The organism is Arcobacter rhizosphaerae (assembly GCF_049472155.1).
Classification (GTDB): Bacteria; Campylobacterota; Campylobacteria; order Campylobacterales; family Arcobacteraceae; genus Arcobacter_B.
Window position 1 is genome coordinate 403,701 of sequence record NZ_JBMOVW010000001.1, and the last position, 230,686, is coordinate 634,386.

The 230,686-nt window shown below is 26.9% G+C and carries 206 protein-coding genes and 8 tRNA genes (2 of these 214 only partly in view); 109 read left to right on the top strand and 105 right to left on the bottom strand.

Translation table 11 applies throughout. From position 1 onward, the window contains the following. The 4 genes in view from ACH5BH_RS01985 to ACH5BH_RS02000 are tightly spaced (at most 16 nt apart) and all read left to right on the top strand, a layout consistent with a single transcriptional unit that may run on beyond the window. On the top strand, positions 1-581 hold the 3' end of the coding sequence (locus ACH5BH_RS01985; protein ID WP_423297279.1) for a chemotaxis protein CheA. 1,543 nt of this gene lie to the left of the window's left edge; only the last 581 of its 2,124 coding nucleotides appear in the window; its start codon lies off the left edge, out of view; its stop codon occupies positions 579-581. A gap of 11 nt (positions 582-592) precedes the next feature. After that, complete coding sequence (locus ACH5BH_RS01990) at positions 593-1,441, top strand: CheR family methyltransferase (RefSeq protein ID WP_423297280.1); 849 nt, start codon at positions 593-595, stop codon at positions 1,439-1,441. Then, entirely contained in the window at positions 1,438-2,115 is a 678-nt protein-coding gene (locus ACH5BH_RS01995) for a chemotaxis protein CheD (protein WP_404304118.1), read from the top strand. Before ACH5BH_RS01990 ends, ACH5BH_RS01995 begins: the two co-directional genes overlap by 4 nt. Positions 2,116-2,131: 16 nt before the next feature. After that, positions 2,132-3,205 carry a protein-glutamate methylesterase/protein-glutamine glutaminase gene (locus ACH5BH_RS02000; RefSeq protein WP_423297281.1) on the top strand — a complete coding sequence of 358 codons (1,074 nt, stop codon included), beginning with the start codon at positions 2,132-2,134 and terminating at the stop codon, positions 3,203-3,205. Positions 3,206-3,215: 10 nt separating this feature from the next. Here the strand turns inward: ACH5BH_RS02000 and ACH5BH_RS02005 are convergent, their stop codons facing one another. From ACH5BH_RS02005 to hemW, 6 genes are all read right to left on the bottom strand, one after another. After that, complete coding sequence (locus ACH5BH_RS02005; RefSeq protein ID WP_423297282.1) at positions 3,216-4,268, bottom strand: tyrosine-type recombinase/integrase; 1,053 nt, start codon at positions 4,266-4,268, stop codon at positions 3,216-3,218. 92 nt (positions 4,269-4,360) lie between these two features. Next, entirely contained in the window at positions 4,361-4,639 is a 279-nt protein-coding gene (locus tag ACH5BH_RS02010) for a hypothetical protein (RefSeq protein ID WP_404304115.1), read from the bottom strand. Positions 4,640-4,653: 14 nt separating this feature from the next. After that, positions 4,654-5,202, bottom strand: coding sequence for a hypothetical protein (locus ACH5BH_RS02015; protein WP_423297283.1), 549 nt, complete (start codon positions 5,200-5,202; stop codon positions 4,654-4,656). A 51-nt stretch (positions 5,203-5,253) separates the two neighbouring features. After that, the gene (locus ACH5BH_RS02020; protein WP_423297284.1) at positions 5,254-7,227 is read right to left on the bottom strand and encodes a M3 family metallopeptidase; all 1,974 of its coding nucleotides are present in this window, start codon (positions 7,225-7,227) and stop codon (positions 5,254-5,256) included. 11 nt (positions 7,228-7,238) lie between these two features. Continuing rightward, entirely contained in the window at positions 7,239-8,063 is an 825-nt protein-coding gene (gene prmC / locus ACH5BH_RS02025; protein WP_404304112.1) for a peptide chain release factor N(5)-glutamine methyltransferase, read from the bottom strand. Between the two features lie 47 nt (positions 8,064-8,110). Beyond that, the gene (hemW, locus tag ACH5BH_RS02030; protein WP_423297285.1) at positions 8,111-9,178 is read right to left on the bottom strand and encodes a radical SAM family heme chaperone HemW; all 1,068 of its coding nucleotides are present in this window, start codon (positions 9,176-9,178) and stop codon (positions 8,111-8,113) included. Positions 9,179-9,233: 55 nt separating this feature from the next. On the opposite strand from hemW, the gene ACH5BH_RS02035 reads away from it, so the two are divergent. The 5 genes from ACH5BH_RS02035 to folP are packed head-to-tail and all read left to right on the top strand — an operon-like array spanning position 9,234 to position 13,298. Next, positions 9,234-9,728, top strand: coding sequence for an RNA pyrophosphohydrolase (locus tag ACH5BH_RS02035; protein WP_404304110.1), 495 nt, complete (start codon positions 9,234-9,236; stop codon positions 9,726-9,728). Between the two features lie 17 nt (positions 9,729-9,745). Continuing rightward, the gene (locus ACH5BH_RS02040) at positions 9,746-10,957 is read left to right on the top strand and encodes an aspartate kinase (protein WP_404304109.1); all 1,212 of its coding nucleotides are present in this window, start codon (positions 9,746-9,748) and stop codon (positions 10,955-10,957) included. Between the two features lie 2 nt (positions 10,958-10,959). Beyond that, positions 10,960-11,511 (top strand): HobA family DNA replication regulator, encoded by a 552-nt coding sequence (locus ACH5BH_RS02045; RefSeq protein ID WP_404304108.1) that lies wholly within the window; start codon positions 10,960-10,962, stop codon positions 11,509-11,511. A gap of 5 nt (positions 11,512-11,516) precedes the next feature. Beyond that, a complete protein-coding gene (locus ACH5BH_RS02050; protein WP_404304107.1) occupies positions 11,517-12,149 on the top strand; it encodes a DNA polymerase III subunit delta' in 633 nt (210 codons plus the stop codon). A gap of 9 nt (positions 12,150-12,158) precedes the next feature. Then, positions 12,159-13,298 (top strand): dihydropteroate synthase, encoded by a 1,140-nt coding sequence (gene folP / locus ACH5BH_RS02055; protein WP_423297286.1) that lies wholly within the window; start codon positions 12,159-12,161, stop codon positions 13,296-13,298. Between the two features lie 27 nt (positions 13,299-13,325). Here the strand turns inward: folP and ACH5BH_RS02060 are convergent, their stop codons facing one another. After that, complete coding sequence (locus ACH5BH_RS02060) at positions 13,326-14,156, bottom strand: prephenate dehydrogenase (RefSeq protein ID WP_423297287.1); 831 nt, start codon at positions 14,154-14,156, stop codon at positions 13,326-13,328. A 99-nt stretch (positions 14,157-14,255) separates the two neighbouring features. On the opposite strand from ACH5BH_RS02060, the gene bamA reads away from it, so the two are divergent. The 6 genes from bamA to ACH5BH_RS02090 are packed head-to-tail and all read left to right on the top strand — an operon-like array spanning position 14,256 to position 22,089. Then, complete coding sequence (bamA, locus tag ACH5BH_RS02065) at positions 14,256-16,505, top strand: outer membrane protein assembly factor BamA (RefSeq protein ID WP_423297288.1); 2,250 nt, start codon at positions 14,256-14,258, stop codon at positions 16,503-16,505. Then, positions 16,505-17,593, top strand: coding sequence for a dehypoxanthine futalosine cyclase (locus ACH5BH_RS02070; protein ID WP_404304103.1), 1,089 nt, complete (start codon positions 16,505-16,507; stop codon positions 17,591-17,593). The genes bamA and ACH5BH_RS02070 overlap by 1 nt, the downstream gene beginning before the upstream one ends. 5 nt (positions 17,594-17,598) lie before the next feature. Next, positions 17,599-18,888: a M16 family metallopeptidase gene (locus ACH5BH_RS02075; protein WP_423297289.1), complete on the top strand. Its 1,290-nt coding sequence runs from the start codon at positions 17,599-17,601 to the stop codon at positions 18,886-18,888. Between the two features lie 2 nt (positions 18,889-18,890). Beyond that, positions 18,891-20,159 carry a glutamate--tRNA ligase gene (gltX, locus tag ACH5BH_RS02080; protein WP_423297290.1) on the top strand — a complete coding sequence of 423 codons (1,269 nt, stop codon included), beginning with the start codon at positions 18,891-18,893 and terminating at the stop codon, positions 20,157-20,159. Then, positions 20,156-20,428, top strand: coding sequence for a YggT family protein (locus tag ACH5BH_RS02085; RefSeq protein ID WP_404304100.1), 273 nt, complete (start codon positions 20,156-20,158; stop codon positions 20,426-20,428). The genes gltX and ACH5BH_RS02085 overlap by 4 nt, the downstream gene beginning before the upstream one ends. Positions 20,429-20,430: 2 nt before the next feature. Further along, on the top strand, positions 20,431-22,089 hold the full coding sequence (locus tag ACH5BH_RS02090) for a lytic transglycosylase domain-containing protein (protein ID WP_423297291.1): 1,659 nt from the start codon (positions 20,431-20,433) through the stop codon (positions 22,087-22,089). Here ACH5BH_RS02090 and ACH5BH_RS02095 read toward each other — a convergent pair. Beyond that, entirely contained in the window at positions 22,061-22,525 is a 465-nt protein-coding gene (locus ACH5BH_RS02095) for a hypothetical protein (protein WP_423297292.1), read from the bottom strand. The two genes, ACH5BH_RS02090 and ACH5BH_RS02095, sit on opposite strands and share 29 nt — an antisense overlap. A gap of 118 nt (positions 22,526-22,643) precedes the next feature. On the opposite strand from ACH5BH_RS02095, the gene ACH5BH_RS02100 reads away from it, so the two are divergent. From ACH5BH_RS02100 to ACH5BH_RS02125, 6 genes are read left to right on the top strand one after another with little or no spacing between them, the layout of a single operon-like run. Further along, positions 22,644-23,015, top strand: a complete 372-nt coding sequence (locus ACH5BH_RS02100; RefSeq protein ID WP_404304097.1) for a sirohydrochlorin chelatase — start codon at positions 22,644-22,646, stop codon at positions 23,013-23,015. A 46-nt stretch (positions 23,016-23,061) separates the two neighbouring features. Beyond that, positions 23,062-23,559 carry a molybdopterin-guanine dinucleotide biosynthesis protein B gene (mobB, locus tag ACH5BH_RS02105; RefSeq protein WP_404304096.1) on the top strand — a complete coding sequence of 166 codons (498 nt, stop codon included), beginning with the start codon at positions 23,062-23,064 and terminating at the stop codon, positions 23,557-23,559. A gap of 2 nt (positions 23,560-23,561) precedes the next feature. Next, entirely contained in the window at positions 23,562-24,404 is an 843-nt protein-coding gene (locus tag ACH5BH_RS02110) for a class 1 fructose-bisphosphatase (RefSeq protein ID WP_404304095.1), read from the top strand. Further along, a complete protein-coding gene (locus tag ACH5BH_RS02115) occupies positions 24,397-24,603 on the top strand; it encodes a hypothetical protein (RefSeq protein WP_404304094.1) in 207 nt (68 codons plus the stop codon). Before ACH5BH_RS02110 ends, ACH5BH_RS02115 begins: the two co-directional genes overlap by 8 nt. A 31-nt stretch (positions 24,604-24,634) precedes the next feature. Further along, positions 24,635-26,590 carry a methionine--tRNA ligase gene (metG, locus tag ACH5BH_RS02120; protein WP_404304093.1) on the top strand — a complete coding sequence of 652 codons (1,956 nt, stop codon included), beginning with the start codon at positions 24,635-24,637 and terminating at the stop codon, positions 26,588-26,590. Then, the gene (locus tag ACH5BH_RS02125) at positions 26,590-27,576 is read left to right on the top strand and encodes a peptidoglycan synthetase (protein ID WP_423297293.1); all 987 of its coding nucleotides are present in this window, start codon (positions 26,590-26,592) and stop codon (positions 27,574-27,576) included. Before metG ends, ACH5BH_RS02125 begins: the two co-directional genes overlap by 1 nt. A gap of 7 nt (positions 27,577-27,583) precedes the next feature. Here the strand turns inward: ACH5BH_RS02125 and ACH5BH_RS02130 are convergent, their stop codons facing one another. Further along, entirely contained in the window at positions 27,584-28,240 is a 657-nt protein-coding gene (locus ACH5BH_RS02130) for a S24 family peptidase (protein ID WP_423297294.1), read from the bottom strand. A 321-nt stretch (positions 28,241-28,561) separates the two neighbouring features. Here ACH5BH_RS02130 and ACH5BH_RS02135 point away from each other — a divergent pair, with 321 nt between their 5' ends. The 5 genes from ACH5BH_RS02135 (at position 28,562) to ACH5BH_RS02155 (ending at position 34,136) form a co-directional block, all read left to right on the top strand. After that, entirely contained in the window at positions 28,562-28,807 is a 246-nt protein-coding gene (locus tag ACH5BH_RS02135; protein WP_404304090.1) for an OadG family protein, read from the top strand. Between the two features lie 6 nt (positions 28,808-28,813). Beyond that, positions 28,814-30,601 carry a biotin/lipoyl-containing protein gene (locus ACH5BH_RS02140; protein WP_423297295.1) on the top strand — a complete coding sequence of 596 codons (1,788 nt, stop codon included), beginning with the start codon at positions 28,814-28,816 and terminating at the stop codon, positions 30,599-30,601. A gap of 19 nt (positions 30,602-30,620) precedes the next feature. Beyond that, positions 30,621-31,943: a sodium ion-translocating decarboxylase subunit beta gene (locus ACH5BH_RS02145; RefSeq protein ID WP_404304088.1), complete on the top strand. Its 1,323-nt coding sequence runs from the start codon at positions 30,621-30,623 to the stop codon at positions 31,941-31,943. Positions 31,944-31,975: 32 nt separating this feature from the next. Next, entirely contained in the window at positions 31,976-33,556 is a 1,581-nt protein-coding gene (gene pckA, locus ACH5BH_RS02150; RefSeq protein ID WP_404304087.1) for a phosphoenolpyruvate carboxykinase (ATP), read from the top strand. 85 nt (positions 33,557-33,641) lie between these two features. Beyond that, on the top strand, positions 33,642-34,136 hold the full coding sequence (locus tag ACH5BH_RS02155; protein WP_423297296.1) for a hypothetical protein: 495 nt from the start codon (positions 33,642-33,644) through the stop codon (positions 34,134-34,136). A gap of 15 nt (positions 34,137-34,151) precedes the next feature. Here ACH5BH_RS02155 and ACH5BH_RS02160 read toward each other — a convergent pair whose 3' ends face one another. Further along, positions 34,152-35,180, bottom strand: coding sequence for a bifunctional 3,4-dihydroxy-2-butanone 4-phosphate synthase/GTP cyclohydrolase II (locus ACH5BH_RS02160; RefSeq protein ID WP_404304085.1), 1,029 nt, complete (start codon positions 35,178-35,180; stop codon positions 34,152-34,154). Between the two features lie 119 nt (positions 35,181-35,299). Between ACH5BH_RS02160 and ACH5BH_RS02165 the strand changes: the two genes are divergently transcribed. The 7 genes from ACH5BH_RS02165 to ACH5BH_RS02195 all read left to right on the top strand — a co-directional run bounded on the left by ACH5BH_RS02165 (position 35,300) and on the right by ACH5BH_RS02195 (position 36,001). Continuing rightward, a tRNA-Gln gene (locus ACH5BH_RS02165) sits at positions 35,300-35,374 on the top strand. A gap of 16 nt (positions 35,375-35,390) precedes the next feature. After that, a tRNA-Met gene (locus ACH5BH_RS02170) sits at positions 35,391-35,467 on the top strand. 12 nt (positions 35,468-35,479) lie between these two features. Beyond that, positions 35,480-35,556: transfer RNA gene (locus ACH5BH_RS02175), tRNA-Met, on the top strand. A 37-nt stretch (positions 35,557-35,593) separates the two neighbouring features. Continuing rightward, positions 35,594-35,670: transfer RNA gene (locus ACH5BH_RS02180), tRNA-Thr, on the top strand. A gap of 68 nt (positions 35,671-35,738) precedes the next feature. Continuing rightward, positions 35,739-35,823, top strand: a tRNA-Tyr gene (locus ACH5BH_RS02185). Positions 35,824-35,833: 10 nt separating this feature from the next. Further along, a tRNA-Phe gene (locus ACH5BH_RS02190) sits at positions 35,834-35,909 on the top strand. A gap of 15 nt (positions 35,910-35,924) precedes the next feature. Further along, positions 35,925-36,001 (top strand) — tRNA-Thr (locus ACH5BH_RS02195). Positions 36,002-36,039: 38 nt separating this feature from the next. Here ACH5BH_RS02195 and ACH5BH_RS02200 read toward each other — a convergent pair. From ACH5BH_RS02200 to ribA, 8 genes are all read right to left on the bottom strand, one after another. Next, positions 36,040-36,207 carry an entericidin EcnAB gene (locus ACH5BH_RS02200; protein WP_404304084.1) on the bottom strand — a complete coding sequence of 56 codons (168 nt, stop codon included), beginning with the start codon at positions 36,205-36,207 and terminating at the stop codon, positions 36,040-36,042. Positions 36,208-36,219: 12 nt separating this feature from the next. Next, on the bottom strand, positions 36,220-36,564 hold the full coding sequence (locus ACH5BH_RS02205; RefSeq protein ID WP_404304083.1) for a hypothetical protein: 345 nt from the start codon (positions 36,562-36,564) through the stop codon (positions 36,220-36,222). 149 nt (positions 36,565-36,713) lie between these two features. Continuing rightward, entirely contained in the window at positions 36,714-38,729 is a 2,016-nt protein-coding gene (gene glyS, locus ACH5BH_RS02210) for a glycine--tRNA ligase subunit beta (protein ID WP_423297297.1), read from the bottom strand. Then, the gene (locus ACH5BH_RS02215; protein ID WP_423297298.1) at positions 38,722-38,877 is read right to left on the bottom strand and encodes a hypothetical protein; all 156 of its coding nucleotides are present in this window, start codon (positions 38,875-38,877) and stop codon (positions 38,722-38,724) included. The genes glyS and ACH5BH_RS02215 overlap by 8 nt, the downstream gene beginning before the upstream one ends. 71 nt (positions 38,878-38,948) lie before the next feature. Next, a complete protein-coding gene (locus ACH5BH_RS02220; RefSeq protein WP_404304080.1) occupies positions 38,949-39,320 on the bottom strand; it encodes a hypothetical protein in 372 nt (123 codons plus the stop codon). Positions 39,321-39,328: 8 nt separating this feature from the next. Beyond that, on the bottom strand, positions 39,329-39,550 hold the full coding sequence (locus ACH5BH_RS02225; protein ID WP_404304079.1) for a PP0621 family protein: 222 nt from the start codon (positions 39,548-39,550) through the stop codon (positions 39,329-39,331). Then, positions 39,550-40,134 carry a 16S rRNA (guanine(527)-N(7))-methyltransferase RsmG gene (gene rsmG, locus ACH5BH_RS02230; RefSeq protein WP_404304078.1) on the bottom strand — a complete coding sequence of 195 codons (585 nt, stop codon included), beginning with the start codon at positions 40,132-40,134 and terminating at the stop codon, positions 39,550-39,552. The genes ACH5BH_RS02225 and rsmG overlap by 1 nt, the downstream gene beginning before the upstream one ends. Next, positions 40,134-40,709 (bottom strand): GTP cyclohydrolase II, encoded by a 576-nt coding sequence (gene ribA, locus ACH5BH_RS02235; protein WP_423297299.1) that lies wholly within the window; start codon positions 40,707-40,709, stop codon positions 40,134-40,136. Before ribA ends, rsmG begins: the two co-directional genes overlap by 1 nt. 58 nt (positions 40,710-40,767) lie before the next feature. Here ribA and hemB point away from each other — a divergent pair, with 58 nt between their 5' ends. From hemB to ACH5BH_RS02250, 3 genes are read left to right on the top strand one after another with little or no spacing between them, the layout of a single operon-like run. After that, entirely contained in the window at positions 40,768-41,742 is a 975-nt protein-coding gene (gene hemB, locus ACH5BH_RS02240; RefSeq protein ID WP_423297300.1) for a porphobilinogen synthase, read from the top strand. Position 41,743: 1 nt separating this feature from the next. Continuing rightward, positions 41,744-42,958, top strand: coding sequence for a PAS domain-containing sensor histidine kinase (locus tag ACH5BH_RS02245; RefSeq protein WP_423297301.1), 1,215 nt, complete (start codon positions 41,744-41,746; stop codon positions 42,956-42,958). A gap of 4 nt (positions 42,959-42,962) precedes the next feature. Next, a complete protein-coding gene (locus ACH5BH_RS02250) occupies positions 42,963-43,643 on the top strand; it encodes a response regulator transcription factor (RefSeq protein WP_404304074.1) in 681 nt (226 codons plus the stop codon). Here ACH5BH_RS02250 and ACH5BH_RS02255 read toward each other — a convergent pair. From ACH5BH_RS02255 to ACH5BH_RS02265, 3 genes are read right to left on the bottom strand one after another with little or no spacing between them, the layout of a single operon-like run. Beyond that, a complete protein-coding gene (locus tag ACH5BH_RS02255; RefSeq protein ID WP_404304073.1) occupies positions 43,620-44,318 on the bottom strand; it encodes an anaerobic ribonucleoside-triphosphate reductase activating protein in 699 nt (232 codons plus the stop codon). The genes ACH5BH_RS02250 and ACH5BH_RS02255 overlap by 24 nt on opposite strands. Next, on the bottom strand, positions 44,275-44,439 hold the full coding sequence (gene nrdD, locus ACH5BH_RS02260; protein ID WP_404304072.1) for an anaerobic ribonucleoside-triphosphate reductase: 165 nt from the start codon (positions 44,437-44,439) through the stop codon (positions 44,275-44,277). Before nrdD ends, ACH5BH_RS02255 begins: the two co-directional genes overlap by 44 nt. Then, entirely contained in the window at positions 44,417-46,534 is a 2,118-nt protein-coding gene (locus ACH5BH_RS02265; RefSeq protein ID WP_423297302.1) for a ribonucleoside triphosphate reductase, read from the bottom strand. The genes nrdD and ACH5BH_RS02265 overlap by 23 nt, the downstream gene beginning before the upstream one ends. 200 nt (positions 46,535-46,734) lie before the next feature. Here ACH5BH_RS02265 and argF point away from each other — a divergent pair, with 200 nt between their 5' ends. Together argF and hemN are read left to right on the top strand one after the other, a co-directional pair. Then, entirely contained in the window at positions 46,735-47,661 is a 927-nt protein-coding gene (gene argF / locus ACH5BH_RS02270) for an ornithine carbamoyltransferase (protein ID WP_423297303.1), read from the top strand. Next, positions 47,661-49,028: an oxygen-independent coproporphyrinogen III oxidase gene (gene hemN / locus ACH5BH_RS02275; protein ID WP_404304069.1), complete on the top strand. Its 1,368-nt coding sequence runs from the start codon at positions 47,661-47,663 to the stop codon at positions 49,026-49,028. Before argF ends, hemN begins: the two co-directional genes overlap by 1 nt. Here the strand turns inward: hemN and ACH5BH_RS02280 are convergent. Then, positions 49,025-49,777, bottom strand: coding sequence for a glycerophosphodiester phosphodiesterase (locus ACH5BH_RS02280; RefSeq protein ID WP_423297304.1), 753 nt, complete (start codon positions 49,775-49,777; stop codon positions 49,025-49,027). The genes hemN and ACH5BH_RS02280 overlap by 4 nt on opposite strands. Next, positions 49,761-51,332 carry a glycerol-3-phosphate dehydrogenase/oxidase gene (locus ACH5BH_RS02285; RefSeq protein ID WP_423297305.1) on the bottom strand — a complete coding sequence of 524 codons (1,572 nt, stop codon included), beginning with the start codon at positions 51,330-51,332 and terminating at the stop codon, positions 49,761-49,763. Before ACH5BH_RS02285 ends, ACH5BH_RS02280 begins: the two co-directional genes overlap by 17 nt. A gap of 212 nt (positions 51,333-51,544) precedes the next feature. Here ACH5BH_RS02285 and ACH5BH_RS02290 point away from each other — a divergent pair, with 212 nt between their 5' ends. Together ACH5BH_RS02290 and lgt are read left to right on the top strand one after the other, a co-directional pair. Then, a complete protein-coding gene (locus ACH5BH_RS02290) occupies positions 51,545-52,846 on the top strand; it encodes a (Fe-S)-binding protein (RefSeq protein WP_423297306.1) in 1,302 nt (433 codons plus the stop codon). 2 nt (positions 52,847-52,848) lie between these two features. Further along, a complete protein-coding gene (gene lgt, locus ACH5BH_RS02295) occupies positions 52,849-53,673 on the top strand; it encodes a prolipoprotein diacylglyceryl transferase (protein ID WP_404304065.1) in 825 nt (274 codons plus the stop codon). A gap of 12 nt (positions 53,674-53,685) precedes the next feature. On the opposite strand, the gene ACH5BH_RS02300 is transcribed toward lgt, so the two are convergent. From ACH5BH_RS02300 to polA, 4 genes are all read right to left on the bottom strand, one after another. Then, positions 53,686-53,949, bottom strand: coding sequence for a hypothetical protein (locus ACH5BH_RS02300; protein ID WP_423297307.1), 264 nt, complete (start codon positions 53,947-53,949; stop codon positions 53,686-53,688). Next, the gene (locus ACH5BH_RS02305) at positions 53,949-54,146 is read right to left on the bottom strand and encodes a hypothetical protein (protein WP_404304063.1); all 198 of its coding nucleotides are present in this window, start codon (positions 54,144-54,146) and stop codon (positions 53,949-53,951) included. The genes ACH5BH_RS02300 and ACH5BH_RS02305 overlap by 1 nt, the downstream gene beginning before the upstream one ends. Before the next feature lie 38 nt (positions 54,147-54,184). Then, positions 54,185-54,886, bottom strand: coding sequence for a response regulator transcription factor (locus ACH5BH_RS02310; protein ID WP_404304062.1), 702 nt, complete (start codon positions 54,884-54,886; stop codon positions 54,185-54,187). A 104-nt stretch (positions 54,887-54,990) separates the two neighbouring features. Continuing rightward, a complete protein-coding gene (gene polA, locus ACH5BH_RS02315) occupies positions 54,991-57,672 on the bottom strand; it encodes a DNA polymerase I (protein WP_423297308.1) in 2,682 nt (893 codons plus the stop codon). Positions 57,673-57,758: 86 nt separating this feature from the next. Here polA and kdsB point away from each other — a divergent pair, with 86 nt between their 5' ends. The 3 genes from kdsB (at position 57,759) to ACH5BH_RS02330 (ending at position 61,855) form a co-directional block, all read left to right on the top strand. Further along, positions 57,759-58,484 (top strand): 3-deoxy-manno-octulosonate cytidylyltransferase, encoded by a 726-nt coding sequence (kdsB, locus tag ACH5BH_RS02320; RefSeq protein ID WP_404304060.1) that lies wholly within the window; start codon positions 57,759-57,761, stop codon positions 58,482-58,484. A gap of 97 nt (positions 58,485-58,581) precedes the next feature. Continuing rightward, a complete protein-coding gene (locus ACH5BH_RS02325) occupies positions 58,582-60,543 on the top strand; it encodes an EAL domain-containing protein (RefSeq protein ID WP_423297309.1) in 1,962 nt (653 codons plus the stop codon). Next, positions 60,536-61,855: a GGDEF domain-containing response regulator gene (locus ACH5BH_RS02330; protein ID WP_423297310.1), complete on the top strand. Its 1,320-nt coding sequence runs from the start codon at positions 60,536-60,538 to the stop codon at positions 61,853-61,855. Before ACH5BH_RS02325 ends, ACH5BH_RS02330 begins: the two co-directional genes overlap by 8 nt. 18 nt (positions 61,856-61,873) lie before the next feature. Here ACH5BH_RS02330 and lptB read toward each other — a convergent pair whose 3' ends face one another. From lptB to ACH5BH_RS02350, 4 genes are read right to left on the bottom strand one after another with little or no spacing between them, the layout of a single operon-like run. Next, on the bottom strand, positions 61,874-62,599 hold the full coding sequence (gene lptB, locus ACH5BH_RS02335) for an LPS export ABC transporter ATP-binding protein (protein ID WP_404304057.1): 726 nt from the start codon (positions 62,597-62,599) through the stop codon (positions 61,874-61,876). After that, entirely contained in the window at positions 62,589-63,005 is a 417-nt protein-coding gene (tsaE, locus tag ACH5BH_RS02340; protein ID WP_404304056.1) for a tRNA (adenosine(37)-N6)-threonylcarbamoyltransferase complex ATPase subunit type 1 TsaE, read from the bottom strand. Before tsaE ends, lptB begins: the two co-directional genes overlap by 11 nt. An 11-nt stretch (positions 63,006-63,016) precedes the next feature. Beyond that, a complete protein-coding gene (trpD, locus tag ACH5BH_RS02345; RefSeq protein ID WP_423297311.1) occupies positions 63,017-64,000 on the bottom strand; it encodes an anthranilate phosphoribosyltransferase in 984 nt (327 codons plus the stop codon). 2 nt (positions 64,001-64,002) lie between these two features. After that, positions 64,003-64,254, bottom strand: a complete 252-nt coding sequence (locus ACH5BH_RS02350; protein ID WP_423297312.1) for a S4 domain-containing protein — start codon at positions 64,252-64,254, stop codon at positions 64,003-64,005. 146 nt (positions 64,255-64,400) lie between these two features. Between ACH5BH_RS02350 and ACH5BH_RS02355 the strand changes: the two genes are divergently transcribed. The 6 genes from ACH5BH_RS02355 (at position 64,401) to ACH5BH_RS02380 (ending at position 72,499) form a co-directional block, all read left to right on the top strand. Then, positions 64,401-65,648, top strand: coding sequence for an argininosuccinate synthase (locus tag ACH5BH_RS02355; protein WP_404304053.1), 1,248 nt, complete (start codon positions 64,401-64,403; stop codon positions 65,646-65,648). Positions 65,649-65,818: 170 nt separating this feature from the next. Next, a complete protein-coding gene (locus tag ACH5BH_RS02360; RefSeq protein WP_404304052.1) occupies positions 65,819-66,913 on the top strand; it encodes a M20 family metallopeptidase in 1,095 nt (364 codons plus the stop codon). 22 nt (positions 66,914-66,935) lie between these two features. Continuing rightward, entirely contained in the window at positions 66,936-67,838 is a 903-nt protein-coding gene (locus ACH5BH_RS02365) for an ATP-grasp domain-containing protein (RefSeq protein WP_404304051.1), read from the top strand. Positions 67,839-67,848: 10 nt separating this feature from the next. Beyond that, the gene (locus ACH5BH_RS02370) at positions 67,849-69,351 is read left to right on the top strand and encodes a helix-hairpin-helix domain-containing protein (RefSeq protein ID WP_423297313.1); all 1,503 of its coding nucleotides are present in this window, start codon (positions 67,849-67,851) and stop codon (positions 69,349-69,351) included. A gap of 1 nt (position 69,352) precedes the next feature. Beyond that, positions 69,353-71,938 (top strand): M14 family metallopeptidase, encoded by a 2,586-nt coding sequence (locus ACH5BH_RS02375; protein WP_423297314.1) that lies wholly within the window; start codon positions 69,353-69,355, stop codon positions 71,936-71,938. Positions 71,939-71,998: 60 nt separating this feature from the next. After that, entirely contained in the window at positions 71,999-72,499 is a 501-nt protein-coding gene (locus ACH5BH_RS02380) for a gamma carbonic anhydrase family protein (RefSeq protein WP_404304048.1), read from the top strand. 23 nt (positions 72,500-72,522) lie between these two features. On the opposite strand, the gene ACH5BH_RS02385 is transcribed toward ACH5BH_RS02380, so the two are convergent. Together ACH5BH_RS02385 and ACH5BH_RS02390 are read right to left on the bottom strand one after the other, a co-directional pair. Next, positions 72,523-73,446 (bottom strand): dUTP diphosphatase, encoded by a 924-nt coding sequence (locus ACH5BH_RS02385; protein ID WP_423297315.1) that lies wholly within the window; start codon positions 73,444-73,446, stop codon positions 72,523-72,525. Between the two features lie 109 nt (positions 73,447-73,555). Continuing rightward, on the bottom strand, positions 73,556-73,726 hold the full coding sequence (locus ACH5BH_RS02390; RefSeq protein WP_404304046.1) for a uracil-DNA glycosylase: 171 nt from the start codon (positions 73,724-73,726) through the stop codon (positions 73,556-73,558). A 76-nt stretch (positions 73,727-73,802) separates the two neighbouring features. Between ACH5BH_RS02390 and ACH5BH_RS02395 the strand changes: the two genes are divergently transcribed. Both ACH5BH_RS02395 and ACH5BH_RS02400 read left to right on the top strand, forming a co-directional pair. Then, positions 73,803-75,200 (top strand): methyl-accepting chemotaxis protein, encoded by a 1,398-nt coding sequence (locus ACH5BH_RS02395; RefSeq protein WP_423297316.1) that lies wholly within the window; start codon positions 73,803-73,805, stop codon positions 75,198-75,200. A gap of 41 nt (positions 75,201-75,241) precedes the next feature. After that, positions 75,242-75,649, top strand: coding sequence for a PAS domain-containing protein (locus tag ACH5BH_RS02400; RefSeq protein WP_423297317.1), 408 nt, complete (start codon positions 75,242-75,244; stop codon positions 75,647-75,649). Here ACH5BH_RS02400 and recR read toward each other — a convergent pair. Continuing rightward, positions 75,646-76,218, bottom strand: coding sequence for a recombination mediator RecR (gene recR, locus ACH5BH_RS02405; RefSeq protein WP_404304043.1), 573 nt, complete (start codon positions 76,216-76,218; stop codon positions 75,646-75,648). The two genes, ACH5BH_RS02400 and recR, sit on opposite strands and share 4 nt — an antisense overlap. A gap of 85 nt (positions 76,219-76,303) precedes the next feature. Between recR and dnaJ the strand changes: the two genes are divergently transcribed. From dnaJ to ACH5BH_RS02425, 4 genes are all read left to right on the top strand, one after another. Further along, positions 76,304-77,422 carry a molecular chaperone DnaJ gene (gene dnaJ, locus ACH5BH_RS02410; protein ID WP_423297318.1) on the top strand — a complete coding sequence of 373 codons (1,119 nt, stop codon included), beginning with the start codon at positions 76,304-76,306 and terminating at the stop codon, positions 77,420-77,422. Positions 77,423-77,472: 50 nt separating this feature from the next. Continuing rightward, positions 77,473-80,898 (top strand): transporter substrate-binding domain-containing protein, encoded by a 3,426-nt coding sequence (locus tag ACH5BH_RS02415; protein WP_423297319.1) that lies wholly within the window; start codon positions 77,473-77,475, stop codon positions 80,896-80,898. A 69-nt stretch (positions 80,899-80,967) separates the two neighbouring features. Beyond that, entirely contained in the window at positions 80,968-82,185 is a 1,218-nt protein-coding gene (gene trpB, locus ACH5BH_RS02420; RefSeq protein WP_423297320.1) for a tryptophan synthase subunit beta, read from the top strand. 172 nt (positions 82,186-82,357) lie between these two features. Beyond that, complete coding sequence (locus ACH5BH_RS02425) at positions 82,358-83,245, top strand: formate dehydrogenase subunit gamma (protein WP_404304039.1); 888 nt, start codon at positions 82,358-82,360, stop codon at positions 83,243-83,245. 25 nt (positions 83,246-83,270) lie between these two features. Here ACH5BH_RS02425 and ACH5BH_RS02430 read toward each other — a convergent pair whose 3' ends face one another. After that, positions 83,271-84,173, bottom strand: a complete 903-nt coding sequence (locus tag ACH5BH_RS02430) for a DMT family transporter (RefSeq protein ID WP_423297321.1) — start codon at positions 84,171-84,173, stop codon at positions 83,271-83,273. A gap of 76 nt (positions 84,174-84,249) precedes the next feature. On the opposite strand from ACH5BH_RS02430, the gene ACH5BH_RS02435 reads away from it, so the two are divergent. The 12 genes from ACH5BH_RS02435 to ACH5BH_RS02490 all read left to right on the top strand — a co-directional run bounded on the left by ACH5BH_RS02435 (position 84,250) and on the right by ACH5BH_RS02490 (position 95,646). Further along, positions 84,250-84,855 carry a hypothetical protein gene (locus tag ACH5BH_RS02435; protein WP_423297322.1) on the top strand — a complete coding sequence of 202 codons (606 nt, stop codon included), beginning with the start codon at positions 84,250-84,252 and terminating at the stop codon, positions 84,853-84,855. A gap of 98 nt (positions 84,856-84,953) precedes the next feature. Next, the gene (thiD, locus tag ACH5BH_RS02440) at positions 84,954-85,724 is read left to right on the top strand and encodes a bifunctional hydroxymethylpyrimidine kinase/phosphomethylpyrimidine kinase (protein ID WP_404304036.1); all 771 of its coding nucleotides are present in this window, start codon (positions 84,954-84,956) and stop codon (positions 85,722-85,724) included. 13 nt (positions 85,725-85,737) lie between these two features. After that, positions 85,738-86,496, top strand: coding sequence for an SDR family NAD(P)-dependent oxidoreductase (locus tag ACH5BH_RS02445; RefSeq protein ID WP_404304035.1), 759 nt, complete (start codon positions 85,738-85,740; stop codon positions 86,494-86,496). Further along, entirely contained in the window at positions 86,493-86,924 is a 432-nt protein-coding gene (locus ACH5BH_RS02450; protein ID WP_404304034.1) for a nuclear transport factor 2 family protein, read from the top strand. The genes ACH5BH_RS02445 and ACH5BH_RS02450 overlap by 4 nt, the downstream gene beginning before the upstream one ends. A 346-nt stretch (positions 86,925-87,270) precedes the next feature. Continuing rightward, positions 87,271-88,509, top strand: a complete 1,239-nt coding sequence (locus tag ACH5BH_RS02455) for an NAD(P)/FAD-dependent oxidoreductase (RefSeq protein WP_423297323.1) — start codon at positions 87,271-87,273, stop codon at positions 88,507-88,509. Then, a complete protein-coding gene (locus ACH5BH_RS02460; RefSeq protein ID WP_404304032.1) occupies positions 88,506-89,252 on the top strand; it encodes a DUF1365 domain-containing protein in 747 nt (248 codons plus the stop codon). Before ACH5BH_RS02455 ends, ACH5BH_RS02460 begins: the two co-directional genes overlap by 4 nt. Position 89,253: 1 nt before the next feature. Further along, the gene (locus ACH5BH_RS02465; protein ID WP_423297324.1) at positions 89,254-90,480 is read left to right on the top strand and encodes a class I SAM-dependent methyltransferase; all 1,227 of its coding nucleotides are present in this window, start codon (positions 89,254-89,256) and stop codon (positions 90,478-90,480) included. Positions 90,481-90,532: 52 nt separating this feature from the next. Further along, the gene (gene pdxH, locus ACH5BH_RS02470) at positions 90,533-91,174 is read left to right on the top strand and encodes a pyridoxamine 5'-phosphate oxidase (protein ID WP_404304030.1); all 642 of its coding nucleotides are present in this window, start codon (positions 90,533-90,535) and stop codon (positions 91,172-91,174) included. Positions 91,175-91,183: 9 nt separating this feature from the next. Beyond that, positions 91,184-92,239 carry an EAL domain-containing protein gene (locus tag ACH5BH_RS02475; RefSeq protein ID WP_423297325.1) on the top strand — a complete coding sequence of 352 codons (1,056 nt, stop codon included), beginning with the start codon at positions 91,184-91,186 and terminating at the stop codon, positions 92,237-92,239. Then, complete coding sequence (locus tag ACH5BH_RS02480; RefSeq protein WP_423297326.1) at positions 92,239-93,633, top strand: cryptochrome/photolyase family protein; 1,395 nt, start codon at positions 92,239-92,241, stop codon at positions 93,631-93,633. The genes ACH5BH_RS02475 and ACH5BH_RS02480 overlap by 1 nt, the downstream gene beginning before the upstream one ends. Before the next feature lie 41 nt (positions 93,634-93,674). Beyond that, complete coding sequence (locus ACH5BH_RS02485) at positions 93,675-94,916, top strand: putative DNA modification/repair radical SAM protein (protein ID WP_423297327.1); 1,242 nt, start codon at positions 93,675-93,677, stop codon at positions 94,914-94,916. Position 94,917: 1 nt separating this feature from the next. Beyond that, positions 94,918-95,646 carry a TIGR03915 family putative DNA repair protein gene (locus ACH5BH_RS02490; RefSeq protein ID WP_423297328.1) on the top strand — a complete coding sequence of 243 codons (729 nt, stop codon included), beginning with the start codon at positions 94,918-94,920 and terminating at the stop codon, positions 95,644-95,646. A gap of 15 nt (positions 95,647-95,661) precedes the next feature. Here ACH5BH_RS02490 and ACH5BH_RS02495 read toward each other — a convergent pair whose 3' ends face one another. Further along, the gene (locus ACH5BH_RS02495; RefSeq protein ID WP_423297329.1) at positions 95,662-96,330 is read right to left on the bottom strand and encodes a hypothetical protein; all 669 of its coding nucleotides are present in this window, start codon (positions 96,328-96,330) and stop codon (positions 95,662-95,664) included. Positions 96,331-96,544: 214 nt separating this feature from the next. Between ACH5BH_RS02495 and ACH5BH_RS02500 the strand changes: the two genes are divergently transcribed. The 7 genes from ACH5BH_RS02500 (at position 96,545) to ACH5BH_RS02530 (ending at position 105,514) form a co-directional block, all read left to right on the top strand. Continuing rightward, the gene (locus ACH5BH_RS02500) at positions 96,545-97,057 is read left to right on the top strand and encodes a lipocalin family protein (protein ID WP_423297330.1); all 513 of its coding nucleotides are present in this window, start codon (positions 96,545-96,547) and stop codon (positions 97,055-97,057) included. A gap of 4 nt (positions 97,058-97,061) precedes the next feature. After that, positions 97,062-97,346: a TIGR03643 family protein gene (locus ACH5BH_RS02505; protein ID WP_423297331.1), complete on the top strand. Its 285-nt coding sequence runs from the start codon at positions 97,062-97,064 to the stop codon at positions 97,344-97,346. Between the two features lie 141 nt (positions 97,347-97,487). Further along, positions 97,488-100,661, top strand: coding sequence for a hypothetical protein (locus ACH5BH_RS02510; RefSeq protein WP_423297332.1), 3,174 nt, complete (start codon positions 97,488-97,490; stop codon positions 100,659-100,661). Beyond that, positions 100,658-102,673: an SEL1-like repeat protein gene (locus tag ACH5BH_RS02515; RefSeq protein ID WP_423297333.1), complete on the top strand. Its 2,016-nt coding sequence runs from the start codon at positions 100,658-100,660 to the stop codon at positions 102,671-102,673. The genes ACH5BH_RS02510 and ACH5BH_RS02515 overlap by 4 nt, the downstream gene beginning before the upstream one ends. Positions 102,674-102,776: 103 nt before the next feature. Next, positions 102,777-103,040: a hypothetical protein gene (locus ACH5BH_RS02520; protein ID WP_404304015.1), complete on the top strand. Its 264-nt coding sequence runs from the start codon at positions 102,777-102,779 to the stop codon at positions 103,038-103,040. A gap of 65 nt (positions 103,041-103,105) precedes the next feature. Continuing rightward, entirely contained in the window at positions 103,106-104,593 is a 1,488-nt protein-coding gene (locus ACH5BH_RS02525) for an ABC1 kinase family protein (protein ID WP_423297334.1), read from the top strand. 9 nt (positions 104,594-104,602) lie between these two features. Continuing rightward, the gene (locus tag ACH5BH_RS02530) at positions 104,603-105,514 is read left to right on the top strand and encodes an NAD(P)-binding protein (RefSeq protein WP_423297335.1); all 912 of its coding nucleotides are present in this window, start codon (positions 104,603-104,605) and stop codon (positions 105,512-105,514) included. 102 nt (positions 105,515-105,616) lie between these two features. On the opposite strand, the gene ACH5BH_RS02535 is transcribed toward ACH5BH_RS02530, so the two are convergent. The 17 genes from ACH5BH_RS02535 to ACH5BH_RS02615 all read right to left on the bottom strand — a co-directional run bounded on the left by ACH5BH_RS02535 (position 105,617) and on the right by ACH5BH_RS02615 (position 118,692). After that, the gene (locus tag ACH5BH_RS02535) at positions 105,617-105,961 is read right to left on the bottom strand and encodes a hypothetical protein (protein ID WP_423297336.1); all 345 of its coding nucleotides are present in this window, start codon (positions 105,959-105,961) and stop codon (positions 105,617-105,619) included. An 82-nt stretch (positions 105,962-106,043) separates the two neighbouring features. After that, on the bottom strand, positions 106,044-106,784 hold the full coding sequence (locus ACH5BH_RS02540; protein WP_423297337.1) for an MBL fold metallo-hydrolase: 741 nt from the start codon (positions 106,782-106,784) through the stop codon (positions 106,044-106,046). Positions 106,785-106,817: 33 nt separating this feature from the next. Continuing rightward, positions 106,818-107,507, bottom strand: a complete 690-nt coding sequence (locus ACH5BH_RS02545; protein ID WP_423297338.1) for an endonuclease/exonuclease/phosphatase family protein — start codon at positions 107,505-107,507, stop codon at positions 106,818-106,820. Beyond that, on the bottom strand, positions 107,500-108,030 hold the full coding sequence (locus ACH5BH_RS02550) for a hypothetical protein (RefSeq protein WP_404304009.1): 531 nt from the start codon (positions 108,028-108,030) through the stop codon (positions 107,500-107,502). Before ACH5BH_RS02550 ends, ACH5BH_RS02545 begins: the two co-directional genes overlap by 8 nt. 9 nt (positions 108,031-108,039) lie before the next feature. Continuing rightward, a complete protein-coding gene (locus tag ACH5BH_RS02555) occupies positions 108,040-108,678 on the bottom strand; it encodes an LbetaH domain-containing protein (RefSeq protein ID WP_423297339.1) in 639 nt (212 codons plus the stop codon). 55 nt (positions 108,679-108,733) lie between these two features. Then, positions 108,734-109,873 (bottom strand): alpha-D-ribose 1-methylphosphonate 5-triphosphate diphosphatase, encoded by a 1,140-nt coding sequence (locus tag ACH5BH_RS02560; RefSeq protein ID WP_423297340.1) that lies wholly within the window; start codon positions 109,871-109,873, stop codon positions 108,734-108,736. Positions 109,874-109,919: 46 nt separating this feature from the next. Beyond that, positions 109,920-110,609, bottom strand: a complete 690-nt coding sequence (phnL, locus tag ACH5BH_RS02565; RefSeq protein ID WP_423297341.1) for a phosphonate C-P lyase system protein PhnL — start codon at positions 110,607-110,609, stop codon at positions 109,920-109,922. Between the two features lie 121 nt (positions 110,610-110,730). Further along, positions 110,731-111,567 (bottom strand): ATP-binding cassette domain-containing protein, encoded by an 837-nt coding sequence (locus ACH5BH_RS02570; RefSeq protein ID WP_129088956.1) that lies wholly within the window; start codon positions 111,565-111,567, stop codon positions 110,731-110,733. Next, positions 111,567-112,397 (bottom strand): alpha-D-ribose 1-methylphosphonate 5-phosphate C-P-lyase PhnJ, encoded by an 831-nt coding sequence (locus tag ACH5BH_RS02575; protein ID WP_404304003.1) that lies wholly within the window; start codon positions 112,395-112,397, stop codon positions 111,567-111,569. The genes ACH5BH_RS02570 and ACH5BH_RS02575 overlap by 1 nt, the downstream gene beginning before the upstream one ends. Further along, positions 112,394-113,470 (bottom strand): carbon-phosphorus lyase complex subunit PhnI, encoded by a 1,077-nt coding sequence (locus ACH5BH_RS02580; protein ID WP_423297342.1) that lies wholly within the window; start codon positions 113,468-113,470, stop codon positions 112,394-112,396. The genes ACH5BH_RS02575 and ACH5BH_RS02580 overlap by 4 nt, the downstream gene beginning before the upstream one ends. Before the next feature lies 1 nt (position 113,471). Beyond that, positions 113,472-114,008 carry a phosphonate C-P lyase system protein PhnH gene (gene phnH / locus ACH5BH_RS02585; RefSeq protein ID WP_423297343.1) on the bottom strand — a complete coding sequence of 179 codons (537 nt, stop codon included), beginning with the start codon at positions 114,006-114,008 and terminating at the stop codon, positions 113,472-113,474. A gap of 9 nt (positions 114,009-114,017) precedes the next feature. Continuing rightward, positions 114,018-114,431, bottom strand: a complete 414-nt coding sequence (locus ACH5BH_RS02590) for a phosphonate C-P lyase system protein PhnG (protein WP_404304000.1) — start codon at positions 114,429-114,431, stop codon at positions 114,018-114,020. Then, positions 114,431-115,288 carry a phosphonate ABC transporter, permease protein PhnE gene (gene phnE / locus ACH5BH_RS02595; protein ID WP_404303998.1) on the bottom strand — a complete coding sequence of 286 codons (858 nt, stop codon included), beginning with the start codon at positions 115,286-115,288 and terminating at the stop codon, positions 114,431-114,433. The genes ACH5BH_RS02590 and phnE overlap by 1 nt, the downstream gene beginning before the upstream one ends. A 49-nt stretch (positions 115,289-115,337) precedes the next feature. Continuing rightward, the gene (gene phnD / locus ACH5BH_RS02600) at positions 115,338-116,201 is read right to left on the bottom strand and encodes a phosphonate ABC transporter substrate-binding protein (protein WP_404303997.1); all 864 of its coding nucleotides are present in this window, start codon (positions 116,199-116,201) and stop codon (positions 115,338-115,340) included. A 31-nt stretch (positions 116,202-116,232) separates the two neighbouring features. Beyond that, on the bottom strand, positions 116,233-116,958 hold the full coding sequence (gene phnC, locus ACH5BH_RS02605) for a phosphonate ABC transporter ATP-binding protein (protein WP_404304646.1): 726 nt from the start codon (positions 116,956-116,958) through the stop codon (positions 116,233-116,235). A 21-nt stretch (positions 116,959-116,979) separates the two neighbouring features. Then, the gene (locus ACH5BH_RS02610) at positions 116,980-117,702 is read right to left on the bottom strand and encodes a GntR family transcriptional regulator (protein WP_423297344.1); all 723 of its coding nucleotides are present in this window, start codon (positions 117,700-117,702) and stop codon (positions 116,980-116,982) included. A gap of 171 nt (positions 117,703-117,873) precedes the next feature. Further along, positions 117,874-118,692 carry a ferritin-like domain-containing protein gene (locus ACH5BH_RS02615; protein ID WP_423297345.1) on the bottom strand — a complete coding sequence of 273 codons (819 nt, stop codon included), beginning with the start codon at positions 118,690-118,692 and terminating at the stop codon, positions 117,874-117,876. Positions 118,693-118,744: 52 nt separating this feature from the next. Here ACH5BH_RS02615 and ACH5BH_RS02620 point away from each other — a divergent pair, with 52 nt between their 5' ends. Genes ACH5BH_RS02620 through ACH5BH_RS02630 form a run of 3 tightly spaced genes read left to right on the top strand, consistent with a single transcriptional unit; the run spans position 118,745 to position 121,246 of the window. After that, positions 118,745-119,347 carry an MBL fold metallo-hydrolase gene (locus ACH5BH_RS02620; RefSeq protein WP_423297346.1) on the top strand — a complete coding sequence of 201 codons (603 nt, stop codon included), beginning with the start codon at positions 118,745-118,747 and terminating at the stop codon, positions 119,345-119,347. Between the two features lie 9 nt (positions 119,348-119,356). Next, on the top strand, positions 119,357-120,262 hold the full coding sequence (locus ACH5BH_RS02625) for a GGDEF domain-containing protein (RefSeq protein ID WP_404303991.1): 906 nt from the start codon (positions 119,357-119,359) through the stop codon (positions 120,260-120,262). A gap of 9 nt (positions 120,263-120,271) precedes the next feature. Then, the gene (locus tag ACH5BH_RS02630) at positions 120,272-121,246 is read left to right on the top strand and encodes a GGDEF domain-containing protein (protein ID WP_404303990.1); all 975 of its coding nucleotides are present in this window, start codon (positions 120,272-120,274) and stop codon (positions 121,244-121,246) included. Positions 121,247-121,248: 2 nt separating this feature from the next. On the opposite strand, the gene cmoB is transcribed toward ACH5BH_RS02630, so the two are convergent. Next, entirely contained in the window at positions 121,249-122,163 is a 915-nt protein-coding gene (cmoB, locus tag ACH5BH_RS02635) for a tRNA 5-methoxyuridine(34)/uridine 5-oxyacetic acid(34) synthase CmoB (protein WP_404303989.1), read from the bottom strand. Positions 122,164-122,336: 173 nt separating this feature from the next. Between cmoB and ccsA the strand changes: the two genes are divergently transcribed. Then, a complete protein-coding gene (ccsA, locus tag ACH5BH_RS02640; RefSeq protein ID WP_423297347.1) occupies positions 122,337-125,096 on the top strand; it encodes a cytochrome c biogenesis protein CcsA in 2,760 nt (919 codons plus the stop codon). Positions 125,097-125,118: 22 nt separating this feature from the next. Here the strand turns inward: ccsA and ACH5BH_RS02645 are convergent, their stop codons facing one another. From ACH5BH_RS02645 to ACH5BH_RS02655, 3 genes are read right to left on the bottom strand one after another with little or no spacing between them, the layout of a single operon-like run. After that, positions 125,119-125,706: a hypothetical protein gene (locus ACH5BH_RS02645; RefSeq protein WP_423297348.1), complete on the bottom strand. Its 588-nt coding sequence runs from the start codon at positions 125,704-125,706 to the stop codon at positions 125,119-125,121. 8 nt (positions 125,707-125,714) lie between these two features. After that, positions 125,715-127,502, bottom strand: coding sequence for a sensor histidine kinase (locus ACH5BH_RS02650; protein WP_423297349.1), 1,788 nt, complete (start codon positions 127,500-127,502; stop codon positions 125,715-125,717). After that, the gene (locus ACH5BH_RS02655; protein WP_423297350.1) at positions 127,495-128,151 is read right to left on the bottom strand and encodes a response regulator transcription factor; all 657 of its coding nucleotides are present in this window, start codon (positions 128,149-128,151) and stop codon (positions 127,495-127,497) included. The genes ACH5BH_RS02650 and ACH5BH_RS02655 overlap by 8 nt, the downstream gene beginning before the upstream one ends. 150 nt (positions 128,152-128,301) lie before the next feature. On the opposite strand from ACH5BH_RS02655, the gene ACH5BH_RS02660 reads away from it, so the two are divergent. The 5 genes from ACH5BH_RS02660 (at position 128,302) to ACH5BH_RS02680 (ending at position 133,609) form a co-directional block, all read left to right on the top strand. Further along, positions 128,302-130,677, top strand: a complete 2,376-nt coding sequence (locus tag ACH5BH_RS02660; RefSeq protein WP_423297351.1) for a cytochrome C — start codon at positions 128,302-128,304, stop codon at positions 130,675-130,677. 112 nt (positions 130,678-130,789) lie between these two features. Beyond that, a complete protein-coding gene (locus ACH5BH_RS02665; RefSeq protein ID WP_404303977.1) occupies positions 130,790-131,440 on the top strand; it encodes a thioredoxin family protein in 651 nt (216 codons plus the stop codon). A gap of 1 nt (position 131,441) precedes the next feature. Continuing rightward, on the top strand, positions 131,442-131,918 hold the full coding sequence (locus ACH5BH_RS02670; protein ID WP_404303975.1) for a thioredoxin family protein: 477 nt from the start codon (positions 131,442-131,444) through the stop codon (positions 131,916-131,918). Positions 131,919-131,931: 13 nt separating this feature from the next. Next, positions 131,932-132,273, top strand: a complete 342-nt coding sequence (locus tag ACH5BH_RS02675; protein ID WP_423297352.1) for a DUF8780 domain-containing protein — start codon at positions 131,932-131,934, stop codon at positions 132,271-132,273. Positions 132,274-132,316: 43 nt separating this feature from the next. Further along, entirely contained in the window at positions 132,317-133,609 is a 1,293-nt protein-coding gene (locus ACH5BH_RS02680; RefSeq protein ID WP_404303973.1) for a zinc-binding metallopeptidase family protein, read from the top strand. A 2-nt stretch (positions 133,610-133,611) separates the two neighbouring features. On the opposite strand, the gene ACH5BH_RS02685 is transcribed toward ACH5BH_RS02680, so the two are convergent. From ACH5BH_RS02685 to ACH5BH_RS02695, 3 genes are read right to left on the bottom strand one after another with little or no spacing between them, the layout of a single operon-like run. Next, positions 133,612-134,421, bottom strand: a complete 810-nt coding sequence (locus tag ACH5BH_RS02685; RefSeq protein ID WP_423297353.1) for a DUF1853 family protein — start codon at positions 134,419-134,421, stop codon at positions 133,612-133,614. A 3-nt stretch (positions 134,422-134,424) separates the two neighbouring features. Then, the gene (locus ACH5BH_RS02690) at positions 134,425-134,769 is read right to left on the bottom strand and encodes a hypothetical protein (protein WP_404303970.1); all 345 of its coding nucleotides are present in this window, start codon (positions 134,767-134,769) and stop codon (positions 134,425-134,427) included. A 28-nt stretch (positions 134,770-134,797) separates the two neighbouring features. Beyond that, positions 134,798-136,288 carry a sensor histidine kinase gene (locus ACH5BH_RS02695; RefSeq protein ID WP_404303969.1) on the bottom strand — a complete coding sequence of 497 codons (1,491 nt, stop codon included), beginning with the start codon at positions 136,286-136,288 and terminating at the stop codon, positions 134,798-134,800. 152 nt (positions 136,289-136,440) lie between these two features. Between ACH5BH_RS02695 and ligA the strand changes: the two genes are divergently transcribed. Together ligA and ACH5BH_RS02705 are read left to right on the top strand one after the other, a co-directional pair. Continuing rightward, positions 136,441-138,387: an NAD-dependent DNA ligase LigA gene (gene ligA / locus ACH5BH_RS02700; protein ID WP_423297354.1), complete on the top strand. Its 1,947-nt coding sequence runs from the start codon at positions 136,441-136,443 to the stop codon at positions 138,385-138,387. Between the two features lie 218 nt (positions 138,388-138,605). Further along, a complete protein-coding gene (locus ACH5BH_RS02705) occupies positions 138,606-139,079 on the top strand; it encodes an acyl-CoA thioesterase (RefSeq protein WP_404303965.1) in 474 nt (157 codons plus the stop codon). Between the two features lie 90 nt (positions 139,080-139,169). Here the strand turns inward: ACH5BH_RS02705 and ACH5BH_RS02710 are convergent, their stop codons facing one another. Continuing rightward, on the bottom strand, positions 139,170-140,768 hold the full coding sequence (locus ACH5BH_RS02710; protein ID WP_423297355.1) for an ABC-F family ATP-binding cassette domain-containing protein: 1,599 nt from the start codon (positions 140,766-140,768) through the stop codon (positions 139,170-139,172). Positions 140,769-140,942: 174 nt separating this feature from the next. On the opposite strand from ACH5BH_RS02710, the gene ACH5BH_RS02715 reads away from it, so the two are divergent. From ACH5BH_RS02715 to ACH5BH_RS02730, 4 genes are all read left to right on the top strand, one after another. Further along, positions 140,943-144,923 carry a response regulator gene (locus ACH5BH_RS02715; protein ID WP_423297356.1) on the top strand — a complete coding sequence of 1,327 codons (3,981 nt, stop codon included), beginning with the start codon at positions 140,943-140,945 and terminating at the stop codon, positions 144,921-144,923. Continuing rightward, positions 144,920-146,572 (top strand): CheR family methyltransferase, encoded by a 1,653-nt coding sequence (locus ACH5BH_RS02720; RefSeq protein WP_423297357.1) that lies wholly within the window; start codon positions 144,920-144,922, stop codon positions 146,570-146,572. The genes ACH5BH_RS02715 and ACH5BH_RS02720 overlap by 4 nt, the downstream gene beginning before the upstream one ends. After that, positions 146,569-147,768, top strand: coding sequence for a response regulator (locus ACH5BH_RS02725; protein ID WP_423297358.1), 1,200 nt, complete (start codon positions 146,569-146,571; stop codon positions 147,766-147,768). Before ACH5BH_RS02720 ends, ACH5BH_RS02725 begins: the two co-directional genes overlap by 4 nt. Before the next feature lie 65 nt (positions 147,769-147,833). Beyond that, positions 147,834-150,098, top strand: a complete 2,265-nt coding sequence (locus ACH5BH_RS02730) for an EAL domain-containing protein (protein ID WP_423297359.1) — start codon at positions 147,834-147,836, stop codon at positions 150,096-150,098. Positions 150,099-150,101: 3 nt separating this feature from the next. Here ACH5BH_RS02730 and ACH5BH_RS02735 read toward each other — a convergent pair whose 3' ends face one another. The 3 genes from ACH5BH_RS02735 to ACH5BH_RS02745 form a co-directional block, all read right to left on the bottom strand. Then, the gene (locus tag ACH5BH_RS02735; RefSeq protein ID WP_404303955.1) at positions 150,102-151,595 is read right to left on the bottom strand and encodes a hypothetical protein; all 1,494 of its coding nucleotides are present in this window, start codon (positions 151,593-151,595) and stop codon (positions 150,102-150,104) included. A gap of 127 nt (positions 151,596-151,722) precedes the next feature. Beyond that, positions 151,723-153,195 carry a tRNA uracil 4-sulfurtransferase ThiI gene (gene thiI / locus ACH5BH_RS02740; RefSeq protein ID WP_404303954.1) on the bottom strand — a complete coding sequence of 491 codons (1,473 nt, stop codon included), beginning with the start codon at positions 153,193-153,195 and terminating at the stop codon, positions 151,723-151,725. 130 nt (positions 153,196-153,325) lie between these two features. Further along, positions 153,326-153,745: an FKBP-type peptidyl-prolyl cis-trans isomerase gene (locus ACH5BH_RS02745; protein WP_423297360.1), complete on the bottom strand. Its 420-nt coding sequence runs from the start codon at positions 153,743-153,745 to the stop codon at positions 153,326-153,328. Between the two features lie 377 nt (positions 153,746-154,122). On the opposite strand from ACH5BH_RS02745, the gene ACH5BH_RS02750 reads away from it, so the two are divergent. The 7 genes from ACH5BH_RS02750 (at position 154,123) to ACH5BH_RS02780 (ending at position 160,389) form a co-directional block, all read left to right on the top strand. After that, entirely contained in the window at positions 154,123-154,905 is a 783-nt protein-coding gene (locus ACH5BH_RS02750) for a TOBE domain-containing protein (RefSeq protein WP_423297361.1), read from the top strand. Between the two features lies 1 nt (position 154,906). After that, positions 154,907-155,653 carry a molybdate ABC transporter substrate-binding protein gene (modA, locus tag ACH5BH_RS02755; protein WP_423297362.1) on the top strand — a complete coding sequence of 249 codons (747 nt, stop codon included), beginning with the start codon at positions 154,907-154,909 and terminating at the stop codon, positions 155,651-155,653. A gap of 10 nt (positions 155,654-155,663) precedes the next feature. Next, entirely contained in the window at positions 155,664-156,059 is a 396-nt protein-coding gene (locus ACH5BH_RS02760) for a TOBE domain-containing protein (protein WP_423297363.1), read from the top strand. Further along, on the top strand, positions 156,052-156,741 hold the full coding sequence (gene modB / locus ACH5BH_RS02765; RefSeq protein WP_423297364.1) for a molybdate ABC transporter permease subunit: 690 nt from the start codon (positions 156,052-156,054) through the stop codon (positions 156,739-156,741). The genes ACH5BH_RS02760 and modB overlap by 8 nt, the downstream gene beginning before the upstream one ends. A gap of 150 nt (positions 156,742-156,891) precedes the next feature. Then, entirely contained in the window at positions 156,892-158,679 is a 1,788-nt protein-coding gene (locus tag ACH5BH_RS02770; RefSeq protein WP_423297365.1) for an AAA family ATPase, read from the top strand. Continuing rightward, the gene (locus tag ACH5BH_RS02775; protein ID WP_423297366.1) at positions 158,666-159,544 is read left to right on the top strand and encodes a hypothetical protein; all 879 of its coding nucleotides are present in this window, start codon (positions 158,666-158,668) and stop codon (positions 159,542-159,544) included. Before ACH5BH_RS02770 ends, ACH5BH_RS02775 begins: the two co-directional genes overlap by 14 nt. Then, complete coding sequence (locus ACH5BH_RS02780; RefSeq protein ID WP_423297367.1) at positions 159,541-160,389, top strand: ABC transporter ATP-binding protein; 849 nt, start codon at positions 159,541-159,543, stop codon at positions 160,387-160,389. The genes ACH5BH_RS02775 and ACH5BH_RS02780 overlap by 4 nt, the downstream gene beginning before the upstream one ends. 7 nt (positions 160,390-160,396) lie before the next feature. Here ACH5BH_RS02780 and ACH5BH_RS02785 read toward each other — a convergent pair whose 3' ends face one another. Next, entirely contained in the window at positions 160,397-161,155 is a 759-nt protein-coding gene (locus ACH5BH_RS02785) for a response regulator transcription factor (RefSeq protein ID WP_423297368.1), read from the bottom strand. A gap of 68 nt (positions 161,156-161,223) precedes the next feature. On the opposite strand from ACH5BH_RS02785, the gene ACH5BH_RS02790 reads away from it, so the two are divergent. Beyond that, positions 161,224-162,273, top strand: coding sequence for a PAS domain-containing sensor histidine kinase (locus ACH5BH_RS02790; protein ID WP_423297369.1), 1,050 nt, complete (start codon positions 161,224-161,226; stop codon positions 162,271-162,273). 10 nt (positions 162,274-162,283) lie between these two features. Here the strand turns inward: ACH5BH_RS02790 and ACH5BH_RS02795 are convergent, their stop codons facing one another. The 4 genes from ACH5BH_RS02795 to ACH5BH_RS02810 all read right to left on the bottom strand — a co-directional run bounded on the left by ACH5BH_RS02795 (position 162,284) and on the right by ACH5BH_RS02810 (position 164,605). Beyond that, entirely contained in the window at positions 162,284-162,979 is a 696-nt protein-coding gene (locus ACH5BH_RS02795) for a winged helix-turn-helix domain-containing protein (RefSeq protein WP_423297370.1), read from the bottom strand. Between the two features lie 105 nt (positions 162,980-163,084). Further along, positions 163,085-163,714, bottom strand: coding sequence for an NAD(P)H-dependent oxidoreductase (locus ACH5BH_RS02800; RefSeq protein ID WP_423297371.1), 630 nt, complete (start codon positions 163,712-163,714; stop codon positions 163,085-163,087). A 2-nt stretch (positions 163,715-163,716) separates the two neighbouring features. Next, complete coding sequence (locus ACH5BH_RS02805; protein WP_423297372.1) at positions 163,717-164,019, bottom strand: putative quinol monooxygenase; 303 nt, start codon at positions 164,017-164,019, stop codon at positions 163,717-163,719. A 4-nt stretch (positions 164,020-164,023) separates the two neighbouring features. Beyond that, positions 164,024-164,605, bottom strand: coding sequence for an NAD(P)H-dependent oxidoreductase (locus tag ACH5BH_RS02810; protein WP_404303940.1), 582 nt, complete (start codon positions 164,603-164,605; stop codon positions 164,024-164,026). 127 nt (positions 164,606-164,732) lie between these two features. Between ACH5BH_RS02810 and ACH5BH_RS02815 the strand changes: the two genes are divergently transcribed. The 3 genes from ACH5BH_RS02815 to ACH5BH_RS02825 all read left to right on the top strand — a co-directional run bounded on the left by ACH5BH_RS02815 (position 164,733) and on the right by ACH5BH_RS02825 (position 166,865). Continuing rightward, on the top strand, positions 164,733-165,125 hold the full coding sequence (locus tag ACH5BH_RS02815) for a winged helix-turn-helix transcriptional regulator (RefSeq protein WP_404303938.1): 393 nt from the start codon (positions 164,733-164,735) through the stop codon (positions 165,123-165,125). Further along, positions 165,125-166,021 carry an AEC family transporter gene (locus ACH5BH_RS02820; RefSeq protein ID WP_423297373.1) on the top strand — a complete coding sequence of 299 codons (897 nt, stop codon included), beginning with the start codon at positions 165,125-165,127 and terminating at the stop codon, positions 166,019-166,021. The genes ACH5BH_RS02815 and ACH5BH_RS02820 overlap by 1 nt, the downstream gene beginning before the upstream one ends. A 115-nt stretch (positions 166,022-166,136) precedes the next feature. Beyond that, positions 166,137-166,865 (top strand): DsbC family protein, encoded by a 729-nt coding sequence (locus ACH5BH_RS02825; protein WP_423297374.1) that lies wholly within the window; start codon positions 166,137-166,139, stop codon positions 166,863-166,865. Positions 166,866-166,906: 41 nt separating this feature from the next. On the opposite strand, the gene ACH5BH_RS02830 is transcribed toward ACH5BH_RS02825, so the two are convergent. Both ACH5BH_RS02830 and ACH5BH_RS02835 read right to left on the bottom strand, forming a co-directional pair. Continuing rightward, on the bottom strand, positions 166,907-167,416 hold the full coding sequence (locus ACH5BH_RS02830) for an HPP family protein (protein ID WP_423297375.1): 510 nt from the start codon (positions 167,414-167,416) through the stop codon (positions 166,907-166,909). A gap of 53 nt (positions 167,417-167,469) precedes the next feature. Next, the gene (locus ACH5BH_RS02835) at positions 167,470-168,024 is read right to left on the bottom strand and encodes a TetR/AcrR family transcriptional regulator (RefSeq protein WP_423297376.1); all 555 of its coding nucleotides are present in this window, start codon (positions 168,022-168,024) and stop codon (positions 167,470-167,472) included. A 141-nt stretch (positions 168,025-168,165) separates the two neighbouring features. On the opposite strand from ACH5BH_RS02835, the gene ACH5BH_RS02840 reads away from it, so the two are divergent. Then, positions 168,166-168,729, top strand: a complete 564-nt coding sequence (locus ACH5BH_RS02840; RefSeq protein ID WP_423297377.1) for an LOG family protein — start codon at positions 168,166-168,168, stop codon at positions 168,727-168,729. 33 nt (positions 168,730-168,762) lie between these two features. Here the strand turns inward: ACH5BH_RS02840 and ACH5BH_RS02845 are convergent, their stop codons facing one another. Then, positions 168,763-169,557 carry an aldo/keto reductase family protein gene (locus tag ACH5BH_RS02845; RefSeq protein WP_423297378.1) on the bottom strand — a complete coding sequence of 265 codons (795 nt, stop codon included), beginning with the start codon at positions 169,555-169,557 and terminating at the stop codon, positions 168,763-168,765. A gap of 12 nt (positions 169,558-169,569) precedes the next feature. Further along, positions 169,570-170,463: a DMT family transporter gene (locus ACH5BH_RS02850; RefSeq protein ID WP_423297379.1), complete on the bottom strand. Its 894-nt coding sequence runs from the start codon at positions 170,461-170,463 to the stop codon at positions 169,570-169,572. An 83-nt stretch (positions 170,464-170,546) separates the two neighbouring features. Here ACH5BH_RS02850 and ACH5BH_RS02855 point away from each other — a divergent pair, with 83 nt between their 5' ends. The 4 genes from ACH5BH_RS02855 (at position 170,547) to ACH5BH_RS02870 (ending at position 174,194) form a co-directional block, all read left to right on the top strand. Further along, a complete protein-coding gene (locus ACH5BH_RS02855) occupies positions 170,547-171,140 on the top strand; it encodes a Crp/Fnr family transcriptional regulator (protein ID WP_404303926.1) in 594 nt (197 codons plus the stop codon). 16 nt (positions 171,141-171,156) lie between these two features. Continuing rightward, positions 171,157-171,963, top strand: coding sequence for an AraC family transcriptional regulator (locus ACH5BH_RS02860; RefSeq protein ID WP_423297380.1), 807 nt, complete (start codon positions 171,157-171,159; stop codon positions 171,961-171,963). Positions 171,964-172,034: 71 nt separating this feature from the next. Next, positions 172,035-173,381, top strand: a complete 1,347-nt coding sequence (locus ACH5BH_RS02865; protein ID WP_423297381.1) for an SLC13 family permease — start codon at positions 172,035-172,037, stop codon at positions 173,379-173,381. 24 nt (positions 173,382-173,405) lie between these two features. Further along, positions 173,406-174,194, top strand: a complete 789-nt coding sequence (locus ACH5BH_RS02870) for an ABC transporter ATP-binding protein (RefSeq protein WP_423297382.1) — start codon at positions 173,406-173,408, stop codon at positions 174,192-174,194. On the opposite strand, the gene ACH5BH_RS02875 is transcribed toward ACH5BH_RS02870, so the two are convergent. From ACH5BH_RS02875 to dapE, 11 genes are all read right to left on the bottom strand, one after another. Continuing rightward, complete coding sequence (locus ACH5BH_RS02875) at positions 174,191-174,529, bottom strand: zinc ribbon domain-containing protein YjdM (RefSeq protein WP_404303921.1); 339 nt, start codon at positions 174,527-174,529, stop codon at positions 174,191-174,193. The genes ACH5BH_RS02870 and ACH5BH_RS02875 overlap by 4 nt on opposite strands. Before the next feature lie 10 nt (positions 174,530-174,539). Next, a complete protein-coding gene (locus ACH5BH_RS02880) occupies positions 174,540-175,172 on the bottom strand; it encodes a hypothetical protein (protein WP_404303919.1) in 633 nt (210 codons plus the stop codon). Between the two features lie 22 nt (positions 175,173-175,194). After that, positions 175,195-175,644, bottom strand: coding sequence for a GyrI-like domain-containing protein (locus ACH5BH_RS02885; RefSeq protein WP_423297383.1), 450 nt, complete (start codon positions 175,642-175,644; stop codon positions 175,195-175,197). 102 nt (positions 175,645-175,746) lie between these two features. Continuing rightward, entirely contained in the window at positions 175,747-176,271 is a 525-nt protein-coding gene (locus ACH5BH_RS02890; protein WP_423297384.1) for a YbhB/YbcL family Raf kinase inhibitor-like protein, read from the bottom strand. A gap of 66 nt (positions 176,272-176,337) precedes the next feature. After that, positions 176,338-177,153, bottom strand: coding sequence for a helix-turn-helix domain-containing protein (locus tag ACH5BH_RS02895; protein ID WP_423297385.1), 816 nt, complete (start codon positions 177,151-177,153; stop codon positions 176,338-176,340). A gap of 11 nt (positions 177,154-177,164) precedes the next feature. After that, the gene (locus ACH5BH_RS02900) at positions 177,165-177,656 is read right to left on the bottom strand and encodes a GNAT family N-acetyltransferase (RefSeq protein WP_423297386.1); all 492 of its coding nucleotides are present in this window, start codon (positions 177,654-177,656) and stop codon (positions 177,165-177,167) included. A gap of 5 nt (positions 177,657-177,661) precedes the next feature. Next, positions 177,662-178,072: a VOC family protein gene (locus ACH5BH_RS02905; RefSeq protein ID WP_423297387.1), complete on the bottom strand. Its 411-nt coding sequence runs from the start codon at positions 178,070-178,072 to the stop codon at positions 177,662-177,664. Then, positions 178,069-179,064, bottom strand: a complete 996-nt coding sequence (locus ACH5BH_RS02910) for an alpha/beta hydrolase (protein ID WP_423297388.1) — start codon at positions 179,062-179,064, stop codon at positions 178,069-178,071. Before ACH5BH_RS02910 ends, ACH5BH_RS02905 begins: the two co-directional genes overlap by 4 nt. Before the next feature lie 37 nt (positions 179,065-179,101). After that, positions 179,102-181,030 (bottom strand): NACHT domain-containing protein, encoded by a 1,929-nt coding sequence (locus ACH5BH_RS02915; protein WP_423297389.1) that lies wholly within the window; start codon positions 181,028-181,030, stop codon positions 179,102-179,104. After that, a complete protein-coding gene (locus tag ACH5BH_RS02920; protein WP_423297390.1) occupies positions 181,017-182,183 on the bottom strand; it encodes an AAA family ATPase in 1,167 nt (388 codons plus the stop codon). The genes ACH5BH_RS02915 and ACH5BH_RS02920 overlap by 14 nt, the downstream gene beginning before the upstream one ends. 153 nt (positions 182,184-182,336) lie before the next feature. Next, positions 182,337-183,437, bottom strand: coding sequence for a succinyl-diaminopimelate desuccinylase (dapE, locus tag ACH5BH_RS02925; RefSeq protein ID WP_423297391.1), 1,101 nt, complete (start codon positions 183,435-183,437; stop codon positions 182,337-182,339). 102 nt (positions 183,438-183,539) lie between these two features. Here dapE and ACH5BH_RS02930 point away from each other — a divergent pair, with 102 nt between their 5' ends. The 3 genes from ACH5BH_RS02930 to ACH5BH_RS02940 all read left to right on the top strand — a co-directional run bounded on the left by ACH5BH_RS02930 (position 183,540) and on the right by ACH5BH_RS02940 (position 187,689). Beyond that, positions 183,540-186,650, top strand: coding sequence for a DUF748 domain-containing protein (locus ACH5BH_RS02930; RefSeq protein ID WP_423297392.1), 3,111 nt, complete (start codon positions 183,540-183,542; stop codon positions 186,648-186,650). A gap of 94 nt (positions 186,651-186,744) precedes the next feature. Continuing rightward, positions 186,745-187,290 (top strand): hypothetical protein, encoded by a 546-nt coding sequence (locus ACH5BH_RS02935; protein WP_423297393.1) that lies wholly within the window; start codon positions 186,745-186,747, stop codon positions 187,288-187,290. Between the two features lie 9 nt (positions 187,291-187,299). Further along, the gene (locus ACH5BH_RS02940; RefSeq protein WP_423297394.1) at positions 187,300-187,689 is read left to right on the top strand and encodes a DUF6858 family protein; all 390 of its coding nucleotides are present in this window, start codon (positions 187,300-187,302) and stop codon (positions 187,687-187,689) included. A gap of 11 nt (positions 187,690-187,700) precedes the next feature. Here the strand turns inward: ACH5BH_RS02940 and ACH5BH_RS02945 are convergent, their stop codons facing one another. The 9 genes from ACH5BH_RS02945 to aroB form a co-directional block, all read right to left on the bottom strand. Continuing rightward, positions 187,701-187,823, bottom strand: coding sequence for a hypothetical protein (locus ACH5BH_RS02945; RefSeq protein ID WP_404303896.1), 123 nt, complete (start codon positions 187,821-187,823; stop codon positions 187,701-187,703). Positions 187,824-187,888: 65 nt separating this feature from the next. Next, complete coding sequence (locus ACH5BH_RS02950; protein ID WP_423297395.1) at positions 187,889-190,093, bottom strand: endonuclease MutS2; 2,205 nt, start codon at positions 190,091-190,093, stop codon at positions 187,889-187,891. A gap of 35 nt (positions 190,094-190,128) precedes the next feature. Then, complete coding sequence (locus tag ACH5BH_RS02955) at positions 190,129-191,463, bottom strand: SLC13 family permease (protein WP_404303893.1); 1,335 nt, start codon at positions 191,461-191,463, stop codon at positions 190,129-190,131. 177 nt (positions 191,464-191,640) lie between these two features. Further along, entirely contained in the window at positions 191,641-192,183 is a 543-nt protein-coding gene (gene mog, locus ACH5BH_RS02960; protein ID WP_404303891.1) for a molybdopterin adenylyltransferase, read from the bottom strand. Then, the gene (gene bioV / locus ACH5BH_RS02965; protein WP_423297396.1) at positions 192,180-192,698 is read right to left on the bottom strand and encodes a pimelyl-ACP methyl ester esterase BioV; all 519 of its coding nucleotides are present in this window, start codon (positions 192,696-192,698) and stop codon (positions 192,180-192,182) included. Before bioV ends, mog begins: the two co-directional genes overlap by 4 nt. Further along, on the bottom strand, positions 192,685-194,172 hold the full coding sequence (locus ACH5BH_RS02970) for an AAA family ATPase (protein WP_404303887.1): 1,488 nt from the start codon (positions 194,170-194,172) through the stop codon (positions 192,685-192,687). Before ACH5BH_RS02970 ends, bioV begins: the two co-directional genes overlap by 14 nt. Then, positions 194,153-195,421 carry a tRNA (N(6)-L-threonylcarbamoyladenosine(37)-C(2))-methylthiotransferase MtaB gene (mtaB, locus tag ACH5BH_RS02975; protein WP_404303886.1) on the bottom strand — a complete coding sequence of 423 codons (1,269 nt, stop codon included), beginning with the start codon at positions 195,419-195,421 and terminating at the stop codon, positions 194,153-194,155. The genes ACH5BH_RS02970 and mtaB overlap by 20 nt, the downstream gene beginning before the upstream one ends. A gap of 18 nt (positions 195,422-195,439) precedes the next feature. Beyond that, positions 195,440-197,194: a mechanosensitive ion channel domain-containing protein gene (locus ACH5BH_RS02980; RefSeq protein WP_423297397.1), complete on the bottom strand. Its 1,755-nt coding sequence runs from the start codon at positions 197,192-197,194 to the stop codon at positions 195,440-195,442. Between the two features lies 1 nt (position 197,195). Then, positions 197,196-198,230: a 3-dehydroquinate synthase gene (aroB, locus tag ACH5BH_RS02985; protein WP_423297398.1), complete on the bottom strand. Its 1,035-nt coding sequence runs from the start codon at positions 198,228-198,230 to the stop codon at positions 197,196-197,198. A 151-nt stretch (positions 198,231-198,381) separates the two neighbouring features. On the opposite strand from aroB, the gene ACH5BH_RS02990 reads away from it, so the two are divergent. Further along, on the top strand, positions 198,382-200,028 hold the full coding sequence (locus ACH5BH_RS02990) for a BCCT family transporter (RefSeq protein ID WP_423297399.1): 1,647 nt from the start codon (positions 198,382-198,384) through the stop codon (positions 200,026-200,028). 21 nt (positions 200,029-200,049) lie between these two features. Here ACH5BH_RS02990 and ACH5BH_RS02995 read toward each other — a convergent pair. From ACH5BH_RS02995 to ACH5BH_RS03050, 12 genes are all read right to left on the bottom strand, one after another. Further along, positions 200,050-200,125: transfer RNA gene (locus ACH5BH_RS02995), tRNA-Glu, on the bottom strand. A gap of 59 nt (positions 200,126-200,184) precedes the next feature. Continuing rightward, positions 200,185-201,120 carry an SEL1-like repeat protein gene (locus tag ACH5BH_RS03000; protein WP_423297400.1) on the bottom strand — a complete coding sequence of 312 codons (936 nt, stop codon included), beginning with the start codon at positions 201,118-201,120 and terminating at the stop codon, positions 200,185-200,187. Positions 201,121-201,140: 20 nt separating this feature from the next. After that, positions 201,141-201,959, bottom strand: coding sequence for a hypothetical protein (locus ACH5BH_RS03005; RefSeq protein WP_423297401.1), 819 nt, complete (start codon positions 201,957-201,959; stop codon positions 201,141-201,143). Beyond that, the gene (locus tag ACH5BH_RS03010; RefSeq protein ID WP_404303868.1) at positions 201,943-204,129 is read right to left on the bottom strand and encodes an EAL domain-containing protein; all 2,187 of its coding nucleotides are present in this window, start codon (positions 204,127-204,129) and stop codon (positions 201,943-201,945) included. The genes ACH5BH_RS03005 and ACH5BH_RS03010 overlap by 17 nt, the downstream gene beginning before the upstream one ends. Positions 204,130-204,133: 4 nt before the next feature. Next, the gene (locus ACH5BH_RS03015; protein WP_423297402.1) at positions 204,134-207,571 is read right to left on the bottom strand and encodes a TolC family protein; all 3,438 of its coding nucleotides are present in this window, start codon (positions 207,569-207,571) and stop codon (positions 204,134-204,136) included. Beyond that, on the bottom strand, positions 207,571-208,317 hold the full coding sequence (locus ACH5BH_RS03020; RefSeq protein ID WP_404303866.1) for a hypothetical protein: 747 nt from the start codon (positions 208,315-208,317) through the stop codon (positions 207,571-207,573). Before ACH5BH_RS03020 ends, ACH5BH_RS03015 begins: the two co-directional genes overlap by 1 nt. 10 nt (positions 208,318-208,327) lie before the next feature. Continuing rightward, on the bottom strand, positions 208,328-209,470 hold the full coding sequence (locus ACH5BH_RS03025) for a hypothetical protein (RefSeq protein ID WP_404303865.1): 1,143 nt from the start codon (positions 209,468-209,470) through the stop codon (positions 208,328-208,330). A gap of 11 nt (positions 209,471-209,481) precedes the next feature. Beyond that, positions 209,482-210,435 (bottom strand): hypothetical protein, encoded by a 954-nt coding sequence (locus ACH5BH_RS03030; RefSeq protein WP_404303863.1) that lies wholly within the window; start codon positions 210,433-210,435, stop codon positions 209,482-209,484. 93 nt (positions 210,436-210,528) lie between these two features. Next, on the bottom strand, positions 210,529-211,803 hold the full coding sequence (locus ACH5BH_RS03035; protein ID WP_404303862.1) for an HlyD family type I secretion periplasmic adaptor subunit: 1,275 nt from the start codon (positions 211,801-211,803) through the stop codon (positions 210,529-210,531). A 6-nt stretch (positions 211,804-211,809) separates the two neighbouring features. Then, entirely contained in the window at positions 211,810-213,936 is a 2,127-nt protein-coding gene (locus ACH5BH_RS03040; protein WP_423297403.1) for a type I secretion system permease/ATPase, read from the bottom strand. A 14-nt stretch (positions 213,937-213,950) separates the two neighbouring features. Further along, the gene (locus ACH5BH_RS03045; protein ID WP_423297404.1) at positions 213,951-216,395 is read right to left on the bottom strand and encodes a tetratricopeptide repeat protein; all 2,445 of its coding nucleotides are present in this window, start codon (positions 216,393-216,395) and stop codon (positions 213,951-213,953) included. An 11-nt stretch (positions 216,396-216,406) separates the two neighbouring features. Further along, positions 216,407-230,686, bottom strand: partial view of a beta strand repeat-containing protein gene (locus ACH5BH_RS03050; RefSeq protein WP_423297405.1) — the 3' portion only. 11,025 nt of this gene lie beyond the right edge of the window; the window shows 14,280 of its 25,305 coding nt (coding positions 11,026-25,305); its start codon lies off the right edge, out of view — the gene reads right to left on this strand; its stop codon occupies positions 216,407-216,409.

Consider the following 230,686-nt stretch of genomic DNA (forward strand, 5'->3'; position numbering starts at 1 on the left):
ATATCTCTGGAAGAGGTGTAGGAATGGATGTTGTAAGAACTAATATCCATAAATTAGGTGGAGCCATTGAATTAGATACAAATGTTGGAGTAGGTACTACGATTACAATCATGTTACCTCTTACACTTGCTATTCTTGATGGATTAGATATTGCAGTTGGAGATAAAAAATATATTTTACCTTTAAGTTCAATTGTTGAATCATTACAACCAAGTTCAGAAATGATTAAAAAAATTGGTGATGGTACACAAGATTTATTAATGTTAAGAGAAGAATTTATTCCTGTAGTAAGACTTCATGATCTATTTGGTATAGAGAAAAGCTTTGACAAACTTGAAGATGGAATGTTAATTGTTGTTAAATCAAGTAATACAAAAGTTGCATTATCAATTGATGAGTTCTTAAATCAACATCAAGTAGTTGTTAAGCCATTAGATAAAAACTTTAGAAGTGTACAAGGTATTGGTGCTGCTACAGTTAGAGGAGATGGAAGTATAGGTCTTATTTTAGATGTTGTTGGTATTATTAATGCTCAGATAAAAAGAGAAAAAGATATGAGCTTTGCTAAAAGAGCTTCATAGAAAGTAATTTTATGAAAAAATATACTACTCAAGATGCTCATAATAGAATTAAAAAGCTTCTTTATTCTTTAACTGGAATTACATTAGCTGACAATAAAGATATTATGATATCTAATCGAATTGATAAATTAAAAAGAGATTCAAAATATCAAGGTGATATTATGGATCTTTTAGATTTAGTTGAAAATGGTAGTTATGTTACAGAATTTATAAATTCTTTTACAACTAATAAAACACATTTTTTTAGAGAAGATTTTCATTTTTTAGATTTAAAAGATAGAGTTCTTCCTGAAATTGTAAAAAATGCTGGTAAGATAAAAATGTATTGTTCTGCTTCTTCTACAGGAGAAGAACCATACTCTATGGCAATGACAATTTTAGAAGCAAAAGAAGAATTAGGTAAATATATAGATGCTTCAATTGTAGCAACAGATATTGATACAAATGTATTGCAGTATGCAGCCAATGGAATTTATAGGTTTTCAAAATCTTCAAAAGAATTCCCAACTTGGATTAAACCACAGAAATATTTTAAACGAAGAGTTCAAAAAAATCTTGCAGGTGAAGAAATTTTAATTAAAGTAAAAGATGAATTGAAAAAAATGATTACTTTTAAGGTTATGAATCTAAATGATGACTCTTATCCTTATCAAAATAATCAATTTGATGTGATATTTTGTAGAAATGTTTTGATTTATTTTTCAGCAGAAGATCAAAATAAGATTTTGAAAAAACTTTTTAAGCATCTTAAAATAGGTGGAACTTTATATTTAGGACATTCAGAAAATCCTCAAGATTTAATAAATTATGTAAGTAGAGTTGGACAAAATATTTTTGTAAAGCAGAAGGAAATAAATTGATTGTTATAGGTCATAAAGATGGTAGTATTGAAAAAGCTTCTGCAGTAAGATTTACACAAAAAACAAAAGGTTTATTGACTCATACAGTAATTGGTGGTGAATTTGCCGTAGGAAGTGATATAGAACAAATTGCATTTAAAACACTTTTAGGTTCTTGTGTAGCAATTATGTTTTATGATAAAGTTAAAAAAATAAAAGCAATGAATCATTTTTTGTTACCAACTACAAACAATACAAATGATGATATGAAATATGGACTATATTCTGTTGAAGCAATGTTAAATGAAATGTATAAACTAGGATGTTCAAAAAACAACATGGTAGCAAAAATCTCAGGTGGTGCAGACATAATGCAACTTAATATGTCTTCTCTATCAATAGGACATAGAAATGTTGAGTTTGCAAAAGATTTTTGTAAATCAGAAGGTTTTAAACTTATAAGTGAACATACAAGAGGTGAGCATGGTAGATTAATTTTACTTGCTAATGAGTTTGAGACATTTATTAAAGTTACTCAAAAATCAGAAACTGATAGTAAAATTGCTAATGAGGAAAAATCTTTACAAACAGAAATTACAAAAGCACCAGTTATCAAAGAATATGTTGGTGGTGTGGACTTATTTGGTTCTGATAATGAGGAAGCAGAGCCTCAAATGGAAATAGATCTTTTCTAAAATAGGGTAGGTGAAAGTGTATACAGTTTTAATTATAGACGATTCTTCTTCAATGAGAAGAATTATTAGAGATATGATAAATTCAATTGATGAGTTTGAAGTAGTGGGAACAGCTGTTGACGCTTATGATGCAAGAGAAAAAATCAAACAATATGAGCCTGATTTGGTTACTATTGATATTAATATGCCAAAGATGGATGGAGTAACATTTCTTAGAAATTTAATGAGACTGCATCCTATGCCTGCTGTTGTTGTATCAGGTGAGAGTGTAAGAGGAAATGATATTTTTGATGATGGTGCAGTTGGTTTTGTACCAAAGCCTGAAGCAGGAGAGTCAATGAGTTCTTTTCATGCAAAAATAAAAGATACTCTTTTAAATTTAACTTTTTTATTAAAAAGATATACTTTAAAAAAACCAAAACCCCTAAAACAAATAAAAAGTACAAAAGTTGAAGTACATCATAAAGTTCATCCTGATGAAGTTATCCCTTCAAGACCAGCTTTAATGCCAGGAAGTAAAGTAATAGCAATTGGTTCATCTACAGGTGGAGTTGAATCTTTATTAAAAGTATTTAGAAATTTACCAAGTGGTTTACCCCCTATTGTAATTACTCAGCATATTCCTTATGGTTTTTCAAACTCTTTTGCTCATAGATTAAATGACAATTCAGAAGTAAATGTACATGAAGCAAAAGATGGTGAAATTTTAGAGAGAGGTTATGCTTATCTTGCCCCTGGTAATATGCATTTAACAATAGAAAAAGTTGGTTCAAATTATAAAACTAAACTTCTTGATACAGTAAAAGTTAGTCAACATAAACCAAGTGTTGATGTACTTTTTAGATCTGTAAATAATAATGTTGGATCTTCTGCAATGGCTGTTATGATGACAGGTATGGGAGATGATGGTTCTATTGCTATGAAGAATATGTTTGATAATGGTGCATATACAGTAGCCCAAAATAAAGAATCATGCGTTGTTTTTGGAATGCCAATGAAAGCTATTCAAGCAGGTGCAGTAAAAGATATCATTCATTTAGATGAAATTGCACAATATATTGTAGAATACTCAAAAGGCAAAAGAAGATAAAATTTTTTGCCTAAAATATATCTGTAGTCTTTTCTAATTTATCTTTATCAAAATGAGTATAAATTCGGGAAGTATTAATATCAGCATGACCTAATGACTCTTGAACTAATATTAAATCTTTATTTTTTTGATAAAGTAGGGTAGCAAAAGTATGTCTTAACATGTGTGCCCCATTTTTTTCTTTTCTAATACCAACACTTAATAAAATTTTTTCTACAATACTACTTATATATGCTTGACTTAAAGCTTTGCCTTTTTGATTACAAAATAAAAGATTGTTTTCACAACACTTAATACTAAACCATTCCTCCAGATCTTTTTTTATAATATTTTCTTTTATCATAACAACTCTTGGTTTATTACCTTTTCCTCTAACTTGAATAATATATGCGTCACCATCTTTATTAAAATCTTTTAAGTCTATATTTATAGCTTCGCTAACTCTTATTCCTGTATAAAGAATAGTCTTTATAACAAGTCTATTTCTTGCCGCAATTTTTGAACTAAATGGATATTTATCAATACCTTGTATAAATTTTTGTACTTCATCTTTTTGCATAAAAGAGGGCAGTTTTGTACCACTTTTACCAGCTAAACCTCCCCAGTTCTTAAGTTCGATGCCATATCTATATACGTAATTATTGTTTTCTTCATTTTGTTTATCCAGATAAGTAAAAAAAGTAACTAAAGCTATTCTATAGTTTTTCTTTGTCGCATCTGATAAAGTACTAGTTTCTGTAGCTAAAAAGTCACTTAGTAGTTCTTCGTCAATTTCTTTCATAGAACTAGCACCAAAATTTATCATAAATCTATATAGTTTTTCTAATGGAATGTAATATACGTGAATACTATTAATTCCAATATTTCTTACTTCTTTTATCGTTATCTTTAAATCTTCAATAGATGTAAAGCCTTTAATTAATTCTTGTAGAATTTGTGCTAATCTTTCTTTATCTTTAACTTGTCGATTAGAAAGACTTGTAATTTTACTTCTTATAAATCTTGATAGCCAAAACAAATAAGTATCACTAAAGTTGGATTCACAATCTAATGGATATTTCACTATGTACCTTTAAATATTTAATTTACTTTTGGAAACTATAATTTCCAAACTATTATATTTAGACTTAAATCAAACTATTCTTTGATTCAATTCTACCAGAAACTTTCTGTTTCGTATGGATTTGTTTTTTGATTGTCTAACTCTAAATATACATTATCACTATAATCTATGTATAAACTATAATCACCTATGTAGACAGAGTTTTCTATTTGAGATTTATTTAAATAAGCATCTTCACTATATTGGCTTAAGTCCGATAAATAGTACTCTACCATAGAAGGTGCCATTTTGTTGACAGCATCTTCTAGGCAGTTGAAGTCATTAACTCCAAAAGTATTATACAAAGAATTTTTATTTAATAGTATTGTCATTTTGTTTTTTCAATTTAATTATTAAATCCATTTAACAATGAAGCCATTCTATTTAAGTCAATCTTATTATCATTGGATTCGTTTTCTTTACGTTCTTCAACTTTTAATCCAAGATTATCAAAAGAGTTTAAAGCTGTATTTTCACCCTCTTCTTTTCTATCATTCGTGGTATTGTTGAGATTGTCTTTATTATGCTCATTTTTCTTTTCAAAATTATTATGATTATTATTTGAGTTTACATTTTTATCATCATTTTTTTTGTTTTCTTCATCATCATTTTTAGAATTACTATCTGAATTTAATAAAGATTCAATTTTTCCAAGCATTGATGAAATATTTGAATTGTCTTTTTCTTTATTTTCATTAAACTCTTCTAAATTACTTTCTAGTTCCATTTTTTGTAGTTCTAAATCTTCTTTAGCAGACTCTAATTCTAAAACTTCATCTTCTAATTCATTTATTCTATTTTTTAAATCATCATTATCATTTTGAAGTTCTTCATACGCTTTTATTAAAGTATTTAAAGCATTATTTAATTTTGAAATTGTTTCTGCATTTGTCATTGTTATAAAATCCTTGTTTGTATTATAATTTAAAGTGTATTATGGCAAATTTTAGCTAATAATTCCATCAATTTTTAATAAAGAATCAACACTTGCTTGTCTTTGCGCAAAATCAAAGAATAATTCATCCATATTTTTTGAACCACCCTTGCTTAATATTGTATCTTTATATTTAATTGCTAAATCTTTGTTAAATACATTTCCTGAATCTATAAACATATAAAATGCATCAGCACTTAAAACTTCAGCCCACTTATAAGAATAGTACCCCGCAGCATATCCTCCTGCAAAAATATGAGAAAATCCATTTTGGAACTTATTATACTTAGGTGGTGTAATCGCAGCAAACTCTTTTCTTACTTCATCTAATACATTTTGAACTTCTTCTTCACTTTTGTATAGCTTTTGATGTACTTTAAAGTCAAACAGTGCGAATTCAACTTGTCTTACTAGTGCTAGTGATGATTGGAAGTTTTTAGCTTTGATTATTCTTTCTATAGCTGTATCATCTAAAACTTCTTTTGTTTCATAATGCTTTGCAAACAGTTTTAAAATATCTTTATCATAAGAAAAATACTCTAAAAATTGTGATGGAAATTCAACCGTATCCCAAGCAACACCTGAAATTCCACTTACATAAGCTTCTGTAACTTCACTTAATAAATGATGTAAGGCATGTCCCATCTCATGAAATAGTGTAACAACATCAGAATGTCTAAGAAGTGAAGGAGTAGTTTCAGTTGATTGTGGGAAATTACATACAATATAAGCCGTAGGAAGATGAGTTATACCTTTTGAGTCAGTATAATGTGAGTGCCAATTATTCATCCAAGCACCACCTCTTTTATCTTTTCTTGCTTCTAAATCTAAATAGATTCTAGAACTTAACTTTCCATTTGAACTGATATTGTAAACTCTAACTTTTTCATCCCAAGTAGGGGCATCAACTTTTTCAAATTTAATATCAAATATTTTATTTAAGAAATCAAAGAAACCATTTAAAACTGATTCTTGCTCAAAATATGGTCTATAATACTCTTCATCTAAATCATATTTAGCTTTCTTTAGTTTTTCTGAGTAATAAGCCATATCCGATGATCTAAATTCATCATTAGAAATCCCATCTTCTAAAGCTATTTGTTTTATCTCTTCTAACTCTTCTTTTGCTTTAGCTTTTCCTTTATGACCTAACTCTTCTAAGAAAGATACAACTTCATCTTCTGTTTTAGCCATTTTTGTTGATAGAGAGTACTGTGCATAACAATCAAAACCTAAGATTTTTACTTTTTCATTTTTTAATTTTAATATCTCTTCAATAATTTTTCCATTTTGTGGAGCTCTTGTACAATAGGCTTTATAAATCTCTTCTCTTTTGTCTCTATTTGTACCATAAGTAATGTAAGCTAAGTAAGATGGAATTTGTAAAGTGAATTTATATTTAGTTTTTCCATCTTCTTCAAATTTTGCTAATTCTAAATCTGATTTTGGAATCTCTTTAATATCTTCAAAATTTTCAATTATCATTTCCCATGAATTTGTAGCATCTAAAAGATTATGAGAGAATTTTTGTGATAGTTCACCTAATTTTAAATTAAGCTCTTCAAGTCTTTTCTTTTTGTTATTATCTAAATGGCATCCTGACAATTTGAAGTCTCTAATCTCATTTTCTAAAACTTTGTTCTGTATAATACTTAAAGTACTTTTTTCTTTAGACTGTATATCTATTAAAGCATTATATATATTTTCATTTTGCCCTATTTCAGTTTCATACTTTGAGATGATCGGAAGACATTCTTCGTATACTTTTCTCGTTATTTCTGAGTTCTTAACTGAATCAATATGAAAAATAGGAGTTAAAAAATCATTAATACTCTCCCCTATTTCTTGATATGGTGTAACAAAATTTTTATATGTTTTTTCTTCTATGTTTAATAAGTCATTTATTTTTGTTCTACTTTCATTAAGTAGTTTTTCTAATATATTTTTTGAATCTTCTAAATTTTCTAAATTAAAATCTTTAAACATTTATTCTCCTTTTATTTTTTAAATTGTATTGTGAAACCTCTATCAAATTTTTCATAGTCTTGATAAAAGCTATACTCTTTTATATTAAACTTTTTGAAATACTCTTCTAAAGGTTTCTTTTGATCATATCCCATTTCACATAATAAATACTCAATATCTCTTTTATTTGTTTCATCTATTATATTTTTTAATAGTTCATCACCAACTTTTCCTCCAAATAAAGCATTTGATGGTTCAAACTTTACATTTTCAGGAAGTTTATAATCATCTGCAATATATGGAGGATTTGATATTGTCATATCTATAGATTCATCTACTTTTTCATATAGGTTACTTAGTCTAAACTCTATTTTATGCTCAACATTATGCTTTTTAGCATTTTGTTTTGCCAATTCAATTGCTTTTTCATTTATATCCACAGCAATTATTGAAATATCTTTTATTAATAAAGCTAGCATTACAGAAATAATTCCTGAACCTGTTCCTATTTCAAGCACTTTAAATGCTCTATTTTCTTTTTTTATAATCTCAACGGCATTCTCTACAAGTATTTCAGTTTCAGGTCTTGGTATTAAAACACCCTCTTTTACTATAAAGTTCTCACCATAAAAAGTAGCTTTATTTATAAGATACTCTATTGGATAGTTTGTTTCTCTTTTTTTTATTAGTTTTTCTAACTCTTTTTCTTTATTAAATTCTTTATTATAATTTAAATGAAGCCAAATAGTATTTTTATCTAATAAATACATCATTAAAATTTCTACTTCTTTAGCTGGAATATGTGTTACATATTTCAATCTTGAGGAGTATTTTTTAATCGTTTCTTTTATTGTCATGATTTTTAATCCTTTAAAACGTATTATTATAGTAAAAAGAGTTTTTATTAGCCTAAAATATATAAGGCTAACTCATCAGATAGTAAAAACTCTTTATTATAAACTCTATTATCTTTTTTCTCTAATTTTTGGTATTCTATTAAATCTTCTATCTTTTCAAGCTCTTTCTCATTAAAAATAGATAAATCAACGCCATTTGAACATCTAAACCCTAAAAGAGTCTTTTCTGTTTTTATATCTTCTAAACTTAACTCTTCAAGTTCAATATTTAAGGGGTTTTGTATATATTCTTCTATATTTTTTGTTGGGTATCTTCTATTATTTTCATAGTAGCCAACTGCTCCTGCGCCAATTCCTAAATACTCTTTATGTTCCCAATATCCATAATTATGTTTTGATTCAAACTCTTTTGTTCTAGCAAAGTTAGAAATTTCATATTGAGTAAAACCTTTTGAATGAATATAATCAAAAATCTCTTTTGATAACTCTTCATCATCTATTTTTACACTACTTCTATCAAAGAATTTTGTTCCTTCTTCTATAGTTAAAGAGTATGCACTTAAATGAGTTATAGGTAGTGAAAAAGCAGTATCAAAATCCTCTTTCATTGAAGATAGTGTATCTCCTTGTACTCCGTAAATAATATCGCAATTAATACCATTAAAGCCTATACAGTTAGCATTTTGTATAGCTTTTATAGCACTTTTATTATTATGCGAACGGCCTAAGAATTTTAATTTATCTTGATGAAAACTTTGTACTCCAAAACTTATTCTATTTACTCCTAATTCAAACATACCTTTTTGCCAATCAAAAGAAGCTGAGTTTGGGTTTGCTTCAGTTGTAATTTCTGCATCTTCTTTTAAGTAAGGTTTTATTAATTCAAAGACCTCTTCATATTCATAGAATTTTATTGTTGATGGAGTTCCTCCTCCAATAAACACTGTTTCTATTTTTTTATTATTTTTTTCTACATAATTTTGTAATTCATATTTTAATTGTGCTTTTAAAGCTTTCATATACTCTTTTTTTAGATGAAATTTATCTGTATAAGAGTTGAAAGCGCAATAAAAGCACTTACTATCACAAAACGGTATATGTATGTATAAAAGCAATTTTTAATCCTAGTAGTTATATAATATCGGGCTAATTATAAGGGAAAATATATTTATGACTGATAAAAATGAAAAAAAAACAAATAATGAGAAGAATTTTAGACCTAATGTAGCAGCAATTGTACTATCAGCAAAATACCCTCAAACATGTGAAATTTTTATAGCTTCACGAACTGACGTAGATAATGCTTGGCAATTTCCTCAAGGCGGTATTGATGATGGAGAAAGTGCTAAAGAAGCTTTATTTAGAGAACTTGAAGAAGAGATTGGCACAAGAGATGTAGAGATTATTGCAGAGTATCCAAAATGGGTTTCTTATGAATTTCCTCCTGCAATTGCAAAAAAAATGCAACCTTATGATGGTCAAATACAAAAATATTTTTTAGTAAAACTAAAAAAAGGTGCAAAGATTGACATTAATACAGAAATACCTGAATTTAGTGAATATAAATTTGTACCAACAAAAAATATATATGATTATATAACATTCTTTAAAAGAACTGTTTACAAACAAGTATTGAAATATTTTAGAAATGAAGGTTATATTTAAGAAGGATAGAGAATTAGATGTTAAAAGTACTTAAATTTGGTGGAACAAGTGTAGGAACACTTGAAAGAATTCAAAACGTTGCGAATATTATAAAAAGTATAAAAGATGAAGGACATGATGTAATTGCTGTAGTTTCAGCTATGAGTGGTGAAACTAATAAACTAATTGAGTATGCAAATACATTTTCAAATGATCCAAAATCGGATGAAATGGATATGCTTTTAAGTTCAGGTGAAAGAGTTACTTCGGCTCTTTTATCAATAGCTTTAAATGAACAAGGTTATAAAGCTTGTTCTATGAGTGGTAGACAAGCTGGAATTGTAACTGATAATGCACATACAAAAGCTAGAATTGAATCTATTAATACAAAAGGTATGAAAGATGCAATTAATGATGGTAATGTAATTATTGTTGCAGGTTTCCAAGGTGTAACACAAGATACGAATAGAGTTTCTACTTTAGGTAGAGGTGGAAGTGATTTAACAGCAGTTGCAATTGCAGGAGCAATTGAAGCAGATGTATGTGAGATTTATACTGATGTTGATGGTATTTATACTACAGATCCAAGAATAGAGCCAAAGGCTAAAAAACTTGATAAGATTTCTTATGATGAAATGTTAGAATTGGCGTCTTTAGGTGCAAAAGTTTTACAGAATAGATCAGTTGAGATGGCAAAAAAATTAAATGTAAATTTAGTATCAAGAAGTAGCTTCACTCCTGAAGTTGAAGGTACATTAATAACAAAGGAAGAAAATATTATGGAAAAACCAGTTGTAAGTGGTATTGCTTTAGATAAAAACCAAATAAGAGTAGGAATGTATGGTGTAACAGATAAACCAGGAATTGCAGCATCTATTTTTACTTCACTTGCAGATAATAATATTAATGTTGATATGATAGTTCAAACAGTTGGTGTTGATGGTTCAACAGATTTAGATTTTACTATTCCAACTACAGATTTTGAAGCTTGTAAAAAAGTTATGGAAACATTTAAAACAGATGCAAAAAATATTGATTACAATGATGCAATTTGTAAGGTTTCAATTGTTGGTGTGGGAATGAAATCTCATACAGGTGTGGCTTCTAAAGCATTTTCTACATTAGCAAAGGAAAATATTAATATCAGAATCATTTCAACTTCTGAAATTAAAATCTCAATGATTATTGAAGAAAAATATGCAGAGTTAGCGGTTAGATCTTTACACGAAGCTTATGAACTGGATAAATAAAAGTGCAAGAGTTTTTAAACTGGACAGTTGATTCAATCAGGGAAGATAGACTTATATCTCCTTGGTTAGAAGAAAAAAAGTATGAATGGACACCTTTAGTATCTAAAAATATTGTAAATCTTTTAGAAAAAGGTTGTTCAGTTATTGTTTTAACTGATAAAGAAAGAGAATGGTTTTTAGAGTATGTTTTAACACATATTAATTCTCCAAAATTAAATAGGCCTTTTTTGCCTTTTTATGATTTTAAATCATTTTATAAATATATAGATAATATAAAATCAGATGATGATATTGCTTATATAAAGGATATGTTAAATATTTCTTTTCCAAATGGTTATGTGTTTTGGTATATTGGGAAAAGTCAAGAAGCAAGAGCATTAATTCCAAAGGTTTCTAAAAACTCTTTTTTATGGCTTTTTGATGAAGAAAAACAAGATGCTTTTAATCTAAGAAGTAGTGATGAAGCTTTAGATATGAAGTTATTACAAATGTTTAGACTTTATAATAAAACAGTTAGTGCAGCATTATTTGCGCAAATAAATGTGGAAAATTAAGATTTATGATTACACAAATAATTGAAAACTCAACAATACTTGTAGTAAATAATTTAGAAACAACTTTAAATGAGTTAATTCCTTTTTATCCTAGACATCTAGTAAGGATAATAAAAAATGAAGAAAAAGATGAGTTTTTAATTGCCCAAGCAAATCTTGCTATAAAAGAAGCCTATATAGCTTCAAATGAAAAAAAATATATATTTTTATGCGGTTCAATTTTTAGAAATGAAGCTCAAAATTCATTATTAAAAGTTTTAGAAGAACCTCCTAAAAATGTAGTGTTTATTTTGATTACAACTTCAAAGTCTTCAATTTTACCAACAATTTATTCTAGAATACCATATAAATATTTAAAAGAGTCTACTTTAAAAGAAGTATCACCGTTAAATATTGCAAAGCTAGATTTAAAAGATATTTATAATTTTATAAAACAAAATCAAAAAATTTCTAAAAATGATGCTAAAGATCTAATTGAATCAGTTTTATTAAAAGTTAAAGAACAAAATCTTTTATTAGATGAATCTCAATTAAATATTTTTTCAAAATCAATAAAATTAATAGAGTTAAATGCAAGACCAATAAATGTTTTAACTACCCTACTTTTATCTTTATCAAAACAAAAAAAATCTTTTTAAAGGATTTGTATGCAAACATACAAAATATCAATAAATGATGCTAAAAAACTATTTACTCAAATGAATTGTGATAAAGGTGGTATAAGTATACTTTCTAAAAAAACTAAACTTCATAGTTTATATATAAAACAAATGCATGTTGGGGCTGCAAATATTTTGAAACAAGATGCTTTATCAATTGGAGCTGATTTAGCAGTTCCTACAGGAGTGATAACTGCTAAAGAAAAATATGTGGATGCTATATTATTAGGAACAACAAAACATTTTGAAGTTTTAGCAAGAAAAGAATTAGCCCAACCCTTTGGTTTGAAAGAACTAGCAAAAAGTTTAAAAGAATATTTAAAAGAAAATAAATATACAACAAAGATTATGGGTGTATTGAATGCAAATGAGGACTCTTTTTTTAAAGATAGCAGGTTTAATTCAAAACAAGCAAGTCAAAAAATAGAGTCAATGATTGAAGATGGAGCTAATATTATTGATATAGGAGCTGTATCTTCAAGACCTGGAAGTAATCCTGTTGAACCAAAGATAGAACTAGAAAGACTAAAAGATATAGTTGATACAATTTATAAAAATAAATATTATGATAAGATTGATTTTTCAATTGATTCTTATGAGCCTTTAGTTATTGATTATGTATTAAATAAAGGCTTTAAAATAGTAAATGATATTACAGGTTTAGCAAATGATGAGGTATGTAAAATAAGTGCTTCATATAATGCTCAAGTTGTAATTATGCACATGCAAAATGATCCTAAAACAATGCAAAATAATCCTGAATATAAAGACATAATGATAGATTTAGATGAGTACTTTACAAAACAAATACAAAAAGCTAATTCTTTTGGTATAAAAGATATTGTTTTAGATGTTGGTATTGGTTTTGGTAAAAATTTAGAACATAACTTAACTTTATTGAATAATTTAGAGCATTTTAAACATTTTGGATATGAACTTTTAATAGGTGCAAGTAGAAAATCTATGATTGATAAAATAACACCTTCTTTAATTGAGCAAAGACTTCCTGGAACATTAGCTATTCATTTAGAGTCTATTAAAAATGGAGCTTCTATTATTAGATGTCATGATGTAAAAGAACATCATCAAGCAATAAAAGTTCAAGAAGCTATACATAGCATAAATTAAATAACTTTAAATACATGAGATACTTTTTTAAAGTATCTCATGTAAGCTATTTGCTTTTTTCATCCACTCTTTTAATTCATCATAATCTTGGTTTTCAACCATGTCTCTTACTTTTTTCATGTGATCTTCAAATAAATCAATAGATTTTAATAGGTTTTCTCTATTTTGTTTAAAAATATCAGTCCACATATCAGGACTTGACTTAGCAATTCTACTCATATCTTTAAATCCACCAGCAGCTAGTGCTATAATTGACTTTGGATCTTCATGTCCCATAACTGTATTTGCTAGGGAATATGAAATTGCATGTGGTAAATGAGACATATAACAAGCATGAATATCATGCTCATCCGAATCCATTACAACAATTCTCATACCAATTGCTTGAAAAACTTTAAATGCTCTATTTACATGAATATTTTCATTGTCTTCAAGATTACATAAAACAACAGTCTTTCCTTCATATAAATCATCTATGGCAGCTTTAGGTCCAGATTTTTCTGTACCTGTCATAGGATGTGCTGCAATAAAATTTTGTCTGATAGATTCTGGAATATTTCTAACAATAAAATCTTTAGTTGAACCTAAATCCATAATAGTTGTTTTATCTTTAATATCAAGAAATTCTGGAAGTATTGAGATAATATTATCAACTGGGATTGCTAAAACAATTAAGTCACACTTCTCTTTTAATTTTTTTATATCAACTAGTTCGTCTACAAGATTTAATTCTGATATTTCTTTTTTAGATTTTTCACTTCTTGCATACCCGTATACTTTTGTGGCTATTGCATATCTTTTAACAGCTTTTGCAAAAGAACCACCCATTAGTCCTAAACCAACAATTCCTATATTCAAATTCGTACCTTTTTTATAATAATTTCGAGATTATATCTTAATATTTATATAATCTATATTTAGCTATATTATTGCCTTATTAAGAAATTAAGGAAAGTCGTGAAAAATAAAGCAGTACTATTTTCTTTAGCGTGTGCAACAGCACTTTGTGCAAACACGATAAAATCTATTGAATATAAAAATTTGAATAAAATATCGCCTAAAATCGTAAATGAAACTTTAGGTTTTAAAACTGGTGACAAACTTGATAATGAAAAGTTAAATAATGCAATTAAAAAGTTTTATGACTTTGGCTATTTCGATGATATCATTGTTTTAAACAATAATGGTAATATTGAATTAGTTTTCAAAGAAAAGCCTTCCATTGCGAAAGTTGAAATTAAAGGTTATAAAACTAGAGAAGAAGAAATCGAAACAATGAAAGATTTCATGAAGGTTAAAAAAGGTGTTATGTATACACCTCAAAGAGTTGAAGATGGGAAAAAAGTTATTCTTGATCTTTTAGAGAGTGAAGGGTATATTAACTCTGTAGTAGAAATAGAAACAGAAAAACTAAATGAAAATTCACTAAAGGTTACATATAATGTAAACAAAGGTGATGAAATTATTATCAAAAAAGCAAATTATTATGGTGCTGATAAACTTGATGGTGATGATTTTGAAGAAGTAACTGCCAATAATGAGAAAGAGTTTGCTTCTTGGTGGTTTGGTCAAAATAGTGGTGAGGTAAAAGTAGATGAATTAAAATATGATTCAAGAAGAATAAATGAATTATATTTTGAAAATGGATATTTAGATGCACAAGTTAAAAAACCTTATTTAAATATTGATTTTGCTTCAAATCAAGCAAATTTAGATTTTTTTATTAGCGAAGGTCAAAAATATACAACAAATGATATAAAAATTTATGTAGATTCTACAATTGTAGATCCAAAATATCTTTTAGAAAATTTAGATTTGATTATTGGTAATACATTTAATATTAAAAGATTAAGAGCTGACCAAGAATATATACGGACTCAAGTAGCAAATCAAGGTTATGGCTTTGCCCAAGTAAAATTTGATATTAAGAAAAATACAGATGATTCAACAGTTGATGTTGTATTTAATGTAATTCCAGGAGAAAAAGTTTATATTAATGATGTTAAAATTTCTGGTAATACAAGAACACTTGATAGAGTTATTAGAAGAAATGTATATTTAGCTCCTGGAGATTTATATAGTGCTACTGATTTAAAAGACTCAATTTCTAAACTTAGAAGAACAAGAAGTTTCGATGATGTTAAAATTGAAGAAAAGCGAGTTTCTGAAAATAAGATTGATTTACTTGTAAAAGTAGTTGAAACTTCTACTGGTTCATTAATTCTTGGTGGAGGATATGGTTCTTATGATAAACTAATGATTAATGCATCTGTTAGTGATTCAAGTATTTTTGGTTCAGGTATTGGTGTAGGTGTTAATGCTGATTTATCTGCTAAAAAAAGTAAATTTTCATTTAATATAAAAAATCCAGCTATTAATGATAGTGAATATAATGGTGAATTTGAAATTCATAATAGTGAAGATGAAATTACAAGAGATACTTATGATTTAGATAAAAACTCATTAGGATTCTCTGTTTCTGTTGGTAAAGAAGTAATAAGAGATATGTATGTAGGATTAAGATATAGACTTGACTCAATTGAAGAAGATTATCAATATAAAGATTCTTCTAAAAACAATAATCCTACATACTATCAAGATGATGAATATATTACAAGTTCAATTACTCCATATTTAAATTTTGATAACACAGATGATTTTTATGTACCAAGAGAAGGTTATAAAATGTCTTCATCTTTAGAATTTGCAGGGGTTGGTGGAGATTCACAATATTTAAAATCAACAACTTCTTTTAAATATTTTCAATCAATTGAAGATTTAACTGAACTTGATTGGATTTTTAGATTTAGAACACAAATGAAAGTTTTAGGAGATTTAGGACAGTTAAATCCAGGAGACTCTTTATATATGGGAGGACCTAGATCACTTAGAGGATATAAGTCTTATGCATTTGGGCCAAGTAATGAAGAAGGTATAAAAGAACCTCCATATAAAAGATTATGGACAAACTCTTTAGAATTAAATTTCCCTCTATCAAAAAGTGCTAAAATGAGATGGGGAGTATTCTATGATTATGGTATGACAGGTGTTGATGACTTTTCTGATGTTAAAAGATCAAGTACAGGTGCCTTACTTGAGTGGATTTCACCAGTTGGTCCTTTACAGTTAATTTTCGCACAACCTTTAGATGATGAAGCTGGTGATGAAACTTCATCATTTGAATTCTCTCTAGGAGCGAGTTTCTAATGGTAAAAAAATTTGAAAATAAAATTGATACAGATATTATAAATAGAAGAATATCAAATGAAGAAGCTTTGGATTTAATCCAAAATGCTTCTTTATTAGAATTAGGAGAATTGGCTTCTTTAAAGAAAGCTCAATTACATCCAAATAAAGTAACAACTTTTATAGTTGATAGAAATATCAATTATACAAATGTTTGTTGGGTTGATTGTAAATTCTGTGCATTTTATAGGCATGGAAGAGATGAAGATTCTTATGTTTTAAAGTTTGATGAGATTGATAAAAAGATTGATGAATTACTTGAAATTGGGGGAACACAAATTCTTTTCCAAGGTGGTGTTCATCCAAAATTAAAAATTGATTATTATGAAGAGTTAGTTGAGCATATTCATACAAAATATCCTCAAATTACTATTCATGGTTTTTCAGCTATTGAAATTCATTTTATAGCAAGAGTTTCAAAAATCTCTAAACTTGAAGTTTTAAAAAGATTACAAGCTAAGGGATTAAGCTCTATTCCAGGAGCTGGAGCTGAAATTTTATCTGATAGAGTAAGAGATATAATAGCACCAAATAAAATGGATTCAGAAGAATGGTTAGAAATCCATAGACTTGCTCACTCTATTGGTATGAAAACAACTGCTACTATGATGTTTGGAACAGTTGAAACTGATGAAGAAATTATTGAACATTGGGAAATGTTAAGAAAACTACAAGATGAAACAGGTGGTTTTAGAGCTTTTATTATGTGGTCTTTCCAAGGTCAAAATACAAAATTAGCAAAAGAACAACCAAATATAAAACCTCAATCATCAAATAGATATTTAAGACTACTTGCTGTTTCAAGATTATATTTAGATAATTTTAAAAATATGCAAAGTTCTTGGGTAACTCAAGGTTCATATATTGGTCAAATGGCTTTAAAATTTGGAGCTAATGATTTAGGTAGTACAATGATGGAAGAAAATGTAGTAAAAGCAGCAGGTGCAGCAAATAGAATGAATCAAGATGAAATGATTAGATTAATTAGAGATGTTGAAGAAAAACCTGCAAAAAGAAATACTGCTTATGAGATACTTGAAAGGTATTAAGTCTAATGAGATTTTCAAAACTTTTATTAGCAACAATGATTATACAAGGAAGTTTAATGAGTGCTGTAATAAAGCATATAAAAATAGATGATATTAAAGTGCCTGTAATTTTTGAAGAACAAAAAAGTTTGCCAACACTAAACTTACAACTTGTTTTTCAGGACTCAGGATATATTCAAGATAAAGAAAAAAGTGGATTAGTAAGTCTTTCTTCTAAACTTTTAAATGAAGGAACTAAAGAATTAGGTTCTACAAAATTTGCACAGAAATTAGAAGAAAATGCTATTTCATTATCAACTTCAAATGGATTTGAAACATTTGTAGTGGAACTATCTAATATAAAAGATGTAAGTAATAAAGCAATTAATTTATTAACTCAGCTTTTAAGTTCTCCAAACTATAGTGATAATGTTTTAGATAAGTTAAAGACTATACAAATTGGAGCACTAAAAAGAAAAGAAAATGATTTTGATTATACAGCTAGAAATCTTTTAAAAGCTACTTTATTTGAAAATACACCTTTACAAAACCCAAGTTCTGGGACTATTGAGTCTATTTCTAAAATAAAGCTAAATGATATAAAAGAGTTTTTAGATGAAACATTAGTTTTAAACAAATTGATTGTTGTTGCTGGTGGGGATTTAGATTATGAAGAGCTTAAAAAATTAATTAAGCCACTTTTAAAAACTCTTAAAAAAGGTGATAAACCATCACTTGAAAAAATTGAATTTAAATCAAAACAAAAAGAAGAAGTTATATTAAAAGATACTCAACAAGCTTATATTTATTTTGGTAGTTCTTGTAATGTAGAAACAAAAGATAAAGACTCTTATATGGCAAAAGTTGCTTCATTTATTTTAGGTGGTTCAGGTTTTGGTTCAAGATTAATGGAAGAAATAAGAGTTAAAAGAGGTTTAGCTTATAGTGCTTATGGATATATTTCAGTTAATAAATCCCATTCTTATTTTACAGGTTATTTACAAACTAAAAATGAAAGTGCCAATGAAGCAAAAGAGTTAGTATCTTCAATAGTAAAAGATTTTGTAAAAAAAGGTGTTACAGCTGAAGAATTAGAAGCAGCTAAAAACTTTTTAACAGGAAGTGAACCTTTAAGAAGTGAAACCTTAGCACAAAGATTAAATAGAGCATTTACTCTTTATTATAGAGGTTTACCTCAAGATTATTCTAAAAAAGAGTTAGAAAAAATTCAAAATTTAAAACTTGAAGATTTAAATAAATATATTGCATCTCATGATGAAATAAATAAATTAACATTTGCAATAGTAAGGAAATAGATTTGTTAAGATTTGCACCAAGTCCAAATGGAAGTATAAATATTGCTAGTTTAAGAGTAGCAATTTTTAACCATATTGTCTCAAAGCAAAAGAATGAAGATTTAATTATAAGAATTGAAGATATTGAAAAAGACAAAATCGTTGAAGGTAAAGATAAAGAAATTTTAGAAATATTAAGTCTTTTTTCTATTGATTATTCAAGAGCAGCACATCAAAGTGATTCTTTAAAATATCATCAAAAAATGGCAATGCAACTTATGGCACAAAAGAAAGCTTTTGCTTGTTTTTGTGGAGATGTAAAACTTAATGAGTTAAAAGAAGAAGCTAAAAAAGCTGGAAAAAATTTTAAATATGATGGTTTTTGTGAAACTTTATCAGATGAAACAGTTTTAAATACAAATGCTCCTTTTACTGTAAGAATTAAAGAGTCAGATTCAAGTATAAGATTTACTGATTTACTGCAAGGGGATTTTAAATATAAACCAAGTGATATGAATTCCTTTATTATTTTAAATCATGATAAAACACCAACTTATGATTATGCTTGTGCAGTTGATGATATGATTATGGATATTTCAATAGTAATTAGAGAAGAAAAGTATTTAGAGTCTACACCTAATCAAATCTATGTGAGAAAGTCTTTAGGTTATGATAAAAAAATTGATTATGTTCATTTACCTTTAGTAAATGAAGGTAATATATCTGTAAAGTTTTTAATTGAAGAAGGTTTCTTGCCAAGTGCTATTGCTAATTATTTAGTTCTTTTAGGAAATAAAACACCTAAAGAAATATTTACTTTAGAAGAAGCAGTAGATTGGTTTGATATTACAAAAATATCAAAAGAAAAAGTTACTTTTGATATTGATATTTTAAAACAGATTAATAAAAAACATTTAGAGACTTTAGATGATATGAGGCTATCTAAGATTTTAGGTTATGCAGATATTGATTTAGGTAAATTGGGAAAGATTTTTTTAGAAGATTCATTTACAATTAAAGAGATAAAAGAAAAGATAGATTTTATTTTTACTCAAAAGTCAACTTGTGAAGGATATGAAAAACAGTTTGTAGAAATTAAACTTTGTATTCAAGATGCTCCTTTCTTTGAAGAGTATGAAGACTTAGTTACTTATATTTCTGAAAAAACAGGTTTTAATGGTGACTTTTTACAAAAGCCATTAAGTTATATCTTTGTTGGTAAAAAGGATTATGATAAACTTTCTTTAGTATATCCTTTAATTAAAAATTATTTAGGAGAAATTGCAAAATGATAGATGCACTTTTAGCTTCAATATTTACAGTTGTTTTAGGCATAATTTTCTTATACAAATGGGTGATTATTATTTCAGCTATTTTATCATGGGTAAAACCAGATCCTTACAATCCTATAGTTCAAATGTTATATAGACTTACAGAACCTGCTTATGCTTTTGTAAGAAGATATATCCCTACAGTTTTTGGAGGAATGGATTTAGCTCCAATTATTTTAATTTTTGCTCTAATATTTTTAGAGACATTTCTAAAAAGTCTAGCCTTTTAATTATGAAAAGGCTAGCAACTTCACTTATTTGTTTTATTACTTTTACAACTTCAGCTTTATCTGCTAATGAAACATCTTTTTTAAAAAAAGATTTTGAACCTACTCTTTCTTGGTTAGAAGAAAAACCTAAATCTTATGCAAGAGATTTTTTTATTATTCAGTATCTGAAACAAAATGATATTACAAAAGAACAAGCGAAAAAAGCTTATGATTTAGCAAAAAGAAAATCTAATAGAGTAAATAAAGCATATAAAAAATATAATGATGAAATACCTATAGAAGATTTAAAATGTTATAGAGCCACAAGTAAAGAACTTTTTTTAGAAGATGATAGATGTTTAGCTTTAGGACTTACATTAAAAGAAGCTACTAAACTACCTATATCCTATGTAAAAGAAGCAGTAAAACGAGTTTCTAAGTACCCTACTTTGATGAATGACTTAGAGATTATTGCAGCTAATCAACCTTTTTTAAAAATAATTAAAACTTATCCTCATAGATTTTATAGAATCTTTTTTGATGTTGGAGAAGAATATAGAGTTAAAGAGTTAAATCATCCAATGCCAAAAGATTTTATTGCTAAACTTTCTTTAGAGAAAGATTTTAATAAATTTATTAGATATGTTGTTCCAAATCCTAAATATAATTTTATTCAAAGGTCTTTATTTGATGTCCTAGATAATCAGAATTTAACACATCAAACAGTTTTTTTTCTTTCTATGAATGCAATTAGACATAAAAAGGAAGAAATAGCTTTAAAATATTTAGAGTATGCTTCTAAAAAAGCATATTTCAAAATGGATAAAGATAAAGTACTTTTTTGGCAATATTTAATTACAAAAAAAGAAAGTTTGTTAGAAGAATTAAGTAATAGTTGGGATATAAATATATACTCTTTATATGCAAAAGAGATTTTAAACAAAAAGATTGATAATATATTTTATGAGTTAAAAACAAAAGAAAAAGAAACATCTTTTGATATATATAATCAGTTTGAATGGATAAAAGTACTTGATGATATTAAAGAAGGTTTAGATGAAGAAAAACTTTTAAAATATCAAAATGAAATTTTTACAACAAAACAAACACAGGCACACTTAGCTTATTTACTTGAAAAATATAATAAATATAAAATTCAATATTTTATAACTCCTTATGAAGAAGAAGTTAAAAAATATAGTTTAGAAAATCAAGTACTTATATATGCTATTGGTAGACAAGAAAGTAGATTTATTCCCTCTTCTATATCTTTTGCTACAGCTCAAGGAATAATGCAAATAATGCCTTTTTTATCAAAAGCTTTAGCTAAACAATTAAATGTTTCATATAATATATATGAACAATTTATTCCTTCTGTAAATATAAAGTTTGCCAATAAACATTTAAATACTCTAAAAAAACAATTTAATTATAATCCACTTTTCATAGCTTATGCTTATAATGGTGGACCTGGTTATACAAGGGGACAATTTAAAAGAGGTTTATTTAAAAATTTAAATAAAAAGTTTGAACCATTTTTAAGTATGGAATTGATTTCTTATAATGAAACTAGAAAGTATGGTAAAAAAGTTCTTGCAAACTATTATATATATAATAATTATTTAAATAAGAAAAATAAGAAGAGTTTATCTTCTATTTTTCAAACTTTAACTGCACCTTAGAATTCTTGTCTTTTAATTCTAAAGTTAAATTTGTTTCTTTTTTTAAAGTTTCAAATTTAACTAAATAATGTTTTCCCCATGCTCTATTTTTTAAAATTGAACTGTACTTTCCATCTTCTTTTACTTCTTTAATACTTAGAGGTTTATTTTTCTCATTTAAACTTATTTTATAGTCATAATCATTTAAGTTTTGATTTTTTTTATTAATAAAATATGTACTAATTAAAAAAGTTTCTTTGTCTAACTCTTTTATATTATTTAAATATGTTGCCCAAAATAAAACTTTTTGTTCATTATTTTCTAATATATCTGCTTTTTTTGTGTGTTGAATTGCTCTTGCTTTTTGTTCATTTGCTTTAAAATATTTTAAAGCATTTGTAGATGAACATCCTACAAAAATTGTAGAAAGCAGGCTTAATAGTATAGTTTTATACATAATTACTCCAAATTTATATGAAGCTAATTTTACTTTAAATATCTAAAATAGAAATTAACTTACATTTTATATATATAAAACTTTATGAAAATATTGTATTATTCCAAAAAGGAAATATATGAATACACTATTAATAATAGCTCATGGTAGTAGATTAAAAGAATCAAATGATGAAATAATTGATTTTGCTAATAGTATCAAAGATTTAAGTAATAGAGATTTTGAAGTAAGATATGCTTATTTAGAACTTGCACAACCTAATATTTTTGATTCTTTAGAAGAGTGTTTAACGAAAAAACCTAATGGAAAAATAAAAATATTACCTTATTTTTTAGCAAAAGGAAAACATGTAAAAGTTGATATTCCTAATGAAATAGAAAAAATAAAAAGTATTTATAAAAATGCTGAAATTGAAGTTTTACCCCACTTAGGAAAAATTAATGGTTTAGCTCAGCTTATTGTTAATAATTATGCCTTAAATGAAAAATGATTTAATCTAAATATACTTTAACTACAATTTGGATAAAATCCACACTATGAATAATAAAAGATTAGTAGTGGCTTTATCTGGCCCATCAAATAGTGGAAAAACAACAGTTATTGTTAAATTATCAGAAGCTTTACAAAATAAAGGTTTTAAAGTTTGTATTATAAAGCATGATCCTAAGGATAAAGCTACATTTGATACAGTTGGAAAAGACTCATATAAGTTTAGTCAAACAGGTGCAAATGTAGCAGTTGTAAGCCCTAATAAAACAACACTTTTTAAAAAAGAAACATCAACAATTGATGAAATGATTACTTTGTTTGATGATTTTGATTATTTACTTGTTGAGGGTTTAAAAACTTTAGAATTACCAAGAATTTCTATTTTTAGAAATAATCTTGATGAAACTTATTATCCTTATACAGATGCAATAGCTTGTGATGAAACTATCGATAAAGATAAAATTCCTACTAATATTTTTACATTAGATTTAAATAATCCAGAAGAGATAATCTCTTGGATAGACAAAAACGCAAAAAGAGTATAATAATGCAAGATATAATAAAAGCAATTGAAGAAGCTAGTATAAAAATTAAAGATCTTATTGAAACAGGTGATACAGGGAAAAGTGAACAAGAAAACTCAACAGGTGATACTCAATTAAAATTGGATATAGCTAGTGATGAAATTATTGAAGATATTTTTAAAAAAGTTTCATCAATCAAAGCTATTGTTTCAGAAGAACAAGAAGAGATTGTTAATTTAAATGAAAATGGTGAATATCTTATTGCCTATGATCCTTTAGATGGGTCTTCATTAGTTGATGTTAATTTATCAGTTGGTTCTATATATGGGATTTATAAAAATGAATTTAATGCAAAAAGTATAATTGCTTCTGTTTATGTTGTATTTGGTCCAAGAGTTGAAATGGTTGTAGCAACTGATGATGTTAAAATGTATAGATTACTAAAAGGTAAATTTGAATTTATTCAAAATATTGTTTTAAATGAAAAAGGAAAATTAAATGCACCTGGTTCAACTCAAAACTGTTGGGCACCTTATCATAAACAAATGATTGATGATATTTTTCAAGATGGATATAGGTTAAGATATTCAGGTGGTATGGTTCCTGATTTACATCAAATCTTATTAAAAGGTGGAGGTTTATTCTCTTATCCTGGAACTACAGATAGACCAAAAGGTAAACTTAGACAATTATTTGAAGTATTTCCATTTGCTTATGTTTATGAAAAAGCTAATGGTGGTGCTGTTGATGGATTTAAAAGAGCTTTAGAAGTTGAAACAACTCATATTCATGATACAACTCCTTGTTTTTTTGGTTCTAAAAATGAAATTAATAGAGTATTAGAAGTATATAAAAATAATGGATGAAAAACAAGAAATTGTTATTGATGAATGGCAAATAAAGTTAGATAAAAAAATATCTGAACTTAAAACTTGTCAAGAATCAAAAAGTTTAAAATCATGTACTCCTTGTGAGCAGTTTTTTGAATGTGAACTTAGAAAAAAATATGTAATTGCTGTTTATGAGTCAATGAATAAAGGCTCTGGCGGTGGATTTGAATTTTAAAAAATATTATAAATTATAAAAGAGGTAAAGAATGGAAGAATCTTGTAAAAATGTATATATAACAACACCAATTTATTATGTAAATGATGTGGCTCATATAGGTCATGCGTACACTACTATTATTGCGGATATGCTAGCTAGATATTCAAGATTAACAGGTGCAAATACTTATTTTTTAACAGGAACAGATGAGCATGGTCAAAAAATTGCTCAAAGTGCAGAACAAAGAGGTAAAACGCCAAAAGAGTATGCTGATGAAGTTTCTGGTAAATTCAAAGCTTTATGGGATGACTTTGATATTACTTATGATAAGTTCATTAGAACAACGGATGAACAACATAAAAAAGGTGTTCAAAAAGCTTTTGAAACAATGTATAACAAAGGTGACATTTATAAAGGTGAATATGAAGGTTTTTATTGTGTGTCATGTGAGACATTCTTTACTGAAAAGCAACTAATTGATGAACAGTTCTGTCCTGATTGTGGTAAACCAACTAATATTGTAAAAGAAGAGAGTTTCTTTTTTAAATTATCTGCTTATGAAGATAAACTTATTAAATGGTATGAAGAAAATGAAGACTGCATTTTACCAAGATCAAAGAAAAATGAAATTGTTAATTTTGTAAAAGGTGGTTTAAGAGATTTATCTATTTCAAGAACATCATTTGATTGGGGTGTTAAACTTCCAGATTCTCTTGATGAACCTTTACACGTTATGTATGTGTGGCTAGATGCCTTAATGAACTATATTACTGCGCTAGGTTATGGGACTGATGAAAAAGATATGAACCATTGGCCTGCTTCAACTCATTTAGTAGGAAAAGATATTTTAAGATTCCATGCTATTTATTGGCCTGCATTTTTAATGTCTTTAGACTTACCTCTTCCAAAACACATAGCTGCTCATGGTTGGTGGACTAGAGATGGTGAAAAAATGTCAAAATCAAAAGGAAATGTTGTAAATCCTAAAGAAGTTGCAGACGCTTATGGTTTAGATGCATTTAGATATTTTATGCTAAGAGAAGTTCCTTTTGGTCAAGATGGCGACTTTTCTCAAAAAGCTTTAATGGATAGAATTAATTCAGACTTAGGAAATGACTTAGGAAACTTATTAAATAGAATTTCTGGTATGTCTGGAAAATATTTTGATTTTAAAGTTACTTCAAAAGATGTAGAAAAATTCCATAAAAAAGAACTTGAAGAAGTAGAAACAATCTTAAATAATATTGAAGAATATCTTTATAATATGCAAATTAATAGATATTTAGAAGATATTTGGAAGGTATTAACAGTTGCTAATAAAGCAATTGGAGATTATGAACCTTGGGCTAAAATGAAAGAAGGCAAAGAAGATGAAGCAATGGCACTAGTAGCTTTAATTACTAATATTATGGCTAGAGTTGCTATTCTTTTAGATTCAGTAATGCCAGAAAAAATATCAAAAATAGCTGAGTCTTTAGGTCTTGAAATTACAACTGAAAACTATATTAAGTTAATTAAAAATAAAGAACTATTAGAAGATACTACTATTACTAAAGTTTCTCAACTTTTCCCAAGAATTGAAGAGATTTTATTAGAACAAGCTAAAACTTCTGAAGTATCAAAAAATGAAGCAGAAAAAAAGTCTGAGTCTAAAAAAGAAGTAATTGAAGAAGATGATAATTTAATTACAATTGATAAGTTTTTTGAAACAACTTTAAAAATTGGAACAATTGTAGAAGCTGAAGAAGTGCCTAAATCAAAAAAATTATTAAAGTTACAAGTTGATTTAGGAGAGGGGAAAAATAGACAAATTCTAGCTGGTATAAAAGAATTTTATAATGCAAGTGATTTAGTTGGAACACAAGCTTGTGTTGTAGCAAACTTAAAACCTGCAAAATTAATGGGAATGCTTTCTGAGGGTATGTTAATGGCAGCTAAAGATGAAAATGGTTTATCTTTAATCAGACCAGAAACTGCAAAAAAATCAGGAACAAAAATAAGCTAGTGCAAATTTCATCTTTAATAGATATCATTGATGGGAGACTTTTAAACTCTCCCTCAATTTCATTTATTTATTCTTTTAAAACAGATCCTTCAAAAGTAAAAGAAGGAGATTTATTTATAGCTAGAACTATTAATGATATCCCACTTGCTGTACAAAATGGAGCATTTGCAATTGTTTCACAAGATATTCATCCAATTATTGATAAAGAGATTGCATGGATAAAAGTTTTAGATGTTGATTTATCAATAATTCAGTTAATTAGATTTAAATTAGCAAATTATAACATTAAAGCATATCATTGTAATAATGCTTCATACGATTTAATGAAAATTTATTCTCAAACGACAAGTAAAAATATTAAGTTCATTTCTAATAATTTAGATAGTTTTATTAAAAACATTGATGATATACAAGATAATGATGTAATTTTTTCAAGAAATAAAGAGCTTTTAGAAAAAATCTATCCAAATATAGAAGCATTTGATTATAAAATAAAATATGCTAATTTAATAGAACACTCTTTATTTGAAGTATCATTTACGTATAAAGATATATATTTTTCTAAATTAAAGTTATCTAAAATATATATAGAAGATTTTTTAAGAGTTTATGATTTCTTTAATAAAGATATTGATTTATTAAAATTAAAATCTTTTAATTATTTTAAACCACTTTTTTTAGATAAGTCTTTAGAAATTATAGAATTTGGAAAAAGTGATAAATTTATAATTACTCAAAATAATTTAGAATTAGTAGCAAGTGAAATTAGTTATTTAAAAAATAAGTTCAAATATGCAAAAACATTATTTATAACTTCTAAATATAGTCAACATTTAGAAAAAAATCAAATTATAGTGAAAACTACAGATGAGTTGAAAAAAATATTAAAGAAAAATAGTTTTAATGCTGTTTACGTTATAGGTTTTACTTATGATGAAATTGCTCAAGCTTTACAAAAGTTAGAAAAGCAAGCTTCTCTTTTCTAACTTTATTTTAATAAACCATTCCAAATGAGCTTATTACCTTTCCTATAACTTGAATATCTTCAGTACTAAGTATTTGAGCAGGATAATCTTTATTATCTGAGATAATATCAAAATTTCCATCTACTCTTTTTTGTATTCTTTTTACAAAAAGTCCATGATTTGTAGTAAAGGCAAAAATTCCATCTCTTGAGGGATCATTTTTGGTTTTGTCAACAAATATGATATTTTCATCATTGAGTGTTGGTTCCATTGAATCCCCTACTACATTAATAGCATCAATATTTTTTAGATTATCTTCTCCTCCTAACATTTCTATAAAATATGGAGGAACCTCTAATGATTCATAATTATCTTGTGCATCATAAGCTCCTCCTCCAGCACTTACATTAACAGAAGGATAGTATTTAATCCAGTATTTATCTGTAGAATCTACTAATGAGTCAGGATTTTGATTATAAAGCAACCAATTAATAGATATTTTTTTTAAAGCACAAAAATTTAAGATATTTTGATAAGGAATTTTGCCTCTATTTTTCATAGTTGCAAAATTTGCTTGACTTAGTTCTAATGAGTTTGCAACATCTTTATCAAAAACTTTTCCATTTTTACCATCTGCACTAATAATATCTTTAAGTTTGTCAATAATTTCACTAACATCTAACATTTTTACTCCTAATACATACTAATTACATAATTATATTACAAAATGAAATATTTTTCAAGGTTTTTTAAAAAATATCATAGAATTTGAAATATTTATTGAAAAAGGATATTAAATGGAAAGAAAAATAACTATAAGTATAGATAATCTTCTTGAATTTTTTCAAAAACTTGACATATTGATTTATAAATTTGGTGAAAAAGTACTTTAAATTACTAAAATTTATAAATTTAATACAAATAAAAGATAAGTATAAATGTTAATAAAGGTACTTTTATATATTATTACAGTGATAATTACATGGTGGTAACCACGGAGAGTATTATGGAAGTAAACTTAATCACAGAAGCACTGAAGTTCATGTTATTGGGAATGGGAGTAGTATTTTCATTTTTAATAATTATGATATTTGTTTTAAAAGCACAAGCTGCTTTAATCACAAAGTATTTTCCTCAAAAGGAAAAGAAGCCTACTGCAAATAAACCTGTTGGTTCATCTGCATCTAACAATTCTGCAAAGACAGCTGCTATCATAGCAGCAGTTCAACATCACAAAAATCTAAAAGGTTAAAATAAAATGGCTAAAAAGTATATTGATGTTATGGATACTACTTTTAGGGATGGATTTCAATCTGTCTTTGGAGGTAGAGTTTTAATGGAAGATTTCTTTCCAGCTGTAGAAGCTGCGAAAGATGCTGGTATAACTCATTTTGAGTTTGGTGGAGGAGCGAGATTCCAATCTTTATTCTTTTACTTACAAGAAAATGCATTTGAAATGATGGACAAATTCAGAGAAATTGTTGGTCCAGATGCAAATCTACAAACTCTTGCAAGAGGTATCAATACAGTAATGTTAGATACTGGTTCAAGAGAACTAATTGACTTACATGCAAAAATGTTTGCAAAACACGGTACAACTACTATTAGAAACTTTGATGCTTTAAATGATGTACAAAATTTAGAGTACTCTGCAGAATGTATTAAAAAATATGGTTTAAATCATGAAGTTGTTGTTACACTAATGGATTTACCTCCAGGATGTGAAGGTGCTCATGATGTTCCTTTTTATGAAAAAACATTAAGACAAATTTTAGATAGTGGTATTCCACATGACTCAATTTGTTTTAAAGATGCTTCAGGGACATCATCTCCTCAAAAAGTGTATGAAACTATCCAAATGGCTAGAAAGTTAGTTGGTGAAGATACTCATATTAGATTGCATACACATGAAACAGCAGGTGTTTCTGTTGCTTGTTATTTAGCAGCATTAGAAGCTGGTGCTGATGGAATTGATTTAGCAGCATCTCCTGTTTCAGGTGGTACATCTCAACCTGATATTTTAACAATGTTACATGCTGTTAAAGGTAAAAACTATGATTTAGGTGGTTTAGATATTGAGAAAATCTTAAAATATCAAGAAACTTTAAATGATTGTTTAGGTGAATATTTTATGCCACCTGAAGCAACTCAAGTTTCACCTTTAATTCCTTTCTCACCTATGCCAGGGGGAGCATTAACTGCTAATACTCAAATGATGAGAGATAATGGTACTTTAGATAAGTTCCCAGAAGTTATAAAAGCAATGAGAGAAGTTGTTGAAAAAGGTGGATATGGTACATCTGTAACTCCTGTTTCTCAATTTTATTGGCAACAAGCTTACGCAAATGTAATGTTTGGACCATGGAAACAAATTGCACCTGGATATGGGAAAATGGTTCTTGGATACTTTGGTAAAACACCTGTTGAACCTGATGCTGAAGTTGTTGCATTAGCAGCAGAAAAATTAAAAATGGAACCTACAACTGAAAATCCACTTGATATTGCAGATAGAGATGAAAAGAAAAAAATCTCTGTATGGAAACAAAGATTAGAAATGGAAGGTTTAGAAACTTCAGAAGAAAACATTTTCATTGCTGCTGCATGTGATGAAAAAGGAATTGCTTTCTTAAAAGGTGATTCACCATTAAATGTAAGAAAAAATGATACAACACAAGGGGAAAATACAATGGCAAATGCAACTGGAAACTATACTGTAGTAGTAGATGGACAAAAATTTAATGTAAGTATTGCTGAAGGAGATGCTGATATTCAAGTAACTCCAGCAACAAATAATACTTCTGCTTCATCAGCAACACCTATTGTAAATGGTGAAGCTACTGAAGTTCCTGCAACTGTTAATGGTAATGTATGGAAAATTTTAGTAAATGAAGGTGAAAAAGTAGAAAAAGATCAAAAAATAATGATTTTAGAAGCGATGAAAATGGAAATTGATATTAATGCCCCAGTTGCAGGTACTATAAGTAAAATTACAGTGGGTGCTAATGAATCAGTAGATGAAGGACAAACATTAGCTATTATTGGCTAATTGTATATTTGGAGTTAATATGAAAAAAAACCTATTTATCTTACTGTTTACAATATTAAGTGTTTTTTCAATAAATTCACTAGCTGCATCAGCACCTGTTGAAGGTGCTGGTGAGCAAAAAGAGTATCATTCTAAAACAATGACAGAACTTGTTGAATCATTTTATGATACAACAGGTTTAAAAGCAATTATTTCTCCTGTTGAAGGTTTAAAAGGACCTCATGGAGAAGAATTAACTAAATTTGCGCAAAGCTTTGGTAGAATCATTATGATTCTTATTTGTTTTGTATTATTTTATTTAGCTATTAAAAAAGGTTTTGAACCTTTACTATTAATACCTATTGGATTTGGTGGACTTTTAGCAAATATTCCAATTGCTGAAATTGCTGGTGAAGATGGTATGTTAGGTATTATTTACAATATGGGTATTGCTAATGAATTCTTTCCCCTATTAATTTTTATGGGTGTTGGAGCAATGACTGACTTTGGTCCTTTATTAGCAAATCCTAAAACTGCATTACTTGGTGGTGCAGCACAATTTGGTATTTTTGGTTCATTAGTTGGTGCTGTTGTACTATCTCAATATCTTCCAGGAATTGACTTTACACTACAACAATCAGCAGCTATTTCTATTATTGGTGGAGCTGATGGGCCAACATCAATTTTTATTGCTTCTGCTTTAGCACCTGAGTTACTTGGAGCAATTGCAGTTGCTGCTTATTCTTATATGGCATTAGTACCTGTAATTCAACCTCCAATTATGAGAGCATTGACATCAATGGAAGAAAGAAAAATTAAAATGGGTTCTACTAGAAAAGTTTCTAAATTAGAAAAAATAGTATTCCCTCTTATTGTTTTAGTTTTAACATTATTAATTTTACCTGATGCATCGCCATTAATTGGTGCTTTATGTTTTGGTAATTTTGCTAAAGAATCAGGAGTTGTTGATAGATTATCTGATACAATGCAAAATGCATTAATCAATATTGTTACAATCTTCTTAGGTCTTGGTGTTGGTTCTAAACTTGCTGCTGAACAATTCTTAGTCGCAGAAACTATGGGTATTATGGCTATTGGATTAGTTGCATTTGCTTCTGGTACTGCAATGGGAGTTATCATGGCAAAAGTTATGAATATGTTAAGTTCAAAAGAGAATCAAGTAAATCCACTTATTGGTGCAGCTGGAGTATCTGCTGTTCCTATGGCAGCGAGAGTTGTTAGTAAAGAGGGTCAACAGTACGATCCATCAAATGTATTATTAATGCATGCAATGGGCCCAAATGTTGCGGGAGTAATCGGATCAGCAGTTGCAGCTGGTGTTCTGTTATCAATTTTTAAATAAAACAAATTTTATATAGTAGGGAAAGTTAAATTATGTCTGAGATTAAAGACGCTTTAGGTCTAGAAAATGTAGGTGAAGTAAAAAGGAATCTTGATATAGATTCTTTAATTAAAGATGCAGTAGCAAATGAAGGAGCAAGAGTTTCTTCAACTGGTGCTTTAATGGTAGATACTGGTATTTTCACAGGAAGAAGTCCAAAAGACAAATTCTTTGTTAACCAAGATCCTTCGAATAAATATATTGCATGGGGTGATATAAATCAAAAAGTTTCAAGTGAAGTTTATGAAGATTTATTAAAAAACTCTAAAAAGCAATTAAGTAATAAAGATTTATATGTTACTGATGTTTATTGTGGAGCTTCATTAGATTCTAGAAAATCTGTAAGATTTATTACAGAAGTGGCATGGCAAGCACATTTTATTCAAAATATGTTTATTGTTCCTCAAACACAAGAAGAATTAGATAATTTTGAGCCAGAGTTTACTGTTTATAACTCTTGTAAAACGTGTGATATGTCTTATGCGAGTCATGGTTTACATTCAGAAGTTTATGTGGTATTTAATGTAGAAGAAAACACAGCTATTATTGGTGGTACATGGTATGCTGGTGAAATGAAAAAAGGTGTTTTCTCTATGATGAATTATTGGCTTCCTTTAGAAGGTAAGCTTCCAATGCATTGTTCAGCAAACATTGGAAAAGATGGTGATACTGCATTATTCTTTGGATTATCAGGGACTGGAAAAACTACATTATCTACAGATCCTAATAGAGCTTTAATTGGTGATGATGAACATGGTTGGGATGACAATGGTATTTTCAATTTTGAAGGTGGTTGTTATGCTAAAGTAATTAACTTAGACGAAAGTTCTGAACCTGAAATTTTTGGTGCTATTAAAAAAGGTGCTATTTTAGAAAATGTTGTTGCTGATGAAAATGGTGTTGTTGATTATTCAGATGGTTCAAAGACAGAGAATACGAGAGTATCTTATCCATTAGATCATATTGAAAATCATACTCCTGATATGAGGGGTGGACATCCAACAAATATTATTTTCTTGTGTGCAGATGCTTTTGGTGTTTTACCTCCAGTGGCAAAGCTTGATAAACAGCAAGCAATGTATTATTTCTTAAGTGGATATACAGCTAAAGTTGCTGGAACTGAAAGAGGAATTACTGAACCCGTTGCTACATTCTCATCTTGTTTTGGTGAAGCATTTTTACCTCTTAATCCTACAAAATATGCTGAATTATTAGGACAAAAAATTGATAAGCATGGAGTTAATGTTTATTTAGTTAACACTGGATGGACGGGTGGTCCTTATGGTGTTGGTTCAAGAATGAGTATTAAAAATACTAGAGCTTGTATAAATGGAATTTTAGATGGTTCTATTGAAAAATCAGAATTTGAAACGTTACCAGTATTTAATTTATCAATTCCTAAAACATTAAATGGTGTTGATACTGAGGTTTTAAATCCTAGAAATACATGGGAAGATAAAGCTGCTTACGATGAAACTAAGAAGAAGTTAGCAGGTATGTATATTGAAAACTTTAAAAAATACTTAACTTTAGAAAGTGAATATGATTTCACAGCTGCAGGACCAATATTATAAGGTATAATTCTACTATAAAAAGTTTACTGTTAAAAGGAGTGAAGTTTTCACTCCTTTTTTTCATTAAATAAAATAGGAGAAATATATGAAATTATCAGATTTTTTAGCTGACATTAAAAATACAGAAGACGAAGTAGTATACTATTGTTGTAAACACTTATTATCAAAAAAGTATAATGTTGAAGAAGATTCTTTAGATGAAGAAACTTTAAAATCATTACTTGTAGATTATGATAATTTTACTAGAGCACTAAATGATAGTGCAGGTACAATTTATAGAAAGTATGAAGCTGAGTTAAATGATGTATATAAAAGCATTTGTAATAAGTTTAATGAAGATTATGATAATAAATCTCTTTTTGAATATAGATTAGCTAGAGTTTCAAATCAAGAACCTAGACAATTTTTAGATATTGAGGATAGAGATACACAAGAAACTGTTATTCAAAAATATGAAGATAAAATCAATGCTATACTTGAATCAAAATATTATAAAGAGAATAAAGAAGAGTTATCTAATAATTTAGTGATTCCTCAAAAAACATTAGATCTAATTAAATCAGCAGCTGGTTTAATTTGATTTTTCAAATAGAGTTTAACACTCTATTTGAATTTCTTCAATTATTTCTAATCCAAAACCTTGTAATCCTACAAATGAATGTTTTCCCCCACTTGTCATAAGTTTAATTTGTTTTATATTTAAAGAATTAAGGATTTGTGCCCCTATTCCATAATCTTTTTGAGTTTCTCTTTTTTTCTCATCAGATAAGAAAATTAATACTCCCCCTTTTGCTTGTAAAAAGTTAATTGTTTTTAACATAGAATTTAATTTTTCATCTTTTAAAAATAGTTCTATATCAGGTAAAATTGTATGGAATTTTACATGACTTATTTCATTTTGATCTCCAAGAAGTATTGCAGTATGTATATTCCCTAAATGATCTTTAAATTCTTTTTTCTTTGCGTTACTTCCTAAAAATACTGTTTCTTCATTACTGATTTCTTCAACAAGTTTTTCATGTGATAATCTATACTCAACTAAATCTGAAATATAAATTTGTTTCATATTGTGTTTTTGGGCAAAAATATCTAAATCATCTCTTCTTGCCATTGTTCCATCTTCTTTCATTATTTCACAAATAACAGCTTCGCCATTTAATCCTGCAAGTTTACATAAATCTACACTACCTTCTGTGTGACCTGTTCTTACTAAAACACCACCATCTTTTGCTATAAGTGGGAATATATGCCCTGGTCTTACAAGTTCAGATGCTTTTGAAACAGGATTAGCTAAAATTTTAATTGTATCATCTCTTTCCCCTGCACTAATTCCTGTTGCTGCATCTGCTGCATCAACTGAAACTGTAAATGCAGTCTCATAAGATGAAGTGTTAGAATTAACCATAGGATTTAATTCTAATTTATTTGCAGTTTCTTTTGTAACTGATACACAAATTAAACCTTTTGCATGAGTAGCCATAAAGTTAACTTTCTCTGGTGTACTTAATGCTGCTGAATAAACTAAATCTCCTTCATTCTCTCTATCTTCATCATCTAACATGATGACCATATTTCCTTTTTGTATTTCTTCAATTGCTTCTTTTACTCTTTGTATTGCGTTCATATCTCATCTTTTTAATAGTTTTTTTAATATATGATATATTATATCAGAAATTTTAAAATTCTTTATAAAAGCACTTGACAAATATCATGATTTCTACTATAATTTCGGCACTTAAAAAATGGGGTATCGCCAAGTGGTAAGGCAACGGTTTTTGGTATCGTCATTCGTAGGTTCGAGTCCTACTACCCCATCCATTTTAGGTACTTTTAACGCGGAATAGAGCAGCTAGGTAGCTCGTCGGGCTCATAACCCGAAGGTCATAGGTTCAAATCCTATTTCCGCAACCAAATAGCCATAGTGTCAAGGTAGCTCAGCTGGCTAGAGCGCTGGTCTCATAAGCCGGAGGTCGAGAGTTCAAGTCTCTCTCTTGACACCATTATTCACAAAGTGAATAATACTTAATATTTTTGGAAGCTGGTGTAGCTCAGTTGGCTAGAGCAGCTGATTTGTAATCAGCAGGTCGGGGGTTCAAGTCCCTTCACCAGCTCCATTTTTAATAATTGTCGTGCGTAAGTCAAAAGACCAGCGCTTGACCAGAACAATAATAATTTTAACATCGGTGAGGTTGGAGAGTGGTCAAATCCTGCGGATTGTAAATCCGCCGCCTACGGCTTCGAAGGTTCAAATCCTTCCCTCACCACCACTTAAGTATTGGTTCGATAGCTCAGTCGGTAGAGCAAAGGATTGAAAATCCTTGTGTCGGCAGTTCGATTCTGCCTCGAACCACCATTCAAATTTTTTGGCGCTGGTGTAGCTCAGTTGGCTAGAGCAGCTGATTTGTAATCAGCAGGTCGGGGGTTCAAGTCCCTTCACCAGCTCCATTAAACTTTACTAAATACAAATAATCATTAAAATATATTTATTCAGTAGCTTTATGTATTGCTTCTTTTGTTCCTTCATACACTTTTTTAGTACCTTTTTTTGTTGCTTGCCAAGCATCAGAACTATCCTCTTTTACACCTTCCCATGTAGCACAAGCATTAAATAAAAATGCCGATATTATAAGTAGTAAGATATTTGTTTTCATGAGTCTTTTCCTTTATGGGTGTGGATTCTCAAAGAATATATAGTTTGTAGAATAATCTGAAAACTCAAAATAAACTTTACTTTCATTATTATCTTTTTTAAAGTTTAAATTTTCATCAAGAATTCCATAACCAAACCTATATGGTCTATTATTTTTGCCTTCAGTTGCTACAGCAGTTGAAAGTTTATCAATTTTTATAAATCTTTTTACTAATTTTTCTCCTGCATAAACTTCAAGTACACCATTTACACCTGTCCAATTTTGAATATATCTATTTATTTTATTTTGTTTTTCTTCACAGCCATTAAAAAAAAGTGCTGTTGCAATTATTGACGTACTTATTAGTATTTTTTTCATTAAATCTCCTTAATAAAATATAATTTAAAATAAAAGTGTACAACAACTGCACTAAAATGAAAATAATTAGTTATATATTAAACAATAGAATGTGAAAATTTAAATTTGTGAGTCTATTATAAATAGGGTTTTACCCTATTTATATTTATTTAGATAGTAATTTCTTTAATATCAGCGATTTTTCTAAAAGCTTGGTAAACTTTACCAATTGTATTTTTTCTATTTCTTTTAATAGCTTCATTTTCATGATTTACGAAAACGTTATCAAAGAAATTATCAAGTTGTGGTTTTAAACTAAATAAAGCTTCTAATTCTTCATCATAAGTTATATAGTTTTTTGATGTAATTTTATTAAAAGTTTCAACTAATTGTTTTTCTGCTTCATCTTCAAGAAGTTCTTCTTTTATTGTTAGTTCTGAATTAACATCTAAATCTTTTATAATATTTGCAACTCTTTTAAATGTTGCTGTATATTCTTTAAAATTATCACTTTGAACAATTGGATTTAAAGCGCAAAGTTTTTTAGAAATTTTAAATATATCAGTCTCTTGTGAACCAAGAACTGCTTTTAATACTGATGGATTTACATCAAAAATTTTAAATAATCTTTCATTGAAAAATTCAATTAATTGTGATTTATCTAAGCCTGGATAATTTGAAGATAAAGTATCTATGATTTTATCTAAATCAACTGATAACTCATGTTCCATAGCAATTTTAACAATACCTGCTGCTGCTCTTCTTAATCCAAATGGATCTTTTGAACCAGTTGGGATTTTACCTATAGAGAATAGTCCCATTAGATTATCAAGTTTGTATGATAATGCAACAATTGAAGAGAATTTATTTGATGGTAAATCTGAATCTTCACCATCTGGTAAGTACTGCTCTTTAAGAGCTGTATATACTAGCTCATCTTCTCCTGCAAGTTTTGCATAGTAGTATCCCATAAGACCTTGAAGTTCTGTAAATTCAAATACCATCTCAGACATAAGATCAGCTTTTGATAACATAACAGCTTTGTTTACAAGTTCTTTTTCTTCTACGTTAAATGTATCTGCTAAGAAATCAGCTATTTTTGCTTCTCTTTCACATTTTTCATACATAGAACCTAAACCTTCTACAAATGTAAGCTTTTTAAGCCCTTCATTTGAAAGTCCTGCTTTAATATCGTTTTTCCAGAAGAACATACCATCTGCAAGTCTTGGTCTTAGAACCTTTTCGTTACCTTCAATAATGTATCCAAAGTCATTTGTTTTAGAGTTTGATACAACGATAAAGTTATTTGTTAATTTGTCATCTTTATAAACAGCAAAATATCTTTGATGTTCTTTCATAGAAGTTACAATAACTTCTTCAGGAAGTTCTAAAAACTCTTCATCAAATTTACCAATTAATGCTGTTGGATACTCTGTAATTGCTACTACTTCTTCTAGTAATTCTTTATCAATTTCAATTTTTACACCATCTCTTTGCTCAATTTCTTTCATTTGATCTAAAATGATTTTTCTTCTTTCATCTGGGTATAAAATAACACCATTTTTATCAAGTTTACAAAAATAATCACCTGCAAAATCAAATGTAAAAGGTTCATAAGAAACCATTCTATGGGCAAATGAGAAGTTAGAAGATTTTACACCAAATAATTCCCCTTGAACAATTTCTTCTCCTAACATAATACTTAAACTTCTAATAGGTCTAATAAAGCTATCTGTTCTTGAAGCCCATCTCATAGATTTTCCAAAGTTTAATGAAGAAATAAATTCATTTACCATAGTATTTAATAATTCAGTACTATTTGTTCCTATTACTTCTTTTTTGTAGTATAAAACTTCCCCTCTTCCTTGATCAATTTTTTCTAATTCATCTACATTTACACCACATTTTTTAGCAAAACCAAGTGCAGCTCCTGTTGGTTCACCATCTTTAAAAGCAATTTTTACAGGTGCTCCAAACATTTCTTGTATTGAGTTTTCTTGTTTTACTTGAAATTCTCTATGCCATAATACTAATCTTCTTGGTGTATAGAAAAATTCAAAATCTGTTAATAATCTATTTTTTTCTAAAATGTCACTCCATTTTTTTTCAATATTTGGTAACTCTTTTAAAAATGGAATTGCTGGTAATTCTTCAACACCAATCTCTATTAATAATGGTTTATTCATCTACTGTTTCCTTATTAGAAGTCTTGTCATCTTTATTTTCTATTTTATCTTTGTATTTCTGTATTTGTTGTTTATTAAAGTTGATAATGAATAATGCAACCATAATAACAAACATAATAAGAATTACTATATCTAATATTTCTTTCATATTTTTGCCTATATATTTATATAAAAGGTAATTATATTATCTAATGTTTGCTTATTTTTTGGTTAGTTATTTTAATCAAGAATTGACTTATAAATAACTCCATCTATTTCAAATGAAGCTATTTCTTCTAATTCATTATTAGATGTTATTATAGCTAACACTTTTGAGTCAAACATATAGTTTTCTGCAACCTTTTGAATTTGTTTTGCTAAGTTTTTAGATGCAATAATATATTTTGCATTTAAAGCATTTGCATAAATTGCTTCTTTTATTGATGCTACTACAATAGCACTATTTAAATTATTTTTAAATGTATATTTTAATATTTCTTCGTTATAACCAAATGAAATAAGACTATTTGCTTTAGTTTTATATATTTCATCAATTGAAGAGATATTAAAAACTTCTTCAAAAGGTACAAGTTTATCACCAATTAGAATCATTCTTAGTCCTACTTATTATTTAAGCACTCTTTAGAACAGTAGAATTTCCCATTACTTAATATTGCTTCTTTTTGAGAAACATAAGTTTTACAAGTTGGACATTCAACCATTTCATCAGAAATACTTTCATCTTTTTTTGTTTGTACAATATCTTTTTCTCTGCCTTTTTTAAAGAAAATTAAATAAACAAAGAATAATACAACTAGTACCGCTAAAATTTTTAATATCATTATTTACCTTTTATATATAGATAGTTTCTATCTTTTCTATTTACTATTGTATAGTTATTTACTTTAGCATTTTCTATTTCTTCATTTACAAGTGAACCTTTATAGAAAAGATAAGAACTTGTTTCTTGTTTAATGTTTTTAGTTATGTCTAAAAGTAAATTTGTATTAGTAACAGCTCTTGAAGTTATTAAATCTACATTTAAATCTTCTACTTTTTCTACCCTATTACAAATAACAGTTAAGTTTTCAAGTTTTAAACTTGCTTTTACAAAGTTTAAAAAAGAGACTCTTTTAACTCTTGGTTCAATAAGATACGCTTTTACATCTCTTAGTGCTATAGCAAGAATAAGTCCAGGATACCCAGCCCCTGTTCCAATATCAGCAAAACTTTTATGTTTATCTATAAATTTAAGCGGATATACTGAATCTAGTATATTTTCATTTATGTCATTTATTTGAAGGCTTCCTGTTAAATTATGAACTTGGCCCCATTGTCTAAGTAGTTTTGTGAAAACTTCACAATCTTCATAAAATTTATCATCAAATTTTAAATCATTTGATTCTATTAATTCTTTTAAACTCATTATAACATGTGTCCCATTTGATCTTTTTTTGTTTTTAAATAGTGTTCATTGTGTTTGTTTGTAACTGTAATTGCTGGAACTCTTTTTACTATATCAATTCCAATACCTTCAACATATTCAATTTTTTTAGGATTATTAGTAATTAGTTTTATTTGATTAACTTTTAAATCTTTAAAAATATATTCAACTACTCTATAGTCCCTATCATCTTCTCCAAAGCCTAATTCAAGATTAGCTTCAATAGTATTTCTACCTTGATCTTGAAGAGCATAAGCATTTACTTTATTAAATAAACCTATATTTCTTCCTTCTTGTCTATGGTAGATTATAAGACCACCCTCTTTTGCTATAAAATCTAATGCTAAATTTAATTGATTTTGACAATCACACTTTAAACTTCCTAATGTATCGCCTGTTAGGCATTCTGAGTGAATTCGTACAAAGGGTGCTTTTATATTTTTAAAGTTTTCACTCATAATTGCTAAATGTTCTTGATTTCCATCTTTATATGCTTTTATTCTAAACTTTCCATGTTTTGTAGGTAGGTTAGCAATATTTGATTGTATTATATTCATTGTTCTTTAAACCTTATATTGTTAGAATTCGTGATTATAACCAAAAGAGGTAAATAGAATGTTTAAACGATTTAGAAGACTAAGAATAAATGAAACACTTAGAAATTTGGTACAAGAAACACATCTTTCTTGTGATGATTTTATCTATCCATTATTTGTAAGAGAAGGAGAAGGTATCAAAACTGAGGTTTCTTCAATGCCTGGTGTATTCCAAATGAGTATTGATGAAATTTTAAAAGAGTGTGAATATTTAATAAGTATTAATCTTAAGTCTATTATATTATTTGCTATTCCTGATGTAAAAGATTCAGTAGGTAGTGAGTGTTTATGTGATGAAAGTATTATATCAAGAACTATTAAAGCTATTAAAGCTAAATACCCAGAAATGTTTATTGTTACAGATTTATGTTTTTGTGAATATACAGATCATGGACATTGTGGAATTTTAGACCCAAAAACACAAACTGTTGATAATGATAAAACATTAGAAATTTCTGCACAACAAGCGATTGTTCATGCAAAAGCTGGGGCTGATATGATAGCACCTTCTGGAATGATGGATGGAATTATTACAACACTTAGAACAGCATTAGATGAAAATGGGTATGAAAATTTACCAATTATGGCATATTCAACTAAATTTGCAAGTGCCTATTACGGACCATTTAGAGATGTTGCTGAATCAACACCATCTTTTGGAGATAGAAGAACATACCAAATGAATCCTGCAAATAGACTTGAAGCTATTGAAGAGTCATTAGCAGATGAAGCAGAAGGTGCAGATATTCTTATGGTAAAACCAGCACTTGCATTCTTAGACATAATTAGAGATATTAGAAATGAAACAAAACTACCTTTATGTGTATATAATGTAAGTGGAGAGTATGCTATGCTTAAAAATGCAGGAGCTGCTGGTCTTATTGATTATGAAAGAGTTATGATGGAAACTTTAATAGGTTTTAAAAGAGCTGGAGCTAATATGATTATTACTTACCATGCTAAAGAAGCTTGTGAATTATTAAGAAATAAATAATATGGGTAATACTTATCAAGATGCAATAGAGAATTCTAATATAGTATCAAAAACTGATACTAATGGAATAATTACATTTGTAAATGATGAGTTTTGTAAAATTTCAGGGTATTCTTATGATGAGTTGGTAGGACAAAACCATAATATCGTAAGACATCCTGATGTCCCCTCTTCTAATTTTGTAAGTCTTTGGGAAACTATTCTTTCGAAAAAACCTTATAAGGCTACAGTTAAGAATTTAACAAAAGATGGTAGAACTGTTTATCTTAATACTACTATTACCCCTATTTTAAATGAAAAAAAAGAAATAAAAGAGTTTATAGCTATAAGATATGATGTTACAGCAGAAGTTGAACTAAAAAAAAGATTAGAGTTAAAAGAGAAAGAGTTAGAAGCTTTAAATACAACACTTGAATTAAGAGTTGAGCAACAAACAAAAGAATTAAAAGATTTAAATGCAAATTTAGAAAATAAAGTTAAAAAAGAAGTAGCAAAAAATAAAGAGAAACAAAAAATTTTATTTTGGCAATCAAGAATGGCAAGTCTTGGTCAAATGTTAGGGAATATTGCACATCAGTGGAGACAGCCTTTAACTGAATTGTCTTTAGTGATATTTAATATGAAAAAAGCCTCACTTCAAAATGATGAGAAAAAAGTAAAAGAATTATATATAAATAGTAAAGACTTAATACAAAATATGTCTAACACTATAGAAGATTTTACAAACTTTTTTAATCCCCAAAAAGAAAAAAAAGCATTTAATATTAAACAAGCAATTGAAGAATCTATAAATATTTTAAATAAAACAATACAAAAAGAGAATATAAATATAAAAGTTTCTATAAAAAATGAGTGCGAAGTTATAGGGGTTTTAAATGAATTATCTCAAGTAATAATAAATTTGATACAAAATGCAAAAGATGCTTTTTTAAATCAAAATATTATAAAAAGAGATATTTGTATAAAACTTGAAAAGAGAATACTCTTTGATAAAAGTTATGCAGTTTTAGAAATATATGACAATGCTTTGGGTATTTCAAAACAAAACATTGATAAAATATTTGAACCATATTTTACAACAAAACATAAAAGTCAAGGAACAGGTCTTGGACTTTTTATGTCAAAAATGATTATAGAAAAAAGTTTAAATGGTACAATTGAGCATAAAAACTATAAAAATGGCTCTAAATTTACAATCAAAATACCTATGGAATAATACAATGGATTATAATTTATTAAAAACACTTAAAATTTTAATAGTTGAAGATGAAGATAATTTATCTAAACTTTTAAAAGATGCAATAGCAGACTTTTTCTTTTCAGTTATTGTAGCAAAAGATGGGGAAGAAGGTTTTATGAAATTTAAAGCTACTAAACCGGATATTATAATTACTGATATCATGATGCCAAATTGTGATGGTTTAGAAATGACAAAAAAAATTAAAGAAGTAGATGAGTTAATACCTATTATTGTATTAAGTGCTTATTCTGATAAAGAAAAACTTTTAAAAGCTATTGATATTGGAATTAATAAATATTTTATTAAACCCTTTGACCCAGATGAAGTAATAGAGCATATAAATAAAATAGCTCCAAGTTTAAATAAGAGAAGAAAAGTAAAATTAAAAGATTCATATACTTTTGATAATAACTCTAGGTCTTTGTATAAGGATAATAAATTAATAAATCTTACTAAAAGGGAAAAAGAGTTTTTTTATATTTTATTAAAGCATAGTAATGAAGTTGTAGATTCACAAAAAATAAAAGATAGTTTATGGGATGAACCTGTAAGTGATGAAAGACTTAGAACTTTTATAAAAAGACTTAGAATTAAAACATCAAAAGATATTATAGAAAATGCTTCAGGACAAGGTTATTTAATTTCTCCATTGTATATCTAAATTTTTTGCTTTAATTAAATCTTTGTTTATCCCTAAACCCTCTTTTATATTTCCAATATTTGATGAGGTAAGTAAAAAATTTTGTAGATAATAGGTATTTTTATATCCTAATTCTATTAGAATATTTATCATTTTATTTATATCTTCTTCTTGTAAAAGATTCGAATTTATAGTAGTTCTTAATTCAAAAGGGAAATTTACTTTTAATAAATATTTAATAGTTTCAATAAAAGTATCATATAGATTTGTTTTGGTAATTTCATAAAATTTATCTTTGTGTGATTTGAAGTCTATAGCCATATAATCAATGAGACTTAATTCCACAAGTTTTTTTAATTGTTTTAGATTTGTAGCATTTGTATCTAGTTTGATTTTAAAGCCTAAAGCTTTTACTTCTTTACAAAAGTCAATTAAATTATGTTGTGTAGCCTCTCCTCCTGAAATTACTATGGCATCAAGTAATCCCACTCTTTTTTTCAAAAAGACTAAAACTTCATTCAAAGTATAATTGGCTGTTTTATTAAATACTAAATCATCATTGTAGCAATATAAACATCTAAAATTACATTTATTTAACCAAACTACACAAGATAAATATCCTATGTAGTCAGTTGTTGTAAATTTTGTAAGACTATAAACATTTTTTAGATTCAATGAATTTAACTCTTTGTTCATGTTCACCTTTTTTACCAATATTAAAACTTTCAATAGGTCTATGGTAACCCATAACTCTAGTATATACTATACATTTAGTTCTTTTATGTGAATTTTTTTCAAGCACTTCTTGTTTTTGCATTTTCTTTTAACTCCTTTTCTAAAATTTCTTCATCACATTTTGGACAATATTCATGTTCTCCATTTATATATCCATGCTTATCACAAACAGAGAATACAGGTGTAACTGTAATATAAGGTAATCTAAAATTAGTAATTACATTTTTGATAAATTTTCTACAAGCTTCAACAGAAGAAATTCTTTCTCTCATGTATAAGTGCATTACTGTACCACCTGTATATTTGCATTGAAGCTCATCTTGTAACTCTAAAGCTTCGTAAGGGTCTTCTGTGAAATCAACAGGTAATTGAGATGAATTTGTGTAATAGATATTTTCTCCACTACCAGCTTGAATAATATTTTTGTATCTTTTTTTATCTTCTTTAGCAAATCTGTATGTAGTTCCCTCAGCTGGTGTTGCTTCAAGATTATATAAATTTCCTGTTTCTTCTTGATATGTTACAATTTTTTTTCTCATAAAATCTAATATCTCTATACAAAAAGCATTTCCAAGTTCAGATGATAAGTCTGTATTATCATCAAAATAGTTTTTAACCATTTCATTCATACCATTTATTCCAATAGTTGAAAAGTGGTTATTAAATCCTTTTAAATATCTTTGTGTATAAGGGAATAAGCCTCTTTCATATAAGTCTTGGATAAAAACTCTTTTTTTCTCAAGAGTTGCTTTTGATAAATCCATTAATTCTTCTAATCTTTTAATTAAACCATTAATATCACTTTTATACAAATATCCTAATCTAGCCATATTGATAGTTACTACACCTATACTTCCTGTCATTTCGGCACTTCCAAATAATCCTCCACCACGTTTAAGAAGTTCTCTTAAGTCAAGTTGTAATCTACAACACATAGATCTTACATGACCTGGTTTATAAGCATTTTCATTTTCAACTAGATTACCATTTTCATCTCTTATATATTGGCTACCTATAAAGTTTTGAAAATATGATGAACCAATCTTTGCACTATTTTCAAAAAGTAAATCTGTATTTTCTCCATACCAGTCAAAATCTTCTGTAATATTTACTGTAGGGATTGGGAATGTAAAGGGTTGACCTGTTTTATCACCTTCTGTCATTACCTCATAATAAGCTTTATTAATCATATTCATTTCTTTTTGAAAAGCTTTATATGTTAATTCTTCAAATGAGTTATAACCTTTGTCCTGAATTATTTTTAATAGCTGACTATCTTTTAGGTTTTTAAATAAATGATTTTGGTTTCTTGTTGGAATTTGATCTTTTAAATCATCTGGAACTACCCAATCAATTGTTATATTAGTAAATGGGCTTTGTCCCCATCTTGCTGGTACATTTAAATTATAAATAAAACTTCTAATATGTTTTTTTACTTCATTAAATTCTAATTTATCTTTGAATACATAAGGAGCTAAATAAGTATCAAATGAAGAAAAAGCTTGTGCACCAGCCCATTCACTTTGTAAAATTCCTAAAAAGTTTGCCATTTGTCCTAAAGCTTCTCTAAAATGATTAGGAGCAGTACTTTCAACTCTACCTCTTACTCCATTAAAGCCTTCATCAAGTAAGGCTCTTAAACTCCACCCTGCACAATATCCACTAAGACAATCTAAGTCATGAATATGATAATCTGCATTTCTATGAGCATATCCCTCTTCTTTTGAGTAAATTTTATCTAACCAATAGTTTGCTATTACTTTTCCTGCACTATTATTAATAAGTCCTGCATGAGAATAGCCAGTATTTGAGTTGGCATTAATTCTCCAGTCTGTACCATCTATATATTCTTGAATAGTTTGTGTTGAGTTTATATATGTTGTATCTTTGTCAAGTTGAAGAACCTGCTCTCTTTGTATTTTATGTAAATGTCTATATAACATAAAAGATTTCATAACTTCAAAATATCTAGCTTTATATAGCTCTTTTTCTATAATATCTTGAACATCTTCTACTGTTATTACTCTTTTTTCATTTATTAAATCTAATATATTAAAAAAAATAGTTTGGTCATACTTTGTATTTACACTTTTAAATGCTTTTTTTATAACATCTTCTATTTTAAATGACTCAAATTTTTCTTTTTTACCATCTCTTTTTAAAATCTCTTCTATCATGTATTATTCCTTAAAAATATTTGTTATTTTAAGGAATAATCTCTTAACTTAATATTATCAAAAAAGTCACTAAAGTGTCATTTGTAGGTGCTTTGAGCTTTTGTCTATAGATATAAATTAATATCCACATTAAATTTAAGTTAATAATAATCCATAATTAAATAAAATGTTCCTTTTTATTAATTTACAGAGGAATTATTATGAGACATTTCTTAACATTAGCAGACTACACTAAGGATGAAATTCTAGAAATTCTTGATTTAGCTAAGCAAATCAAAGATGAGACAAAAAGAAAAGAGTTTAAAGAATATATGCCAAAACAAACTTTAGGTATGATTTTTGAAAAAAGCTCTACAAGAACTAGAGTCTCTTTTGAAACAGGTATTTATCAATTAGGTGGTGTAGGATTATTTCTTTCATCAAATGATATTCAACTTGGACGTGGGGAACCTATGAGTGATACTTCAAGGGTAATATCAAGAATGGTTGATATGGTAATGATTAGAACTTTTGAACAAAGTAAACTTGAAGAGTTCGCTAAATATTCAAAGGTTCCTGTAATTAATGGGCTTACAAATGAATACCATCCAGTACAACTTATGGCAGATTATCTTACAATTCAAGAAGCAGGTCTTGAAGAAAATCTAGTTGTTGCTTATATAGGAGATGGAAACAATATGACACACTCATGGCTAAATATGGCTGCAAAATTAGGTTTTGAACTTAGAATATCAACACCAAAAGGTTATGAAGTTGATGTTGACATCTTATTGAATGCACAAGAAATGGCTAAAAAATCAGGTGCTAAAATAATCATTGGAAATGATCCTTTAGAAGCTGTAAAAGGTTCTACTGTAGTAACAACTGATACTTGGGTTTCTATGGGACAAGAAGAAGAGAAAGAAAGAAGAGTAAAAGACTTTGATGGTTATATTGTTGATGAAGAAATGATGAGTCAAGCTGATGAAAAGGCTATTTTCTTACACTGTTTACCTGCTTATAGGGGTTATGAAGTAAGTGAAGAAGTAATTGAATCAGAAAAAAGTTTAGTATTCCAAGAAGCTGAAAATAGATTACATGCCCAAAAAGGTGTAATGGTTTGGCTAGATAGACAAAGAAACGCATAATGATTGATTTTTCTAAATTTAAAAAGTATTCAAGACCAGGACCTAGATATACTTCATACCCTACAGCTCCTGAGTTTAGTGAAGAGTTTACACAAGATGATTTAAAAGAGTATTATAAAAAACAAAGTGATGATAGAGCCTTATCTTTATATATTCACATGCCATTTTGTAGAAGTGCTTGTTATTTCTGTGGTTGTAATACGATTTTTACATCAAAAGAAGATAAAAAAGTTAGATATATTGAGTATTTAAAAAAAGAGCTTAATATTTTAAAAAATCATCTTAATACAAAAAGAGTTGTGACTCAAATGCACTTTGGAGGGGGAACACCTACATTCTTCTCCCCTTCTCAACTTGAAGAGGTAATTAATGCTGTAAAAGAAGTTTTTCCTAATTTTTCAAATGATGCTGAGGTTTCATGTGAAGTAGATCCAAGGTTTTTTACAAAAGAACACATGGATGTATTAAAAGCTGGAGGTTGTAATAGATTAAGCTTTGGAGTACAAGACTTAGATGAGAGCGTTCAAAAAACTATTCATAGAATTCAGCCATTTGAATTAACACAAAATGTTATTAAAATAGCTAGGGAAGCAGGAATTCATTCTGTAAATACAGATTTAATTTATGGACTTCCTCATCAAACAAGAGAAAGCTTCAAAAGAACATTAGAAAAAATGATTACATTAGATACTGATAGATTTGCAGTATTTAATTATGCTCATGTTCCTTGGCTTATGAAAACAATGAGAAAGTTTGATGAAACTACATTCCCTCAACCAGAAGAAAAATTAGAGATGCTAAAAGATACAATTGATTTCTTTACTTCTAATGGTTATAAAATGGTTGGAATGGATCACTTTGCTAAGCCAGAAGATGAACTATTTAAAGCTATTGAAAAAGGTGAATTACATAGAAATTTCCAAGGTTATACAACTAAAGGTGGAGCTGATTTAATTGGAATTGGTCTAACATCTATTGGAAATGGAGTTGATTATTACTCTCAAAACTTTAAAGATATTCCTGCTTATGAGGAAGCTTTAGATAAAGGTGATTTACCTGTATTTAAAGGTTATAGATTATCTGATGATGATCAATTAAGACAGTTTGTAATAATGGAACTTATGTCTAATTTCTCTTTAAATATAAAAAGGGTTGAAGAAGAGTTTAATGTAAACTTTAATGATTATTTTTCAGATGCAATTGAAGCACTTCAAGAATTTATAGAAGCGCAACTTGTTGAAATAACAGAGGATAAAATTCAAGTATCGCAAACAGGAACAATGTTAATTAGAAATATATGTATGCCTTTTGACGCTTACTTAAATAAAATACCAGAAAATAAAAGAAGATTCTCAAAAACTATTTAATCTTTGAATAATTTATAAGGGTAGTCTGTAAAGACACCCTTAACTCCTTTTTTAAGAACTTTATCTATGCTTTTTTTATTATTTATTGTATAAACAAAAGTTTCAATTTTTTCTTTTTTAAGTTTTTTTATTTGTTTTTCATTTATTAGTTCTTTGTTTATATTATAAGTTTGTGCATTTAACTTTTTAAGATATCCAACAAGATTTTCTCTTTTTGTATTTTCATCAAGAACTCCTATTGCATAGTCTTTTTTGTAGTTATTAATTATTTCTAAATATTCATGTTTAAAAGAAGAAAATAGTACAAGTTTTGAACAATTGTAATACTCTATTTTTTGGATAATAATATCTATTGCTTTTATTTTATTTATGTTTTTAGGTAGTTTTTTTATTTCTAAATTAAAGAAAATATTTTTTTCTCTAGCAATATTTAAAAACTCACTTAAAGTAGATAGTTTTGTTCCTTTAATATTTAAATCTTGTATTTCACTAAAATTAAAATCTTTTATAAACCATGGCTTATAAGCTTTGAATTTTTTAATATCTTGAATATTTGACATTCTTTTGAGTGTCTCATCATGGTGTATAATAGGAATATAGTCTTTTGTAAATTGAATATCAAATTCTATAAAATCACTGTCTAAAGAAGATTTTATCAAAGCTTCTAAGGAGTTTTCTACATAAAAACTTTTAAATCCTCTATGAGCAATAATTAGTTTATCTTTTTTAAAATTATCCAAAAATCTCATCTAACTCAACCCTTGCATTTTTTATTAATTTATCTTTTGTATTTTTATCATAATTATTATAATCACATATTACATTTGTCACATATTCTATACTATTAAAACACTCTTTTTTATTTAAAAAAGCTAATCTAATTCGTCTTGCTAGAAAATCTAAAGGCATTTTTACATATTCATATTTAATTGCATATATGATTTGTGCTTTTATATAAAGATAATTTTTATTGATTTTTTCATAGGCATTAAATTCTTCAGCTATTTGTATTACTTTATAAATATTACCTCCATACAAATTTTTTAACATTAATATTTGATTCTCAGATAGTTTTTTATTTTCTATAATTATTTTACTTTTGTATGAGCCATGAAGTTTTATTGAATTTGTAATACACTCTTTTAAAGGTTTTACTAAGCCTTTATCAATTGCTAAAGCCATACAATCCTCAGCTATCTTTCTTGCTGTTGTCCATTTTCCACCAGCAATGCTAATCAAATTTGTAGGAGAGGTTTCTATTATGTGTTCTCTAATAATATCTTTTGAGTTTAGTTCTTGTTTTAGTAAAGTTCTAATTCCAGACCATGAAGATAAAATATCTTCTTTTTTGATTTTCTCATTAAAATATTTATTTATATGATTTAGTAAATAATCTTTTTCTTCTTCTGATATTTTAAGGTTTTTAGAAAATTCACATTTTATATCTGTTGTACCTATTAAAATATGATTTTCCCATGGAAGTATAAAAAGTACTCTTTTGTCACTTGTTTTAGGAATTAAAATAGCTTCTTTAATCTTTAATTTCTCATTTGAAATTATAATATGAGAGCCTCTACTATACTCAACTAAGTCTTTTATATTTTTGTTATCTAATTTTCTAATTATATCAATATAGTGTCCTGTAGCATTTATAATACAATTACTTTTAAATAAGTATTCTTTTTTATTTAACCTATCATAAACTTGAATACCTTTTATTTTTGAATCTTTATAAATAAAAGCTTGAAGTTGAGTATAGTTTTTTAATATAGCCTCATATTTTTGAGCTGTTTGTAATATTGATATATTAAGTTTACTATCATTAAAACTACCATCATAATATTTAACAGTAAAGGGAAAATTTTTAATATTTAAAATACTTTCTTGAAGTTGTTTTTTTGTTAATATTGAAGTTTTACCTAAACTTTTATTATTACTTATTAAATCGTAAATTTTTAAACCTAAATAATAGTAAGGAAGTTCATACCATTTTTTTATAGGAGTTAAAATGCCAATTTTCTTTGATAAAAAACTAGCATTATCTAGAAAATGTTTTCTTTCTTTTAGAGCTTCAAAAACTAAGTTTAGTTGTTTTTTTTCAAGTTTTATAATAGCTTGTTCTAAATATCTTACTCCTCCATGGAGAAGTTTTGTACTTTTTGAACTAGAACCACTTGAAAAGTCATTTTGTTCAATTAATAAAGTTTTCAAACCTCTTGAGGCAGAATCTAAAGCAATACTACTTCCAATTGCTCCTCCTCCAATTATGATAATGTCATATTTATCATGGAAATCAATTTGCATTTTAATTCCTTTTGTCTGTAGTAAGATTATCAAATATATTGTTAAATTATAATGATACGATTTAGAAAAATTGAAAGATATTTGTATTTAATAAAAGAACCAAGAATGCGACGCTGACGCTACTATTTATGTACTCTTAACACTATTTATTGTATATTGCAAAGCTTATTATATTAAATATTATAAATTTTAAATCAAATAAGGTAATAAAAGTGTCAAAAATTAATAAATTTAATTATAATGCAATCGCTGATGATTGTGTTAAATGTGGTAAATGTAAACCTGTTTGTACCATTTTTAATATAAACCAAGATGAAGCAACTAGTCCTAGAGGATTTATTGATTTATTGGGGGCTTATGAAAATGACCAATTAGAACTTGATGAAAATGCAAAAAATATTTTTGAATCATGTTTTTTATGTACTAACTGTGTTGAGGCCTGTCCAAATGACTTACCTACAGATATGGTAATTGAACAAGTAAGAAGTGATATTGCTAAAAAATACGGAATTGCTTGGTATAAAAGGTTTTTCTTCTACTTATTAAGACATAGAAAAACTATGGATTTACTATCTTCTTTAGGTTGGATGTTTCAAACTTGTGCTTTAAAAATTGATAAGACAAAACAATCTGCTCTTCCAAGATTTTCACTACCAATAGTAAAAAAAGATAGAGCTTTACCTTTTGCTGATATGAGAAGTTTTTTAAAGAAATATCCAGAAAATATTTTTGCAAAACATAAGAAACAAGAAGAAAACAAAAAAGGTAGAGTAGCTGTTTTTATTGGATGTATGAGTAATTATACATATACAAATACAGGAGATTCATTAGTTAAGATTTTAAAAAAATTAGAACTTGATATTTTTATTCCTAAAAAACAAAAATGTTGTGGAGCTCCTGCTTACTTTACAGGTGCTTTTGATACTGTAGATTATTTAACTAAATATAATATTGAATACTTTGAATCATGGATTGATGAAGTAGATGCAATTATTATTCCAGAAGCAACTTGTTCAGCAATGATTAATCAAGACTGGGAACATTATTTACATGATCAACCTCAATGGAAAGAAAGAGCTCAAAAAATTTCTAAAAAGGTATTTTTAGCTACTAAATGGTTAGAAAACAACACTCAATTAAAAGAGATTTTAGCAAACTCAAATAAAAAAATGGAAGATGTAGTAACTTATCATGATCCATGTCATGCAAAAAAAATGCAAGGTGTTTGGGAAGAACCAAGAAATTTATTAAAACAAAATTATGTATTAACAGAAATGAGTGACTCTAATAGATGTTGTGGTTTTGGTGGAATTACTATGCAAACAGAAAAATATGATTTTGCAAAAGCAGCAGGTACTCCAAAGGCTGCAATGATTAAAGATACAAAAGCACAAGTTGTTAGTGCTGAATGTAGTGCATGTAGAATGCAAATCACTAACTCTTTACATCAATCAAATGTTGAAGAAGTTGTATTTAAGAATCCTATAGAATTAATTGCAGAGGCTTTAGATTAATAATGCAAGAATGGCAAAATATTTACTCACATTTTGACCCTGTAGCTTTTAATGTTGCAGGGGTTTCTGTACATTGGTATGGGATTATGTATGCTCTAGCCTTACTCTCAGCAATTTTTATAGCAAAATGGTTTATAAAAAAAGATAAATTAGCAATTTCAGAAGATACTTTTGATTCTTATATTTGGTGGGCAGAAATAGGTGTAATTTTAGGTGCTAGACTTGGATATATACTTTTTTATGATCCAAATACTATTTATTATCTTACTCACCCATGGCAAATATTTAATCCTTTTGGAAATAGTGGAGAATTTGTTGGTATTTCAGGAATGTCTTATCATGGAGCATTTATTGGATTTATATTAGCTTCATATCTATTTTGTAGAAAAAATAAAATTTCATTTTGGTTTGTAACTGATATTGCTGTACTTGGTATTTCAGCTGCTTATGTATTTGGAAGAATAGGTAATTTTTTCAATCAAGAGTTAATAGGTAGAACAACTGATGTTCCATGGGGAATTTATGTAGATGGAGTTTTAAGACATCCTTCTCAAATATATGAAGCTATATTAGAAGGTTTAGTAGTATTTTTAATATTAGTTTATTATAGAAATCGAAAAACTTTTGATGGTCAATTAGCTTTAATGTACGGTATTTTATATTCTCTTATGAGAATTACAGCAGAGTTTTTTAGGCAGCCAGATGTACAGTTAGGTTTCTTATATAGTGACTGGCTAACAATGGGTATATTACAGTCTGCGGGTGTATTATTTGTATGTATAGGAGTGTTTTTTTACGCTAGTAAAAGAAATAAAAAAAATAGTTAACAAATCTAATTGTTAACTATTATCTTCAATATAGCCAGAATCAATAGCTAATTCGTCTATTTTCTTCTTTAATAAATCTAATCTCCATCCATGTCTATTCGCAAAATTCTCTATCTCAGCTTCTCTTTGTTCTGGAGTACAAAATACAAAGATTCTTTTTAGGAATGGTTTTGGAATTTGTATAGCTATTAATTGAAAATAATTTTCTTTACAGCTTCTTGAACAAAAAGCTTTGCTCATAGCAATTTTCTTTTTGCAGTATGGACAATGCGACATTATTTATTACCTTTTTGAATTAATTTGTAGAACTTTGCTTTGGTGACATCTTGTAGAAATTTAGGGTCAATATCATGTAAAGCTATAATATCCACTTCCTTATCTTCCATAAGCCAACCTTTTCCTGTATCTTTTATGGTTTCTTCCTCAAAAAGTTTAATTAACTCTTCTTTTGATACTATTAGTTCTTCTTGCATATTATAACTTTTTTATTAACATTTGTAAATAGATAATCTTATTTTTTAAAATTATCTATTGTATATCCCTTATTAGAATGATTTTTTACTATCTCATAATAAGTTTTTTGTCTTACTTTATTTACAATATTTCTCATAGTGTAAATTGACATATCTTTGCCTTTCCAAACGACTTCTTTGATTAAATCATAATCAACAATTTCATTTCTTTTTGAAATTAATAGTTTTAAGAATGATTTTTCAAGTCTAGTGAATTCTATTAATACTCCACCAGCTTTAAAGAATTGATCTCTATATTCATCAAAATAAATACCATTATCAAATTCTATTTTATCACCTCTTTTTGTTTGATTTAGACACATAATAACTGCTAATTTAATATCTTTTGCTCTTAAAGGTTTAGATAAAAAAGTATAAGCACCATTGTTAATAGCTGTAACAATATTTTCATTTTCATCAGAATCAGAAATAACAATTTTTGGTAAAGTAGGAGCTACTTCTGTTAATTCACTGCAAAGCTCAGAAAAAGAAACACCTTCAACATTTGTGTCAATTACTGCCATGTCATAAGTAGTTGAAGTAGCTAATTTTATTGCACTATCTAAATTCTTTGCAATTTTTAATTCTTTAAAATATTCGTCAAATTCATTTTCTATAGTTTGATGAACTGTTTCATCAGCACTAATAAAAAGTAACTTAGCGTTGTATAACTTTCTTGTATTTTTTACTGTTTTTAACATGTTATTACTCTTTATATATTAATTTTATACATAATAATAACAAATATTTCTTTACTTGTCAAAATAAAAGTTATATATTTGATATTATTAAGTAAGAATTAAGATTATTTCAAATCTTGCCAAGAGTCTCCTACACATACAGACACTTCTAGTGGTATTTTTAATTTATAAATATTTTCCATTATTTTAGATAAATCAGAAGTTATATTTTCAACTTCACTCTCTTTTATTTCAAAAATAAGTTCATCATGTATTTGAAGTAACATTTTTACATTCTCATTATTTTCATATTTTTTATGAATCTCTAACATAGATAATTTTATTAAATCTGCAGCACTACCTTGAAAAAGTGTATTTACTGACTCTCTTAAATAAGCTGCTTTTTGCATACCATTTGCAGAATTAAAATCAAATAGTCTTTTTCTTTTTATTAATGTTTTTACATAACCATTTTCATAAGCAAAATCTTCAATTGATTTTAAATAATCTTTCACATTTTTAAAAGCTTCAAAATAAGATTCTATGTAAACTTTTGCTTCTTTTGATGGAATTCCTAAAGTATCACCTAATTTTTTACTTCCCATACCATAGAGTAATCCAAAGTTAATTGATTTTGCAATTGATCTTTTTTCATCTGCGTGTTCTTCCCCAAAGATTTTAACCGCAGTTTGTCTATGAATATCTAAATTATTTTGAAAAGCCTCTACTAAAGCTTCATCTTCACTAAAGTGCGCAAGTAATCTAAGTTCAATTTGCGAATAATCAATTCCTACTAATTTATATCCATCTTGTGGAATAAAAGCCTTTCTTATTCTTTTACCTACTTCACTTCTTACAGGGATATTTTGTAAATTAGGGTTTTTAGAACTTAATCTTCCTGTTGCTGTACCTGTTTGTAAAAATGATGTATGTATTTTACTATTTTCATTTTCTAAAGCAAGTTTTAAAAGTGGTTCTAAATATGTTGATTGAAGTTTATATGCTTCTCTATATTCTAGTAATAATGGAATAATTTCATGTTGGTTTTCTAATTTATGAAGTACCACTTCATTTGTACTATAACCAGATTTAGTTTTTTTAACTACTGGTAATTCTAGTGTTTCAAATAATATTACACCTAATTGTTTTGGAGAATTTATATTAAACTCTCCTCCTGCTAATTCATATATTTTTTTTGTTAATTCTTGAATATGAATATTATTAGAAATTTTTAATTCTTCTAAAACTTTTGTATCAATTTTAATTCCATTGTTTTCCATATTGCTAAGAACTTTTATAAAATCAAATTCATAATTAAATGCAATATCTAAAAGTTCACTATTTTCATCTTCTTTAAATAGCTCTAATTGTTTATTAAATAATTTTAAAGTCATAAGTGCATCTTCTGCTGCATAGTTACAAGCTTCATTTATATTTACATTTGAGAAGTTTTCACCTTTTTTAACAACATCTTTATAAGCTATCATTGTATGATCAAAGTACTTATCAACTTGATAATCTAGTCCTATTTTTTCAGCGGTATTTAAAAGCCATGATAAAATCATAGTATCTGCATAAAGATTTAGTTCTATATTTAGATTTTCTTTTACAATTACGTAATCATATTTGAAATTTTGAAGTACTAGTTTAAATTCATTTAATTTATTAATAGCTTTTTTTGAAGCTTCTAAACTTATTTGTTCCCCTACTCCTAAGTAAAAATGAGAAATAGGTACATAATAAGCTTTATTAGTTTCATAAGCAAAAGAAAAACCAACAATTTTTGCATTTTTAGCATCTATATCTGTTGTTTCTGTGTCAAAGGCAACAATTGAGTCTTTTGGAATAGAATTAATTACTTCAAAAAGTCTATTTTCATTATCTAATAATATATATTCATAATTTTCTTTTACTTTTGGTTCTGGTATTTTAGTTTTATAATTTAAACCGTTTTTATTTACCCTGTCAATAATTCTATTCATATCATATTCATTTAAAGTATCAGCTATTTTTAAAATAGGATTCTCTTCTGGTAGTGTAAACTCTTCAATATTATCTATACAATGACAATCATGGCTTAGTGTAACTAATTGTTTAGATATAAATGCCATTTCTTTACCATCTGTAAGAAGAGTTTTCCATCTTTTTTTCTCGATATTTTCTAAATTAGCATAGATATTATCTAGTGTTCCATACTCTTTTATTAATGCTTCTGCTGTTTTAGCACCTACACCTTTTACCCCTGGTACATTATCCGCACTATCGCCTAATAATGATTGGTAATCTGTAAATTGATTGGGTTTTACTCCGTATTTTGAGTAACAATTCTCTTCATTTATAACTACTTTTTTAATAGGATCAAAAAGATAAATAGAATCATCTTCTATAAGTTGGTATAAATCTTTATCATGTGAAACAATTCTAACTTCTAAATCTTTTTGCTTAGCATCATGGGCAATAGAAGCAATAATATCATCTGCTTCAAATCCTGTTCTAATTGCTGTTTTAAAGCCCATTTTTTCTATCCAATCAATGGCAACTGGAAGTTGAGTTAATAAGTCTTGAGGTACATCAGGTCTATGGGATTTATACTCTGGGTATATATCATTTCTAAAAGTATTTCCTTTAGCATCAAGAGCGAAAACTAAGTAGTCTGTTTGAAAGTCTTTACCTATATTTGATATAAAATTCATAAAGCCAGTTAATAGTCCTGTTGGAAAACCAGTCTTTGATTTTAAAGGGGGTAAAGCATAATAGGATCTAAATAAAAATCCAAATGTATCAATAACAGTAATAGTTTTTTTCATTAATTTCTTCTTTCATAGTCGTATTTAAAGATAAAATATTATAATATATACACTAAAAATAAGGTTTTATAAGATAAGGAATTAAAATGATTATTATACCTGCAAGATTAAATTCTAGTAGATTTGAGAATAAAATATTAGTTGATATTATGGGGTTACCTATGGTTATAAAAACTGCAAAGCAAGTAAGTTCACTTGATAAAGTTGTTATAGCTACGGACTCACAAGAAGTAATTGACCTTGCGAAAGAGCATGGTTTTGATGCTGTTTTAACTTCAAGTGAGCATCAAAGTGGTACAGATAGAATTAATGAAGCAGTGAATAAATTAAATTTATCAGAAGATGAAATAATTGTAAATGTTCAAGCAGATGAACCATTTATTGAAACACAAGTTGTTGAAGCCGTTATAAATAGAGTAAAAAAAGTAATAGAAGAAAAAGAAGATGTAATGATTACTTCTTGTTATAAAAAAATTAGTTCAGAATTAGCAGATGATCCAAATCATGTTAAGGTAGTTTTAGATGAGTTAGGTAATGCTATTTATTTTTCAAGAGCAAAAGTTCCTTATCATAGAGACCATTATGAAAACTCAAGTTATTATGGGCATTTAGGTATTTATGGTTTTACAAAAAAGTCTTTAAATGCATTTTGTAAGTTAAACCCTTCAAAGCTAGAATCAGTAGAAAAATTAGAACAGTTAAGAGCCATTGATAATGGTAATACTATTGCGATGGTTAAAGTTGAATCTAAATCTTTTGGAATTGATACTCAAGAAGATTTAGATAATGCTTTAAGAATATTTAAAAAATAATTATAATTTTATAGTTTACATAACAAAGTGCTAATATAAAGTAAGTATAAAGCATTTTTATGTAAAACTATGAAAATAAATAACTTTAAGGTAAAGAATGCATTTTAGTGTCTTAATAGCTGATGAAAATCTAGAAGAATACACAGGTTTTAGTCAACACATTAAAAAATATACTAATAATATTACTATAAATTATTCTACAAATAATAAAGAAGTTTTTTTTAATTTAGAAAATACTAATTTGTTAGTACTTAATACAAGAATTCAAAGCTATGAAGAATTAATAATTAAATGTAAAGAATTAAATATAAATATTATACTTATTTGTAATGAAGAAGTATCAAAAAAAGAGTTTGATTATTTAAGTTCTCCTATTGATTTTGAAGAGCTATATTTTAAAATTGAAAATTATAGAAGTTTATATACAAAAGATGTTCAAATTAAAAAAGAGCAAGAATTATCAAGTTCTATAATTAATAATATAAATAATCCTCTTTTTTTAACAGATGGGAAGACTGTAATATTTTCTAATCAATATTTTAATCAATTGACTTCATGTAAAAATGAAGAGGAAATTAATAAGAAATATAAAAAAATTTCTAATTTATTTGAAAATGAAGTTCAATGTATAAAAAAAGGTGATGATAACTGGTTAGAAAAAACTGAAAAAGATGATAATAAAGTTTGTATTTTTGATAAAGATGAAAAAAAGTATTTTACTATACAAAAAATCTTTTTGGCTCACAATCATACAAATATTATTTTACTAAATGATATATCCCATGAAATAAAATACAAAAATGATTTATATAACCTTTTATATACAGATAATTTAACATCTTTACCTAATCGTGCAAAGCTAATTGATAGTTTACAACAAAATAAGTTGAATTTAGACGGAATTTCAATTTTTGATATAAATTCATTTAAAGAAATTAATGATTTTTTTGGACATAGAATTGGTGATGATATTTTAAAAGGTGTTGGAGAATTAATACATAATTGTATTAAAGATTATAAACAATTAAGTTTATATAAGTTCCCTGCTGATACTTATTGTATTACAAATACTAATTTAGAACAAGATAAATTTTTGGAAATTGTACAGAATATTTCAGAAGAAGTTTATAAAAAAGTTTTTTATTATGAACAATATGAAATTGATGTGAGAATTACGGCAGGAATTTCTTTTTCTCATAAAAATAATAAATTAATTACAGCAGATATTGCTTTACAAAGTGCAAAAAAAGATCATAAAGATTATCTTGTATTTTATGATGAATTAGATAAATTACAAGAGTATGAAAATAATATGCTATGGTCAAAAAAGTTAAAAACAGCATTTCAAAATGATAAAATTGTAGTATTTTATCAACCTCTGATAAATAATAAAACATTGAAAGTTGATAAGTATGAGTGTCTTGTAAGACTTATTGATGAAGATAATAAAGTAATATCTCCATTTTTCTTTTTAGATATTTCAAAAAAATCAAATCAGTATTCAAAACTTACAAAAATAGTAATAGAAAAGTCTTTTAAAAAATTCAGTGAATTACCATTTGAATTTTCTGTAAATATTTCTTATGAAGATATTGAAGATCCGCAATTTTTGGATTTTATAAAAGAAATGCTTAATAAATATAAAGTGGCAAATAAAGTTGTTTTTGAAATTTTAGAAGATGAAAATATTAAAAACTATCAACACTTAATAAATTTTGTAGATGAAATTAAAGAATTAGGTTGTAAAGTTGCAATTGACGATTTTGGAAGTGGTTATTCAAATTTCGAACATTTATTAAAAATGAATGTTGATTACTTAAAAATTGACGCTTCCTTAATAAAAAATATTGCTACAGATGAAAACTCATTAAAAATCACTAAAACGATTGTAGAGTTTGCGAAGAATTTAAATTTAAAAACAATTGCTGAATTTGTTGAAAATGAAGAGATATTCAATATAATTAAAGATTTAGGTGCAGATTTTTCTCAAGGTTATTATTTTTCAGCACCAATTCCAGAACCTAATTTGTATGAATTTGTAGGAGTAATTAATGAATAAAGAAATTTTAGAGAATATCTCTGTATTATATGTAGAAGATGAAAATGATGTAAGAGAATTTACTGCTAAACTTTTGGGTTCTTTAGTTGAAAATGTATATTCTGCACAAAATGGATTAGAAGGTTTAGAACTATTTAAAGAAAACTCATCATCTATTGATCTAATTGTTTCAGATATTAATATGCCTAAAATGGATGGTCTTGAAATGTGTACTTTAATAAAAAAAATAAATAAAGATATTCCTATTGTAATTACAAGTGCACATAATGATCCGAATTTTTTAAAAAAAGCAATTGATGTTGGAGTAAACACTTATGCTATGAAACCTATTGATTTGTATCAATTAGTTGAAAGTATGATAAAAGCAATTGAACCAATTATTTTAAAGAAAGAACTAGAGCAATTAAATGTTTCTTTAGAATCAAGAGTTGAACAAGAAGTTCAAAAATTGAAATCAATATTAGATGCACAAGATAACATAGTATTAGTTACAAATAATGATACTTTAACAAATGTGAATAAAAAATTTTTAGAGTTTTTTAAAGTTAAAGATATTGAAGAGTTTACTTCAAAAACTCCAAAAGTATATGAACTTTTTCAAGAAGAGTATGGTTTTATTACAAAAGATTTATTACAAAAACAAAAGTGTTGGATTACTTATATAAAGTCTTTACCAGAAATTGATAGAGTTGTAAAAATAAAAAATGAAGATAATGAACAAAGAATTTTTACTATAAATATTGATAATTATGATGAGAAGGATAATTATTTTGTAATTTCTCTTACTGATATTACAGAATTAAAAGAAAAATCTAATTTACTTGAATATCAAGCTAGTCATGATCCTTTAACTGGATTAAATAATAGAAATAAATTTAAAGAAATTTTTGGAAAAGAAATAAGAAGAGGACATAGATATAAGAATGATTTATCTTTAATAATTTTTGATTTAGACTTCTTTAAAAAAATAAATGATAATTATGGTCATCAAATTGGAGATGAAGTATTAAAAGATATTGCTCAAGTAGTCTTAACAAATGTTAGAGAACATGATATTGTTGTTAGATGGGGTGGTGAAGAGTTTTTAATACTTTTACCTGAAACAGGAAATGATGGGGCTATTAATGTTGCCGAAAAAATCAGACTTGCTATTGAAGAAAAAAGTTTTAGTTCAAAGAACTTGAGTTTAACTGCTAGTTTTGGAGTAGGAACTTTACTTGAAAATGATGAAGAAAGTTCTTTTTTAAATAGAACAGATGAAGCATTATATAAAGCAAAAAATACAGGAAGAAATAAAATTATATCATGTTGATAAAAAAAGATTTTAACTTTAAAAGTTAAAATCTTCTCCTAAGTAATGTTCTCTTACTTTGTTATCGTTTTTAATTTCTTCACTAGTTCCACTAGCAAGTAAAGCCCCTGCTTTCATTACATAAGCTCTATCACAAATCTCTAAAGTTTCTCTTACATTATGATCAGTAATTAAAACTCCAATATTAATTTTTGTTAATTGTGAAATAATTTCTTGGATATCTTTTACTGCAATAGGATCAACTCCTGCAAAGGGTTCATCAAGTAATAAAAATTTAGGATGGGAAACTAAAGCTCTAGCAATTTCAGTTCTTCGTCTCTCTCCTCCTGATAAAGATACTCCTTTTCTTTGTCTGATGGGTTCAATATTAAATATTTCAAGTAGTTCTTCAACTCTTTTGTGCTGTTCTTCTTTATCATCAGTTACTATTTGTGCTGCTAGCATAAGGTTATCTTCTACTGATAAATCTTTAAAAATTGAAGACTCTTGTGGTAAATAACCTATACCTTTTAAAGCTCTTTTATGTAAAGGTAAATGAGTTATTTCCTTGTCATCAAAATAAACATCACCAGAACTTGGTTTTACTAAACCACATACTGTATAAAAAGTTGTTGTTTTTCCTGCACCATTTGGTCCTAATAATCCTATAATTTCTCCAGAATTTACTTCTAAAGAAATACCATGTAAAATTTCTGTTTTTTTAATTGATTTTGTTATATCTTTTATTTGTAGTTTATGATTCAATTGTATATAACCTTTTATTCTCTTTTTTATCTATATTTATCACTAAAACTTCATATCCATATTCTGTAAGTATTTCTTGAAGTTTTTTATCTCCCCACTCTACAAAGTGAATACCTTCTTTTTCAAACTCTTCTAACATTCCAAGAGAGATAAATTCCTCTAAAGTTTTGTTATAAACATCATAATGATATATTTCATCACTATAGATTGATTGTAATGAAAAAGTTGGAGATGTAACTAAGTCATTTAATCCTTGAGCTTTTACGTAGTTTTTTACAAGAGTTGTTTTACCACTTGCTAAATCACCCCTTAGTATTACAATATAATCTTTATTTTTTACAATCGAATCTAAATATGAAATTAATTGCGTTAATTCATTTTCTTCAAGTTCAAATTTTTTTTTCAAGTTATTACCATCTACTTTAATTGATTTGATACTTTAATAAGTTCTTCTAATTTTTCTTTTGTTTTTCCACTTTGAATGGCATCTCTTGCTATTTCTATACCTTCTTTGATATCTCTTGCTTTTTCATCAACTATTAGTGCTAAGGCAGCATTTATTAAAACAATATCAAGCTTTGGACCAATTAGTTCATTTGATAGAATAGCTTTTGTTGTATAAGCATTTTCAATAGCATCTCCCCCGACAATAAACTCTTTTGGAGCAAGTTTTAATCCAAACTCTTCTGGGTCAATCTCAAAATCTTCTATTTTCCCATTTATTAGTGAAGTTGCATAGGAAATATCAGAAATTGATACTTCATCCATTCCATCTTTTGAAGATACAATGATTGATCTTTTTGTATCAAGCATATCTAAAGCATAAGCAATTTTATTTATATAAGTTTTATCAAAAACACCTATCAACTGCTTTGAAACAGTAGCGGGATTTGATAAAGGACCTAATATATTAAATATTGTTCTATGTGGGATACTTTTTCTAATAGGCATTATATATTTCATGGCAGGATGATGTTTTTGTGCAAACATAAAACAAAAGTTTGATTCTTCAAGCATTTTTGCTGAATTTTCAAGTGACATTTCAAGATTAAGTCCTAAAGCTTCAAGCATATCAGCACTTCCACTTTTACTTGTAATACTTCTGTTTCCATGCTTTGCTACATAACAATCACAAGCAGCTAAAATAATAGATACAGTAGTTGATATATTAAATGAATTAGATTTATCTCCTCCTGTACCACAATTATCAATTAGTTTTTCTTTAATACTATAATTTACTGGTAAAGGAATCAAATGATCTCTCATTGCACTAGCAGCTCCTGCTATTTCAGCAGCTGTTTCTCCTCTTTCAAATAACTCAATTAAATAATCTCTAACTTCTTCTTGAGGCAGCCTATTTTCAAATATATCATCAAATTTTAATTTTGCCGTATTAAACATATTTATCCTTCTATTTTCTTAACATACTCAGACATTTTAGATTTTGGAGTAGACTTTGAAGTTGGTATTTGTAATACTTCAAATTTATCAATTTTTTCAAGATATTTAATTTCTATTAAATCCCCTACTTTAACCTCTTTTGCTTTTTTTACCGCTTGGTTATTTATAAAAACTACTTTGTGTTCAAGCATATCTTCAGCAACTGCTCTTCTTTTTGTTATATTTACTGCGTTTAAAAATTTATCTATTCTCATAAGAGAGATTATATCTAATTATTATTAAAAGTGCTTTTTATACAATGGAAATTAAGTAAAGGTTAATAATATGTTTAAATTATTTTATAGATATATTTAGATATAATATTTGCTTAAAATTTATATGAAATCATAGGATAAATTAAATGAGTAAAAAAGATGTTAAAAAAGTTGTATTAGCTTATAGTGGTGGGCTTGATACTTCAACTATATTAAAATGGCTTCAAGATGAGTATAAAGCTGAAGTTATTACTTTTACTGCTGACTTGGGACAAGGTGAAGAAGTTGAACCTGCAAGAGAAAAAGCTTTAGCTTGTGGAATTAAACCTGAAAATATTTTTATTTTAGATATCAAAGAAGAGTTTGTAAAAGATTATGTATTCCCAATGTTTAGAGCAAATGCAATTTATGAAGGTGAATATTTATTAGGTACATCTATTGCTAGACCTTTAATCGCAAAAAAACAAATTGAAATTGCTAATAAAATGGGTGCAGATGCTGTATCACATGGAGCTACAGGAAAAGGAAATGATCAAGTAAGATTTGAACTTGGATACTTAGGATTAAACCCAGATATTACTGTTATTGCTCCTTGGAGAGAATGGGATTTAAATTCAAGAGAAAAACTATTAGCTTATGCAAGAAAACATGGAATAGAAATTGATAAAAAACATTTAGATGAAAATGGAAATCCAGCAATTTCTCCTTACTCTATGGATGCAAATTTACTTCATATCTCTTATGAAGGTTTATCATTAGAAGATCCAAATGCAGAACCAGAAGAATCAATGTGGTTATGGACTAATTCTCCTGAAGAAGCACCAAATGAAGCTGAATATATTACTATTTCATATAAAAATGGTGATCCTATTGCTATTAATGGTGAAGAAATGTCACCTGCAACTATCTTAGAGACTTTAAATAAATATGGTAATAAACATGGAATTGGAAGAATCGATATTGTTGAAAATAGATATGTTGGGATGAAAGCTAGAGGTTGTTATGAAACTCCAGGTGGAACTATCATGTTAAAAGCACATAGAGCAATTGAATCAATTACATTAGATAGAGAAGCTGCTCACTTAAAAGATGAATTAATGCCTAAATATGCTAAGTTAATTTACCAAGGATATTGGTTCTCTCCTGAAAGAGAAATGATGCAAGCAGCTATTGATAAAACACAAGAAAATGTAGAAGGTACAGTAAGATTAAAACTTTATAAAGGTAATGTTATTGTAGTTGGTAGAGAATCAGAAAAATCTTTATTCTCAGAAGCACACTCTACATTTGAAGAAGATGAAGTATATAACCAAAAAGATGCAGAAGGATTTATCAGACTTAATGCTCTAAGATTTATAATTTCTGGTGAAAATAAAAAATACTATCATTTATAAAAATATAAATAAATAATATTTATATTACTTGCAAAAAGGGCATTTTTTACAAATGCCCTTTTTTTATTATTAATTAAAACTATACCCAAACTTTTTATAGTAGCTAAAATGTAACTTTTTTAAGATATAATATTATGTGTATTTATATAATTTAAAAAAAGTGAAAATAAATGAACTATTTAGAAGATCTTAAAAAAATAGTAAAAATCAATTCATATACTGCAAATAAAGATGGTGTGGATGAAGTTGGCTTACAAATGACACAATGGCTTGAAAATATAGGCTACTCTACAACTAAATATAAAAGAGAACTTATTGGAGATCATCTTTTATTTAAATCAAACAAAAAAAATGGAAAGAAAATATTATTATTAGGTCATAATGATACTGTATTTCCAAAAAATTATTTTGAAGATTATACAGAAGATGAAAAATGGATTTATGGTCCTGGTGTTTGCGATATGAAGGGTGGGAATATTGTAGCACTAGAAGCTCTTAGAAATCTTTATAAAAAATATGGTCAAATTAATAATATTGATTTTTTACTAGTAAGTGATGAAGAAACTGGAAGTGATGATTCTAAAGATGTTACTTCTAGTTTAGCAAAAAATTATGATTATTGTTTTGTTTTTGAAGCTGCAGGTAAAAATTTAGAAGTAGTAACTTCACGAAAAGGTGTTGGAAGATATATTGTTAAAATAGAAGGAAAAGCAGCTCATGCAGGTACTTCTTATGAAAAAGGAATAAATGCAAACCTTGAAGGAGCAATTAAACTACAAAAATATAGTCAATTACTTGATTTAGATGAAGGTACTATTGTAAATGTAGGAAAATGTGAAGGTGGAATAGGAATAAATACAGTATCTCCTTTTTTTGAAATGATGTTTGAATTTAGATTTGATAAAAAAAGTGAAAAACAAAGAGTGATGAGTTGCGTTGAGGAAATATCTAATACTAGTTTTGTTGAAGGTTCAATTTGTCATCTTGATGGAATAATTCAAAGAGATGTTATGGAAGAGAATCAAAAACAATTAGAGTATCTTAATTTTTTAGAAAAACTTACAAATCAAAAAATTCCTAAAGAACATAGAGGTGGAGTTAGTGATGCTAATATTGTTTCAAATTGTGGAACAATTACTATTGATGGTTTCGGTCCTTATGGGGATGGGGATCATACTTTAAAAGAAAGAGCACTTAAGAGTTCTTTTGAACAACGAATACAAATGATGACAAAAATTTTAGATTATTATCAAAATAGCAATTAAAAATATTTATAGAAGGGATAGTATGGGCAATAGACAAATTGGTATGTGGTTATATCAAAATGGTGGTGGAGATAAAATCCAAGAAAAATTAATTAAACAATTAAAACAAAGAGATATTGATGTACTTGCTAATATAAATTTAAGAGATGCAATTGCAAAAAATGGGCATATCTTATACAAGGATATTAAACTTGATAAATTAGATTTGTTCTTTTCTTATAATGCAGGAGAGCAAACACAATATCAAATGTATTTGTATAAAGCATTAAATCATGTAATACCAATGATTAATTCTTATGATGCTTTTGAATTAACAGAAGATAAATTTCAAACATCTTTTCTTTTAAGGCACAACAAAATACAAACAGCCGATTATAAACTTTGTCATAGGGATGATACTCATCATCTTCAAGAAATAATGGAGAAGTGGACTAAGATGGTTTATAAACCAACTGATGGTTGGGGTGGAGTTGGTCTTACAAAAATAGAAAACCAAGAGACATTAGATATGTTAATTCCTTTTTTAAATCAGATGGATTTGAGATATTTTTATGTAGAAAAATTTATAGATTATGATAATACTGATTACAGAATTGATATTGTTGATGGACAGTTTGTTGGTTGTTATGGAAGAAAGGCAAGAGAAGGAAGCTGGAAAACAAATGTTACTAGTGGAGGAAGTGTTTTTCCTAGAGAGGTAAATGATGATGTAATCAATTTGGCACTAAAAGCTGTTAAAGTTACAGGACTTGATATTGCAGGAGTTGATATTATTTATGATAGAAAAAAAGAAGAGTATATAGTTTTAGAAGTAAATGGAATTCCTGCTTTTGCAACACCAGAGCAAGAAAAACTTGGACTGGACTTTAATGATAAAAAAATAGAACTAATAGCAAATTTAATTGATAAAAAAACAAAAAAATAAGGGAGAGAAAATGGATAAATTACCAAAATTGGGATTTTTATATCTTGATTATGTTTTAAGATTCTTTGATCATTCAAATTTCAAAGGTTGGCCAGATAAAATTGAAGAAGTTGTATATCATTGGAAAAATGATAAAGATAGATTTATTAAGGAAGTTAAAAGAAAAAAGATTGATATCTTAATTGGTAATATTCCAGCTACTGCTTATGATACTTTTGTAGAGATATCAAAAGAGTTACCTCATGTTAGGTTTGTTCCTTCACTACAAACACAATTTTCAAATAAATCAAAAGAGAATGTAACTTTATTTTGTGAAAAAAATAATCTTAGTATCCCTAAAACAAAGATTTTTTATGATAAGAAAAAAGGTTTTGAATATTTAAAAAATAAAGCCTCTTATCCTCAAATTATAAAAAGGTCTTATGGACCATCTAATTATGGTGGATACTATGTACACAAAGCTGATAATTATAATGAAGCAAAGAAATTATTAGAAGATAAGAAATATAATCCTATTTATACACAAAATGCAATTGATTTAAAATATTCAGGGGATTTAAGAGTTATGTTAATTGGACATAAACCAATTTGTGCATTCTGGAGATTTTCAGGAGCTGGTGAATGGATTACTAATACATCTCAAGGTGGTTCAATGTCTTATGATAATGTTCCTATGAATGCTTTAGAATTAGCAGTTGATGCAAGTAAAGCTGCAAAAGCTGAGTATTGGGCTTGTGATATAGCAATAGATGCCAAAACTAATAAAGCATATATATTAGAGTGCGCGACTGCATTTGCAGCCTTTCCTTATATTAGAGATTGGATTGGACAATATTTAATGTGGGACTTTTCAAATGGAAGATTTGGAATGCCTCATGTTCCTTTATATTCGTGGGAAGAATTAGGAAAAATTGATTCATCTTTACTTAGAACTATGAGACATATTGGGTTTAGTAAATATAAACCTTCTTGTGATGGTACATGGTATATAAATGATCCTAAAGATAAATTTGATATGTCTTTAACAGAAAAATCAATTGATTCAGATTTCCCTGCTTCTGTTAATCCTAAAGATTTACCAATTAAAAAAGAGTTAAATAATCAAGCCTTAAAAGATGAATTTGTTTTAGAAAGAATAAACTTCAATTGTGCTTCTCTAACTGATATTATGACTCTTCATGGTATGGAAGAGGAGTTAGCATTAGAAATTCAAGAATATTTAAAAGATAACATTGTGACAGATGCAAGTGATTTATTAGAACTTGAATCAATAGATGAACAACTTTTAAAAACATGGGATGAAAATCTTGATGATATGAGAATTGATATAAATACTGCAAATGAAGAAACTCTTAAGAAAATTAAAGGGATTGGATCTAAATTAGCAAAAGTTATATTAGATTTTAGAAATACTTTTAATGATTTTAGTTCAATTGATGAGTTAAAACAAATTGATGGTATAGGAAAAAATAAACTAACTCAATTAAAGTCTAGATTAAAAATAGGAGAATAAGTTGAAACAACTTTATAGATCATACGCCCAATCAACAGAAATTTTTAAAGATTTAGAAAAGAAGTATCCAAAGTACATTAAGCTTGAATCAATTGGACAAACTTGGGAAAAAAGAGATATAAATTTAATTACAATATCAAAAGATATACAAACAGCTTCAACTAGACCTGCCTTATTTTACACAGGAACTATTCATGCTAGAGAATGGATTGGACATGAATTAGCAATTGAATTTGTAACTTATATTTTAGAAAATTATGATAATGACCCTATTCTTAAGTTCTATTTAGAACACGCAACAATTTATATGGTTCCTTGTGTTAATCCTGATGGTTATGAATATTCAAGAAACCATTTTTCTTTTTGGAGAAAAAACAGGCGTGTAAATGCTGATGGAACTTATGGAGTAGATTTAAATAGAAACTTTCCAATAGGTTTTGTAAAATCAACATTAACTACTTCAAATGTATATGGAGGCCCAGAGCCATTTAGTGAACCTGAAACTCAAGCTTTAAAAAAATTTGTTGAAAGTCATGGGAATATAACAATAGCTTTAGATTATCATTCTCAAGGAAATGTCTTTTTCCCTGCCCATGATTTTAGACATGAGGATACTTTTGATACAACAGATATGAATACTTTATGTGCAAATATGGCAGAAAAAATTAGAAAAATTTCAGGTCGAGAATATGGGATACATCAAGGAAAACCACCAGCTAAACTTATTTCAGGAAGTGGTAGAGAATTTTATTATTCTAAAGGAATAATCTCTACTGTTGTTGAAGTTGGAACTAGAAATATAAGTGATTATTTAGATGATATGAGTGAACATATTAGAGAACATATTCCTGCACTCTTAGCTGCTGTAGCAGAAGTACCAAACTATAGTGGAAATGGCCCTAAAAGAGTTGAATCTTTTGAAGTAACTGATATAGGTTCTTCCCATGTAGAACTAAAATGGAATTATGAAGATAAAGAAAATATATACTTTGAGATTTATAGAAGTTTAAAAAATAAGTCTTTTTGTAATGATAGTAATTTAATAGTAAGAACTCAAAAATTAGAATTTAGTGATATTAATCTTTTTTCAAATAAAGATTATTATTATAATATTAGAGCTGTAAATAGTAAAACAGGTTTAAGATCACCTTTTTGCCCACAAATTAAAATTAGAACAAATCTTGAATATGATGAATTTAGTAGAACTTATTATGCTAGTAAAAATGAAACAGGATATGTATCTGAAAATATTAATGATAATGCAAAACATTTTGGTGTTAACTCTTTGTTTGTTGGTGTTGATGAACATAAAGGTGTTTCTTATGCAGTTATTACTATTGATATAAAGTCTTTACCTTCAAATGCATTAATAAAACATGCAGAGTTTAATTTATACCCTATTAATAGAGTATCAACAACAATTGAAAAATATGGTGAATGGAATGTTGCTATAGTTGATCAAACCCAAATGGGAGATATTACTGATTTTGATGATGTTGATAATATGAAAATTATTAAATATATAGGAAGACCAACTCAATCTCATCAATTAACACAAGGTATATGGAGAACTTGGGAATTCTCGGCTATGGAGTGTGAATTTCTAAAAAAGTATGTTCATAATAATAAAATAGTATTAAGAGTTGAAGGTCCAAAAGAACTTAGAATTGGAAGAACTAGACAAATGATGCAATGGGACATAGGTTATGGTAAATTTGGTTTTGGTCTTACATATAGACCAAGGTTAGAATTAACATATACATTAAAACCTGAAATAACTGCTTTATACCCTACTTCTGTTAATACAATAAGCAAAAATGAGATAAAAGATGATGAGATAACAGCTGGTTTTGATGAAAATGGATTAAAAATATATTCAACTTTTGAATTTAATTTATCATCATTACCTCCTTATGATAAGAGCATGATTACAAAAGCATATTTTGAGTTAAATTCAACAAAAATATATATTAAAGATGATATTAGATTTCATATTGAATTTGTCGATGATAATATTGAAAAAAATTATGAAAGTATCACAAATAGAGAAGTTATACAAAATATTGGTTATGATGTTAGTGCAGCAGAGCTTAAGAATAATCAAACACAGTATTTTATGTTTGACACTTTTGCTGAAAAGACTTTAAATGAAAAGGTAAAAGATAAAGAAAGTATTTCTTTTGTCTTAAAACCTACTTCTTCAAAAAAATCAATCAAAAATAAAAAAGTATCTTGGGAAATTAAAAATATATCTTTATCACCAAAATTAATTATTGAACATATACCAAAAAGAAGAGATAGTTTAGCTCAAGTAAAAAATGCAAAGCTAATTGAAGAAAATGGAAAAGTAAAGTTAACTTGGGAAAACCCTATTGATATTGACTTTGTAGGTGTAAAAGTTATAAAAAATCCATTTAGAGAGCCTTATTCTTCTCAGGATGGTCAAAAACTTTATGCAGGTAAAGATGATTATACTTATGATGATTTCGGAGCAATGGATATTGATAAGTATTATGCTATATTTACTTATGATGATGTTCCAAATTATAGTAAGCCTATAATATTAAAATATAATGCAAATAAGTAATACTTATTTGCATTTTTAAAAATCACAAGTTATAATAAACCTAAAAAATTAGGAAATAATATGATTTTGAAGTTTAAAGAATTTTATCCAAAAATAGATTCAACTGCGTGGGTAGCACCTAGTGCTGATATTATAGGTGATGTTATTATTGGCGAAAACTCTTCTGTTTGGTTTCAATGTGTAATTAGATCAGATGTAAATAAAGTTAGAATAGGCAAAAATACTAATATTCAAGATTTATCTATGATACATACAGATACTCACACATCAACTATAATTGGAGATAATGTAACTATAGGACATAAAGTTATGCTTCATGGTTGTAAAATTGAAAATAATTGTCTTATTGGAATGAGTGCTACTATTCTTGATGATGCAATAATTGGTGAAGGTTCTATTGTTGGAGCTAACTCTTTAGTAACATCAGGGAAAAAGTTTCCACCTAAGAGTTTGATTATGGGAAGTCCTGCTAAAGTAGTAAAACAGCTAACTGATGAAGATGTAGAAGGCTTAATTAAACATGCAGGTCATTATGTAGATTATAAAAATGATTATAGCTAAAAGAGTTTTCTTTTAGCTATAAATTACTTACATTGTTTATAAGACTCTTCAAGTTTAGTGTATAAAATTTCAAAGCTTACATCTTCCATATTTTCAAGATGTGAAACCATAACTACATTATCTTCTTTTCCATTCCATTCTTTGATATATGTACCTTCTTTGTATCCATTGTCTTGTCTAAATTTATTTAAACAGTTTTTTCCAATATAAAGTTTTTGTAGCCAAGTAAATGATAAACCTGATACTTTACAACATCTAAAAAACTGATCAATAAATCTTTCAACACCACTAAATGATGGCATATTATTAGTTTCAATTGCTAAAGCTATATAAGATAGTTTTTCTGCTTCTTTTACCATAAGTTTTACATCAACTTCTGCTACAGCTTCATATATACAATGTGTATTTACTAAAGATACAGCTTTTGGTACATTTGTTTCTTGTAATATATAAGACATTAAAAAGTGCCAAATATCAACTAATTCTACATGAATATTTTGCATATCTGGTTTTGCATTAATATTTTTCCAGTGTTTCCAAGGAGTAGAATCAATTAATTCAGCAACTTCCATGTGGATACATCTAAGCCAGTTGATTTCTTTTCCAAATTTATTTCTTCCTAATTCCCAGTTTTTACCATTTGTTGAATCATTTAATTGTTTTTGTAGTAAAAACATCTCTTCTAGTTTATGAGGGAAAGATGAAGCTTCTTCTAATAGTTCAGCTAAAGGTAGACACTCTTCTACTAAATTATCTAATGTAGTGTTGTTTGGTAATTCTTTTTCACCTTTCAATAAATGAATAATTAAAGATACAGTATAAGGTACTTCATCTTTTTCTTCCCAAACTAAAACATCTGATGATGTAACACCAATATATTGTACAAAATCTTCGATTGATAAAAATCCTAAAGTTTTTATACTATCTTTTAAGTCTTTATATAACAAACTTGTCTCCTAATAATAAATAATTGTTTCATTTTTGTAATAATAGCTAATTTTGCATGAAGAGTAGATTTTGTAAAAAATAAATATTTAAAAAGTTATAAATAACTAATTATAACTTTTTCTGTTGATAAAAACTACATATACTTCCACTAGAGTTTTTTACAATAATTGAAGGAATAATTTTTGATTTAAATCCATAAGCTTTACAACCATGGGGGCTGTTTTGCTCCCATGTTACATAATAATAAATACACTTTTGACAAATAATTCTTTTTTCCATAGCTACATTTTAACAAAAATTAACTATAATAAAATTAAATTAAAAAAATAACTAAAATAACGTTAAAGGTTAGAGAATGTTTACAAACATGAGTACAGACAAAAAACTTTGGGTAAATATGATACTTACTCAAATAGGTTTTGCTTGCATTAGTATTATAGCCATTATTTCTGCATCTGATATGGTTGCTATTATTACTATAAATATAGTTTTTGCTATTTTAATTGCATTTACTACTTATGCTGCAAAAAAAAGAATCGTTGGGGGTATTTTTAGATTCAAGAAATATCTTGAAGAGATGATAAACTTTACATTTATGAGAAGTAATAGTGTTCAAAGAGCTGAATATATCAAAAAAGATGAGATAGGTCTAATTCTTCATGAAATGAATGATTATTATGATACGTTTGATGCTATGAGAAAAGCTGATATGAAAGTATTAGGTGAAATTATTTTAACTTTAAACAAGGTTGAACAAGGTATTTATAAATGTAGAGTAAAATCTGACTCTGATAACTTTATGATTAGTACTTTAAGAAAAGCATTAAATCAAATGTTAGATGTTTTAGAAGAAAATATGAATAGTTTAAAAGAAGTTTCTACATCTTATGCAAAAGATGATTTTACAAAAAAAATTGATATACCTTCATATCTAAAAGAAAATATGCTTGAAGTTATGACTAGTGTAAATATATTAGGTGATGCCTTATCAAAATCAGCAAAAACAAGTTTTGAAAATGGTGAAAAATTAAAAAATAACTCAACTTTAATGAAAACATCAATGGATAACCTTTCTTCTAAAGCAAATGAACAAGCAGCTTCTTTAGAACAAACATCAGCTTCATTAGAAGAAATCACTTCAATTACTAGAAACAATGCAAATAATGCAGCAAAAATGGCTGAACTTGGAAGTACTGTAAATAATGCAGTTTCAAACGGAAGAACTTTAGCTTCTCAAACAGCTTTATCTATGGAAGAAATTAATACAAAAGTATCATCAATTAATGAAGCAATTAGTATTATTGATCAAATAGCATTCCAAACAAATATTTTATCACTTAATGCAGCAGTTGAAGCAGCAACAGCTGGAGAAGCTGGAAAAGGTTTTGCAGTTGTTGCTCAAGAAGTAAGAAATCTTGCTTCAAGAAGTGCAGAAGCAGCAAAAGATATTAAAAGTTTAGTTGAAGATGCCAATGAAAAAGCTAATGAAGGTAAAAATATTTCTGATGAAATGATTAAAGGTTATGAAACTTTAGATAATCATATTAAAGAAACAATCTCAATTATTGAAGATGTAAGTACTTCATCAAAAGAGCAAATGAGTGGAATTGAGCAAATTAATGATGCTGTTACAATGCTTGATAGAGTTACACAAGAAAATGCTAATGAAGCAAATCAGACTACTAATATATCAAATGAAGTATCGTATATGGCAGATTTATTAGTTGAAGATGCAAAAAGCAAAAAATTTTAAACTGAATAATTAAAAGAAAAAGAAATAATTGGAGATATATTATGGCAGCAGGACAAGAAACAGTATTAGATGATTATGCTTTTTTAGTTAGTGAAACTGATGAGAAAGGTATAATAAGATTTGCAAATAACGACTTTTGTAGTATTGCAGAGTATACAATTGAAGAATTATTAGGTCAACCACATAGTATGGTAAGACATCCAGATATGCCAAGCAAAGCATTTAAATCACTTTGGGAGACAGTACAAAAAGGTGAGATTTGGACAGGTTATGTAAAAAATGCTACAAAAACTGGTGGTTACTATTGGGTTTATGCGACTGTATATCCATTTGAATCGTGCGATGGATCAAAAGGTTATATGTCTTGTAGAAGAAAAGCTAGTAGTAGTGAAATTGCAGAAGCACAAAAACTTTATGCCCAATGGAACAAAGAAGAAGGTAGAAATTAAACTTCTACCCTACTTTGTATAGCTTTAGATAAAGATAAAATATCAACATTTTCTAAACTAACACCTGTTGGAACTCCTTGGGCTATTTTAGAAAATTTGATATCTTTATTTTTTAATTTATCTTCTATAAATAAAATAAAAGCATCATTAGCAATTGATGGAGTTATAGCAAATAAAACCATCTCAACATCATTTTCATTTACAAATCTAATTAAAGCATCAATAGCTTCTTGATCTAATTCTTCTATAACAAAATATTTTCCATCAAATTGTTTTGAATCTTCGATAATAAATATATCTTTTGCACTTTGTACAATACATAACTTTGTATTATCTCTTGAATCATCTAAGCAAAATTCACATATTTCATGTTCACTCATTGAACCACATTTAACACATTTAGTTATATTTTTTAACGCATTTTCAATACTATGTGCAATTTTAATACCACAATAGTTATCATTCATTACTACATGATAAGCAAGTCTTAAAGCTGATTTTTTACCAATTGTTGGTAAAGATTCGAAAGCTTCAACTAATTCATAAAATTTTTCTAATCCTTTTTTCATAGGCGGATTATATCTTATTTTTATAATATTTTAGATAAAATCGCGAATATTAACAAATATAAAAAATTATTTAGGAGATATTTAATTGACTGAATTAGATTATTATGAAGTATTAGAAGTAAGTAGAGATGCACAAAAAAGTGAAATAAAAAAAGCTTACAGAAAAATGGCGATGAAGTATCACCCAGATAAAAATCCTGATGATGCTGAAGCTGAAGAAAAATTTAAAGCTGTAAATGAAGCATATCAGGTATTAAGTGATCAAGAAAAAAGATCAATTTATGATAGATATGGAAAACAAGGTTTAGAAGGACATGGTCAAGGTGGAGGTTTCTCAGGAGGCTTTGATGACTTAAGTTCTGTATTTGAAGAAATGTTTGGTTCTGCTTTTGGTGGAGGTTCTTCAAGAAGGCAAAGAAAATCTTATAATTATAATTTAGATATTGCAGTTGAAGTAAAACTAGAGTTTAATGAAGCAGTTTTTGGATGTAATAAAGAAGTAGATTATAAATATAAAACAGCTTGTAAACCATGTAAGGGTACAGGAGCAAAAGATGGAAAGCTTTCAACTTGTCCAACGTGTCAAGGTGCAGGTCAAGTACATACAAGACAAGGCTTTATGACATTTGCACAAACTTGTCCAACGTGTCAAGGTTCAGGTCAAGCTGTAAGTGCTTCTTGTAAATCTTGTGGTGGAAATGGATATGATGAAGTAAAAGATTCATTTAAAGTTGATATTCCAGAAGGTGTTAATGATGGAATGAGAATAAGAGTATCAAATAAAGGTAATATAGCACCAGATGGTACAAGAGGAGATTTATATTTACAAGTAAATGTAAAAGAAGATTCTCATTTTGTTAGACATGATGATGATATTTATCTTGAAGCTCCAATTTTCTTCACTCAAGTTGCACTTGGTGATAAGATTAAAATACCTGGTCTTAGAGGTGAACTTGAGCTTGAAATACCAGCAGGAGCTAAAGATAAACAACAGTTTAAATTTAGAGGAGAAGGTGTTAAATCTGTACAAGGTTACGGTAAAGGTGATTTAGTAGTACAAATTAAAATTGAATACCCTAAATCTTTAACTGATGAACAAAAAGAATTATTAGAAAAACTTCAAGAGAGTTTTGGAGTTGAAAGTAAACCTCACGAATCAAGCTTTGAAAATATGTTTGATAAAGTAAAGAAGTGGTTCTCTTAATTTAATAAGATTAATCCTTATTTAAGTATAATGCTTGAATAAGGATTAATATGAAAAATATACACTTCATAATACTTTTTCTAAATTTTATTTTAGTTAGCTGTCTTGCATCTGATGAAGTCAATTTAACAAAAGAAGAAAAACAATTTATAAAAGATAACCCTATAATTAATGTTGGGGTAGAAAAAAAGATTGCTCCATTTTATTTTAAATATGCCAATGAATATACAGGTCTTAGTAAAAAATATTTAAATATAATATCAAAAAAAACAGGTCTTGAATTTAAAGAAATAGAAGATAACTGGCAAAATATTTTAGAAAAAACTAAAAATAAAAAAATTGATCTTATACCATTAATAGTTAAAAATAAATATAGAGAATCAAATTTCATATTTTCAGATCCTTACTTAACTGCAAGAGACTATGCCTTTATCAATACTAATGATTCTACTGAATATAAATCTTTGAATGATTTAAAAGGTAAACGATTTGCTGTTGTAAAAGGATATCCTGAGATTAAATTTATGCAAGAAAATTATCCAAGTATTGAAATTGTTTATACAAATAACTTATTGGAGACAATCGATGCAGTAGTTACTCAAAAAGCAGATTTTTTTCTTTCTAATATTGCAATAGCAAATTATATGATTACTGCAAATTCAATCAATAATATAAAACCTGAATTTTATACAAATGAAATGGGAAATGTTTTACATATTGCAATTAGAAAAGACTATATTATTTTAAGAAATATTATAAATAAAGTTTTATCAAGTATTCCAATTGAAGAAAAAATTAGATTATCAAACATTTGGATGAATGAAAAATTAGATATTGTAAAATCAAAAATTAATTTTACTAAAGAAGAACAAAGTTTTTTAAAAAATAAAAGTAAACTTATAATTGCTAATGAATATGATTGGATACCTTTTGACTTTTATGAAAATGATAGACCTAAGGGATATATTGTTGATTATATTAAACTTATAAGTAGTAAACTTGGATTGGAACCAGTTTTTATAACAGATAATTGGACTCAGTTATTAAAAAAATTTAAAGAAAATAAAATTGATGTTTTGCCAGTTATTGCTTACAGTGAAAATAGAGAAAAATACTTAGAATATACCTATCCAGTATTTGAACAAGTTTTATCAATAGTTACAAAAAAATCTACAACTAATATTATTAATATTGATGACTTAAAAAATAAAAAATTAGGAATGGTTAAAGATTGGCAGCTTACAAAGGTTATAAAAAAAGAATATCCTCAAATTGAAATAGTTGAATATAAGACTTTAAAAGAAATTTTTGATGCAATTAAAAATAATTATATAGATGGGAGTATTCAAAATAATTTATTAGCAAGATATTATATTAACAAGTATTATTCAAGGGATTTAAAAATCACTTCATCTGTAATTATACCTAATTTTAAAAATGAGTTATATATAGGAGTTAGAAAAGATTTGATTATGCTAAAAAAGCTTATCAATAAGGCTATTAACTCTTTAAATCAAAAAGAGTTAGAACTATTAAATCAAAAATGGCTTAATTATGCAGAAGAAATTAACTTTACTAAAGAAGAACAAGAGTTTATAGAAAATACAACTATAAATGTTGCCTATGGTGTTGATTGGGCACCTATAAGTTTTGTAGAAAATGATAAAGCTTATGGTTTAGGTTTTGATTTTTGGCAATATATTACTAATAAAGCAAATTTAAAAGTAAACTTTGACTTTAAAAGCAATTTTACTAATGCTTTAGAGGATATAAAATATAAAAGGAATGATATTATCATTAGTACATCTAAAACTAATGATAGAAAAAAATATGCAATATTTTCAGATATTTATTACAAAGCTCCTTTAGGAATAGCAACTTTAAACAATAAAAATTATATTCCTGATGCTTCATATTTATTAAATAAAAAAGTTGGTGTAGGTAAAGACTTCACGGCATATATATTATTAAAAGAAGCATATCCTAAAATGAAATTTATTTTTTATAATGATATTAAGCAAGGGTTAGAGTATCTTTCTAATAATAAAGTAGATGTAATAGTTGATTCTATGCCTATTTTAGTTCATAATATTAAAAAATATGCATACAGTAATATAAAAATATCTGGAAGTACAGGTATTAGTTTTGATTTACAAGTGATGATTAGAGATGATTATAAAGTGTTACAATCTATAATTAATAAAGTTTTAAAAACAATGACTTCTGAGGAAAAACGAGCTATATATGATAAATGGTCAAAACTTGAATACACACAAGTCTTTGATTATTCAATTCTTTGGAAATACTTTTTGCCTTTACTTATTATAATATTTGTTATTCTTTATAAAAATAGACAGTTACTTAAATATCAAAATAGTTTAAAACAAACAAAAAGTGAATTGGAGAATACTGTAGAAAACTTTCGGGCTTTAATAAATCTTACAATTGAAGGAATATTTATTGTAAAGGGGAATAGGATTCTTTTTACAAATATAGAAGCTATAAAAATGTTTAATTTAAGTAAAAAAAAGTTAAAAGATTTAGAATTTGATTCTTTATTTAAATATGAAAATAAACAAAAATTAGATTTTATAATTAAAGAGTCTAAAACAAAAACTTATGAATTAACAGCAATTAAGAAAAATGCGAAGGTATTCCCTGTTCTTTTAAAGTCTAAAACAATTTTCTTTGAGAATAAATATTGTGATATAGTATCAGTTATAGATATGAGCGAAATAAAAAATAAAGAACAATTAATAATACATCAATCAAAAATGGCAAGTTTAGGTGAGATGATAGGTAATATAGCTCATCAATGGAGACAACCTTTAAGCTTTATATCCACTGCTGCAACAGGAATGAAACTACAAAAACAGTTTAATCAATTAGATGATAAAACTTTTAATACTACTATTGATAATATAGCACAAACTACTATGTTTTTATCACAAACAATAGATGATTTTCAAAACTATCTTAAAACTGATAAAACGAAAATAAAATTTAATCTTAGTAAAAGTATAGAAAAACTTTTAAATATTGTAAAAAGTTCTTTTTCAAATAATTTTATTGAAATGGAATTAAATTTAGATAAAGAGATTTTTATAACTTCTTATGAGAATGAATTAACTCAAGCATTGTTAAACATAATTAACAATGCAAAAGACGCTTTAAAAGATAAAGAATATAATACTAGATATATAACAATTAATTGTTTTAAAAATAAAAATAATGTATTTATAGAAGTAATTGATAATGCAGGAGGAGTAAAACCAGAATTCATAGATAGAGTTTTTGAACCATACTTTACAACAAAACATAAAAGCCAAGGAACTGGACTTGGTTTATATATGACTCATAAAATTGTAAATGAAAGTTTAAATGGAGAAATTAAAATAGAAAATATTTCTTATATATTTCAAGAAAAATCATTTGATAAATGTGCAAAAGTGACTATTAAACTTCCACTTTCATAAGAGATTAAAAACATATAGAATATAATATTCGCCATTTATTACGCTTAGAAAAGACAAAAGGAAGCACTTATGGCTAAATCTTATTTAGAATCAAATCCAGATGAAAATGGTTATTTTGGAAGATTTGGGGGTTCTTTTATTCCTCCAATGTTAGAAAAACCATTTGCAGATATTACAAAAGCTTATGCAGAGATTAAAAATTCTCCTGAATTTATTGAAGAGTTAAAATATGTAAGAAAGCATTTTCAAGGAAGACCAACTCCAATTACTTATGCAAAAAATTTAACAGCTCATTGTGGTGGAGCTAAAATATATTTAAAAAGAGAAGATTTAAATCATTCAGGTGCACATAAATTAAATCACTGTATGGCAGAGGTAATTTTAGCTAAACAGATGGGGTTTAAAAAAGTTATTGCTGAAACAGGTGCAGGACAACATGGAGTTGCCTTAGCAACAGCTGCTGCATACTTTGGTTTAGAGTGTGAGATACACATGGGGGAAGTTGATATTGCTAAAGAGCATCCAAATGTTGTAAGAATGAAAATATTAGGAGCAAAAGTAATTCCTGCTACGCATGGTCTTAAAACTTTAAAAGAAGCTGTAGATTCAGCTTTTGAATCTTATGTAGCACAAGCTAATAATGCTATTTATTGTATTGGATCAGTTGTTGGGCCTCATCCTTTCCCTATGATGGTAAGAGATTTTCAAAGTATTATAGGAATTGAATCAAAAGAGCAATTTTTTGAGCATGAAGAAAATTTACCTGACAATGTAATAGCTTGTGTTGGTGGAGGATCAAATGCAATGGGAATCTTTGCAGGTTTTATTGATGATAAAGAAGTAGAACTTTATGGTGTTGAACCTATGGGTAAAGGAGAAAAACTAGGAGAACATTCAGCTTCATTAACTTATGGAGAAGAAGGAATTATGCATGGATTTAATTCAGTAATGCTTAAAGATGAAAAAGGTGAACCAGCTCCTGTTTATTCAATTGCATCTGGTATTGATTACCCATCAGTTGGGCCTGAACAAGCACACTTAAATGATATTGGAAGAACAAAAGTAGGACTTTGTAATGATACACAAGCTATAGATGCTTTCTATAAATTATCTCAACTTGAAGGAATCATTCCTGCATTAGAGTCTGCCCATGCAGTTGGTTTTGCTATGCAATTAGCAAAACAACTTCCAAAAGATAAAACAATTTTAGTTAATTTATCAGGTAGAGGTGATAAAGATATTGATTTTGTTGTAGAAAACCACCCTATTCCTAATGCTAAATTCTAATAAAAACTAAAAAAGAAATTTATTTCTTTTTTAGTCAAAAATAGTTTACCTAACATAATATATCCCTAAAAAATCTAATAATACTAGTAAAAATATATTTACTAAAATCAAAAAGTCATATTAAAGTCATTTTAGGAAGAGATAATTTTGGATATTTATTTAGGAGAACATTATGAAAAAATGTCTTTTTTTAATCTTAGGCTTATGCACGGCTTTATTTTCTTACACTACAGTTAGTGAGTCCAATCAAGAAATTATTACCAATATGTTGTCGCAACAACAAAATGGGAATAGTCATTTTGGTGACTTATTTGTTTTTTTACAAACAAAACTTTTTGAAAATGCTTACTTGTCAATTATTATAATTGTACCTTTAGTGTTTTTAATCCACTATTTAATTATTGGGCCAAAAAAGTTTAAACATGATGGTAAAAAATATTATGTATTTACTCTTTTTAATAGAATAGTTCATGGTATTGCTGCTATTTCTTTTATTATAATTATACCTACAGGTCTTATTATGATGTTTGGATCTACTTTTGGTGGAGGAGAGTTTGTAAAAGCTTGTAAAGAGCTTCATGCTGTTTCTACAGTATTATTTATGATTAGTGTTGTACCAATGTTTTTAATGTGGCTTAAAAATATGCTATTTACTGCTGAGGATGTAAAATGGTTTATGATTTTAGGGGGATATTTATCAAAAGAGAAAAAACCAGTTCCTGCAGGTAAGTTTAATGCAGGGCAAAAAATGTGGTTTTGGGTATGTACTTTAGGTGGAGTTGTTATGATTTTTACAGGTGCAACTTTATATGTACAAGATTTAAATTTAGCAGTTTTAACAATGTTTGGATTAACAAAAATTGAGATGTTAAGATTATGTATAATTGCTCATAATATTGTAGGACTTGCTATGACAGCTTTATTTTTTACTCATATTTATATGTCAATTTTTGCTATTAAAGGTGCTATTGCTAGTATAATTAATGGCTATAAAGAAGAAGAGGAAATGGCTATTTTACATAGTTCATACTATAAAGAAATTCAAAAAGATAAGAAATAAATAAAGTTTCCACTTTTGTGGAACTTTATTTTTTTATACTCCTTCTTTCATGTCTAATCAAATATAAACCTGAAAAAATCACAATCCCTGCTCCTGTTATTGTCAATGAATCTGGAAGATGGTTAAATATTAACCAACCTAGTATTGAAGCACTTATTATTTCAAGATATTGAAAAGATGCTAAACTTGAAGCTTTAGAATAAAAGAAAGCTTTTGATACAAGAAGTTGAACAATTGTAGTTATTATTCCTAATAATAGAATCAACCACCAATCGTTAAGTTTGATTTGGTTAAAACCAAATGAATCTATATCTAAGAATTCACAAATGATGATAATAATAGATAAAATCGATGTAGATAATATTCCAATAAAAAACTGTAAACTTTTATTATTTGATTTGGTTGATACTTGTCTTAAACTTATTAAATATAAGGCATAAAATATTGCTGATACAATAGGAAAAAAAGATGCCATTCCATAAGCTGACCAGTTGGGTCTAATTATGATTAAAGTTCCAATTAAACCTATTATTACAGCTACTATGTGGTTTTTTTGAAGTTTTTCTTTTAAAATGATTACACTAAGAAGTGTTAAAACTAAAGGTTCAATAAAAAATAGTGCTATATTATTTGCTAAGGGTAGATATTTTAATCCCCAAAATAAAAATACAATTGAAGCACTAATAAAAAAACTTACGAAAATATACTTTTTTTTAAATGCAGATATTTTGTATTTTAAGATAAAAGATAATATTAATAATATTATAGCTTGAATAAAAAACCTAAGCCATGCTATTTGAATAATAGTATAAGATGATGATAACCATTTTGCTATGGCATCACTAAAAGGTAGAATTAATACAGCTAATACCATAAAAAATATACCTTTTAGATTTTCTTGATTTTGATTATTGATAGTATTTTGCATAAGAAATTATAACAAAATATAATTTTATAAAGCTTTTATTTTTCTTTGATAAAATATTAAAATACAAGGAAGGAATATGAAACTAGAATATGCAGGATTAAAACCAATTATTAGTGAACATGGTATCTCTTTTAAAGATGGAAAAGAAGATAAATTTAAATACTTAAAATATGCAGCAGAACTTTTAGAAGCATTTGATCATGAATATAAAAGAAAAACTAACTATAGTCATGAATTAAAAGAGCAAAGGCTAAATTCTGATGAGATATTAAATATAATATTAAAATTTCATCCAAATATTGAAAACACAATGAATAAAGAGATTGATTCATATTTAGAACATTTAGATGAAGAAGAAAAAAGTGTGCAAAATAGAGCTTCTCTTTCAGAATTAGAAAAACAAGCTTATATAAATAATCTTAAAATAATGCGAAACTATAAAATACAAAGAGCAAAAAATAAAATATTTTATTTTCATTGTATTGAAACAATTGTTGAGTTAATTATGCAGCATGGTATAAAAAATATAGAAGTTCCTTTTAATGAAAGGTTTTGGCATATTTTACAAACTATTGAAGGTAATTTATCATTACATAAAATATCAAGTGATATAAAAACAATAAAAAAAGATGAAACTCTAAAAGCAATTTTAAATATAGATATCTATATTGCTAATAAGTAAGCTTCATTGAGCTTACTTTTTATAAACTTACAAAATACAAATACAAAAAATTAAATTATAAAGTTAAACTAACAATATAAAATTAAAAGGATTCAATAATGAATACAATTTTATCTATAGCAGGAAGTGATAGTGGTGGTGGAGCTGGTATACAAGCAGATATTAAAAGTTCTTTATATCACAATGGATTTATGACTACTGCAATTACAGCTATTACAGCACAAAATACTCAAGGTGTTCAAGGTGTTGTGGCTTTAGAACCAAGTTTTGTTGAAAAACAAATACAATCAGTAGCAAATGATTTTGATATCAAAGCAGTTAAAATTGGTATGTTAGGTTCTCCTGAATTAATAGAGGTCGTAAAAAATTATATTTGTAAACTAGATATTCCAATAGTTTTAGATCCTGTTGCTATTTCAAGAGCCAATGCTAAACTTTTAGATGATTCTTGTATTCAAAACCTTAAAGGTCTTTTTCCTTATGCAACATTAATTACTCCCAATAAATATGAAGCAAAGGAGTTTTTTGGGGTTGAACAAATAGAAGATATTTTATCATGCGAAAATTATGGAACAAATATTTTATTTAAAGATATTGAAGATAATACTGATTTTGCAGTAGATGTTCTAAAAACAAGTGATGGAAAACTAGAGTATTTCCAAACTAAAAGAGCAAGTGATTTAAATACACATGGAACAGGTTGTTCTTATAGTGCCAGTATTGCTACATTATTATCTCAAAATAACAATCTTAAAGAAGTAATAAAAATTTCAAAAGAGTATATATATCAAGCTATCAAAAATGCTCCCAATTTAGGTAAAGGAAATGGTCCTATAAAGCATAATTTAGAAGGCTTTACTGAAATATAATAAAGGATTTATTATGTCTAAAAATATATGGATAATTGGTGCTAGTAGTGGAATTGGCTATGAGCTTACAAAACTTTTTTTACAAAATGGCTATACAGTAATAGCTAGTTCAAGAGCTGCTAAAGAGTGCCATGAATTAAAAGGATTAAAGTCTTCTTTTAAACAAACTTTATACTTAAAAAATATTGATGTAGAAGATAACTCTTCTATAAAAGAAGCTACAGCTTATGTTTGGCAAAAATTAAAATATTTAGATATTTGTATTTTTAATGCAGGAGTTTATGAGTTAACATCAGTGGAAAAGTTAAATATTCAAGATTTTGAAGAAATGACTAATATAAACTATTTAGGTGCTGTTAGACTTACAAATATAGTAAGTAAATATTTCCTTTCTCAAGGCTTTGGTAGGTTTGTTTTTAATGGAAGTTTATCAAGTTATTTTGGTCTACCAAATGCGGCAGCTTATGGTGCTAGTAAAGCTGCACTTGTAAATTTTGCTCAAGCAATACAACCTGAACTTATAAAGAAAAATATTGAAGTTCAAATAATAAATCATGGTTTTGTAAAAACAAAGTTAACTAATAAAAATAATTTTGAAATGCCTGAACTTATGAATAGTAATGAAGCTGCTTTAAAAATTTTTCATGAATTAAGTAAATCTTCTTATAAATTTGAAATTAAATTTCCATATAAATTGTCATTTTTTCTTACATTATTAAGGCTATTGCCATATAAAATATCTTTAGCAATAACGAAAGGATTAATAAAATGAATTACTCAAAACAAATACAAAACTATGCGTTATTTTTTGAAAATTTAAATAAAGATATTTCTTTTTTTGAATATAAAAATATTTTTAGTGATGATGTTTATTTTGAAGATCCTTTTCAAAAAACTAAAGGTATTCAAGCTATATATAATATTTTTAATGAGATGTATAAAACTATCGATGAACCAAGATTTCTTGTAAAAGAGATAATTCAAAATGATGATATTGCTTATTTACAATGGAACTTTATGTTTAAATATAAAAATAGCAAGAATATGGAAAGCTTTACAGGAGTTAGTAGAGTACAATTAGATAGTCAAGGTAAAGTTATTTCACATATTGATTATTGGGATGCTGCTTCAAATATATATGAAAAAATTCCTGTATTAAAATCTATCTTACGATTTATAAAAAATAAAATAAAAGCATAAATAGAATAGTTTTCTATAAAATGACAAAATACAGCTATTAAAAGTAATTAATAGTTGTTATTATTACTTCAACTAAAATATTTAAGTGTCCTTGTGAGTGTAAAATTATTTATTATTTTGCTATGTTCTCATTATTACATTCAAAGCCTTTAAAGTCAGTCCAAATTGTTAAGCTTAAATATTTTAGTAATCTTGTACGAAGTAGCTCGTACTTGTAACAGTTTCCAGCAAAACTGTGTAGCCTCAACTGTTGAATACTATTTTAAAAATACTAACATATATAAAGTATTCAACAGATGTTTAAAATTAAATTAATAAATCTAATTTTTTATAAAAGGAAGATAATATGAGAATAGCAGTTCTAGGAGCAGGTATTAGCGGTTTAGGAAGTGCATATCTTCTAAGTAAAAAACATCATGTTGATTTATATGAAAAAGAAAATCGGCTTGGTGGTCATGCAAGAACTACACAAGTTGAAGAAGATGGTAAAAGATTTGGTGTTGATACAGGTTTTTTAGTTTTTAATTATGAAACATATCCTTTACTTACAAAACTTTTTGATATGCTTGATGTTAAAATAGAAAATAGTGAAATGAGCTTTGGTTTTTGGGACAAAGATAAAAACATAGCTTACAATGGAAACTCTCTTTCAGGATTATTTTTTCAGAAAAAAAATATTTTTAATTTTTCACATTATTTTATGATAAATGATATAATAAAATTTAATAAAAAAGCTAATAAAGACTTAGAAACAAATAGTTATGATTTAGATAAAACTTTAGGGGATTATCTAAAACCTTATGGTAAAGCTTTTAAACAAAGATATATTATTCCTATGGGAGCTTCTATTTGGTCTACTCCAAGTAATAGTATGAATGACTTCCCTGCAAGAACTTTTTTACAATTTTTTAAAAATCATGGTTTATTAGGTGTTACTACTCATCATCAATGGCTTACTGTATCAAATGGAAGTATAAATTATGTAAATAAAATTAAAGAAAATATTTCAGGCCAAATATTTTTAAATGCAAATATAAAAAAGGTTGAAAGAAAAAAAGATGGTGTCTTTATAACTTTTGAAAATAATGAAATTAAAGTTTATGATAAAGTTGTTTTTGCTATGCATGCTCCTGATGTTTTAGAGCTTTTAGCTGATGCAAGTTTAAATGAAAAAGAGATATTAGAAGCTTTTAAATATAAACAAAATGATGCCCTACTTCATAATGATAAAAAAGTTTTATATCCAGATAAAAATATCTATGCTGCATGGAATTATAAAACATCTACAAAAAATAATAACGCAGTGACTTTATCATATTGGATTAATACATTACAAAATTTAAAAACGAAAAAAGATTATTTTGTATCTTTAAATGAGTTAAGTAATGTTGATGAAGTAATAGAGAAAATCTCTTATTCTCATCCTCAATTTAATACAAAAGCAATTGAAGCACAAGATAGAAGAGCTGAAATAAATGGAGTAAATAATACATATTTTGCAGGTGCTTATTGGAGATATGGATTTCATGAAGATGGTCTTTGGAGTGCAAATACTATAGCTTCAAAGTTTGGATGTGAGCTATGAGTTCAAATTTTTTTTATGATGGAGTAATATACCATAAAAGATTTCTCCCAAAACAACATGATTTTAAATATAAATTTTTTATGTTAGATATTGATATAAATAATTTAAATAAAGAAAAAAGTAAACTTTTCTCATATAATAAATTCAATCTTTTTTCTTTTAAAAGTAAAGATCACTTTGGAGGGAAAAAAGATTTTTTAGAAAACATAGATGAACTTTTAAAAAAATTTGATATCAAAAAACCTACTAAAACTAGATTTATAACACTTCCTAGAATTATGAATTTTGTATTTAATCCTATTAGTTTACTTTTAATAATTAATAAAGATGAAAAGCTTGACTTTATTTTAGCAGAAGTTCACAACTATAATGGAGGAAGAGTTATATATCCTATAAAACTAAGTCATAGAGGACATAATTTATATAGAGGTGAAATACCAAAAGATATGTATGTTTCGCCCTTTTTTAAAAGAGATGGTTCTTATAGTTTTTTATTTAGATACGACAAGTCAAATGTGGCTTTAAAAATAGATTTATTTGAAGAGAATAAAAAAATGCTAACAGCATCTTTTAGTGGAACTCCGCTTCAGTTCTCAGACAAAAATATTATAAAACTATTTTTAAAGCACACTTTTTTAACTTTTTTTGTAGTTACAAGAACTTTATGGCAGTCTTTAAAACTTTATAAAAAAGGTTTGAAATTTAATAGTGTAGAAGATATAGATACAAAAAGGAGATATTAAAATGAAAAAGCTATGGCATAAGTTTGGTGATTCTTTTTTCTCAAAATTAGAACAAGGAAACTTGAAAGTACAGTTCCCAAATAATGAAATAAAATATTATGGTTCAAAACAAGAAAAAGAAGTATTTTTGAAATTAAATAGTTATAACTTCTTTTTAAAAATAGCTTTATACGGAGATATAGGTTTTGCTGAGAGTTATATGGATGAAGAGTTTGAAACAAATGATTTAACAAAGTTAATTCAAATAGCTTTAATAAACTCCGATAACTTAGGGGTAAAAAGTGAAGATAATAAAAACAATTTTTTTATAAATATTTTACCTCATTTTAATAAAGTAAAACATTTTTTAAGAAAAAACTCTAAGAAAAACTCAAGAAAAAATATTTCTAAACATTATGATTTATCAAATAGTTTTTATAAATTATTTTTAGATGAAACGATGATGTATTCAGCTGCTATATTTGAAAATCCTGATGAATCACTTTATGAAGCACAAAAAAGAAAAATCACTCATTTAGCAAATAAATTAAATATAAAAGAAGGTGATAATGTACTTGAAATAGGTTCAGGTTGGGGATCAATGGCAATACATTTAGCAAAAGAAAAAAAGTGTAAAGTAACGACAGTTACTTTAAGTACTGAGCAAAAAAAACTATGTGAACAAAGATTTAAAGAAAATAAAATTGAAGAAAGTATTGATATCTTTTTAAAAGATTATAGGGACTTAAAAGGGAAATATGATGCAATAATTGCAGTTGAAATGTTTGAAGCAGTAGGACGTGAGTATTTTGATATTTTTTTCAAAAAATGTGAGAAGCTTTTAAAACCAAATGGCGTATTAGCTTTACAGATTATCACTATGCCTGATAATAGATATGAAACTTATTCTAAGGGTACAGATTTTATACAAAAGTATATTTTTCCAGGAGGACATTTACCTAGTGTTTCAAGAGTCCTTAAAAGTACAAGTAAACACACAAGATTGAATCTTTTGAATTTAGAAGAGTTTACAGAAGATTATGCCAAAACTTTAAATCTTTGGTATGAAAATTTTAATAAAAAAATTAAAGAAATCAAAGCCTTAGGTTTTGATGATTATTTTATTAGAATGTGGAAAATGTATCTAAATTATTGTGAAGCAGCATTTTTAACAAGAAATGTAAATTTGGTACAAGTAGTATTTACAAGAGATCAAAACATTTATTTAAATAAAGGCTTAATTGCTTAGTAGTTGTAAAAGCTATAAGTGGTAAAATAACAAATCAGTAAAAGGAATTTAAATGTTTGATTTATCAACAATGAGACAAGAATATATGACAAAAGGCTTAGATATAAATGATTTGGATTCATGTCCTTTCAAGCAATTTGAATTGTGGTTTAATCAAGCTTTAGAAGCTAAATTAATAGAACCAAATGCTATGAGTGTAAGCACAGTTGGTCTTGATATGAAACCATCAATTAGAACAGTTTTATTAAAAACTTTTGATACAGATGGTTTTGTTTTTTTCTCAAATTATAAAAGTAAAAAAGCTAAACAAATTGATGAGAATCCTTATGGAGCTGCACATTTTGCATGGTTGGGATTAGAAAGACAAGTTAAAATTGAAGGGAAAATAGAAAAAATCAGTAAAACTGCTTCTATGAAATATTTTTTATCAAGACCCAAAGGAAGTCAATTGGGTGCTTGGGTATCTCATCAAAGTGAGGTTATCAGCTCAAGAAGTTTACTTGAAGCAAAATTTGATGAAATAAAAAATAAATTTTCTAAAGGAGAAATTCCTTTCCCTTCTTTTTGGGGTGGATATATTTTAAAACCTGAAATAATTGAGTTTTGGCAAGGTGGGAAAGATAGGCTTCATGATAGATTTGAATATAGATTAAATGAAGATAATAGTTGGGAAATAAATAGACTAGCACCATAGGAGTTTAAAATGAGTTGTGTTTGTAATAAAAATTTTTGTATTGAAAACAGTGAAGGAAAAGTTCATTTTATCACAATAGTTCCAGAACTACTTTTTAAATGTAGAGATCTTTTAAAAGATATGAATAACTTTACTCAAGAAGAGAATATTTGTAGTTTTGATATTAAAAATGTAAGAAGTTTTTTTGAAAATAAAGTTGATTTTTTTGATGAACATTTTACTTTATTTGAACAAAAAGAGATAAAAGTATTTATAGAAACGAAAAATGAACTTTTAAGTATATCTTCTGTATTAAAAGCAAAATCTTTAAATATTTATTTAAACTTTATAAAAGACAATAGTTTTTTTGAAATTTTAGAAAGTGAAACCTTAACTACACATTTTCAACCAATTGTTGATTTAAGAAGAAATAAAATATTTGCTTATGAGTGTTTGACAAGGGGTGTTTTACCAAATGGAAAACTAATGTACCCTAATGAACTTTTTGAAAAATCAAATAGAAATGATACAAATTTTAGACTTGATAAATTATGTAGAGAATCAGCTTTAAAAACAGCAGCTGTAAAAAAAATAAATGCAAAAGTATTTATAAACTTTATTCCAACTGCAATTTATGATCCAAAATTTTGTTTACAAAGTACAGTAAAATGGGCAAAACAACTTGAACTAGATCCTAAGAATATAGTTTTTGAAGTAGTTGAAACTGAAAATGTAGAAGATAAAGTACATTTAAAACAGATATTAAACTACTATAGACAACAAGGATTTAAGATAGCTTTAGATGATGTGGGAGAGGGATATTCTTCTTTGAATATGATTATTGATATAAAACCAGATATTATAAAAGTTGATAGAAATATTATAGATGGTATAGATAAAGATGAATTAAAACAATCTGTATACAAAGCTTTACAGTCTCTTTGTATTGATAATGATATTGAAATTTTAGCTGAAGGAATTGAAACCCAAGAAGAACTGGATACAGTAAAAAAACTTGGGGTTGATTATGCACAAGGTTATTTTTTCGCAAGGCCTAGTTCAGAACCTGTAAGAAGAATTTTCTAATGCAATATTTTTTGATATATCCTCATCAGTTATTTAAAAAAACTGATGAGTTAAAAGATAAAAAAGTCTTACTTATTGAAGAGCCATTATTTTTTACTCAATATAAATTTCATATACAAAAACTTGTATTACATAGAGCTTCTATGAAATTTTATGAAAATTATTTAAAGCAAAAAGGTTTTGATGTAGAGTATTTTGAAGATGAAAAGTATCTACAAAAATATATAAATGAAGAGATTTTTATGTATGAACTTTTTGATGACTATTTAGAAAAAAAAGTTTACAAAAACTTTAAAAATATTACTACAGTTAAAAACCAAAACTTTTTACATCCAAATGATAAATCAAAATTTTTACATCACTTTTATATGAATAGAAGAAAAGAGCTTAATATTTTTATGGAAAATGGCAAACCTTTATATGGTAAATATAGCTTTGATAGTGAAAATAGAAAGAAATTACCTAAAGATATTTTTGTACCAGCCACATTAGCTTACGAGAATAAGTATATTCTTGAAGCAAAAGAGTATTGTAAAAAGTTTAAAACAATAGGAACTTGTGAAACTTTTAATTACCCTACTTCTTTTTCTGAGGCTTCTTTACAATTGGACTATTTTATAAAAGAAAAATTTGAAAACTTTGGGGATTACCAAGATGCAATAACAAAAGATGAAAACCTAATATATTTATTTCACTCAAATATTTCTAGTAGTTTAAATATAGGACTTTTAAGTTTAGAAGATGTAATAAATAAAATCAAACAAGCAAATGCTCCTTATAATGCCAAAGAAGGTTTTATTAGACAGATTATTGGATGGAGAGAGTTTATGCTTAAAATCTACGAAGATGATGGAGTAAAACTTAGAAATTCAAACTTTTTTAATTTTAAAAACAATATGCCAAAAGCAGTTCTTGAAGCAAAAAGTGGTATTTCTATACTAGATGATGTAATAAAAAAAGTTAATAAAACTGCTTATGCTCATCATATAGAACGACTTATGATTTTAGGTAATATATTTTTACTTTTAGAAATAAAGCCAAATGATATTTATGAATATTTTATGCAAAATTATATTGACGCTTATGATTGGGTAATGGTTGGAAATGTATATGGAATGAGTGGCTTTAGTGATGGAGGAAGTATAACAACTAAACCTTATATAGCTAGTTCTAATTACCTTATAAAGATGAGTGATTATTCTAAAAAAGAGCCTTGGTGTAAAATAGTAGATGGTTTATATTGGAGGTTTTTACATAAATACTCACATCTTTTTAAAGATAATCCTAGAATGAAAATGCAAATTGCACTACTAAATAAAATGTCAAAAGAAAAACTAGACTTACATCTAAAAACAGCAAATGAATTCTTAGATACATTATATTACAAAATGTAATATTTTTACTTTAGATGGTATTTTTTTAATAAAATATAAGTATGAAAAATAGTATATATAAAAAGATGGAAGTCTTAGCAGACTCGGCAAAATATGATGTTTCATGCAGTTCAAGTGGAAGTGATAGCAACTATAAAACAGGTGAACTAGGAGCTACTCATAAAAGTGGAATTTGTCATACATATACAGCTGATGGAAGGTGTGTATCTCTTTTAAAGGTTTTGTTTACAAATCATTGTATTTATGACTGTTCATACTGTATAAATAGAAAGTCAAATGACATAAGAAGAGAAGCTTTTACACCTAGACAATTAGCTGATATAACAATAAATTTTTATAAAAGAAACTATATAGAAGGTCTTTTTTTAAGTTCTGGAATTGTAAAAGATGAAGATCATACTATGAATTTAATACTAAGAGCTTTGAAAATATTAAGACATGAATATAAATTTAATGGTTATATCCATGTGAAACTAATTCCTGGTTCATCAGATGAATTAATACGTGAAGTAGTAGCATTAGCAAATAGAGTAAGTTCAAATATAGAACTACCAAGTAACAAATCTTTAAAACTTTTAGCTCCAAATAAAACAAAAGAAAAAGTACTACAACCACTAAAATATGCAAGAGATATAAGTCTAGAAAAAGAGACAAAACCAATAGGAATGAGTACCCAACTAATAGTAGGAGCTACCCCTGAAAGTGATAAAGATATACTAAAACTAAGTTCTGTTTTATATGATAAAGCCCTATTAAAAAGAGTATATTATAGTGCTTATATTCCTGTAAATGATGATAAAAATCTACCAGCAATTATTACTAAACCACCTTTACTTAGGGAACACAGACTTTATCAAGCTGATTGGCTTTTGAGATTTTATGATTTTACTTGGGATGAAATAGTAGATGAAGAAAATCCAAATTTAGATGAAGATGTTGACCCAAAAACTTTTTGGGCACTACAAAATCTACAATATTTTCCTATGGAAATAAATGCTGCAAGTAAAGATGAGCTTTTGAGAATCCCTGGTATTGGTGTAAGAGGTGTGTTTAAAATACTAAAGGCTAGAAGATTTAAAAGCTTAGATTTTGAGGATTTAAAAAAGTTGAAAATATCTCTAAAAAGAGCAAGATACTTTATAACTTGCAAGGGAAAATATCAAAAAGATGTAGCTTTTTATAAAGAGGATATAAAGCAAGCCATTGTAAAACCACCTCAAAAAAAGATAATTCAACCTAGTTTATTTGATATGGATTATAGTGCTATAACAGGTGAGATATAAGATGATTTTACAGTATGATGGAAGTTTTGAAGGTTTTCTAAGTCTTGTATATGAGGTGTTTTATAAAAAATACAAACCTAGTAAAATACTAAGAAGTGAACCTAAAACCTTGATTTTAGATGAGATAAAATATATAAAAACAGATGAACAAAATGCTCTAAAAGTAGTAAGGGCAATAGAAGAAAAGTTTGATAAAAAATCTTATGAAAAAATTATTAATACCTTTATGTGTGATACAAAAGAGTTTGAGTTAGAGCTTTTAGCATTTGTTATTTATGGCTTTAAAAACAAAGACGAGCTTTTTAATATAAACAATTCATCTGTTTTTTATATAGACAATTTACAAAAAGAACTTTTTAGACATGTACATAAAATGACTGGTTTTACAAGGTTTGAAGAGCTTGAAGATGGAACTTTATATGCAAAGATTGAAACAAAGTTTAATGTAGTTTATTTTTTAGGTAAGCATTTCTTTAAAAGATTAAATAATCAAAAATACATAATCCATGATATTAATAGAAAAGTCGCATTTATAAAAAATGATTATTTTCTTGGCGTTAAAGAGGTTTTAGATTTTGAAGAACCAAAGGTTTCAGATGATGAACAGATGTTTCAAAATCTATGGAATACTTTTTTTAAAGCTGTTAGTATTGATGAGCGAAAAAATGAAAAATGTCAAAAAAACTATGTTCCCCTACTTTATAGAAAATATATGACCGAGTTTGTTTAAAACTATTTAAAACTTTTAGAACTGTTTTATGAAATTTGTATTTTGATTTTGAGCATTTTTATACTCTTGTTTTAACTGTTCATATTGTAAATAGTAGTCATTATATAAAAATGAATAATCACTATTTTTATCTTTGTATGTGTCATACTGATTTTTGTATGAACTACTTAACGTATCTAAAAAAGAAAAAGAGTTAATCTCAAGTAAAATCTCATCAAGTTGTTCTTGGGGTATTTGGTCAGTTGTTTTAAGATTTTCATTATTTATTTTGTAACTTGCACTTTTATGTAATAAGTCATTTAAACTATTATTTGTATTAAGTGATGAAAAATAATTGTGTTTATCTTCATATTTTGTTGATAAAAAAGTAAAGCCCATATTGAAAGGTTTTCCCAATACTGTGTTAAACATAGCTTTAGATAAATTTTCATCATTTGAAAAAAGTGTAGCAAGTCTTAAGTTTTTTGCCATTTGTTTATTTTCTTCATCTTTGAAAAGATACTCTATTTCTTCAAGTGAAATATTTTTTATATTTTCAAAACTAAGACTAGTTGTTTTATCTGTTTTAAAATCTTTATCTAAAGAATTTTTAACTTCTTTTAAAAACTCTTGGTTTTTAGTGCTGATATTCTCTTTTTTAATATTTGCTAGAAAATTTAGCTCATTTATATTTGATGTAAACAAAACACAACCTTTTTATAGTTAAAAATACTATTAAAACATAGTTAATACTCATATTTGGCCTACAAAGACTTTTTGTGATTTTAATCGTGCTATTGCACTACTAAAACAAACCTCGTCCAAATATATGATTAAGAATATTTTAAGATATAAACTTACATTTTAAGCCTATTAACATTTATTCTTATTATATATAATAAAACAAAAAAGGACAAGTATGAAAAACTTTTTTCTTCTTTTATTAACTGCATTTTTATTTTTGGGGTGTAGTTCTAAAAATCTTCCCTTAGAAACAGTAAACAAAGTTGACATTCAAAAATATCTAGGAACTTGGTATGAAATAGCAAGGTTTGAACACAGATTTGAAGAAGGTTGTAAAAATGTAACTGCAAATTATTCTTTAAAACAAAATGGTGATATAAAAGTAGTAAATTCATGTACTCAAATTAAAACAGGAGAAAAAACCCAAGTAACAGGAGTTGCTTATGCAACTGATGAAACAAATAGTAAATTAAAAGTTAGTTTTTTCAGACCATTTTATGGGGATTATTGGGTTTTGATGTTAGATGAAGATTACAAATATGCTTTAGTTGGTTCACCAAATAGAGAGTATTTATGGATTTTATCTCGAACAAAAACAATAAGTGAAAAAACAAAAAATAAGATTTTAGCAAAACTTCCAGCTTTAAAGTTTGATGCTTCAAAATTTATTTGGACTATTCAGGACTAAAAATATGTATTATAAAAAACTTCATAAACCAAAAAAAACTAAAGAGTTAGAAAATGATATGCAAGAGTTTGATGATAACAGACTTATTGAAATGGCTTGGCAAGATAGAACTACTTTTGATGCTATATACCTTCAATACGGACTTACAGAAAATCAAGTAAAAAAAAGAATGAAAAAATTACTAAGTAAAGATGGTTTTAAAAGATGGAGAAAAAGAGTTCATGGAAGAGATACTAAACATAAAAATAAAATCTATCATAAACCAGATAGATTTCAAGGGCCATGGTAAAAGAGAAATTACTTATTTATTTCTCGTTTTTTACAATAAAATTTCATTTAATAACGAATATTAATCTCACTTTTATTTACTTATAATAGAATCTTTTCTTTATTATAAAATAAACAAATAATTTGTTTTAGAGGAAATTTTATGCAAGAACTTGAAATAGAAGTTAATTTTAATGATAAAGAATCTTTAAAAGCTTCTTTAAAAACATTAAATAAAAAGATGTTAAAAATCTTTAATTATACTGAAAACAATAGTTATTTTATGTGTGAAAACTATCTACCTATCATTACTAATGAAGGTAAAAGTATAACAAAAGAAGAGATGTTTGACAATGAGATTTTAGATAAGGTTATTGGTTTAGCAGCTGATTTATCAAAAAATAATCTATTTAAAATTGATGAGACTTATGTAGATAATTCATTAAATGTATTTACTCAGTGTTACTTAGTTCATAAAGCTTTAGAAAATGGTTTAGAAAATGAAGTTTTAGATTTTGTAGAAAATATTGTAGCTTTTAGTATAAAGATAAATGATTCTAGTTACTTTTGGTACGATGAGTGTAATGTTTATGGAATTGACATCATAACAACACTAGCTTTACATAACCCTAAGTATATACATTTGATATCTGAATATATTATTCCTTATTGGGATGATGAACACGCTCCTTATATCTTTGAGTATCTACCATATTTTATGAAAAAACATGGATTTTCAAAAGATATATTAAAAGCTCTTGCTTATACACATAGTATTCAAAGCTTTTTTGCTTGTTTTATGCAGTATGATGAGCAGTATGGAGAAGTTAGTAATGGTAAACTTTTTGAGCATTTTAAAGATAATTATGATGATTATATTTATTTTAAAGAAGAGTTTTTTAACTATCTTAGAAAATACCCAAGATCAAATGAAGATGAAGATTTTGTACATTTAAGTACTAAAATATTTAAAGTAATTATTGGTGAAAATTTAGAAGAAAGATTTGAAGAAGAGTTTACAAGTAATACAATAGAAGAAGAACTTGTAATATTTTCAGATGAAATTGATGAAGTTTTAGAAGATTTCTCTTTAGATGAATATCCTTTTATAAGGGATGAAGATGGGGAAACAGAAGAGTTAGAAGATTATGAAGAAGATATCCTTGATACTATTAGAATAAATGAAGAATTTTTTATGAAAGGTTTTGATAATGGTGAAAAGATATATGATTATGTCCTTTATGGTAAAAATAAAGAGCTTTTAAAAGACATAAAAAAAGTAAAAGATTTTAAATATTTTGCTGCAAAAAAAGAGTTAAAAATATTAAAAAGATTTAACTATTATGGTGTAGATTTCTTATCAGATATAGCAGAACCATTTATTACTCAACAATTAGAATGTGAAGTTAGACAATCTTTTATTGGAAAATTTTTGAATAAACAAAGGGACATAAGTCCTAAACAAAGAGCTTTAAGAGCTTTTGATGTTTTATTTAGAGCTTATGGTCAAGATTTAGATGAGTTTAGTATAAGACAATTAACTCAAGAGTATGAACTTTGTAGTTTAGATGAAGTATTTAAAAGATATTCATTATATACAAGTAAAGAAGATTTAATAAAACAAATACAAGGTTTGATGAATAAATTTTATGGCAATGAAACTTCAAGAGAAGATTTAGAACAGTTAAATGCTTTATTTTTAAAAGATAAAACACTTTGGGATGATATCTTGTCTTCTGTTATGCACAATAAGACTGTGGGTGTAGATGAAGATATAATTCAAATAATGCCAAAATTAAGTAGATCTGATATAAAAGGTTCTTATTTAGTTAGTGTTGCATTTATTATTCATAAAAACTTTAATGAAAATGATGAAAATATACAAAAACTAATTAATTTCTTTAAAAATAATGTATTTATAGTATTTGCTACAATTCTTAAAGAGTATGGAAAAACAAGTTATTATGTTGAAAATGATACTGTAGATCAGTCATATTTAGTTGATGAAGTACTTAAGTATTGTATTGATTCTTCTTATGATTATGAGAAAATCAAAGAAAATATGAGAGAACTTTCTTATATTAATGAAGCAGAAAATGATACAAAATATGTAGGTCATGAGATGGGTATTCCAATGCTTGGTTTATTTAGTAGTGACGAAATGCAAGGCTTATTAGCTTCTATAGTATATATTTATAAGTATGTATCAAAAGATATGCAAGAACAAATTTTAAGAATATATACATTGATTCTTGATCTAGCACCTGTAAAAACAATCAATGGAACTTCTAAATCTTTTTTTAATCAATATTCAAAAGAAGAATTAGAAAAAAATCCATTAGTTTATTATGACTTTATAGAGCTTTTAGAAAATATGGGTCTAAAAAGTGAGTATATTTTAGCTTGGGAAATAAACAGAGCTAATAGAAATAAATATAGAGACTTTTTTGCCAATAGACTGGAAAGTCTAAGTGAAGACTATATATCAGACTCCCAACAAAGTGGTTCTATGATTGATGCCTATAGAAACAAAAATGTAGTAGCAATAAAAGACAGCATACAATATTTAGACTTCATAACAAAAAGAGAATTTCTAAAACTCATAAATGATATAGAACCTAGTGATGAGTATTTTATATGTTGTAAAAAGCAGTTTGACAAAATGAATTTTGATTTTGCTAGAAGATTAACTCCTTGGGATAATCCAGAATGGAATATGGATGAAGATGAAAAGTTAAAATATAAAGAAACGATAGAAGCCAATGCTAAACTAATTGAAGATTTTTTATTTAATAATAGCTCTTTTGATGAAATTCAAGAAAAAATTGTTAACCAAAAAGACCATTATACTCCTGATGATTTATCTGAAATCATTCCTCATTTTGATACAAAAATACAAGATAAATATTTTTATTTAATATGTAAAATTGGATATATAAATAGAGTTTACGATCATGTAAGAGTGGCTTATGAAGATGAGTTTGAAACTTATGGCTTAACACATAAACTTTTTTATAAAATAACTAGTTTAGGGATAGATGAAAGTTTTGCTTTAATGTTTATTTTATCACAAGCTACAAGAGAAGCCCAATATGCCGAAGATGATGAAGATAAAAACTTTCTAAAAGCATTGATGGATATTTACCCTCAAATAGACCTTTATGAAATATCAAAAGATTATAAAGAGAATAAAATCATATTTATTTTAAGAGAAGTAGCAAATGATGAAAGAGAACAAACACAAGAAATAAAAAAACAAATACTAGAAAAATTCACTAATCATAATAAGCTAAAAGTACAAAAAGTTGCTAAAAGCTTTTTAGAAGGCATGAAATGAAAAATATAATATTTTTATGTTTAACTGCTTTATTTTTTGTATCTTGTAGCTCACTAGAACCTCAAAAAATTGAGTCAAAAGACTTGCTTATAAAAAAAGCAAATCAAGGTGATATAAAAGCTATGGTTAGCTTGGAGAAAAATTACAACTTTGTAAATAGCAAAGAAGGTTTATTTTATTATGAAAAATGGTATAAACTTATAGATAATAAAAGTGATAAAAATGATGTTTATAGTTTATATAAAATTTTTGAAGAGTATAAATACAATATTGCTAATGGAAAAATAAAAAGTAAAAAACTTTTAGAACTATCTAAAAATTCAAAGAACTTTGAAGGAGTTTATAATCAAATAGAACAATTAACTTTACAAAGAAAAAGAAAAGAACTTCAAAAGTTTTTTGAAGATAATTATAAGAGTTTTACTAATGAACAGTTAAATAAAGTACTTCTATTTCTTGAAAAGAAAAGATATTTTCCTAGAAATTTAGACATAGTTACTTATATGAAAAGTAAAAATTTTGTTTTACCTTATGATTACTATTTTAAGAAGATGAAAAGTGATAGAAAAAATGAGCAAAAAAGATTAGAATCTATCAATAAACAATATAGTTTTAATGATAAAGAAAAATTAAAAAAAAGTATTGATTATTTTATTTATAGAAAAGATTTTGTAAATGCAAAAAGATTTATAGATAAACTTAAAACATTAAATGAAGAAGATGTAGTTATAAATACACTTTACGCAAAGTTAGAAGATAAAAAGAAATATGAGTCAAAAGAGGCAATAAAATATCATAAAAAAGCAGCGATTTTAGGTAATTATGAAAGTTCATTAAAATTAATAAGATTTTATATGAAAAACAAAGATTATAAAAGTTATATGGATTTTAAAGAAAAAAATAAAAATACAATTTCATTTAAAAAAGCAATGGGATTTTTTTATTCAAAAAAAGGTGAATACACTAAAGCAGTAGAATATTTTGATAAAGTGGCACAAAGTGGAGATACTGATACTATAATAGCACTTGCTACTTACACAAATGATAGATATAGATTTTCTCCTGAAATCCAAAAAGTTAGAAATAAATATCAAACTTATATATTAAAAAGTGATGATTGGAAACTTATAGAAAAAATTTTAGATAAAACTACACGTTATGGTAATAAAAAATATTTTAAACAATTCAATAAAAAACTTTTAGATAAATTTGTAGAAAAAGGTAAATATATACAGATAAATAAGTTTTATAGAAGAGTACCCAATGAAAAAGATTCTTTAAATTATCTAATAGAAGCCTCTAAAACAGGGGATATTGTTTCAAATATAACTTTAGCAAAATACTATTCAAGTAATAAAAAATATTTTAATCTTTTAAAAACTATTGAAATCTTAGAAAAATTAGTACATAGAGGAGAGATTTTTGCTGTTAAAATTTTATTAAGATTTTATCATAAACCAAGTTATAAATTTAAAAAGTACGAAGATATAAATAAAGCTGTCAAATACTTTGATATACTTGCTAAAAATGATGATTTAAATGCAATAAGAAGTTTAGTTAGAATTTATATGCAAAATGAAAAAATAAAAGATTATAAAAAAGCTTTATATTACCAAAAAATGCTTGCATACAAAACTAATTATAGAGAAGACTTTAGGGAGCTTGGAGCCTTATATACTCTAAAAGAGACACAAGATTTTAAAGAAGCGAGAAAATATCTTAATAAAGCTATAAAACTAGGTAGCAAAAAAGCTTATTTACATTTAGGAATGCTTCACTTTAAAGATAAAAACTATCAAAATAATGTGGAAGAAATTAATCATAAAAAAGCTTTTGAGTATTTCAAAAAAGCAGAAGATTATTCATCTACATCATGGTATTTTTTAGGTATTTTTTATAAATATGGTTATGCTGTACCAAAAGACTTAAAAAAAGCAAAATTCTACTTAGGAAAAGCCTCTGCTTGGGCTGTACAACACGCAAAAAAAGAATCAAGAGAAATAGAAGAATAATCTTCTATTTCAACACTTTTAAACAATTTATATAATCAAATGACAAAAACTACATACTAAAAGCTCTTCTTTTCTTATAAAATAAATAAAAAAAGGACATAAGATGTTAAAAGAATTAATTTTTACAGGTTTAGGGGCAACTGCTGTTATCAAAGAAAAAGTTGAAGATGAACTAAAAAAACTTGAAGAAAAAGGAAAAATTGATTCATCTGATGTTAAAGGCTTTATAGAATCTTTGGAGAAAAAAGGACAAGACGAAGAAGAGAAGTTCAAAAAGCAAATCAAAGATAGTTTAAAAGAAGCTATTGATGAGCTAGGTCTTGTAACTAAAAAAGATTTAGAGAAGTTAAAAAAGGATTTAAAATAGAAACTTTTTTCTCTAAACTGAAACTCTACTCACCTAAAAGAGTCTATAAAGTCTTTAGGTTTTTAATGACTGTTTATTTAGTTATTAAGAAGAAAGAGAGTTTTATGTGGATCAAACCTCTTGACCCTAAAGGCTTAAAAAACACTACTATACATTTGGGTGCAAGTTTCATAAAGCTTGCACAAGTTCTAGCAACTAGAGCTGATTTTTTTAGTGAAGATTATTTGAGTGAATTAAGAGAACTTCACGATCAACTTCCTACAATGTCAGATGACAGTTTCCAAAGAGTATTTGAAAGAGCATTTTCAAATACTCCTTTTAAGAAGTTTGATAAAAAAGCTATTGCTTCTGCATCTATAGGTCAAGTCCATATAGCTAAACTAAAAGATGGAAGTAAAGTAGCTGTAAAACTTAGACGTGAGGGAATAAAACAAAGAGTTATTGCTGACATAAATATAATCTCTTTTTTTAATAAAATATTTAAACCCCTATTTTCACACTATACAAAAAACTCAATAGAAGCTGTGATAGTTGAGTTTTCATCTATGATTAGACAAGAAGTTAGTTTAACTACTGAGCTTCAAAACTTAAAAAAGTTTTCAAATACTTATAAAGATGAAAATATAGGTTTTCCAAAACCTTATGAGCAATACTGTAGTGATGATGCTCTTGTTATGAGCTATGAAGAAGGCTTTAGGTTTGATGATAAAAAATCAATACTTAAATACAATATAGATTTTAACAAGATCATCGCAAATCTAGTAAGCTTTTATACAACACAGATGTTGATAAAAGGATATTTTCATGCTGACCCTCACCCTGGAAATATTTTAATAACAAAAGAAGGAAACATCACTATGCTTGATTTTGGTATGGTAAAAACCGTGCCAAATGATAAAAGAGTAGCAATAATTGAGCTTATAAAAGCTGCAAATGAGCAGGATTATGAACTATATATTAGTGCTAGTAAAAGACTTGGAACTATTGCTTATGAAGCACCTACAAGTGAACTTGCTGAGTTTACAAGCAAGATGTTTGATATATTCTCAAATGATAACCTTGATAGCGAATCTATGCAAAAACTAGCTTTTGAAGTTTTGGAAAGCACTAGAAATATGCCTTTTAAACTTCCAAGCGATGCTATATATATCTTAAGAGTTAGTGCTATTATTGAGGGTCTTGGAACTACATATATTGAAAACTTCAATGGTGTAAAAGATATTTTGCCAATACTAAAAGATAATCTTCCAAAAGCTCTTGGAGCAAAAGACTCAATAGTTGAAACAATAATTGATGAGATAAAAGATATACCTTTTACTATCAAAGATTTAAAATCTACTTTAAAACAAGCAAGTGAAGGTGATCTTGAAGTTCAGATTTCGCAAAATCAATTGGAGTACTTAACTAAAGAAGTTAAAGAGTATTTAAAACCTAAGTTTGTATCTTTGTCTTTGATGATAAGTTCGATTTTTATTTTACTTTTAGATAAAGAATATAAAGAAATAGCAATAGGACTTTTTGTTTTCGCTCTTGCTAGAATAATATATAAATAAGGAAATATTATGAACATAGCTATAATTGGTGCAGGTTTTAGTGGATGCTACTTATACAATAGATTTAAAAATGAAAATCATGATATTAAAATCTTTGAAAAATCAAGAGGATGTGGAGGAAGACTAAGTACAAAATATATAGATGATAAATTTGTAGATCATGGTACACCCTACTTTGAGACAAATGAGCCTGACTTTATATATTTTTCAAATAGGCTTGAAAGAAAAGGTATTTTAAGAAAAGAAAAAAATAAATACTTCCCAACAAATGGCATAAATAAATTTTGCTCTTCTTTGATAAATAAACAAGATTTGATAAAACAAACAAAAATAGTTTCTTGTATAAAAAACAAAGATAAATGGAGTTTATATGATGAAAATGATAATTGTTTTAAAGACTTTGACTTAGTAATATTTACAATACCTGCACCACAAGTTTTAGAATTAGGCTTAGAACTTGAAAGTAATATAAAAGATAAACTTAAAACTGTAAAATATAACTCTATAGCTAGCTTGATTCTATATGACAATAAACCCTTTAGTATAAATAAAGAACTATACAATTCACAGTTTTTTAAAAAAGTAATAAACAATAGTGAAAAATACAACTATACAGATTTTTCAAGTTATGTGTTCCACGCAAATGAAAGTTTTTCTACAAATAACAATAACAAAAATAAAGAAGATTTAGGAATTCAAATATATAACTATATAGACTATTTTCAAAAAACAAAACTACCTAAATCTATATACCACATCGCTCATCTTTGGAAATACGCAACTGTTAAACAAGGTTTAGAATATAGTTATTATTTAAATAAAACAAGAGATTTAGCACTATGTGGGGATTATTTCAAAAAAGCAAACTTAGAGGGAAGTTTTCTAAGTGCTAAGGCTTTGACTGATGTGTTGATTAAATAGTTCTGTTTAGATTTTGAATTATTTTTAAAATTGCTAAAAGTTACTTTTCTTCTGCAATATATTCATTAAAACTTTTGAGAAATAATTTTTTTATTTACCTAGTTATGATTTAGTGTTATCCCATTTATATTTTCTTGTCATTTCTTCTTTTTTCGTATCAAAATATCTTTGATCATTTTTAATAACTTTTTTTAATAACCAACCCATATCTTTTCCAGTTAGGGAAATAGCATTATCTTTATCTTCATTTTTTTTATATATATTAAATAAAGGTGTTCCTCTCCAATCAAAGTTTTCTCCACCCATTAAATCTCTTAATGCAAACCATTTATCTTTATTATTTTTACACCAACAATAAACAGCACCTTGAAGAAAATCTTCAATTCTTTGTTTATCTAAATTTGTAATATTTTTTACTTCTCTTACTTCAAAATCATTTTTTAACATATTAGCTCTTTCTTTTAAATAATTATGACATTATATAAAAATGATATAGAAAATAACCTGATAAAAATGTACGTACATAATTTCAATCCAATAAAAACTCATCCCCAGCTTTCACATACTTATACTTCAATTCTATCTTATTTTTTAGAATATACTCCAAAGTAGTATGCGAGATGTGCATCAAATAGCCCTCTTTTACTTTTAACTCATCAAGTATATCACTTGCTTGTTTGTAGTTTAGGTGGTTTCCTGCTTCTTTTCTTTCATCATAACAGGCATCTATAAAAGCTAAGTCTATTTTATGTGATTTTAAAAACTCTAAACTTTTTTTAGGTATTCCTGCACAATCTGTTAGGTATGCTATGGTTTTGTTTTTTGTTTTTATTAGATAACCAAAAGTGTTTTTAGAGTGTTTTAAAGGAATTGTTGTAAAGCTTATATTTTCGATAGCTTGGGTGCTAAACTCTTCTATTTCGTTATAACAAACTGAGTGTTTATGTTTAAACAAATCAGAAAAACCATCTTTGTCTTTTGGATGAAAACAGTTGATTTTCTCAGCTGAGTGTCTAAGTCTTAAAAGCCCTAAACAATGATCAGCATGAAAGTGCGTAAGAAATACAGCTTTTATGTCATTTCCATCAAAGATATTTGATATATCTTCTATTCCTGCATCTAAAAGTATGACACTATTTTCTATTTTTATATAGGCACTTGTTGATAGATTTTTTAGTCCTTTTTCTCTGTGGTATGTACATACCATACATTGGCAGTTATGAACTGGAAAGCCTGCACTATCAGCAGTTCCTAAAAATTTAAGTTTCAATCCTATTCCTTATATACTTTTTTATTATTATAATTACTTAAAATTAAATGTACTAACTAAACAATAGTGATCACTATAATCTTTTAATACAATTTTACTATGTACTTTTATTTTTTCATCACTTTTATAAAAAATATAATCTATTGTTACTCCATCTTTATGGCTAAACTGAATATTCTCATCCCTAAAAGCATTTTCTTTTATTAGTGCAATCTCTTTTGAGTTAGGTAAGGCATTTAAGTCTCCACAAAACATAGTGATGTTATAAAGCTTATTATATTTTTTTAAATATTGTAAGATTTTTTTTATTTGAGATATTCTTTCTTGTTCACTTATATGTGATAGATGAGTATTAACCAAAAGTATTTTTTTATCTTTTATATTAACTTCAATTATTTGACAAGCTCGTTCTTCTTTTTCATTTTTGTTAAAAAAAATCTCATCTATTAATTTTATTTCATATTTAGAAAGTATAGTAAGATTTGAACTACTTAACTGATTATTGCGAACTTTTCTTCTAGTTTTAGTACTAATGTAGTTAAATTCTAAACTTTTATTTAGATATTTGCTACTTGAAAACTCTTCTGATTCATAGTCTTCTTGTAGACAAATAATATCGAAATTATTACTTTTAAGTTCATTATTTAGTTTGAAAATACGATTTGGAAACTCTCCATCGTTCTTCCATATATTAAAAGTAGCAATTTTTATTTTGTTATTCACTAGCAATCTTCTTTATAAGCTCTACAAAATCTTTTATACTAACTTCTATATTTTTACTATTGTCAAACTCAATTAAATTTTCAGCCTCTATTTTTGGATAACTTCTATTTAATCTTTTCTCAATCTGCTCTAAAGACTCTCTCTTTCTTAGTAAAAGTCTGTTTCTTAGCTCTTCTTTTGGTACAGTAATATTTATGGTATAGACTTTGTCATATTGTTTTTCAAAATCTGAAATCTTAGCTCTTGATACTGATATGATATTAACTTTATTTTTTATAGAGTTTTTTGCTATTGCATAGTAGTTCCCATGGGCATTCCAACTAGAAGCAAAAAAACTGTTATGTTTTAAAATCTCAAAAGCAAACTCATCTAAAAAGTAGTTTTTTTCATTTTTATCAGGTTTTCTTGTGATATACCTTCTTACAAAATTTATTTCATTTTTCAAAATTTTTCTTGCACCTTTTAATAAAGTGTCTTTTCCAACTCCACTTGGGCCTACTATCAAAACTATTTTAGTATCCATGTAACCTTCTTATTTTGAATATTTATATATAAATTCTCTAATATCTTTTAAGTCTTCAATTCTTTCATTTATTTCATCATGAGACCAATTCCACCAAGATATATCTTCTAAAGCTTTTATGATATCTTTTGAAAATCTATACTTAAGTACTTTTGCACTTACACCTGCAACTATAGCGTAAGAAGGTACATTTTTGGTTACAACAGCATTTGAGCCAATAATTGCACCATTCCCTACTTTTACTCCTGGCATGATAACTGCTCCATGTCCTATCCAAACATCATGACCAATATCTACTTTTTGAATATCTCTATAGTTGAAAAAAGCTTTGTCATCATCACCAAAACCATACATCTCTCTTCTATACATAAAGTGATGTTGGCAAGGCATTTCATAGGGATGAAACCCAGGATTTATTCGTACATTAGAAGCTATATTTACAAATTTACCTATAGTTGTATTTGTGATTTGAGAATACTCACATACGTAAGAATAATCATTCATAGATGAGCTTGAAATATTTACAAAATCTCTTATTTCTGTATATTTACCAAATTCGCAGTTTTCAATAATCGCATTGGGGAAAACATAAGGTTTATCCCCTAATACTACTTTTGGCTCACGATTATAACTTTCTATTTTTGTCATTATATCTAACCTCAAGGTGTAAAATACTTCTATAGATTGTAACCATTTTTTATCCTTATAGTTTAAAGCCTCTAATCCCATTGTAGATAGAATCACCATCTTTTAAAGTAAGTACTACTTTTGGAATATGTGTATCATCAATTACTATAATATCAGCTCTTTTACCCTCTTTTATTTCACCTCTATCCTCTAAGTTAGCATAAGCTGCAGGAGTTGAAGTTACCATAGAAAAACCTTTTGCAATATCAAGGTTTACATCTTCTTTCATTCTATAAACTGCTTGAAGCATTGATATTGGATGATAATCTGAACAAAGGTACTTACAAACCCCTTCTTTTACTAAATCAATAGCAGCAATATTACCACTCTGGCTTCCACCTCTTACAATATTGGGTGCTCCCATTCCTGTAGCTATACCTTTTGAAACTGCATATTTAGCCACTTCTAAATCAAGTGGGAATTCTGAAATTTGCACACCTAAGTTAAGTAGTCCATCTAGTTTTTCAATACAATCATCATCATGACTTAAAAGTGTTAAATTATGCTCTTTTGCATAAGCGATTAAATCATTGATTTTGTCTTCATTTTTATTTGTTTTTTTATCAATTACTTTTTGTAATTCTTCTTCATTTAAATCATAATAACTTCCGTAATAACTTTTAAAAGATTCTAATGATTTAAATTGTCCTTGTCCTGGACTGTGATCCATAAGAGAAACAAGTTTAACCATTCCTTTTGAAATTACTTCCTTGATTGGTTCAACTGCTTCATCACAACTTAACTCAAACCTTGCATGAACATAGTTATCAACACCTAAGTGTTTATCATTTGCTTTATTTATTTCTTCTATTTGTGAAATTGCTAAATCGATACTTCTTTTTTTCTTTGGGTTTTCTTCAAAACCAATAGCATGAAACATTGTAGTAACACCTGCCATTGATAGTTTTTTATCAAGTTCTGCAACTGCAAGTTCAACTGGAAAAGTAGCATTTGGTCTTGGTTCTATTTCTTTTTCAATAGCATCTGAATGTAAATCTACAATCCCTGGAGCTATTTTTTTCTCACCTAAATCAACTGCTACTTCATTTTTCCCATATTCATCTATTCTTTCTATAAATTCCCCTTTGATTACAACATCAGTAGGAACGAACTCTTCGTTTATTAATACATTTTTACTTCTTAAAATTGTTTCCAAATTTTATCCTTTTAAAATGTCCCATTTTCAAAAGGGGACCAAATTTTTATTTAACTCTCTCTAATTTATAAATCTTATCACTAATCATTTCCATTGCTTCAAGGTCATGGAAAATACCAACCATAGCAACACCTTGAGTTTTTAGCTCTTTTAATTTCTCTACTACTTTCATAGTGTTTGTTTTATCTAGTGAAGCTGTTGGTTCATCAAGTAAAAGTAAACTCTTTGGGGCTATGATACCTTTTGCGATGTTTACTCTTTGTTGCTCACCACCTGAAAAAGTTAAAGGCGATAAATCAAAAAGTTCTTCTCTAATTGATAAGTAGTCTAACATCTCTTTTGCTTTAATTCTTGCAACTTCTTCACTTTCACCTTTTAATATCAACTGTTCTGCTACAACATCAACAGCACTAATTCTAGGTAAGATTTGTAAAAACTGTGATACATAACCTATCTCTGCTTTTCTTAAGTTTAAAATCTCACTTTCAGTTGCAGTTGCTATATCTATTTTACTTCCATTGTCTCTGTGAAATATGATATTTCCACTTGTTGTAGTGTATGTTCTAAATAGTGTTTTTAAAATAGATGATTTACCAGCACCACTTGGTCCAAATAGTGATAAAAACTCACCTTCTTTTACATCAAAACCAATATTTTCAAAACCTTTAACTTCAATACTTCCTTGTGTATGTACTTTAAAAGTTTTATTTAAATCTTTTACTTCTAATCTAATCATTACATTCCTTATAAAATGTCCCATTTTCTAAGGGACCAGTTTTTTAATAACTTCTTTTTAGTGTAGGAAATGAATTCCTACGAAAAGAAGCAAAATTCTAAAGGGGCTAACGAGTTAGCCTCTACAGAATTGATGACACAAGTAATTGTGTATATGGGTGTTGAGGATCTTCAAGTATTTGATCAGTTAATCCTCTTTCAACAATTTGTCCATTTTTCATAACAACTGTAATATCTGTTAAGTGTTTGATAACTCCTAAATCATGGGATACAACTACCATAGCAAAACCTATTTCATGTTGTAACTCTTTGATTAAATCAAGAATCTTAGCTTGAACTGATAAATCAAGTCCTGTTGTTGGTTCATCAAGTAATAAAATTTTTGGATTACTTGATAAAGCTTTAGAGATTTGGATTCTTTGTTGTTGTCCACCTGAAAAGTACTCAGGATAAGCATCAATTCTACTTGTTGGAATTTCTGTTTTATCTAAAAAATATAAAGCTCTATCTCTAATCTCATCATATTTTTTATTTCCACTCATTATTACTTTTTGGGCAATATTTCCACCTGCTGAAAAATTATAGTTAAGCCCTAGTCTTGGGTTTTGATAAATCATAGACATTAAAGAGTTTCTAAGATGAGACAATTCATTTAAGTTTGCATCTAAAATATTTTTTTTCTTTCCATCTTTTCCAACAAAATCTTTTACAAAAATCTCTCCAAGACTTGCTTTTTGGTCTTGATAAATTAGTTGTAAAAGTGTAGATTTTCCACTACCACTCTCACCTACTATTCCTAATACTTCTCCATTAGCTAGTGTTAAATTTATATCATTTACCCCAACAACACTTTTACAAGTAGGACAAATAGAACTGTTATAATTTGCACCAGTTGTTTCTAAACATTTTGGACAAAATTTTCCAAAAACTTTAGATACATTTCTCATATCTAGTATCATTAGTTAATTCCTTGTTTTTCTTTTTGAGTATCACAATAATCTGTGTCATTACAATAGTATGTTGCTTTACCTTCATCATCATATACTTCATCTAAGAAGCTATGAGTACTTCCACATCTTGCACAAGCTTTTCCTTCAAAGTTTTCAACTTTAAACTCTCTATCTTCAAATTTTAAAGGCTCTACATGAGTATATGGAGGAATAGCATAAATCTTTTTTTCTCTTCCTGCTCCAAAAATTTGTAAAGCTTTACAATCATTTAATTTTGGCGTATCATATTTTGGAATAGGACTTGGATCCATTGCATATCTATGATTTACCATCACAGGGTATCTATTTGAAATTCTTGAATCTCCAAACATTGATGTATCTTCATATAATAAAACCCATAATTTAGAATAATCAGCATTTGCATGTAAAAGCTTTGCTTTTGAGATATTTGGCTCAACAGTTTCCAAAATATCAGGCATTGGAACTTGAAAAACTAATGTTTGACCTTCTTGTAAATCAATCTCTGGAATTCTATGTCTTGTCTGAATAATAGTTGCATCAAGCGTTTTAGTTGTAGTTTCAACTTTTGTAACGGATTTAATAAAATTTCTAATATTTACAGCATTTACACTTCCATCACAACCTTGGTCAATTACTTTTAAAGTATCTTCTTCATTGATGATTGATAATGTAACTTGTAATCCACCAGTTCCCCATCCACGTGCTACTGGTAGTTCTCTTGAAGCAAAGCCTACAATATATCCAGGAATTGCGATAGCTTTTAAAATAGATCTTCTAATCTCTTTTTTTGCTTCTTCATCTAAAAATGCATATCTCATTTTTCAACTCCTTTTTCATTTTCTTTTTTATCTTCTGTATATTTTTGTGCTGATTTAAAGATTTGATAATCAGTTTGGAATGTTACATAGTGTGGTAATTTAAAGTGATTTGTCATACCATAAGACTCTATTCCATCTAAATGGTGCATAATCATGTCAAAATCAGCTGCAATTACATGCTCCCCACCCACAGAATAGTGAGTATTATAAAGTGATAAATCAATCATTGACATAGAAATAGCTTTTGTTTCATTTTTACCAAAACAAAAACCAAAACCAGTTGTAAGTTTTGTATCTCCATCTTCATCTTGATTAAAAGTACCAACACACTCAACAGCAGTTGCTTCTATAGTTCCAACTTTTACTTCATTTTTTGTAAAAGGATGTATAAACTCAACATCTAATTCACCTATTCTTAAATCACCAATTGTAGGGTGAATATCTCCATAACCTCTCATAGTTGTATATCCAACACATAAAAGTGAACCAGTTTCAGCTCTTGCCATTACTTGTAAAACTGCACTTCTAGGATATGGTTCAGTTGGATAACTTCTTGTAATATCCCAAGGTTTTTCTTCTTGTGGAAGAATTTTTATTAAGTTATCTTCTCTAAGTGGTGTTAATGCTGATTTAATTACATTATCTTTTGTTGAATACTCTTCAATATTAGTTTGAACTTTTTCTAAATCAACTAAAAGTTTAATCTCATAATCATTTGAAGGCCCAAGTAATTGTCCCCCTTCAATGTCTTTAAAAGCTGATGAAATTCTTCTTGTTAATCTCATATCATTTATATCAACAGTTTTAGCAATACCAATTCTTTGACAAGAACTTCTATGAGCTCTTAAGAAAAATGAAGCATTCAGTAAATCTCCAGCACTTCTTTTTATAGCTTGTGCAGCTAATTTCTTAGAGTATAAAGACCCTTCACTAATTACTCTATCAATTGAGTAAGTCAAAGCTTCAATTAAATCATTGTCATTTAATTTCTCAGACTCTTTTGTAATATCACCATAAAAATCAAGAGAGTTTTTGATAGCTTCTTCCCCACCTTTAATTGCATAATAAGCCATTTTATAAAACCTCCATTTTTGTAGTTCTTGAAATAGCTGTAATCTCACCTTCTTGACTTAAAAAGAATACTTCATTTCCAAGTGGATAATATGAATTTTTTTCATTAAAAAACTCAACAAAAGACTTATCAATTGGTAAGTTTACATTTTTACTTCCATCTATTCCTGGTCCAGTTAGTTTTACTTCAAGTCCATTAAAATCTTTACATTTAAAAACAAACGTTGATGAGTATTCAGGATCTTTTGAAGTTCCAACCTTTCCTTTATTAAATAAATACTCATTTAATTCATCACAAAAAATATAATCGGCATTATCAGCTTGTGTATTTTGAGCATTAGTAATTGCTTCAATTAAACTAAACTCTTCTTTTCCTTCATAATAAAAACTAACCTCTGAGTATAAAAGTGTATTAGCTATTGCTAATAAATTTGATTCAAATAAAGGTTGAATTTTCTCTACTTTTCCAGGCATAGATAATGCATTCATCATTGATTTAAAGTTATCTCTATTTAGTTTTTCTATATCAACTGTATTCACTTTTTTCTCCTACATTAAATCAAAAGAAACTCTTGTAGCGTTTACTTTTTGATTTATTTTCTCTTTATTTAAACTATCTTGATTTTTTGCTTCTTTTAAAATAGTTATAATCTCACTTTTAAAAATATCAGCTTCAAAAGCAGCGTCAATAACGGCTGTATAAAGTGACAGTTTCTCATTTGTATCCATAACCATCGACCAACCTTTAGTATCATTTACTTGAACTATTGTAGAAGTAACTAACACCTCTCCTGCATAAAAATCACTATTTGAAATAGGATCTTTTACAGGAACTAAAATTGTTTGCTCACTTGGTGGTGTTAAAACTTGTACCCTATTATTTTCATCAATTTTTTTATATAAATTTTCTAATTTTTCATATTGCACTAATTGTGCTAAATTATTAATATCTTCTCTTTTCATTAAATAAACCTTTTTCTAATCATTGCACTAATTTTGTCAAGTACCCAAACTGTAATTACAATAATGATAATAATTGAACAAACATCACTATTTTCAAAAGCCCTCATCTTATCAAATAAGTAAAAACCAATACCACCAGCTCCTACAAATCCTAAAATTGAAGCTGCTCTTACATCACTTTCAAATCTATATAAAGCCATTGAAACAAAATGTGGCATAGTTTGAGGAAGTACTGCATAAACTAATACTTTAAAAAATCCAGCACCTGTTGTAGTTAAAGCTTCTACAGGACCTGGATCAATTGATTCATTTCCTTCACTTAAAAGCTTTGATAAAACACCTGCTGTATGCACACCTAAAGCTAAGATACCTGCCATTGGGCCAAGTCCAACAGCACTTACAAAAATCAATGCCCATACAATTTCATTGATTGATCTAAATATATTAGCAACTAAGGTAGCACTTCCATATATCACTTTCTTAGTAAACTCATGTATTGGAGTCTTTCCTGGAATTAATATATTTAAGATATTTCTTGAACTCATAAATGATAATGGAACTGCTACTACTATAGATAAGAAAAGTGCAACAACAGCCATTTGAATAGTCTCTAACATAGATAAAACATAAGTCATTAAATCACTACTATTTAAATTTGGTGGGAAAAAACCACTTCCTTCAATATTTGGATTACCAGAAATATACTCAACCATATACCCAGCTCCATCATATAATGATGAAAAACTCATATCCGTGTCATTCCAACTTTGAATTAAAATTAATAAAAATATTACGATAACTGCTGATTTTCCAAAAGAAAAAGGATTACTTTTTGCTTTTAATTCTTCTACATTCATTTTTTTTCCTTATTTAAAAGTAAGCGTTTACACGCTTACTTTGTATTAACTATTTTTTATTTTTTAGTTGTTTTTTTAATTTTATTAATTCTCTTACAGAATCATAAACAGAATCATCACCTTTAACAAAACCTTTATTTTTTAGTTTTTCTAAACCTTTTGGATCGTTATAAGATAAAAATGCACCTTTTAAAGCCATTTTTAAAGAGTTTGGTAAATCACCTCTTGCTGCAACAGGAGCACCAGGAATTAAATCAGAAGTCCAAATAACATTAAATTGATCTCTTTCCCAATGTTTTCCAACACCTCTATTAAAATCTAAGTTATTTGTAGAAGCCGCATCAATTCTTCCTGCTTTTACTGTTAAAATTGAAGCTTCATGTCCACCAGAATAAACTACTTTAGAGAAATATTTTTTAGGGTCAATACCTTTTTTTGAGAACATTACAGTTGGAACTAATGTTCCTGATGTTGATTGAGATGATGTAAATGCCCAAGTTTTACCTTTTAAATCAGCAAGCGTTTTTAAACCACTTCCTTTTTTAGTAATAATCGTACCTCTATACCCTGGAAGTCCTGATTCACCATCAACTTCAACAACTAAAGCTTCTGCATTAGCTCTTTTTGCAGCTTCAACATAAGATTTTGGTCCTAAATAAGCAACATCAATATGTTTGTGTTGCATACCTGTAATAATTCCAGTGTAATCTCCTGCTAATTTCATTTCTACTTTGATACCTAAAGATTTTGATATATAATCAGTTAAAGGGCCAAAGTTTTCTTTCATAGAAGTTGAACCAGCTACTGGAATCACACCAAAAGTAATTTTTTCAGGCCATTTTTCTTGTGCGAACATTGATGTTGTTAATCCTAAAGCTATAGAAGCTACTGCAATTTTCTTAATTAATTTCATTTTTATTTCCTAATTTAATTATTGTTTTACACTAGTTATTTGTGTAGATTTTTTCAACTAACTTTTCAGTTAGCAACTCACTCTTATCATCAAAAACTACTTGACCATCATTAACTGCAACAATTCGATCACAGTACTCTTTTGCATATTCTAAATGATGAAGGTTAGCTATTACAGTTACTCCATAAGTTTTGTTTACCTTCCTTAAAATCTCCATAACCTTTTTTGCACTTTTGGGATCTAATGCAGATACAGGTTCATCAGCTAAAATAATCTTTGGTTCAGCGGCTAAAGCTCTAGCTATTGCAACTCTTTGTCTTTGGCCTCCCGAAAGTTCATCACACCTTTTTAATGAATATTTTGTAATATCAACAATGTCCATATACTCTTTTGCTTTTTTTAACTCCTTTTTTTTATAAAGTTTAATTATTGCTCTTGTTAAAGGTATTTCTTTTAACATCCCACTAATTACATTATCAAGTACAGAAATTCTATCAACCAAGTTATAGCCTTGGAAAATAACGCCAATTTGTTCTCTTAATTTAATAAGATTCTTTTTTTTGATATTTTCTAAATCATAATCTAAGACTTCAAACTTTCCATCAAATACTTTGATACCACCTGTAATTGACATTAGAAGTGTTGATTTACCTGCACCACTAGGGCCTATAATTCCAATAAACTCGCCATCTTTAACTTTAAAATCTACATTCTTTAGTATTTTTTCTTTTTTGTACCCTAATGTTAGGTTTTTCATTTTTATCACTATGTTCTCCTTTTAAATTAAATCTACTTTGATTTTACAAGTATCGCCTCTAAAGTATGATGTTCCATACTCAACATAATTACCTTCTTGATCTTTTGATAATGTACTAGCAGCTAAAATTGGAGAATTTGATGGCATCATTAATAATTCACTTAATTCATTTTTAGCAACTAGGGATTCAAATACAGTTGAAACTTTTGTGATCTCCAAATTTGGATAACATTTATTTAAGATTTTGTATAAAGAAAAGGGTTCTAAATCTAAATGATTTATAATATCTCTATAAATAAATGCATCAAAATATGAATATGAAACAGAAATAGGTAAATCGTTTGCATATCTTAAAAGTTTCAACTCTATTACTTTTAGTTTTTTACTTAAGTTTAAATTTTTTGCAATATCTTCATTTGGTTCAATAATATTTGCACTTAGAAGTTTAGTTTTTGGTTCATACCCTAAGTCTAAAATTTTTGATGAGTATGAACTTTTATCACTAATTGAATAAGGAACTTTTATATTTGATATAAAATTGCCTTTTCCTTTTAGAGTATAAATAAAACCTTTATCTTTTAATAAGGATAAAGCTTGTCTCACTGTATGTCTATTTACATCAAATATTTTTGCTAACTCATTTTCTGAGGGTAATTTTTTACTTACACTATATTCTTTTGTTTCAATACTTTTTAGTATTTGCTCATAAAGTTTTATATATGTAGGTTTTGTAACTTTCTTCACTTTTTACCTTGTTATCTTGTCTATACAAGCTTTATAAGTGGAAGTATAAAGCAGATAAATTACACAATGATTACAAGTTGTCTATACAAGTTAAGTACCTTGTATAGACAAGTAAAAGATTAATCTATTTTGATAATTGATTTGATGGGAATTTGATTTAATTATTACAGTTTAATTACAATCTTGTTTTTTTGAAAGTGTTTTTAGTAGTTCACAAGAAAAACCAGCTTTTTTTCTTGCTTCAAAATTTAAATCCATTTTTCTTTTTGTAGAGCCTGGAAATACTTCTTCAATAATTTTTAAATAAGTTTCATCATAAGGTAAATTCTCTAAATCACAAGCATATTTATACCATGTATCACCTTTTGTTACATGATCAACTTCTTCTTCTAAAATAATATTTAAAGCTTCTAATATTTTTCTATTAAATGGATCATTATTTGATTTTAATTTTTCCATTATTTTTGGATTTTGATCTAAACCATTTGCTTCTAAATATCTAGGTACTGCAGCCATTCTTCTTAGAAATTCTGGTGTATTTTCCATAGCTTCAAATAGATTTTTATGAACAGGAAAGTCTCCATATTTTCCGCCTAATTCATTTAATAAATTTTCAAGTATTATAAAATGTCTTACTTCATCGTTAGCAACCTCTAACCAGTCTGAATAGTACTGTAACGGCAGGTTTTGATATCTTAATGCAGCATCTAAAGCTAAATCAATTGCACTATATTCAATGTGCAAAATAGTATGAAGAAGATACTTTTTCCCTTCAATTGTATTAAAGTTTTTTATTTTTGGTAAAGCAGTTGGTTTTACAATTTCTAAAAAGTTAGAATAAGATGGCTCTTTAAGCTTACAAGGTATATAATTATCTTCAAAAGTAAATTTATTATTTATAAAATTTTCATAGAAATGTTTAAATTTTTCTATTTTTTCTTTTGGATATTTAGTTAATAAAACTTGTTCTAAAGTAAAAAAATAATTCACGTATAACCTCTTTTATGATATAATCAATGTATTTTAGCGAAAAGGCTTTAAAATGGATATAAAAGTACAGCCAATGGGTGATTATCAAACAAATTGTTATATAGTTACAATAGATAATAAAGATATAATAATTGATCCAGGTGTAGATGCAACTAGATGGATAAAACAAAATGTAACAAACCCTGTCGCAGTTTTAAATACACATGGACATTTTGATCATGTTTGGTCAAATACAGAAGTTAAAAATGAATATAACATAAAATTGTATACTCCAAAAGATGACTGTTTTTTATTAGAAATAGATCCTTATGGTTTAGGAATGCCACCATCTGTTGCAGATATTGAAGTGCAACCTGATGAAGAATTTGAAATAGCTGATGTGAAAATTAAATTTCATCATTTTCCAGGTCATACTCCTGGATGTTCAGCTATTCAAATAAATGAGCATTTATTTACAGGTGATTTTATTTTTAAAGGAACTATTGGTAGATTTGATTTTCCTATGTCAAATGCAGCTGATATGAAAAAAAGTATTAATAAAATATTATCATGGGAAAATACAAATTTCCATATCTACCCAGGACATGGTGATAAAACTACGCTGATATCTGAACTTGATTCATTAGCACAATGGGAAAAATATATAATTTTATAAAGGTACTTGATGAGTCAAATTTGTGAGAATATAGTTAAAGAAAATGAAAATTTAAAACTTGTAAGAACTTTAGAACAATTCTATACAGATGTTTTAATGTATTTGAAAGATAAATTTAATGTAAATGATATAGAAATTGTTTTACTTGATACAAGTAATAAAGATACAGAAGAAATACTTTATAAATCTTCAAATAATTTAGTAGAAACAGAAAATACAGTTTTTGAATTAGTACAAAGTGATTATACAAAAATCAAAGTAATTGTATCTTCAAATGATGATAGCAATATAAAAAATAATAAATTTGCTATAACTTTGGCATTACAAGCATTTTCTCAAACTTTATATAATAAACTTTTAAAAGATACACTAAAAGATTTAAGTTTAGTTGATCCTGTAACAGGTTTATATAATAGACACTATTTAGATAGTTATTCTGAAAAACTTTTAAGTTTATCTTTAAGAGAAAATAATACTTTAGGGTTTTTAAAATTTGGTATTGATCAATTTAAGGCTGTAATTGATGAATTTGATTATAATATTGGAGATAAAGTATTAGTTGCTTTATCTAAGGTTTTAAAACAAACACTTAGAACCTCAGATATTATATTAAGAATTGATTCTGATGAATTTTTAGTGATATTAATGAATATAAATGATAATGAAAATGCAAAAATGATTGCTCAAAAAATTATTGACAACTTTAGTAAAGAAGAAGTATTAGTAAATAAACAAACTAATCAAACTTTAAAAAAGACTATTTGCTGTGGAATAGCAATATTTCCTAAAGATGCAACAACAATGGATGAAATTTTTAGAAAATCAGATATTGCTTTATATGAAGCAAAAAATAAAGGTAGAAGTCAAATTTTCGAATTTACAGAAGAAGATACGAATATTATAGACTTATTTTAGGAGTTTAGTATGAAAGAAAAAATATTAGAACTGATAAAAGATTCAAACTCAAATGAAGAAAGTTATAAATCTTTAGTATCAATTTATAATTTATATGAACAATTACAGTACTCAACAAATATCGTTCAAATGGCTGAAGATATTTACGAATGGCTAAATAAATTTTTTAGTATTGATAATGTAACATTTTCATTAATTGATATGCATTCAAACTCAAAAGAAGAGATTTTTGTAAAAGGTAAAGAGTTTTTTCTTGATGATGAGAAGGCATATTTTTTTATTATTAACACACATACTAATTTAAATGCAACAGTTTCTTTTAGTGCAACATCAAATGTTCATTATAAAGTATTACAAGCTAAATATGATACTATTGAAGCTGCATTCTTTCAAATATCTCCTATAATTCAAAATGGAATATTAAAAAAGAACTTTATTGAGTCTTCTTCTATTGACTCTGTAACAAAAGTTTATAACCGAAATTATCTAATTGAAAATTTGAATAAACATCTTACTATATCAAATAATACAAGAGAAGAAATATATTTTCTAATGATTGGAGTTGATCATTTTAAAGCAGTAATTGATGAATTTGATTATGATATTTCAGATAAAGTTTTAATTGAATTAGCAAAAATAATTCATAGTAATATAAATGAATTTGATATGGTAGCAAGACTTAATGCTGATGAGTTTTTAGTAACAATACTAAGTAATACTCCTAAATATCAAGTTGAAGATTTAGCTAAAAAAATCATAGAAGATTTTGCTGATGTTTCTATTGAAGTTAATTCAATTACAAAACAAAAACTTAAAAAAACAATATGTATTGGTTTAGAAACCTTTAAAACAGATTCAAGTGAAACAATAACAGATGCTATTAAAAATGCTGATATTGCTTTATATGAAGCAAAAAATAAAGGTAGAAGTCAGTTTTTTGATTTTGACGAACTTACAGAAGAAGATACAATAGAACTATTTTAATTCTACTGTATTTTTCTAGCTTTTATATAAACTCTTTTAGGTGCAGGATAACCTTCAATAGTTTTACTATTATCATTAGGATCTAAAAAGTCCTCTAAACTTTGATCGAAAGACCATTTTGTTTTTCTTTGTTCTTCATTTGTTGTAATAGTTGTAGCTATTACTTCAATATTTTCAAAACCAGCTCTTGATAGCCAATTTTTAAGTGCAGGAATTGTTGGTATAAAATAAATATTTGGGATTTTTGAATACCTTTTATTTGGTGTTAAACAAAGTTCTTCTTCCCCATCTATCATAAAAGTATCTATTAAAATTTCACCTTTTGAATTTAATCCTCTAGCAAGTGATTTTAAAGTACCTACTGGATCAGGTCTATGATATAAAACTCCAAGCATAAAAATAAAATCAAATTTATGATTATAAAACTCTAAGTGTTCAACTCCCAGCATTTCATAAATGATTTCTGATTTTACAAAATGATTTATAAATTCAAATTGATGAAGTGTTAAAGCACTTGGATCAAAACCTATTAATCTTTTTGGTTTATCTTCAAGCATTCTAAACATATAATAACCATTATTACACCCAATATCAGCAACAACTTTATCTTTTAAATTAAAGTGAGGTCTAATCAGATTGTATTTAATATTACTTTGCCATTCACTATCAATTTCTAAACCAAATAAATTGAAAGGGCCTTTTCTCCAAGGAATTAACTTTTTTGCTGTTTCTTCAATTAAATCATATTGTTCTTGAGTTATATCTTCTCTTTTTCCAATAGTAAACCAATCTCCATAATCCACATAAAGTTCATCTGTTTTTATTTCTCTGGCTTTATTTAATTGATCAAACCAAGGTTGTACATTTTTCCAACTTCTACAGTCGTTTTTCTTTTTTTGTAATTCTTCTAAATTCATAGTCGTATTATAAGACTATAAAATAAAATATTGTCTTAAATCAAGGCAAACAAATCAATCTTTTGCTATACTTGTATCTATGTTAGAATATGAATTGCTTTTCATTTTAGTTAACTTATAGTTAACTAGTTGTGAATATAATTCATTTGATAATCAAATAGAAAGGATTTTTTTTGAAAGGAACTAATGTCTTATTTTCCTTTAAGACTACACTAATTTTATTGGCTATATTAGCAATTGGAGCTGGCTATGCTACATTTATCGAAAATGATTTTGATACATCTTCAGCGAGAGTTTTAGTATACAATAATATATGGTATGAAACGATACTTGTATTAACAACAGTTAACTTAATGGGAATTATTTACAAATATAAAATGTGGAGAAATAAAGCAAGATTTATTTTCCATTTATCTTTTGTAGTTATTCTGATTGGTGCTGGGGTTACAAGATACGCAGGTTATGAAGGAATTATGCAAATCAAAGAAGGTGCTACTGAAAATAGAATGAGTTCACTAGAACCTTACTTACAAATTACAATTAAAGAAAATGGTAATACTTATTATAAAGAGTATCAAAAAGAGTTCACTACTTTATTAAAAAGTGTAAATGATTTCGCTCATACTATACTTTATGGTGATAACAAAAAAATAGATGTAGAATATAAAGATTATATCTTAGCAAAAAAAGGTAGTGCTAAAATGGGACTTTTAACTGTAGATGTTACAGTTGATGGAAAAACACAAGAGATTAAACTTCCTGGACAAAGAGGACAAAGAGGTCTTAAAAGAGAACTTTTCTTTGGAGATACAACTGTAGTTTTATCTTATGGTTCAAAAACATTATCGTTACCTTTTGCTATTAAATTAAATGATTTCCAACTTGATAGATATCCAGGTAGTAACTCACCTTCATCTTATGCTTCTGAAGTTACTGTTATTAAGGATAATAAAGAGTATGATTATAGAATTTTCATGAATAGAACTCTACATGAAGGAAACTTCTTATTCTTCCAAAGTTCATATTTCCCAGATGAAACAGGAACAGTTCTTTCAGTTAACAATGACCCTGGTAAATGGCCAACTTATTTAGGTTATTTTTTATTAACACTTGGATTAGTATTAAATTTATTTGATAAAAAATCAAGATTTTGGAAACTTACAAAATATGTTTCAGAAAAAAATGTAGCTTCTCTTGCTATTGCCTGTATGATTGCTTTTGCTTCAACTTCAGCAAATGCAGAAGAAAGAGTAATGGAAAATGAAGTAAAAGCTCAAAGTACAGTTGAATATCTAAAGAAGTTTAAAGAAGAGTCAAAAGTAACTGCTAATAAATTTTCTAAGCTTGTTACTCAAAGCCAAGGTGGTAGAATGAAGCCTGTATCTACATTAAATAGAGAAATACTTCTTAAATTAAGTGGTAGAAAATCTTTATTTGGTATGAATGCAGATCAAATTGTTTTAGGTATGTTATCAAGACCTGAAATGTGGAGAGATATTAGACTTATCAAAGTTAAAACTCCTAAATTAAAAAAATTTATTGGTATTGATGAAAAAAGAAAACATATTGCTTTTTCCGAAGTATTTGTAGAAGGTAATTATATTTTAAATAAAGAAGCTGAAAAAGCTGCTATTACTAAGCCTCAAGATAGAGGAACTTATGAAAAAGATATTGTTAGACTTGATGAAAGATTAAATATTACTTTTGCTACATTTAATGGTAACTTATTTAGAATCTTCCCAAAACCAGAAGATAAAACTAATACTTGGCATGTTCCACTTGATGCTATGAAAACATTTGAAGGACAAAGCCAAAGAGCTGTTGAATTAATGACAAGAGGATTTATAAACTCTGTTATTGAAAGCGATTGGGAACAAGCAAATAAATTTATTGATATGATTAAACTTTATCAAGAAAAGCTTGGTAAAGATGTTATGTTAAGTGATTCACAAGTTAATAATGAAATTTTATTTAATGAATTAGATATATTCTTAAAATTAACACTTGCTTATATCATAACAGGTTTAATTATGCTTATTGTTGCATTTGTTGTTGTATTTAATCCAAAAATTAAACCAAGAAAAACTACATTTTTCTTCTTTATTGTATTAGCACTTTTATTTGCAGCACATACATTTGGAATGGGCTTTAGATGGATTATCTCAGGTCATGCACCATGGTCAGATACTTATGAATCACTTTTATATATCTCGTGGTCTGCTGTATTTGCAGGAGTTGTATTCTTTAGAAAATCATTACTTGCGTTAAGTGCGGCTGTTATTGTTGCAGGTATTTTTATGTTTACTGCACATTTAACAGGTATTGATCCACAAATTACAAACTTAGTACCAGTACTTAAATCTTATTGGTTAACAATTCATGTATCAATTCTTACAGCTTCTTATGGATTCTTTGGTCTTGGAGCTATTTTAGGATTTATGGCATTAATTATGTTTATTTTTAGGAAGAATAGACCTCATTTAGATGAGACTATTAAAAGTATTACAGCTATTAATGAAATTGCATTAATCATTGGTGTTACATTTATTACAATAGGAAATTTCCTTGGTGGTGTTTGGGCAAACGAATCTTGGGGTAGATATTGGGGTTGGGATCCAAAAGAGACTTGGGCTTATGTATCAATTGTAGCTTATGTATTTGTAATTCACATGAGATTTGTAAAATCTCTTAATAATCCGTTTGTGTTCTCTACAGCGTCATTATTAACATTTAGTACAATCTTAATGACTTATTTTGGTGTAAACTTCTATTTATCTGGAATGCACTCTTATGCTACAGGAGATCCTGTACCAATTCCTACTTGGGTTTATTATGTAGTGTCTATTGTATTTGTTACAATTGCACTAGCATATAAAAATAGAAATTTAAAAGATGCTGTAACTAGTATCGATAATAAAAAAGCTAAGAAGTAAAACTTCTTAGCTTTTTTGCTTTTTATTGATTATTCTTTTCACATTGAATATATTTTTTAACTTGTTTCGTATAATCTTTTAACCAATAAACTATGCTTGTACCTTTTAAGTTTGTTGCATCTTTTTTAATACCATAAATAAACACTGAAAAAGTAAAATATTTATCTTTATACTTAAAAAGTATCTGTTCAGGTGTAAGTTGCATTTCATAAGCATTTTCTATCCAATCATTCCAAAAACCTTCAAAGTCATTATTTATTTCTTCTGCAATGCTTATATCTGTATATCGATAAATATTTACTATTGATATACTTATTTCATCAATATTTTGATCTTTTATTTTATAAGAGAATAAGCCTGATTTTTTAGGATAAATATATTCGCCATTTTTAATATGTTCATTTAAAAAAGTATTATTTTTTACTTCCTTTAGGTTAAAATCTTGATATTCTTTTTTATTTCCAAATAAAGATTTATTTTTTAAATGTTCTTCTATTAAATTAACTAAATATTCTGGTGCCTCATAAAATTTATCGGGATTATAGTAAGGACTACACTCTTTTGAATGAAGCAAGCCTAAGAAAAGTATAGTAAGCATAAATATTTTCATGTAAATCCTTATAATAAAATAGTAAACACAGCACCCTGCTCTTTGTTTGCAACTAAAAGTTTTCCATTCATTTTATCTTCAATAATTGCTTTAGATAAATAAAGACCTATTCCCGTACCCTTTTCTTCTTTTGTAGTAAAATATGGGTTAAATATTTCTTCAATTAAACAGCTTGGTACTCCTCCTGCATTATCACTAACTTCTATTTTTTTGTATTCTTTCGTTTTTGAGATATTTATATCTATTTTTCCATCTTCAATTTTATTTTCATCTATAGCATCTTTAGCATTGATAATTAAGTTCATAAGTACTTGAGAGAATTCATTTTTATTGCCATGTAAAGTAACTTTTTCTTGACAATTTATATTTAGTTTTATATTACTATGCTCTAGCACTGCACCTATAATATTTAGGACATTTTCAACTGCTTCTCTAACTATAAAATCAGATTTTTTTTCATCTTTTTTATAAAAGTTTTTAAAATTATCAATAGTATTTGACATAAACTCAATTTGATATAAGGAATTACTCATAGCTTCATCAAACATTTCATCACTCATTCTATTTTTCTTTTTATATGCTCTTAAATTTTGAAGAGTTAAAGATAATCTTGTTAAAGGATGTCTCCATTGGTGGGCTATATTTCCTATCATATCCCCTAATTCAGCTAGTTTACTTTGATTTTGAAGTAATCTATCTTTCTTAGCAATTTCAAAAGTCTTTAATACAACTTTATTATCTAAATTTGTTGCTAAATCATGTAATTTATCAGCTTGACTAACAACTAATTTAAATAAACCTTCTAATTTTCTTGTAAAAATAAAAGTAAATAAAAGTGACATAATTGTTGCGAAAATTAAGATAGCAACAATCATAGTATTATTATTGTTTTCTACTTCTTCAATAGATTCTTCTTTTTCAAGCATTATTAAATTTAACTTTTGATTATCCAAATTTAGAGTTTGAACAAAGATATTTTTATTATATACAAAAGAAGAATCTTTGTTTTCTTTTATTTTATAAATAAACCTAATATCAAAATCATCTTTTAATGTTTTTTTTGAATTATAATAAGACCAGTCAAACTCTTTATTTTTATGTTTTAGATAATAGCCGTTATCATCAGCTAAATAAATATCATATAAAGATGAATTGGTAATATTTTTTAACAATTCTTCCATAAAAACATTTATAATTAATATCCCTTTGAAGTTTCCTTGAATTATTAAAGGAGTAGCAACCCTAACAACAGGTTTATAAGGTATTTCAAGATGTCCATGTTCTATATTTAAATCAATATTAGAGAACCATACATCATTTTTTTTCATTTTAGATACATTTTTAAAATAATATCTATTAGCTTTATTTTGTAAACTTTGAGATTTATATGGTTCATGAGAATGTTTTTCTCTATCAAATCTTAATACTTCACGTCCTAATTCATTTATATATCTTATTTGCATATAGTCTTTATTTGCTTCCATTACTGTAAGTAATAATAAATCTATATAGTATTTATAAGAACCATTTTCTACATATTTTATAAAATATTCATTTTTACTAATTGCTTGAAGTGCATCTTTTTTTGTTTGAAAATATTTATCAAATGTATCTTTTTTTTCACTACTTTGTAGTTTTACTTCTCTTAAAAATTTATTTGCTACTAAATCTTGTGAAAAATATATATGAATAATAGTAATAGAAATTATAAGTAAAACAGTAAAAACAATATAAGAAAGAAACAGTTTAACACCAAAATTTCTGTTTTGTTTTGATAACTTATTTATCTCAACCATATTTCTCTATCTTATAACCAGCATTACGAACATTGATAATAAAATTATCTTTTAGTTTTGCTCTTATTTTTTTGATTTGTGTTCTTAATGTATTGTCACAAACATCTTTATCATCCCAAACATAATCTTTAATTACACTTGGACTAAGTATCGTACCAATATTTTTTACTAATAAATATAAAAGATTCCTTTCATGTTGTTTTAAATCTATTGGATTACCATTATAAAATAACTGCATATTAGATAGATTGAAAATATAATTATCACTTAATTTAATATCATCACAATCTGTGTCTTTATGAACTATTTTGTTAATTCTTAATTCTAATTCATCTAAAATAAAAGGTTTTCTAACATAATCACTGCAACCTAAAGCATAACCCTCTTTTACATGTTCTATATCACTTTGAGCTGTCAAATAAATTGCTGGGGTATTAATACCCTCTTGTCTTATTGCTTTTAATGTTTCAAAACCATTTTTTTTAGGAGTATTTATATCTAAAAGAAATATATCATAATTACTTAGTATAGCATTATCAAGAAGTTCTTCTCCATCATGGTAAAAATCAACTTTATTTCCATCTAGTTCAAAATAACTTTTTATTGATTCACAAATAAAAGTATCATCTTCTAAAAGTAGAATTTTCATTTCTTCCCTTTTTTAAAATAGGTATCTACCTATTAGTTTATATAAAAATGTATTAAAAGTAAAGTTTTTTATTTAGCACTTTAGAAGCACTTTTGTTGGTTAAGATTTTAAATAATTGAGTTTTATGCTCAATAATTTAAAGGAGATGAGATGAAAAGCTTAGTATCTAAATTTGCTTTGATTGCAATATTTGCTTCTATGTTTTCATTTTCAACTGTTTTTGGAGCCGAACACTCTAAAGGCATGATGGAAATGGAAGCTGTGTCTGGCGGGGATTCTTGTATTAAATGTCATAAAGGCATTGAATCTATTAGAGATACAAAATCAGACATGATGCAACAAATTATTGCAATGGGACAAGGTCTTGGAGATAGTGCTGGTTGTGTAGTTTGTCATGGTGGTAATCCAGAAGATGGAACTGTAAAAGGTGCTCACAAAGGTGCTCCTGCTGCTCATGCAGGTGGATTAGCTGAATTTGTTAGAGATCCAGGTTCTATGTGGATTGCTGATAAAACATGTGGTATATGTCATGCTGATACTGTTGAAAATACTATGAAGTCATTAATGATGACAGAAGCAGGAAAAATTCAAGGTAATATGCACTCTTGGGGAACATATAATACAAAAAAAGTTCAATACGCAAACTATGATGTAAAAGATAAAGATGGTAAAACACCTGCTTGGGGAACAAAAGTCTATAAAGACTATATGATTAAAATGATTGATAAATATCCAAATCAATTCCCAACAGAATTAAAACAATTACCATTACCTCCAAGTGGACCTGAGGATTTTGCTGGAAAATCTGAAGATGAAATAGCTGCAATGGCTTCTATTACTTACCAAAGATCTGATTGTCAAAGATGTCATATTGGAGTTAGAGGTAGAAAAGGTAGAGGAGATTGGAGAGGTATGGGATGTAGTGCCTGTCATATTCCTTATGGAAATGAAGGTATTTATGAAGGTAAAGACCCAACAATCAATAAAAAAGAAAATGGACATTTATTAGTTCACATGATTCAAGGAACAAGAGAAGCTAAAGTAAAAACTCCATCTGGTATGGAATTTAGTGGTATTCACCCTGAAACTTGTAACTCATGTCATAATAGAGGGAAAAGAATCGGTGTTTCTTATGTTGGTTTAATGGAACAACCTTATGGTTCTCCACTTAATGTAGGTGGTAAATCTCAATCTAAACATCATGGTAAAAGATATAAACATATCAAAGAAGATTTACACTTTGAAGCTGGTATGACTTGTCAAGATTGTCATACATCTGTTGATATGCACGGTGATGGAACACTATTTGGTACTACTTTAGGGCAAGTAGAAATTGAGTGTTCAGATTGTCATGGTACAAACGATAAATATCCTTGGGAATTAAAAATTGGTTTTGGTGAAAACTTTAAAATCAAAACTTCCAATAAAGCAAGAGGTATGGCTGAGGAATTGCCATATTGGATGACACAAGGTACTGTTTATGATAAACAAGGTGGATATTTATTATCAACAAGAGGTAACCCTTTAGGAAATGTTGTAAAAGTTGAAAACAAAGAAAAAGTAATTGTACATTTAGCATCTGGAAAAGATTTAGAAGTGCCATTATTAAAATATAAAGCAAAAACTAATACATATAAATCAAAAGATGCACATGTAGCTATGGGAGAAATTAAAGCTCACATGGAAAATTTAGAGTGTTATTCTTGTCACTCTGATTGGGCACCACAATGTTATGGATGTCATGTTAAAGTTGACTATACACCTGGTAAATCACAAATTGATTGGATTGCTTCTGGTTCATCAAACTTTAAAAATGGTGAGACATCAGAATCAATTTTAGGTACAAAGGGTAAAAAACTATTTGGTAAACCAAGTGAAACTAGATCATACTTAAGATGGGAAGATCCAATTTTAGGTATCAATGGTGAAAACTTAGTAACTCCTGTAATTCCTGGATGTCAAGTTACATTTACAGTAATTGGGCCAGATGGAAAAACATTGATTTTAAATAAACAAGCAAGAGTTGATGACAATGGGCAAAATGTTGCAGGTACAGATATGTCACCTGTTCAACCACATACATCAGGAAGAAAAGCAAGATCTTGTGAATCTTGTCACTCAAACCCTAAAGCTTTAGGTTATGGTATTCAAGATGGTCAATTCTTACAAAAACAAGGGGAAGATTTATATATGGATCTTCAAGATTTAAGAACAGGTAAATATGTTCCTAAAAATAAAACAGTTCAAATGAAAGGTATTCCAGGTATGGATTACGATTGGTCACAAATTGTAACTAGAGATGGAAAACAACTTCAAACTGTTGGTACTCACTGGCCTGACTCAAGACCACTTGATCAAGGTATGAGAGAAAGAATGGAAAAAACAGGTTTATGTATGGGATGTCACCAAAATATGTCAAATGATGAAATTTGGGGGAAATTAAATACTGATAAAAAACTTGATATGAATGAACATATTAAAAAAATGCACGAAATTGCTAAAAAAGCTGCTAAAGCTAAAGAATAGTAATATTAAATGAAGAAAAGAGAATTTATTCTCTTTTCTTCTTAATAGTTTAACTTATAATAATTAGAATTTAATTATTATAAGTTTGATTATTTATAAGGAAGGGATTAACATGAAAATTAAATTTTTGAATAAAACAATCATCACTTCATTAATAGCAACTGCTATTTTATTTAGTGGGTGTAGTGAGTCTAAGTCTAAAGCAGAAGTTGTTAAAGAAGATACAAGTGAAGATATAAAAGTACAGGTAAAAGAAGAGCCAAAAGTAGTTTATACAAAAAACGACGAAGTGGTGAATAAAGTATTTAAGGATATAGCTAAAATAGGACCCCAAGGCAAATATATGCTAATTGTATTTGGAACAAACACAGATCCTTATTCTGATAGATTAAAAGCAGATATCAAAAATACTCCTGAATTATCAGATATGATTACAAATAAATTATCAGCATTTTATTTAAAAGCCCATGAAAATAAAAGAGTAAAACTTTTCCATGAAGGTGATTATATGGATGTAGATACTAAGACTATGATTTCTATTTATGGTGTTACATCAACTCCAACTTTAATTTTTGCTGATAAAAAAGGTAAAGCTGTTATTGTTGTACCTGGTTATATGCCAGCACAACAGTTTGTAGAGACAATTAAATTTATGGAAAGTAAAAAATGGGAAGGGAAAGATAGAAAAAATGGTGAAGTATATGAAGCTTTAAGAGACCATTATATAGCAAATGGTATTAATGTAAAAAAGAAAGAGTCATAAAATGATAAAGAAACTATTAATAACAATTACCCTACTTTCATCTTTGGCTTTTGCCAATAATGTTTTAAAAACTGATACGAGGTTAGTTGCTCAAGGTAAAGCTGTAATGTTTATTTTTGAAAGTTCATCTTGTCCATATTGTGAAGTTTTAAAAAAAGATTTTAAAGAAAATAAAGAAATGGCCAAACTAGCAAAAGAGTTTAATATTTATTTAATAAACCAAGATAAAGAAGAAAACTTTATAGTAGGAAAAACAAAGAAAAAAGAGTCTACAACAACTTTAAGAATGGCTTTTAGAGCAAAAGCAACTCCAAATATAGTAATGTTTGATAAAAATTGGAATAGAATTTTCCAATTACCTGGATATGCTCATCCTGCCCAGATGATAACTTTTATGAAATTTATTAAAGGTTTACATGAAGGTAAATATACAACTAAAGATTGGCAAAAATATTTAAAAGATAATGGTGTATCTTAAATAAAGGCAAGTAATGAAATTTATTAAAATACTTATTTTCATTTTTTTAATACCTAATATAGCTTTTTCTAGTACTATTTGGCTAGAAGAAGCTCAAGAAAGAATGAATTGGCATGATGCTATGGCTTATTGTAAAGAAAGAAATGCGAAACTTCCTTCAAAAAAACTATTTATAAAACTTTGGCTTGAAAATAATAAAGCTTCTGATATAAAAGGTTTTGACTTATCTGTGTCTTATTGGACTAGAGATGAAGTAAAAAATAATAAACATGCAGCTTATCCTTTTTACTTTATGGAGGGTAGAGATACTTGGTATTATAAAGCTGATAAATATGGAGTTAGATGTATTAAATAAGAGTTTATTTGTTATAATCCTTTAAAAATTTTGAAGGTATAAAATGAGTAAAGTTATAGATATATTTAAAGAAATTACTGCAATCCCAAGATGTTCAAAAACTCATGAACCATTTATAAACTATATGAAAAACTTATCTCAAAACTTAGGTTTTGAGTGTCTTGTAGATAAATACAATAATATTTTATGTAAAAAATCCTCTTCTCAAGCAAAAATCGTATTTCAATCACACTACGATATTGTATGTTTAGAAGATAACTGCGTTCCACAAATAATACAAAATGATGATATTTTAAGTGCTAAAAACTCTACACTTGGTAGTGATAATGGTATTGGATGTTCATACATGATAAATCTTATGTATGAAGGAGTTGATGCTGAGTATTTATTTACATCAGATGAAGAGATAGGACTTATTGGTGCAAATAATTTAGAGCTTGAAATAAATGCCCCTTATATGCTTAATCTTGATAGCGAAGAAGAAGGTGAAGTTTGTATAGGTTGTGCAGGAGGAGTTGATATTTTTGCTATTAATTCAAATAAAAAAATTATCCCAAATACAGAAAATTTAGATTTATATGAGATTACAATAGGCAAATTACAAGGTGGGCATAGTGGAGTTGATATAGATAAGAATATACCAAATGCAATAAAATTAGTAGCACAAACAATCAAAGAAGCCAATGGAAAACTTTTAGATTTTAATGGTGGAGAAAGAATCAACTCAATTCCAGTAAATGCAAAAGCAATTATAGCTTGTAAAGAAGAACCCAAAGCAAGTCATGAAAATATGAAAATCACAAAAATAGATGCTCAAAGTGAACATTTAAGCGTATTTGATGATAAAATTATTGATTTTATATATGACTTTAAACAAGGTGTTATCTCAACAAACGAAGAATTAAAAGTTGTTCAAAATTCTATAAATATAGCAATTATTTCAACTACACTAGATAGTATCAAAATAGAATTTAGTGCAAGATCAATGGCAAACAATGAGTTAGCAGCAATAAAAGAAGAAACTATAAATATTTTAAATGAGCATGGATTTAGTGTAACTACTGATGGAAAATATCCAGCATGGAAACCTGATATTAACGAATTTACTTCAAAAGTTTTAGATATTTATCAAACTATTCAGCCAAAAGCTTCCCTTGAAGCTATTCATGCAGGTTTAGAATGTGCAATTTTTAAAGATAAATACCCACATTTAAAAGTAGCTTCTATTGGCCCTACTATTAACTTTCCTCATTCAAGAAAAGAACAAGTATCAATAAAATCAGTAGAAAATGTATATGAAGTTGTGAAAAAAATAGTTGATGAAGTTTATAAATAGTTTTACCACCAAGTGATAAAAAACTCTTCATATCTATCATCTTTTTTTAACCAAACTAAAGGAGATTTTTTCAAATCTAAAAAGATTTGAATTTCTTCTTGTATTTCCTCATAAGCTTTCCAAGCTTTATTTATTTTAGCTGATACAATCCAATCATATCTATGTGGTAAAAAATATTTGTACTTTTTAAAATTCTCTTGCTTTTTAAAGTCCTCAATATTTATATAAAAACCTTTTATACAAGCTTTGTTAATCAAAGAAACATCTACATGTTTTTTATAAGGTAAAAAGATATTTGCTTTAAAGCAAGTATTTTGATAAATATTTTTTAAATCTATATCATAAAGCATTTCCATTGTTTTTTCTTTAAAAAGTAATGGAAATTGTTTTGTTTTTAACTTATTTAATTTTTTAACTAAACTATCATCTCTATTAGGGCCTATATATCTATCTATTTCTTTTTCAAAGTTTTCATCATACAAATAAAATTTATATACAAGCTCTGTATGTAAAAAAGAATTTTTAACTTTATCAAATAAAATAAAGTCTATTTCACCTAAAGTATTTTTATCTTCAATTACTTGGATATTCTTGTGTATTAGGTTATAACGACTTGAATGTTTTATATACTCTTCAAAAAAATATTCAACTCTTTTTCCTAAAGGAAGCTTCTGTATAATCTCAAAATCTGCATAATTCTTATCTTTGTAAGATATCTCTTCAAAGATGAATTGCTCTATGTTTTCTAGCTTTGAAAATAAATCAGGAGTATTATAAAAACTCTCAAATTGTATTTTGATATTTGTTTTCATAAATTATGATTTATTTTTAGCCTTATTTATTTCTGTCATATATTTATATACCATGTAATCAAACATTTTTGAATTTTGATTTTTTTGAAAAAAGAAAAACATTTCTATAAATCTAAGTGACATTCTAAAAAATGCTGTAAAAGGCACTATGTAAGTGATAATCGTAGATTGTGTTCTGTATGGATAGTATTTATCCATTTGTTCTTTTAAATCTTTTAATATTAAACTTTCCTCTTGTAATTTATCACTGTTTTGACTACTAATAACTTTTATAGCCATAACAAAATTAATTAAAAACATTAAGGCATTTAAATTCCAGCCTAATATACATATATCAAGATAACTCATTTATTCTCCTAAACTTAATTGTAGCAAGTTATATCACAATTCTAAATAAGGCACCGTAATAACTCTTTTTTTCAAAGTCAAAATCAAGATTTTTTACTATAATTTCACCTTCCATGTGCTTAGTAATAATCTCTCTTGTCATAAACAACCCTATTCCTGTACCTTGACTTTGATGTTTTGTTGTAAAGTATGGTTCAAATATTTTTTCTTGAATATTTTGAGGTATACCACCTGCATTATCAACTATATCTAATACTACTTTATCATCATTTTTATATAAAGCTATTTTTATTATTTTTCTTTCATTTTGCATTTCTTTATTTAAAATCAAGGCATCTTTTGCATTATTAATTATATTAAGTAAAACTTGCATAAATTCATTTTTATAATTTTCTATAGTAATAGTATCATCAACTTGTCTAAAAATTTCTATGTCACTACTACTTAAACTCATTTCTATTAAGTCTATGGTTTTATTTATTAAAGAAGAGACATTAAAAACAGATTTTTCTTTATCTCTTTCAAAAAAGTTTTTAAAATCATCTATAGTATTAGACAAATAACTAGTTGTATTCATTATTTTTTGAAGGGATTCATCTAGTATCTCATCAGTTAAAGTATTAAACTCTTTTTGAAGTGTTATTCCACTTGTACAAGTAGAAATGACACTTAAAGGTTGTCTCCATTGATGAGCAATATTTTCAAGCATTTCTCCCATAGCTGCCATTTTTGATTGTTGAATTAAAAGTTTTTCTTTTTGAAGATTATCATCTTCATACTCTTTAAATTTTGTCAAATCATAAACATGAACAACAACGCTCTCAACAATATTGTTATTATAATAAGGTTCATAAAATACTTGTAAATAATGTTCTTTTTCATTTAGCTTAACATTTGTATTAAACTGTATTGCTTCACCTTCTAAAGCCTTATCAAATTTTTCTTTTACAATATTATTAAAGTACTCTTTCCCAAATACAAATGACATTTTTTTACCAACAAAATCTTCTTTTTTTATACCAAAAAATTTTGAATAGTAATCATTTACTTGTAAATATCTATAATCTTTATCAACTAAAGCTAAAAAACTTGAAGACTTTTCTAAAGCTTTATTGTAATAACCAATTAATTTTTCTCTTTGTTTTCGTAGTGTTAAGTCTTTTAACATTAATATTAAATAATTTTTATTTTCTGATTTAATTAAATTAAATACTATTTCAATTGGAGTCATTTTATTATTTTTATTTAATACAACATATTCTAAATCTTTAACTTTCTTATCTGTTAAAAGTTTTTTTATAGCACTTTCAAAAGAGGCTTTTATATCTATTTGAGTATCTTTGTGAAAGACTTCAAGATAATGTGTTTCATTGAAGTTTGTATTGTTTAAATTTAATAGTTTCTTTGCTTTTTCATTGATTTCAACTATTTTATTTGTATCAATATCAATAACTAAAATACTTACTTGTAGCTTTTCAAATAACTGTTTATAAAAAGTTATATTATTTATAGTTTCCATCAATAATCCCATTATTTATGATTTTATAAGCATTAATAATAATCATATCTATTTTAGTATAAAGCTTTGGTAAATATTTGTATTATTTTAACTAATAACTTTTAAATAAATATTTTTTAGGTAAAATACAAAAAAATTTTCAAAGAGATATAATGACTAAAAATGAATATGATTTAAATATTGAAAAACTTATAAAATGGGCTTATGCTTATTATGTAGAAGATAATCCAATCGCAACAGATGAAGAATATGATAAGTTATCAAGACTTTGTCTAGCTTTTGAACAAGAAAACCCTAAATTATCCCATCCAAATTCACCAAATAAAAGAGTTGGAGGTATGGTTTTAGAAGGTTTTGAAAAAGCAAAACATTTGACAAGAATGTGGTCACAAGAAGACGTATTTAACACAAAAGAGTTAGAAGACTGGATAAATAGAGCAAAAAAAGTAAATACGAATTTAGAGTTTTATTGTGAGCCAAAATTTGATGGGGCTAGTTTAAACCTTATTTATGAAAATGGATTTTTAAAACAAGCTATTACAAGAGGTGATGGAAGTATTGGAGAAGATGTTACTAATAATGTTAAAACCATTCACTCTATTCCACTTCAAATAGAAGAAAAATCACTTCTTGAAGTAAGAGGTGAGATTGTAATTAAAAAAGCAGACTTTGAAAAAATAAATGAATTAAGACTTAAAAATGAAGAAGCCCCTTTTGCTAATCCAAGAAACGCTGCTTCTGGAAGCTTAAGACAATTAGACCCAAGTATCACTGCCCAAAGAAAACTATTTTTTAATGTATGGGGTGTTGGAGAGAACTCTTTAGATTTTACTAAAAGTAGTGAACTTATGAATTATATTTATTCTCTTGGTTTTGTAAAACCTCCTTTACAAACTATAACTTCTACGGTTGAAGGGATAGAAGAGATTTATCATGAAATAATTAAACAAAGAGATAGTATTGAAATGATGCTTGATGGAATGGTTGTAAAAATAAATGATATAGAAACACAACAAGAGCTTGGATATACAGTAAAATTCCCTAGATGGTCTTGTGCTTATAAATTTCCAGCTGTTGAAAAAACTACAAAAATAAAAGATATTATTCAGCAAGTGGGAAGAACAGGAGTTATAACACCTGTAGCAGTTGTAGAACCAACTCATATTGATGGTAGTATGGTTGAAAGGGCTAGTTTACATAACTATGATGAAATACAAAGACTTGATTTAAGAATTAATGATGAAGTTATTATTATCAAAAGTGGTGATATTATCCCAAAAATTACTAAAGTATTTCATGATAGAAGAGATGGAACACAAGAAGAGATAAAAAGACCTACAAACTGTCCTAAATGTAATAGTGAACTTTTAGATGAAGGTACGCTAATTAAGTGTCAAAACTTAGATTGTCCAAGTATAGTTACAAACTCAATTATTTATTTTGCTTCAAAAAATTGTATGAATATTGATGGCCTAGGAATCAAAATAGTTGAACAACTTGTAAGAGAAAAGAAAATTTATGATATTTTAGATTTATACTCATTAAAGTATGAAAATTTAGCTGATTTAGAAGGATTTAAAGAGAAAAAAATCAACAATCTTTTAAATTCAATTAAAAACACTAAGGGGGTAGCACTTCATAGAGTTATCAATGCTTTAGGTATTGAACATATAGGAGAAGTTGCTTCTAAACAAATTTGTTTAGAATTTGGACTAAATGTAGTAAATATAAATGTTGATTCTTTAATTGCACTTGATGGTATTGGTGAGCAAATGGCAAAATCTTTTGTAGAGTTTATGCATATAAATAAAGAATTGGTTTTAAAACTTCTTGATATTATAGAACCAAAGGTAGAAGAGAAAGTAGAAATTGCTGAAAATCACTTCAAAGGAAAAACTGTAGTTCTTACAGGAACAATGAGTAGATCAAGAGGAGTTATCAAAAAAGAATTAGAAGCTCTTGGGGCTAAAGTGAGTTCTTCTGTATCTAAAAAAACTGATTATTTAATCTATGGTGAAGATGCAGGAAGTAAATACGATAAAGCTATTGATTTAAAAGTAGCAACTATCACAGAAGAACAAATGCAAGAAATGATTTAATGATTCTTCTTTAATAATTACTTAAATTGTGTTACATAAATTCACACTTCAAGTGATTAGATATAAGAAAATTTAAAGTTTCAATAGCAAAATGTTACTTTTTTCTATAGTTTTAAAAACTATAGAAAGAATTAACGAAATTGCTATGTTTATACTACGCTTTTGTTTTATAATAAATCAAAATTTAACAATAATAAATTATACAATGAGGTTACAATATGAGTGATGAAGTAAAAAGAGAAAAATCATTAACTATGACAATGTTAATGACTCCTGATAAAGCAAACTTTTCAGGGAAAAATGTACATGGTGGTGAGATTTTAAAAATGTTAGACCATGTAGCTTATGCTTGTGCAGCAAGATATACAGGAATGTATGCTGTAACATTATCGGTTGATATGGTTTTATTTAAAAATCCAATTAAAATAGGTTCTCTAGTTACTTTCCATGCATCAGTAAACTATACAGGTAGAACTTCTATGGAAATAGGAATTAAAGTTATTTCAGAAGATATTAAAGATCATACAATCAAAAACACAAATGTATGTTACTTTACAATGATTTCAGTTGATGAAAATGGTAAACCAACACCAGTACCAAAATTAGATTTACAAACAGAAGATGATAAAAGAAGATATAATGACGCTATAAAAAGAAGAGAAATTAGAATGGACTCAAGACACGCAAAATAAATATTTATTTTCTGTAAATAAAAAAGGGGATAGATTCTAAATCTATCCCCTTTTTTTATCTAATAACATATAGTTTAAAATCAAAAAAGACTATTTTTTAGCCTCTTTTGATTCAATATATTCTTCATAAGTTCCTTTAAAATCTACAATTGTTCCATCTTCTTGAATTTCAATAATTCTATTTGCATAAGCATCTAATAACTCTCTATCGTGAGATACACAAATTACAGAACCTGGATACTCAAGTAAACCTTCTCCTAATGCAATAATAGCTTCTAGGTCTAAATGGTTTGTAGGTTCATCTAAAACCATAAAGTTTGGTTGCTCTAACATAATTTTAGATAACCACATTCTATGTTTTTCTCCCCCCGAACAAGACTCAACTTTTTTCTCTTGTTCTTGACCATTAAATAGCATTCTACCTAAACAGTTTCTAATTTCATTAATATCAGCATCTCTATCAAATGATCTTAACCAATCATATAATGTAATATCACCAGAAATTAAATCTGTTGCATTTTGTGGGAAATAACCATTTTGAATAGTAGCTCCCCAGTGAATTTCTCCACTATTAGCTTCAATATTTTGAACAATAATTTCACATAATGTAGTTTTACCAATACCATTTGGTCCAATAAGAGCAATTTTGTCACCCTTCTCTACAGTAAATGATACATTATTTAATACTGTATGTCCATCATAAGACTTACAAATATCTTTAACACTTAATAACTCTTTACCAACTTCTCTTTTTTGTTTGAAGATAATTGATGGATCTCTTCTTGAAGAAATTTCAATAGCTCCCATATCTAACTTATCTAATTGTTTTTGTCTTGAAGTTGCTTGTTTTGCTTTAGAAGCATTTGCTGAGAATCTAGCGATGAATTTTTCTAATTCTTCTTTCTCTTTTTGTTTTTTATTCATATCTGTTTGAGCTTGTTTTGCTAAAACTGTAGAAGCAATATACCAATCATCGTAATTCCCAGTAAATTCTCTAATCTTTTTAAAATCAACATCTAAGATGTGAGTACAAACTGCATTTAAGAAGTGTCTATCGTGAGATATAACTACCATTGTACCATCATGGTGTTGTAACTGATTCTCTAACCAACCAATTGTTTCAATATCAAGGTTATTTGTAGGCTCATCAAGGAATAAAACATCAGGTTTTGGGTATAAAACTTGTGCTAATAAAACTTTAAATTTATCTCCCCCAGTTAAAGTACTCATTAAATCATTGTGTTGTGATGCAGGGAAACCTAAATCTTCTAAAATTTTTGTAATTTTTACATCATATTCATAAGTTGGATCTTCTTCAACACATACAATTTCTAACTCTGCTAGTCTATTGTTTACTTCATCTGTAAACTCAGGACTCATATATAACTCTTCTTTTTCTTTAATTGCGTTATATAATCTTTTATTTCCTAATAAAACTGTGTCAAATAATGAATACTCTTCATAAGCAAATTGGTTTTGTTCTAAAGTCCCAACTTTTTTACCATTTTGAACTTGTACTTCACCTTCTGTTGCATCTTCAATACCAGATAAAATTTTTAGAAAAGTAGTTTTACCAGCACCATTTGCACCAATAAGTCCATATCTTTTCCCCGTATCTAACTTAAGATTAATATCTTGAAAAAGTACTCTTGGTCCGAATGCTTTTTTTAAATTTACTATTTGTACCATATAAAATTAACTCCAAATCTTTAATATGTGGCGATTATATCTAATTAAAGCTGATGTATAATTTATACTACTTTATCTTTGCTATAAAATAAAAAATAATTTTTATTTTCATCATTAGTTTATTATAAAACTTTTGTTACAATGGTAATAATAACAAAATAAAAGAGCTAATTTATGAAAAATGTTTCTATCAAACTTAAACTAATAATTTTAATTAGTTTATCTCTGTTAATTTTAACTTCAACCCTAGGTATTATTTCAATCAAACAAATGAAAGACACACTAATTGAATCAAAATATGTTCAATTAACTGCTACGCGTGATTCTAAAATTAAACAACTTGAAGACGTATTTTCTTTGTACAAAAAACAAATATATCTTCTTGCTAATACTAGCTATACAAAAAGTATTACTAATACTTTTATTAGTATTCATGAAAAAATTGGTATAGATGAACATAGTAAGCTTTCAGTAAATAACGAGGAAGTATATAAACTTCTTCCTAGATGGGATAGTTTTTTTAAGAATTATACTAATACATACCCTTTTGATGACATTTATGTAATATCAGCTGATTTAGGACATGTACTATATACATTTGAAAAGAAAAATGATTATGGAACTAATTTAGAAAATGGTCCATACAGAAACTCTCCTTTAGCAAAAATATGGAACAAAGTTAAAAAATATAAAAGAGTCGTTTTTTATGATATGGAGAAATACGAACCAAATAATAATAAACCTACTATGTTTATAGCTGCTCCTGTATATATAAATAAAGTATTTAAATCTGTATTAGTATTTAAAATTGATACTGATAGTATTCAAAATATTATGAAATATAGAAGTGGATATGAACAATCCCATGAAGATTATTTAGTTGGTTCAGATTATTTAATGAGAAGTGATAGTTTTTTATCTCCTAAAACACACTCACTAGAAAACTCTTTTAGATTTCCTCAAAGTGGTAAAATAGATATAGAAGTTTCAAAAAAAGCTTTAAGAGGTGAAAGTGGAACAGAAATAGCTATAGATTATTTAGATAATGAAGTATTATCCTCTTATACTTATTTTGATATAGATGATGAGCTTAGATGGGCTGTTATTTCAGAGGTTAAACTATCTGATATTTTAAAAAAACCAAATGAATTAAGAAATACAGTAATTATTATTTCAATAATTTCAGTTTTAGTTGTTTTAACTTTACTTTACTTTGTAATTCAAAAGTATATTATAAGTTCATTAGATGAATTCCAAAATGGACTTTTAAACTTTTTTAAATTTTTAAATAGAGAATCATCAGAAGTAACACTGTTAAAAAGAGATTCAAATGATGAAATTGGAATTATGAGTGAAGCAGTAAATAAAGGTATAGAAAGAACAAAATTAAATATTGAAAAAAATGATATTGAAGTTTGGATAAAAGATGGTGTAACTCAATTAAATCAAATTCTTATGAACTTAAAATCAGTTAATGAAGTAAGTGATGAAGCAATTAAATTTATAAGTAAATATATAAATGCAGGTGTGGGTGTATTTTATTTTTATGAAGAAGACAAAAATAAGCTTCAACAATATGCAAGTTATGCTCATGTTGTAAGAGATGAACTTTCAACCTCTTTTGCTTTAAAAGAAGGTGTTGTAGGTCAAGTAGCATTCCAAAAAGAGCCAATATTACTTAAAAATATTAAAAAAGATACAAATTTAATTACAACAGGTACCATAACACAAGCCTCTTATAATACATATACATTTCCTTTAGTTTATAACGATGAATTATTTGGAGTTATTGAACTAGGCTCTTTTAATGAGTTTAATAAACAAACTTTACAATTTCTTGAAAATATCACGAAAGCAATTTGTATTTCACTTTCAACATCTATTCAGGCTAATAAGGTTCAAAAACTATTAGAGAACACTAGAATAGCAAATGATAGACTTGAAAAACAACAATTAGAACTTCAAGAAGCAAATGCTCAAATGGAAGAACAACAAGTTCAACTTGAAGAAGCAAACGCAAATATGGAAGAACAGCAACAGCAACTTGAAGAAGCAAATGCAAATATGGAAGAGCAACAACAACAGCTTAAGATATCTGAACAAAATCTTAAACTTCAAAATCAGCAACTTGAAGAAACAAAAAAAGAGATTGAAAAAAAAGCTGATGAATTATCAAAGTCAGGAAAGTATAAATCTGAATTTTTAGCAAATATGAGCCATGAATTAAGAACACCACTTAATTCAATAATTCTTTTATCATCACTTTTACAAAAAAACAGCAAAAAAACTTTAACAAATGATGATATCAAAAAAGCAAAAACAATTTTTGAATCAGGAAATGAACTATTAAGACTTATTAATGATATTTTAGATTTATCAAAAGTAGAATCTGGCAAAATGGAAGTTATTGTAGATAACTTTTCAAGTAAAGATTTATTAAGTCATTTAAAAGATACTTTTGATTTCACGGCAAAAGATAAAGGTTTAGATTTTAATATAGTAGATGAATATCAAAGTAGCATACAAAATGATAAAGATCGAATACTTCAAATCTTAAGAAATTTAATTTCAAATGCCTTCAAATTTACAAGTGAAGGTTCAATTACTGTAAAAATACAAGAACCTGAAGATAAAACAAAAGACTTTAAAATAAGTGTAATAGATACAGGAATTGGTATTGCTAAAAATAAACAAGAAGATATTTTTAAAGCCTTTACACAAGCAGATGGTGGTACAAGTAGACAATACGGAGGTACAGGGCTTGGATTATCTATTTCAAGAGAATTAGCAAAACTATTAGGTGGGAAAATATCTCTTAGCTCAAAAGAAGGTAAAGGAAGTACATTTAGTATTGAATTACCAAACTTAACATCTTCAAATGTAAATATTAATTTTGAAAGTGAAATAAAAGTTGAGTCTACGACTAAAACAAAAGCACTTAAATCTTCTTCTACATCAACAAAAATAGCAAATGATGATAGAGATATTATGACTGAAAAAGATTTTGCATATTTAATCATTGATGATGATATGGCATTTGCAGATATAGTTTATGATGAGATTAAAAAAGATAATAATTTTGCTTTAGTTGCTTATGATGGAACAAGTGGATTAGAACTTGTTAAAAACTATAATATTAAAGGTGTATTACTTGATTTAACACTTCCAGATATAGATGGGATTGATGTACTTAAAGAATTAAAATCTAAACCAGAAACGAAAAATATTCCAGTACATATAATCTCATCTAAAGATAAAAATAAAGAAACTTTAGAATTAGGAGCTATTGGTTATTTACAAAAACCTGTTTATGATGGAGATATTAATAATATTATTTCATCAATTGATTCTTTTCAAGAGAAAAAAATAAAAGACTTACTTATAGTAGAAGATGATAAAGTTCAAAGAGAAGCTTTGATAGAGCTTGTTGGAGAAGGTGTAAATATTAAAGGAGTTAAAACAGCTGCTGCTGCAATAGAAGAAGTAAAAAAAGAGCTTTATGATACAGTTGTTGTTGATTTAGGATTAATTGATGGAAGTGGTTATGAAGTTTGTGAATATATTAAAAATGCTCACCCTAATCTACCTATTATTATATATACAGGAAAAGATATTTCAAAAGAAGATAAGCTAAAACTTCAAGAATATAGCAATAGCATTATAATAAAAACTGCAAACTCAAATGAGAGAATATTAAATGAAATAAATCTATTTTTACATAGAAAAGAAGAGCCAGAAGAAAAAAATGATAAAATTTTTGATGCTATTAACTTAAAAGATACAAATATTTTAATTGTAGATGATGATATTAAAAATATTTTTGTTTTAGATGCAGCATTAAAAGAGTTTGATGCTAATACTTTTACAGCTTTTAATGGTCAAGAAGCTTTAGACTTTTTACATGAAAATCATAATATTGATTTGATTTTAATGGACATCATGATGCCAATAATGGATGGTTATGAAGCAATGGAAAAAATTAGAGAAGATGAAACTTTAAAACATATTCCAATTATAGCAGTAACAGCAAAAGCGATGAAAGAAGATAGAGAAAAGTGTATTAATCTTGGAGCTGATGATTATATGTCAAAACCTATTGATTTAAATGTTTTAGGTAATTTAATAAAAGTTTGGAGTACGAAAAAACATAAATGAATATAATAGCACATGAGCAAGATGATATTTTAAAAATAATTGTACAAAAAATTGAAAAAAAAGATTTAAAAGAGTTAGAAAACTATATAAAAAAAGATTATATCAAAATAGAAATTAGCTTTTTGAATATTCAGATTATTCCAAAAAGTTTAGTACTTTTATTGAAAGAACATATTCATAAGATTGATATTTTTACAAATGAATTAACTTTAAAAACATATTTAATAAATCTTGGATTTACTTTGAACTTTAAAGATAATTATAACAATAAACCAAAAAAATTAAATCTTCAATATATTGCTATTGGTGGAAGTGCTGGAAGTTTATCAAAGTTTATTGAAATAATAAAAAATCTTCCAAAATCTGAAGTTTCTATATTTATTATTATGCATCAAAAAGCTGACAATAAAAGCATTTTAAGTAATATTTTACAAAAATATACAAGTAATTATAAAGTAGTTGAAGCAAAATCAGATATGAGAATTGAAGCAAATACAATTTATACAGCCCCTGCTGGAAAACATCTAATTGTTGCAGGAAATTTTATTTTCTTAACTGATGAAGTAAAAAGAAATTTCTCAAGGCCTTCTATTAGTACTACTTATGAAGCTTTATCAAATGAATATAAAAATAGTTTTTTAGCTATCTTAGTTTGTGGATACGGTGCAGATGGAACAGATAGTTTAAAACTTTTAAATCAAAATGGTTCAACTATTCTAATAGAAGACCCTAATGAATGTGAAGCAAAAGCAATGCTAGAAAATGCTATTTCAACAAAACTCTATGATGAAGTATTATCACTAGATGAAATAATAAAATATATTAAATTTAATTTAGATGATGATTTTTTTGAAAAAAAAGATATAGAAAATTTCTTGGAAAAAATATATGTAAAATACGGTTATGACTATACAGGATATAATTATAACCATATAAAAAGAAGAATACATCTTTTTTATTCAAATTTAAAACCTAAAGACTTTAAAGAGTTTGAAAAAATAGTTTTAAATAATAAAAGTATTTTTAAAGATTTATTTTTAAATATTTCTGTTAATATTACAACTTTCTATAGAAACCCTGAAGTTTTTAAAATACTTAGAAATGAAATTTTACCAAAACTAGATAGTTATTTAGATATTAAGATTTGGTGTGCTGGCTGTAGTAGTGGAGAAGAACCCTACTCTATTGCTATATTTTTAAAAGAGTTAGGATTATTAGATAGAAGTTTAATTTATGCAACAGATTTAAATGAAATAATATTAGAAAATGCAAAAAATGGCTTATTTTCTAAAGAGAACTATAATAGTTTTTTAAAAAATTACTATAAAGCAGGTGGAAATCAAAGTTTTAGTAAATATTTCAATGATTATAGTAATTTTGTAGAGATAAAAGAAGAGATTAAAGATAAAATACTATTTTTTAAACATAATTTAGCATTAGATTCAAAATTAAATGAATTTCAATTAATTTTTTGTCGTAATGTGATTATTTATTTTGATACCAAACTAAAAAATAAAATATTTGATTTATTTAAAGAATCTTTGGATTCTTATGGTTTTTTAGTTTTGGGAGAGAGTGAATCTTTAAATAATAATGATAAATACATAACCATAGATGAAAAATATAAGATATATAAGAGGAAAATATGAAAGAAGAAATAACAGTATTAGTAGTAGATGATGTAGAAGCAAATAGAGTGTCTTTACAATACTTAATTGATGAATATTTAAAAAATATTAATTTGCTTTTAGCTCCAAGTGGAGAAGATGCTTTAAAAATCACGTATAAAACGAACGTTGATATTATAATACTAGATATCCAAATGCCAGGGCTAGATGGTTTTGATACAGCTAAATATCTTAAATCTAATCCAAAAACGCAAAATATTCCTATTATATTTCTAACTGCTGCTTTTAAAGAAGAAGAGTTCAAGCAAAAAGGCTTTGAAATAGGTGCTATTGATTATTTAACTAAACCTATCGATAATCATCAGTTTGTAAATAAGTTAAAATTATATTTAGAAATTATAATCAAAAATAAACAACTTCAAGCAGTAAATGATAATTTATATCAAGCTTTACAAAAAGAAATTGAATTAAATGAAAAAATTGAAAAACAACAATTAGAATTAGTTGAACAAAGTAAAATGGCTGCTTTAGGTGAAATGATTGGAAATATAGCTCATCAATGGAGACAACCTTTATCAGTGATTTCTACGTGTGCTTCTGGTATGCATTTAAATCTTGATTTAAAAATTCTTAAAGAAGAGGATTTCAAAAAAAATATCAATATGATAATAAAAACAACACAAGATTTATCAAATACTATTGAAACTTTTAGAGATTATACAAATAAAGAAAAACTTATGAGTTTTAATTTATCAAATACTATAAAAAAATGTATTGATTCAGAAGACTATATCCTAGCAAAAAATAATATTTCTGTAATATGTGATTTAGATGATAATATTGTTATAGAAAATTTACCTAATAGTTTATTTCAAGCTATAGTAAATATTATTAGAAATGCAAATGAAGCTTTATTAAAAACAGATATGCAAAAATATATTTTTATTGAGACAAAAGAAATTGAAAATCAAAGAGTTCAAATTTGTATTAAAGATAATGCAGGTGGAATTAAAACAGAATTTATAAATAAAATTTTTGAGCCATATTTCACAACAAAACATAAAGCTCATGGAATTGGATTAGGATTAAATGTTGTATATAAAATTATTAATGACTCAATGGGTGGAAAAATAAGAGTAAAAAATACTAGATTTAAATATCTTGAAAATGAGTATGAAGGAGCTATGTTTACAATAAATTTACCTAAATCATTTTAATTATTTAATTTGACATCTTTGTAATACTATTTAATATTATAATATAAATAAAACAAAGAGGTTTAATGCACAAAATAAATTATAAAAGAACATATTTAATAATATACTTTTTAACTGTAATTGTTTTAATATTCGCTGTTACATATATTTTTGAAATAAAAGACAAAATGAATGTTAATAAAATATCTTCTGATAAATTTGAAGAAAAGTTTAAAAGTCATGAAACATCTATTTATAATTTTTTTGAAACCTACAAAGATACCTTAAATGCTTTAGCAAGAAATAAAACTCTTCAAGATTATATAAACTATTCTAAAAGTAAAAAAGAAGTACAAGAGCTTTTTTTAACATTAAATGATTCTTTAAAATATAGCTTTCAATTAAGATATATAAACAAAAATGGTTTAGAAAAAATAAAAGTTGATAAAGATATTAATTCAAGCCTAAAAGCTACTTCAAAAATTATAACTGATGATCTTTTACAAGATAAGTCTAAAAGAAAATATGTTCAAAAATTTCTGGATATACAAAATAATGATATAGTTATGTCAGATATAAATTTACAAAAAGAGTTTGGGAAAATTATAGAGCCTAAAATACCTACAATAAGACTAGCAACATCTGTTTATACTAAAGATGGCAAAAAAAGTGGTTTTATAGTATTAAATATACAATTAAGTAGTTTTTTTCAAAACCTACAAAAAAGTACACTATACAATATCTACTTAGTTGATAACAAAAATCGATTTATTACACATCCAAATAAAAAGTATGGAATCACAAGTGATAATTTTGATATATATTTATTAAAAAATGAAATTGGAGAAAAACAAGCTAAATTGGCTTTGTCAAAAACAACGATAAATAATAAAGATTTTTTTATTAAAGATTTAAATAGTACTATTTTAGACCAAAAAATAAGAGTTTTATTTACACCTAAATTTAAAAATCTACAAATAGAACAAGAAGAGAGTCAATTATCAATCTATGTCATATTACTTATAGCAGCAGTTTTATTTTTACCTGTAATATTTTATTTTGCAAGTATTCCTGATTTACTTAGAGGGAAAATTAGAAAACAATCCATAACAGATAGTTTAACATCTCTTCCAAATAAAGAAAAACTATTTCAAGACTTATCTTCAAATAAAAGAGTTCAAAAAAGAATAGTTATTCTTTTACATATTGATAGTTACAATAGAATTCATGATGCTTATGGATATAAAGTAGCAGAAGAGTTAATCAAAGAGTGTTCTTTGTTTTTAAGTAAATTTAAATATAAAAACTCATTTTATAAACTATATAGAATTTCAAAAAATTGCTTTGCTTTTACTTATGATTTTAAAAGAAAAGAAGATTTACTTAGTGTTTTAGATCATTTACATTATTCAATAGAAAATCAATCCTTTAAAGTATTGAATAATAATTTTGAGGTTTTAACAAATGCAACAATATCAATAAGTAATATAGAAGCTCCTAATAATACAATAGAAGATTTAAAAGAAGCAGAAGTTGCATTAAGTGATGCTTTAACAAGAAAAATAGATATAAATATTTTTAATAATGAAAACAAAAAGAATATTGAAATTAATAAGAAAAATATCTTAACAGTAAATCAAATTAAAAAAGCAATTGAAACAGATAATGTTATAATCCAGTTTCAAGCTATTTATAACAATCGAAAAGATTGTATTGATAAATATGAGACATTAATAAGACTAAAAGTTGATAATAAACTACTTTATCCAGGTGAATTTTTAGATATAGCAAAAGAAATAAAAAAGTATAAAAAACTTACAATGATAGTTATAGATAAGGCTTTTGAGTATTTCAAGGATAAAAAAGATGTGAGTTTTTCAATCAATTTAAGTATAGAAGATATTTCCTGTCAAGATATAAGAAAACACTTATTTAAACAAATGCAAAAATATAATATTAATGATAGATTAGTCTTAGAAATTGTAGAAACAGAAACTATAAATAATTATGAAAACTTTTTATTTTTTATAAAAAAAGCAAAAGCTCATGGTTGTAAAATTGCTATTGATGACTTTGGAAGTGGTTATTCAAATTATGAATATATTGTAAAATTAAGTGATTATATTGATTTTTTAAAAATTGATGGTTCTTTAATTATTGGCTTAGATGAGAATCCAAAAAGACAATTATTAGTAGGAACTTTAAAGTTTTTATGTGATAGTTTAAATATCCAGACAATAGCAGAGTATGTGGAAAGCCAAGAGCTATTTGATTATGTAAAATCAATGGGAATTCACTATTCACAAGGCTATTATATTGGCAAAGCAGAAGATGGAATTAAAGTAGCATAATACTTATAATTCCACTTCAAATGCCATTTTTAAGACATCGCTCTCAGTTAAATCTTCTTTGCTTCTTGGTTTAGGGTTTTTGATTTGAAGAACTTTATGTTTTATTTCATCTAAATGGTACTTTTCAAGATTTTTAATTAAAGTATCATTTATCATCTCTTTTTTTAAACTATTTGATTCAATAAGTCTTGAAATAGCATTTCTTAAATTTACTTTTGTTTTTTCGTATACTCTTTCTTCTTCTGTTAATGTTACGTAAACTTTATCTAAATATTCTGCAATACCCTCTCCTGGATACTTATATGTTGTAACCGAATTATAAACATATTTTTGTGCTTTTACATTTGGGATAAAAACACCTGTAAAAATAGAGCCTTGAACATTATTTATTCCATCTAAGTCTCTTAATGGATTATGAGAACAAATATAATCCTCTTTTACCAAAGATGGTGAAAACTTTAAAGAATCAATATTATTTTTCAAAATAATAAAACTTCCACTAACTTGTTTTGGCCCACCTTTTAAAGATGAAAGTTCATTTTTAAAAGCTAAAAAGTCACCATGAACTATTTTAGGACAACCCTCAAGTGAAATTAGTTCATTATTACTTATATCAAAGTCCCCTTCTACTTCGTTAAAACTAAGTGGAAGTTTTGAAAGATTAGCTAGTTTGTCAGATAGTTTTACACTTCCTTTTACATTTACAGAGTTATTTGGCAAAATTTCAAAGTTTTTAATATCATGCTTACTTAACCATCTACTAATATCTTCTTTATTACATAAAGCCACTATAGGTTTATATACATGAGAAACAACATCTTTGCCTTTATATTTCCAAATCTTTTCTTCTTCATTGTAACTATTAGCAAGTTTGTTTAATCTAATATCAGTTTGTACATCCCATCCAATAGTATCAGCAATACCATCAAGGCTTTTTAGAAGGTTGCCATTACAAATATAATCTTGAACAACAGTAATAGGCCCTCCATTTAACTCTTTTATATAATTGTGTGAACAATCAAAATACGCATCTATATATTTAGGCCCACCTTTTAAAGACTCTATTTTATTGTATTCACATCTAAAATAGCCTTTTATTGTTCTTGGGCTTCCTTTTATAGAAGTCAATTGATTGTTTGAGCAATTAAAAAAACCTATTACTTCTTTAGGACAGTAAGAAAGAGATGTTAACTTATTGTGAGAACAATCAAAATCTCCAACTCTTATAGGAGCTCCTAATAAAGAATCTAACTCATTCTTTGAACAATTAAAATCTTTTCCAACTTTTTCTGGGCAACCTTCTAAACTCTCTAAAGAGTTATTACTTATATCAAAATAGCCATTTACTAATTTAAACTTTACAGGAAGTGTTTTCTCTTTTATTTTTTCATTTAAATTCACACTACCATGAACAGTAATATATAAATCTTCTGAAATAGTATAATTCTCAATTGAGTGTTCTTCTAACCAGCTCTCAACTGCAGATAAACTTGTCATTTTCAACCTTTTATTATATATATTAAATTTTAGTTTTTATTTGCTTTAGTTTTTATTAGATTGCCTATTTTTAGGCATAAAGATAAGTTATTTAATCAAAAAGAGCTTTTTACTCTTTTTGAAATGATTATTGTTTCTTTTCTGGTCTATAAACTTTAATATTATTTAAGTTTTCTGAATCTCTTAAAAATTGTGCATGTAATTGGCTTAAGATACCTTTATCACAATAAAAAAGATACTCTTTATCTTGAGGAAGTTTTCTAAACTCAGATTTTAGTTTATAAAATGGTATTTTTAGTGTTTGGACACTTGTGCTTATACAATCATCACCTTGTCTTATATCAATCACCGTATAATCGCCTGTAGATAAATCAGTAACAACATCAATTTGTCCTATTTCATTTACATCATCTGCTATTTCATCTACATTTACAACTACAGCATCTTGCACTGCTTTATCTAGTACTTCATAATTAAAAGCCTTAGCTTCTTTTTCCATTCTATCAAAAGAACCATGTGTAACTGGACTTTTTGAAATAACACCACAATACTCAGGCATTGTTTCAGCAAATCTTTTTGTACCAATTTTAGTTGCTATTTCTATAATTTCTGGTTTATTCATTGTAGATAAAGGTCTTAAAATTAATTTATTTGAAACTTTATCAATTAAAGCTAAATTTCTTAAGGTTTGACTTGAAACCTGTGCTACACTCTCACCTGTCAATAAAGCATCTATTTTCATTTCATCAGCTATTTTTTCAGCTGCCATAACCATAAGTCTTTTTAATGTAACTCCCATATATGGTTCACTTGTAGATTTAAAAATCTCTGTTACAACATCGTCAAAAGGTACAGAAGTAAAACTTACTCTATGAGAAGAACCAAACTTATTCCATAAATAATAAGCAACCTGTTTAACACCTATTTCATGTGCAATTCCACCAAGATTAAAGAAGATAAAGTGTGTTTTAATTCCTCTTTTCATAGTAAGATATGAGGCAACTGTTGAATCAAAACCACCAGACATCAATGATAAAATAGAGTTTTGAGTTCCTATAGGGAAACCTGATAAACCTCTATACTTCTTAGTAACTATATTTAATTGATTATGTACAAGCTCAATGTTAATTGTAACTTCTGCATTCTTTAAATCAACACCTTTAGTTTCATTATGTGCTAACATATATCCACCAACAGTTTGTTCAATATCTGTTGACTTAAAATCGTGCGTACCACTTCTTTTTGCTCTAACTACAAAAGTTTTATTTTGAATTTCATGGGAAGTAAGTTTGTTTACTTTTTCTTTTATTTCATCTAAAGTTTTTACATTTTCAAACTGTAATACTTCCAGTATTAGCTCTATACCTGGTGTATCTTTTAGTTTCTCTCTTACTTGTTGTATTAAACTATTATCACAAGTGATTTCCATCTTATCAGAAAATTTTTTTACTGTGATTTTTTCATCTATATTATGTAGTACTGTTTGTAAATTATTATAAAGCTGTCCAACCATTTGTCTTTTAGCTTTTGATCCTTTTACCATAATTTCAGGAAAGAATTTTACAACAAATTTTTGTGTCTTATCTTGCGACATTTCCATTATTTAAATACCTTATGTTTTATATAAACGCAATTATAACATAAGAGTTTTAAGTTTACTGTAGAGTTAAAAAGAATAAATAAGGTAGATATAGTATTTAAAAACTATCTACCTTATTAAAGTTTTTGTATTAAACTATTTTTTCTATAAATACTTTAAATACTAAGTCTTTTCCTGCTAAAGGATGATTATAATCAACTGTTACTTCCTCTTTTGTAACATCAGTTACAGTTGCTTTAAATATAGAACCATCTTGTGCTTCACCTTCTAAAACCATTCCTATTTGTAAATCAATTCCCTCAAACTCTCCAACTGGAACTTTTTCATTTAAAGTTTCATCATAAGGTCCATACGCCTTATCACTTAGAACTGTTACTGTTCTTGTTTCACCTTCATTTATATCTGTAATTAATTCTTCAAAACCAGGTAATAATTGTCCTGAACCAAAGGCAAATGTCATTGGCTTTTCACCCATATTGCTTTCGATAATTCTATCATCAACTTTTAATTCAAATGTCATAGTTACTAATTGATCTTTTTTGATAGCCATTTATATTCCTTATTTAAAATGCATAACTATATCAAAAAAAAATTTATTGTAAATAAAACAAATAAAAATAATCTGATACTATTTAAATATATAATAGTATTAAAATTTATACATACAAATTATAAATAATATTTGCTTTTAGTAATTTTTATAAGTATGTATAACTAATAATATATTATCGATTTTACAAATGCCATATAAGAATAAAAATTTTTCTTTTTAAGCAAAGCAATTTAATAACAACTAGTATATAAATATTTTTAACCTATATAAATATTATACATAGAGTTTTTTACTAGTAGTTCTTTCATTATATATTAAGGTATATAGCGGTAGTATTTTCTAAACGTTATATACTTGAATATATAAGGAAAGATATGAATATATCATCAAACCTAACCCTAGAACTATTTAATCAGCCTTTTTTATTAGAAAAAAGAATAGAGCTACTTCTAGCAATAAAAGAACACGGTTCTATCTCAAAAGCTGCAAAAGCTGTACCAATGAGCTATAAAGCTGCATGGGATGCAATAGATAGTATGAATAACCTATCTTCAACAGCTTTAGTATCAAAAGAAACAGGTGGAAAAGGTGGAGGTGGTACTGCTCTTACTTCTTATGGAGAAAGTATTATCAACACTTATTTATTTTTAAAAGAAGAACAATCAAGATTTATAAATAAGTTAAATGAGTTAACAAATATTGATACAGGAACATTTAAAACAATAGGAAGACTTGCTATGCAAATAAGTGCTAGAAATCAAATAATTGGAAAAGTAGATAAAATCGTCTCAAATGAAGTAAATGCAAATATCATCATCGTTCCTAAAAGTGGACATGAACTCTTTGCTAATATTGCATACGAAGCACTTGTGTCTTTGAATATAAAAAAAGGTGATGAAGTTACAGCAATATTTAACTCAAATAATATATTACTTTCTACCAGTGAAGATATAGTAATTAGTGCAAGAAATAGAATAAAAGGTACTATTAAGTCAATTACTAAGAATTCTACAAATAGTGAAGTTATTATTGATATAAGTGAAAATGAAACTATAACTTCTATTATTACAACAGGTGCTGTTAAAAACTTAAATCTTGAAGTTGGTAAAACAGTATATGCATATATAAAATCAAATGATATTATGGTAGGAAAATAAAATGAAAAAAATACTTACAACAATGGCACTATTATCTTGCGTAAGTTATGCGCAAACTTTAAATATTGCAGTTGCGGCAAATGTATCTTATGCAATTAATGATTTAAAAAAAGCCTTTAATAAAAAGCAAAGTGATACAAAAATAAATATTACATTAGGAAGTAGTGGTAAACTAACTGCTCAAATAAAAAATAAAGCACCCTATGATATTTTTATGTCTGCAAATATGAAATATCCACAAAATTTATATGAAAATGGCCTTACAATAAATAAACCAATAGTTTATGCTAAAGGCTCTTTAGCCTTATTTAGTAAAGAAAAACAAAACTTTGAAAAAGGCTTAGATATTCTAAAAAATAAAAACATAAAAATCATAGCTATAGCAAACCCAAAAACAGCACCTTATGGAGAAGCTGCATTTGAGGCACTAAATAATGCCAAAATGCTAGATAATGTAAAAAACAAATTTGTATATGGGGAATCAATTTCTCAAACACTATCATATACTTTTACAGCAGCAAATATAGGACTTATTGCGAAATCAATGCTTTATAGCCCTAAAATGTCAAACTATAAACAGGGTATAAACTATACAGATATTGATACTAAACTTTATACTCCTATCAAACAAGGTGTAGTTATTTTAAAAAGAGCAAAAGAAAAAAATGAAGCAAAAGTCTTTTATGATTTTCTACAATCAAAAGAAGCAAAAACTATTTTAGAAAAATATGGATATATAGTAAAATAAGGTATTGTATATGATAAAAGCAACTATAAAAAACATACAAAGTCAAAAAAGTATACATATTGTAGAATTTGATTTTAATGGTGTAACTTTAAAAATGATGAGTTTAGAACTTAGTAATAAGATAAAAATAGGAACAAAAGTATCTTTAAGTATAAAATCAACTCAAATTACAATAGCAAAAAATATTACAGGAATGTTAAGTTGTAGCAACAAAATCCGTGCAAAAATAAACCATGTAGATAATGGTGAACTATTAAGTTGTATTTTACTTGATATAAATGGTGTTTTACTAGAATCAATTATTACAGCTAGTGCTTCAAAACAAATGGTTTTACAAAAAGATGATGAGGTTCATGTTTTTATTAAAGCTAGTGAGATATCAATATTGGAGATATTAGATGTTTGAATTATTATCAAATTTAAATTTAACTCCTTTTTTTATCTCTTTTAAATTAGCTTTTATTACAACTGCTATTTTGTTTATAATCGCTCTGCCCTTATCTTGGTGGCTTAGTCAAACAAAATCCAAAATAAAACCTCTTATTGAAGCATTTAGTGCTTTACCTATAGTTTTACCTCCTTCTGTTATTGGATTTTATTTGTTATGGGCTTTATCTTCAAACTCTTTTATTGGTCAGTTCTTTGAAGAAACTTTTGGAATACAATTGGTTTTTAATTTTACAGGTTTAGTAATAGCTAGTTGTTTTTATAGCCTGCCTTTTATGGTTCAGCCTTTACAAAGTGGCTTTGAAAACCTTAATAAAAACATGATTGAAGCTAGTTATATAAGTGGAAAAAGTAAATTAAGAACACTTATAAAAGTAGCTTTGCCAAATATAAAACCCTCACTTCTTACTGCACTAATAGTAACTTTTGCTCATACAGTAGGAGAATTTGGAGTTGTTTTAATGATAGGTGGAAGTATTCCAGGTGAGACAAAAGTTGCATCTGTAGCAATATATGAATTTGTTGAAATACTAGATTATAATATGGCACATGTTTATAGTGCTATTATGTTAATACTTAGCTTCTTAGTACTTTTAGGAGTATATATTTTTAATAATAAACATAAAAAGAGTTTTATATAAATAAGTTTTTGTTTATGTTATTATTTAAAGTTAAATTAAAAGAATTGATTAGATTATAAGTACTCCCCTAACAGATTAGGGCTTCCTGAATTCAGGTTAGTTGAAAAAGAAGTATATAGCAAATAAAAATATGTGTCAAGAAGGAGAGAAATGGAATTAGTTTATGTATTAAATATACAACAAAAAAATGTTGAGAATCTTAACTTATGTTTTTCTAATGAATATGCATTAGAACCTATACAAAAAAGAAAAGATAACTCAAATTTTAGTTTATTTAATAAAAATATAAAATTAAATGTCATTGCAGGTGAAAATGGTAGTGGGAAATCTGCAATATTAGAACATATATATAACTTCTCAAATATGTCTTATTTTTATGAAGAAAAAGAAAATAATTCAACTCATGGAGGTTCAGATTTTATTGTGTTTAAGAAAGATACTAACCTTTATTTAAAAGGTGATAAATATGGAATATATGATACTATGTTTAACAATGAATTAGAACTAAAAATTCATGATGAAACACTAAACTGTAGCTTAATTAGTCATAACAATGAAGTATTAAACACAGATTCCCTCCCAGAAATTAACAATTTTTTCAAAACTCTAAAAGTTTTATTAAAGAAATTTGATATATTAGAATATTTTGACGAAAAATTTATATTTAAAAATCTCAAAATTAGTTTTAAAAGAGAAGATATTAATCAATTTAACTCAAAAAAAATTGAAGGAATTAAATTTTTTGATAATCTAAAAGAAAAAATAAAAGTTCTAATAGAAAATAATGTTGAAGAAATCACTTATAGAGAAAAAAATAGTAACTATAATAAAAAAACAATGTTTACAACTAAAAATATAGAGTTTGAATTAAAAATAACTTATTTTATAAATTATTTAGGTAGTCTACAAGGCAGATTTCAAGATAATTCAGCTATTGAATTTTTAAATTCACATCAAAATTTCTTTGATGAATTAACCTTTGAAAACATGTTTGATCTAATAATCTCATTTAATGAAAAAATTAATGAACAAGATATTTTTCATACAAGTTATGAGGAAGAAATACTTTCAATAAAACTACTTATTGAAAATTTGTCTAAGTTATACAAAAAAAATTCAAACAAATTTACAATGCAAAGTCAATGTATTTATTATAATGAATTCTTTATAGATTATGAAACAAGTGTGCAGTTAAATTTTAAAGAAGATAGTTCTGTAATATTACCTATTTTAGAAGAATTAAAAAAAATAGAATATTCTGATTTTTTTGAATTAATAAATTTTGACTTACTAAGCTATGATAATAATACTTCTTTTTCTAGTTTATCATCTGGAGAAAAATCATTAATTAACAAATTCATGCTTATTTTCTATGAAATTATATTTAACTATTCAGAAATTATTTTACTTGATGAACCTGATACTTTACTTCATCCAAATTGGTCTAAAGTGTTTATTAAAAAACTTTTAAAAATTTTAGAAAATGATTCTACTCTTAAAACTTATAATATTCATATTATCTTGACAACACACTCGCCTTTTCTTTTATCAGATATTCCAAAAGAAAATATAATCTTTTTAAAAAACGGGAAGCAAGAATATCCATTCAAAGATAATCAACAAACTTTCGGAGCAAATATACATACCCTACTTTCCCATGGTTTCTTTATGGAAGATGGACTCATGGGAGAATACGCAAAAGAGAAAATAAATGAAGTTATTCAAATATTAAAGAAAGATAGCTTATCTTCTGATGAAATTAAAACTTGTAAAGATATTATCTCAATAATTGGTGAGCCAATTTTACAAAAGACCTTACAAAGTCAATTAGATATAAAACTTTACCCAAAAGAAACTCAATTAGAAAAACTTGAAAGAGAACAAAGAGAAATTCAAGCAAAAATAGATGAGCTAAAGAAAAAAAATGAAACAGATTGATTTATCTATAGTAAATGATGATTTTTTAGAAAGCTACTATGATTCTATAAATATAGAAAATATAAAAGACAAGCTTAATGATAGAAAATATAAAAAAATCACTGATAATTTAGAACTTCTAATAAAAGCCGATTTAAGTGAAATTAAAAGCAAACTAAATTTATGTGATAGCTATTCATTTGAAGAGAAAAAAGAAATCAAAAATGCTTTTAACTATTCAAACCATAGACAAAATGAAAAATTTATGGAGTATTTTAAAAAGCTAGATATAAAAAGTTGCCCTTTTTGTAACAACAACTATGTGTACTTTTATAAAAAAGATAGTGATAAGTACAATACGATAGCAACATTAGAACACTACTATCCAAAATCAAAGTACCCTCATCTGTCTTTATCTTTTTATAACCTTATTCCCTCATGTAATACTTGTAATAGCAAGTTCAAAGGTAATGATAGTCATGAAGGAAATATACTTCATCCATATTTTGAAGATTTTAATGAAAAAGTCAAGTTCTCTATAGACGTAAATGCACTTCCAGTAGATAAAGATATAGAATTAGAAGTTAATCTTCACACTGATGATACTCGAAGTGTAAAAACTATCGATAGGTTCCAATTAAAAGAAGTTTATTCAGAACATAATGATATAGCAAAAGAGATATGGAATAAAGCACAGGTTTACAATGAATCAAGAATTGAAGAGTTATATGAAAGCTTTTTCAAGAACTTAAACTATACAAAAGAAGATGTTAAAAATATGGCCTTTTGTAACTATTTGAATAAAGATGACATAAATAAAAGAAATCATAGTAAATTAACACAAGATATATTAAAACAATTTGATTTAATAAAAGAGAAGATATGATAAAAATAGATATAAACAAAGAACTTCATGGTCAAATAGGAAAAATAAACCTTGATATTGATGTTCAGATACAAAAAGGTGATTTTATTGCTCTTACAGGTAAAAGTGGGAGTGGGAAAACTACCCTTCTTAGAGTTTTAGCAGGTTTAGAAAGTGCAAAAGGAAATATTTGTGTAGATGATAAAACTTGGCTTGATGATAAAAGTGCTTTAAGTATCCAAAAAAGAAATATAGGTTTTGTATTTCAAGATTATGCACTCTTTGAGAATATGACTGTTTTAGAAAATCTTTTATATGTAAAAAAAGACAAAAGCTTAGCATTAAAACTTTTAAAGATGACAGATTTACAAAAACTAGAAAATAGACATCCCAAAAGTTTGAGTGGTGGACAAAAACAAAGAGTTAGTATTTGTAGAGCGATGATGAATAAACCAACTCTTTTATTACTTGATGAACCATTATCAGCATTAGACCCCAAGATGAGGGATAAACTACAAACTGAAATCTTAGCTTTACATAATGAGTTTAAAACTACAACTATTATGGTTAGTCATGATCCACGAGAAATTTATAAACTATCAAATAGAGTTATAGTTTTAGAAGATGGAAAAATTACAAATGATGGTTTAGCAAAAGATATACTTTTAAAAACTCAAGGTTCACAAAAGTTTTCTTTTGAAGGAGAAATTCTTGATATTATAAAAGTAGATGTTGTGCATATAGCTATTGTAAGTATAGGACAACAGTTAGTTGAAGTAGTTTTAAGCAATATAGAAGCCAAAGACTTAAAGATTGGTTCGCGTATAAATGTTGGGACTAAAGCATTTGCTCCTATAATTAAATAGTTAAAGATTAAGAAAGAGTACTTATTTTATAACCTAGACCATAAATGTTCTCTACTTTTAAGCTAGGTACTTTTTTTCTTAATCTTGAGATTATATTTTTTAAATTTGAAATATCTGGTTGTTTATCTTCATCATCTTTCCATAAAAAAAACATTATTTCTTCATTTGAAGAAGTTTTTTCTGGTGTTTTTAAAAGTAACTCAAAAAATAAATACTCTTTTTTTGTAAGTTTAACAGCTTGATTTTCTAAAAAAAGTTGTTTTTTGTTTTTATCCCAAATCAAAGTTTCTGCTAGATGTATAATATTTTTGGGAATACTTTGTTCTTCATTATCTTTTGAATTCATATAAATATCTTTTGATACTTTATATATTATTTCTGTAAAATTTTCAAACTGAATAGGTTTTAATATAAATTGAGATATGCCAATATTCACTAAATCCATTAAATATTCAGATTCATTATGTGCAGATAAAACTATTAAAGGTTGTTTATGATTTTCATTATAAATTAGTTTTGTCAATTCTATACCATCCATATTTGGCATTTCAATATCTGTAATAACTAAATCAAAATATTTATTGTTTTGTTTATAAAAATCTATATATTTTTCAAAACCTTCCTTCCCATCTTTTGCTGTAATAATTTTCTTTTGAAATATATCTTCTAAAAGCTCTCTTGTTGATTTTCTAATGGAGTCATCATCTTCAACAAATAATACATTGATATTTTCTGTATATTTTTCTAAAAAAATATAATCAATCATAAAGATTTCCTTATCATAATGAAATAATAGATGTATTATAATAATATTTACATTAAAAGGATTTATATATGGGAAAAACTAGCTCTATTTCTTTAGAACTAAAACATATTTTAGATAATACAATTGAAGGAATACTAATAATAGAAAATGGGTTTATAAAAAATGTAAATAAATCTTTAGTAAAAATACTAAACTATGAAAATGAAAATGAACTTATTGGCAATTTAGCAACAGGAATACTAATTCCAACTTCAAACAAGAAATATTTAAAATATAATAGTAGAACTTTCCAAGAAATTGCCCTTTTATCTAAAACGGGCACAATTATTCCTGCTATCATAAAAATAAGAACTATCATTCTACATGAAAAAGAATGTAAAATGGTATCTGTTTTAGATATGAGTGAAATTAAAAAAAAAGAAGAAATGTTAATAGAACAGTCAAGATTAGCTGCGATGGGTGAAATGATATCTGTTATTGCACATCAATGGAGACAGCCTTTAAATGCAGTAGCAAGTATAACTACAAGATTAAAAATGAAAGTAAAAATGAATAAGCTTGATAAAGAGTTTGTAGAGAAAAAAGCCGATGAAATAAGTGATTATTTACAGTATATGTCTAAGACAATTGATGACTTTAGAGACTATTTTAAACCTCAAAAAGCACAAAGTTTAGTTACAAGTCAAGAATTAATTCATGATACAATGAGAATTTTAAGAACATCTTTTGAAAATCAAAATATATCTATAGTTATTGAAAATAAAAAATGTGTTCCTTTGTATTTACATAAAAATGAGATGATACAAGTCATAATTAATATATTAAATAATTCAAAAGATGCTTTTATTCATAGAGAAATAGAAAATGCAACTATCAATATATCTTTTGATGAAAAAGAAAATTATCAAGCAATTTTGATTAAAGATAATGCAGGTGGAATAAAAAATGATATTATATCAAAAATATTTACACCTTATTTCACTACAAAAAAAAGTAAAAATGGTACAGGATTAGGATTATATATTTGTAAAAGTATTCTTGAAAAACATTCAAATGGTAAAATTGATGTAGAAAATACTGAAGATGGTGTATTATTTAAAATAATATTTTTTAAATAATACACACAATTTATAATGTATTTATAATATATCCTCTATTTGAAGAGTTCTTTATAAAAGATTCATTTGTTTTTTCTCTTATATGTTTTACAATATTTCTTAAAGTATATTTAGAAAAGTTTTTATTTTTCCAAACAATTTTTTCTATACTTTCATAAGTAACTAACTCATCTTTTCTTTCAATAAGTAGTTTAATTAAACTTTTTTCTGTTCTTGTAAGCTTCACAATCTTTTTATCATAAAAAAGCTCATCTCTTGAAATATCAAAATAAAAACCTTTATCAAATTCAAGTCTTTGATTCTGGGTTTGGTAGTTTAAAAATAAACTTATATTTAAAGTTAACTGCTTCTCATCTATTGGTTCATAAAATACTGAATATACATTTGAGCCTTTGTAAATAATTTGATTTTCATCAAATTCACTCTCTAGTAAAATTGTAGGAATATTTAATCTATAAGAAAATTTTGATTCAAATAACTTTATAAAATCTTTTATTCGTTTACTTCTATTATCAAATACAATCAAATCAAAAGTTGAAATTTGTTCACAGAAGAATTCAAAATCTTCAACTTCATAAAATGACATTTTATATAAATTATCTTTATTACAAAATGTCATATCTTTCATAAATTTACTATTACTATTTATTATTAATACTGATTTAAGTCTTATGTTTGTAGTTGCATTTATAAAAATATTACTCATTTAAACACCTTTTTATAGTACTTTACATCAAATTAAAGTAATGATGCTTACTAACATATCATTTAGTTATTAAATAAAATCTTAAATCTAGTAATTTAATGATAATTAGTCTATAAATTCTACAATATCTTCTAATTTTTCCCTTTGTTGAGTAGATTGTTCATTTATTCTATAACCAAAAGGTAAAACCATTGATGTTTGATATTTACTTGTATCTAATTCTAAAATTTTGTCAAGTTTATCTTTTTCAAACCCTTCTATAGGACAAGAATCAATACCAATACTAGCTGCAGCTGTCATCATATTACCTGCTGCTATATAAGTTTGTCGTGCTGTCCAATTATATATATTTTCATCAGATGACAATGTTTGTTTCAAATGATCTGAATAAAGATTTAAATAAAAGTTCAGTTTTTCTTCTGGCATTTCTCTTCTTCCAAATTTCCTTTTTGGAATTCCTGACTCAGGTTTAACACCCTCAATTGCTGCTAAAATAATCACTAAATGAGAACAAGATGTAATTTGTACTTGATCCCAACAAGCAGGTCTAATTTTTGCTTTAAAATCTTCATTTGTGATAACTAAAAACTTCCAAGGCTCCATACCAAAAGAAGAAGGAGATTTACGAGCGACTTCTAATATAAAATTGATATCATCATTTGAAATTTTTTTTGTTTCATCAAAAATCTTACAAGCATGTCTAAAATCCATAGCTTCCATAAAAGTTTTTTCCATCTTTAAATCCTTATATCTAGTTTTTTTAATTTGTCTATATTTAAACTTTCAAGTTTATCTTCTAAAGCATTTACAAATGAGATAAAATGTTCTTTTTTCTCATGATTTGATAAAGCCTCTTGATTTGCCCATGTTTCAACAAAAGTAAATGAGTACTTATCTTCTGTATCCTGGTGTAAATCATATTGAATACAACCATCATCAAACTTGTGTGTATTTGAATGAAGTTTAACCAACTCTTGATAAACTTCATCTAAAAACTCTTCTTTTACTTTTAACTTAGCAACTATTACAACTTGACTCATAATATTAAGCCTTAAAATTATTCTCTAAAATATTTGTAAACTTAGATAACTCTGCATCTAAATCTAAATCACCCTTGAAAATATCATGCACTGCATAACTCTCTAGTGGAGTCATTCCACAAAATTGGAAGATTTTATGAACTGCAACATGAGCTTCATCTAAAGATAAACCATCAAAGAAACCTTTTTCATTATCAAATTCAGAAACTGGACAGTTATAAGTTAAAGATAACATATACTTACCATTTAATAATCCACCACTTCCATAAGTTTTTGAAGCATCTTCTCTACTTCTTCCATCACTTGAGTAATGAACTCCTTGAGTTAAAACTTCATCAAAATATTTTTTTGCAATCCAAGGCATACTCATCCAATATACTGGATATTGGAAAATCACATAATCTGCCCAAACTAACTTTTCTGCCTCTTCTTTTATATCATAACCCTTTTCGATATGAGTAGTCTTTACAGTAAAACCTTTTTCTTCTAAAAGTTTTGTAGCTGTATTGATATAAGTAGCAGTAAGCTCCCCTTTTGCAACTACATCATAATGTTGGTGTCCATTTATAATCAAAACATTTTTCATTGAAAATCCTTGTTTAATTTTGAAAATTATATACCTTATAAACTTAATTTTAACTTACTTTACTTTAGGTAAGTAATAGAATTAAATATAATTTATGATATAATAACAATTAGAAAGGATTTATTTTATGTATATAGTAAATGATAAAGAATATAAGTGCTCAGTTGCAGTAACTTTAGATATTTTTAATGATAGATGGAAACTATCTATTATATGGCACTTATTAGAAGAAAATAAAAGATTTAAAGATTTACACGAAAGTATCCCTGAAATTACTCAGAAAACTTTAACTGTAAAATTAAAAGAATTAGAAGAAAAAAATATAATAAATAGAGAAGTATTTCCAGAAGTTCCTCCAAAGGTAGTTTACTCTTTAACTCCTGCAGGGAAAAGATTAAGACCCGTACTAAAAGAGATGTATGAATGGGGGATTTCTTATGCTAAAGAGCATGGTGAAATCACAGATGATGGTGCCTGTTGTGAAGTAGCTGTATCAAAAAAAATTGGCTTTAAAAAATAATGGGTAACTTTGCATTAATTGCAATTGCTATTCTTGCTGGTTATATCTTACAAAAATTTAAGATATTTCCAGAAGAAACCTCAAATATATTAAATAAATATATTATTTATATTCCCCTTCCAGCAATAATATTACTTCAAGTTCCAAAACTTACATTTTCATTTGATGTATTAATACCTACAATCATTGCATGGTTAGTTATGGGAATATCCGCAATTATTGTTTTGTTATTTTCAAAAGTTTTATCTTGGTCAAAAGAAGTTACGGGAAGTTTACTTTTAGTAGCAATTTTAACAAATAGTTCAATAATGGGTATTCCTATTATTGAGTTATATTTAGGTTCTCAAGCCTTACCTTATGTTCTGATATATGATCAATTGGGTACATTTTTAGCCTTAGCTGCTTATGGTACTTTTGTTACAGCATATTATAGTTCAAGTGGGAATATTCATCCAAAAGTAATAGTTATAAAAATAATAACTTTTCCATCATTTATAGCTTTGATGTTTGCACTTTTACTACTTGGGCAAGAGTTTCATCCTCTAATTACTGAAGTTTTAACTAAATTTGCTAATACTTTAGTTCCTGTTGCACTTGTTGCAGTTGGTTTACAACTTCAATTTAAATTACCAAAAAATGATTTACAACCACTTAGTATTGCTTTACTTATAAAACTAATTTTAGCACCACTTATAGCCTATGCTATTTGTCTTTTATTTGATTGGTATAATCTTGCAGGTATCACTTCAATTTTTGAAGCAGGAATGGCTCCAATGATTACAGCAGGAGCAATAGCTTCAATGGCAGGATTAGCTCCAAGATTAAGTACAGCCATAGTTGGATATGGAATTATTTTTTCATTTTTAACAACATATATTATAAGTATACTTATATAATTAAATATAAGTTTTACTTAAATATAAAAATTTTTATATTTTTTCTTATTGTTTTTATAAATACTAAACATAAACATTGTATGATTTGATAAATTTTTTAATTAGGATAAAATATATGATAAAAACTGCTAGAAATTTATTATTAGCGTTAGCATTGACAACAGGACTTAACGCAGCAACAGAGCTTAATAAAGATGAAATCAAAAAAATAGAAAACTTAGAACTTTTTAAAGGTGTAAATATAAAAGTTAAAAAAGCTTATGATACACAAAGCCTATATCTATTAAGAGTTGAAGTTAGAGGTAAGATAGATGAAATTTATTTAACTAAAGATAAAAAGTATTTAATTGCTGGTGATGTATTAAATACAACAGATGGATCAAAGCTTACTGTTCCAGCTGACTTATCAAGTGCAAAAGGAAACCAAGCCTTTACTTATGGGACAGGAAAAGATGAATATTACTTATTTACAGATCCTGAGTGTCCATATTGTAAAAAGTTTGAATCATATTTAGAGCAAGTAAAAGATAAAGTTAAAATAAATGTGTTTTATTTTCCTTTAGATTTTCATGCAAATGCAAAAGATATCTCACTTTATGTTATGAGTCAAAAAACTCAAGCTGAAAAAATCAAAGCTATGGTAAATACTACAAAAGATACACCTGCTTTTAAAAATAGAAAAATTGATCCAAAAAAATTAAGACAATTAGAAGCAAATCTTGATAAACAAATAAAAATTGGACAAGAACTTGGAGTTCAAGGAACACCAGCTGTTTTTGATAAAGATGGTAATAAAGTAAATTGGGTACAAATGCTTCAGTCTTATGGAGTACAAGTAAAATAACTAGTAGATTTTCTACTAGTTATACTCATTTAGTATATTTTTTAATACCAATACTCTGGATAACTTTTATTTTTATGTAAATTTATATAAAACAATGCTGTTAAAACTAAAATTATAGAACCAAATAAAGTAGGAAATATTAAATAGTTCCAATTTGCTGCAAGTAAAAAAACAATTAATGGATTAGAACCAGCTGGAGGATGAACTGTTTTTGTCAATATCATTGCTGAAATTGCAGTAGCTAAAGCTAAAGCCATACTCCACCACTCTTGTGAGACAAAATGAAAGAAAAATAATCCTACAAATGTTGCAATTATATGTCCAAAAACTACATTTCTTGGTTGAGAAAATGGACTTTTCTCATAAGCAAAAATAAGTACACAAGAGGCTCCAAAAGAACCTAATACTAATAAATTATTAAAACTTTCTGTCATATATCCTATAATACTTATAGCAACAAAACCACCAATAAATGCGAATAAAACCTCTTTTATATGTACTCTATTAGGAAGAGCAACTCTTTGTCCTTTAAATTTTTTCAAATAATTCATAATTTTCCTTTACAACCAAACGATTGTTTGATTAAATAGATTAAAAAAAATCATCAAACTAGATTGATAATTTTTTTTCCAACGCTTAAATAATCTTTTTTACTATTGTAAAGATTCATAAGCATAATAGCACCTTGTGTTAAAGAGACACTCTCTCTTGCTAAACTTCTAGCTTCTTCATTGGAGTATTTGTCTTTTAATATATTAAATAAAGCATCTTCCCAAGCTAAAAAATATTCTTTTATAAACTTTTTAAACTCTTTATTTTCATAAGAAACCTCCAAAGCTAAATTACCTAATAAACAACCTCCTTCACTATTTAAAAAATATTCGTCTATTTTTTTTACAAATAGTTTGATTTTATCTTTACTACTTAATGTATCATCATAAGCAATTTTATAAACGTTTTTTTCAAAATACTCATGTATATACTTTAAAGACTCTAAACCTATTTCATCTTTGCTTTTAAAATGGTGATAAAGACTTCCTTTTATAAGACCACATTCTTGTGCAATATTTGCTATTGAAGTATTTGAATAACCTCTTTTTTTAAAAAGTATAATAGCTTTTTGTAAAATCTCTTCTCTTGATGTTTTTTTTATTGCCATGTTTTTCCCAAACGATTGTTTGGTAAAATTATAATATCTTTTTTTAAAGATGTCAAGAAAGATATTTTTATATTATCTTTAACTGGGTTTTAACTTTATTCGCGTTAAAGTAAGTCTATCTTTAAATTAAGGATTCTTATAATGAAAATAGCAATATTTTGTGGCTCAAGTATTGGAGATAATGAAGTTTATTCTAATACTGCAAAACAACTTAGTAAATATTTAGCACTTAATAACATTGATATAGTATATGGTGGTGGAAATGTTGGTCTTATGGGAGTAATAGCTTCAACTGCAATGCAAAATGGTGGAAAAGTATATGGAGTTATACCTGAGGATTTACAAGGTAAAGAGCTTGGACATACAGGAATAACTGAATTAAAAATAGTAAAAAATATGCATGAAAGAAAAGCTACTATGGCTAATATGGCTGATGCTTTTGTAGCACTTCCTGGTGGAATTGGTACTTTTGAAGAAATATTTGAAGTTTGGACATGGGCACAGCTTGGATATCATAATAAACCTTGTGCTTTTTATAATACAAATAGATTTTATGACAATTTATTTTCTATGATTGATAATATGTGTCAAGAAGGTTTTATGAAAAAAGAATACTCAGAAATGCTAATAAAAACTTCAGAGCCAAAAGAGCTACTTGAAAAAATCAATACATACAATCCTCCCAAAGTAAAGTGGAAAAACTAAATTAAAAAATAAGTACTTTTAAAGTACTTATTTTTATAATAAAGCATTTACTTGACGTATTTCTTCATCTTCTAGTTTAAAATTCAATATATCCAAATCTTCTTCTACATGCTTTTTTGATGTTGTTCCATTTAAAGGTGTAATTCCAATGTGTTTTAAAAATCTATAAAAAATTTGAGGAACTGTTTTATTATATTTTATAGCAAGAGATTGAACTTCTATACTACTTAAAAGATGTGGATTTGCTGTAAGAGACCAAAAGCTTTGATATGTAATATCTTTTTGTCTACAAAATTCTCTTATTTGTTTATCATAGTCACTATCTTTATAAAATCTATTTTGAACAACTTTTGGTTTTACCTCCAAAATATTATATAAGTAAATAAGCAAATTTAAATCATAACAATTACTAATCCCTATTTGTCCTACCTGACCACATTGTACAAACTCTTCCATTGTTTTAAAAACTTTTATTAAATCTTCAATTGGCCCAAATGGAGAGTGAACAAGATATGAATCAATAAAATCTGTCTTTAAATTCTCTTTTGATTTCATAAATGATTTTTCTAATTGAGTTAATATATCATCAGAAGCTAAATAAGGCATATTATTCTCATCTTGACCATTTATTGGAGTAAACTTTGTTTGAATAAAAATATCTTCTCTTTTAATACCTTTTTTATAAGCATTTTCTAAACCAACTCCTACTAAATCTTCTCTATAATGTTTTGGTTGGCATGCTGTATCAACAGCTTTAAAACCACAAACAAGCGCTTGTTCAACTAGTCTTGAAGTTTCTTCTTTTTTCCATGCTGTTCCATATATCATAAGTAAGCCTTTTTATTTTATTTCATTGCTTTTTTTTAATAATATAATAGTAGCAAAAATTGATAGTAAAATGCCAAAAAAAGTATATATATTTATTTTTTGATTTTCTATAAAATACATCAAAAAAGCAACAATAGCAGGATTTAAATATACATAAGCCATAAGTTTATTTGGACCTAAAATAACTGTTACTTTTTGATATAAAAAAACAGTGATAAGTGTAGCTCCTATACTTAAATATATCATATACCAAAAGTTCTCACCTTGAAGTTTTTGCCACTGTAAAGGAATATCTAATAATACCAAAGCTAAACTCATCCAAATAATACCACCAAATAAAGTCATCAAAGTTAGACTTAACACTTCGTCATTTTTTTCATAAAAAAACTTCACGCTTATTGAGTATAATGCCATAGATAAAACTCCAAATAAAAAAATCAAATCTCCATGATTAAAACTAAGTTCTATTAATCTTTGAATATTACCTTCAAAAATAACTACAGTTGTACCAATCATTCCTAATAAATATATAAAAAGTTTTAAAATATTTAGTTTGTCTTTAAAAATAAAGTTTGCTAATATAGCAGTAACTAAGGGTACTAAAGTAAAAAGAGTAGCTGTATTTAAAGCTGTTGTATCTTCTAAAGCTCTAAAAAGTAAAATAAAATATAAACTATAAAAGAAACTTATTTTAAGTCCTTTTATAAAACTTGTTTTGATTTTTATTCTATATTTTTTTATAATTAAAATAATTGGTAATAAACTTATAAAAGCTAAAACAAATCTCCCTAAAGTTAATGAAATGGGATTTATTATTCCTGATAATTTACCTGATATTATAAAAGATAAAGCTACTAAAACTGTTGCTATAAATACTAATATATGTGCTTGTATATTTTGATTCATACAAATCCTTTTTTATTTATAGTTTATAAAAAGATCTTTCTTTTGTCATTTACATAGATTGATTTTTTGGCTACTATTTCAGAATGAATGAAGAAAAAATATTAGAAAAATTAAATGCAACATTAAACTCATATTCTACTATTTCAAATGAAACTTGGAGTGAGTTAAAAAAAATTTGCACAATAAGAAATATCAAAAAAGGTGACTATGCCTTTGATTTATATGATAATGTAAATGAAATATCTTTTGTTTATAAAGGCTTATTTAGAACATTTAGTATAAATGAACACGGTGAAGAGTATACAAAAAACTTTTTTTGGGAAACAAGATTTTATGGTCCTATGGTTGCACTTCTTACAAATAGTGAAGTTGATTCTTGTGTACAAGCCTTAGAAGATTCAATAGTAGTTGATATAAAACATGATAAATATAGAGAGCTTTTAAAAAAAGCTGATGATTTAAAAATGTATCATATTTTATATTTAGAAAAACACTGGATATTACAAAAAGATCATAATACTTATGCTTTAGTTTTAGAAGATGCAAAACTTAGATATGAGAGATTCTTAGAAGAGTTTAAACATATTTTACCTAGACTCTCACAATATCATATTGCTACATATCTTGGAATATCAGCAACTCATCTAAGTAGAATAAGAAAGTCCTTAAAAGATTAAGATTTATAGGAAAATTATGCTAAAAAACTCAGTGATGAAAGAGATAACTTTTCAAAATCATAAATTAACATTTAAATTTATTCATAAGAAACATACTTTTTCTAAACATATTCATGATGATAAATATATGATAGGAATTTGTTTAGAAGGGAAAAACTATTTTAATATGGATAGTCAAGATTTTGAAGTAACTAAAGGAATGTTATGTCTTATTCCTCCAAATACTGTTCACTCTTGTAAAACTATAAATATTGATGAAAAATGGCAATTTCTTACTTGTTTTATACCTAAAGATTTTTTTGAAGAGATTGCTAAAAGTATATGTAATAAAAGTAATTTTACTTTTAAAGAATACTTCATAAAAGATGATGATTTAGCTAGTTACTTAGAAAAAATCATAAGGGACACTTTGACTTATGAAAAAGTTTTTGACAATGAAATCATAGACTTTATCACCCTGTTTTGCGAAAAATACATGACATATAAAGAAAAAATCAAAACAATAGAAAATGAAAAATTTGAAAATTTGTTTAGATTTTTTAAAGAAGAAAAATATGATTTAAAAGAGTTAAGCTTTTATGATATGGCAAAAGTTATGAATATGAATCCATACTATTTTCATAGAGTTTTTTCAAAGTCTATAGGTTTAACTCCTCAAACTTTTATAAATTTTTTACGAGTTTCCAAAGCAACAAAACTTCTAACAAACTATGAAAGTTTATCCCAGCTAGCACTTGAATGTGGTTTTTATGATCAAGCTCATTTTACTAAAGAGTTTAAAAAATACCATGGTATAACTCCTACAAAATATAAAAATATCTAAAAGATGTTCAAAATATTACAATACAGAAATTTGTAAAACTAGTAATATTCTTTAAAAACAAAAGGAATTTTATGTTTAAGAATATTTTATTTATTTTTATCCCTATTTTTATTTATCTATTTTTATTTAATTTTATTGAAGAACAAAAAGACTTAATCTTACTTAGTTTGATTATTACGACTATTGTATATTGGGCTACAAACCTTGTACCTTTATATTTTAGTTCTTTGATTTTTTTGTTTACAGCATTTGCTTTTTCATTAGCTAGTAAAGATATTATTTTTTCAGGTTTTTCATCAGGAGCATTTTGGTTGGTATTTGCAGGTATGCTAATAGCAACTGCTATAAAAAACACAAGTTTAACACAAAGATTTACAAATTTATTTTCAAATATCAAAGATCTTACGTATGTAAAACTTTTAATTTATATATCTATTTTTGCTGTTTTATTTAGTTTTGTTATGCCATCAAGTGTAGTTAGAATTGTTTTAGTTGTACCTTTAGCTATTGCTTTAGCTTCTAGTTTAGGCTTTGAAAAAGAGGATAAAGGCTACACAGGAATTATGCTAACTTTTATTTTAAGTACATCTTTACCTGCTTTTACTATTTTACCTGCAAATGTACCAAATATGATATTAGCAGGACTTACAAAAGAAATATATAACTATGAACTACTCTTTTCTTACTATTTTGTAGCAAACTTTTTAATACTTGGATTTATAAAAAATATAATTATTGTATCTTTAGTTTACTATTTCTTTAAAGATGAAATAAAAAATAAACTAAAAAAAGAAGAGACACAAGCCTTTTCAAAAGATGAAAAAGTAGTTTTAACTACTATTTTTACAATGCTTATATTTTGGATGACTGACTTTATACATCAAGTCTCACCAAGTATTATAGCTATTATAGGTGTTTTATTTTTAGCCTACCCTACTATAAATATCATAAAAGCCAAAGATTTTAATACTATCAATTTCTCTTCTTTGATATATGTAGTTGCTATTATTAGTTTAGGTTCAATCGTAGCTAGCAATAACTTTTTAGAAAATAGTTTTGCTTCTTTTGTAAATAAATATGAAGCATTTGATTTAGAAATTTTAAACTATATATCTCTTACATCTTTTATGTCAGTTAGTGGTATAGTCATCACACAACCAACAATACCAGCGATATTTACTCCTATTGCCCAACAGTTAAGCCAAATAAGTGGTTTTAGTTTAAATGAAATCTTTATGATGCAAATAGCAGCTTTTTCAAATGTATTTTTTCCATTTCAAGCTCCACCATTAGCAGTGGGACTTGCATTGTCTCAAATCAAACAAAGAGATATGTTAAAAATAATCTTTTTACTTGCATTTATAACAATAGTATTTTTATATCCATTAGAATATTTTTGGTTAAGTTTTTTAAGATAAAATTTATTTTTAATTGGAGTTATTATGAATATAATAGATTTTGAAAATATTAACGTTGGTTATAACGAAAAGATAGTACTTAAAGATGTGACATTAAAAATAAAAGAAAATGAACATTGGGCAATACTTGGTGCAAATGGTTCTGGAAAATCAACTTTGATGAAAATAATACAATCAGAACTTCATCCAAGAAGAACAAATAAATTTAAAAAAGAGATTTTAGGAAAAAGTAACTATTCTATTTTTGAGCTCAAAAAAGAGCTAGGAATCATTACCAATGACTTACATAATTTCTTTTCTACCTCAGGTTCATACTTAAATGCTTATGAAGTAACACTTAGTGGATACTATAGTTCAATTGGGATTTTTTCTCATCAAGACTTTACAGATGAACAACACAAAAAAGCCCAAGAAGTAATGAGCTTCTTACAAATTGAAAATTTAAAAGAAAAAAAAGTATCTACTATGTCTACAGGAGAACTTAGAAAATGTATAGTTGCTAGAGCTTTAATTCATGAACCCAAAGCATTTATTTTAGATGAACCTACTGTTGGATTGGATATAAAAGCTCAAATAAATTTTATAGCGATGTTAAAAAAGTTATCTAAAAACTGCTCTATTATTTTAGTAACTCATCACTTAGAAGAAATTTTTGAAGAGATTGACAATATCGCACTTATACATGAAAACACTATCTATAAAAGTGGTAAGAAAAAAGAAATACTAACAAGTCAAAACTTATCAGAAATCTTTGATACTAAACTTCATATCAAAGAAAAAAAAGGACGCTATTTCGTAGAAGAAATAGGCTAAGACTTTTTTACATATTTTGGAGTTATTTTAATAGCTCCAACTTTTGGTATTTTACAATCGATATTATGATTATCAGCACTATCAACTAATCTAATATTTTTGATTTTTGTACCAACTTTTACTACAGAAGAACTACCTTTGATTTTTAAATCTTTTATAACTGTTACATCATCCCCTGCTCTTAGTATTGCACCATTTGCATCTTTTACAGTAAACTCTTTTTCTTCTAAATCCTCTTTTGTAAACTCATGTGTACACTCAGGGCAGATGATTAAACTTCCATCTTCATAAGTATATTCACAATTACATTTTGGACAATTTGGTAAATCTAGCATTTATTTCCTTTTATTCTTCACCCATTTCAATAGCAATTCTTAGAAAACCTGTAAAAACAGCATTGTCAAATTTCACTGATGGATGAACGTTTTTTTTCATATCATCTAAATGTTTTGAATACTTTTCATAAAATTCAAAACTAGGCTTTGGTTTGTAAACAATATCTTTTAAATCAAAATATTTTATGATATTTTTTGTAGTTGTTGGCTTTATAAAATATTCGCTTTGTCTTTTTAAATAATAAGGTACTACACTTATTATAGTCCATTTAGCAAGTCTATATTCAGCTAAAAACTCAACTAACCCCTCAAAACCTTCTTTTTTATTTCCATATAAAAGCTCATAAATTTCAATACTTAACATATCTTTTTCATAAGAGTTTAAAGTAGCTAATGCATCTTTTAGTTTTAGTTTATCAAATAGCGATACCATAACTGACTTTTGAATAACTTTATAAAAGTTTTCAACTATTAAATTTGGATTTGAAAAATTCTCTTTTTTCAAAGCTTCTTTTGCAAACTCTTCAAGCTTTTCAGGCTTAAACTTTTTCATAGTTGGAAAAAAGTACTCATCCTTAAAGCCTTTTGGATATTGTTCTAAAAACTCAGCTTCTATATCTTTTAGTCTTTCTAAATAGTGCATATCAACTCTTCTTTTAAGTTATCTATTTTACAGAAATATAAATCTCTATCTGCTCATCTTCTTCATATTTTTCAAAGTCAAAGTTGTATGTTCTTTCATATTCGCACTCATCTGAACTAAAATAATTCCAAACATCATGCCAAGCATCTATTACTACATCAGGTAACTCGCCTTTTTTTGTAAATACTAAATATTTATCTTTCTCAATAGTAATAGCATTATTTTTAGGTTTAGTAACTTCTACTCCTACAGTATAATCATAATCAGAGTTTACATCACTTTCATACTTGTTATAAAGTCCATACATAGCGAAGCTTTTTGCTTTGTTGAATGTCTTTGATTCGATATTATCATCAACATATTTTTGCCATAAGTCTGGTATTTTTGCTATTTCTTCATTTAGTTCTGTTTCGTTGTTTGTTCTTGTAGTAATACCTGCTACATAGAATTTTTCTAAGTATTTTACTTTCATATTTCTCTTTTATTTTTTATTTATGTAATAGTAGCAAAAGAATATAAAAAGAATTTGATATTAGCTTGAAGTCTTGTATACATCACCTTAAAAGGCGATGTATTATCTTTTATAGTATGAGATTATTGAAGCTTTTGCTATCGCGTGGTTGTTTAAGTAATAACCTACAATTGCAGGATTTGTATTTTTATCTAGGCCAAGTTTATCTGTATCTAAAGCATATACAGTGAAGATATATCTATGAGCTTTATCTCCTTTTGGAGGACAAGCACCACCAAAACCACTTTTTCCATAGTTTGTTACACTTTGAACTATATCTTTATGCTCTTTAGAACCAAAGTCTTTTTCTAAACTCATAGTATCTTTTGGAATATCAAAAACTACCCAATGCCACCAACCAGAACCAGTTGGAGCGTCTGGATCATAAACAGTTATAGCAAAAGACTTTGTACCTTTTGGTGCATTTCCCCATGAAAGATGTGGAGATGTGTTTTTACCTGTACATCCAAAACCATTAAACTCTTGAGTTTTTGTAAGTTGTCCTTTTAAAGTATCACTTTTTAAAGTAAAATTGTCAGCAAATAGAGAAATAAAACTAAATGCTAGTACTAATAATATTTTTTTCATATTATTCCTTTTTGTAAGATATTGTTATTATAAACTAAAATAATATAAAAAAATACTAGAAAAAAACTAATTTTTGTTGTTTTTTATTTGTTTTGGAGTTAAGTTATACTCTTTTTTAAAAACTTGTATAAACCAAGATAAGTTATCAAAGCCACACTCTTTACAAACTTCACTTACATTTTTATCACTATTTTCTAAAAGTATCTTTGCTTTTTGCAGTCTTTTTTTTGTTTGCCATTTTTTAGGTGTTGTTTTATAAACTTCTTTAAATTTCTGTCTAAAAGATATATCACTCATTTTTAAAAGATAAGATAGGTCTAAAATATTGTCTTCATAAGAAAAGTTATTTTCTATAAAAGATTTGAAATAGTTGTCTTTATAGATTGAGTATAAAAAGCTTTTAAATTCATTTGAGTACTTACTGTTTAAGATATTTAAAAAAGCCTCTTCTAGTTTTAGTTTTATGATTTCTTTATTTGTTGTTTTTAAAGTCTTCACATAATTACAAGTAGAGTTCATAACGATGCTAAGCTCTTGTGTCTTTTCAAAACTTAATATGTCCGTTTCTTTTAGGTTTTCATCTTTAAAAAATATATTATATTTTGAGATGAAATCTAAAAGTGTAGAGTCTTCATAAAAAAACAACATAGCTTCATAATACTCATCTAAAACTTCACTCATCACATAAGTTCCACTTTTTAGAAATAAAAACTGATTCTCATCCACATACATATCTTTATCATTTAAGTGAAGGATTTTTGTACCTTTTAGTACAAGTATCAAGACATTTGATTCTAGTAAAACTTCATTTTTATGCTGTGGCTCTTTTTGAATATAGTTCAAATATGAAAAGCTTTGAGTTTCAGGTATCTTTAGTTTCAATCTTTTTCCTTTTAATTACTTATGTCTTTTATCATAGAATAGTTTATAAGAGTTTGATTTTCTCTTTTTATATGATTTTCTTTTACTTCTTTAAAACCAAACTTCTCAAAAAAAGATTTTGCTGTAATACTTGCATCAACTCTCAATAGCTTAATACCATGATTATCTACATCTTTGAGTATCTGTTCTATCATAAACCTCCCTATTTTTAGACCTTGATACTCATGATGAACATAAAAACAATCAATATAATCATCTTCATAAATATAAAAACCTACAATTTCATCTTCAAGCATACACAAATAAGTATTTGAAGTTTTAAGTCTATTTTTCCATGCTTTTAAAGCTATACTTTTATTTACCCAAGCATTTAATTGCTCTTTTGTATAGTCTTTTTTATTTATATTGTGTACAGTATTTGTAAAGAGATTTACCACTTCTTCTAAGTATTTTTCTTCATAAGATTTCATATCAAAATATATATCTAAAATACCATTTTTCATTTTATTTAAGCTTTTGAACTAAAACCTAAGATATAACCATTTATGTCTTTTATATAAAATTCTTTTTGACCATACCAAGTTTCATAAACAGGTTTTAATATATCTACATTTTCTTTTACTTTCTCATATAAAGACTCTACATCATCAACTTCTATATATAAAGTTATTGAGGCTGTGATGTCATTAAAGAAATTGCCAATATCTTCTTTAATACTATTTTTTTCTTGTAACATCAAAGAAACATCACCTTTTTTGATAAGTGCCCAAATATACTCTTTATCTTCTTTAATTACAGGATTAAAATCTTCTTGTAAAGAATCAACCAACATCTCAATTTCAAAACCAAAGTTATTTTGATAATAAGCAACACTTTCTTTTATATCTTTTACTGCTAAATTTGGACTTAATGACTTCATAATACTTCCTTTTCAATGATTAAATATGATAATATTTCAGTTATGATTATATCATAAAAATCTCTTTTTTCAATACTTTTTTGAGAACATAAATTTGGCTTTTCCTTTGTACCTTTTAATATTATTTCACCTTTTTTTGTACATAAGGAAAAAGAACTAAAAACATTTGCATTTTTTATATTTTTGTATAAAAAACCATCTTTAAAATGACTATTATCTAATACTTTTTGATCTGATAAGTTTACAAATAAAAAATTTGACATAGCATATTTCAAGCTATTTTTATCAAACATTTTTGAGTATTCCATATCAAATAAAACTACTTTTTTACTTGGTAGTAACACTTCTATATTTTCTATGAAACTCATATCAAAACTCTTTAAATCTATATCATTTTTTTTATACCAAGTACAATCTAAACTTTGAGTATTTAAACACTGATTTTTATATGATTCAATATTTAACTTAGCAGATGAAGACAAAGCTAAACTAGTAGCTCCAAGTAAAAAACCTACAGAATTGATGTTTTCATAATCAATACTATCTTTAAATTTTTCACTCTCTTTTAGTTTTTCTAAAGATATAAGCATATCATTTGCCCTAAACCAAGGCTCATAAAAAGCTATTTTTTTATCAAGTTTACTTCTTGTAAGCAAAACTATAAAACCTTTTTGGGCTAAAACCTTCGCTAACCAATCTATCTTATTAGGAGCACTTCTAAGACCTCCATGAGATAAAAAAATCAAAGGATACTTACCCTTTTTTAAAGTCCCATCTAAAGCAACACTTTGAGACATAAAAAGCTTATGTTTCCCTAAAATAAACTCTTCTTTATCAGAACTTGGATAAAAAACCATAGTTTTTATATCATGGTTTCTATGCTTTGAATAAACATCAAAAGTAGTAAATCCTACTTTGTTATTGGCTACTAAAGCTGTAGATATAAAAAAGAAAAGAAGTAGTGTTTTTTGTATGGCTTTTATTGATTTCAATTATATTTCCTAACTTGTTTTATATTTATTATCCTACTTAATTATTTTTATCTCTTAGCTTTTCTATTTCTTCTAATACTTCATTAACACTACTTTCTAACTCAGAACCCATCTTTTTATATTCATTTGGATATTCATCTTCCATAAGTTTCATAAGTGCGAACCATATTGGTTTAAGTTTTTCTTTTAAATTAAATTCTTTTAACTCTAATAATTCTTTTACTTTATTATATTGTTTATCAGTTATTAAAGGAATAAAACACATAGTAAGTACTTCTAAATCCAAACTATTTTTATTTCTTTCTAAGTATATTAATATTTCTTCATAACTAAATTTATATTTTTTAATACCAATTAAAAAGAAAGCAAATAAAATAGAAATATCATCTTCTTTAAAATCATAGTAAGACTTAATTAAATATTTAATATATATATCTTTAGAAGTATTAATATCATTATCATCTATATATAGTTTTGACAATAAAAGTAATGAACTTTTTGATTTATTCTTAATACCCTCTAAATATGCTATTGCTCTATTTATAGATTCAAATTTTTTCAACTTTACTACTTCAAATAAAATATCGTTATCTGTCTCAGAAAGTTCTTGCTGGTAATTTGAATTAATTTTCTCAAAATAGTTTTTAGCGTTTTCTTTTAGATTTAAATCGATGTCCATATCTAAATTACAAAACCTTAAAGCTTCAGACATATAATAAACATAATTAGGATTTAAATTCTTTTCTTTTATATTTTTAGTTAAGTCACTTGCTTTTAATTCTAATTCTTCCTTAGTACACCATGAATTTAAAAATGCAATCAACCACTCAACTCTTTGCCTATCTTTTTTTCTACCAAATCTCATAAGATACCAAATATTAAAAAATCTTTCCTTTATCTTGTATATTTTATTTTTTCCAACAGATTCTGATTCAATAATTTCGTATTTTTCAAGTTTTTTAAGTTGAGCAGAAATTGCTTTGCTTTCCATCCTAGTTTTTTTAGCGATATCTTTTGTGTACATACCATCCCAATTTATAGCAATTGTGTGTACTATTTCTTGTAATTGGTCTGGTAAATCATCCATTCTATGTTTGTATAGTGGTGTAACTTCGTCAAGAATTTTGAGTAAATCATCAAAAGCAGTTCCTTCCTCATCTAAAAATATATCAAATAACATGACTAAAGTTCTTGGAACTCCACCTGTTAATTGTCTGATTACTTCTAATCTTTCTGGAGTATTTTCTATAACTTCTTTTATTTTTTTCTTTTCTTCTGTATTTGCATAAGATAATAAAAACTTTTTACTCTCTTCTGAATTAAAACCTTTAAGTTTAACTATTTTAAAAAATTCATAAAAAGGTTTACTATAGTCATAATGTTGCTCAAGCATTTTAGTTGAACCACCAATTATTCTAAAAGATGAAGAAGTTAAAAGTATCTCTCTAAATCGTCTTTGCTCTTTTTGAGAAAACTTACCTATTAATTCATCTATGTTATCTACAAGAATTAATAGTTTTTTATTTTGTTTTTTAATATGTTTTTCAAAATATGAAAAAGCTTTTAGTTCATAATCCTCATCTTCAAAAAATTCTTCTAAATCATCCAAAATATTTGGAAATATATCTTCATGTATAGATTGTAGATAGTCAGCTACTTCCTCCCATAACCTCGATAAAGACCTAATTTGATATTGTTCTTCTGCAAATTTTACTGGAATCAGAAATTTAGATAAATCTTTATCTTTTTTTGTTTCTATAAAAATCTTTCTTAAAAGCGTAGTTTTACCCTGACCTCTTTGCCCTACAATAATAAAATGTTGATTTGCTACCTCATAATTAGAAGCTTTAATATCTTTGAATATTCCTTCAAATACTTTTTCTCTAACTACAAATCTCTTTAAAAATTCATCTTCAGGCATTTCATCTGGAGTATATTTATATCTTGAACTATTAGTTTGCAACATTTTTGTACCACCACATTTTTAAAATAGGAGAATTAAATCTATATTCTTTTGGATTATCATTATTATTAATGTATCCATCATGAATAAGCGAATGAATAATTTCTTTTACTTCATCATCATCTAAATCATACTTAACACCAATATTAATAATATCTAACGATTCCATTGAATTATTTTCTGATATATGATTTAATATCTCTTTTGTAAATTTAAATTCATTTATACCTAATGCTTCTTTTAACTTACTTCTCCAATGCTCAAAATGATTTCTATGATTTAATGCATTATTAATAGCTTTATCAAGTATTTCAACTGTTACTTCATAAATATTATTTTCGATTGTTATTGTTTTAATTTCTTGAATGATTAGTTGTATATAAAAAGGTATATACCACTCAACTCTTTTTAGAAACTCATTTATTACTGTTTCATCTAAATTTAATTCAAGATTTGATGCTAACACACTAATAAATTGCTTACTCTCAATAAAACTAAGAGGATTAACTTTTATACTATTTAGGTCATTTATATGTTTCATTCCATTTAACTTTGAAACTACACTTTCTAATCCAATAGAACCTGCATAAATAAATGATACTTTACTTGATATTTTTTGATTTTGTCTTAGTTCTCTATGTCTTTTTATAAATTTTATAGCACTTCTTGTATCTTCATATTTAATTATATTTTCTACAGTTTGAGCAAATTCATCAATCATAATAATTAGCTTTTTACTAGTATCTAAATCTTTAATCATTTTTTCAAATGCTTCAGAATAATCTAAAGTTTCGCCATCACCAAAAGTAACTCCTGATGCTGATATTTTATCAATTCTTATATTTTTTATTTTTTCAAAAAATGTATTTGAATATGATTTTAATTTATTTACAAACTCTTCTTCTTGTAAAGCATTGAATAATTTTTGCCAAAATTCATTTTCATTATCTGCTGATTCAGTGTCAATATACATAACAATATAATCATCTTTTGGATTATCGAGTAAATTAAACATAATTGATGTTTTACCAACTCTTCTTGGAGCAGCTAGTAATATATGACTACCACTATCTAATTTATTCCAAATAATTGATATTTCACTATTTCTATCCCAGAAATCATTTCCTCTTACTGCTTGACCAACACAATTTTTCATGAATTTTCCTTTGACAACTTTTTTGTTGTTATTATAACTGACAATTTTTTTGTTGTCAATATTTTTAACAACTTTTTTGTTGTTAAAAAATTTCAACTATAAAAAAAGGTAAGAACTTGAATTCTTACCTTTTAGCAATTTCAAGTGAAAAAATTAAAACTTCTTAATCAAGTCCATATAAACAGCAGCTAAGTCTTCTACTTCTTTTACTGTTGTTCTCTCACCTACACTATGAATAGTGTCGTTGATTACTCCAAACTCTATGGCTTCTATTCCAAAGCTTCCGAAGTATCTCGCGTCACTTGTACCACCTGCTGTTGAGTGTTTTGTAGTAACTCCCGTGATTTCTTTGATTGAGTTTTCCATAGCTTTTACTACTTTTGATTCTTTGTTTGTTACAAATGGAAAAGAACCTTGTGTAGTTTTAAAGTCATACTCTAAACCTTTTAGGTTTTCATGAATAAACTCTTCTACTGATTCTCTTGTAGTATTTGTTGAGTTTCTTACATTGAACATAAGTTTTAACTCATTTGGTGTTACATTTGTAACTTCCATACCACCTCTTATATCAGTGATTACCATCTTTGAAGGAGCAAAGTATTCATCTCCATCATCTAAGTTATGTCCTGCTATTTTTGGCAATACATGAGCGAAGTTATGTACTGGATTTATACACTTTTCTGGATATGCTGCGTGACCTTGCTTTCCTTTGATAGTAATGTATCCGTTGATACTTCCTCTTCTTCCTACTTTTATAGCATCTCCAAATACATCTTCACATGTAGGCTCTGCTACAACTGCGTATTGAGGTATGAAGTTTATCTCTTTTAAATGCTCAAGCATTTTTATAGTTCCATAAGTTCCTTCACCCTCTTCATCAGAAGTCATAAGAATACTTAGTGTTCCATCAAAGTTTTCGGCGTGCTTACAAGCATATAAAAACGCTGCATCACCACTTTTCATATCTTGTGTCCCACGTGCTGTAATAACACCATCGATAATATCAGCAGCAAAAGGATCAACTTCCCAACCCTCACCAGGAGGTACTACATCTATATGCCCTGCAAAACATAAGTGTTGTGGATTGTCGTTGAATTTTTTATAATAAAATCTATTTTTTACACCTTCCATATCAACACTTATACATTCCCATGTATCACCTAAATACTCTTCTATAAAATCAAACGCCCCATCATCATCAGGAGTAACTGACTTAAATCTTAATAATTTTTGAAATAGTTCTATAACTGTCATTTAATTCCTTTTATATATAATGGGATTGTAGCGAAATTGTGATTTATTTTGCTATAATAATTAAAATTCTAAAAAAATTATGAATACCAAAAGGCAATGATTATGAGTAGATTTGATAAAATATTTTATACTATCGTAATATCTTTAAGCGTATATGTGACCATAGGTTTTAAACTTATTCCTTATATCCTAGAAGATCAGTTAATAAAAAATCTTGATAAAAACCTAACCCTAAAATCCCATATAAAAAAAGTAGATTTCAACCCCTTTACTTTTAATACGAAAATCCATGATTTTCGACTTGGTGAATATGAAAAACCAACTATTTCTTTTGAAGAATTTGCATTAGATTTTGGAGTTTTACAGTCTTTATTTGAATTACATATAAATATTGAAAATGTATCACTAAAAAGTGCATTTGTTGATGTAATACAGCAAAAAGATGGAACAATTAATCTTACAAAACTTTTAAAACCATCAAAAGATGAACCAATAAAAAAAGAACCCACAAAAGAAGAAAATAATTTAGCCTTTTTAGTTTCAAAACTATCTTTAATTGATACAAAAATAAACTATACAAGACTAAAAGAAAATGATCCCTTCTTTTTATCAATTGATGATATAAATTATACTTTATATGATTTAGGTAGTTTTGGAAACCCTTTATCATCAAATAGCTTTGCTTTAAATATAAATAAAAACTCTAAACTACTAATTCAAGGTGCTTTTAGACTTCAACCCTTTACTATGTATGGAAAAGCTACACTAGAAAACTTAGAGTTACAAAAGCTTTTAGATTATGAAAAAGAGATGCTAAACTTTACTTTAGATAAAAAAGCAAAATTAGATCTAATAGCAAACTTTGACATTACTACAAAAGACGAATTTAACTTAAAAGTTTTTACAGATAAACTAAACTTATCAAATCTAAATCTAAAAAGCAATGATACAAAACAAGATATATTCAAACTAAAAGAGTTTGATGTAAAAAAAGTGAGTTTAGATTTAAAAGAAGAGGATATAAAAGTATCTCAAGTAAGTCTTTCAAAACTTTTTATAAATCTTATTCAAAATAAAGATGGCTTAAATGTAGCAAAACTTATAAATACTCCAAAAGAAACTAAAAAAGAAGAAAAAACTTCAAACAATTGGAAAGTAAATATAGATAATGTACAGCTATCAAATGGTACTTTAGATTTTAAAGATAACATAAATAATATGGAAGTTAAAAATCCAAATTTTAGCATCAGTTCAAATAACATAGATATTAAAGGTTCTGATATTTCATTGGCTAGTTTAAGTCTAAAAAACCCTAACTTATCTTTTGAAGATAAAAAGAACTCTATGGAAATAAATACAGATGATTTAGACATAAATCTAAATACATTAAGACTAGCAAATAATATAACTTCATTAAATAGCCTAGATATAAAGAAAAAAGCTTTGATTTTTAAAGACAAAAAGAACTCTTTACAAGTAAATACAAATAATACTTCTCTTAAAATAAAAGGAATAAAACTCAAAGACTTAAAAACATCTATAAATACTCTTGAGTCAAATATAAATAAAATTTTTATATCACAAACAAAAGAAAAACAAACAATAGATGTAAATAATCTTAACTTAGATATAAATACAATCAATCTCAATGGCTCAAATATTGATATCAAAAAAGCATCTATTTCAAAGCCATCTATTCAACTTGAAAATAAAAAAAATCATAATTTAATAAATGCACAAAATATCACTTTAAATTTAGATGATATAAGTAAAGATGAAAAATCAATAGTAGTGAAGAAGTTAAATCTAAAAGAACCTACTTTAAATATATATAATACAAAAGAAAAAACTAAAATAAATACTTCAAATATTGATATTTTTGTAAAAGATATTAAAAGTTATACAAATGGCTTAATAAGTGTAGCAAGTACGAGTATTATAAATCCAAAAGTATCAATCTCTCTTCCAAAAAAAGAAGCTTCAAAAAAGAAAAAACAAATAGCTGATAAAAAGAAAAAAGACAACTCAAAAAGTACGGCTAAATTAAATATTGGGCCTGTAAAAATAGAAAATGCTTCATTAGCATTTGAAGATAAAAACCTACCTATTGCGTTTAAAACTGTTATTTCAAAGTTAAATGGTCAAATATCAGAACTTGATACTACAAAAGCTAGTAAGACAAAACTGAAAGTAAACGGTGTAGTAGATAAATATGGAACAACAAAAATCACAGGTGTTGTAAATCCAAATGATATAAAAATTCTTACTGATGTAAATATGATATTTAAAAATATTTCTATGAAAAACTTTACTCCTTATACATCAAAGTTTATAGGAAAAGAGTTAGATAGTGGAAAGCTAGATTTAAATCTAAATTACAATATTCAAAAGTCAGATTTAGAAGCACAAAATTCAATAGTAATTACAAAAATCGAATTAGGAAAAGACGTAAAAAGTGATGATGCTGTATCCTTACCTCTTGGTTTAGCAATTGCACTACTTGAAGATTCAAAGGGAGTGATTGATTTAAATATTCCAGTATCAGGGAATGTTGATGATCCAAAATTTGAAATAGGTTCAGTATTATGGAAAGCGTTTACAAATCTAATTACAAAAGCTATCACTGCACCTTTTTCATTGTTAGGAGCGATGTTTGGATTTGATGCAGATGAGATAAAAAGTATAAACTTTGAGTTTGGGAAAAGTGAAATAACACCAATACAAAAAGAAACACTTGATAAGATTACAAAAATATTAAATAAAAGACCAAATTTAGCCTTAAAACTTGTACCTTCTTATGATGAAACAAAAGATATGTTTGCACTTAAAAAAGCTATTTTTAATAAAAAAATAAAAGAAGAAATACCAAATGATCAAATAAGAAACTATGAAGAAAAGTATTTAAATGTTATGATGGATATGTACAAAAAATATGATAAGAAATTAAGCTCTAAAAAAACATATATGAAAAATGATAAATTAGATATAAAGAGCTATACAAACTACTTAGAAAATCAACTTATTCAAAAACAAAACATCACAAAAAAAGACTTAGAACTTATGGCAAAAAATAGAGTTTTAAATATCAAAGAGTATTTAGTAAAAACAAATAACATCAAACCTTCTCAAGTTATCATAAGTAATAAAGTAAATATACAAGCTCAAAGCAAAAAAACTTCTAGCATAGATTTAGAAATCTCTCAATTAAAATAATAACATAACTAAAACTTATAAATATGTCATTTGACATATTTATAATAATCTGTTATTATTCTATTTTTTAATACATTAATTATAAGGATTAGTTATGAAAAATAGTTTAGTTATTATTATGATACTCTTATTAGGTTTTCTATTTTATGGTGTTTTTACTCAAATAAATAAAACATCATCAAAGAATCTAAAAAGAGTTCCTTGTCAAAATACAACAACAACTTTTGAAAAGATAAATACAGAAGCAGATATTTTAAAAGCTATTCAACTCTTAGAGAGTAACTCTACTAAAATTGATGGATATATTGATTACTCAAAATTTATGAAAAGTAACATAAAAGATAAAGTTTCAAATGAAGATATAAAACAAAGAATATTAAAAATAATAACTACATATAAAATAAATGATTTAAAAACAAATGACACTCTAAATATAAAATTTTATATCTATGAAAATGACAGAGAAGATAAAAGAAAAAAAGGTGATAGCTGTAAAGTTTATGCTGGATATATTGTCTTAGAATTCTCTTTAAATAACCAACAAGTATATAAAATTCAAACTGACTATATGAAAGAGGATACAAGTGATTTAGATGAAAGAATTAATTGTGCTATAAAATCATTAGTTTTATTAAAATAAAGGAAAAAAATGACACAAAAAATATTTAAAAATAAATATCATATATTTGAAATAGTTTATAAGAAAGAAGAACTTAAATTCAATACTGTAGATGAAATCATAAATGAGTTGAAAACGATGATTGACAATCATCCTATAATCTCTTATATTACTATATTTGATCAATATGCACATACAAGCTCTTTAAAAGAAGGTGAGATAAATCCTCATATAAAAGCAGCTAAAAATATAGTTTTTTGTTTTGGAAAAGAACTCCCAACACCAGAGGTTTTAGCAGTAAGACCTAGAAGTATAGCAGTTTGTGAACTAGAAGATTCATTTGTAGTAAATTTTTTAGAAGCACCAAATGATGCAGCAAATAAAACTATGGAAGAATTTATAAAAAATCTTAAGAAATAAGAACTAGTTTACTAGTTCTTATCTTCATTACTATCTACATGTATTGCTACCCAAAAACTATAAGGTAAAGCAGCAATAATAGCACTTATAAAAAGTAATCCAAAAATTACATCAAAAACTATATTATTAAACATCAAATACTTCCTTTAAATTATGAAAGAAGTATAGTTAAAAATGGTACTAAAAAAGTACCACTTTTTTAAAGTTTAATAACTTTAGCTCCAAAACCACCTTGACTTGGATGAGCGTCTGTATAAGCTTTTACTTTTGGATGAGAATCTAAAAACTTCTTAACTGCATAAGATAGTTTTCCCGTACCTATACCATGATAAACTAAAACTTCATCAAAACCTGCTATTAGTGCATCGGATAAGAACTTATCAAGATTATCAACAGCTTCATCTGATCTTTGACCATGTAAATCAAGTTTTACATGACCACTATCTGGTTTTTGTACATTTACTGTAGCTTTTTTAGGTGGTGTTTTTATTTTTGGTGGGTTTCCACTTCTTTGTAAATCTTCAAGTTTTACTTGCACTTTCATACCCATATCATTTTCAATAAAAGCTTTTTTACCTTTTATAGAAATTAGTGTACCTTTTGTATTTCTATATTTTACCCTATCCCCTACTTTAAGTTCAACAGGATCAACTACTTTTTTTGTTTCAATTTCGCTTGCTTTTTTATGAGATATATTTAAGTGCTGATGTCCTTCTTTTACTAATTTAGCTTTTATAGCTTTTTTTGCCTCGTCTCTTGCATCTTTATACTCTTTGTGAAGTTTTGACTTTTCAGAATAAATTTGATCATCTAAAGTCTCTTTTTGTTCCTTTAAATTTCTTGATAATCTTTGCATATTATCTATTTCATCATCAAGTTTAGCAATTTTTAGTTTGTATTCCCTCTCCAAATCACTACTTCTTTGTATTAATTCATTTAGTCTATCTTTATCTTCACCATAAACTTCTTTTGCTTTTTTGATTACATTTTGAGGAATTCCATATCTACTTGCTGTTTCAAAAGCATAAGACTTACCAATAGTTCCTTGTAAAAAATCATAAGTTGGTTTTTGATTTTCTTCATCATATAAAGCTGCTATTAATTCTACATCATCATTTGAAGCCATAAGTGCAGCTAATCTTTTATGGTGAGTTGTAATAATTACTTTAATATCTCTTTTCATTAAATCTTCAATTATTACTTTAAATAAACTTGCAGCTTCATCTGAATCAGTTCCTAACTCAATCTCATCTACCCCAACTATTGCATTTTTAGCACTAAATAGTTTTGAAAACTCTACCATTCTTCCTGCAAAAGTAGAAATATCATTTTTAACACTTTGGGGATCATCTAACACAGCATTTATGTTTTTAAAACTTCCGATAACTGTCTCTTTTGAAGCTTTGTAAGGAAGTAAATATTTTGATAAAAAAACTGCTGATAAAATAGATTTTAACATCATTGTTTTACCACCTGCATTTACCCCAGTAATCATAACAACTGATTTAGTAAAGTCAATACTAATAGGCTTAGGATCATGTAATGCAGGGTGAGAAAACTTCACTAATTTATTCTCTTTTTTCTTTGATGGTAAAATAAAATTTTTATCATCTATCTTCGCAAAAAATATTCTTGCTTGATAATGATCAAATCTATCAAACTCTTTATTTATAAATTTTAAAAACATCAAGTTTTTCTCAAAAGTAGAACTTATATCTTTACATACTTTAAGAAGAATTTCTTCTTTTTTATTAACTAAATCATTTTGTGCTTGTTTAAGAGAACTTACACTATGAGGTAAAACATAGAAAAAACCTGAGTTTGATCTATCTAAAACAGAAGCTTTTAACACATGGTTAAAACCACCTCTTACAAGTAAACACTCTTCGCCATTTACATAATGAACTTGTGAATCTACAAGATAAGTTCTTAGATTACTGTTGTTTATTGATTTATAAAGGCTTTGCTTAATTTGCTCTTTGTTTTTTTTGATAGCTTCATTTACTCTATCAAAATCATCATTTACACCATGTTTTAAATTTGATTTTTCATCAAAATAATCACAAACAGAATTTATTTCTGATGGTATGATAATCTTATCTATCCACTCTTGAAGTTTTCCTTCAAAGTTAAATCTTTTTAAATAGTTAAAATACTTAATAATTTTAATGAATTCATAAATTTCATAAACTTTTAAAATACCTTGTTTTTGTAAATGTACAAGTTGATTGTCTAAATTTTCAACTTTTTTTGGTTCATTAATATCATATCTTGAAAGTTCATTTATAAGTTTAAAGTGAAGGTTTATATCCCCTTCTAAGATGATTGATTTTTCTCTAGCTAAAAGTTTAGAGAAAGATTCTATATAGTCTGTTAAATCTAATTTTTTTAATATATTTTGCATGGACGCATTATAGCCAAAAGGCTATAATACTTTTATTATAAATAATACTGCCAGTAAACTAAAGCTATTGTAGTAATACAAATAATACCAAAGATATTAAATACAATACCAAATTTAGCCATGTCTTTTACTTTTACAGCTCCACTACTCATAGCAATAGCATTTGGCGGAGTAGCAATTGGAAGCATGAAAGCATAAGAAGCACAAATAGTAGCAACAAATAAAATTAATGTACTATCGATATTAGCAACCTGACTTAATGAGTAAATAATAGGTAATGCAATAGAAATTAATGCTGTATTAGAAGTAACCTCTGTCGTAAAAGTAATAAGTGAAGCTACTAATATGATTAAGAATACAACTGGTAAATTAGTAAGTTGCAATAAATAATTTGCTATTTCATTTGCTAATCCTGTTGAAGAAAAAGCAGCAGCAATAGAAAAACCTGCACCAAATAAGAATATAATCTCATAAGGAATCTTTTTTGTATCATCCCAAGTTAAAAATCCTATTTTAGGTAAGAACATTAGTAAACCATAACCAAGTAATATACCTTTCTCATTTATTCCCAGTCCAGAATAGTATGGTTCAATTTTTGAGTTAACTAATAAAAGAACAACTAATGAACCCAAAATATATAAAAGTCTTCTTTGCTCAGAATTTAAATGTTCTCTATCTTCTAAATGAGTATCGAACTTTAAGTTATTTACACCTAGTGATAAAACAAAAGGAATAATTAAAAGCATAACAAAAGCAAGTGGTGCTGTTAAAAAAATCCATTTAACAAATGGTATAGCCTCTATTGCCTGCTGTTCCATAAATCCTAAAAGAATTAAATTAGGTGGCGTACCAATTGGTGTTACAATACCACCAATACTTGCACCATAAGCAATAGCAAGTACTAATCTCATTTTTAGTCTTAAATCATTTGTTAAGAACATAGCAATAGGAATAAGTAAAAGTGCTGTTGTTGTATTTGAAATAAGAGAACTTAAAAATGCTGAAGTTATTGATAGTGAAAATAAAATTCCTCTTGGAGTATTAGGGAAAAGTGTCAATAACTTATTTGAAACATATTTATGTAAATTGGTCTTTTGAGTAGCAATAGCTATCATAAAACCACCTAAAAATAGAAAAATAATAGATTTAGAGTAATTTACAGAAGTTGCATTTGTACTCATAATATCAAATGTAGGAAATAGTAATATTGGTAAAAGTGATACTACACCTAAAGGTAATGCCTCATTTGTCCATAATGCAACAAGAAATGCAATAATCGCAAGAAGTGTTGCATGTTGCGTATTAAACGCATAACTAGCTACAAAAAATGTAGCTAGTGCTAATACTAATGCTATAGCTATTTTTTTCAATTGAATCCTTTCTTTTTTAACTACTATATACATTGTAATTAGAATAGTCTAAATATCAAAAGAAAGTGTATAAAAATTGTATATACTACAAGAATTATTTACCTATAGTAACATAAAAAAATCTTATAACATATTTTATACATAATAAGTACATCTTATGTACATTTTATATATAATTTACTTCTTCTTTGGTCTAAAAGGTTTAATCACATCTTCATTACATTCTAAAAACGGCCCTTCCATTAAATCAATACAATATGGAATTGCAGGGAAAACAGCGTCTAAACACTCTCTTATTGATTTTGGTTTTCCAGGTAAATTTACTATTAATGAACTTCCTCTTAATCCTGCTGTTTGTCTTGATAAAATTGCAGTTGGTACAAACTTTAATGATTCAGCTCTCATAAGCTCACCAAAACCTGGCATCATTCTATCACATACAGCTTCTGTAGCTTCTGGTGTTACATCTCTAGCTGCTGGACCTGTTCCACCAGTAGTAACAACTAAACAACAACCTTCATTATCAACTAAATCTTTCATTGTATCTTCAATAGTTTTTTGATCATCTTCAATACATCTATAAACACTCTCCCAAGGAGAAGTTAAATAATCATTCATAGTCTCTTCAATAGCTTTACCACTAATATCTTCATATATACCTTTACTAGCTCTATCAGAAGCTGTGATAATTCCTATTTTTGCTATTTGTTTTTCACTCATAAAATATGTCCTTTTTCTTTTATATAATAAACTGTTGCATAATTTTTAAAAAAATCATTTGCTTTTTGTGAATCAATAATTTTATCTTTTTCTCCAAGATAAACTTCAATTTGAACTCCTTTATCAAGGAGTTCTTGAAGTTTTTCTTCGCTCCATTGATACGTTAAAAGCTCTTCAAGTTCTTCATAAGTACCTAATTTAAAATATTTAGAAGTATCTTTTTTTTCGGGATATGCAATGTTTTCTAAAAAGTTATCACAATAAGCTTGGGCATCTTTTTTAAAAAACATCAATTGCATTCTCTTAAACTTTTTATCTTGTGTTTGGAAAAATGCAGGTGAGAAAAGTTGAAGTTTATCTACCCTTTGAGAACTATGTAATACTTCTTCAAAAGCTTTTATAGCTCCGTAAGAAAAGCCTGAAACAGTAAAATCATTATTAATTAAATATTCACTAAATAATTCTTGTTCATTTTCTAAACAAAAACCTGAAAAATAACTTTTAGATATCTTCAATATTTATAACCTCTTTATCTAACATAACATTTTTTAATCTTTCAATATCAGCAGCATTATGAGATAAATCTGCTCTTAATTCATTTTTGATATTTGTGATTAACTCTTCTATAGAACTACTCATTTTATATTTTTCTACTATATCTTTTGCAGTAGCATAAGCACTATCTAAATCTTTATGGTTTATAGCATATTTTTCTTTTTTGATTACTTCAACACCTATAATACCTGCTAAATCTCTTTTTATATTTTCACATAATTCATGGTATGAAGGATATGTTGAATCAAGCTTTTCTACATACTCATCAAATAAAGCAACTTTTGATTTTGAAATAAAAGCTTTTGAAGCTTGATAAATAGATAAAATCTCTTTTTGTTTATCATCAAGTATTTTTATTTGTTTTTTCCCAAATTCAAGTTTATTTTTAGCAACCTCGATATCATCCATATCTAAAACTTTTGAGTCTTTTTTTATCATACATAATAAAGCTTCATTAATAAGTGTTGCTAAAGATGCCGAACTAAATCCAGAAGTGTCATTTGCTAATTTTTCTATATTTACTTCATGATTTTTTTCTTTTAAATATAGTTCTAAAATTCTCTTTCTATCTTCTATGTTTGGGAGTCCAACATGAACACGTCTATCAAATCTACCTGCTCTTAAAAGTGCATCATCTAAAACTTCAATTTTATTAGTTGCTGCTATTACAATAACTCCACTATCTCCCTCAAATCCATCCATCTGAGTTAAAAGTTCATTTAATGTAGCTTCTCTTTCGTCATTTGACTTTCCACTTCTTGCTTTTCCTACTGCATCTATTTCATCAATAAATACAATTGCTGGTGCACTTTGTTTTGCTTTTGCAAAAAGTTCTCTTACCTTTTTTGCACCCATTCCCACATATATTTGTACAAATGAAGCTCCACTTTGATAAAAGAAAGGAACATCAGCCTCTCCAGCAACAGCTCTAGCTATTAAAGTCTTACCAACACCTGGAGGCCCAACTAATAAAACACCTTTTGGAAGCTTAATACCATGTTTTAAATATTTGTTTGGTTCATTTAAGAAATCAACTACTTCTTCTAGTTCTTCTTTGATTTCTGCAATTCCTGCAACATCTTTAAAAGTTACATTTGAACTTACAGCTACAATATCTGAATTTAAAACTTCATGTGATGTTTGTGCTCTTGACTTTACTAGTTCTTCATTGAAAGCACTATTTTTAACTGAACTTTTGCCTTTATTTTTCTCAATAAATTTTCTAAGTTTTTCTTGATTAAATTTAAGAACTAGTGCAAAAGCTAAAAGAATAAATAAGAAACCTATTCCTAAATAGTAAGAACTATTTTGTATATGTGCACTACTTTTGTAGATTGTATATAAAAAAAGTATTAATAAAACGATGGCAGAAATTGCCATCAACTTAAAGTTTTTATCTAAATTTTTATCTATCTTATTTGAATTTTGCGACATTTTTATTAGCCTTTGCTTCATAGTCATCTATGAAAATCCAATCTCCTACAATATCAACAGGAGATTCGACTTCTATTTGATTAAAAAATTGATCAAGCCCTATGTATTTTCCATTTTTTTCTTGTTCTATTAAAACTTCAAGTCTTTGCTTGTTATTTTGTCTAAAATCAAGATTTTTTTCTTCAATTATTTTAGTTAATTCGTTATAACGTAATTTAGCAATATCACCTTTTATTTCAGGTTTCATTGTAGCACTTGGTGTACCATCTCTTTTTGAGTATGTAAATGCATGAACATGAGTAAGTGGGAATCTATGAAGATTTTCCATAGCTTCTTTCCATAATTCATCAGTCTCACCTGGATGTCCAACAATAAAATCAGTTCCTAAAGCATATCCATTTTCTTTTAAGAATTCAAATAATTCTAAATCAGATAATACTTTATTTCTTCTATTCATAATCTTCAACATATCTTTTGATGTATGTTGCAGTGCAATATGAAGATGTTTTGCCATAAATGGTTCGTTTATGATTTCTTTGAATTCATCATCAATTTGAATAGGTTCAATACTTCCCATTCTAATTCTTCTAACACCTTTGATTTGTGACATCTTTTTAAGTAATTTAGCTAAAGAAGTATGTTGTTTTTTACCATAAGAACCTACATTTGTACCAGTTAAAATAAATTCTCCAAAACCATTTGCAGCTAAAGTCGTTACTTGCTCTAAGATTTTATCTTCTCTATAAGATCTTGCATCACCTCTTACATAAGGAATAATACAGTATGAACATCTAAAATCACAACCTTCTTGGATTTTAATAAATGCCCTACTTTTGCCAACAAATTCTTCAACAATCGTTTCATCAATATGTTCTAAATCACCAGCTTGGAAAAATCTCTCTTCTTGTTTTAAAAGCTCATTAATATTTTCTTTTTCTGAATGCCCAAATAGCGAATCAACTTTTTGCTCTTTAAACAGGCTTTCACCCTTTGTCCAAACACCACAACCTGTAAAAATAACTCTTGGGTCTTTTGGTAATTTTTTTAAAGAGTTTATATATCCTCTAGCAGTTGAATCAGCACCATTTGTAACTGTACATGAATTAATCACAACAACATCTGCTTCTTTTTCATCTTGTGTAATTTCAAAATCTTTTAAATTACTCATCATAACTTGAGTATCAAATACATTTGTTCTACAACCAAAAGTTTTAAAGTATACTCTTGGTTTATCACTTGTAAAATTCATTAAATATTGTTCCTTAATTTATCTTTTTATTATTGCATCTTCAAGTTCACTTGGCACAGTTTTTTTATGTACTGAAACTCCGTATGCATTATCTGTTTTATTAATATTAATTTGTTGAGTTGGATATGCAATATGAATATCATCTTCTTCCATAAATGCACTAATAATCTCAGGAGACATAGTACTTCTTAGCTGTAAAGCAGCATAAGAGTTTGTAAGATACCACCCTGAAATAACCATACCATGTTGTTCTGCAAAAGTAAAAACTCTTGGCTCAACACCTGTTGCTCTTAATTGATATTTATTTCTCATTTTTGATAACTGTTTTCTTGTAATATCAGTATAACCTTTTGAATAATGTTTTAAAATATCTTTTACTATCTTTTGCGCTTTTTTATGGTTTGAATCAAAAGTAATTGTAACATCAATACCATCCCAAACTGTTCTCAATCCTGAATGAGTATAGTTTGCTATCATTTCAGAAAAAATATAGTTATTTGGAATAAAGAAAATTCTACCTGTTCTTCTATTTACTGTATAGGATGTGTATGTAATATCTTCTCTTATTGTAATTTTAAATAATGAAATATCAAGTACATCTCCAACTGCTTCTAAACCATTTCTAGTAACTTTGATTCTATCACCTACTTGAATAGAGCCAGATGTTACGATAACCATCCAACCAAATATTGACATAAACCAATCTTTTAAAGCAATAGCAATACCAGCTGATGCAAATCCAAGGATTGTTACTACATAAGATACATTATCAATATATGAAAAAAGTATAACCATAACAACTAAAAAAACAACTGTGAAATTTATCACTTTATTTGTCATATAATAACTCTCGTTTTGAGAGAAATATTTTTTTAGAGTAAGTTTTACTAAAAATGTAATAAGCCATAATAAAACAATAATTGCTAAAATAATTATGATTTTTTGAATTTGTTGAGATATTTGATCTTTAATTTCAAGTATTACTTGTTCTATTTTTCTTGTATAAACAATTTGTGTTGTTGATACAATCTCTAAAACCATATTAAAATCTTTTTTTTGTTTATCTAAAAATGTGATTTTATCTTTATAAATACTTTTTTGATCTAAATTAAAAAGCTCTAAATATAAAATCAATTCTTGATCTAATTTAACAGTTAAAGATTCAATATCTTTTTCTAATTTCTGAAATTCTTTTTTATTATCTTCAAGCTTTTTAATATGAGATAAAGCATTTATAATCCCAAAAGGATTAGTAACATCTTCATATTCTTCAATTTCAGGAGGATTGATAAGTCCACCAATAGGTGAGCCTTTATACTCTTTGATTAGTTCAAGCTCATTTTCTTTTACTTTGATTTTATTATGTAATTGAAAAAGTTTCTCTTCATTATGAATTCTTTTTTTATATGCTAAATCTTTTTTTAGATTAGCTAATTCTGTAGAAATTTTACTATACGAAATATAATTTGAATATCTTTTTAAAAGAATATTATCTTTTAATTCTAAATCAATTTTTTTAATTTTATCTAGTAAAACATTTATTTTAGCAAGATTTTGCATATCAATTTCTCTTGCTTTTTTTTCTGCTAATTCTCTTGCTTTTTTTGCTTCAAGCTCTTTTTGAGCTTCATCAAATCGTTCTTTTATTATCTTTTGTTCAATTTCATCAACAACAGCTTTATCTTCAGGTGCAATTGTACTAGATGTTTCTGTTACTTGTGAAAAACAAAGAGAAAAAGCAAAAAAAGAAGACAATAATATTTTTTTAATCAATTTAAAAGTCCTTTAAAATCTCTATTACATCACTCTTACTAACTTCGTCTGTTATAACACAGTCTCCAATACCCTTTGGTAAAATAAACTTAATTTTATTATCCAATGATTTTTTATCTAAGAAAAAATGTTCATAAAAATCTTCAACATCTTTAATTTTATAAGAAGTTGGAATATTATATTTTTCAAGTAAATTCTTTACTTTTAAAGCCTCTTCTTCTTTCATAAGACCAACTTTAACAGCTAGGTTATTTGCCATAACCATTCCAATTCCCACAGCTTCTCCATGTAAATATGTATCATAATTTGTTTCATTTTCTATTACATGACCAAAAGTATGCCCATAATTAAGAGCAGCTCTAATACCATGTTCTTTTTCATCTTTTGACACAACATCTGCTTTTGTTTCCACAGACTTAGCAATAGCAATTTTTATATTTTCATCATCTGTTAAATCATTTTGTTCTAACCACTCAAAGAATTCACTATTAAAAGTAACAGCCATTTTAACTATTTCTGCAACTCCTGCACCAAACTCTCTTTTTGGTAAAGTCTTTAGCATACTAGGATCAATAAGTACTGCTTTTGGCTGATGAAATGCTCCTATAAGATTTTTCCCATATTTATTGTTTATTCCTGTTTTTCCACCTACACTAGCATCAACTTGAGAAAGTAAAGTTGTAGGAACTTGCACAAAATTTATACCTCTTTGATAAATAGAAGCAGCAAAACCTGTCATATCACCAATTACTCCACCACCAAATGCAACAAGTAATGATTTTCTATCAAGCCTATGTTCAAAACAATGATTTAAAATCATATCAATAGTATTCATATTTTTGTATTCTTCCCCATCAGGGATAGTTACAATACTTAATTCTTTTGCACTTAAGTGTTTTTTTAAATACTCTAAATGAAAACCACTAACTGTTGGGTTTGTAACAATTACAACTTTTGTATCAAAATATATATCGTTTAATTTATCAATCGTAATATCATAAGATGTACTATCTGGTAAAGTAATATTTACTATCATATAAAATCCATTTAATCTAATTTGATAGATTTTATCTAAAAAAATCTAATTATAGGTTTAAAAGTTCTATAAAATCGGACTTTATTAACTGTCATTTAAGATTCATTTGTTAGTGTAAAGAAATAATAATTAAATTTTTTTAGGAGCAATAATGAATATATCAAGTTTTGGCTTTTTTAAAGGTATGAATAAAAATATGTCTATATTTACTATGCTGATAATTTTAATTGCAGTTTTCTTAACAGGTTATTTTCCTGTAAAAAGTTCTAAGATTTTTGTAACTATAAGACAAGTTCTTAATCCCTTTTTAGAATGGTATTATGTTTTGATTGTTGCATTTTTACTGTTTTTTATGATTTGGCTTGGAATGGGAAGATATAGAAATGTAAGATTAGGTGGAGATTTAGAACAACCTGAATTTACTTTCTTTTCATGGGTTTCTATGCTTTTTGCAGCAGGTACTGGGGTGGGTATACTTTTTTGGTCAGTAGCACAACCTATCATTCAGTTTCAAAATAATCCATTTACAGGAACACAAATGACCCCAGAAGCTGCTATTACAGGAATGAGTTTAAGTTATTTTCACTGGGGTTTAAATGGATGGGCGATATTTTCATTTATTGCTATTACAATGGCATATTTTTCATTTAGACATAATTATCCTTTAACAATACGTTCCGCACTTTATCCTATTTTAGGAAGATATACAGACGGTATTATTGGAGATTTTGTTGATGTGTTAGCAGTAATAGGTACTATTTTTGGTATTGCTACAACTCTTGGTTTAGGTGTTGAACAAATGAACTCAGGATTAAAAGAAGTTCTTAATATAAACACTTCAACTACACTACAATTAATAGTTATGGCAGTTATTATGTTAATTGCTACTATATCAGTTTTATCAGGTGTAAATAAAGGTGTTAAATTACTCTCTGTAGGAAACTTTTGGCTAAGTATTATTGCATTAGGATTTTTATTGATTTTTGGTCCTACTCAATACCTTATTGGATTAACAGTAGAATCTACAGGAGATTATATTCAAAATATTTTAAGAATGACTTTCCATACTAATGTAACACATAACACAGATTGGCAAGCAGTTTGGACGGTATTTTTTTGGGGTTGGTGGATTGCTTGGTCACCGTTTGTTGGTATGTTTATCGCAAGAATTTCAAGAGGTAGAACATTTGGAGAATTTGTTGCAGGAGTACTTTTAACACCAACTCTTATTACTATTATATGGATTGGATTATTTGGTGGTACTGCTTTATATGAAGAATTATTTATGAATAAAGATATAGTAAGTGCAGTTAATGCTGATGTATCAGGAGCACTTTTTATAATGCTTGAAAATCTAAATCTTGGTATCTTAGGCAACATCATGTCATTTTTAATGATAGTTTTAATTGCTACATATTTAATAACATCAGCAAATGCAGGAACCCTAGTAATTACTACAATATTAGCAGCAGGTTCAACAACACCTCCATCATTACATAGAGCTTTATGGGGAATTATCTTAACACTATTAACAGGTGTTTTAATTGTAGCTGGTGGCTTAGAAACTCTACAAGCAGCAGTTATTACAGCAGCATTACCTTTTTCAATTATTATAATCATCATGATAGCTGGACTACTAAAAAGCTTAAGTTTAGAAGAAACGCCTGTAAGATCAGGTAATGAATCTTTAAGTGCAAGAGAACCTTGGATATTAGAAAAAGATGTAGGAGAAAAAGGAACTATAATAGATGAATTAAATCCTAATGTAAAAAAACTAAAAGAACCTGAATATAAATAAGTTTGAAATAAAAGGCTATAATGGCGACCCCAGTGTGATTCGAACACACGTCTTCAGGAGGAAATCCTGACGTCCTTGGCCACTAGACGACGAGGTCATATTTTGAGAGTGCAATTATATTCAAATTATTATTGAAATATTCTTAAAATTTATATTTTAATCTAAATTGTTTATTTTTAAGAAATTAGCAGATCTTTGATGACCTAATGCTTTTGCGTTTCTAAGCCATATTGTAGCTTCATTTTTATTTTTTAATACTCCATAACCATTATAATAAAAAAGGCCGACATAATACATAGCTTTTGTTCGACCTTTTTTAGCTGCTTTTAAATAATACTTAAAAGCTTTAGAATAATCCTGAGCTACATCATTCCCTATTCTATATATATCAGCTATTTTTAATTGTGCGTTTATATTTCCACTATTTGCTGCTTTTGATAATAAATCAAGTGCTCTATCCGTATTTTTCTGGATACCATCCCCTACTAAATAAATAACACCTAAATTAAATTGTGCAGCTTCATTATTTGCTCTGACAGAACGTTCATACCAATAAATAGCTTTTTTTATATTTTTTTTTACACCTTTACCATAATAATACATTGAAGCTAAATTATTTTGAGCTATTATTACTCCTTGTTTTGCAGCTTCTTTATACCAAAAATATGCTTGTTTTAAACTCTTTTCTTTTGGAGACAATTCATAAAGCATAGCAAGATTTAATTGTGCTAAAGCATAACCTTGTTTTGCAGACATTAGATAATACTCTTTAGCTTTATGTTTATCTTTTTTTACACCCTTACCTAAAAAGTATATATGAGCTAAATTATTTTGTGCTTGTGGATTTCCGTTTTTAGAAGCTTTTTCATACCAAAAAACTGCTAAATCATAGTTTTTTTCTACACCTAAGCCTTTATAATTCATAAGACCTAGGTTGTATTGTGCCTGATGATTGTTATTCGCAGCTAATATTAAAAGTTCCTCATAAGCTTGAAAATATTTTTTTTCTTTTAAACTTTTAGCAGCATCATCAAAAGTAACTGCATTAAGATTTATAAAAATGAATATTAAAAAAAATAAGAGTTTTTTCATTTTAAATGCCTTTATAATATTTACTCTTTTTTATTATCTTTTATTATCTCTTCAGTTGTTTTTATCTTATCTAATGTTGTATCAATATTTTCATTGACTTCTTTATTTAGTTTATCAATTTCAGAATCAATAATATCTAAACTTTTTTCATTAATTTTTTCATTTAAACTATCTTCTTGCAATAAAATATCAGTACTTGTATCTTCTTCAACACTTAGTTCAATATCTTTTGCTAAAATATCATCTCCATATTGATCTATATTTCTTACTTTCATTTTATCAGCAAAAGATATATTTTTTAACACATCATATTTATTTGGAGTAACTTTATCCCAAAGATCACCATCACACATAGCAGAATCTGAAACATTGTATTCATTACAAGTTGGCCAATTTTTATTTAATCCAACCATAAAATCAAGTCTTTTCCAAAAGAAAATATATAAGTCTTTTTTGAAATATTTTGGTTCATTTTTCTTAAAATCTACTATTCTTTGTATATGTAATTTTACATGTGTCTCTTTATTTTTTTCTTCAACTTGTATTGACCAATTATCTTCTGTAGTATAAGCATCAAAAATATTTACAACAAGTTTAGGTTTGATTATATGAACACTGTCCCTATATGAATCAATAATAAAATTTCTATTACCTGAATACATAAAAATTTTTTTAGAAGCTTCTAAAATTGCATCTTTATTTATATCTTTATAGACTCTTTTTGTATATTCTTGTCCTTTATTCAAATTTTCACTACTTACAGAACAAGCTGTAAAAAATAAAACTATAAAAAAAACAAATAAACTTCTAAAAATTTTAATATTATTTACTAGTACCATACGCACCTAACCTATCTAATAATTCATAATCTAAATCTAGTTTAACACTATCTGCTATTATATTTATATTATGTAATTGACCAAAAATTAAAGTATTTTTTACTTTATGTTTTTTTACCACATCATTAGCAAAACCTGTCGTATAATCCTTATGCATTCTAATATAAGTTATAGGTAAATTTTCTAATTGTTCTAAAGGATACTCTTCATTTTTATATCTTTTTAAAATAGTATTTAGCTTCATTTCATTTGCACTAGTTATAAATCTTATAAAATCGGCTTTATGTAAATATGCACTATATGCCGTAATACTAAATACAATCTGCTCTCGTAGTATTTTATTTTCTTTTGCATATTCATCTAACCATTTCATAAAATAATCATCTTTTATTGAACTAAAAGATAGATTTACTGCTAGTTGATATGTACAATTATTTGACTCAATATATTCAAGAGCCTTTCTTATTACTTGTTTATCAAACTCTTTAATAATTCCAAGTTTTTCTGCAACAGACACGAAAGAACCTATTAAAAGTTTTTCATTATTATGATCAAATAATTGAGGAGAAACTTCTTTCATTATAATTTTTTGTGGGTCTTCAAAAGAATAAGTATCTAAAACAAAATCAATATCAAAATTTGACTTTTCAATAATTTCTTTTACATTATTATCAATTTTTTCATAGTTTTTAGCAACATCTTCTTCTGTAATAACATAAAAACTATTTAGTCCAATTTCTTTTGATTTATCATAAGCTTCATTAGCAGAATTTAAAACACTTTCAATTGTTCCATAAAGATCAATAGAAGTTGTACCAACTTGAATAAGTTCATTTGGAACATCAAAGTTCTTAGACATTTTTTCCACAATATTTGAAACTAAAGCCTGAGATATTTCCTTTGCTTCATTTGCATCAATATTCTTAGAAATTACAGCAAATTGAGAGCCATAAAATCTATATATTTTATTTTCTGATTTACTATGAGAATAAACTACATTTTTAATAATACTTGAATAATGCTCTATAAAATTATTTACATAACCTGTATCATGCTTTTTACTTATTGAAGCTAAGCCATCAATTTTTATTAAAAATATATACCCAGGAATTGTAGTAACAAACATATTTTTCAAATCAAAATCAAATATTTTTTTATTAGGTAGTCCCGTTAAAGTATCTGTAGAGACTTTTAATTCAAGAGATTCTTTATTCATATTTAACTCATTAGTTAAAGAAGCTATTTTAGAAGACATTTTTGATACTTTTTTAGTCAATTCTATAATCTCAGGAGTTCCTTCAAATCTATTTTTTTCTATATTAGAGTATTTATTTCCAATAATATTATCAAGATATTTATTTAAATATAAAATTGGTTTATTAACATATTTTTTAAATACATAATTATGATAAAAACCTACAACAAAAACAATAGGAAAGGTCATTACAATAGTAAAAATAGCAAGTTTAAATAAAAATATTTCTAACTCTTTTTTTACAAAATGATTATTCATTTCATAAGTAACTTTTGCTATTTTATTATTTTCAATTATTAAATCATAGGTTTTATTTGAAAAATTTAAATCTATTAGAGAATCTATGCTTGAAAAAAACGATTCATCTTCTTTTTTATCTCGTTTTAGTAAAAGGTTAGAAAAATTTATTTGAGTTAAAAAGTTTTTAATTTCACCTTTTTTATAAAGCTGAAATCTTATTTGTAAAGGAGTTTCTTGATTAAAATTATTTGAAGGAATAAATTCAAAAAAAGAACTATTTTGCATTTGTTTAATTGTTCCATAATTTATATCAACTAAAGTTTCTGTAATTTTCCACGATTTATCATTAAAAGTACTTATTGATTCAATTAATGAATTCTTATCAAAAATAAACTTATAATAATCAACTTTTATTTTATTAAATAGTTCTATATTTACAGAGTCATCTATCATTCGTATAGTATTTTCTCTATTTATAAGAAGATTATCTTTAAAGTAATTATTTAAAAAATTTATATTTAAAGTTAAGTTATTTTTTGTTCTTTCAACCAAATTATTTTTGTAGTTTTTATAAAAAATATATGAAGAACTAAAAAAAAGTATAATAAATATTAATGATAATATTAAAATATTTCTAATATTGTTATTTGAATATCTATTTAAAACTTTTTTCATGATTTTATTTACCTAGCTTTTCAATCTTAGGATTAAGCTTTGGATGTATCCCCTCTGTAGCAATAACAGCTTCCTCACTACTTATAAACTTATCATAATAAATAGTTGTTGTACTTATATTTTGATTTAAAATAACTTTAGATTTATCTAATCCATATCTATGAATAAACCAAGTCACTTTATTACTACTTATAGTTCCTAGATTTATAGTGTACTTATATTTTGCTTTTTCTTCTTCAAGTTTTCTTTGCTCTTCAAGTCTTGCTTGTTCTTTTGCTTTTTCTTTTGCTTTTTGTTCTTCAAATCTTGCTTGTTCTTTTGCTTTTTCTTCTTCAAGCTTTCTTTGCTCTTCAAGTCTTGCTTTTTCTTCTTCAAGCTTTCTTTGTTCTTCAAGTCTTGCTTGTTCTTTTGCTTTTTCTTCTTCAAGCTTTCTCTGCTCTTCAAGTCTTTCTTGTTCTTTTGCTTTTTGTTCTTCAATTGTGGTTTCTTCTAATTTCTCTTCAAATAATACTATTTCTTCTTTTCTTTGTTCTTCTAAATTCTGTTTTTTATTAGCCAATTCTTTTGCTTCTTTTATAACTTTTAATAATTTATTCGAAGTTTCATTAGAAGAGTCTTTTTCATTGATTTCAGTGCTACTATTATCTTTTAAATTATTTTTTAAGTATGACTCTTGTGTTCTAAAAATCTTTTGTATTATTGGCTTATTTCTTAAAATAAACTCTGGTAAAGAAGCTTTTTTATTTTTTGCGATGTCTAAAGTTTCATAAATTCCATACATTATCATAATTTTTCCACTATTAGATACAACTAAAATTGTCTTATCTTCTATATTATTTTTTTCGACATATTTTCTTGCTAAAGACATATTTTCAAATGCAGCAATATTTAAACTATAGTAATTTCTATTTGCAGATAAAAACTCTTTTGTAAAATCTGTTTGAGTTTCCAAATTAATATTATTTTTGATATTTTCTTTTGTTTTAATATCTTTATCTTTAATATCTACTACTTTTTTATTTACATATTCATATTCAACTTCTTCTTTTTTAGAAATATTAAACTCTTTATTCTCATTATAAAGTTTAATCACCGAGTTAGTATTTTGTATAACTGGATAAATATTTTCACCTTTTATTCCAGAATATTGTAAATAATCTTGAGCATTTTTATAAGTATCAAAAATTCCATAATATACTTTTATTAATTCTCCATTATCTCCTGCTCTAAAGAAAAAAGTATCTTTATAAATTTTATTAGTTTTTACTATGTTTTCAACTTCTTGTAATTTTGTAAAAGTACTTACATTAATTGTATATTCATTATTTTTCAAAGCTAAAAATTTATCTTTAAACTCTTTATTAGTAGTAAAAATTTCTTTTTCTTTTGGCTTTAAAAACTTCTCAACAACTTTTACTTTTACCTTTACCTCAGGCTTAGGTTTTTTGATTTCAAGCCCTGATAAATAAGCTAAATAACTCTCTTTTATATTTGAAACTTTTTTAATTTCAGTATTTCTATTAATAAAGTTTGCTTTGTTTTTTATTAAATATTGTTTTGCTTGCTCTTGTGTCTCAAAATTGTTATGAGCAATTTTAGTCTCAATTTTTAAATTATTTATAACATCATAAACTAAAGAGTTATCTTCAATATTATTTTCTTTTATAAAAGAAAAAGATTCAAATAAATTTTTAAAACTACTTATCTCAATCATGTAACTATTTTCATCAAAATTATTAAATTTCTCAATAAATTCTTTAATTTTATCTTCAAGTGATTTTTTAACTTCAACTAAAACATCTTTTTTAGGTTCTTTTATTTCTAATTCTTGTTTAGTTTTCTCTTTCTTTTCTTTTTCTAATTTATTAAAATCTAACCCTGGGGAACTAACATCTTTTTTAGGATAAATAGTATCCATGTAATCACTTTTTGAAAAATCAATAAATTTTTGACTTGAAGGATCTATTTCAAAGAAACTTGAAAGATCTCCAGTAAGTTCTAAAATATCAAAAAAGTCTGTAACTTGTTGTTTTTCAAAATTTACAAGTTCAGTCTCAGCTGAATTTAGCAGTCTTTGTCCTTGAAGAAGTGTTGGTAAATCTTGCTCACCTAGTTTAAAAGCATCCCAATATGAACTAATCATTTTTCTTGAAGCAATAACTTCTTCTATCGTACTTTCTAAAGCTTGTGATACCGATTGTACAGAAGTATATAGTTTAGATAAATTCCATTTAATCTTTTTCTTTTCTTCTTCTAATTTATAATTATACTCTCTAATAGCACTATTTACCTCTAAAACTTTATTTTGATCTTTTCCACCATTATAAAGATTATATTTTAACTTTATTTTTCCATTATAATAAGATTCGTGCTCTTCTAAATCTTCTTTATTATTAACTTTTTTATATGACATTTCAAAATCAACTGTAGGTTTAAAAGCAGATTGTGCACTTTTAATTCTATATTTTTCAGCATCAATTGATTTATAATAATTAATCAACTCTTTATTATTATTTATTGCTCTTTTAAATAATTGATCAAAATCATCAATTTTTACATCAAAACTTTTCTCAAAAGGTAATGTTTTCTCAAATCTTGTTCCAACAATATATTCATAGTATCTTAAAGCCTCTATGTATTTAGATTTCACTTTTACAAGTTTCGTCATTGCATTAGCAACACTTGCTTTTATTGATGTTAAATCTCCAATAGAAGCAGCACCATTATCATATTTAACTGTTACAATATCAAGAATTTTTCTTAATTTTTTCATATTTCTTTCATTTACAAGAACTGAACGTTTTGTAAATACAACTTGAAAATAGGCTTTTATTGCTTTTTTGATTTCTGAATCTAATGAAATTTCATATTGATTTTGAGAAACTTCTAGCTTTTTTACTAAATTATTAACATCATTAGTAATTTTTCCACCTGAATATAAATTTTGTCTTAATACAATTCTATAATTATTATCTTTGTATTCTTTATATAATTTGTTGTCTTCTTCACTAGGCTTTTTTAATGTTTTACCATAATTATATTCTAAGTCTATTTTAGGATAATTTTCAGCAAAAGCATTTTTAACTTTTAATTCATTTTGAATTACTTTTTCTCTTTTTGCCTTTAAGATTTCACTTCGTGATATAGTTTCTAATACTACATCTATTAGCCTTACTTTTCTATATCCTTTTGTATCGATAGCATCTTTATACTTATCATTTTTCTCTTTTGTTTTATCAAGTTTTGTATCATCTAAATCTTTTTTTACTAAATCAATATTTGACTTAATACCCTCAACTATATTTAGTTTTTTAATTTTTTCTAAATTTAAATTTGATTTTGCGATATCTTTATTTGTTAATTTAACTTCTTCATCATTTTGAGCAGCAAATAAAGAGGAAACACTCAACAATATTAAACTATATCTAAATACTTTTTTCACTATCTCTTAATCCTAATAACTAAATATCCATTTTGTTTATCAATTTTTTCTTTAACTTCTGTACTTGCTAATAAATCGATTCTTACATCTTTTTTATCATAACCAAATTTTCTAATAAGATTTCTAGTTCCTAAAGATCTTGCTAGTGATATTTGCTTTGCTACTGTTGCACTTGCTTGACCTTGAACATCTGCTGCTGTGATAAGAATCTTATGATTCTTATATTTTTTCTTAATATCTAAAATAAATGATTTTAACTCTTTTGCGATTTTATTATCAAGAAAAATTTCATTTCCTTTATAAGTTATAATAAAATACTCTTCATTTTGTAATAAAACTTGTTTAGAGTCATTATCATCATCTTTTACATCAGCAACATCAACCCCTCCTGATTCAATTTCAGCTTCTTCTTTTTCTTCTGCTTTTACAGTTCTTTCTTCAACAATTTTTCTTAATCTTACAATTTCCTGTTGCATTTTTTGGATATTTTGAGTTTCTTTACTCTCTTCTTGTTCTTCTTTCTTTTCAAGAATTTCATTTATTTTTATTTCTTTAGGATTTGTATTTAGAATTAATTCATCTGTTGCTATCGTTCCTGTATATGAAATTTTAAATTTAAATTGTGCGTAATATCCTAAGTTTACTAATAATACTAATAAAAATAGTAACATAACCAAAATCACTGATGAAAAAATATCAACAAATGATGGCCATGGGTTAAACTCATCTTCACACTTTCTACTCATTTAAAATCCGCTACTTTTTTTCTAATTTATCAATTCTATTATTTAAAGATTCAACTAACTGCAATAATATTCTATTACTTTCTTCTTGTAGTTCTAGGTTTCTTTTCATTGTTCTATGTTCTGACATAATAACATTAGAAATTTCTTGTAATGATTCCTCCATCATTGATGCATTTGAAAATTGATTTACATTTAATTCTCTTAAATTATTTACAATATCTTCAAGTAACATTGTTTCTTTTTCATCATTTTTATTACTTGAAGATAAATTATCATTGATGATTTTATACATCTCTTCTGTTGTAGAGTTTGACTTTTCAAGTTTTTCAGTAAAATTACCCATTGTGTCTATAAATACATCTAAAAAGCCAGCCCCAGGTGATGCAACAGCATTTGATGAACTTCCTTGATTTACTATCATTTGAGGTAATCCACTCTCTTCTAAAGCTTCAGAAGATTGCGATTCGATTATTTTACCTTTCATCCAATCTTCAACATCATGTAAGAATGCCGCTTGATTTCTTGTAAGAATATATTGCATTACATTCAAAATAACTGCTGAAGCAACACCAAATAAAGATGAAGCAAATCCAACTGACATACCACCAAGAGGACCTGAGAAACTTGTCATAACTTCACCTAAATCTATATCATCTCCACCAAATGATAAAATAATTGCACCCATTTCATCAATCGCTACAAGTAAACCTGTAAATGTACCAAAAAGACCAAGCATTAATGATGTTCCAACAAAAAAGTTAGTATAACCTTTTTGATTAAAAAACTGATCAGCTAACCAATCACTAACATCTTTTGCTTCATTTTGTGTAAAATAAAGAACACCTTTTTTAGCTCTTTTATTAAACATGTGAGCAATAGTTGCAGGAAATACACCTGTAATTCCTTGGAGATAAAACTCTAAAGCTTTACCTTTTTTATAAGCTAATATACCAAATGTACCCGAAAGCATTGTAAGTTTTATAGCTGCTTGATATAAAATCAATAATCCAATTGAAAAGATTGTAAGAATCGCTACGTTAAAAGTAAGTGTAGCAAAAAAGAAAGTACTAATTAACTGAATATTAGAAAAAACAAGGAAAACTAAAAATAGTAAAAAAATGAAATAAATCTTTAAAATTTTAATACGTCTCATCAGCTAACCTCTTAAAACATAAATAATAGGATTGAAATAACTAAACCTAAAGCAACTGTTGTTACAGTCTTTGTCATTTTATCTACAATATTTACAAAAGAACCACTATTAGCAACTGTTTGACCTATAATTACAACACCTATTACATTTCCATTAAGATCAGAAACTTCTCTAACTGATCTATAAAACTGATCATCTACAGAATAACTTACATCCATCATTTTTGTAAATTCTTCTTTTCCATTTTCAATGATTTTTGCAAAAAACTGTCCATCATATCTAGCTTCTTCAACATATAAATCATTAACTACTTCTCTGTATTTACCATTTCTTGCTTTTATTGATAATTTGTTTAACATTCTACTTTCAAGTAAAAATAAAAAAATCGAATCTTCTTTTGTATATACATCTTTAAAAACATGTAATTCTTCTTTAAGTTCTAAAATACCAACGATTTTATCTTCTAAGATTATAGGTTGAATATAAACTAAATATATTCCATCAAATAAAACTTCCAGTCCAAAGGTTTTATTTTTCGTTGTAATTACTGAATTGATTGTATTTCTATATTGGTTTACTTGATTAATTACTGGGTAAAAACTAAGTTGTAAAGTTTCAAAACCACTATCTTTAAAGCTTTTATTATACTCTTCTATATTATTACCTACAGCTATTAAATTATTAACTTGAATTTCATTTATAAGATTTTTGTTAGAATTAACAGATAAAAGTATTTTTTTAAACTCTAATTCTTTTTCATAAAACTTATTTTTTAAGTTTTTATCATACGATGAAGCAATATTTGTATAAACTTCTTTTGAAGCATTTTGTGTCATGTGTGTTAATAGATATAAGGAAAGAAAAATACCTGTAATTGATAAAACAGCTAAAACTGTAAACCACAAACCTTTATTTTGCTTAAGGTTTTTAATACTATTTTGAATAAACTTAAAGAAACTAAACATTTAAACCTCTCAATTACTACATAACAGATATGTTACACTAAATAAACTTTTAATAAAATAAAGATTTATTAACTTTTAAATAACTATTATCTTTTATTTTTCACTTAGTGCATTTTTTCTTATATCTTTTAAGGGTTTTATTATATATTCAAGTATTGTTTTTTTACCTGTTAATATATTTACATTTGCTACCATCCCCGGTAAAATAGGTAAATCTGGTGCAAATTGGTTTGTCTTAGCTTCAATTTTCCCAAGATAATATACATTGCCATTTCTATCTTCAAAAGAATCAGCAGAAATTGAAGTTAACACACCTTCAAGTAAGCCATATTTAGAAAAATCATAGGCTGTAACTTCTATTGAAACACTTTGTCCCTCCCAAATTAAAGCTCTATCTGATGTTTTTATCTTAGCTTCAATTGTTAAAGAATCCTCAAGTGGAGTTATTTCAGCCATTTTATCTCCAGGTTTTACTATTCCACCTATAGTATAAAAATATAATTTATTTACAATACCATTTACAGGAGAAATAACTTCTTTTCTAAGTTCTCTATCTGTATTAGCTTTATTTTTTTCAATTAATTTATTTATTTCAGTTTTTATAGTTGAATATTTATTTAAATATTTACTTCTTTGTTCTGATTTAACCTCTTCAATTCTTTTTTTTGCTTCTTCAATTTCTTCTTTTATAATAGGAATACTACTTCTAGTATCAGAAAGCTTTGTAACTATATTTTGTTTTTTTGATAGTTCACTAATGTACTCTTTTTTTGATACTGCATTTTTTTTGTATAATTGCTCCAAAATTTTCATATTAACTTGAGCTAAATTTAGTTCAATAGATAAGTTTTCATATTTTCTTTGAGCTTCTTTTAGTTTTAATCTCTTTTGATTTAATTTGTCTTTATAAATATTTATTTTATTTTTGACATTCATTAAATCTTCATCAAATAATCTTTTTTCATTTTCAACTATATCAGGAATTTTTTCTATAAACTCATCTGGAAAATTCAACTCTTTTTCTTCATTTATAAAGGCTTTTAATCTAATTTCACTTGCTTTGTAAGCCAATAAATCAATCTCTTTTGATTTTAAATCTGCCTTAAAAAATTCATTTGACAAAGTATAAATTACTTGTCCTTTTTTAACAGTTTGTCCTTCTTTTACATTTATAAAAGAAACAATACCTCCTTCAAGATTTTGAAGTACTTTTGTTTGGCTTGAAGGTACAACTTTTCCAACACCTCTTACAACTTCATCAATTTGACTAAAAGCTGCCCATGAAATAAATGCAACAATAAAAAGCATAATTGGAACTACTGATACATAATAATTCCATTTTTTTTCTTCAAAAAATCTACTATCCATAAAATCCTACTTTTTTTGTTGCAGAGCAGCTAAGACTTGGTTTTTAGGTCCATCTGCTACTATTTTTCCATTATTTAAAACAATCACTCTATCTACTAACTCTAAAGCTGCAAATCTATGTGTAATAACTATTAGTGTTTTTTCTTCTAAAAGTTTTTTAATATGAGTAATTAAAGTCTTTTCTAAACCAATATCCATACCAGTAGTAGGCTCATCTAAAATTACAACTGATGGGTCATTTAAAATGGCTCTTGCTAAAGCAACAAGGTGTCTTTGACCTACTGATAAATTAGTTCCTCTTTCCCCTACTTGAAGTGCATCTCCTTGACCTGATTTTTTCACTAATTCATCTAAACCTGTAAGTTTAATAATCGACATCAATTTTTCTTTACTTATTGGATTTGATAACTCAATATTTTCTTTTAAAGTTCCTGAAAATAAAAAAGGTTCTTGAGGCATAACACCAATATTCTGTCTTACTTCAACAGGATGAATTGTAGAAATTTCATGATTATCTAAATATACACTTCCTTTAGTTGCTGTATCAAGTCCAGTTAAAAGTCTCATAAAAGTAGTTTTACCTGCACCTGTTTGTCCTATGATACCTACTTTTTCACCTGGTTTTATTTTTAAGTTACATTCACTTATAGAAGGATATTTGCTATTCTTATAAAAAAACTCTACATCTTTAAACTCTATTTCACCTTTTATTTTTCCTAATCCAATATCAGGCTTTTTCTCATTTTCTAAAGGAAGATGCCAAAACTCATTTATGTTATTAAGAGACTCTTTAATCTCTTTAAATTTAATAACCATCATAGAAGTTTGAATAACAGGAACCATAGCTCTACTTGCTAGTATTGTAACTGCAATAAGACCTCCAACTGTTAAGTTTTTATTAGCAATTTCAAAAACTCCCACAACAATTACAGCCATTGTTACAAATTGAACAACTGTTTGTGATAAATTCATTGAAAATACGTTTAAAGACTGTATTTTTTGAGTAATTGAATCAGTTACAGCAACTAAATTTCTCCAATTAAATAGTTTTGTTGATGTTGCATTTGATAGTTTGATAATCTCACTACCTTGAATAGTCTCTACTAAATAGCTATTTTTTGATTGAATATTCTCAACATTTTTCTTACTTAAAGTTGATATTGGTATTTGCATAAAAATATTAAATATTACAATTAAAATAGCAACAATAATAGGTACTGCTGCAACTGTTGGAGAAATAAGAAATATTACAAATACAGCTATAAAGAAAAATGGTAAATCAATTACCTGTAGTATAGATTTTGTAGCAAAAAAATCTTTTATCTGGGCTAATTCTCTAAATAAATTTGCTTTTGAACCTACAAGTGTTGTATCATATTCAGATTTTATAGTAAGCATTCTTTTCATAAGCTCTTCTTCTAAATAAACTCCAAGCTTTTTTCCAACTTTCTCTATAATATGATTTCTAACACTTTTAAAATATACATCAAAAAGAAGTATTATCACAACTCCACTAGCTAATACAAATAAGGTTTCTGTTGCATTATTTGGAACTACTCTATCGTAAACACTCATTGTAAACAAAGGAACAGCTAATGCAAAGATATTTATAAAAAGTGTTAAAAATCCAACTTCAATATAAGACCGCCAAAAGGTTTTTACAGGATTCCAAAACCAACTTTTATCTCTTGGCTTTTCTAAAGTCTCTTTTTTATTTGGATTTCTAAAAACAAGTATTGCTTTTTTAAAATTTTTTAAAAAAACAGGAGATTCTTGAACTTGTTTTTGTGTTATTGGGTCAAAAAGATAAACGTCTCTATCTTTTTTTAAATATATATAAGGCTTATCATTTTCATCTATGATAATACATGGGAAAAAATGATTTGGGATATCTAAAGCATTTATATCTTTATATACAGCACTAAGCCCTACTTCATGAATGACATCTATTGCTATTTCTTCTGTAAATCCATTTGAACTAGTAGCACAAAGATTTAAAATAGTATCAATAGATATTTCACCAAAATAAAAGTCTAAAATATACTTCAAAGAGTAAAGTAAAGGATACTCTTCTCTTTGGCTTATTTCATTATTATTTTCTATATTTTCATTTGTATTTAAAGTTTCTTCCAATTACTTACCTATAACTAAACTTTTATTTTAAAATTAGAAAAAAGTTTATCATAAATAGACTGAAATACGCTATCCCATACTCTATTTGTTTTTTGTCTAAATAGTTTTGCACTTGGATACCATAAAGATTTTTCACCTTTATTTTGCCATCTCCAATCAGGTATTTTTTGTAGTGGAACCCAGATTGGTTTATTTAAAGCACCAGTTAAATGAGCAACAGAAGTATCAGAAGAGATTACTAAATCAAGTTCATTTATCAAACTAGCTGTTTTAGAAAAGTCTGTTAACTGTTCTGTTAAATCTATAATATCATTTTCAAAGCCAAATTTTTTAATATCTTCTTTTTCAGGCCCCACTTGAAGTGAGTAAACATTTACTTTTTTACTTTTAACAAGCTTTTCTAAATAATTTAAATCAAAAACCTTTCCATCATAACTCTCACCTGTTACAGAAGCACTCCAACAAATACCAATATTTAAAGTTCCTTTTTTCTTTGTAACTTTAAAAGTATCATCTTTTTTTGCTTTTAGGTATCCTTTGTGTTGTTTTAACTCTTTTATATTTTTAATACCTAATACATAAGGCATACTCATCATAGGTAAATGATAATCAAATGAAGGTGTATCTTCACTTCTGTCTGTTAAAATATCAATCTCTTCTAAACACTTAAATAGCTCTTTTAACTCATCTCTACATTTTACAGCTATCTTACAAGAAAACTTTTCTTTTATATCAGCTACAAATCTAATAAACTGTAATGAATCACCAAAGCCTTGCTCAGAATGAATTAAAAGTGTTTTATCTTTTAAGTCTTCTTTACCTGTAAACACAGGCTTTGAGAAAATATCTTTATTATTAAAGATATGACTTTTCATCTCATCTTTTTGAAATCTATACTCATACTCTTTAAAACCATTTTCATAATCACCCTTTGCTAAATACATAGTTGCTAAATCAAAGTGAGCATTTACAAAATTTGGGTCAAGTTCAATTGCTTTTTTATATGACTCTATTGCTTTATTTGCTTGGTTTAAATATTTATATGAAGTTCCTACATTACTGTAAGCATTTACTCCATTGGGAGCTAATTCAATAGATTTTTCATGTAACTTTGCAGCTTTCTTATACTCATGGATTTTATTGTATACATTTCCTAAATTTGTATAAGCTCCTGCATTTTGTGGGTCTTTTTCTATTGCTAAGTTTAAAGAGCTAATAGCTTCATCATATTTTTTTAGTTTATTTAAACAAGCTCCAATATTACTATGTAATTCATGATAGTCTTTATCTATATTTAGTGCAATTTTAAATATTTGTATTGCTTCTTCATACTTTTCTTGTTTATAAAGTATTACTCCTATATTGTTTACAGCTTTTGAAAAGTTTGGATTTATTCTTACTGCTTCTTTATAGGCCCATATTGCTTTGTTTTTATCGCCTAATGCTTCAAAAGTAATTCCTAAGTTATTATAAGCACTTGAATTTTTTGGATCTCTTTTTATACAATCACTAAAAGCTTGAATGGCTCTTTTGTAATCTTTTATATCTTTTAAAGCATTTCCTAAATTATTGTATGTCAAAGCATTATGAGGGTTTATTTTTATTGCTTTGATATAGTAATTTATAGCTTCTTTACTATTTCCTAAGGCTTTTGAGACAACTCCTAAATTTCCTAGTGCATCTTCATTGTTTTCTTCAATCTCTAAAACTTTTAAATAAAATTTTTTACAAGCTTCAAGATTTCCTTTTTTATATTCTTGTAAAGCTTGGTTTGTTAAATCTATAACTTCTTTATTTGACGAAATAGTTTTAAAACCTTTTGAATTTCTAAGAAGACTTATAAAAGTAAGTTTTGATATTTTTTCATCTGCTATTTTTATAGGTAGTGAGCTTTCATGAAGTTGTTCAAATCTTAGCTTTAAAATTTCATGGATATTTACTCCATTATTTTTCCAACCTTTATTTGTTGGAACTGCACTTATTTTATTATTTAATACATAAAATAAAGCATCTTTTTTTAATGCTCTTCTAATCGTATCTATTTCCATTTGAGGAGATAAACAATGTTGTAAAACCCAAATACTATATGAAGCATCAAATCTAAAGCCTTTAGCAATATTTACTTCCAAATCTTGTGGAGATATAGCTTTAAAATTTTCGCTATTTACATACTCTTTTGCCATATCTCTCATAGAATTAGAAATATCAACTCCTATTACTTTACAAGATGTTTTTTCAATAAGACCTTTAGCTACTCTTCCTATACCACAACCAAAATCTAAAAGTGTCATGTTTTCATTTACTTGTAATTTTTCTATAATATCATTTACTATGAAAGGTGTCTCTTTTTCCCATCTTTCTTCACTTTTTAAATCACCCTCATTTGTAAGGATGATTTTTTTTGCTTTGTCAATATTTTCTTGTTCAAAAATATTTGGATTATAAACTATTTTACTCATTATGCTCCCTATTACACATCTATTAAATCAATTGTTAAAGTTGTATCACCTAAATCATACGTTTGATTATCAGTTACTGTATTTGCATTTCCATCATAAACTATATCATCTCCTGTACCAGGAGTATTATCTGCACCAACTGCTGTAAATTTGATTTTATCTGCTTGGGCATTATTTAATTTTAAAGTTAAATTATTACTTGCATCTGTCCAAGACTTGATAAGATCATCTGTTAATTCAAACTCTACATTTGTTCCTGTTGTATTTAAAGTTAAGCTAGAAATATCTAAAGCTTCAATATTACTAAAGTCATTATTATCCCCTAATAAAGTATCACTTGATATATCTGTTCCAGTATTACCTGTTAAGTTAACTTCATCAGTATCTGCACCACCATCAATAGAGAATGAGTCTAAATTACTAAAGTCAAGTGAAAAGTCATCATTTCCACCATTTCCATCAATAATATCAGAAGTTCCCTCAATAGCTTGTGCTGTTTCACTTCCTAAACTAACTGTATCAGCTCCATTAGCAAAATCTACTCTATCAAGATTTGAAATATTTGTGAAATCTAAATCAGTTATTGTTCCTGAATCATTAAATGTTAAAGTATCACTATCTCCTGCTCCAAAGTTAATATTATCAGCACTTGTTAAATCATCAATATCAATATTTATATTATCACTTCCACCAGCTAAATTAATACTATTATAATCATAAGTTCCTAAGTTCATAGTATCACTTCCAGCTGTCCCTGTTACATCTACAGAATCACTAGCATGGAATGAAATACCTGAATTTGCTTCTGCAACACTTACACTTAAAGAGTTTGAAGTAGAATCAACTACATCAACACCTTGTGCATATAAAGCACTTAAATCAGCTCCCTCAATAGTGCCTTGTGCATCAGATAATGTTACTGTATCTCCTGCTGTAAATGAAATACCTTTTGTTGTATCATCAACACTTACAGTTAATACATTATCAATTGCATCTACTGTATCAACTCCAATATCAACCATATCTTGGAATGTTACACTTCCTATATTTGCACCTGTATCATTAAATGTAACATTATCACCTGAATCAAAAGATATTCCATAAGTTTTAACATCTGTAACTTGTGTTTTATCTAGTGTAATTGTTCCGGTACCACTTGCATTGATACTATCTATATCTGTATTTAATGCTGAATAATTAGCCGAACTTAAATTTGAAACAGAATCGATTAATGTTACATTATTTGAACTAGTAAAGGCAATACCTGCTGTTGTTGCTTGAGCAACATTAACATTTAAGCTTCCTGTATTTGAATCAATAACTACATCGTTTGTACTTAAATTTGAAAGATTAGTAAAGTTTGCACTTTGAATATTTGTTGCACTATCATTTACAGTTACAGTATCACTTCCATCAAAACTAATTCCATAAGTATTAATATCACTTGCTTGTGCAGTTGTTAAACTAACTGTGTTATTAGATGAATTAATAGAATCTATATTTGCTCCAAGAGAAGAATAATCAGCACTATTTAATACAGCTGCTGTATCAACTAAAGTTACAGTATTCCCTGATGTAAAGTCTAAACCTGATGTAGCTTGAGAATATGAAATATCTAAGTTATTATCAGTTGAATTTACAGTTGTAATACCAGCACTTACAAAACTTGTAAAGTTTGAAGCTTCTAAAGTTGCTTTTGTATCACTCACTATTACTGTTGTATCTACAAACTCTAAACCTGCAAGTGCTTGAGTTGCATTTATTGTAATAGTTGAAGAACCACTTACATCTACTTTATCTACATTTTTAGAAACTAATGAAGCAAAATCTACTCCTGTAATATTCCCTTGTGTATCACTAAGTGTCACTTCATTTGAAGCAGTAAAAGAAATACCAGCAGTTGTTGCTTGAGACACACTTACATTTAAAGTAGTGTTTGTTGAGTTTATTATATCAACACCTGCATTTGCTAAATTTGTAAAGTTAGCAGCTTCTATAGCTACTTGTGTATCACTAAGTGTCACTGTAGAGTCTACAAAATTTATTCCCGATAAAGCTTGTGCTGTATTTACAGTAATAGCATCAACACCTGAAACATCAACTGAATCAACTCCTATATTTTGAAGTGTTGTAAAGTTTGCACCATTTATGTTTGCTTGTGTATCTACTACTGTTACGTTATTTCCTGCTACAAATTTTGTATTATTTGTATTTAATGTATTTGCTTGGGCTACACTTAAACTTACATTTGTATCGCTTGCATTTAATTCATCTACGTTTGCTCCATAAGAACCTATACTTGTAACTATGTTATTTGCTGTATCTACTACTGTTACTGCATCACCTGTTACAAAATCAATTCCTGCTGTTGCTTGTGTTGTATTTATATTTAATATATTATTATTTGAATCTACTATATCTACACCTGCTGTTTTTAGTACTACAAAGTCTGCATTTTGTATTGCTGTTTGTGTATCACTTACTATCACTGTTGTATCTACAAATGTGATATTTGATAAAGCTTGTGATACATCAACAGTAATACTATTTCCTGTTGATTCATCAACCCTATCAATTCCTTTTGCTTTTAATGCTACGAAATCAACTCCTACAAAATTAGCATTTGTATCACTTAGAGTGATATTATCACCAGTTGTAAATTTCATAACTGATGTAGCTTCTGCTACTGTTACATCTAAGTTTGTATCACTTGCATCTACTGTATCAACACCACTTGCTAATAATGAAATTATATTTCCTTCAATATTACTTGCTGTATCTAAAACAGTAATTTCAAAACCATTTTTAGTGATATTTCCGTTAAATTGGTTTACTTGATTTACTGTCATAGTTGTATCTGCACTTAATGAAATACTCGTAGCATCACTTAAATCATTTGATGTGATATTTCCATTTACATTAGTTAAAGCAATATTATCATCACTTCCTTTTGTAATATTTGAACTTCCTAAAGCATTGTATTGAGCTAGCGTCATTGTTGCTGTAATAGAAGAAGAACCATTGTTATTATTTACATCTAAACTATTTACATCACTTAAATCATAAGCACTTAAATCATTTGTCGCTTGAATATCTAAAATCTCTACATTTGATAAAGAACCTATTGTAGCTGTAGTAGTTACATTTAAAGTATCGCTATTTCCAGCACCACCATTAATCGATGTAACGTTTTGAGCTAAATTAATAGTATCATTACCATCTGCTGTATCTACACTATCACTTCCACCTGCATTTAGATTAACTGTTTCTGCTGCATTTGTACCTGTAATAGTATCTGTATTAGATGAGTCATTTATTGTTAAAGTACCTGTTAAGTTATTTGTAATAGAACTTAAATCTGTAACACCACTTGCATTAACTGTGATATTTCCAGCTCCTGTAATAGTTTGATTACTTAATTGACTACCATCTAAAATCAATGTTCCTGAAACAACTTCAATAGTATCTGTGTCTGAAAGTGTACCACCTGTAAAGTTTGTATTTCCACTAAACCTTGCTGTTTCACTTCCACTAACATTTAAGTTTGTTAAATCTGTATTATTACTTCCACTTGTCATAGTAATTATTGCATTACCTGAACCATCAATAGTTTTTGTACCCATAATAGCATCAGAAACTGTTAGAGTAACTCCTGTATTTACAGTAGTTGCTACTGTATCATCTAAAGTACCTGTAAATGTTAAAGATTCATTTACAGTTACAGTTGATAAAGCATTACCAGCTATTGTTGTTAAATCTGCATTATTTTGACCTGCTACGTCTATTAATGTAACATTTAAAGTACCACTATTTATTTGGTTTATTTCTTGTCCAGTTACAATATCAGCTGCTGCTATTACTGAAACGGCATTAATTGTAGTTACAACTGAATTTAAATTACCTGTAAAAGTTTGATTTTCAGTTATTGTTGCTTTTTGACCTGCTGTTCCATTTATAGTTGATAAATCTGCATTTGAATTTGCTGCTGTTATTTCTATTTCAACTTCACCTGTAGTTCCAGTTTCATTTATAGTAAAGCCTGTTAATTTTGAATAGTCTGCACTTAAAGTAGCTCCATCATCAACTTGAATAACTGTTCCACTTGCGAATGTTCCTGTAAAATCACTATTTGCTGTAACTGTTACTACTTTTGTACTTGAATTAAGATGTGTTAAATCAGTACTTGAGTTACCATCAATTAATACTTCAACTTCACCTGAACCATTTATTGTTGTAAATGAAACTGCTTGCTCATCAGTGATTACTAGTCGTGAACCACTATTTACAGTTAATGTTTCAATAGCATTAATAGTTTGTGAACTCATATCTATAGTTCCTAAACTTGAAGCAACAACTAATGTATCATTATTTGCTCCCCCATCAATACTTGTAACAGCATGGTTAATTGTAATAGTATCATTACCACCTAGTGCATTTATTATATCACTACCTGCGCCTGTTACATTGATAATATCATCAGAAGTTGTAGCTGTAATATTATCATCAAGAGCTGAATCATTGATTGTAAAGTTACCTGTAATACTATTTGTGATTGAACTTAAATCTACTGTACCAGAGGCATTTACTGTCATGTTTCCAGCACCACTAATTGTAGTTGTTTTACCATCTAGTTTATCGCCATTTGTTACTACTGTAACACCTGAATTAATATCTATATTTGAATCAGCAAAATTCCCTGTAAATGTAGAGTTTCCTGTAAACTTTATTGTTTCATTTGTATTATTATCTAAAGCTAAAATAGATGTAAAGTCTGTAGATGTATCTGAATTTACCTCAACAACTGCACTTCCTGCTCCACTTACTACAACTGTTCCACTTGTAACTTGTGTTTCACTTAGTGTTACAACTCCGCTTGTAACTTCAATACCATCTATGATATTGTTCACTCCATTTATATCATGTCCTGTTAAATCAACACTTTGATTTACTATTAGATTTATAGTTCCATTTCCTACTTTAGTAATTGCATCAAAATCATGATCAGCTGGAGTATCTGTAGCAATGATATTTAGAACACCAGTATTATTTGTATTTATTGTAAGTGTTTCATCATCTAAGTTTGTTGCACTTATTGTTGCTGTGTTACCATCTTCAACTGAAATGTCTTCAAAATTAAGTAGTGTAACACCACTTAAATCTACACTACCTGATAGAGATAAACTATCTGTACCAGCTCCTGCATCAAGAGTATCTATATTTGGAGAGCCTGTATAGTTATATGTATCATCACCATTTCCAGTTTTGATAACCTCAACACTTGTAAGTGTATCTGTATTTGTTGTATCACTTACAGTTATAGGATTAGTTCCATCAATAGTTACTGTTAAATCTGTATTATCTGTAATATTATAATTAATAGTATCAGTATTTCCAGCACCATTGAAAGTAATATTATCAATAGCTGCTGTATTTAAAGTATCACTTTGAGCTGAACCTACAAAGTTTTCAAAACTTGTAAATGTGTCTGTACCAAAACCAGTTGATGTACCATCATTATCAGTCACATTTATAGTAATTGAATTTGAAGCATTAGTAAAATTAAGTGTGTCATTTCCTGCTCCACCAATTAAGCTATTATTATAAATATCACCTTCTACATTATCATCACCACTTCCCATTTGAAGATGTTCAATATTATCAATAGTATCATCTCCATCACCTGTTGCAGTTTTATTATGTAAACTAACTGTGATATTATTTGATGTATCACTATAATCTAACCAGTCACCTGTTGTATCATTTCCACCATCTATATTATCAATTCCACTTCCAGCAAAGATTCTATCATTTCCAGCTCCACCTTGAAGGTCATCATTTCCTGCTTCACCTCTTAGAGTATCATCTCCTCCAAGTCCTTCTAAAGTGTTGTTCTCACTATTACCTTGTATTGAATCTCCTTGAGTATTTGAACCTCTTAGGTTTTCAATTTCTGTTAAAGTATCAGTTCCATCAATATTTACAGTTGCATCTCCACTTGCTCCTAATGTAACATTTAAAGAAGCATTTACAGAACTATAATCAACTGTATCACTATCACTACCACCATCTATTACATCATTTCCAGCAGTTGTAATAAATGAATCATCTCCAGTTCCACCATATAACTCATCATTTCCAATACCACCATCGATATAATCATTATCAGCATCACCATAAATAGTGTCATTTCCATCTAGTCCATAAAGACTATCAGAACCTGAATTTCCTTTTATCTCATTTTCTCCATCTGAACCATAGATAGTATCTTGACTTGTAGAACCTATAACATTTTCAAAACCACTTAAAGTATCATTTCCTTCACCCGTTGATGTATTAGCAGCTATTCCATCATGAGCTGATGTTGAATCAATATTTACTTTTACACCTGTTAATGAACTATCATAAACAACCCAGTCATCTAAGCTTGTATCAGTAGTATCATCACCACCAAACATAATATCATCACCTAATCCACCTTCAATAGTATCATTACCATCTCCACCTAAAAGATAATCATTTCCTGCTAAGCCTTCTATAGAGTCATTACCTGATAATCCATTGATTGTATTATCAGTATCTAAAGTTTTAGTTCCTATGATTCTATCATCTTTATCACTACCATTTACATTTTCAATACCTAATAATGATTGATTATATTGTGTTCCCCCTACGCTGAATACAGCATTATCTTGCTCTTCTAAATCAATATTATTATCAATTACACTATCATTGGCTGTTCCATCAATTGTAATTTCAGAGAAGTCAATTAAATCTTCACTTCCACTATCACCTTGAATTTTATCATCACCTATTGAGATATAGAAAGTATCATCTAAATCTCCACCAATTAAAGTATTTTCAGAATCATTACCTCTAAATGTATCATTAAATGCTGTACCTGTAACATTTTCAATATTTCTTATAGTTTCTGTATTTCCATAAGAATCAGTTGAGGCATTAGTTGTTCCATCTAAATCTACAACTACACCTTGTGTTCCACCAACATAGAATAAATCATCTATTTCAGTACCACCATCTATTACATCAGCTCCATCTTCATTATAAATAGTATCAAGACCAGAATCACCATTTACATCATCATTTCCTGTTCCTGTATAAATAATATCATTACCTGAGCCACCACGGATATTATCATTATCAGCACCACCATTAAGATAATCATTAGATGAACCACCATTTATATTGTCATCACCATTTTCTCCATAAATAGTATCATTATCTGATTCTCCATTAAGTGTGTCAGCACCTTCTCCACCATAAATTAAGTCAGCTCCATTATGTCCATCAATTCTATCATCTCCACCCATACCAAGAACAATATCATTTCCTTCATAAGCCTCAACATAGTTAGCAGCTTCATCACCAACCATTGTATCTGCTCTAGTAGACAAATAAAATTCTTCAAAGTCTGATGTTAAATCATTTTTTTGATAAATATAATCAGTAAAACCTCTTCCATCTGTAATTTGATAGAATGTATAATCTCCATTGGCTAAAGTATTTAAACCTTCTAATGTTAAAGTTGTTGTAGATGAAGTTACACTTAAATCACCAACATTATCATTATTTGTATCAATATTAGCATTTTGTAAGATTATTTTTGCCCCTTGTGTTGAATCAAAATGATTTCTATAATCAAGTCTATCTGTACCATCACCACCAATTAAAGTATCATTTCCATAATTAGCTGATGCTCTATCATCTCCTGTTCCTAAATCATAAACATCATCACCTTGTCTACCTAAAACATGGTCATTACCATCATACATGATAAATGTATTATCAACTGTTGATCCCCTCACAGTTCTATTAGAACCTGTTTGTTTATCTAAAATATTTTCAATATTATAAATACCATTTGAACCTGAGTTTAAATCAACATTTACTATATAATATTCTAAGCTTAACCAGTCACTTCCTTCTTCTCCATCTACATAGTTATTTCCTATAGAACTAGAATGGAAAATAGTATCATCCCCTTCACCTGCTAAAATAGAATTGTCTTCACCATTTTTTCCACCTAAAATATCTGCGTGATCTGTACCGATAATATTTTCGATTTGTGAGATTAAATCAAAATCTGTAGGAGTATCATTGTTTATAACTTTTGTATATGTTCCATCTAAAGTATCATTTGCACTATCTAATACATAAGTTGAATTAGCAACATTTCCACTTAAATCAACAGTAATAGCACTTGATGAAGTAGAATAATTAATCCAATCTTCCTCCACATCACTTCCACCTGCAATATCACCAAACAAAACAGCTTTATCAAAACTTCCTGTAATAGTATCAACACCTTCTTGTCCAAATACTACATCTTCACTACTATCATCTGTATCAGTACCTGAATAAATTCTATCTGTTCCAGTTCCACCATAAATAGTATCGAAACCACCTTGTCCATTTATAGTATCATTTCCACCATAACCATAAATAGTATTGTTTTGATTATCACCTGTTAAATTATCATCATGGTTTAATGTACCTACAATATTTTCAATATCAGTAATAGCACCTGATTCAGTATTTCCAAATCCATCATCATTTACAGTTGAACTTGATAAGTCAACATCTACAGAAGCCCCTACATTATAGAAGCTAATAGTATCATTATCATCTCCCCCATCATAAGTGTCAATTCCATCTCCACCTATTAAAGTATCATTTCCTGTATTTCCAAGTAAATGGTCAGATCCTGCTCCTCCATCTATTACATCATCACCGCTATTTCCATCAAGTGAGTTATTATTTGCATCACCTGTTAAAGCGTCATTTAGAGTAGTTCCATATAAATTTTCAATTTCTGTAATATTTGTAGTACCTAAACCACCTGTGATAGTTCCATTTTGCATAGCTGCATCAACTGCTGTTCCTAAAGCTTGGAAACTAAGCCAGTCTCCACCACCTACACCAGTTGTATTACCACCACCATCAATTTCGTCAGAACCTAATGTAGCTATAATAGTATCATCACCAAGTCCAGATTTAATAGTATTAGTATTTGCATCACCTTTAATAGTATCAGCGTAACTTGAACCTATTACTTTTTCAACATCAGTAACTTGATCTTTTGTTCCAAAACCATCTTCCATTACTTCATGAGTTACAGAATTGTTATCTTCATCTGTACTATCTAAGAATACTTTTACTCCTGTATTTGCATCAGCAAAATCAATTGTATCAGCTCCTGCTCCACCATCAATACTATCATTACCAGCTTGACCTCTTAGTGTATCTATTCCATTTCCACCAAATAAGGTATCATCTCCAATACCACCATAAATACTATCTCCTGAACCATTTCCATATAAAGTGTCATTATAATCACTTCCCTGATCAGTTCCGTTATATCCTAAAATAACATCTGCATTTGTAGAACCTTTGATGATTTCTATATGATCACCTAAAGTATCTGTATTAGCTCCGTTTACGATAGTACCAAAGTCATTAGAAACTCCACTTCCAAGATTTACTGTAATACCATTTGCTGTAACTTGTTCATAAGTTAAAGTATCTATATCAGCGCCACCTGTAATAGAGTCATCTCCTTCACCTGAATAAATGATATCATCTCCACTTCCTGCATCAATAGTATCATCTCCATCACCTTGAAGTTTTTCTATTTCATCATTTCCTGCTCCACCATAAATAGAGTCATTTCCTGTTCCACCTTGTAGAACATCATTTCCATCTTCTCCTAAAAGTGTATCTTTTTGAGAACCACCATATAAACTATCATTATTATCTCCACCTTCAAGTAAATCAGCACCATCAGCACCTCTTATAGTATCTTTACCACTTCCACCTATTAAAGTATTTGCTTCACTACTTCCTATTAACTCATCATCACCATTAGTACCAATAACTACTTCTATATCTGAGACTATATCAACTACAGCTGTTCCTGCATTTCTATATCCATCATCAGTAACTTGTCCTAAACCTAAATCAACAATTACAGCATTTCCATCATCATCAGTTGTACCAGTTGAAGCATTTGTATCAATCTTACTAAAGTCTAAAGTATCAATACCCTCTCCACCTATAAACTCATCTACACCTTTTGAAGCAATAAATGAGTCATTTCCTTTATAACCATCAAGTACATTTACTTCATTGTAATCATCACTACCTTTTAAAGTATCATCATTTTTTGTAGCAACAATATTTTCAATACCTTCAACACTATCAGCATTTGTAGCATTTCCAACTTCTTTGATTTCTTGCTCATTATTTGTATCATTATTTCCATCATCCAATGATAAATCAGCATTTATAGCAGTTGTACTTGTGATATAACTATAATCAACTGTATCAGTTCCATCATCTGTATGTGTAGTTCCACTTAATGAACCACCATAAATAACATCAGAATCTAAGCCTCCTAAAATAGTATCATTGTCGTTTCCACCTATTAATACATCAGCTCCACCTGAACCAATTAGTAAATCATTTCCACCTTGACCTAAAAGTGAGTTAGTATTTTCATCTCCAACTATAGTATCAGCAAGATTTGAACCTATTACATCTTGAATATCATATAATCTATCAGTACCTTCACCAACAGCTGTTTGCGTTCCTAGAGTAGTTGAAGTTTCTCTTGAAAGCTCAATATTACTATCTGATGAAGAAAGATTTAATAAAATTGAGTTTGAAGCACTTGTATAGTCAACAACATCTCTACTAGAATCCGAACTTGAAACTAATGAGTCATTACCATAAATAATATCATCACCTGCTCCACCTTTAAATGTATCAGCACCTGTTTGACCTACTAAAATATCTTTTCCATCTCCACCTGAGATAGTATCATCATCAGAACCACCATCTAGTAAGTTGTTATTATCATCACCTGTAATAATATCTTTTGAATTAGTTCCTATAATATTTTCAATACCATCAACAAACTCTTTATTCCCAAAACCATCATCTTGAACTCTATATGTAGTGTTGTCATTTATATTTTGTGTAGTACTAAGGTTAATATTAATACCTTGTGTACCATCACTAAAGTTAATTGTATCAGCAGTTCCTTCACCACCATCTATATAATCAACTCCTTGTAAACCTCTAAATGTATCATTGTCTTCACCACCAAAAAGTGTATTATTGTTTTCATCACCTGTGATATTATCAACTCTACTTGTACCAATTACATTTTCAATATTTTTAAGAGTATCTGTTTTACCATTTGATAAAGCAGTACCCTCAGCTCCATTTACAATATTATTATCTGTATCTAAATCAACAGTTACTCCATAAGCTAAATCAGAGAAGTCAGCTGTATCTTCATTATCTCCACCATCAATTACATCTGCATCAGCTCCACCTCTAATAGTATCATTTCCTGCTCCTGTAATAATAGTATTTGATAAAGCATCTCCATAAATAGTATCATCACCAGCACCTGTGATAATATTTTCAACACCATCTAAGAACTCTTTATTTCCAAAGCCATCATTTTGCACTCTATATGTATCACTACTTCCATCTGTTTGAGGAGTATTCATATTTACTATAACTTTTTGAGAACCTGCTGTAAAGTCAACTGTATCAACTCCACTTCCACCAATAAGTTTATCAGCTCCATCAAGACCTACAAGATAGTCATTTCCTGATCTTCCTTCTAATGTATTATTAGAATTATTTCCAGAAATATAATCACCTTTATTTGAACCAATTACATTTTCAATATTTGTAATAGTATCAGTTCCATACTCATTATGAATTCTTTGAGCATTTGTATTAGATAAATCAACTTCTATACCTAAATATGCATCAACACCTGTCGTATCAATACCAGCGCCATCTACATCTCTAGTATCACCTGTATCATCATTTATTGAAATAGCATTGTAATTTAAAGTATCAGAAGTACCATTAGTAGTTCCAGAGTCTGTATCATCTCCATCAATAATATCATCACCAGCACCTGCTGTGATATAATCATTTCCAGCTCCACCTTCAATAGTATCATCTCCACCCATTTCAGAGATTGTATCATCTCCTGCTAAACCTTTTAAGATATTATTTCCATTATCCCCTGTAATATCATCACCAACACCACCTAAATTTGTTCCTGTAATGTTTTCTATTGAATTAAAGATATCTGTTCCTATAGATGTACCAATAGCAAAAGAACTTGAAATATTTGCTTGAACTGTTGAGCTTTCATTACTATAATCAGCTGTATCTCCTATAGTCTCACCTGTAGTACCTCCAACTAAATTATCATTTCCAGCTCCACCTATTAAAGTATCATCACCTGAACCACCTTCGATTCTATCATCACCAGATCCACCATCTAAAGTATCATTTTGTTCATCACCATAAAGTTTATCATCATCATTTCCACCTAAGATATGATCAACACCTTCTCCACCATAAATAGTATCTAATCCAATTCCACCTATTAATGTTTCTGTACCAGTAGTATTTGCCCCACCTTCTATATAGTCATTTCCACCAGCACCATCTATATAATCAGTCCCATTATTACCTAATAAACTATTTGCATCTTCATCACCTATTATATTATCAGCTAAAGAAGTACCATATATATTTTCAATATTTACTAAAGTATGATTATTTGCATTTGAGTTAACTGTTACATTTGCTATAGTTGAGTTATTTAATGTTACATCAATACCTGTAGTCATACCTGATGTATTTAAATTACTATAATCAACTGTATCACTTCCTCTTGATGAATCATCTTCATTTCCTCCATCAATAGTATCACTTGTAAAATCATCACCCTTAAATAAATCATTTCCTGATGAACCAAACATTTTATCAGCACCAGCTCCACCTGTGATAATATCATCATCTGCTCCACCATCTATGTAGTCATTTCCACCAGCTCCTAATAATTCATCATCTCCTTGACTTCCAAGTAATGTATTATCTAAAGAGTCCCCAGTAATTGAGTCATTTCTTGAACTTCCTGTAACATTTTCAATATTTCTAATTTGATCATTTGAATCGCCACTTATATCTACTGTTGCTAATGTTGATCCATTTAATGTTACATTTATGGCATTATTTCTTGAACTATAATCAATAGTATCACCATTTGTTTCATTTGTATTTGTAGTTCCACCATCAATTACATTTGAAACTCCTGTTGCTGTTACAAAATTATCATCATAACTTGAACCTAAAATATTTTCAATAGAAGTTAAAGTATCAACAATACCACCTGCTTCGGTTGCCATGTTGTTTTCTAAATCTACACTAATACCTACACCATTGTCATAATCATATCGAACCTCATCTATACCATTTGCACCATTTAAAGTATTTTGTAAAGCACTTCCTGTAAAAGTATCATCTCCATCACCACCTATAATATTTTCAATACCTCTTATAGTATCACTATCTCCTGATGTAAATGTAACAGTAGTATCTCCACTAGCAGCTAAGTTTGCAACAATATCATTTCCTGCACCAATTACACTATAGTCAACTGTATCACTGTCATTTCCACCAATAATAGAATCACTTCCATCACTTGCAGAAGTAGCTATGAAAGTATCATTACCATCATTACCTAGTAACCTATCATCACCTTCATCTCCATAGATAATATCATCACCTTCATCTGCATTAATACTATCATTGTCAGCTCCACCATGTAATTGGTCATTATCAGCTCCACCATAAAGTGTATCATCACCTGCTTCACCATAAATAATATCAGCTCCACCATTACCACTTAAAGTATTTGTTACATTATTTCCAGTGATATTATCAGCTTCTAAGTTTGAACCTGAAATATTTTCAATTCCATATAATTCATCATTACCTTGATCTGCACTACTTGCTGTTCCTTTTGCATTACCATTAGCTAAGTTTACAGTCATTCCTTTAATAGCTTGTGAATAATCAACTGTATCAACCCCACTATCTGCTGCTGCATCTCCACCATAAACTATATCAATTTTATTATCTGCTTGCTCAAATGAGATAACATCATTACCAGTTCCAGCATAGATTGTATCTGCACCTAAACCACCGTTTATATCATCATTATTTGCTCCACCATAAATGATATCATCTTCTGATTCTCCACGTATTACATCAACACCATCTTCACCATAAATAGTATCTTTTCCTGTACCACCTCTTAGATTATCATCTCCATCACCACCTCTAATAAAGTCATCTCCTGCTTTACCATCAATAGTATCATCACCCGAACCTGCACTATTTTCTTCTTGAGCACCACCATATAAGAAGTCAGAACCTGCTTGACCATAAAT

Coding starts and splice junctions, on each gene's coding strand:
- ACH5BH_RS01990 (WP_423297280.1), top strand. CDS start 593: ATGAAAAAATATACTACTCAAGATGCTCATAATAGAATTAAAAAGCTT.
- ACH5BH_RS02010 (WP_404304115.1), bottom strand. CDS start 4,639: ATGACAATACTATTAAATAAAAATTCTTTGTATAATACTTTTGGAGTT.
- ACH5BH_RS02015 (WP_423297283.1), bottom strand. CDS start 5,202: ATGACAAATGCAGAAACAATTTCAAAATTAAATAATGCTTTAAATACT.
- ACH5BH_RS02020 (WP_423297284.1), bottom strand. CDS start 7,227: ATGTTTAAAGATTTTAATTTAGAAAATTTAGAAGATTCAAAAAATATA.
- prmC (WP_404304112.1), bottom strand. CDS start 8,063: ATGACAATAAAAGAAACGATTAAAAAATACTCCTCAAGATTGAAATAT.
- ACH5BH_RS02035 (WP_404304110.1), top strand. CDS start 9,234: ATGACTGATAAAAATGAAAAAAAAACAAATAATGAGAAGAATTTTAGA.
- ACH5BH_RS02040 (WP_404304109.1), top strand. CDS start 9,746: ATGTTAAAAGTACTTAAATTTGGTGGAACAAGTGTAGGAACACTTGAA.
- ACH5BH_RS02050 (WP_404304107.1), top strand. CDS start 11,517: ATGATTACACAAATAATTGAAAACTCAACAATACTTGTAGTAAATAAT.
- folP (WP_423297286.1), top strand. CDS start 12,159: ATGCAAACATACAAAATATCAATAAATGATGCTAAAAAACTATTTACT.
- ACH5BH_RS02070 (WP_404304103.1), top strand. CDS start 16,505: ATGGTAAAAAAATTTGAAAATAAAATTGATACAGATATTATAAATAGA.
- ACH5BH_RS02075 (WP_423297289.1), top strand. CDS start 17,599: ATGAGATTTTCAAAACTTTTATTAGCAACAATGATTATACAAGGAAGT.
- ACH5BH_RS02085 (WP_404304100.1), top strand. CDS start 20,156: ATGATAGATGCACTTTTAGCTTCAATATTTACAGTTGTTTTAGGCATA.
- ACH5BH_RS02090 (WP_423297291.1), top strand. CDS start 20,431: ATGAAAAGGCTAGCAACTTCACTTATTTGTTTTATTACTTTTACAACT.
- ACH5BH_RS02095 (WP_423297292.1), bottom strand. CDS start 22,525: ATGTATAAAACTATACTATTAAGCCTGCTTTCTACAATTTTTGTAGGA.
- ACH5BH_RS02100 (WP_404304097.1), top strand. CDS start 22,644: ATGAATACACTATTAATAATAGCTCATGGTAGTAGATTAAAAGAATCA.
- mobB (WP_404304096.1), top strand. CDS start 23,062: ATGAATAATAAAAGATTAGTAGTGGCTTTATCTGGCCCATCAAATAGT.
- ACH5BH_RS02110 (WP_404304095.1), top strand. CDS start 23,562: ATGCAAGATATAATAAAAGCAATTGAAGAAGCTAGTATAAAAATTAAA.
- ACH5BH_RS02115 (WP_404304094.1), top strand. CDS start 24,397: ATGGATGAAAAACAAGAAATTGTTATTGATGAATGGCAAATAAAGTTA.
- metG (WP_404304093.1), top strand. CDS start 24,635: ATGGAAGAATCTTGTAAAAATGTATATATAACAACACCAATTTATTAT.
- ACH5BH_RS02130 (WP_423297294.1), bottom strand. CDS start 28,240: ATGTTAGATGTTAGTGAAATTATTGACAAACTTAAAGATATTATTAGT.
- ACH5BH_RS02135 (WP_404304090.1), top strand. CDS start 28,562: ATGGAAGTAAACTTAATCACAGAAGCACTGAAGTTCATGTTATTGGGA.
- ACH5BH_RS02140 (WP_423297295.1), top strand. CDS start 28,814: ATGGCTAAAAAGTATATTGATGTTATGGATACTACTTTTAGGGATGGA.
- ACH5BH_RS02145 (WP_404304088.1), top strand. CDS start 30,621: ATGAAAAAAAACCTATTTATCTTACTGTTTACAATATTAAGTGTTTTT.
- pckA (WP_404304087.1), top strand. CDS start 31,976: ATGTCTGAGATTAAAGACGCTTTAGGTCTAGAAAATGTAGGTGAAGTA.
- ACH5BH_RS02155 (WP_423297296.1), top strand. CDS start 33,642: ATGAAATTATCAGATTTTTTAGCTGACATTAAAAATACAGAAGACGAA.
- ACH5BH_RS02160 (WP_404304085.1), bottom strand. CDS start 35,180: ATGAACGCAATACAAAGAGTAAAAGAAGCAATTGAAGAAATACAAAAA.
- ACH5BH_RS02200 (WP_404304084.1), bottom strand. CDS start 36,207: ATGAAAACAAATATCTTACTACTTATAATATCGGCATTTTTATTTAAT.
- ACH5BH_RS02205 (WP_404304083.1), bottom strand. CDS start 36,564: ATGAAAAAAATACTAATAAGTACGTCAATAATTGCAACAGCACTTTTT.
- glyS (WP_423297297.1), bottom strand. CDS start 38,729: ATGAATAAACCATTATTAATAGAGATTGGTGTTGAAGAATTACCAGCA.
- ACH5BH_RS02215 (WP_423297298.1), bottom strand. CDS start 38,877: ATGAAAGAAATATTAGATATAGTAATTCTTATTATGTTTGTTATTATG.
- ACH5BH_RS02220 (WP_404304080.1), bottom strand. CDS start 39,320: ATGATTCTAATTGGTGATAAACTTGTACCTTTTGAAGAAGTTTTTAAT.
- ACH5BH_RS02225 (WP_404304079.1), bottom strand. CDS start 39,550: ATGATATTAAAAATTTTAGCGGTACTAGTTGTATTATTCTTTGTTTAT.
- rsmG (WP_404304078.1), bottom strand. CDS start 40,134: ATGAGTTTAAAAGAATTAATAGAATCAAATGATTTAAAATTTGATGAT.
- ribA (WP_423297299.1), bottom strand. CDS start 40,709: ATGAATATAATACAATCAAATATTGCTAACCTACCTACAAAACATGGA.
- hemB (WP_423297300.1), top strand. CDS start 40,768: ATGTTTAAACGATTTAGAAGACTAAGAATAAATGAAACACTTAGAAAT.
- ACH5BH_RS02245 (WP_423297301.1), top strand. CDS start 41,744: ATGGGTAATACTTATCAAGATGCAATAGAGAATTCTAATATAGTATCA.
- ACH5BH_RS02250 (WP_404304074.1), top strand. CDS start 42,963: ATGGATTATAATTTATTAAAAACACTTAAAATTTTAATAGTTGAAGAT.
- ACH5BH_RS02255 (WP_404304073.1), bottom strand. CDS start 44,318: ATGAACAAAGAGTTAAATTCATTGAATCTAAAAAATGTTTATAGTCTT.
- nrdD (WP_404304072.1), bottom strand. CDS start 44,439: ATGCAAAAACAAGAAGTGCTTGAAAAAAATTCACATAAAAGAACTAAA.
- ACH5BH_RS02265 (WP_423297302.1), bottom strand. CDS start 46,534: ATGATAGAAGAGATTTTAAAAAGAGATGGTAAAAAAGAAAAATTTGAG.
- argF (WP_423297303.1), top strand. CDS start 46,735: ATGAGACATTTCTTAACATTAGCAGACTACACTAAGGATGAAATTCTA.
- hemN (WP_404304069.1), top strand. CDS start 47,661: ATGATTGATTTTTCTAAATTTAAAAAGTATTCAAGACCAGGACCTAGA.
- ACH5BH_RS02280 (WP_423297304.1), bottom strand. CDS start 49,777: ATGAGATTTTTGGATAATTTTAAAAAAGATAAACTAATTATTGCTCAT.
- ACH5BH_RS02285 (WP_423297305.1), bottom strand. CDS start 51,332: ATGCAAATTGATTTCCATGATAAATATGACATTATCATAATTGGAGGA.
- lgt (WP_404304065.1), top strand. CDS start 52,849: ATGCAAGAATGGCAAAATATTTACTCACATTTTGACCCTGTAGCTTTT.
- ACH5BH_RS02300 (WP_423297307.1), bottom strand. CDS start 53,949: ATGTCGCATTGTCCATACTGCAAAAAGAAAATTGCTATGAGCAAAGCT.
- ACH5BH_RS02305 (WP_404304063.1), bottom strand. CDS start 54,146: ATGCAAGAAGAACTAATAGTATCAAAAGAAGAGTTAATTAAACTTTTT.
- ACH5BH_RS02310 (WP_404304062.1), bottom strand. CDS start 54,886: ATGTTAAAAACAGTAAAAAATACAAGAAAGTTATACAACGCTAAGTTA.
- polA (WP_423297308.1), bottom strand. CDS start 57,672: ATGAAAAAAACTATTACTGTTATTGATACATTTGGATTTTTATTTAGA.
- kdsB (WP_404304060.1), top strand. CDS start 57,759: ATGATTATTATACCTGCAAGATTAAATTCTAGTAGATTTGAGAATAAA.
- ACH5BH_RS02325 (WP_423297309.1), top strand. CDS start 58,582: ATGCATTTTAGTGTCTTAATAGCTGATGAAAATCTAGAAGAATACACA.
- ACH5BH_RS02330 (WP_423297310.1), top strand. CDS start 60,536: ATGAATAAAGAAATTTTAGAGAATATCTCTGTATTATATGTAGAAGAT.
- trpD (WP_423297311.1), bottom strand. CDS start 64,000: ATGTTTAATACGGCAAAATTAAAATTTGATGATATATTTGAAAATAGG.
- ACH5BH_RS02350 (WP_423297312.1), bottom strand. CDS start 64,254: ATGAGAATAGATAAATTTTTAAACGCAGTAAATATAACAAAAAGAAGA.
- ACH5BH_RS02355 (WP_404304053.1), top strand. CDS start 64,401: ATGAGTAAAAAAGATGTTAAAAAAGTTGTATTAGCTTATAGTGGTGGG.
- ACH5BH_RS02360 (WP_404304052.1), top strand. CDS start 65,819: ATGAACTATTTAGAAGATCTTAAAAAAATAGTAAAAATCAATTCATAT.
- ACH5BH_RS02365 (WP_404304051.1), top strand. CDS start 66,936: ATGGGCAATAGACAAATTGGTATGTGGTTATATCAAAATGGTGGTGGA.
- ACH5BH_RS02370 (WP_423297313.1), top strand. CDS start 67,849: ATGGATAAATTACCAAAATTGGGATTTTTATATCTTGATTATGTTTTA.
- ACH5BH_RS02380 (WP_404304048.1), top strand. CDS start 71,999: ATGATTTTGAAGTTTAAAGAATTTTATCCAAAAATAGATTCAACTGCG.
- ACH5BH_RS02390 (WP_404304046.1), bottom strand. CDS start 73,726: ATGGAAAAAAGAATTATTTGTCAAAAGTGTATTTATTATTATGTAACA.
- ACH5BH_RS02395 (WP_423297316.1), top strand. CDS start 73,803: ATGTTTACAAACATGAGTACAGACAAAAAACTTTGGGTAAATATGATA.
- ACH5BH_RS02400 (WP_423297317.1), top strand. CDS start 75,242: ATGGCAGCAGGACAAGAAACAGTATTAGATGATTATGCTTTTTTAGTT.
- recR (WP_404304043.1), bottom strand. CDS start 76,218: ATGAAAAAAGGATTAGAAAAATTTTATGAATTAGTTGAAGCTTTCGAA.
- ACH5BH_RS02415 (WP_423297319.1), top strand. CDS start 77,473: ATGAAAAATATACACTTCATAATACTTTTTCTAAATTTTATTTTAGTT.
- trpB (WP_423297320.1), top strand. CDS start 80,968: ATGGCTAAATCTTATTTAGAATCAAATCCAGATGAAAATGGTTATTTT.
- ACH5BH_RS02425 (WP_404304039.1), top strand. CDS start 82,358: ATGAAAAAATGTCTTTTTTTAATCTTAGGCTTATGCACGGCTTTATTT.
- ACH5BH_RS02430 (WP_423297321.1), bottom strand. CDS start 84,173: ATGCAAAATACTATCAATAATCAAAATCAAGAAAATCTAAAAGGTATA.
- ACH5BH_RS02435 (WP_423297322.1), top strand. CDS start 84,250: ATGAAACTAGAATATGCAGGATTAAAACCAATTATTAGTGAACATGGT.
- thiD (WP_404304036.1), top strand. CDS start 84,954: ATGAATACAATTTTATCTATAGCAGGAAGTGATAGTGGTGGTGGAGCT.
- ACH5BH_RS02445 (WP_404304035.1), top strand. CDS start 85,738: ATGTCTAAAAATATATGGATAATTGGTGCTAGTAGTGGAATTGGCTAT.
- ACH5BH_RS02450 (WP_404304034.1), top strand. CDS start 86,493: ATGAATTACTCAAAACAAATACAAAACTATGCGTTATTTTTTGAAAAT.
- ACH5BH_RS02455 (WP_423297323.1), top strand. CDS start 87,271: ATGAGAATAGCAGTTCTAGGAGCAGGTATTAGCGGTTTAGGAAGTGCA.
- ACH5BH_RS02460 (WP_404304032.1), top strand. CDS start 88,506: ATGAGTTCAAATTTTTTTTATGATGGAGTAATATACCATAAAAGATTT.
- ACH5BH_RS02465 (WP_423297324.1), top strand. CDS start 89,254: ATGAAAAAGCTATGGCATAAGTTTGGTGATTCTTTTTTCTCAAAATTA.
- pdxH (WP_404304030.1), top strand. CDS start 90,533: ATGTTTGATTTATCAACAATGAGACAAGAATATATGACAAAAGGCTTA.
- ACH5BH_RS02475 (WP_423297325.1), top strand. CDS start 91,184: ATGAGTTGTGTTTGTAATAAAAATTTTTGTATTGAAAACAGTGAAGGA.
- ACH5BH_RS02480 (WP_423297326.1), top strand. CDS start 92,239: ATGCAATATTTTTTGATATATCCTCATCAGTTATTTAAAAAAACTGAT.
- ACH5BH_RS02485 (WP_423297327.1), top strand. CDS start 93,675: ATGAAAAATAGTATATATAAAAAGATGGAAGTCTTAGCAGACTCGGCA.
- ACH5BH_RS02490 (WP_423297328.1), top strand. CDS start 94,918: ATGATTTTACAGTATGATGGAAGTTTTGAAGGTTTTCTAAGTCTTGTA.
- ACH5BH_RS02500 (WP_423297330.1), top strand. CDS start 96,545: ATGAAAAACTTTTTTCTTCTTTTATTAACTGCATTTTTATTTTTGGGG.
- ACH5BH_RS02505 (WP_423297331.1), top strand. CDS start 97,062: ATGTATTATAAAAAACTTCATAAACCAAAAAAAACTAAAGAGTTAGAA.
- ACH5BH_RS02510 (WP_423297332.1), top strand. CDS start 97,488: ATGCAAGAACTTGAAATAGAAGTTAATTTTAATGATAAAGAATCTTTA.
- ACH5BH_RS02515 (WP_423297333.1), top strand. CDS start 100,658: ATGAAAAATATAATATTTTTATGTTTAACTGCTTTATTTTTTGTATCT.
- ACH5BH_RS02520 (WP_404304015.1), top strand. CDS start 102,777: ATGTTAAAAGAATTAATTTTTACAGGTTTAGGGGCAACTGCTGTTATC.
- ACH5BH_RS02525 (WP_423297334.1), top strand. CDS start 103,106: ATGACTGTTTATTTAGTTATTAAGAAGAAAGAGAGTTTTATGTGGATC.
- ACH5BH_RS02530 (WP_423297335.1), top strand. CDS start 104,603: ATGAACATAGCTATAATTGGTGCAGGTTTTAGTGGATGCTACTTATAC.
- ACH5BH_RS02535 (WP_423297336.1), bottom strand. CDS start 105,961: ATGTTAAAAAATGATTTTGAAGTAAGAGAAGTAAAAAATATTACAAAT.
- ACH5BH_RS02550 (WP_404304009.1), bottom strand. CDS start 108,030: ATGGATACTAAAATAGTTTTGATAGTAGGCCCAAGTGGAGTTGGAAAA.
- ACH5BH_RS02555 (WP_423297339.1), bottom strand. CDS start 108,678: ATGACAAAAATAGAAAGTTATAATCGTGAGCCAAAAGTAGTATTAGGG.
- phnL (WP_423297341.1), bottom strand. CDS start 110,609: ATGATTAGATTAGAAGTAAAAGATTTAAATAAAACTTTTAAAGTACAT.
- ACH5BH_RS02570 (WP_129088956.1), bottom strand. CDS start 111,567: ATGATACTAGATATGAGAAATGTATCTAAAGTTTTTGGAAAATTTTGT.
- ACH5BH_RS02575 (WP_404304003.1), bottom strand. CDS start 112,397: ATGAGATATGCATTTTTAGATGAAGAAGCAAAAAAAGAGATTAGAAGA.
- ACH5BH_RS02580 (WP_423297342.1), bottom strand. CDS start 113,470: ATGGCTTATTATGCAATTAAAGGTGGGGAAGAAGCTATCAAAAACTCT.
- ACH5BH_RS02590 (WP_404304000.1), bottom strand. CDS start 114,431: ATGAAAAGAGAAGATATTAATAATTTAGCACAATTAGTGCAATATGAA.
- phnE (WP_404303998.1), bottom strand. CDS start 115,288: ATGAATGTAGAAGAATTAAAAGCAAAAAGTAATCCTTTTTCTTTTGGA.
- phnD (WP_404303997.1), bottom strand. CDS start 116,201: ATGAAATTAATTAAGAAAATTGCAGTAGCTTCTATAGCTTTAGGATTA.
- phnC (WP_404304646.1), bottom strand. CDS start 116,958: ATGAAAAACCTAACATTAGGGTACAAAAAAGAAAAAATACTAAAGAAT.
- ACH5BH_RS02620 (WP_423297346.1), top strand. CDS start 118,745: ATGGATATAAAAGTACAGCCAATGGGTGATTATCAAACAAATTGTTAT.
- ACH5BH_RS02625 (WP_404303991.1), top strand. CDS start 119,357: ATGAGTCAAATTTGTGAGAATATAGTTAAAGAAAATGAAAATTTAAAA.
- ACH5BH_RS02630 (WP_404303990.1), top strand. CDS start 120,272: ATGAAAGAAAAAATATTAGAACTGATAAAAGATTCAAACTCAAATGAA.
- cmoB (WP_404303989.1), bottom strand. CDS start 122,163: ATGAATTTAGAAGAATTACAAAAAAAGAAAAACGACTGTAGAAGTTGG.
- ACH5BH_RS02645 (WP_423297348.1), bottom strand. CDS start 125,706: ATGAAAATATTTATGCTTACTATACTTTTCTTAGGCTTGCTTCATTCA.
- ACH5BH_RS02650 (WP_423297349.1), bottom strand. CDS start 127,502: ATGGTTGAGATAAATAAGTTATCAAAACAAAACAGAAATTTTGGTGTT.
- ACH5BH_RS02655 (WP_423297350.1), bottom strand. CDS start 128,151: ATGAAAATTCTACTTTTAGAAGATGATACTTTTATTTGTGAATCAATA.
- ACH5BH_RS02660 (WP_423297351.1), top strand. CDS start 128,302: ATGAAAAGCTTAGTATCTAAATTTGCTTTGATTGCAATATTTGCTTCT.
- ACH5BH_RS02665 (WP_404303977.1), top strand. CDS start 130,790: ATGAAAATTAAATTTTTGAATAAAACAATCATCACTTCATTAATAGCA.
- ACH5BH_RS02670 (WP_404303975.1), top strand. CDS start 131,442: ATGATAAAGAAACTATTAATAACAATTACCCTACTTTCATCTTTGGCT.
- ACH5BH_RS02675 (WP_423297352.1), top strand. CDS start 131,932: ATGAAATTTATTAAAATACTTATTTTCATTTTTTTAATACCTAATATA.
- ACH5BH_RS02680 (WP_404303973.1), top strand. CDS start 132,317: ATGAGTAAAGTTATAGATATATTTAAAGAAATTACTGCAATCCCAAGA.
- ACH5BH_RS02685 (WP_423297353.1), bottom strand. CDS start 134,421: ATGAAAACAAATATCAAAATACAATTTGAGAGTTTTTATAATACTCCT.
- ACH5BH_RS02690 (WP_404303970.1), bottom strand. CDS start 134,769: ATGAGTTATCTTGATATATGTATATTAGGCTGGAATTTAAATGCCTTA.
- ACH5BH_RS02695 (WP_404303969.1), bottom strand. CDS start 136,288: ATGGAAACTATAAATAATATAACTTTTTATAAACAGTTATTTGAAAAG.
- ligA (WP_423297354.1), top strand. CDS start 136,441: ATGACTAAAAATGAATATGATTTAAATATTGAAAAACTTATAAAATGG.
- ACH5BH_RS02705 (WP_404303965.1), top strand. CDS start 138,606: ATGAGTGATGAAGTAAAAAGAGAAAAATCATTAACTATGACAATGTTA.
- ACH5BH_RS02710 (WP_423297355.1), bottom strand. CDS start 140,768: ATGGTACAAATAGTAAATTTAAAAAAAGCATTCGGACCAAGAGTACTT.
- ACH5BH_RS02715 (WP_423297356.1), top strand. CDS start 140,943: ATGAAAAATGTTTCTATCAAACTTAAACTAATAATTTTAATTAGTTTA.
- ACH5BH_RS02720 (WP_423297357.1), top strand. CDS start 144,920: ATGAATATAATAGCACATGAGCAAGATGATATTTTAAAAATAATTGTA.
- ACH5BH_RS02725 (WP_423297358.1), top strand. CDS start 146,569: ATGAAAGAAGAAATAACAGTATTAGTAGTAGATGATGTAGAAGCAAAT.
- ACH5BH_RS02730 (WP_423297359.1), top strand. CDS start 147,834: ATGCACAAAATAAATTATAAAAGAACATATTTAATAATATACTTTTTA.
- ACH5BH_RS02735 (WP_404303955.1), bottom strand. CDS start 151,595: ATGACAAGTTTATCTGCAGTTGAGAGCTGGTTAGAAGAACACTCAATT.
- thiI (WP_404303954.1), bottom strand. CDS start 153,195: ATGGAAATGTCGCAAGATAAGACACAAAAATTTGTTGTAAAATTCTTT.
- ACH5BH_RS02745 (WP_423297360.1), bottom strand. CDS start 153,745: ATGGCTATCAAAAAAGATCAATTAGTAACTATGACATTTGAATTAAAA.
- ACH5BH_RS02750 (WP_423297361.1), top strand. CDS start 154,123: ATGAATATATCATCAAACCTAACCCTAGAACTATTTAATCAGCCTTTT.
- modA (WP_423297362.1), top strand. CDS start 154,907: ATGAAAAAAATACTTACAACAATGGCACTATTATCTTGCGTAAGTTAT.
- ACH5BH_RS02760 (WP_423297363.1), top strand. CDS start 155,664: ATGATAAAAGCAACTATAAAAAACATACAAAGTCAAAAAAGTATACAT.
- modB (WP_423297364.1), top strand. CDS start 156,052: ATGTTTGAATTATTATCAAATTTAAATTTAACTCCTTTTTTTATCTCT.
- ACH5BH_RS02770 (WP_423297365.1), top strand. CDS start 156,892: ATGGAATTAGTTTATGTATTAAATATACAACAAAAAAATGTTGAGAAT.
- ACH5BH_RS02775 (WP_423297366.1), top strand. CDS start 158,666: ATGAAACAGATTGATTTATCTATAGTAAATGATGATTTTTTAGAAAGC.
- ACH5BH_RS02780 (WP_423297367.1), top strand. CDS start 159,541: ATGATAAAAATAGATATAAACAAAGAACTTCATGGTCAAATAGGAAAA.
- ACH5BH_RS02785 (WP_423297368.1), bottom strand. CDS start 161,155: ATGATTGATTATATTTTTTTAGAAAAATATACAGAAAATATCAATGTA.
- ACH5BH_RS02790 (WP_423297369.1), top strand. CDS start 161,224: ATGGGAAAAACTAGCTCTATTTCTTTAGAACTAAAACATATTTTAGAT.
- ACH5BH_RS02795 (WP_423297370.1), bottom strand. CDS start 162,979: ATGAGTAATATTTTTATAAATGCAACTACAAACATAAGACTTAAATCA.
- ACH5BH_RS02800 (WP_423297371.1), bottom strand. CDS start 163,714: ATGGAAAAAACTTTTATGGAAGCTATGGATTTTAGACATGCTTGTAAG.
- ACH5BH_RS02805 (WP_423297372.1), bottom strand. CDS start 164,019: ATGAGTCAAGTTGTAATAGTTGCTAAGTTAAAAGTAAAAGAAGAGTTT.
- ACH5BH_RS02810 (WP_404303940.1), bottom strand. CDS start 164,605: ATGAAAAATGTTTTGATTATAAATGGACACCAACATTATGATGTAGTT.
- ACH5BH_RS02815 (WP_404303938.1), top strand. CDS start 164,733: ATGTATATAGTAAATGATAAAGAATATAAGTGCTCAGTTGCAGTAACT.
- ACH5BH_RS02820 (WP_423297373.1), top strand. CDS start 165,125: ATGGGTAACTTTGCATTAATTGCAATTGCTATTCTTGCTGGTTATATC.
- ACH5BH_RS02825 (WP_423297374.1), top strand. CDS start 166,137: ATGATAAAAACTGCTAGAAATTTATTATTAGCGTTAGCATTGACAACA.
- ACH5BH_RS02830 (WP_423297375.1), bottom strand. CDS start 167,416: ATGAATTATTTGAAAAAATTTAAAGGACAAAGAGTTGCTCTTCCTAAT.
- ACH5BH_RS02835 (WP_423297376.1), bottom strand. CDS start 168,024: ATGGCAATAAAAAAAACATCAAGAGAAGAGATTTTACAAAAAGCTATT.
- ACH5BH_RS02840 (WP_423297377.1), top strand. CDS start 168,166: ATGAAAATAGCAATATTTTGTGGCTCAAGTATTGGAGATAATGAAGTT.
- ACH5BH_RS02845 (WP_423297378.1), bottom strand. CDS start 169,557: ATGATATATGGAACAGCATGGAAAAAAGAAGAAACTTCAAGACTAGTT.
- ACH5BH_RS02850 (WP_423297379.1), bottom strand. CDS start 170,463: ATGAATCAAAATATACAAGCACATATATTAGTATTTATAGCAACAGTT.
- ACH5BH_RS02855 (WP_404303926.1), top strand. CDS start 170,547: ATGAATGAAGAAAAAATATTAGAAAAATTAAATGCAACATTAAACTCA.
- ACH5BH_RS02860 (WP_423297380.1), top strand. CDS start 171,157: ATGCTAAAAAACTCAGTGATGAAAGAGATAACTTTTCAAAATCATAAA.
- ACH5BH_RS02865 (WP_423297381.1), top strand. CDS start 172,035: ATGTTTAAGAATATTTTATTTATTTTTATCCCTATTTTTATTTATCTA.
- ACH5BH_RS02870 (WP_423297382.1), top strand. CDS start 173,406: ATGAATATAATAGATTTTGAAAATATTAACGTTGGTTATAACGAAAAG.
- ACH5BH_RS02875 (WP_404303921.1), bottom strand. CDS start 174,529: ATGCTAGATTTACCAAATTGTCCAAAATGTAATTGTGAATATACTTAT.
- ACH5BH_RS02880 (WP_404303919.1), bottom strand. CDS start 175,172: ATGCACTATTTAGAAAGACTAAAAGATATAGAAGCTGAGTTTTTAGAA.
- ACH5BH_RS02885 (WP_423297383.1), bottom strand. CDS start 175,644: ATGAAAGTAAAATACTTAGAAAAATTCTATGTAGCAGGTATTACTACA.
- ACH5BH_RS02890 (WP_423297384.1), bottom strand. CDS start 176,271: ATGAAAAAAATATTATTAGTACTAGCATTTAGTTTTATTTCTCTATTT.
- ACH5BH_RS02900 (WP_423297386.1), bottom strand. CDS start 177,656: ATGAAAAATGGTATTTTAGATATATATTTTGATATGAAATCTTATGAA.
- ACH5BH_RS02905 (WP_423297387.1), bottom strand. CDS start 178,072: ATGAAGTCATTAAGTCCAAATTTAGCAGTAAAAGATATAAAAGAAAGT.
- ACH5BH_RS02915 (WP_423297389.1), bottom strand. CDS start 181,030: ATGTTGCAAACTAATAGTTCAAGATATAAATATACTCCAGATGAAATG.
- ACH5BH_RS02920 (WP_423297390.1), bottom strand. CDS start 182,183: ATGAAAAATTGTGTTGGTCAAGCAGTAAGAGGAAATGATTTCTGGGAT.
- dapE (WP_423297391.1), bottom strand. CDS start 183,437: ATGACAGTTATAGAACTATTTCAAAAATTATTAAGATTTAAGTCAGTT.
- ACH5BH_RS02930 (WP_423297392.1), top strand. CDS start 183,540: ATGAGTAGATTTGATAAAATATTTTATACTATCGTAATATCTTTAAGC.
- ACH5BH_RS02935 (WP_423297393.1), top strand. CDS start 186,745: ATGAAAAATAGTTTAGTTATTATTATGATACTCTTATTAGGTTTTCTA.
- ACH5BH_RS02940 (WP_423297394.1), top strand. CDS start 187,300: ATGACACAAAAAATATTTAAAAATAAATATCATATATTTGAAATAGTT.
- ACH5BH_RS02945 (WP_404303896.1), bottom strand. CDS start 187,823: ATGTTTAATAATATAGTTTTTGATGTAATTTTTGGATTACTTTTTATA.
- ACH5BH_RS02950 (WP_423297395.1), bottom strand. CDS start 190,093: ATGCAAAATATATTAAAAAAATTAGATTTAACAGACTATATAGAATCT.
- mog (WP_404303891.1), bottom strand. CDS start 192,183: ATGAGTGAAAAACAAATAGCAAAAATAGGAATTATCACAGCTTCTGAT.
- ACH5BH_RS02970 (WP_404303887.1), bottom strand. CDS start 194,172: ATGTCGCAAAATTCAAATAAGATAGATAAAAATTTAGATAAAAACTTT.
- mtaB (WP_404303886.1), bottom strand. CDS start 195,421: ATGAATTTTACAAGTGATAAACCAAGAGTATACTTTAAAACTTTTGGT.
- aroB (WP_423297398.1), bottom strand. CDS start 198,230: ATGATAGTAAATATTACTTTACCAGATAGTACATCTTATGATATTACG.
- ACH5BH_RS02990 (WP_423297399.1), top strand. CDS start 198,382: ATGAATATATCAAGTTTTGGCTTTTTTAAAGGTATGAATAAAAATATG.
- ACH5BH_RS03000 (WP_423297400.1), bottom strand. CDS start 201,120: ATGAAAAAACTCTTATTTTTTTTAATATTCATTTTTATAAATCTTAAT.
- ACH5BH_RS03005 (WP_423297401.1), bottom strand. CDS start 201,959: ATGGTACTAGTAAATAATATTAAAATTTTTAGAAGTTTATTTGTTTTT.
- ACH5BH_RS03010 (WP_404303868.1), bottom strand. CDS start 204,129: ATGAAAAAAGTTTTAAATAGATATTCAAATAACAATATTAGAAATATT.
- ACH5BH_RS03020 (WP_404303866.1), bottom strand. CDS start 208,317: ATGAGTAGAAAGTGTGAAGATGAGTTTAACCCATGGCCATCATTTGTT.
- ACH5BH_RS03025 (WP_404303865.1), bottom strand. CDS start 209,470: ATGAGACGTATTAAAATTTTAAAGATTTATTTCATTTTTTTACTATTT.
- ACH5BH_RS03030 (WP_404303863.1), bottom strand. CDS start 210,435: ATGTTTAGTTTCTTTAAGTTTATTCAAAATAGTATTAAAAACCTTAAG.
- ACH5BH_RS03035 (WP_404303862.1), bottom strand. CDS start 211,803: ATGGATAGTAGATTTTTTGAAGAAAAAAAATGGAATTATTATGTATCA.
- ACH5BH_RS03045 (WP_423297404.1), bottom strand. CDS start 216,395: ATGAGTAAAATAGTTTATAATCCAAATATTTTTGAACAAGAAAATATT.